Below are 230,686 nucleotides of genomic sequence, written 5' to 3' on the forward strand. Positions count from 1 at the left end.
AAAGTTTTAATATATGCTATAATCTTAATGAGTAAAGAATTTGAATATGGTATATAAAAAAGGGGGGGCATGAATAAAAAACTGAAATTTTTTAAGTTTATTGTTAATATTATTGCTTTTTTATTACTAAGTCTAAGTGTTTTTAGCCTACTTTGACATTTTCAAAATACAAAAAGTTATTCAGATTTTAAACTCGAAACCCACAATTTAGATTTATTAAAATCAAAAAATCCGCCAAATTTTGATGAATTAGCCAAATTTTTCAACCAAAAACCAAGAAAATTCGCTTGTTATTAATGCGAAAATTAAAAAAGCTAAAACACAATTAAATAGAACAAGCACTAATTCAGACTCCGATAATCTATATGATATTCAAATTCAAATTAATCAAGATTGTCACCTAATTTTAAATAGTTTTTCACTTGAATTTGTTAACAAAAAAACTGAAGTTTATTTTGAAAAGTCGCACCAAAACTAAAATTTAAAGTTCATACTATTGACTTTAGTGAATTTCAAAATCAAACTCGTGTTAAAAAACCTTCTTTTTTATAAATCAGTATACTAATAATAAAAATGTTAAATGTTGAAAAGGTGATTTTTATATGAAAAACCAATCCCGAGTTTCCCAGTTTTAAGACAAAAATTCACTTTTTAGTGAATATAAATATGAAGAAACACCCGTAAATCGGTGTTTTTTTAATGTAAAACCTTAATTTTATAAGTAGCATTTGGTAGCATTTTAAGTAATTTTATGGTATAATTATAAATTATGAAAAAACAAAAATTAACTAAGTTGGTTTAGTATCGATGTTGCAAAAATTAAGACAAAGGGTTGAATTTAACACTTTAGATCAGCAAATTATATTTAAAAAACACGATGGTGTCCCTAGCGATCCAAACATTTGAAATAGATATGATTTTTACTTTGATATCTTAATAAATCACTAATAAAATTGTAACCAACTTTTACCAAAAAACTTAAAAAAGTCCCTAAAACCAGATACTTTTTTAAAATTACCTTATGAAACTGGGAAACTCGGGTAAATACATCAAAATTGCCGAATCTAAAGGCTTAAAAAATGCAATTTTGGCTTTTGCAGAAGAATTTAGAGAAATTTACAAAAACAAATCTAAAAGTAAAAAAGCGGATAAAGAATGAATGTTGCATATATACGCTAATAATTTGATAAGAAATTGGCAAAAAAAGTTTTTTATAATAATGATATGAAAAGTTTAATTAGTACTCGTGGAAAAATCAAATCTCCACGCAAACCAAAAAAGAAATATACAATTAACGATCTTTCTGAAAACGATCGTGAAGTTTACCAAGAAATAATTGAAACTGTTCTTAGAAAATACGGGGTTGACCCCGGGATTATTCTTGAGGAGCTCAAAAAACGAAAACAAGAACAAGAAAAAGATAAAAACAAAATCGAAAATTCCACTAGAATTTGTAGCGTTTTTAAGGTTAATCGCACTTCTATTTATGAGAAAATTAGGGTGAAAAAACCACCAAAGAAAATGATTTATGATGAAGACTTACTTCAGTGAATTCGCGAAAATTTTATTTTAAATCGAAAGGTAAAAGGCCGAGACATCCTATATAATATTTACATAAATCAGGGAAATTATGTAAGCACGTACGTGTTTCAAAAACACTACGAATTTTTAGGATTAAAATCACTAGCTTATAAAAAGCAAGGAAAACCAGCACCAAAAGAGAAAAAGTTTACGCGAATTTGGACTGAAGATCATATCAAAGGTGAATTTAGCTCAGAAAATTTTGGTGAAAAATGGTTTGCTGATATTAAATTTATCAAAATTAACAACGAATGATTTTATCTACACTCAATTATTGAAACAAAATCCAATTACTTGCTCAATTTTTCAATTTCTAAAACAAGATTTTCAGAAGAAACTATAAACTTAGTAAAACAAACAATCAAAAAGTACAATATTAAACCAAAATTTTTCCATTCAGATCATGGCGTGGAATATGCGAACTACAAATTTGCTAATTTTTTAAAGCAAAATGGTATCCAACAATCAATGTCGCCAAAAGGTAATGCACTTGCAAACCGTCCTATTGAATATTTTTATGCGGTTTTTCAACGAGAATTGCTTAATATTGAGGGCGAAAATTTTGAAAATGTGGCTATTGCTTATCAAAAAATAAGTGAATTTATTGATTGGTATAACAATGAAAGGCCTCAAAGTTGCTTATCATATAAAACTCCAAGTTATTATATGAGGTAAATTATTTGTCCAAATTTTTAAAATGAACATGCTAGAAAAAATTAACAAAAGCGGTGTAATCAAAATCATAGGTAAAAAACTAATTGTCTGAGATTTTTCTACTTATTTAGAATAATTAATAAATTTTGATATTGAATTAAGGGGGACTTGATTATGTTTTTTGCGTAAAAAAATCAGAAAATGCGAATTATCCATTATATTTTTAAATATGATGGAATGTCTTAAATTTAACCGTTTAGAAATCTTTAAATTTAGGGCTTTTGGTTATTGTTTTTTAGCTCTTTCAAAACTTCATATATTTTTTTAGGCTCAATGTAAGTAAAAACGAGTTTTCTATTTGCATTGAGTTTAAATAGTAGTTGTTTTTTTCTTTTATTATGGTTAGATTTAAAATTCAGTGTTTTTGCGTTGATAGTTATTTCCCTGGGTTTGCGAGTTTGATGGCAAAAATTAAGACAAAGGGATGAATTTAACACTTTAAATCAGCGTCTAAATTACACTGTAAAATGCAAAATTAGAATTTTAAAGTTTTTAGATTTTGCAATTTTAATGCAGTTAAATTTTCTTTAACTGTGAATTTGTTAGTGATTTGTCTAAAATTGATAGATTAATTTGTCTCTTTTTTAATTAAAGTAACAAAACTTATTTCGTCTTCACCTTTGAGTTTAATTAATTTTACCCCTTTTGTCCTACGACTAATTATTGGAACGCTATCAAGATCAATTCTAATTGCAAAGCCTCTTTTAGTGATAATTATTGCTTCCTGATCTGGACCAATTGTGCCGACAAAAATAAGATCGCCAGCCTTTTCGTCGTCTAGACCTTTTAGTCCTTTAGTTGCTCTTCCGGTTAGCCGATATTCTTCAACAGGAGTTTTTTTTCCATAACCATGTTTACTTAAATTAAAGACAAAATCATTGCCAAAAGTGTAACAAGCGCCAACTATTTCGCGTCCTTCTTCAAGAGCGATTCCTTTAACACCGATTGAAGCCCGACCGGTATTTCGCAATAATTTAATTGGCCAGCGATTTACAAGCCCTTGGGATGAGGCTAAAATAATATTGATTTCAGAATTTGCTGGCACAATAAAGGCTGATTTTAAATAATCACCCTCAACAAGTTTTAAAGCGATTTTTCCATTTTTTGGAATATAACTAAACTCTGAAAGTTCCGTTTTTTTAATATAACCAAAAGCAGAAACTGTGATAAGTCAATGATCTTTGTATTGTTGATTTCAAGGAATTAAAGCGCTAATATTCTCATCTTTTTGTACTTGTACAAGATTTAAAAAAGGGAGACCTTTTCCTTGTTTTGAACTATCAGGAATTTGGTGAGCCCGAAGTTTGAAAATTTTAGCCCGTGAAGAAATAATTAAAAGATCGCTGTGGGTGTTTGTAATGCAAACAGATTTTAGCTCGTCATCTTTGTATAAATTTGAAACTGAAGCACCAAAACCGCCACGATTTTGCAGGCGATATTCTTCTAAATTTAACCTTTTTACATAGTTATTTTGTGTCAGAGAAATAATTACTTTTTCATTAGGGATAAAATCTTCTTCATTAAGTCGTATAATTTCGGTAATAATTTCAGATCTTCGTGGATCACTAAATTGTTCAGCGGTTGCTTTGTGTTGGGTAATAATTAATTCAATTAGTTTTTCAGGTGATTCAATTATTGATTTAATTTCGTCAATTTCGATTTTTAGACTTTCAATGTCGCTAATTAATTTTTCGATTGCCAAACTAGTTAGCCGACCAAGACGCATGTCAATTATTGCTTTTGTTTGGACAGGATTTAAATTATAAGTTTGGGCTAATCTTTCTTGAGCAATTTGGTCTGAGCTTGAAGATTTTATTATAGCAATCACATTGTCAATATTTTCAATAGCAATTTTTAAACCACTTAAAATATTGAGTCTTTCGCTAGCTTTTTCCAAGTCAAAGTTCAGCGCACGAAGATTAATTTCTTTTTGGTGTTCAAGATAATGAGATAAAATTTCCTTTAAATTCATTAATTTTGGCACACCTTTTACAAGCGCAAGCATATTTATTGAATAACTAATTTGTAAATCGGTGCTGTGATAAAGTTTATTTAAAATAACTTCAGGATTAAATCCTTTTTTAATATCAAAAACAACACGAATTCCGTGACGAGTACTTTCATCACGAATATCTTTAATTCCAAGAATTTTCTTATTTTTTACTAAAAAAGCAACCTTTTCGATAATAGAAGGTTTTTTAACTTCATAAGGAATCTCGTAAAAAATAATTCGTGATCTACCTGAATTTAAGTGTTCAATTTTTACTTTTGATCTAATTCAAAAAGTACCTTTTCCGGTTAAATATGCTTGATTTATCCCTTTTTTTCCCGAAATTATTGCGCCTGTTGGAAAATCTGGGCCAGGAAGAGTCTCAATTAATTCATTAATGTCAATATTTGGATTTCTTGCAAAAGTAATGAAAGTTTCAATAATTTCGCCTAAGTTATGCGGTGGGATTTTGGTGGTCATTCCAACAGCAATTCCAGAAACCCCTGAAACTAATAAATTTGGAAATCGTGCTGGTAAAATTTCAGGTTCCATTTCACTTGCATCATAATTAGGTCTGAAATTTACAGTATTTTTTTTAATACCTTCAATCATTTTATTAGAAATTTTTGACAGTCGCGCCTCAGTGTAACGCATTGCCGCAGCTTCATCGCCATCAATTGAACCAAAATTACCGTGGCCGTCAATAAGTGGGTAGCGTAGTGAAAAAGGTTGAGCCATTCGAACCATTGAATCATAAACCGAAGCATCACCATGTGGGTGATATTTTCCAAGAACATCACCGACAATTCTAGCTGATTTTTTATAACTAGTTCCTGAAGTTATTCCAAGTTCGCTCATTGTGTATAAAATTCGTCTATGAACCGGCTTTAGTCCATCGCGAACATCAGGTAGAGCTCTTGAGACAATAACTGACATTGAATAATCAAGAAATGAAACTTTCATTTCATCTTCGATTTTAATTGGAACAATATTGTCAGTTACTGTTTCTAAAATTGTTGGTTTAACTTCGTAAATTTGGTCTGAGTCATCCGATTTGTCATCGTCATTATTTAAGCTAGAATCAATTTCCTTGATTTCTTCGTTATCTTTATGGTTTTTATTGTCCTCAATCATATATTTCCTTTTAAAAGCAATACTAATTTTAAAATTATACCATAATTTCCGGCTTTTTTTGAATTTTTGGTTGAAAAACTTCGAAAATTTTTTTAATTATGTATGCCAGCAAAATTAAAAAAATATTTTTGTTTAAATAATAATTAATTTAGTTTTGAAGGCAAAAATAATCTGTGCCAAAAGTTGAAATTTAAACCTTAGATAAAAACAGGGCTCAACTACAAAAAGTGTCGTAAAATACGACATTTTATAATAAAACTAATCCCTTTAATAGTTCAATTTTGGTCCTAATCCCGAGTTTCCCAGTTTGGTGAGGTAATTTTAAAAAAGTATCCAGTTTTAGGGACTTTTTTAAGTTTTTGGAAAAATTTAATTACAATTTTTTTACTGATTTATTAACACATCATGGTAAAAATCATACCTATTTCAAATATTCGGATCACTAGGAACACCATCGCGATTTTTAAATGTTATTTGCTGATCTAAAGTGTTAAATTCAACCCTTTGCCTTAATTTTTGCAACATTGTTACTAAACCAACTTCAGTTAATTGACTGTTTTCAAATAATTTTTTATCAGCAATATGTTTGTTGATTTTAAATATTATAGTTTTTAAAATAACTAGTGAGATAAAACACAAAAGTGTGTGAGCTAGAATATGCTCGTCAATTCTTAAAAATACGGGGCGAATATTCAATAAACCTTTTAGACTTCTAAAATTAGCTTCAATATTCCACTGTTTTTGGTATTTTCCAACTATGTCTAAAACATTCAAATTTAGTATATTTGTTTCATAAACATAGTAGCCATCAAATTGTTTGTCTTTGTCAATTTTGCTTTGATCCAATTCAAATTTCATGTTTGAAATTTCCTTAAAATATTTAGGTTTTTTACCAAACAATTTGTTTACTTCAATAAAACCGTCTTTATTTTGTTTTTTAATAAAACTTTGGATTTGCTCCTCGCGAGCTTTTCTGTCTTTTATCGCTCTTTTTGTACTGTAAGTAATAATTCTTCTTCTAATATTTTCGGTGTATCTTTTATTCTTATAAGATGAATAAAATTCTTCTTTTTTATACTTAAAATCCGCGCTTACATTAACATAATCGCTTGGATCTAGTAAATAATTTTTAAATTTTTGAGTCCCTACCTTTGCATGATAAGAAATAATGAAATTATAGTTTCTTGATTCAAGAAATCGAATATTTGCAGCAGTTGACATACCACGATCAGCGATTATTGTCATATTTTTTATATTATATTTGGATTCAACATCTAATACAAAAGGGATTAATGTACTAGAATCGCCGGTATTTCCTTTAAAAACTTTAATATGAAAAGGAATACCATTTTTATCACACGCTAAGCCAATGACAATTTGATCTTCTTTGAATTTAGCATCTTTAGAATAACCAGGAATTCTTAATCCATTTCTTTCAAATGTCTCAAAATAGACTGTTGATGAGTCAAAATAAAATTCACTGTCCCTTTTTCCAAGTTCACTTGTTACCATTTTATTAAGACTGTCTAAAAGTTGATTTTGTGACTCAAAAACAAGATCTAAGAGTCTATAAAAGCTATTTTTGGAAGTATTTATTTGATTTGAGTAGTCATCCTTTTTATCAAAAGCATTAATAATGCTGCCAGGATCGGTGATCCGTTTTGAAATTAAGTAGTTAAAAATTTCTTTCATATTTTTATGTCTACTTTTAGGAAGTGATTCAAAAATATTGTGCTTTTCAATAAGTTTTTCAATTAATTCCCCGCCAACAAAAACCGAACCTTCGATTATGGTGGAATTTTTAATAGAATCAAGTAAAGCAATCTTGACTTTATGCATGTCATCTAAATTTGAAAACAATTTCAATTTTTCTTTGATAATTTGAATAGCATTTGGATTAATTTTTTCCAAATTTTGCACATTTCCTAAACTAAATCACCGTTTTGGAGATTTGCCATAACCTTGTGTTCAGCCAACATATTTATATAGTTTATCTTTCGAGTTTCCTCAAACATTAAATAAAACCAAATTTTGCTTTTTCATAATTTATAATTATACCATAAAAATTAATTTAAAAATGTAATTAAACGGAATTAATAAAAAATAAGGTTTTACAGTAAAAAAACACCGATTTACGGGTATTTTTGCTTATTCGCATTCACTAAAAAGTGAATTTTTGCCTTCAAACTGGGAAACTCAGGATAGTTCAATTTTGGTCCTAATAATTCAAGAAAATTCCTTAAAAAACAAAAAAAACGAGCTTTGTAAGGCTCGAAATTTTCTAAAAATTGTAAAACAACTAGCTAAATTCAGTTATGCTTTTTACAAACTAGTGTTGGTGAAGTGTTAAAAGAATTAATGCAAAAACAATTCCAGCCGCAAAAAGAATAAGCGAAATATGCCATTGTTTTGAGGAATTATTCCTGAGGTGAATAAATTCGGGAACTAGTTCGATTATTACCACAAAACTCAAAATTGCTCCACCAGAAACATTGAAAAATGGAATTAGTCAACCAGTTTGAATAAAAAATCTATTCAAAAAAGCACCTATTACAATAATTGGAATTAAAATTAGCGTTGTAATTAAGTTGTAAATTACGGACTTTTTAATACTTTGACCATATTGAACTTGCCGATAGTGAATAATTAAAATTTCAATTAACATATGAGCGACAAAAGTTCCAATTAAATATCAATTAACTTCTTCTCCTGCAGTCACCCTGGCAATGACAGATCCTAATATAAATCCATCAATTGTTCGGTGTGAAAGTAGAAGTAAAATTGCAAGTCAAGCGGATTTTGGGCTGTCAATGTCAGAAAAATTTACAATGTGATCGCTATGATCGTGCTGTTTGTGATCCAAGTGCAAATCTTTTTTAAAAATGCGAATAAAAAATCAACGGGCAATAAAAACGCTTGTCAGACCTAAAATTGAGCCACCGCCAATTATTAGAATTTTAAATAAATTTTCTAGATCACCATAGCTATGAGCGAAATTTTCAGCGCCATTAAATCCTTCTTGCATAAGTCCGACTGTCGCAACCATCAACAAAAGACCGGTGCTTAGCGAATAGAGATAAATATTTGACGTTCGTTTAATTCGCGGTTTAACAATTGCAATCAAAAATACTATTAAAACCGGAATTGCTAGAATAATTAAAAGGAAAATTAGTAAATTTACAGTAAGGGAAAGATAAAAATCCGGATTTTGGTAAAAAATTGTTAATACCTTCTCTCTACATAAAAATAAATACTAAATTTTACAAGATAAATATTTTTTTTAACTAAAAAATATTAAAAAAAAATTAAAAATTAAAAAATGCCGTAATCTACGACATTTTTATTATAACTACTTATAAATTATTGGAGGTTGCAATTAGGTATGGTGGCTCCGACAGGAATCGAACCAGTGACACACGGTGCTTCAAACCGTTGCTCTACCAACTGAGCTACGGAGCCATGGCGGTCTAGACGGGGATCGAACCCGCGATCTCCTCCGTGACAGAGAGGCGTATTAACCACTTTACTACTAGACCTTGGTTGCGGAGGTAGGAATCGAACCTACGGCCTTTGGGTTATGAGCCCAACGAGCTACCTCTGCTCTACTCCGCTGTGTTAAGATTTTTTTTAAAATAAATGGCGGGCAATGAGGGATTCGAACCCCCGCGGGCTTTCACACCCCTGCCAGTTTTCAAGACTAGTCCCTTCAGCCACTTGGGTAATTGCCCATTTTGGTGGATCTAACTGGATTCGAACCAATGACCAACCGGTTATGAGCCGGATGCTCTAACCGCTGAGCTATAGATCCAGGCGATTTTGTTGTATATTATATGAAAATTGGTGGCTCCAAGGAGATTCGAACTCATGACCTTCCGGGTATGAACCGGACGCTCTAACCAACTGAGCTATAGAGCCAATGGTGGAGAGGAAGGGAGTCGAACCCTCTACCTCCTGCGTGCAAAACAGGCGCTCTAGCCAGATGAGCTACCCCCCCAAATGGTGAAGAAGACAGGATTTGAACCTGCGACCACTACGTCCCAAACGTAGCGCTCTGCCAAGCTGAGCTACTTCTCCAATTAATAATTATACACTATTTTTTGAAAAAGCAAAATTTTTTTATTTATTTTTTTTATTTTTAAAATAAAAAAATGGCGATCACGAGAGGATTCGAACCTCTGACCACAAGCTTAGAAGGCTCGTGCTCTATCCTACTGAGCTACGTGACCACAATTTACAATTATACCACTTTTTTAATAAAAAGATTTATAATTTATTGCATGAAAATAAATTGATTTCCAGGCCATATGGCAAAAAGCATAAATGACATAGAAAATAAAGCGCGAATAGCAGATCTTTTTATTTTAGTTGTGGATGGCAGATGCCCTATTTCTAGTCTAAATGAGAATTTTTTGCAAATTGCAAAACAAAAAATGACACTAGTAATAGTAACAAAAATTGATCTAGCTGATAAAAATAAATTTACTAAAATAAAAAAATTTTTTACGGATAAAAAATTTTTTGTTCTCTTTGTAAATTTACGAGATAATTCAGCTAGATTAGAAATTATATCACATTTAAATAAAATATTTAAAATAAAACAAGAAAAAAATTCAACTAAATTTTTCTCACCAAGTCTAAAATGTTTTGTTGTCGGAGTGCCTAACACTGGAAAATCAACGCTAATAAATTTAATCACAAAATCACAACTAAAAGTAGGAAACCAACCAGGAATAACGAGAAATAATCAATGAATTAGCTATGATAAATTTCTTTTTCTTGACACCCCTGGTATCCTATTGCCAAAAATGGATGATCAAATTTTAGCCGTAAAATTAGCTATTATTGGATTAATAAGGTGAGAAATTCTAAATATTAGTGATCTTTTTATTGAAGCATACAAAATAATTTCTGAACAATACCCAAATTTCATCACAGATTTAGAGCTAAAACCCTCACTAATTGATTCAGAAATTGAAGAAAACTTATTGATTTTGTGTAAAAATAAAAAATTTATAAATAAAAGCGGTCTAGATTTGCCTCGTTGTCGAAAGTGATTTTTAATGCATATTGGCAAACAAAAAATTACACTAGATTAATTTTTTAAGATAATTAAAGTTCATTAAAAAAATTTTTTTAGAATAGTTAATTTTTAAAAATATCTAAATTATTGTGTTAATTTAGGTACAAAAACGGGGCGTTTTTGTCGCTTTTTGTGACTCAAAAGCAAGTTTATTATTTTAGATTTTAACTTTATGCTTTTTAGGTTTTTTACTTTTAGAACTAAAAGAAGTCTATAAAATGGTTGCTTAAAATGCAAAAGAGTTTTTACCACAAACTATAAATAAAAAATTATTTGTCTGATTTTTCTACTAATTTAAACTTATATATGGTTTTTTTCTTTTGCATTTTCTTTTTATTTTTCTTCATACTTATCTAAATAATTGTTTTTTAAATCTTCCATTAGTTCAAGTCGACTAACGTTTTTATCAAAAACAATGCTTTTATTCTTAGGAAAAGCCAGGATTTGGAAGGCAACTTTCTCAAAACTAGATTCAGGAATTGTATTAAAATTTAGTGTTAAATCCGTCTTAAAAAATGTTGTCAAAAAAATATTATTATTTTCTGTTTTTCTAAAAACCAATTTTTCTCATTCAGCCCTTTTTGAAAAATTAGTAGGGGGCGATATGGGCTGGAGGACTGTTCCCCAAAATCGTTCATAACCAATTCGTTCCCAAGTTTCGTAAATAAAAATATTATTATTTTTTAGAAATTCATCAAGTTTTTCGCCGTTTAGAAATTTTTGTTCAAAATCAGAAATTAGATCATTTTGGTCAATTTTTAATTTAGGATCTAATTTTGAAATTCGGTCGATAATTGTTGTTTTAAATTCGTCAATATTTCTAATAATTGCATGTTTTTTTGGTAAAAAACTGTTAGATCAAGGATTAATTTTATTTGTAATTAAATCAAGAATTTTTGGCTTTAAAGTTTTAATATTATTAATTTCTTGGCTAAAATCGATAATTTTAAACATAAAAGAGGGGGATGAACCACTAATCTCGTTTTTTGACAAATTGTACTTTTTTGCGAGTTTATTATAAATTTTTTTAGCTTCTGTTTCAATTAATATTTTCTTCTTTTCATAATCTATAATTTTATCATTATCACCAGCATAAATTTTTTCATCAATATCCCTAAAGGTGATTGTTTTATTTTTAGGGTAGACTATAACATTAAAAAAAGGCGAATCTTTAAAAACTACATCGGGTTGAACTAGTTCTCCTTCTTTAACAAAATCTGGCACAAATCTTGTGGCTGTAATGTTTGAAAAACCATTTTCTTCAAAATAATAGTAGGTAACACGAGTTGGCCTTGAATATCTGACACGTTCGCGTATTATAATATTATTTTTTTCTAAGACTTTTTCAAGAAGCTCTCCTTTTAGAAATTTGTCTTCAAATTCTGACTTGAGTTCAGAAGTATTCATTTTGGCAAAATTAGGATTATTGTTTATAATTTCTTCAGTTCTATCAACAATATTTTTTTGAAATTGTTCGAGGTTTTCAATTGTTATTCTACTTTGTTCGCCAAGGAATAAAAATTTGTCTCGCTGCTTTTCGGGTTGATTATAAAACAGATTTAAGGCTGAAAAAGTTCCGTTTTTTGCATTAAATTCTTCATAATGCTTTGCTAGTAAATTTAAAAAATAGTGAGAATTGTAATTTTGGGGATTGTTAATTCCGTCATCTTTGTTAAAAATTTGTTTATCAATAAAATGAATTAAATTTCCGCAGGAAGTTAAGAAAAACGCCGGAATTAAAAGGGTTGTTCCTAAAAATTTAGTGAGAATTAGTTTAGTTTTCATTATTAACCAAATAAGAAAGTGCTAATTTATCTTCAACAGAATTATCAAAAGTTACAGATTTAAATTTTTTGACATAAAGCCGGTAGTAGCCTGATTTTTCTGCTTTAAAATTGATTAATTCATCATTGCTTTTAGAGCTTGTTGACCAAGAAACATCAACTCAATTATTATTTGAATCAAGTTTTTGCAAATACAAATCATAATCTGAAACAAAATTGCCATTTTGATTTTCTTTAGTAGCTTCTAACTTTAAACGCTCAGAATTAATATGTGTTTCTGACCATTTGTCAAAGTCATTTTTATGTTGGTTCATCTTAGATTTAGCATCTAAAATAGCAGCGGCACCTGCAACTGGTAAACCAATCGGAGTAAAAGGTGTTAAAAATCATCATCAACTTACGTAGCTGCTCTCGTTAGGTGCGCCTACTTTATTTTTTAAAAGACCAGCATTAAACATTCAAGACAAAGAAGCCTTAATTCTGTCGTTTGAATTTACTCAAAATGGTTTGCTAGTAAAAATTGTTTCCTGGTCTGATTTTTTTTGGTCGCTAATAAAGTAGGTATTTTCACTAGCTTTTAACATATTTTTAAAATCGGGAGTGCCTGAGCCATATTTTTCAAAATAACCATTTTTCTTTTTAGTTAAACCACTATGATCTGGCGAAATTGCCGAAGCAGATAAAATCGCTTTTAAGGCTATTAGTCTATTATCATCATTATCTAAATTTGGTTTTTCTCTTAGGAGTGTTGATATTAAGCCAGTGACAATAGGGGCTGCAAAACTAGTTCCATTAACAAAATCATCCTTAAAATGATTAGTAACAGGATTATAAATTCGTCCAGGAGCGACAACTAAAGGTTTGGCCAATTCATAATATTCTTGGCCAGTTTTATAATTTGAATAGTCAGCAATTTTGTTTTTCGCAATTTTTCAAGGCTCAGAATTATCATCGAGTGCGCCAACAACTATAGAATTTAAAGATAATTTTTTTTTATCTATTCAAGGGTGGTCTTCATATTTCTCATCAGAATATTCCCTTGCACCGTTACCAGCTGAAAAAACGTTAATAACACCATATTTTCTTGCTAAAAAATCAAGAAAAAAGGCGTCTTCTTTATAATCGTAAAAATCTTTCCCTGTGGCCCCATAACTGTGATTTATTACCCTAACATTATTGGTTTCAACCATTCATTCAATTGCTTTTTGTCACTGACTGTTAGTAGTAAATATAGACAAATAGGAAGTTGACTTGGTATCAATGCCTAGTTTACCGCCTAATATTAATGATACTAAAGTTGAATGATATGGTTCGTTTTCATCATACTTCGTTGTAATTGGTTTAATTCACTTATTAGTAGAACCCAAGTCGTTAATATGAATGTTATTATCATTAAAATAACTCTTAAAATCATAGTTAAATTCATGCTCAACTTCGATTGCGCCAACTTTTGTTTGTGGTGATTTGTAAGTTAATTTATCCTTATTAGCCTGTTCTTCAAAATTAACAATCTTAATATTTTTTAACAATGATTCTTTAAACTTGTCAATTCGAGTTTTAGGTAATAAATATTTAGGTAAATAATAGTTGTAACCATTTAGAAATTGATTATTATAATGAAACCAACTTAAAGGCTTTGTTTTTTTATCTCCTTCATTTTTATATACGATGTAACGACTAATGAACGAGTTTTCTATTGAATTTTTTACAAAAAACTCTCTATCATTCTCGGTATCAAAATAAAACCATACAATTGGTAATATTTTACTACTCTTCACTTCTTTGAATTTTAATCCTGATTTTTCTATTTTTTTAATAAATTCAAGATTAAAATTGCTTATTTCTTTAGACTCAGTACTCAAGAAATTAGGGTTTAATAGTAGTTTTAATTCGAATTGATTATCAAAATCATCAATTTTTGCCGAGTTACTTAACTGTTTTGCAAAAGGCTCTCTTATATCAATTTTATTACTAAAATTTGAAGAATATCAATATTTTTTAGTATCAAAATTTATAAGAAAAGAGTGATATATTAAAAAAATTGATGGCCAAAACACCAATAATAAAATTATTTTTTTAAATCTTGCTAATTTCATTTTTCACACCCAATTAAAATTATTTATAAAAATTATAACATGTTTTGTGGTTTTAATTTAATTATATTACTTTTATTAACACTTTAATTTTTTTATTGAAAACCCGACTTCTACTTTTAAATAAATATTTTATCATTATACTTTTATTAACAAATTATCACTAATAATCATGAGCTTTATTTATTAATAATTTTCAATATTCTAAAAAACTTTAAAATTCTTACAATAAATTATTGACCTTTTACAACATAAAAGAAATAAAATTGATCCAAACCTAAAAGTTACTTATCATATAAAAGCCCAAGTTTTATATTAGGGAAATTACTTGTTCGAATCTTTTAAAATGAACATGACAGAACAAAATTAACAAATGATTACAATCAAAATCATAAATAAAAAACTAATTGTCTGATTTTTTTCTACTAATTTAAACTTATATGTGATTTATTGGCACCGGTTTTCTTTTCTTTTTTCTTCATATTTATCTAAATAATTGTTTTTTAAATCTTTGATTAGTTCAAGTCGGCTAACGTTTTTATCAAAAACGATATTCTTATTCTTAGGAAAAGCCAGGATTTGGAAGGCAACTTTCTCAAAACTAGATTCAGGGCTTCTAACAAAATTTAGTGTTAAATCCGTTTGAAAAATTGCTGTCAAAAAAATATTATTATTTTCTGTTTTTCTAAGAACCAATTTTTCTCTTTCAGCCCTTTTTGAAAAATTAGTAGGGGGCGATATGGGCTGGAGGACTGTTCCCCAAAATGGTTCATAACCAATTTGTTCTCAAGTTTCGTAAATAAAAATATTATTATTTTTTAGAAATTCATTAAGTTTTTCGCCTTTTAGAAATTTTTGCTCAAAATCAGAAATTAGATCATTTTGGTCAATTTTTAATTTAGGATCCAATTTTAAAATTCGGTCAATAATTGTTGTCTTAAATTCGTCAATATTTTTAATAATTGCATGTTTTTTTGGTAAAAAACTGTTAGATCAAGGATTGGTTTTATTTGTAATTAAATCAAGAATTTTTGGCTTTAAAGTTTTAATATTATTAATTTTTCGGCTAAAATTGATAATAATAGACATAAAAAAGGGGGATGAAGTACTAATCTTGTTTTTTGACAAATTGTACTTTTTTGCGAGTTTATTATAAATTTTTCTAGCTTCTGTTTCAATTAATATTTTCCTTTTTTTTCTGTTCTTTATAATCTATAATGTTATCATTATCGTCGGTGTAAATTCCTTCGTCAATGCCCCTAAAAGTGATTGTTTTATTTTTAGGGTAGACTATAACATTAAAAAAAGGCGAATCTTTAAAAACTACATCGGGTTGTTCTAATTCTCCTTCTATAACATAATCTGGTATAAATCTTGTGGCTATAATGTTTGAAGAACCATTTTCTTCAAAATAATAGTAGCTAACACGACTTGGCTTTCAATATCTACCATGTTCGTTTATTATAATATTGTTTTTTTCTAAGACTTTTTCAAGAAGTTCTCCTTTTAGAAATTTGTCTTCAAATTCTGACTTGAGTTCAGAAGTATTAACATTTGCAAAATTAGGATTATTTTTTATAATTTCTTCAGTTCTATCAACTATATTTTTTTGAAATTGTTCTAAGTTTTCAATTATTAGATCATCAGGTTCGCGAAGGAATCAAATGTTGTCCCGTTGTTTTTCGGGTTGATTATAAAACAGATTTAGGGCTGAAAAAGTACCGTTTTTTGTATTAAATTCTTCATAATGTTTTGCTAGTAAATTTAAAAAATAGTAAGAATCGTAATTTTCTGGATTGTTAATTCCGTCATCTATGTTCAAAATCTGTTTAGTAATAAAAGTAATTAAATTTCCACAGGAAGTTAAAAAAAATGCCGGAATTAAAAGGGTTGTTCCCAAAAATTTAGTAAGAATTAGTTTATTTTTCATCATTAACCAAATAAGGAAGTGCTAATTTATCTTCAACAGAATTATCAAAAGTTGCAAATTTAAATTTTTTGATATAAATTCAATAGTACCTGTTTTTCTGTTTTAAAATTAATTATTTCATTCTCTGATTTCTTTTGGTCTCCAATAAAGTAAGTATTTTCACTAGCTTTTAACATATTTTTAAAATTATGATTGCCTGACCGATATTTTTCAAAATAACCAATTTTGCTTTTGGTTAAATCACTATGATCTATAAAAATTACCAAAACTGATAAAATCGCTTGTTACCTTCATCATATTCTCCTTATAATTTTGTTCTTATATTTTTAAGAAATTATATCATGATCTTCAAAAACAAGAAAGTAAAAATAAAAAAATATAATTTCATCATATTTTGCAAAAAAATTATATTTTTTTATTTTAATAGCTGTCTATATTTATAAATTAATAAATTTATATAAAGTAGCACTAATCCCTACAAAATTCCAATGACATCATCTAGATCGAAAAATCCAAAATCCCTGCTGTCGCTACTGTTTTTCAAATTATCGCCAACAGCAAAAAATTTATTTTCAGGTACTATTCCGTTGAATAAAAAAGTTGCGTTTTTGATAAAAGTTGCAACTTTTTTATCATTTATGTAAATTTCATTTTCTTTAACAGTTATTTTATCGCCTGGCAGTCCCAAAATCCTTTTAATTAAAACTATTTCTTTGTAATTAAAAGCGACAATATCGTTTCTTTTTGGTGATTTTACCCTATTAATAAAAATTTTTTGCCCGTGTTGAAGAGTTGGAAACATCGAGTTACCTTCAACATCAACTAACCTAAAAATAAAAGTAAAGAGAATAAAAACTGTTAGGGCAATTGAAAATGCTAAAGTCAACAAACCAAATAAAAAAGTTTTTTTATTAAAAAATTTTTTCTTTGGCTTATCAGTTACAAAATTATTTTTTCCATAGTTGAATCATTTTTCATTTAAGTATTACACGAATAATTATATATAATAGTTGCTTAGCTAAAATTTAATTTGTTAAAAAATATTCTTTAGTGACAAAATTTCGGCTTGAGACAGTTTACGTTTTTCACCTGGCTTTAAATTTCCAAGTTCAATAGTTGCAAAACTTAATCTTCGGAGCATAAGTACTTTTTTGGAAACAGATATAAAAATTTTTTTAACATGATGGTTTGAGCCTTGCCAAATCTTGACAATATATGTCCGTGAGGCAACTTTTTGAACTTTTTGAACAGATTTTACATTATCTAAATAAATTTCATTGTTATTCAAAAAATTAATTTCCTCATCATTTAAATTAAAATCACTTTTGACTAAATATGTTCTCTGAATTTTTGAACTAGGATGAAGTAATTTATTGCTAGTTTCGCCATCATTTGTTACCAAAATTAGACCGGTTGTTTCAAAATCTAGCCTGCCTACTGGAAACAAATAGGAATTTTTATCAAAAAATTCCATTATTGTTGGCCTATTTTGTGGATCAGTTCGACTTGTAATATAATTTTTTGGTTTATTTAGCACATATCAGATGATTTTTGTTTTTTTATTTATTTTTTGACCGTCAAACTCAACAACATCAAGGTCAGAAATTTTTTGGCCTATTTGTGCAAATTTGCCATTAATTTTTATTCTTTTTTCATTGATTAATATTTCGGCTTTTCTTCTGGAGGCAATTCCCATTTGCGATAAAAACTTATGAATTCTAACTGTTTTCATGATTTTCAATTTGTTTTTGCAACAAAAACAAAGGTAGTTTAATACAAATTACTCGGTTTGGGTGACTTTTAACCATAAAAAGCACATTTAAATCTTCTAAAATTGGGATAATTTTTTGAGATTTAATCATTTCTTCATAATTTTCAAGCAAAATTTGCGCTTCTTTTATGGTTTTATTGATTAAAATTTTTTCAAATAAATAACAACTTGCGAGCAAAAGTGTACAACCAGAAGCGCAAAATTGTATTTTTTTAATTTTTTGTCCAATAATTTCTAAGTCTAACTGAGCCCAATCGTCACAGTTATTATTCATTTCAGAGCTTGTTGACTTACAAATTCGTTTTTTTTCTTTGAATTTTTCATTAGCATCGACAATAATATTACGTCGAATAATAAAATCATTATACAAAATCTAAAAACCTCTTTTCTTCTAAGTTGGTAATTAAGTCGTCAATATCAGCAAAATCATTGTAAAAACCAAGCGAAACTCTGATGAAACTATCATTTTTTAGCACTTTTTTTAGTAACGGTACACAAAAATTCCCGCTTCGAACATAAATATCGTTATTTCCTAGGTATGAAGCAACATCTTGAGCGCTAAAACCTTTAATATTGAAAATTATAATATGGTCGCCTTTTTTAGAAAAAATTTCAATATCATCAATTTTTTCTAATTTTTCGTATAAATAATCTGCCAAAACTCTAATTTTTTTATAAATAGTTTCAATTCCAATTTCATTTATAAAATCAATAGCAGCATTTAAACCCCAAATTGCAGCAAAATTTAGTGTCCCGGCTTCAAATTTGCGATAATCATTATAAAAAAGCAAATTTTTGTTGTCAAATTTTCTAATTATACCCCCTCCAAATTTTACAGGTTCTAGCGACCCCATCAAATATTTTTTTATTGCAAGCACGCCTAATCCAGTTGGCCCGTAAAATTTATTAGAACTAAAAGCCAATGCGTGGCAAAAATTCATGCTAACTTTTTGAAAGTTTATTGATTGTGTTGCATCATTTATTACAAAAGCGCCGTTTTTTATAGCTTTTTCTCAAATTTTAGCTAAATCTAGATCTACTAAAATCGAATTATTTGCCTGAGTTAAAGCAATAACAGCTGTTTTTGTTGAAATTTTGTCAATTATTTTTGTGCTATAAACAATTTTTGCGCCCACCTTTTGAGCAATTTTGACTCAAACAAGTAGATTTGAAGAATGATTTAAGGGTGACAATAAAATTTCATCTCCCCTTCTTATGAATTTTTTAATCATGTTGGCAAAAAGGTTTATCGATTCTGTTGTTCCGGAAGTAAAAATAATTTCTTCAGCAAAACCATCAATTAATTTTGCAATTTTTTCGCGAGTTTGGTTTAAAATCTGTAAATTTTCAAAGGCGATTTTTGAATTTGATGAATGAGTATTAACAGCACAATTTGTGTAAAAATGGTTAATTTTTTCAACTACAGATATCGGTTTTTGCGTCATTGCTGCTGAATCTAAATAAGTTACTTTATTTAAAAAAGGAAAAAACTCTTTAAAATTAGTCATTTTTCTTGATAAAATGCAAAAAATACTCGATATTTTTTGATTTTAGTCCTTTAATTGGCGATTTAGTCGAATTAACAAAATCAAAGTCATTTTTAGCAAATTCAACCAGTCTGTTAATTAAAAACTCATGAAATTCAGGCAAAACATAACCGCCTTTTTGGACATATTTTGAGCTAGCCTCAAATTGAGGTTTAAATAAAGCAATAAAACTTTGCCCCTTTTTTAACAGATTTTTTACAACACTAACAACAATTTTAAGACTAATAAAGGAAACATCGCAAACAATTATGTCGATTTTTTCATCAAAAAAATCGCTTGTAACATATTTAATGTTGGTTTTTTCTTTTACTGAAACTCTAGGGTCAATTCTTAAAGAATAATCTAATTGATTCAAACCTGAATCAAGAGCAAAAACTTTTTTTGCCCCTTTTTCAAGGCAAATTTGTGTAAAACCACCTTTAGAAGACCCAATATCTAGAACAATTTTGTTATTAAAATCAAGTCCGAATTTTTCGTAAGCTCAAAGTAATTTTATGGCGCCGCGGGAGACATATTTTTCCTTTATTTCAACTGTCACTTGGTCTAAATCTTTAATTTTATATGCTGGCAGAAGACATATTTTATTATTAACTTTTACATGACCAGTTTTAATTAATGATTCGGCTTTTTCAAAACCCATGCTTAGAATTTTACTAAGTAGGTTCATTTATTTTCATCTCCTTAAAATTTCAATGAGTTTGATATTAAAATTTGGATCAGTTTTTATTCATTCAAGCGATAAATTGTTAAAAGCGTCTCTTCGACGGTCTTCAAAGTCGAATAATTTTTGTCTGAATTTAAATCTTTGTAGGTAAATTTGCCAACTATAAAACAAAAAAATTGCTAAATTTTTATGAATTCTTAGGTTTGAAAATAAATTTAAGTTTAAAAACTGCTTCATGCATGAAATTCAATTTTCAACTTTGTAAATATTATTAACTAATTTTAAATCAAGTTGAGCACATTGTTGATTTGAAACACTAATTTCTAAAATTTTTGAAAGGTTATAAAATAAAAATTTAAATTTTTTTCCAAGTATTTTTTTATATTTTCAAAATTTGATCTCAATTTTGATATGACTTTTTATTTCATGTTTATTTTTGAGGTCTAAGAAGATTCTTGTTTTCATAATAATTGTATACTTTTTGCAAAACAGCATTTACAAAACTAAACTCATCGCCACCTTCAATGCTAAAAATTTTAGTGATTTCAATAGCCTCATTAAAAATAATTCGGCGAGGTTGGAAAAATAATTCAGCAGCTCCCAAAAGCAAAATTGATCGAATTAATGGCAACATTCTGTCTCAACTTCAATTAGATTTTAACTGTAAAGTAATAACTTTTTTCAAAAAAACATAGTTTTTCTTGACAAAAGTAAGTATTTTCAACTGATCAAAAGTCACTTCAAAATACTTATTTTTTATTTCATCAATGTCAATATTTTGATCAAAAAGTTGTGAGCCATAAATAATTGAAATATTAGCCATTCTTTTAATTCGTTGTTTGGATAGACTTTGAAACTCAAGACACTGATCTTCTTCGAGTGCTTCAGAGTTTTTAGTATGCTTATTTGGATAATTTATTGACTCACTGTTTGAGCAAAAAGCTCGGTTTTCATAGGTTATTTTCATTAAATTACTGTTATGTTGACAACTTGGACCGCTCAAGATGTCTGAGTGTGTTAGGCCGTCTTCAGTGTCATTTTGACTTAAATTACCAGGTAAATTTTTAGAACTATTACAATCGACCGAACTTACAAAAAGAGAGCGTTGCTTTTGTAAAACATGTGCAAATTCCTTTGCTTCTAGATCAAAATAAGGAAGAGTATTTTTTTTCTTATTCCTATATTTTTGGCTTTTTGCCGAATTTTTTTTGTTTAAATGATTCATTTTATTCCACTTTTTTGCTTTTGCTGACTAGATAATTGAGTTTAAATCTTACTAATTATAAAAAATAATAAATTATACTTTAAATTTAATAAAATTTTATCATTTTTCAATATATTAAAAAGAACTTATAACAATTATTTAGCCCTTTTATTGGAAAAATTCTGAAATTAAAATATTTAAAGCTACTAAATTCAAGGAATAATTATTCTAAAGAATCGAAAATATCTTCACCTATTTCTGCTAGCTCAACTTGAAAATTTCTGGCAATTATGTTTCCAATAGTTGCAAGTGAATCAACAGGATTTTTTAACTTTTTGAACTTTGATGTGAATTTTTTTGAAAAAATTGTTAGCGGCAGAGCCTCGCGTGTGTGATTTGTGCCAGGATAACAAGGGTCATTTCCGTGATCAGAAGAGACAATTAATAAGTCATCATCTTTTAGTGTATTTACTAATTTTGCTAGTTTAATGTCAAAATTATTTAAATTTTGACAATATCCCATAATATCGCGACGGTGGCCATAACTTGAGTCAAATTCGACCAAGTTCACAAAAATAAATTGATTTTTTGTGGATTTGGAGGCAATATCAATTGCGATATCCATATTATTTTCATCACTGTCAGGTCCAAAAATTTTATCAAGCCCCTGTTTTGAAAAAATATCGCCAATTTTACCGACTCCGATAGTTTTAATTCCTTTTTGCTGTAATCTATCAAGAATTGATTTTGGCGGTGTATTTGCATAGTCATGTCTGTTAAAAGTGCGTGTAAATTTCCCGTTTTGACCAATATAAGGGCGAGCAATAACGCGAGCAACGTTTCATTCTGGCCTTGAAGAACAAATTTTTCTTGCAGCTTTTGCATAGCGATATAGATTTTCAAGTCCTAATGTTTCTTCATGACCACAAATTTGTAGAGTTGAATCAGGCGAGGTATAGACAATTATTTTGCCCTCATCGATAGATTTTTGTCCTAATTCTGACAAAATTACAGTCCCACTAATTGATTTATTGCCAATAATTTCTCGATTATCAAAGGCTTTTTCGAGCTCTCTTATTAGTTCATTAGGAAAACCCTGATCAAAATTTGGGTTAGGATTAACAGTTTCAATTCCCATCATTTCTCAGTGACCCGCGAGGGTGTCTTTTGCATTTGATTTTACGATAATTTTTGAAACATAAGCAAGTGGTTCTTTATTTATTTTGCCACTATTTTCAATTTTAGCCACATTAGAAATTCCCATTTTTTTTCAGAAAGGAATTCTTAATTCACCAGTTTTTGAAACACAATATAAAGTATTTGCACCTGAATCGCCAAAAACGTCTTGAAAACCATCATCCCCAATTCCAAGCGAATCAGTTACTATTAAGAAAATTCGATTAAATTTGTATTGATCCATAATTTTTTGTTAGTTTTTCCTAAATTTTTCTATTTTTTAATATTTTAATTAATTTTACAACAATTAGGGCAGAAGATGAAAGTATTTTTGCAAAAGGATTTAAAAGATTGTGGATTGGCGGTTCTTCAATCAATTTATCATTTCTTTTATGATAAAAAAATATCAATAAACTCTTTAAAAACAAAAGCTTTTTATTCAAATGATGGGATAAACATTGCTAATTTAGAGCGATTAGCAAAGGAATTTGGAATTATTCTTGAATCTTACGGGGGTCCTTATGAAAATTTAAAAACCTTAGAGATCGTAAAACCAACAATTATTCTAATTAAAACTGGTGATTTAAATCATTATGTTTTATTGACAAAAGTAAAAAAATCAAAATTTGAAATTATCGATCCCTTAAAAGGAAAAGTAAAAATTAAAGCTGAAACAATGGCAAAAATTTTTCAGAATGTTGTAATTTTTGCCCAAAAAGATCCTGAATATAAAAGATCAAAAATAAAAGATAAATCATGGAATAATTGGTGGTTTTTCCTTGAGTCAAAAAGTAATTGGTATCTTATTTTTTTATTTTTTATAACTGCAGTTAGTAATTTTTTATCTTCATTATTCATGAAAACAATAATTGACAAGGTTTTGCCTCAACAAGACATTGGCCTTGTCATAAAAGCGAGTCTTTTCTTTGCTTGAATTGTAATTTGGCGAATTTTACAGGACATTATTAAAAAAATATATATTCATAAAATTGAACTGAAAATCGAAAAAGATATTTTTGACCGGTTTTTTAATGCTCTAAAAACAGGTAAAAATTTTCAACTTTTAAAATTAGATAATCATGATTATATAAGAAGAATTAATTTAATTCCAAGTTTTGCAGCTTTTTCGGCCAGTTTTTATTACCATATTTTTAACGAAGTTATTACTTTTTTAATTTCATTTTTTATATTGTTGTGGATAGACATTAAAATTTTGGGCTTAATTATTGGAATAGGCATAATTTACCTTTTTATTAGCATAATTGTGCGAAAAAGTATTTCAAAAAATCACCAATTTTTAATGGAAGATCAACTAAATAGCTTGACAAGTACAAATGACATGATTTTTTCGCTTGAAAATTTAAAGCGTGATGATGTTTATAAAAATTTAAAACATCAATTTGATGAAAAATATTACCGTTATAAAAAAACAGAATTTAATATTTGGAAAAAAGAGAGTTATTTATCAAGTTTCAATAATTTTCTTTTTTCAATAGCACCAATTTTAATTGTAGTTATTTCCTCTTTTTGAATTTTTGACAAAAAATTATCAATCGGCGAATTACTGCTTTTTTTAAGTTTTTTTAGTTTTTTTATTAATCCGCTTTCTTCATTTGTTAATATAGTCACTAATTTGCCAATTTTTTTAAAGGAATTTGAGCTTTTAAATTTTGTGCTCAACATTGAAAAAGAGACAACCGGCAAATATCACCAAAAAATTTCAGATATAAAATTAAAAGATCTAAGCGTAAGTTATTATAAAAATAAGACGCTTTTTTACATTGAAAAAATGCAAATCAAAGAAAATTTGCACATAATTGGAAAAAATGGAAGCGGAAAGTCTACATTTTTGCGACTTTTAAATCAGGAAATTGTTTATAACGGCGATTTTTTAATTAATAATCTTGATTTAAAATATTATGACCAAAATGAGTTACGCAAAAGAATTTGTTACATAAAATCGCAAAATTATTTCCCTAACATCAGTGTTCTTTCTTTTATAACAAATGAAAATCCTGAAAAAATTCAGAATTTAATTAATAATTTTCAACGATTTGACATTCAACAAATGCTTTATGAATGACAAATTTCCCTTGATTCAAAATTTATTAACAATGGCTCAAATTTTTCAAATGGACAAAAGCAAATAATCGCAATTTTGCAACTTTTGACCAAAGATTTTGACTTAATTTTATTAGATGAGGCTTTTGAAAATATCGATGAAAAAAATTTCGAATTTTTAAAGAAAGTAATTTCAAATTACCAAAAAAATGCAATGTTTATCGAGATCTCTCATTCAAAAAGGTATGTAATTGAACAAGGAGAAACTTTTGACATCAAAGATATATCAAAACAATAAGATAACAATAATAATTAGTGTCTTTTTGCTAATTTTGATGTGCGCAAGTTTTTACTATTTTTTTCAAATAAAAACTTACAGGACCGTTAATTTTATTTTAGAAATCGATGAAAAACACAAAACATTTGCAACAGTAAATTCAGATATATATTATTTAATGGATAAAGATTCATTTGCCCAATTTCAATTTCAGGACCGAGTAGTTAGACTTGAAATTACAAAAATTGTTAATGTAAAACAGAATGAATTTGTTATTGAGTTCACAAAATCGCTATTATTAAAACCAAAAACTCAATTGCCAGCCGTTCTTTTTTTAAAAAATACAGGTAATTTTTTAGATCTTTTTACAAAATAGAATAAAATTAAATATAAATGGTGAAAATTCTAATTAATTTTGAGAATCAAAGTAAGGTTAAGTTTAAATTTTTAAAGTTGTTTAAAAAAATTTTTGAAATTTTTGTAAAAAATGAAAATTTACAAGGTGAAATTAATCTAGATTTAATGCTAATAAGTGAAGAAAAGGCACAAAAACTAGCCCTTAAATTCAAAAATAAAGACTATGTTCCTGATGTTCTATCATTTCCAAGTGGTTTGAAAATTCAAGAAAATAATTTGCAAATTCATTTTTTAGGCGAAATTTTTATGACACCATCAAAAATTCAAAAACAAGCAAAAGACTATAATCACACCGAAAAGCGCGAATTTTCATACCTTTTTGCTCATAGCCTTTATCATTTACTAGGTTTTGATCATGATAATGATGAAAATAATAAATTTATGCACGAAAAAGTGGAGAACATTTTAAAAAATTTGGAGATTTTTCGCTAATGGAACAAATATTTGAATCCCTAAAAAAACTAAGCAAAAATTCCTACTGTCCTTATTCCAATTTTCCAGTAGCCTCAATTTTGCTAACAAAACAAGGAGGCACTTTTGAAGGTATTAATGTTGAAAATGCCGTTTATCCTGCAGGAATTTGCGCTGAAAGAGTAGCGATATTTCAAGCAATTGCCCAAGGAGTTAACCCTGAAAATTTTAAAGAAATTCATATTTATAGCCCAAAATCTAGTAAATTTATTGTCCCTTGTGGTCAATGTTTACAAGTTTTTGTTGAATTTTTTTCTGAAAATGTTAGCATTTTTCTTTATAATTCAAAAGCAGAATTTATTGAGAAAAAATTAAATCAACTTCTCCCTTTGCAATTTAATAAGGATTTTTTATAAATATGGATACAAAAACATGTTTTGTTGCAGTTATTGGCCAACCTAATTCAGGTAAATCTTCACTAATAAACTCGATTGTTCAATTTCCAGTTTCAATTGTTAGTCTAAAAGCGCAAACTACCAGAGATGCAATTAATGCAATTTATAATAAAGATAATCTCCAAATAGTTTTTGTTGACACTCCCGGTTTTCACAATAAAATTAATAATTTAAGTAATTCCCTAAATTTCGCGATAAATTCGACACTTGAGGGAATAGATCTTGTTCTTTTTTTGCACCCAGTTAACGAGCCAATTGATGAAAATACACAGGCATTTGCTAAAAAAATTTCAAATATTAAAAATAAAATCGCAATAATTACTAAAACTGATATTGAAGATGGCGAGTTTACTTTTGAAAAACAGTCACAAAAAATGAAAGAATTTGACTTTGAATTTGACAATATTTTGCCTTTTTCAACTAATTTCGAGGATTTACGAACTAATTTATTAACCCAAATTGAAAAATACGCCTATCCCTCAAATCATTTTTTCAATAATTTAGATGTTACTGATCAAAGTTCACGTTTTTTTGCAAAGGAAATAATAAGAAAACAAATACTTTTGAATGTTGATGATGAAATTCCGCATCAAACTGCTGTTGTCATTGATAATTTTGATGAATCAGAAAAAAATTGTATCCGAATTGATGCAACAATTTATGTCGGTAGAAAGTCGCACTTACCAATAATTATTGGTAAAGCTGGGGCGGTTCTTGGACAAATTGGTACTAACGCTCGCAAAGAACTTGAAGAGATTTTTGGTAAAAAGGTTGTTCTAAAAAACAGAGTAGCTGTTGCTAAAAAATGATTTAACGACCCTAAAATGATTAAGAAATTTGGCTATTAAAAATTTAAGTTTGTATAAATTTTCCCTTAAATAATTAATTTGGCAACTATTGCTAAACAGCATTTTTTGTTGCTAAAATTACTAAAAAAAATTATTAAAATTTATTAAAAATAGATTTTAATTTTAATAAATTAAATATTTTACAATTTTGCTGTAAAATATTTAACTAAGCAAGCATTCTTTTTTAAAATTATTTAAAAAGCTTGCTGTTCATAATTTATTAATTTTAACTTCAAAAAAGGAGTAACATATGAAAAAATTTGATGTTGCAGTAATTGGTGGTGGTCCAGGCGGATACTCTTTGGCAGTTATTTTAGCTAATAACGGCAAAAATGTCGCACTTTTTGAATCAAATGTCTTAGGGGGAACTTGTGTAAATAGGGGTTGCATCCCAACTAAAACAATTTTAAAGTCTGCAAAAATAAGACAATTAATGTCCAATTCTGATAAATACGGTTTTGAATCTAGTCACACATTTAATTTAGAAAAAGTCTTTGAAAATGCACGCAATAACAGTAAAAAATTGCAACAAGCAATCAAAGGCGCCCTAGAAGGTGCTGGTGTTTCTGTTTTTAACCAAGAAGCAAAATTAGTTTCTAAAAACATAATTAAAGCTGAAAACAACGAAATTTATGCCGACAAAATAGTTCTTGCAACCGGAAGTAGACCAAGAAAAATACAAATCGAAGGCATCGAAAATGCAAATGTTTATACTTCTGATGATTTAATTTTAGATTATCACGATTTTGATGAATTAACAATAATTGGTGGTGGCGTTATCGCCCTTGAGTTTGCTAGTTTTTATGCCAACTTTGACAAAAAAATAACAATAATCGAATCAAATAATCAATTATTTGGTAATTTTGATGAATCAATAAGAGACGCTGTTAGTTCAATTATCCAAAGAGATAAAATAAATGTCATAACAAATGCAAAAGTTTTAAAATACGAAACTGATGGTCTGCTTATTCAACAAGGCGAAAATACTTCTAAACATAAAACCCGAAATATTTTACTTGCAGTTGGTAGAACTGTTAATAATGATTCATTTTCTGAGTTAAATCTAGAAAAATATGACAATGGCGTTTTAAAAGTAAACGAATTTTTCCAAACTTCTGAAGAAAATATTTATGCAATTGGTGATTTAAACGCAATTATGATGTTATCAACAAGTGCATATAAACATGGAGATGTTGTTGCAAAACATATTTTGCACCAAAAATCTGATGAAAAATTTGTAAAATCCAATATTCCGTTTGCAATTTACACAAATCCAGATATTTCATTTGTTGGAAAAAGTGAAAAAGAGCTAGAAAGTGCAAAAATTGAATTTGAATCAGCGCAAGTTTTTGCAAGAAATTTGCCAAGAGCCCACGCTAACTTAGATTTTGAAATTGGTTTTGTTAAAATTAATTACGAAAAACACACTTACAAAATTCTATCAGCAACTATTTTTCTTGAAGATTCAGCGACATTGATTAACCAAATAGCATTAGCAATAAGCAAAAATATGACAATTTTTGACCTTCAAACTTCAGCTTTTACCCACCCTACACTTGCTGAATCCGTTTATTATATTTCTAGAAATATCGCTTTTAGTAAAAAATCCTAATAATTACTGTTTTTTAGACTAAAATTTTAGTTAAAATTTTAGGAAATTAGTTTCTTTTTTTCCTTAAACTGGTTAATTCTAAAACCATTGTTTCTTATTGAAATTAATTGTACTTAAGTTTTCTTTAAATTAAAAAGATCCAGCAAACTAAAGTAAATTAGCATATTCCCGAGTTTCCCAGTTTGATGAAATCATCTTGAAAAGTGTCCTGTTTTTGGGCACTTTTTTAACTTTTTTGACAAAAGTTAATTACAATTTTAAAACACTGGCAAAAATCAATTTATGGACAGAATAACAAAAACCATAAAAAATGTAACTACTATTTAAACTCAATGTAAATAGAAAACTCATTTTTATTTACATTGAGCCTAAAAAAATATGTGAAGTTTTGAAAGAGCCATAATTAAAAGCCTTAAATTTATAGATTTCTAAACGGTTAAATTTAAGGCATTGCATCATATTTAAAAATATGACGGAAAATTCGCGTTTTCTGATTTTTTAGCCAAAGAACATAAGCAATTCCCCCTTAATTCAATACAAAATTTATTAATTTATTCTTAGTGAGGATTATTATAACATAATTTTTTCCTAGACCAAGCATTTTTTTACAAAAGGGTGATTTTAGAATAATAAAAATTAAAATTTTAGCATCAAAAAACGCGGATTTACCGGTATTTTTGCATTTTTATGTCACTAAAAAGTGAATTTTTGCCATCAAACTGTCAAACTCAGGATCCAGCAAATTAAACTAAATTAGCATATTAATTTGCGAAGATAAAGTTTTTTAATAAATAATAAAATATCCAGGCTAATTTTAAATTAATTTTTTTGTTGCAATTTTGATCAAAATTGCCTTAAATTTACAGAAAAAATATCAAGCTCACAAATTAAAAGTGAGTTTTTTTCTTCTAATTTACATTTTTTAGTTTTTTTATTTTTATTTTTTTTAGTATAATTTTTAACTTATTAAACTAAAATCGAAAGGAAACAGTATGAAATTCAAAAATGTTCAAAACTATCCCGTTAGAAAAAGATTAAAACTTATATCATTAGGTTTGTTACCATTAGCTACTGCAGTAACGTTTGTTGCGTGTGTTTCTCAAGACTCAGCAAAATTACAAACATTTAAATATTTAGCGATTGGTGATTCTGTTACCGCCGGATTTAATCAAGAAACTTATCGCGATTTTCAAGGTAAGCTTAACTCGCAAGGGGGGGGCGTAAGTGGCCTTTCGTATCCTTCCTTTTTTGCGCACTATTTGCAAAAGTTGAACAAAGATTCGCTAGTTTCATATGATAATTTGGCCTTTTCTGGTGCAACAGTAAAAAATTGACTTAATTTAATTAATCCTTCAAAATATACAACAGGAAAAGTCGCTGATAATCCTTTTGTCCCTAAAAATAACGATCAAAATACAAAATTCAATGATTTATCTACCGTTTTTGGCAATTTTAATAAATCAAGTTACCCTGAATTAACTCAGAAAATTAAAAACGCTAATCTTTTGACAATGACTCTTGGCGCTAATGATATTTTCTTAGTTGCAACTAAATTTGGCTCCCTTTTATCTCCCGAAACATCCGGAATCAAAGAGGAATTAGATAAAATTACAGTAGAATCAGCTCCAGCAACAACTCAAGAAACAACAACTCCTGCTGATGGCAAGAAAACTCCTAAGAAAAAAGAAGATTTAAAACCAAAAATAGCCAAATATATAAAAAACGAAATTTCAACTAAAATAACAGAATTTAAAGCAGATTTAGAAAAGCTTTTAAAAGAATTAAAAGAAATTAATCCTAATTTACATATAAATTTACTTGCATATAAATTGCCAAACTCACTTTTAGTACAAGTTTTAAGTAACCTTTTTGCTAATGATTTTGGTTTAGAAAAAGATTATTTCCAAAAAGTTACAACCGAAATTAACACTGCAATTCGCCAAACAGCCCAAAAAACTAGTGTAAATTACGTTGATCCATTTGATGCAGAAATTTGAAATGATTCTGATACAAAATTAGGAGCAACAAAATTTGATATTCACCCTCAAGTTAAGGGATATAAAAAAATAGCTGAACAATTATTGTTAAAATTAGCAACTGATCAAACTCAAGCTGGTGCTGTTGTTGATAATATTAAAAAATCTACGAAATTCACCGATAATGCTTCAGGAAATTTAACGTATAAACATGTTCTTGACCTCTCAAGTGTTGCAAAAACTAATGAAGAATTGTTGAAGAAAATAAATGACAATAAATCAGAAAATGATTTTATTGACGAAGAGTCTGAATTTGAAAAAACCCAAAATTCAGTAATCAAAGACGATAAAAGAGATTTAGCTGATTCAATGTTATCAGTTTTGAGCTCAAATATTTTTGGAAAATTAGATTTTAAAGACTTAGTTAAAAAATCAGGACACTGACTAGCAGGTTCTTTTGTCAAATTTATTCCTGAATCAGCATCAGAACAATCTCTTGCAGAAGTTTTAAAATTACTTGGAGATTTTGCTAAACCTTATCTAAATAAACCAGATACTGATATAGTTAAAGTTGCGCTTAATAAAGTATTAACTGATCTAGAAAAAAATACAAAAGACTCTAAAAACCACTCAAAAATCACATTTCCTTCAATAATTAAAAGCATTATTTCTACCTTTGTTTCAAATCTTGATATTGCGAAAGTTTTAGTGGATTTACCCAAGTTAACAGGTAAAGGATCAACTTCATCATCGTCAACTCCTTCAACTTCAAGCAACTCAACTTCAACTCCATCAACTTCTGCTTCAACAGGTTCAACCTCTAGTTCTTAATTAGACCCTAAAACACGTTATTAAAAATTAATACTTAAAAACATGGCATTTTTTAACGTCATGTTTTTTTATTTAAAAAAATAATTTATTTTTTTCCGAGTTTCCCAGTTTGATGAGATAATCTTAAAAAAGTCTCTGTTTTTGGGTGCTTTTTTAACTTTTTTTGGCAAAAGTTAATTCCTATTTTTTACTGATTTATTAAATATCAAAGTAAAAACCATAAAAAAATACAACTACTGTTTAAATTCAACGCAAATAGAAAACTCATTTTTATTTGCAGTGAGCCTAAAAAACATATGAAGTTTTGAAAGAACAATAACTAAAAGCCTTAAAATTTGTAGATTTCTAAACGGTCAAATTTAAGGCATTCCATCATATTTAAAAATATAATGGATAATTCGCATTTTCTGATTTTTTTATGACAAAAAACATAACTAATTCCCCCTTAATTCTAAAATCCAAATTTATTAATCATTCTTAAGTGAACTTTATTATAACACAATTTTATTTTAGACCAAACATTTTTTTTTTTTTTTTGCAACAGGTGAATTTCAAAACTATAAAACTTAAGATTTTAGTGTCAAAAACCCAGGATTTACCGGTGTTTTTGCATATTTATATTCACTAAAAAGTGAATTTTTGCCATTAAACTGGGTAGCTCAAAAAAAAAAAAAAATCATCTTCTTAAAAATGAAGATGATTTTTGCTAAACAAAAAAATAATTCATTTTTTAAATCCAATAACTAGACTTAATTGGGAATTTCTTTGTTAATTCCTGAATTTTTAGTTTAATTTCCTCAATTTCACTAGGATTTAAATTTTTCTTTCTCAAGACAAAATCAATAATTTCAGCAAGAATAGTAAATTCTTTTTCCTTAAAACCGCGAGAAGTCATTGCTGGTGTGCCAAAACGAATTCCTGAAGTTACAAAAGGACTTAGGCTATCATTAGGAATTGTATTTTTATTTGTAATAATATTTACTGATTCAAGCAAAATTTGTGCTTGTTTACCTGTTAGATCGTAAGTTTTTTTAACATCAACAATAAAAAGGTGATTTTGAGTTTTTCCTGAGACAATTCTTGCACCTTTTTTTGCAAATTCATTTGCAAAAAAAGCAGCATTTTTAACAATTTGCTGGCAATAATCTTTAAATCAAGGTTGTAGAGCTTCGTTAAATGCAACAGCTTTTGCCGCAATTGTATTAAAAAGTGGACCACCTTGAATTCCAGGAAAAACAATTTTGTCAATTTTATTTGCAATTTCTTCAATGTCTGTTAAAATCAAACCACCTCGAGGTCCGCGCAGAGTTTTTTGGGTTGTTGATGTTATTACGTGCGCAATTCCAACTGGCGAAGGATGGACTCCGGCAGCAATAAGGCCGGCAATATGGGCAATGTCAGCCAGCAAATAGGCGCCGACCTTGTCGGCAATTTGTCGAAAACGCCCAAAGTCAATCAAACCTGAATAAGCCGAATAGCCACAAATTATTAAATTTGGTCTGGTCTCAACAGCTATTTTTTCAATCTCATCATAATCAAGAGTTTCATTTTTGTCAAGAAAATAGCTAATTCCGGTGTAAAAAATTCCGGAAAAATTGACTTTATATCCGTGAGTTAAATGACCCCCTGAGCTTAAATCAAGGCCAAGAATTTTGTCTCCAGGTTTTAAAAGTGCGGCAAAAACGGCGGAATTTGCACTTGAGCCTGAATAGGGTTGGACATTTGCAAATTTTGTTCCAAAAAGTTGCTTTGCACGTTCAATTGCAATTAATTCAATTTTGTCAATAAACTCACAACCACCATAATAGCGTTTTCCAGGATAACCTTCGCCATATTTATTGCTCAAACTTGTTCCATTTGCGCTTAGAACATCTTGCGAAGCATAATTTTCGCTAGCAATTAGTTCAATTTGGTCGTTTTGTCTTTGACTTTCTAAATTAATTAGCTCAGAAATTTGTTGATCTTTAATATTAATTTTCTTGTACATTTTTCAAAAACATAGAAATTATACTATAAAAATAAGGAATTCTCTAAAAACAGCCAACATTTTGCAAAAAATTTTTTTTGCATTTGCTAAGCAAAACATGGTATAATTTTAAATTTACTAGAAGGGGAAGTCATGAAAATACGTAGTTTTTTTGCTAGGTTGTTTTCGCTTAATAGTTGAAAGCGTTTTTTTCTTGCTTTTTTAACATTTTCTTTTCTTGGAAGTGGTGTTTTTCTCGTTTCAAATTACTATATTTCACAGAACATCAATCGCTCAATTGAATATGGCGGTGGTGCTGAGGTTTTAGTTCAAGTTAAAACTTTGGACGGAAAAATTCCATCTTCAAAAGTTGTTCAGGAGGCAGATTCAGCTATTTTTCAGCGGCTAACCGGTGGGGCTAATTTGAATGGTACCAACGTTTTTACCGAAGGTGAAGGACGAATAAGAATTTCACGTAATAAAATCTCAAATAACCGTGAATTAGAGCAATTTATTGAAGAAATAGTCAATAAACCAACACTTACAATTACAGATGTTAACACAAATCCCCTCTTTTTTGATGGTAAATTCGAAACAAACCTTAGTCTTGAAAACGGTGATGAGTCAAATTGGCTAGTTCCATTTGCTCCAGGTTCTGCCCTTTCACAGCCAAATCCTCAGAATCCATCAAGTAATCAAGTATTAATCGAATTAAAAGACAACAATGCTCAATTAGAGTGAACTAAAGCCACTGAACATATTTCAAAATTGCCCCGTGGTCAAAACAGAATTTTAATTTGATCTAACATTTCTGAACTTAAAAAAATTGCCCAAGAAAAATTCCCTCTTCAGTGGGAAAAAGCTAATAAAAATATATATAATTTTTTGCACGTTGGTGAAAAAACTACCCCTGATTTTTTGCCAGACCGAAAAATTTTACAACCTTCACTTAAAAAATTCCAAATTGATGCAAAAAGGTATCTAATTTCTGATGCAACAGTTAGTCAGGCTTTAAATGGAAAATCCTTTGTAATTACAGGTAATTTTTCTCCTCAAGAGGCAAAACAATTAGCGCTTGATATTAATTATGGGACTGCTGATTATAAATTAGATTTTTTGTCAGCTTCGTTTGTTAGCAAAACCAAGTCTGAGTCAGCCTTTATTGCTGGATGAATCGCAATTGGTCTAGCAATTGCGATAATTTCGCTATTTTTGATCGTAAATTACGGACTTTTAGGAATTGTTGCAACAATTTCACTTTCACTTTATGTCTTTTTGACATTACTTTTTTTCACTATTGTTCGAGGCGAATATTCTCCAATAACTATTTCAGCGCTTGTTGTCGGAATTGGGATGAATATTGATGCAAATGTCATTAGTTTTGAACTATTTAAATCGAGAATTTATGCTGGTAATTCGGCAATAAAAGCAAACTCCCAGGCTAATCGAACCTCTTTTAATGCAATTATTGACTCAAATGTTACAACATTGATAGCCGCGCTTGTTTTGTTCTTTTTTGGGACTAAAAATGTAAAAAGTTTCTCAATTACTCTTATTTTTTCAATTGTCTTTACGCTAATAGTGACAATTGGATTTACAAAATTTTTCACAAGCTTTATCCTTAAAGCTGATTTTTTCCAAAAAAGTAACAGATTTTGACTTTTAGGTATAAAAAATTATTACTTGAAAAAATATGAACGGGGTTATCAGTCAGTTTATTCACGAATTAATTATGAAAAAATTTATAAATATTCTAGATGAACTCCGCTTGTTTTGTTTGTAGGTTCCTTAGTGGTTTTTGCAACTTTTGCCGGAATTTATAAGTCTTTTGGTTCAGGATTTAATTTAGCTATTGACTTTAGTGGTGGTACAAACTTGCTAATTGAAACCTCAAATTCAAGTTTTGACTTGATAAACCAAGAAAAAGCTAATAAAATAATTGATTTTTTAAATTCGCACAATATTAATAGCACAAATTCACTAATAACCCTAAATCCTTTAAATGAATCATCTTCTATTTTCAATATTGAAGTCAAAACCCAACTAGACTTAGCTTCCAGACTTTCGACTCTTAATTCAGAAATTCAAAGCAATTTTTCAAATATTCGCATGACGAATTATTCAATTTCAAATGAAGAAGCACAAAAATTAATTTTTAATGCAATACTTTCAGTTGGCTTAGCGCTTGTTTTTGTAAGTATTTTTACACTGATTAGATTTAAATGAACTTTTTCATTTGCAATTATTCTTTCTCAATTCTTTAATGTTTTAATGGTCTTTTCTGCGATTATTATTACTCGAATTCAAATATCTCAAAATTTGGTTGTTGCAATTTTAACTCTAATTGGTTATACTGTAAATGATACAATTGTTGTCTTTGACCGTATTAAGACAAAATTTAGTGAAACAAATCACGTTGATGTTTACAAAAGTGAAAAAATTAACCAAATTTCATTAGAGGCAATTAAAGATACAGCTAAAAGATCTATTTTTACATCTCTAACAACAATTTTTACAATCATAGTTTTAATGATTTTTTATGAGTCAATTGATGTAGTCTTCAGCTTAACAATGCTTATAGGTGTTATAATCGGAACATATTCTTCATTATTTGTCGCAACCAGAATATGAAATAAATTAGAAGCATATCGAAACTATAAAAAACAAAAAAGAATTAACGCTAAATACTGAAATATCCAAAAAGTTCACGAACAAACATTTGCAAGTATTAATGACTATGAGAAATAAGTAACCAAAAATTCAAATAATTACTAAAAAATATCTATTTTAATTTTTGGTTTTATTTTGTTAAAATTTTTTGTGGTTCAAAATTAAAGGTTAAAAATGAAATCATTCTTAAATTCAAGTCCTAAGGGTACTTATGATATTGTTGAGCAAGAAAGTGAAATATTCCTAAAAATCCGTAATATTTTTTTCCAATATGCTAGAAAATTTAATTTCTCTTATATTGAAACACCAATTTTTGAGTATGCAGAAATTTTCGAAAAAACTAGTCAAGATTCAGATGTAGTAACTAAAGAACTCTATAAATTTTTAGATAAATCAGATCGACAATTAGCTTTAAGGCCCGAGGGAACTGCACCAATCATGCGGGCAATTTGACAGCACAAATTGCACCAAGTTGAAAAAAAATTTTTTTATTTTGGTCCCATGTTTCGCTATGAAAAGCCGCAAAAAGGACGTTTTCGTCAGTTTTATCAAGCCGGATTTGAAATTACTAACTATAAACCAGAGTCATTTTCTTTACAGATTTTAGAAGTTATTCTTTTAGTTATTAAAATTCTTGAAAATCTTAAAATTCAAAACTACCAGCTTAAAATTAATTACCTTTCAAATTCACAAACAAGAGAAGAATATTCTAAAGCTTTAAGTCAATATTTTGAAAAATATATCGATAAACTTGAGCCAATTTCTAAATCACGGCTCAGGAATAATCCTTTGAGAATTCTTGATGACAAGATAGAATCTTCTAAAGATTTTGTTAAATCAGCTCCAAAAATAAGCGACTTTTGATCAACTGTGGATAAGCAAAATTTCAATTCAATAATTTCAATTTTTGAAAAATTTAAAATTAATTACGTGATTGATTATTCATTAGTTCGAGGGCTTGATTATTATGATGAATTTGTTTTTGAATTTATTGATAATGACAAAATTTTAGGTTCAAAATTAACTTTTGCTGGCGGGGGTTGTTATAATAATTTACCACAAAAATTCGGCATGGTTAATTTTAAAAGTATCGGCGTTGCCTTTGGAATTGAGCGTCTAATAGAAATTTTTAAATCTAATTCCCCTACTAAATTAACAAATTTAGATTTTTATTTAATCGGGTTTAGTCAAGATGAAATTCTTAAAAATTTTGAATTTGCAATTTTACTTCGTGAGCAAAATTTTCAAGTTGATTTAAATAAATCACCCCTATCAATTAAAGATGGATTTCAAAAAGCAAAAAAATCAGGTGCAAAATTTGCTTTTTTCTTTGAAAAGAATGAACAAGCTGGCCAAATATCAATCAAAAATCTTCAAACATCTATTAATAAAGTCATTTCACTTTTAAATATTGATTTTGAATTTTTAAAAACAATTATAGACGGAGAAACTCATGTATAATTCAAAAAATTTATCCAAAGAACAAATTGGAAATATAGTTTCAATTCAAGGCTGAGTCCAAAATATACGTAAAATTAAAAGTAAAATCTTTGTGGTAATCCGTGATTATCACGGAATTTTTCAAGTAATTATTGATGAAAATACCAAAAAAGTCGACAAATACTCAAAAGAATCTGTTGTGCGTGTTGAAGGCATTTTATCACTAAGAAGCAATCCAAATACAAAAATTCATAACGGTGATCTTGAAATAAACGCAATAAATTTTGAAATACTTTCATTTTCACAGCCAATTCCGTTTGAAATTCATAATGAAGCTCACACCAATGAAGATTTACGTTTGGAATACCGATTTTTAGATTTACGCCGTGAAGTAATGCAGAAAAATTTGACTTTTCGCTATAAAGTTTTTCACTATATTCGCTCTTTCCTTTTTGAAAATAATTTTATTGAAATTGAAACTCCGATTTTGTCAAAATCAACACCTGAAGGAGCGAGATCTTTTTTAGTTCCTACTCGACAAAAAGGAAAATTTTTTGCCTTACCGCAGTCACCTCAAATTTATAAGCAACTTTTAATGGTTTCTGGATTTGAAAAATACTTCCAATTTGCCCGTGTTTTTCGTGATGAGGATCTAAGAAAGGATCGCCAATTTGAATTTTGTCAACTAGATTTAGAATTTGGTTTTAGTAATTTTGAAAAAATCTCCAATCAAATTGAAAACCTTATAAAATACTTGTGAGAAAAAATTTACTCTAATTCAAACATTGAATTTCCGCGGCTTGACTATGATTTTGTAATTGACAAATATGGAACCGATAAACCTGACTTGCGATTTGAAAATAAATTATTTTCACTTGATTTTCTTGATGGTCAAGACCCACTTTTTCAAGGTAAAACTCGTGGAATTTTTCTTGAAAATGTTTTAATTTCAAAAGCAGATTACCGAATTTTTTCTGAAAAAATAAGACAACATAATGCAAACAGACTTTTATACATTCATATTGAGTCTGGAAAAATTTTGTATTTTTCTTTTAAAACTGATGAATCTGTCTTGAAATCTAAGCTTGAAAGTTGACTATTAGAGAATAATTATCAAAATGGAACTTTATTTTTAATTTCTGATAATTATCAAGAAACATCATTAGCTCTCGGGGCTTTACGAAATTTATTAGCACAAAAATACGACCTTATTATTGACAAAAATCAATTTAAATTTGCCTGAATTATTAACTGACCGCTTTTTGAACTTGATTCAAATCAGCAAATAACTTCTGCTCACCACCCTTTTACAGCGCCTATTGTTGAAAATATTGAATTTTTAGATACTGACCCTATAAAAGTTCGCGCTCAGTCTTATGATCTTGTGCTTAATGGTTTTGAACTTGGTTCTGGTTCAATAAGAATTAATAATTTTGAATTACAAAGTAAAATTTTTAGAATTTTAGGTCTTAATCAAGATCAGATTAACCTTCAATTTGGCAGTCTTTTAAAAGCTTTTAATTTTGGAGTCCCACCTCATGGAGGCTTTGCTTTTGGCCTTGACCGTCTAATTATGATTTTATTACAAACAAACTCAATTCGTGATGTTATTGCTTTCCCAGTAAATTCAAAAGGCTTGGACTTATTGCTAAATTCACCTTCATCAATAAATCCTGAGTCATTATCTGAATACAATATCAAAATTAGCGACACAGATAAAGAATAATTTCTAAAAAAGCTTACAAATTTTGAATAAATAGGACAAATTAGAATATTAATTTAACCAAAAAGCAACTAATTTTTCCCGAGTTTCCCAGTTTAATGAGCTAATCTTAAAAAGGTGTCTGGTTTTGGGAACTTTTTTAACTTTTTTGCTAAAAATTAATTACCTATTTTAAAACACGGCAAAATCAAGCTATGGACAAAACAACAAAAACCATAAAAAATACAACTACTATTTAAACTCAATGCAAATAGAAAACTCGTTTTTATTTCCATCGAGCCTAAAAAACATATGAAGTTTTGAAAGAACAACAACCAAAAGCCCTAAATTTATAGATTTCTAAACGGTTAAATTTAAGGCATCCCATTATATTTAAAAACATAATGGATAATTCGCACTTATTTTATTATGTCAAAAAACATAATTAATTCCTCCTTAATTCAATATCGTCAATTTATTAATTTATTCTTAAGTGAGAATCATTATAACACAATTTTATTTTTGACAAACATTTTTTTTTTTTTTTTGCAAAGGCTTAATTTTAAAATAATAAAAATTAAGATTTTAACCTCAAAAATACCCGTAAATCCGGGTATTTTTTCATATTTGCATTCCTAAAAAGTGAATTTTACCATCAAACTGGAAACTCAGGATTTAAGCAAAAAGCAACTAATTTTCCCGAGTTTCCCAGTTTTAAGACAAAAATTCACTTTTTAGTGAATATAAATATGAAGAAACACCCGTAAATCGGTGTTTTTTTAATGTAAAACCTTAATTTTATAAGTAGCATTTGGTAGCATTTTAAGTAATTTTATGGTATAATTATAAATTATGAAAAAACAAAAATTAACTAAGTTGGTTTAGTATCGATGTTGCAAAAATTAAGACAAAGGGTTGAATTTAACACTTTAGATCAGCAAATTATATTTAAAAAACACGATGGTGTCCCTAGCGATCCAAACATTTGAAATAGATATGATTTTTACTTTGATATCTTAATAAATCACTAATAAAATTGTAACCAACTTTTACCAAAAAACTTAAAAAAGTCCCTAAAACCGGATACTTTTTTAAAATTACCTTATGAAACTGGGAAACTCGGGATTTAAGCAAAAAGCAACTAATTTTTGCCTTTTAAATAGCAAAAATTCCTAAAGAATTAAGCCTTGAACAGCTTTAAATCTTTAGGAATTTATAATGAATAACAAAGAGATTTGGCAAATTTAGATAAAATTTAGCCCTAACTATACATGTCAAATTCAAAAATTAGAATTGCTCAAATTTTAGCAATTTAATTACCGGTTTACGATAACTTAGTCAAGAAATTATTAGGTAAATCACCGAAATAGACCCAAACATTATAAGTCATATTATTATAAGTAAAGCCCCAACTTGGCTCAGTGAGGGTAGTAAAATATCTTGACCAATTATTGCGGTATAAATTTTTCCCATTGACGGAATGAAAACAACTGAATTAATAAATAAAATAAAGAGTGAAATTATAATAATATTTAGTCAATGGTAAAAGAAAATTTGTCAGGTTTTAGCATTTAGTGCCTTAAGAATTCCAATTAATTTCATTTTTGAATCACTCAGGTTCTTGGCATAAAAGACTGTCTGAATTAGTAAAATTATAATAAATAAAACTAAAATAGCACCAATAACTATATTTGTAAATGATTGTGTATTTAAGATTGATTTTGTTATACCACCTAGAGACGATTGGATTTCAAATTCTTTGTTATTTTTAGCAAAGTTTTCAATATTATTAGCTAAATCATCATCAATATTAAAATGCAGTTTCAATACTCAAGGGTCAATTTTTTCTGGCTTATTGTTGTCAAGATTTTCATTTGGTCCGTTGTTTTTTTGCACAGGTTTTGCTAGTTCAAAAAATTTATGATGTAAAAAGCTAAAATTTAATCTATCTAAAGTAGCCAAACTACTTATGCCAACTACTTTTAGATCTACGGCTGTGTTTCGAAAACTTGAGACACTAATTTTTTGATTGTTTGGCTGTTCTATATTAAATTTTGTTGCTAGAGATTTTGAAATTATTATTTCATCTTTGTTCTGAATATTTCTGCCTACTAAATTTTTGTTGTCAAAAATAAATCTATTTTTAAAAAAATCACTTTCATCAATATAGTCAACAGAAGAATCAAACTCTACTTTATTGCCATAAGTGAAAGTAACCTTAGGAAAGGTAAAAATAGGAACAATTTTTACAATTTTTGTGTTATCTTCTTGAAGTTTTGTGATTTCATTAGTAGAAAATGTGTTTATTTCTGCATTTGATTTTTTGGTTATTACAACCGAATCTAATTGATATTCAATCGTGTTTTGCAAATTAGTGCTGCTAATATTTAAATTTAAGACCCCAAATAATAATGTCCCAAAAAAACTGGTTAAAAAAAGCAACAAAAATAAAATACTTGAAGTAAGTTTTGATTTAAAATCTGTAATTGTTAATAAAAAACCTGTTTTAAATTCTTGTTTAATTTTCGAAAGTTTTGAATTTTTAGCTGTTTTTTGATAGTTTAAATCGCTGTTTTTAGCTGTATCTTTAGTAATTAAGGACTGATTTTGGCTATTTTTGTCAAAAATTTCCTCAGAAATTTTGTTTTTTTCAATATAAACAATTTTGTCGGCATATTTTTTTGCTAAATCAAGGTTATGACTAACTACTAAAATAGTTTTATTTTTGGCAATATTAGTTAAATTTTCAAATACAATTTTTGCATTTTCAATATCTAAATTTCTTGTTGGTTCATCAAGTAATATAAAACTACTATCACGTGAAAGTGAGCGTAAAATTGCAATTCTTTGCCTTTCACCGCCAGATAAATTATTTACTTTTTGTTCAAGTTGTTCAGTTTTTATCGACATTAAATTTGCATTTTGATTTAATGCATTTTTGTCTAAAAGTTTATTTATTACATTATTTCCTATTAAAATATTGTCATTAGATGTAATTTTTTCGATTAAATTAAAATCTTGAAAAACAACATCAACTAATGGTTTTTTAATTTCAGAACCATTTTCATCAAAAAAAGAAATGTTTCCACTATCTTTTTTTGTAAAACCGGCAATTAAATTAATAAGAGTTGTTTTACCGATTCCTGACTCACCAACTACAAAAGTTACTTTGTTCGAAGGAATTTCAAGATTTAGTGAATTAAAAATAAATCTGTCATCAATTTTTTTCGTTAAATTTTGAATTTTTATCATTTTTCCTCAGGTCTAAAATTAAAAAACTTGTAAATCTTTTTTATATTTATATAAAAAATCACGGATGTGATTTTAGATTATCTCAATAAAGTTGCGACATCTTTTCGATATGTTTTATAAGAAATTAATAGGTAAATAAAAGACATAGAAGCAAAACTAATTAACCAAGTCAAAAGAAAAATTACGACAATTTGCGAATAATCTGGTTGAAATAAGTTTTGATTCAGAACTATTTTGTAAATTTCTGGGACAATCAAAGTCGATAAAATTATACCTACAAAAAATACAAAAACACTAATAATTATTAAATTTAATCAATGGTACATGAAAATTTCTAGCGTTTTACCGCCTAGTGATTTTAAAACTGCTATCGATTTTTTCTTAAAGTTGGAAAGATTTACAGCATAAACGCTAATAAAAATCAATAAAGTAATACCAAGAACTATAATTGAGGCAAAAATAACCGCAATCAAAGTAAATTGGGTGGCAAAGAGATGCTGTCTTACTTCATCAACCCCTCCAGAGATGAAATAATAACGTTTGACACCAGATTTACCATATTTATCTAAAAAATCCTGAATATTATTATAAAGATTTTCATGATTAAAAAAGACTAAAAATTCGCTAGCATGTGCTTGGCTGAAGAAATTTTCGACTTCACTGTTAAAAATTACAATATTCTCGGGTTCTTCTGAAGCATTATTAGTAGTTTTATCAGCATCAAAAATACCAACAACTTTAAAAATATAATTACTATCAAAAGTAGTGTTAATTTTTATTAGTTTTCCAATTTTATTAGTAATATTAGAACTAACTGCAATTTCGTCAAATGATTGAGGTAAATTACCTTTAGTTAAATTTATTGAATGTGCCTGGGTTGAATTTTGATAAAAAGATTTGCTAATAGTCGGATTAATAGATGTCGTATTGCTATTTGATGTTCGATCGCCAAAGCCAAGAGAATAAAAATTATCTGCCAAAACATCGAAGTCATGGAAATTTTTGGATGTTTCTTTATATCCCTTTTCATATGTTGTTTTTAATTTATTTGTATGAATCAAAGAGAACTTAGGTTGATCAATACTTTTTTCTTCAATTATTCCAACAATTTTTAATTCTTCAAAATGGTTAGAATAAAAAATTTTTATTTTTTTTCCTATTGGGTTTGAGATTTCAAGTTGATTAATAATTTTCTCAGGTAAAATAACTTCATCTTGATTAGATATAAAATTATTATTAAATTTTTGGCTTTTAATAATGTCAGTAAATCTATTTTTAAAAAAATCTGACTCATCAACGGGGAAAATTGGGCCTGTTGAAATTGTTTTATCATCATAACTAAATTTAAAAAATTGTAAATCAGAATATATCGGTATTATTTTCTCTATTTTTGGGTTTTCTTTTTTAAGTTTTTCTAATTCATTAATATGAAAGGAAGCAATCACCTTTTCACTTATGTTTAAGGTGTCTAAATTATATTGAACAACGTTGTCAAAATTAATATTTTTAGCAGAAATATTCAAGTTAACAAATAAAACTACACCAAAAATCATTGCTAAAAATGAAATTAAAACAAGAATAAAAGTAGTAATTTTCGATCTAAAATCTGCAAGAGATAAAAGTAATGCGACTTTTGCTTTTTGGTAAAAAGAGGGTTTTTTATATACTTTGTTTTCAGAATTTGCTAAAAAATTATTCGTATATTCTTGTAGATTTTGTTGAGGTTTATATTTATTTTCTACTGATTGAATATTTTCATTTTCTACATAAATAATTTGATCAGCATATTTTTTTGCAAGCTCTAAATTATGACTTACAACTAAAACAGTCTTATTTTGAGATATTTTAACTAACAAATCAAGCAATGCGATTGAGTTTTCTTTATCTAGGTTCCCAGTTGGCTCATCAAGCAAAATAAAGTCAGCATTTCTTGATGAACTTCTTAAAAATGCAGCTCTTTGCTTTTCACCACCTGATAAATTCTTAGCTAATAGATTTAATTTTTGACTATTTATATTAATTGCACTAGCTTCATTTTCGATTTGGTTATTTTCAACATAACGATTTAGAATATGATTTGCAATTAAAATATTATTTTTAATTGACAGTGATTCTATCAAATTAAAATCTTGAAAAACAACGTCCACCAAAGGATTTTCAATTTCATTACCATTTTTAAAAAAAGAAATTTCACCACTATCCTTTTTTGTAAAACCAGCAATTAAGTTAATCAGAGTGGTTTTCCCAATTCCTGATTTTCCAACAATAAAGGTTATTTTATTTGAAGGAATCTCGAGATTTATTGAATTAAAAATAATTTTATTGTTAAATTTCTTTGATAAATTTTGAATTTTTATCATCTAAATAAACCTCTTGCTCTGAATTAAATAATTCAATAGGAACTTTGTTCGCGTTTCTGTGCCATGCTGCGCTGCCATTTCTTCCATTGTATCACAATTCATCATCATCTCTATCAATAACATCAGACGCAAAAGGATCATTAGATTTTATTGCACTAAACCCATTTTCATGAATTGCATAACCGCTTGCGTATTGACCAAATCCACTAACTTGATAGTTTCACCCTGCGGCATGATAATTAATAGATACCTGATCCGTTTCCTTTTTTTCAAAGGAATGAACAAGTTCTTTACTATAATAATCAACGTGTACTGACACACTTGTCATGCGTGTCGCTCCTTCGACAAAAACTCCGCTATATTTTGTTTCACCGTTAAATTCATAAGAAGGACTAGCATAACCGCCAATTCAAGAATTAACAGATAGTTTTAGTTTATCTACAGGATTATATGTGCTGTTTTCTCATCAATAATATGGTTTTTTTTCAAATCAGATTTTAGCTTCGCCCTTCCACTCAACTTTGTCTTGTCTAAATCATCCACCACGATATACAATTTTTTTTAGCCCGTCTATTTTAATATGGAGCTCACCGTCGTTAGTTCTTATTTTTTTGTGTTGGCGTTCTTTTTTAGTGTTTACCGAAAATAAAGAAACGTCATTATTTCAGGATTGTTGATTTTGATATGAAAATTCTTGAAGTTTATTTTTATAATTATCGCTCGAAAAAGTTTGAGCTTGTATTTTATTATTAGCGTCATGCATAACAAAATTACTATGTGTTGAAGTTGTTAATGCGAATATTGAAAAGGATGCAATTATTAGTCCTAGTAGTTTAGATTTTACTTTGTTCATGTTAAACCTTTCATATTGTTAGTTTAATAAATATTATTTTAATAAATAATAAAATTATAACAAATTTTTAGTTTTTTGAATACATTTTTTTACTAAATGAAAAAAAATTTAAAAAAATAAAAAAATAAATATTTTTAAAATAAATTACACAAAAAATTCAAATGATTAGGTTTTTATCGATGATGTTGATTACACCGCTTTTATTTATATTTTCTGACATTTGATCTTAAAAAATGTGAAAATAATTTAGTTCATATGAAGGCTTGGTTTTTATATGAATAATGACTTTAAGGTATTGAATTGTTATACCAAGCAATAAATTAACTTATTTCTTAGAAGTAACAGTCACATTTTCAAAATTTTGGCACTCAATATTGATTAATTCTAGCTGCAAAGTGCTATGAGAATTTAAAAGGATGGTTCAAAACTAAATTAATATACAAATTTAAATAGAAATATATAAGTTTTTTAATTATTTGTTATATAATTATATAATTAATAAATTAAAACTCTCACGAAATAGGAAAAATAATGTACAGAAAAAAAGCAAAAACCAACCCAATATTTTTATTCGGGGTTAGTATTTTTTCACTTGTTGTTGCCTCTTGTTCAACCTCAAACTCAAATTCATTTCAAAATTACACCGATCCAAATAAAAATCTTCAAAAAAATCAGGTAGATAATTTTTTTCTTCAGTATCCTAATTTTCCTGAAGCTATTAAAAATAAAATAAAAGATTCCTTAAATATTTCCTCACAAAATTTCTCAAATTCAGAATATATGCCCAAACTTTCTCAATTTGTAGAACAATACTCATCAGTATTAGATTTGTTTGGAAAATTCGAGTCGAATTTTAAATCTAAGACAATTGATAAGTCTTTTAGTGTTAACGAGGACAAATACAATAATTTAAAAAGTGAAATTGAATCATTTAATCAAAAAATTCTAAATTCATCTAATTTTGAAACTAAATTGGATGAGTTTTTGACCAAAATAAGTGAATTAAACGCAGAAATTACTAAAACCAACGAGACCTTTAGCCAGGAACTTTCAACTTTTAGTTGATTTAACACAGTTTTAAAACACGCAAACCTTGTTAATCTTAAAGTCTTAAGTGCGCAAATTAACGACAAAATTACCACTTTATATAAAAATGATAACAAGCAAGAAATTGAAAATTTCACCTCAAATTTACTCATTTTGGAAAATATTATTACTCAAATTAAATCAATAAAAAATGAATATTCAACTGAGAAAAATGAAGCTTTCAATAATTTAATTACAAATTTTAATTCAAATATAAATTCTGATAACTTAATTAACAATGTCACTGATTCAATTGAAAATCTTAAAAATATCCAAACTAATTTAGAAAAAATTGTTAATGAGTCAGCAGGAAAAAACGAAAAACTACAAGAATTAAAGAAAACTGCTATTTTAGATGTTGAGAATGCCACTAATTTATCCCAAAGTGTTCAAAGTAATTTTAAAGAAAAAATAAATAAGTCAATTACTGAATCACAAATTAGTGAAATTAAGACATTTATTTCAGAATTAGAAAACGTTGCATCGCTTCTATCTTCATTGAAAACAGAAAAAATAAAGCTAGAAAATGAGCCTAATTATTTAAATTCTGAAAATAAAACGGAATTAGATGAGTTAATTAGTTCGCTAAATTTTTTAGATGAAGACAATAAACTTGCATTAAATGAAGATATTTCCACTAATACAAAATATTTTTTATCTAATGCTTTGACAGTCCATGAAAATGTAAAATCAGAAATAGCACGTCTTAATGGTGATGTTAAACTAAACGAAGCTAAAAAAACTTTGGAAAATCAATTATTACCGGACAAATTTAGTTCCAATTTTATTTCTAATGTTAAAACACTGGCAAATTCAAAAAAATTAGTTTCTGATATTAAAGATATAAGTTCTAGCATTTTAAAATTAGCAGATTCCCTTGATTTATATAATGTTGAAGTAAAAAATTCTCAATTATTATTGAATAACTCAAGTACATCTGCAACAAATAAGCAACAACTTGAAGAAAAAAATAACAAAATTAAAGAAAAATTAGACCAAAATCTTCGACTTAATGAATTTGATAGTGAAAATTTACCCAGATTTGTTGATGATTTTGCTAATTTAGTCACTTCATTTTCACAGACAATTTTAGATTCAAAAGCGCAAAATGAACAAATTGTGCAAGAAAAACCACCAGCAAAAGTTGCGCAAAATTTATCAGATTTTAAACAACAAGCTCAAAATGCCCTAAAAATTAGTCTTGATGACCAAGGGCTTGACCGTCATAGTATAAAAAAATATCTTACTTCTGCTTCTTTTAACATTCAAAATGCAAATCTTTGGTTAAAACAACCACAAAATGATGAAATAAATTTCAAATTATTAGACTTATCATTAGATAGTAAAGACAGAAATATTCTAGTCCTTAATTATGAGGCGACTTCAGTAAAAAACCCTTTACATTCAACGATTTTATCTACCCAACTTCCAATTCCTAATAGTGATGTTGACTTAAATGAGATAATCTCTTCATTAAAAATAGATTCTCTTGATGACTATTTTGATATTTACTATAATTCTTTCCTTGATTTTGAAAAAGAAAATTTCCTTAAGCAAGACGTAAAAAAATTTATTTCAGAAAATTTTTCCCAATCAAAACAAACAATCGGAAATTTTTTCTACGTTGTATTACCAGACCAACCTGAATTAACTTTTACCAGTGATAATAAAATATCTTTAAAATTAGAAATTAAATTCAATAACCAAGTTATTAAAACAGTCGCTGTTACATCCAACAATCAAATTAAGTTTAAAGAAAAAGATAACTTGCCAGTAAAAATTGGATATACTCAAGAATTTAAAAACACCAGTTTTTATAATCAAACCTACCTTAGTGATTCTGAATATGTTGCTTTTGATTTTACTAGATCAAAAGATCCATTAGATTATTTTTGGCAAATTGAAGAGCCTTCAGGTGCCGGTGGGGTTGGCAGTTATTGATTTTATAAATATTTATTAAAACCAGCTTTAGAATCATTGCAAAAAGCAGGACAAATTCCATCAAATAAAAAACTTAAAACTCTTAAAGATTACCCTAAAGTTGTAAAAGTTTCAGAATTTGGTTTAGAAAACCCGACACAACAAGATGAGTTAAGTAAGGCAGAACTTGATAAAATTTTTGATCAAATTTTAAAAGATCAACAATTTTTTACCTACGAAATTCCTGAAAATGCCACAATTTCGCTTTCAACTTTTGATGTTAATAATGAAAAAAGAAGAGTTTTAACCTCAAGTACGACTCAAAGTATTTCCTTAAAGTTATTAATAAAAAAAGGCCAATACACTAAAGAAGAAATTATACAATTTGCGCCTAAAGATTTCTTAAAACCGATTTTATCACCGCGTGATAAAGCTGATTTATCGTTAATTGAAAAAATTTTAAGCGATTCTACCGGTAAAGAATTATTTAAAAACACAAAAATTAACAATATCGATAATACCCATGGTCAAATTTCACTAGCCGGAAAAACGAATTCAGAAATAATTGACTCACTTAACAAGCTTTATACATTTGCTAAAATAGGTAAATTTGAAATTTTTGCAAAAGATGTTATTTCTACAGACATTTTAAAAGGTCAGGCAAAAATTTTCTTTTGATACAAATATAATGGCCTAGAATATCCGCTAATTGTTGAAGGAACTACACGTACTGATGTTTTCAAAACTGAAAAAGCCATTAATTTTTCAAATTGACTGCCAGCCACTTATAGCGATATTAAGCCTAAAAATGGTTCTAATTTCACCAGCGATGATTTTTCACCAATTGTAGAAAAAACAAGACAATATGGGAGAGACATCTTAACACCTAATGAGATTCCTAATGAAGATAAATCAATAATTGATCAAATTAATAGTCGCCACTTTGATTATCGCAAAGTAACCGGTGAATTTTATAAAAAAGCACAAAAAGAAATAAAATATAGACTAATTGACCCGGCCGATATTGTTGAACAAAAAGCTGAATCAAAGTTAAATTATTTACTTCAAATTAAAGCTAACAATCATAGCACCCAAAATACTGATTTAAATAAGTTTGTAAATAAAGAAGTCAAACTTGAGGGTGAAGACAAAAAAAGTGTACAAAACACTGAAAAATTACCAATAATTGTCGAAAAGCCAATATTTTTTAATGAGGATCCTCAAGTTTCACTTAACACTTCAAAAATTTTAAATAATTATTTTGTCTATTATTATGATGTTAAAACCACTAACAAACCAGGCGAAATGACTTTTAAACTTGGTTTTATTAACAAACACAACACAAAAATGCGTTATAGTTCTAAGAAAGACATAAAATTACAAAACTTAGAAAACGATTATAAAAATAAACTTTATCCTGAAGTAATTCTAAATAAAATCAAATATTCTGATTTAGTTGTCAAAAATAATAGTTCACTAACAAGAAACGCGTTAAATAATAGCAATTTTAAAGATCTTTTCGACATCAAAGAGCAAGCTCTTCAATATAACAATTTTAAAATCTCAAAGGAAAATTTACAATTTCTTGAGACAAAAAAACATAATAATAAATTATATTTCCGTCTAAAATATGTTGATGGACAATATGTTGTTGAAGGTTCGACTTGATATTTTTTAACAAATATTAATAACCAAAATATTCAAGCCAATATAGATTTAGACACACAAAAGCCATTAGTTACTTTATTTGAATCTGAAAAAGAAGTAACTAGAAGTCGTGAAATTGAACCTTATTATAAAGATTTATATTGAAATTACGATAATTCTACAAAAACAGCTAAATGAACATTAAAAGAAAAATATTTTTCTCAAACATTTTTAAATAATAACTCAAAAAACCGGAAAATAAATCTACAATTATTTGGAAATGCTTTAGTTCAAAATACCCGAAGGCTTACCCGAATTAGTGGAGGAAAGGACTTAACCACAAACAAACCAACTAAGGGCGGTTATGATTTTGTTTTTGACTTTGAAAAATTGGCAAAAGGTGAAATAATAGCAATTACTGAACAAACCAAAAATGTATTTTTTGAAGATTCGAAGAAAAAATTCGAGAATTTTAGTTTCAATCTAAGTGCACAATACATCAAAGATCAAGGGATTGAATTTAAATTATGACTAAATGATCCTAATCTTGGTTTGATAGTTGATAATGTTTTTAATCATGTTGAACAAGGTCCTGGCTTCTATACTAGCCCAAAATTTGACACTTTTGATCCAAAAAAAGCCTTTATTTTACATAAAGCCGGAGCAAGAGTTCATATTGAATATACAAACTCGCTTGAAAATGAAGATTTTGGTTCTAAAACAAATCAATTTGATTATAAAAATCTTGACTACACTAATGAAGAGCAACCAATTTCATTTTTCACCAATTCAGATGTTTACAATTTAGAAAAATATAATCCAAACCAAAATGTTCCTTATAAATTACATGAAGGATATTTACAAGATTCAGAGTTTTTACATAAATCTTGAGATACTAAAAAATTCCCGCTGGCAAAAAATTTATTAGCTAGAACATTTGGCTTTAGTTTTGGAAGTGCAACTATGCTTGCAAAAGTAAATAATGACCCAGATGATGGTAAATTTTACATAATCACAAATAATCATGTCGAAGGTGGCGCAAGTTTCGATTTAAATACTCTTTTTGGTAAAGATTTAACTAAATATTTATCAGATACTCGCTACATGGCTATTGGAAGTAAATATTATTCTAATTCAATTGATGGTGGTTATAGCTATTGAGGTGGACCAAACGCCGTCAAAAATGTTCCTACTTGGATAGTTTGAACCGGTATTAAACAACCGGATGTAGACGGAAAAAATCCAAAAAATGTTGACATAACTGTTTTAATAGTTGATATTAAACCTTTAATTAAAGCAGCTTATGAAAGTGGTGAGTTCCAAAAAGCAGCCTGATTATTGAATTGATATAAACTACCTAACTTAAAATTAAATTCAAATGGTCAAACAGATTTAACATTTTTTGGTCAAAACGTTAAACATTTTGGAATGAATGGATTCCCTTATGCAAAACAAAGTGGTTATATAATTAACAGGGCTAATTCAGATCAACAAAATGTTACTATTTTGAATCAAAAAGGTTATACTCCATCATATTTTAATGCTGGTAATTCCGGAACTGGAGTATTAGGCTCAGATGATGAGTATATTTCAACAATTAATGGAGGTTCGCCGCTGACATTTTTACAAAGTTGGAATTATTCAACAGCAACTCATAATTATTTTGGAATAAACTGACAAAATGAAAAACCACTTGAACTAAAAAGTAAATATAGTTTGTCTTCAATGATAATGAGATTAAATGCTCAAAATCCGCGTGAATACAGTCTTCCTTGGTTTTTCAAGGATTTTGAAAAATAAAATAATTTTAAAGTCACAAAAATTAGCTTATTAATTTAGTCTATTTATTTAAACTTTTCTATTTTTGCTGATTTTATTGACATTAAAACTAAAAGCTTCAAAATCCCGAGTTTCCCAGTTTAATGAATAATCTTAAAAAGTGTCCTGGTTTATTTGGGCACTTTTTAACTTTTTTGGCAAACTCTCAGGAAAAATAATTATTAAGACAAAAACACTAAATTTTAAATCTAGCCATCACGAAAGAAAAATTTACTATTAAGCAAACTAAAAAAGCTAAAATTTTAACTTAAAAAGTAAAATTATGAAATTTTTAAACTACTTTTTTAGTTTAAAACACTAACAAAAACCATAAAAAAACCACTACTATTTAAACTCAATGTAAATAGAAAACTCGTTTTTATTTAAATTGAGCCTAAAAAAATATGTGAAGTTTTGAAAGAGCCATAATCAAAAGCCATAAATTTGTAGATTTCTAAACGGTCAAATTTATGGCATACCATCATATTTGAAAATACAATGGAAAAATCGCATTTTCAGATTTCTTTATGACAAAAACATAACTGATTCCCCCTTAATTCAATATCAAAATTTATTAATTTATTCTTAGTGTGTTTTATTATAACATAATTTTATTTTTGACCAAACATTTTTTTTTTTTTTTTGCAAAAGGTTAATTTTAAAATAATAAAAATTAAGATTTTAGGTCAAAAAACCCGGATTTACATGTATTTTTGCATATTTATATTCACTAAAAAGTGAATTTCTGCCATCAAACTGTCAAACTCAGTGCCTGCGGAATACAATCTTCCTTGATTTTTCAAGGATTTTGAAAAAATAAAATAATTTTAAAGCCAAAATTAGTTTATTAATTTAGTCTATTTATTCAAATTTTTCTATTTTTGTTGATTTTATTGACATTAAAATTAAAAAGTTAATAATCCATTTAGTCTAAAAAGTCGCAAAAATTTGAAAAAAATACAAAAAAAAGAGTAAAATTTACTTTTAAAAGGTAAAATTAAGTAAATTTTACTTTTTTATTTAATAAAATAATAAAAAAACACCATTGTAGTGCTATAATTTTAAATATTTGATTAAAAACCACATAGAGGAAAAATATATATGCCTAAAAATACTAATAGATTAGCAATAGCACTAACCGCTGTTGGCGGTATTGCTATTTTTGCAACAACTATTGGGCTTGTAACTCGAATTCGCTATACAGGAGAAAATCCCCGAGCTGAGTTAGAAAATTTAGTTTCTCGAGTCCAAAATGTTGCCTTTAAATCTGATGTCTTTGATGATTCTACCACATATAGTCAAATAAAAGCACAACTTTTTGACCAAAGTGGAAAATTATTAGCTGGTACAGATTTAAATAAATTTATATCTTTTTACACACAGGTTAACTCCAAACTACGTAAATTTGAGCCAACTTTTGCACCAAATAAGCCATTTTTAGAATTTATTGACTTAATTCCAAATGATAATGATCAAAGTTTTGAGCTTCGTTTCCGTGCAAAGCACCAAATTGACAACAACCACACAGCATTTTCAACAATTATTTCTAAAAAAGTTTCTTACGCACAACGTTCACAATTTGCTCTTGCCGAATTTAATTCAAACTTAGAAAAAATAACCAAAAGTTTCAAAGAAAATATCCAAAATCTAAGAAGAACAGATTTTGGTTCAAGTGTTATAAATCCAAGTTTAACAGACCAAAAAATTGCATCCTTAACTCGTGCTGAAGATTTTGCCGCTGATATTAATAGAGCCGGAACTCAAAGCGAAGCTGTTGAAAAAATAAGTCAATATTTCCCTGATTTTCAAAAATTAATCAACGAATTAAATTTTGACAAAAATAATTTTTTTGCTTTCAAACAAGGAACAATTTACAATTTTAGTTTAGAAAAACATCCTGGAACAAATAATTTTATTTCAGTTGGTCCAAATTCAGTTCCTAGTTTTTTAGTTAAGGCTGAATTAAGTGATGATGCAAAATTTGAGCTTAAAAATTTCAATATCGAAGATGCCCAATTGCTTGAAAAAATTGACTTAGTTCCGCAGGGTAGTTCAAGTTTTGAATCAGGTCAAGGTCAAGAGACTGCTGAAAAACAAGCTAAACAGGCAACTTATTTTGCTGATGTAGACGATATTTTATCTAAAATTTCACTCAGAAAATTACAATTTATTGATTTTAAAGTCGGAAGTAACCCAGTTACTGATCAAGCTCAAGTTCAAGCCACAACTCAAGCTAGCTTATTAGTTTCTGGAAATCCAGAAATTAGACAATTAGTTCAAGTTGCCGCTGATCTTACCCAAGCTCAGACCCAGCCTCAAGCTGAGCAACCTACTGGGCAACAAGGAAGCACTGGAGAACAAGGAAGCGCAGGGACAGGAGGAATGGCAGCTGCAGGAGGAGCAGGATCAACTGGCGCAACCACAGAACAACAACCTGACGGACAAACTGGCGAACAACAACCTGAAACTACTCCAGCTGAACCCGAAGACGAAACAAAGGAATTAGTCAAATATCTTGAAATTTCAACTCGCACTATAAATGATTTTTTTGCTAGTTTTAATAAAAAAATATATTCTTCTGTTAGAGAAAAATCTAAAGAAGTAGTAGATAAAATAAATTCTGAATTATTAATTAAGCCAATTTCCCTTGATTTCGGTGAATTTAATAAATATTTTGACAAAAAACAACCTCAAGGTGTTGATTTTTATTTAGATCTTTCTAAGGCACAAGAAAAAGATGGCGTTAATTCAGACAATTCAAATCTTGAAATTCCGGTTGTTATTAATCTTTATTCAAGTTTTTTTGGTGACACAGAAAACAAACTTTTAGGATCTAAAACTTCAGTTTTTGAAATTCCTAATTTCAAGAAGGTTATGGCAGGGTCAGCAGGAACAGGTACAGATATTGCTTCTAATTTAGATACAGAGCGAAAAACATTCTATAATCTTGACGGTTTACCTACAACTTCTTCTTCTCAACCAACTTCAGTTACTGTTTCAACAGCAGCCGCAGCAACTACCCCAGGAAATAAACAAATTAGAATTGGTTCAACAACAGCTTATATTTCTAAAACTGAATTAGAAAATTTAATTGGAACTACTCAAACTAGTGGAACTGGTGGAGAGGGAACCGAGCAAACTCCCGAATCAAAAGCTCCTAAATTTGAAGAAATTAAGAAAATTATTGGAAATCCTTTCCAATATGCCTATGATTTTGATGCAAATGAGTCAATGCTAAGAGCTTGAGTTGGACAGCAAAAATTCCCTAAACTCGAAGATTTTGCAAGTTTTACAGAAAATAATTTCATTGCATCAGATTACAAAATAAAATCACTCAGATCTGATAAATTCTTCAAAAATGAATATGATGTTGCTTCCTTTTATGCGTATTTAATCCAAAAAGAACCTGCTCAGGTTTTAAATTATCTATTTGAAATTGCTAAAGCAAATGGTTTAGTTGATAAAAATGCTTCAATTAATCTAAATGATATAATAGATAACAATATTTTCAAAATTGCCTCAGATGTTAAATTTAATACAACTGAAACTAACCCAGTTTATTCGCTTGATTTTAACAACCAGTTTTTAGGTTTTGATTCTCGTGGTTGAATTTCTAATCTATTTTTACCAAAAACTGTTTGGGATAAAACAAAAACTTTAATTAATGACAGTGATATTTTTAAACAATTAAATCAATATTCAGCTGTAAAAGTTGAGTCAACTTCAACAACTAGTTCAACAGATGCAAGTTCAGGAACAGGCGATGGACTTTATAAATCATTGCAAGAAGCTGCTAAAAAAATTAAAGAACATCTAAAAACACAAAGTTCCTCAATTTTAAAAGCCGGTGCTGATGGATCTAGTTCTGGCGGTGGTTCTGCTGGTGGTGGCGGAGGAGGCGGAGCTGGTGGTTCAGGTTCAGCCGCTACTTCAACTACTCCAACTTCAATTGAATCTGAAATCAAAAAGTTCTTCAGTGAAAAAACACAACCACTTACCACTTTAAAAGATTTATTGCTAGCATTTTACTTTAAAGCTAAAGAATTAACCAACTTTAGTGCTTGATCAAAATTAGGTAATGATCTAGATTATAAGATTGTTTTTGAAAAACAGTCAACTTCAGGTTCAGCTTCAACAGGTGGAGGTGAAACTCTTACCACACCTTCTGGACTTGAGGACTATAAATTAACCTATTATTACAAGGTTTTTGACAAAAATACCGGTGTTGATAAATATCAAACTCCAAAAATTGACTTAAATTTATGAGTTAATAAACAAGATACTCAAAGAACTGAAAGAGATGAATTAAATAAAGCTGTCTTAAGTATTCCGCCATCATTTTCGCTATTTTATCTTAAAAAAGAAGAATTTGACAAGCTCAAAAAAGACGGATCTACTGAAGGTACTGACAGTAAAACCTTTGAACAAACCGATGCATTCAAAGAAATCCAATCAAAAATTCAAGAAAACAATAAAGATCTCAAACTCTCAGTTGTTTCAATAGACGAAGATAAAATCAGTCCGCAAAAATTCAAAGTTGTGAATTTGCAAATCGAAAAAACTACACCAACAGCTGGCGAAGGTTCTTCAACTGGTCAGTCAGTTAAATCAAGTCTTAGTTTCCAAGTTAGAATTGCACTAGACGATTTAAAACAATAATAAGAAAATTTCTACCATTTTAAAGGAGAAAAAATGTTAAATAAAGAAAATAAATCAAAAAGTATAAAAACAATAATTTCAACAGGTTTTTCGATCACCGCAATTCTTACAACAATCGTTGCAGTTCCTATTGGACTAACAATTTTTGAGCGTTCATATAGTTCACAAATTTTTGGAAACGTTGATAAAAATGAAGTTGTCAATTTAAAAACTCAGTCTACCTTTAGCGAAGAAGATTTTATTAAAGCTCTTAATGAACTAAAGTTACATGACCAGTACAAAAATTTATCAGCAAAAACAGCACTTGCACTGGCTAAAAATCCTTCATATGCATTTAATTTTTTAAATGCATATGACTTTAGTCCAATAACTAAACATAATTTTCGGGTAGTTTTAGACATTGAAAAAGCAAGTCCTTCTGGCACTGAAGTAAAAAATGTTGTAGTTTATGCTCATTCAGATCAATTCAAACTTACTTATTCAAAACAGACTGATCTTAAAGGCTTTGGTCAAAGTGATAAGGCTGATGGTGATTTAGTTGGATTCCAAATTGATCTTGAAAAGTCAAAACTAGAACTAACAGGCACAAAAAATTCTAATTTAGTAGCTTCTGAAGTTGCTTTTAAATTGGACAATGACTTTCAAGCTTTTTACAAAAGAACACGTTCAAAATCACAAGCTTTTTCTGATGCTTTATTCCAAAATGGACTGGCTTATAATTTAGTTAATACTTTAGGTCTGCCTTCAATTTTGGAAAAAGGTTATGTTTTAGCACCAAAAACAGTTGAAAACCAAAAAGCTAAACAAGAAAAAATAGTTATGGTTGGCGATTCAGACACCAAAAGAGTTGATAGTCTAATGAAAGTTGAAAACTTAGTTTTCAAAAATCTTAATGATAATGCCGGAACTCTTTCAATTGCTTTTGAGCTAAAAGATCCAACTGGCAAACTTATCAAAGAATTTGACTTTCCAATTTTAGGAATTAAAAAATTAAGCGATGATGTAAAAACTGTCGAGCAAAAAATTCTTACACAATTTACCGATTTTGTTCAATTAAAACCACTAGTTCAAATTGCGCTTGTCAAAGATAATCTAAGTTTGGCCCAAATTGTCTACAAAACCGATAATAACCCCGTTAATCTCGCCACAGTCTTGAACAAAATTACGCAAAACTCACAACAAAATGGACGACAGAGCCAAGTTTCAACCCAACTTTTCCAAGATCCAGGGCAAAATTCACAACCTAATAATGCCAAAGTTGACATAAACCGCCAAGATTTAAGCGCGTTTTTCAATTTAAAGTCTGAAAAATTCCAAGTTCCTGGACTTGATGGTTATTATGTTAAAATTAATAATATTAAATTAGCAGAAAATTTAACCCAAGCGCAAAAAGATAAACTTGTACAAGAAAATAAAGTTTCTTTTGAGGTTGATTTTCAAATAGAAAAACAACTAAATATTGAAGCTCCTTACCTTGAAAGTGAATTTGTTAAGTCAAATTATCCAAAAGTTCTTGAATCTTCACTTGCAAGTTTAGGAAAAGGAAATGATTCTAAATTTGTTTTAGTTGACCTTGGTTCTTCAAAATCTAATGTTGAAGTTCAACTTGATTATGATGAAAATCAGCGAAAAGTTTTAAATGCTGTTTTAAAACAAAATTCAGAAGTTGACTTTACAAATTTAGACAAAATTGATCCTCAAGATCCAAAGTTTGCAAACTTTAATCCTCTAGCTAAAACTTTTGAATTCAAAGAAAATCCTAATGGTCCGAAATTAACTTTAGAATATGTTAAATCACTAGTTTCAGAAGTAGTTGAAGATGCCAAAAAACAAAAAACTTTTACCGAAGTAGCTAAAAAACTTTTCATTTTAGATTTAGGAATGGAGCCAGAAAGTGCCAGTGCTCTTCAAAAATATATAGATCTAAACAAACCAAGATTTGAACCAACTACAAAGAGTGATAGCGAAAAACCAGCAGAAGGTGAGAAAAAAACAGAAGAAGGAGCGGGCAAAGGATCCGAAGGTCAACCAGAAGGATCTCAACCACCAGCTGCAGCAGCTCCAACTCCAGGTGCTGCCGCCCCTGCCGCCGGTTCTGCTCCCGCAGCCGCTCCTTCCGGCGCTACCTCTACCTCTACCGGACCCCAAACAACCTCATCAACAACAACATTCCAAGATGATCCTGCTAAAACTAAAGATGATTCAACCACTAAAACTAAAACTGAAACAAATGAAGTTTCAACCTTTAAAGGTTTAGGTGTTGAACTTTGAGCATTTTTACAAAAATCTAATTATTCTGCACTTGGTCAAACTGATTATCAAGCAGAAGTAGTTACAAAATCTAATAGTCAAATTGATGTAATTCTTAGTTTTGGTCCAAAAACCGAAACAGAGCAAAAAGATTCAAATCCTAAAGCTATTTTCTCAATTACACAATTAGAAAATGATGCTGATTATGATGTCTTAAGAAGTTATAATCCAACTGTATTTTTTGATTTTCGTCAAAATCAAAAAACAGATGGAAGTGATAAAATTACAAAAATACAACCACTTAACCGTGGCGATGTAACAATTGATCTTGAAAAAGATGAAGAAAATGTTGCAACTAAAGACGGATTATTAGTAAAAAAAGCTGTTGAAATTAAAGAGGTTCCTACAACACCACAGGAAGCGGCAGCTGCAGAAGCAACAACAACTGCAACTACTGAAGCTTCCAAAAAACAAATTCTTGAATCTGGAGTAATATTCCTAGCTTTCCAACCGCGTAATATTAACAACGATAAAAAACATTATTTAATTGCATCTGAGGACGGTAAAGGTATTTTTATTAAAAAAACCAAATTAGGTGACGGAAAAACTGAGAAATTTGTTTTAGGGCTTGATGAAAATCCGGGCTACACTTCTAATGGAAGTACAAAAGTTGATTCAATCGTTGCTTTAATTTCCGGTGCTGATGGTGAAGCTGATACAAGACTCCAATTTAAAGAGCCAAGTTCAACTTCTAGTTCTGATGGTGGTTCAGGTAATGGGGCTACCGCTGAGGCAGAAAATATAGTTCAACTAATTTTTGGATTTGCTCCGCCAAATCCTTTCAGACAAACTAATGTAAATAAGGAAGAAGCCGATGACTTTGACTTTATTAAAGATGGAGATTTAATGTTCCTAACTTTAATAAAGAATCATAATAAATGGACAATTTGACTTACTTCATCGAAAGCAAAAAATCCTTACAGTCAAAGAATTTCTAGCTCCTTAGACCTAAGATTTTCACCGGTTGATCATGCTAAAAATCTAACCTGAACTCATTTAGGTCCTAGAGTTGAATCAACTTCAACAACAGGTGCATCTGGAGGATCTGGTGGAACTCAAACTCAAGCTGCCACAGCCCCAACTACCCCTCCAACACAAATCTTGTTCAAAGGTTTTGCCGTTTATGACTCACCTACTTTAGCAACAAATGTTGAAACAGTTTCAAACTTAAATAATCTTTTTATTAAAAAATTCATTAAATAATTTTTTAATAAAATAAATGACAAATAAAAAAGTAAACTTTTGTCCTTAAAAGTTTACTTTTTTGTATTAATAGTAATACTTTATATTAAAATATAAAATAAATATTATAATTATTCCCGAGTTTCCCAGTTTTAAGACAAAAATTCACTTTTTAGTGAATATAAATATGAAGAAACACCCGTAAATCGGTGTTTTTTTAATGTAAAACCTTAATTTTATAAGTAGCATTTGGTAGCATTTTAAGTAATTTTATGGTATAATTATAAATTATGAAAAAACAAAAATTAACTAAGTTGGTTTAGTATCGATGTTGCAAAAATTAAGACAAAGGGTTGAATTTAACACTTTAGATCAGCAAATTATATTTAAAAAACACGATGGTGTCCCTAGCGATCCAAACATTTGAAATAGATATGATTTTTACTTTGATATCTTAATAAATCACTAATAAAATTGTAACCAACTTTTACCAAAAAACTTAAAAAAGTCCCTAAAACCGGATACTTTTTTAAAATTACCTTATGAAACTGGGAAACTCGGGACAAATAAAAAAGTAAACTTTTGTCCTTAAAAGTTTACTTTTTTGTATTAATAGTAATACTTTATATTAAAATATAAAATAAATATTATAATTATTATATTATGCGAACAAATCCTTTTTATTCTGGAATTAGACTAATAGATCTTCCACAACCAGTTTTGATTAGTCTTTCTGTTATTTTCTTTGTTCTTGCGATAGTTTCAATTTCATTTCACAAATATACAAGAAAAAAAATTCAACAATACAAAGAACTTCAAATGGAAGATTGAAAAAGAGAAAATCCGGGCAAAAAACATTTTACTTATGAGCAAACAAAAATGTTTTTACCCGCTTGACAAAGAGCAAAATACAATGCCCATATTTTTTTGTGCGTAATTTTTGTTGTTGGCGGTTTTGTTTTTGCATTTGGCAACACCTTAACAACTTTATAAGTCTAATTTTATTATTTTTGTCTTTAAAATTATTTTTTCTTAGTTTTTCCCAAAAGCTGGCGGCGTTGACAATAAAATTTTTAATTTATTCACCCATCAAATATCAAAAAATCCTATAAATTCATAGGGTTTTTTTAATTTTTCAAAATAAAAAAAAGAAAAAAAATAAATTTAAAAATAAATTTTTCTTAAATGACTTTTCTTTTTGGTAAAATTATAGTCCATTTAATTTTAATTATTTAAATAGCTATTTAGAGGTGGGAAAAATGAGTCAAGAAAACAACAATTCAAAAATTAAACAAAAAAATGATTACTATAACCTTTCAGTTTCGCCTCTGGAATATGCCTATAACAATTTTTCGGGCAAAATGCGTTCAGTAAACTGAAATGTCATCAATGATCCTAAAGATTTAGAAGTTTGAACCCGTGTAGTTCAAAATTTCTGAATTCCAGAAAAAATCCCGCTTTCAAACGATTTAGAATCATGAAGAAGTCTGTCACCAGAATGACAACAACTTGTAACCCGAACTTTTACTGGCCTAACTTTGCTTGATACAATTCAGGCAACAATTGGTGATGTAGCCCAAATTGGTCATTCTCTGACCGATCACGAGCAAGTTATATATGCTAATTTTGCCTTTATGGTAGGAGTTCATGCTCGTTCTTATGGTTCGATTTTTTCAACCTTTTGTTCAAGTGAAGAAATTGAAGAGGCACACAATTGAGTAATAAATAATGAAAAATTACAAAAAAGAGCAAGAATTCTAATCCCTTTTTATGTTGGAAAAGATCCTTTAAAATCAAAAGTTGCTGCCGCACTAATGCCTGGTTTTCTACTTTATGGCGGTTTTTATCTTCCTTTTTACCTTTCTTCAAGATCAAAACTGCCAAATACTTCTGATATAATTCGTTTAATTTTACGCGACAAAGTGATCCACAATTATTATTCAGGCTATAAATATCAAAGAAAAGTTGAAAAATTAAGCCCTGAAAAACAAAAAGAAATGAAAGACTTTGTTTTTGATTTACTTTATAAATTAATTGACTTAGAAAAAGATTACTTATATGACTTATATTCTGAAGTTGGAATTGCTGAATCTGCAATAAAATTTAGTCTTTATAATGCTGGCAAATTTTTACAAAATTTAGGATATGACTCACCTTTTACAAAAGAAGAAACTGAAATTGAACCTGAAGTTTTTAGCCAATTATCAGCCCGGGCAGACGAGAATCATGATTTTTTCTCAGGAAATGGTTCTTCTTATGTAATGGCACTTGCTGAAGAAACTGAAGATGAAGACTGGGAGTTTTAAAATGGAAAATAACAAAAAACCCTACGAATTAGGCGATTATTCCAAACCTAAAGGCGAAATTTTTCTTGTTTATTTCTCTTCAATTTCTAATAATACTCACCGTTTTATTGAAAAACTTGGCTTTAAAAATCAAAGAATTCCAATTGATATTGACTCTCAAATTCAAGTCAATCAAGATTATGTACTTTTTTGTCCTACTTACAGCGGCGGAAAAGGTGAAACAAGCGGTTCGGTACCAAAACCGGTAATAAAATTTTTAAATAATGAACAAAACCGTAAATTTTGTAAAGGAGTTATTGCCTCTGGAAACACTAATTTTGGCGATACTTACGCTCTTGCTGGCCCGGTTTTGTCAAAAAAATTGAATGTCCCTTTTTTATATCACTTTGAGCTCTTAGGGACTTCTGATGATGTTATTAATGTTAAGACAATATTAAATAATTTTTGGGAAAAATAAATGAAAACACACGACAAAAATCACGCTTTTAGTTCCAGTAGTTCTGAAAGTTATATTAGCCTAAATGCAAAGGCCAAATTATTTTCAAAAAATCCAGATGCATATAAATTTGATATTTTAGCCGGGCAAAAATATATTAGTGAACATATTGAACCTCGCTTTAAAGTATTTAATTCGTTCAAAGACCGAATTAATTTTTTGCTTAGCCAAAATTATTATGACCCTAAAGTCATAAATCAATATTCATTTGAACAACTTGAGGAATTAAATCAAAAAGCTTGAAGTTACAATCATTTTTTCCCTTCATTTATGGGTGCTTTTAAATTTTATTCTTCATATGCCCTAAAATCTGATGATAATCTAACATATTTAGAACATTTTCCTGACCGGGCTTTGTTAAATAGTTTATTTTTGGCTAACGGAAATTTTGAAGATGCCAGAGAAATTCTTGAGCAAATAATGCTAGGCAGATTTCAACCAGCTACCCCAACTTTTTTAAATGCAGGAAAACTAAGAAGAGGAGAGTTTGTTTCTTGCTATTTAATTAGAGTTGAAGACAATATGGAATCAATTTCGCGGGCAATTACAACTTCTTTGCAACTTTCAAAGCGTGGTGGCGGAGTTAGTGTTTTGCTGACAAATTTACGTGAACTAGGGGCACCAATTAAAAACATTGAAAATCAAGCAACAGGTGTAATTCCTGTCATGAAAATACTTGAAGACTCCTTTTCGTATGCAAACCAACTTGGACAACGTCAAGGTGCCGGGGCTGTTTATTTAAATGTTCACCATCCAGATATTCTTTCTTTCCTTGATACAAAAAGGGAAAATGCTGATGAAAAAATCAGAATAAAATCGCTCTCGCTGGGCGTTATAATCCCAAATATAACACTAACACTGGCTAAAAACAACGAGCAAATGGCACTTTTTTCTGTTTATGACACCGAAAAGTTTTACAAAAAACCTTTTAGTGACATTTCAATCAGTCAAGAATACTACAAAATGTTAGATAACCCCAAAATTAAAAAAACCTTTATTTCAGCAAGGAAATTATTTCAAACAATTGCTGAATTACAATTTGAAAGCGGTTATCCTTATATTTTATTTGAAGACACTGTTAATGATGCAAATGCTCATCCTGATCGGGTTGTAATGTCAAATTTATGTTCAGAAATTACTCAACCTTCAACTCCAAGTTCTTATTTTCCTGACCTAAGTTTTAAAGAAATTGGCCAAGATATCTGTTGTAATTTAGGTTCGCTAAACATCGACAAAGCTATGGAATCAGGTAAAGATTTTCAAAAAATGGTTCACTATTCAATTATCGGACTTGATAGTGTCTCAAGAAATTCTGATCTTTCAGTTGCCCCTTCAATTCAAAAAGGAAATAATTTGAATCACGCAATTGGACTTGGAGCTATGAATTTACACGGTTTTTTAGCCAAAAACCAAATAATGTATGACTCAGAAGAAGCCCTTGACTTTACAAATATTTTCTTTTATTGTCTAGCTTTTTCGGCCTTTAAGTCTTCTTTAGAATTAGCAAAAAAATTCGCACCTTTTGCCGGTTTTGAAAAAACCACATTTGCCAGCGGCAAATATTTTGAAAAATACACAAAAGTTGAGCCTTCAACTTTTGTGCCAAAAACCGCTAGAATTCAGCAACTTTTTCAAGACTATCAAGTTGCAATTCCGACTCAAGAGGACTGAATTGAACTTGTAGAGCAAATTAAAACTCACGGAATTGCCAATTCACATTTAATGGCAATTGCTCCAACTGGGTCAATTTCTTATCTTAATTCTTGTACCCCTTCATTGCAGCCGGTTGTTGCCCCTGTTGAAGTTAGAAAAGAAGGAAAATTAGGACGAATTTATGTTCCTTCATACCAATTAGGACCAAAAACATATGACTTTTACCAAAAAGGAGCATACGAACTTGGACCAATTCCAATTATTAACATCGTTGCCGAAGCCCAAAAACACGTGGATCAGTCAATTTCAATGACATTATTTTTAACTGATAAGGCAACAACTCGCGATTTAAATAAAGCATATATTCATGCCTTTAAAAAAGGTTGCAAGTCAATTTATTATGTAAGAATTCGCCAAGACGTCCTTGAAGATTCAGAAAACTATGAATTTTGCGAGTCTTGTGCCGTTTAATTTTTCAAAATAAAATTATTTTGAAAAATTATTGTCTAATATTGATTTTTAATTCTTTCAAGATTTTTATTGTATTTTTCCAAATAAGCTTGAGTTACTTGATCAATATTTCAGTTCAAAATTTCAATAAAGCCAAGGAAATATTCAAACAAATTACCAAGAGTTTCTTTTTCCTTTTTAAGCAAAAAATCAGAGGCTAAAATAAAGACTTTTTTAAATTGTTCGTTAATATCTTTGTTTTGAACAAATTTTGTTTCAAAAACTTGTTGGCTCTCAAAATGAATTCCGGCTGAAACAAGAAAATGAATTGCATCAACAAATTCTTCGATAGTTTTATCAAAATTAGACTTTTTGTTAATTTTTCAATATTTAAAGCTTTCAATTTCATTTGCAAATTCAGCAATTTCAACTATCGCAGCAATTATTACCTTATCTTGCCATTGGTGATCAGCCTTTGTAATTAAATCATTACCATAACTATATTCAGCAAAAAGTTTATCTAAAATTTTTTGTTTTTCAAAAATTAGTTTTAAATCAACAATCATATTACTTCACACAAAAAAAATATATAATTAATAAATGTATAATTATATATTTTTTTATTAATTTTTCAAAGAAAAAAAATTATTTTGCTTTTTCCAGAGTTTCCTTGTTTGGTGGCAGAAATTCACTTTTTAGTGAATATAAATGTAAAAAAATGCCCGTAAATCCGGGTTTTTTACCTAAAGTCTTAATTTTTATTATTTTAAAATTAACATTTTGTAAAAAAATAAAAAAAATGTTTGGTCTAAAACAAAATTATGTTATAATAAGTCTCACTTAAGAATAATTAATAAATTTTGATATTGAATTAAGGGGGAATTATTATGTTTTTTGTCATAAAAAAATAAGATAGTGCGACTTTTCCATTATGTTTTTAAATATGATGGGATGCCTTAAATTTAACCGTTTAGAAATCTATAAATTTAAGGCTTTTGATTATGGCTCTTTCAAAACTTCACATATTTTTTTAGGCTCAATGTAAGTAAAAACGAGTTCTGTATTTACATTGAGTTTAAATAGTAGTTGTATTTTTTTTATGATTTTTATTGTTTTGTCCATAAATTGATTTTTGCCAGTGTTTTAAAATTGTAATTAACTTTTGTCAAAAAAGTGAAAAAAGCGCCCAAAATCGGACACTAAGTTAATATATTAATTTCAGACACATTCAAAAAAGGTGTGTCAAAATGAAACAATACAAATTCACAATTCAAGACAAATTTAAATACATCAAAATTGCCGAATCTAAAGGCTTAAAAAATGCAATTTTGGCTTTTGCAGAAGAATTTAGAGAAATTTACAAAAACAAATCTAAAAGTAAAAAAGCGGATAAAGAATGAATGTTGCATATATACGCTAATAATTTGATAAGAAATTGGCAAAAAAAGTTTTATAATAATGATATGAAAAGTTTAATTAGTACTCGTGGAAAAATCAAATCTCCACGCAAACCAAAAAAGAAATATACAATTAACGATCTTTCTGAAAACGATCGTGAAGTTTACCAAGAAATAATTGAAACTGTTCTTAGAAAATACGGGGTTGACCCCGGGATTATTCTTGAGGAGCTCAAAAAACGAAAACAAGAACAAGAAAAAGATAAAAACAAAATCGAAAATTCCACTAGAATTTGTAGCGTTTTTAAGGTTAATCGCACTTCTATTTATGAGAAAATTAGGGTGAAAAAACCACCAAAGAAAATGATTTATGATGAAGACTTACTTCAGTGAATTCGCGAAAATTTTATTTTAAATCGAAAGGTAAAAGGCCGAGACATCCTATATAATATTTACATAAATCAGGGAAATTATGTAAGCACGTACGTGTTTCAAAAACACTACGAATTTTTAGGATTAAAATCACTAGCTTATAAAAAGCAAGGAAAACCAGCACCAAAAGAGAAAAAGTTTACGCGAATTTGGACTGAAGATCATATCAAAGGTGAATTTAGCTCAGAAAATTTTGGTGAAAAATGGTTTGCTGATATTAAATTTATCAAAATTAACAACGAATGATTTTATCTACACTCAATTATTGAAACAAAATCCAATTACTTGCTCAATTTTTCAATTTCTAAAACAAGATTTTCAGAAGAAACTATAAACTTAGTAAAACAAACAATCAAAAAGTACAATATTAAACCAAAATTTTTCCATTCAGATCATGGCGTGGAATATGCGAACTACAAATTTGCTAATTTTTTAAAGCAAAATGGTATCCAACAATCAATGTCGCCAAAAGGTAATGCACTTGCAAACCGTCCTATTGAATATTTTTATGCGGTTTTTCAACGAGAATTGCTTAATATTGAGGGCGAAAATTTTGAAAATGTGGCTATTGCTTATCAAAAAATAAGTGAATTTATTGATTGGTATAACAATGAAAGGCCTCAAAGTTGCTTATCATATAAAACTCCAAGTTATTATATGAGGTAAATTATTTGTCCAAATTTTTAAAATGAACATGCTAGAAAAAATTAACAAAAGCGGTGTAATCAAAATCATAGGTAAAAAACTAATTGTCTGAGATTTTTCTACTTATTTAGCCCAAAATCGGACACTTTTTAAGATTGTCTCATCAAACTGGGAAAGTCGAGAAAAAAATTATTCCGCTTTTTTTGAATTATTTAAAATAGTTTTGCGAGCATTTTCAGGTAAAGATTTGCCATATTCAAAATAATGGCCAATTTCTTTAAAGGCATTTTTACTTATTTTTAATTTTTCAAATTCATCCGGTTCGAGACTTAATTTTATTGGCTGATTTTTCTCAATTTTTTCAACAAAATCAGGATCAGGCACAAACGCTGAAGAAATTCCGACAAAATCAGAAAATTGAATAGCTTCGACTGATTTTTCTAAGGAATTTATTGAACCACTAGCAATAACCGGGATTTTTCCTTGCAATTTTTCATAAACTACATCGGAAATTAACCGGTTAAAATTATTTGATTTTGACCGAACTTTGTCACGAAAAACGTCAAAACCCCAACCGGCAATTGCAAGGTAAGAAATTTTTATCCCTCTTTTTTCAATTAGATCTAAAAAATCTAGGAAATTTTCGACTGTGTAACCTAAATTATCGCCTCTTCGCTCCTCAGGAGTTGCCCGGTAACCTAGCAAAAAATTAGGATTTTTTGATTTTAAAATAGTTTTTTGTACCTTTTCTAATATTTCTACCAAAAATCGAGATCTATTTTCAATATTTTGACAGCCATATTTATCATTTCGCTTGTTAGTATAATGTGAGAAAAACTCTTGAGGTAATAATTTCTGGGCTGAAGAAATTTCAACCCCATCAAAACCAGCCTTAATTGCCCTTAGACAAGCATCTGCATATTGACTAACAATTTTTTGAATTTGCTTTTGTGTAAGTCGAAAAACCTTGTATTTTACAGGATAATTTCGCTTTTCAGCACTAGGTCCATAGCAAAAACCATCCTTTTCAATTTTTGAAACAGAGTGAGAACCAGCATGAATTAACTGTAAAATTGCGATGCTTCCCTTTGATTTTATTGCCTTTGCAAGTTTTGCTAGCCCTTCAATATCGCTGTCATTTTCGATACTATGACCATATTTGAACAAACTACCTGATTTACAAACGTAAACTCCACCTGTAATTGTCATTGGTGCACTATGGGCTCTTGCGCTAAAAAAATCTAAATCTGCTTGGCATACTTGGCCGTTTTCAGAAAGATTAAGATTAATTGGGCTAAAAACAAATCGGTTTTTTAATGTAAAATTACCAATTTGATACGGTTTAAAAAGTTTGTTTTTCATATTTAGTTTAAAAGTAAGTTACAAATTTCTTCTTCATCAACTTTTTGACTAAAATAATCATCTAATTTTGCATCTTTTAGCCGATTTAATAGTTGATCTTGAGTTAACTTTGTCCCAATTAAGAAATTTTCTAACTCTAAAAGTGATTTTTTCGGGAAAAAATCGCCTGAAATTTTAATTTTGCTAATTTTTCCTTCATCAATTTCTAAAGAAAATGTTATTGTTCCAGCTTTTGTTCTAATTGATCTGTTGAACGAATAATTTGGACTAAGTCCTCAAACAAAATCCCAATTTTTGTATTTTTCAGCAACCATTTTGTCAATTTGAACTCAATCACTATCAGTAAGTTCATATTTTTTAAATTTTTCTTCTGAATTTACTTTCAAAAATTCAGTCAAAAATAAGTCTTTCATTTCAAAAATTGAAAAATTTTGGTATTCTTCTGAAAGCTTATTTTTTAAATTAGTTACCCGTTGAGAAACAGATTTTATTCCTTTTGCTTCAATTTTTTTCTGGTTTGGAGTTAGAATTTTGCCAATAAAATCAAAATCTACATCATATAAAAGTGAAAAACCTGCATAAATTCTATCATTTACAAGCGACATTGCTGCCCCAGAAACTTTTTTTCCTTCAATTTGAAGGTCATTTTTTCCACTAAATTGCACATTTTTTATCCCTAAGTTTTGCAAAACCTTAATAACAGGGTCGTAAAATTGTGCATAATTTCCGAGTAAATTTTTATTTTTTTCATATGGGAATGAAAAACAAAAATTTACTCCATTTCTATCTAAATAAATTGCACCACCACCAGTGTCGCGTCTAACGACTTCAATATTTTTTTGCTTTAAAAGTTCAAGGTTAACTTCAACACTTGGATTTTGAAAATAACCAATTTGGACGTGTGGATCACAAATATAAGGAAAAACAATTGTTTCATCTAGTTTTAAGTTTTTAATTGCTCAATATTGAATTGCGAGCAAAATCGCACCATCAAAAACTCATTTTCCATTGCGTTTTGGTTCGATTAAGTACATTTTTATTCCTATTCTGTTATTTTTTGTAGAAGTAACTTAATATCCTCATGAAAAAAATAGGATTTTTCAAGAATATCCTTGTTAGTACGGTATTTTTTCTGATTTATAACTAGATATTTTGCATTTTTGAATTTTTTTGTCATCTCTTGAAATGGCAATTTAATTAATTGCGGGGTTGTAAATCCAACCCCTATTTCAAGAAAAACTAAGTTTTTATCTTTATTTTGTTCAATAAAATTATTGTAATTTGCTTTTTGGTTATCGAAGTTTTGATCTTCTACCATTCCTTTAAACGAAATTCTTTTGTTTATTTCTAAAAAGGCATTACATTCTGGGCATTTTGGTAATAAATTATAATCAACCTTCATATTTTTTTGATTTTCTACCATTTTTAGAATTAATTCATCATCTTGGTATAAAAAATTTTTACACATTTTTGAGCACTGCATTAAATTATATTTACCTTGGATGTAAAAAATTTTTTGATTGTCAAATCCTGATTTTTCAAAAAAACTATCAGAATTTGTGGTTATTATAAAAAAATTTTTATTTTCTAAAATTTTTTTCAAATTCAAAAAACTTTCTGATTCTTTAAGATCTAAAAAATTAACTTTCGCAAATCTACTATGAAAAGCTCAGTATGTTTCTCATGATCCAAAATCATAAAGCGAAGCTTGAAGCATATCTAAAAAATGGTATTTTTCGATAAAATCTTTAAAATTATCACTGAATTTTGATCCATAATAATTATTTCCATCTGCACTTGTTAGTCCTGAACCAACTCCAACAACAATTGCATCAGCTGAATCAAGGATTTTCTTGATTTTTATCGCTTGATCTAGGATACTAAAAGTCCTCAAGTTCATCAAATTCACTTTGGTCTATATCTTTTGCTTTAAAAAGTCAATTTTTGTCTGACTCATGCGAATTCAAAATTTTTGGATCCTTTTCAGCTAATTGATTTAGTTCAATAATTCTACATTTTAAGGGTGTTTTTATTGAAAAAACAGTTTTTGACGCTTCAATTTTAGCAACAACATCATCTTTTTCTAGTTGTTTTTTATTCGTAAATTTTAAAAATCCGATTGTTCCAAGATCATCTTGTAATTCGGCCGTTAAATAGATAGTAAAAATTTCATTTTTTTGTTCAATTATCAAGAAATTAGCAATTTTTTTCATAGCAATCCTCTTAAATTTTTTGTTAATATCTAAAATGATATTACCACAAAAAAGCAACTAATGGCAAAAAATCTATAAATATAAATAAATCAGTTCAAAAATTCGATAAATTAGTATATTAATTTCAAAAAAATCATGAATACAGAGTCAAATTGAAAGAATGGAGAATCACATTTAAAAACAAAATTATAAACACTCACTAATTTTTTATAAAATTATAAAAAATTATTGCAGATAAAATTAAAAATCAGCATGACTCTAATTAAATAATTTTTACTTTCTTAGCGAATTATAGGTTTTAATTAAAAAAATAATTTGGAGTGCAAAAAAATTTTACAAAAATGGTATAATAGTAAAAGAAGTATTTTAAAAAAAAAAAAAAAATATTGATAATTCATCATTATTTTTTTGGAAAGGTACATCCATGTTTATTTCAAAATTAAAAAAAATTTTAGGCTTCGCATTTATAGGTCTTATTCCTGTAACATTTTTTTCCTATAGTAGCGTCAACAACAACATAAATTTAACAAACGAAAAATCGCAACCTCAATTATTTTCATATTATTATGTACAAGATGAAAGAACTAAAGCAGAAGATATTTTAGGTGAAATTTATAGAATAAATCACAATGGAATATCTAAAGTTCCGACTTCATTACTCAATTTAAAAAACCTTAAGGTTGAAGATAGTCACAAAATCCGAATAACCGATCAAGGAGAATTAGAAATTCTTATTAGAGGTATTAAAAAAGTTGTATATAGGGGTGGATTATTTTGGCAAGATAAAGCTTCGTGAATAGGAAAAACGGAAATTAAGTACACCAAAACCAGAAACTTTTCTAATTATTATAATTCTAAACCAGACCGAATTCAATTAAATGCCCATGCTTGAATTTCTGGACTAGCTACCCCGTCTTTTGAAATAAATGGTAAGGTAGCTTATGCTACTAAAAAAAGAGAAGTAACTGCTGAAGTTGGTGGATCAGTAAGATTGGAATTTAATTCCTATGAATTAGTAGAAACTTTTGAAAAAAGCAACGCTGATAGACTAGTAATCAATTATCAAGGTGTTGGATGGAATTACAAAATATCAAGTTTTGGTCAATATGCAACCGGAGTAGTGATAGACGACTATGAATATACTTCAATCTCGACAAATAACCCGCTAATTCCCGACAAAAGTACACATTATAGAAGAGCCACCACATACCCACATTATATGGATAACACAAGCAAATTTTAATAATGATAAAAATAGAAAATTTAACTAAAAAAATTGATAATAAATCTATTTTTAATAATTTAAATCTCAAAATTCCTTCAAACAAAATTACATTTGTAATTGGAAAATCTGGAATTGGTAAATCCACACTAATTAATTTAATTGCCGGTTTTACAAAAAAAGATAGTGGAAACATTTCTTTTTTTGATGAAAATGGTTCTGAAATTAAAAAACCATTAGTTGATGTTGTTTTTCAAGATTTTAATTTAATTGAGTCATTAAGCATAAAAAATAATATTTTAATAGCAAATCACATTTTGAATCGCGAATTAGATGATTCAGAAATACAGCAAGCTGCGAATTCTATCGGTATTGAAACCAACAAATTAGATCAGATAGCGAAAAACTTATCAGGTGGCGAAAAACAACGCGCTGCATTTTTAAGAAGTTTATCAAGAAAAAGTGATTTTATTTTGCTTGACGAACCAACTGGAAATTTGGACCATGAAAATTCCATTGCCTTACTTGATTTGTTAGTTAAAGCTTCTGAAAGTAAAACAATTTTAATTGTTAGTCATGATTTAGAATTAGCAAACCAATATGCCGATCAAATTATTAATTTAGAAAATTTATCCGTTAATGTTATAGAAAATAACAAACAAATTAATGTTGAATCAAAAAATAAACACTCTAACATGATATCAAACCAGGTCTATAAAAAACCTGGTTTCTTACAAAAATTTAAAGTAGCTTTATTGCTAGTGCTTGCGGATTTTAAGTCAAAAATTACGAGTTTTATTTTAGTTTTAGTAACATTTTTTGCTTTAATTTTTAGCATGGTTATTTTCATGAACTTACATTTTTCAGCAAAAAATATATCCATTGAAACGGTTACCCAATCAAATTTTGACACTATTAGAATTGCCGAAAAGGATATTATTTCTTTAGCCCCTGAAGAAATTGACCAACTTAAAAAGGATAATCCCAAAATAAAACACACTAGTTTAGTATATAGTAGCCTTGATAATTTTACATTTATTTATAATGGTAACGTTTCTCTTGAGAATCGTTCTATTTGACCAACTGATGAATCAGATTTTTTTAAAAACAGATTTAGTTCATTTAGTAAAGATGGAAATTTTAGTAACAGGTTTATTACCAATCCAAATGAGGTTGTCCTCTCACAAAAATTAATTGATGAATTAAAAATTGATAATCCAATTGGAAAAACAATTAAAATTATTAACGTTAATCCATTAATTTTAAAGCAAAAATTTGAAGATTTAGATCGATTTTCTGAATCAGCAACAATTGTGGGAATTTTAGATAAGCCTTTTGATGATGGTGCTAATTTTTCGCTCGTTCACACAGATAAATTAAAGTCAGTTTATCAAAAATCAAAACAAAATGGAAAAGAAAGCAAGTTTGATGAATTTGAGTTTTTACCTGATGATTATTTTTCATTAGACTTTGAAAAGTATGTTTTTAGTCGACCATCAACCGTAGAAACTGAGGAAACACTTGTAAAACCCAATAAAATACATAAGTCTTTCTACGAGAATTCAAATCAAGTTAATTCAATAAACTTGAAAAAAGGTACGTTGCCTAAAAATTTTAATGAAATAGCAGTCAGCTCGAATATAACTGATAAAACAGGAAAACTTTTAAAAATTACTAATAAGAAAAACATTTTAATTTTTAAAGTTGTTGGAGTTTTTGATCCTGAAAAAGATGATGAAAATATCGCTATTTTTAACAATAATATTGAAAAATATTCTGGCGAATTACTTCCAATAAGTGCTTTGATTTATTTTGATCATGATAATTTATATAATAATATTAATGATTTTTTAAATAAATATGGCAAACTGGGAGTTAGTCGTTATTACTCGACATCTGGCGGTCCGGATGAAATTCTAAATGAGATAATTTCCTCTCAATATGTTTTGTTATTAATTATTTTTGTGTCAATAATAATTTTTGGAATAAGTTTGTTAATTTTTGTGTCATTATATGCAACAAATCTTTCTAAATTCAAGAAAAAATCAATTGGTATTCTAAAGTCTCTTGGTGGCAAAACATCACAAATTTTCTTGTATCATTGATTAAATTTGGTAATACTTTCTGCTTTTGTTTTTGTTTTGGGTATTATATTTTCAATTTCTTTTGTGCCTTTGATTTATGGTGCAATTTCAAATCAAAATTCAATTTTTCCTGATTATCAGCAAATTAGCGTTATTTTTATAATTATCTGGCTTGGTAGTTTCACTATTTTATCAATCATATATTCATTAATTTCTTATATAACTTATAAAAAAGATATTGTGACATTATTAAAATAATTTTTAAAAATTATTAAAATTATATTTTTTACCAAAAGTCTTAATTTTATAATGATAAATAAAAAGAATACACCAAACTTGGAGTAAAATGATAAAAATTGAGAATTTAACGAAAAAGATTGATAACAAAACCATCTTTGATAATCTAAATCTTGATATTCCTTCAAGAAAAATAACGTTTATAATTGGTAAATCAGGAATTGGTAAAACAACTCTTATTAATTTAATTGCCGGTTTTACTAAAAAAGACAGTGGAAAAATTTCTTTTTTGGATGAAAATGGTTCTGAAATTAAAAAACCATTAGTTGATGTTGTTTTTCAGGACTTCAATTTAATAACTAATATTTCATCAGAAAATAATATTTTAATTGCAAATAATGTAATAAATAGAGTTTTAGACCCAAAAGAATTGGAACAACAAGCTAAATATGTGTCAATTGAAGCTCAGCAATTAAAGCAAAATGCAAACAATTTATCTGGTGGCGAAAAACAAAGAATAGCAATTCTCCGTTCGCTTTCAAGAGATAGTGATTTTATTTTGCTTGACGAACCAACTGGGAATCTTGATGTTGAAAATGGTATTTCTGTATTTGAAAATCTAAAAAATATTGCAAAAAATAAAACAATATTAGTGGTCAGTCACAATTTAGAATTTGCAAAAAAATATGCTGACAAGATCATTCGTATTGAAAAAGGAAAAATTTCCGAAGAAAATATTGACAAAAGTGAGCAAAATTTAGCAATTAATGATGAAAAAAGTACTCAGTTAGTTTCATTTAAGAGTTCTTCTTATTCAAAAATTGCAAAAATTAAGCAAGAATTAAAAACAGGTTTATTGCTTACTCTGGCAGATTATAAATCAAAAATAGTTTCAACCATTTTATTTGTAATACTTTTTCTAACAAGTTTTTTTGGGACATTATTATTTGGTGTTTTAAATTTAAATATTTCCACTTCTAATTCTCTTAAAGTTAATGAATTGCAACTTGATTCTGTTTTAATTAGCAAAAAATCAGAAAGAGATGTGACGACCTTCACAGATAATGACATTAATAATCTCAGAGAAAAAAATAAAACAATAAAAAAAATTATTCCTTTCTTTACTTTCCCATCATTAGCTTTTGAATATAATGACAAAAGAAAGCTTGGAGCACCTATTGATTACATTGATGAAAGTGAATTTTTTAAAAATAGGTTCAATTTTGATCAAAAAAATTTAATAGGAAGAAACATTGAAAAATTAGATGAAGTTATAATTTCAAAAGAAGTAGCTACAGAATTTGGTATCAAAGAGCCAAAAGAACAAGAAATTGCTGTTTTAACTGGTGCCAAAGATAAGAAAACATTAAAAGTTGTCGGAATAAATAATTTAGTTAATGCAAAAAAATTAAACTTAACTTTTTTGCATCATAAATTCGGCGAAGATATCGAATTTCAGAAAAGCAAAAACAGGGAACCAGACAATTCACAAACCAGTCAAACCAAAAAAATAGAACCAATTATTTTAAGATTATATTTTGAAAATGATAATTTGGAAAATAATATTGATAATTTTATTGAGAATAATAAAGAGTATGCAATTGACTCTTCATTAAAAGGTGTAACAAAATTAACTTATGATTTACAAAATTTTATAAATTTAATTGTTGGAGCAATTTTAATTGTTTTTATAGCAATTCTATTAATACAAACGATTTTTTATACAAAAAATCTAACTGATTCAAAAGTAAAATTAATTGGAATCCTAAAAGCCCTTCGCGCTAAGACATGGCAGATTTTTCTTTACCATTGATTAAATATAATTATAATTTCATTTCTAATTTTAGTCATTAACTTATCAGTGTCTCTCCCCCTAATTCCAAAAATTTACATTCGAATACTCGGTGAAGATGCCATATATCCTTCGACTTCACAAATAGTAATGTTAATTTTCATAACATGAATAGCAATGTTTTTTATAATTTCGTTTATTTACTTATTGATTTCATGGATTAATTATAGAAAACCTGTCACAAAATTGTTAAAATTCGATCAATTTTAACGATCATTTTTTAAAAATAGATAATTTACTACCAAATATTTTTCAAAATATTTGGTATTTTATTTTTTAGCACCCTGACAGACATCGCCAAAAATGGAATATTTTAACATAAGACCTAATTTTGCTGAGACAAATCAAAAAAGTGCTGAATTTTTTAAATCAATATACTAAGTTAAACAAAAATTTGCCCAATTTTTTTTAGTTTTATTCTGTTTCCATCGCCTTAATAGCTGAAAAATGGTAAAATATTACAAAATACAACTAAAAAGGCCTAAAATATGAATCAAAATAACCTCTTAGAAAAATATAAAAAGCAAATTGAGGAAATTTCCTCAAAAGAGCTAAATTCAGACCAAAAAAATTTAGCAATTCAAATTTTAGAAAAATTTGAACCAAATAAACTTGAATATGTTTTTCAGTTTATTTCTCAACGAATCAAAACTGGCTTTCGTTTTGATACAGCTCCTGAATCTGATTCAGATTTAGTTGCAATTTTACAAAAAAATGAAGATTTATCTTTTGTTTTAGACAAAAGTCAATCTGAAGAAAACACCTTAATAATAGGCGAAAATTATGATGCTCTTAAAAATCTTGTAGTTCTCGAGAGAGAGAGAGAGAGAGAGAGAGAGACCGCCGCTGGCTATGATGTAATTTATATTGATCCACCTTATAATACCCAGGCTAGTTTTGACGATGGTAATCAGGTTGCAAATGATAAAGAAAATATTTTACCTTCTAAATTTATTTATCGAGATAAGTACTCTCGAAATGGTTGACTAAACTTATTAAATGAGAGACTAAATTTAGCCAAAAAACTTTTAAAAGAGGACGGTATAATTTTTATTTCAATTGATGATAATCAGCAAGCTTATCTAAAAGTTTTAATGGACGAAATTTTTGGTGAGGAAAATTTTGTTGCTAATTTGGTTTGACAAAAGAAAAATGCTGGTAGTGGTGACGATAGTAAATATTTAAAAATATTGACTGAATACATACTGCTTTATAGTAAAAATATTGGTGAATTAACTATTAATACCATTGCAAAAGACACAAATACAAAAGCTTATAAATTTGAAGATGAACATTTAGCAAAAAGAGGAAAATATTCGTTAAACCAATTAGATCGTGCCTCTTTATCTTGATCTAAAAATCTTGACTATGAGTTTGAGCATGAAGGTAAAGTTTATTACCCGGGTGGCAGTAAAGAAAAATGATTAATTCGCCAAAGTGGTAAACATGCTGAAAAAGACTGGCGATGAAGATGAAGCTATAATAAATTAATTGAAGGCATTAAAAATGATTATATTGTTTTTAAAAACAATAAAATTTATTCAAAACAATACCAATTTGTTGATAATTCTGATAATGAAATTGAGCGCCAAGACAAATTTAATAATTTAATAATAGATTCAAACAAACAAGGAACCCAAGGAACCGCAATTCTAAAAAGTATTTTTGATGGGTTTAAAATTTTTGATCATCCTAAACCTACGAATTTATTAAAGCATATTATAAATATGCATCCCAATAAAAATGCAAGAGTTCTTGATTTTTTTGCCGGCAGTGGAACAACTGGTCACGCCGTTTGAGATTTAAACCGTCAAGATGGTGGAAAACGAACCTTTACTTTGATAACCAATAATCAAAATAATATCGCAACTGATGTAACATATGAACGACTTTTTAGAATTTCAAATGGAAAAGGATCGCAAAATCAAGAATTTGACTGAGCCAAAAAAAACAAACCTTATTTGCAAAACCTGAAAGTTTTTGACATTTCTTATTACAATACTCAAATTTTTGGTTCAGAAAAAGGACTTGATGATTTGGTTGATTCGCTTTTAAAACTTTTTAAAGATTTTGATATTAAAGTTGCCTCAAATCATAAAGATGCTAAAAATACCAAGTATATTGAACTTTTAAATCATCTTTTAGCACTTAAACCACAAGAAAAGGATTCATAAAATTATGGAATTAACCAAATCTCAAAGTAATGCGGTTGAACAATTAGTTGAGAAAACAACTTCATATCTAACTAGTAGCGAAGAAATTAAGACAAAATTAAAAAAAGGAATTTATTTTGAAGCCCCGACAGGATCAGGAAAAACTTTCATGATTCTAAACTATATTGATGAATTAATTAAATGAAATAAAAAATACATTGGTAAGGAAATAGTTTTTGTATTTGTAACATTATCAAGTGCTGAATTACCTAAACAAACAGAAGAAAGATTTAATAAATATAAAATTTTTATAGATAATAAAAATTTAAATATAGAGAGAATTGAAAGCCCCTCAAACTTGACGGGAACGGCAGAATTTGATAAAAACTATCAATTTTTTGCCAAGCCTGATTCAGTTTTTATTATGGGTGGAGCATCTTTTAAATCAAATTCTATTTTACGTGAGCAAGGAGCAATTGAAGCATTTTTGTCTGAAATTAAACGAAAAAGGCAAATTCTTATTTATATAAGAGATGAGGCCCATATTGGTGATATTAACAAAACTTCAAAAGGCAAAAAAGACAAAGAAGACAAAGAAGACAAAGAAGACAAAGATGGCAAATCTTTTGAAGAAGAAATGCAACAAAATGCAACATTTATATTGAAAATGACAGCAACCCCAAAACCTGATTTCCCATTAGTTCGATTATCTGAAGAAGATTTAATAAATGATACAGATTTAAGTGGTCTTAAGAGGATTACACTTTTAAAAGCCAAAAAACGTCATAATTGTGGCTTAGAAAGTGGTAAAGATTATGATAATGAGCAAATTTTGGAAATAGCTTGTCAAAAATTTAAAGAAATTAAAAAACAATATAATGATAATATTGAAGAGCCTGGCTTAGTCGGTATTAACCCCGCAATGCTAATCCAAATTGATAGTAGAAGTAAAAAATATGCTCAAAAATTTTATGAAAATGAAGAAAAAATAATTAAAATACTCGAAAAATATAATCTTAGTTGAGTAAAATATTTTGAAGATAAAAAAGAAAGTAACTTGCGTCAAAAATCTAATTTCACATTAAGCGATATTTCTGAAGATACGTCTTCAGTTGATGTAATAATTTTTAAAATTGGCCCAGCAACAGGATGAGATATTCCAAGAGCATGTATGTTAGTCCAACTTAGAAATATTTCATCTACTAATTTAGGTATTCAGGTAATTGGTAGAATAAGAAGAAATCCTCGCCCTAAGTATTATTTAGAAGATACTTCCATTGCTCATAAATATTTTATTTATAGTAATGTTAACCCTAAGGATAAAAAAGTGGTTAAACTTTTTTTGAAGAATGAATATAAAAATGACATACTTATATCAGGCCAAATCGAACTTCCTGGAGCGTCTGCTGAAAATAGAAGTGAAATAATTAATTATATTCAATATGAAAACAATTTTGAATATGAATTTAACAAAGCCGCTAAGAAGGAAGAAGTTAAAATACTTTTTGAAGACGGTTTGAGAGATTATGAACGCTACTATAATGCCAATAAATTTATTTCTATTGATACTGTTTCTATCGATATTGAAGAATATGGTTCAGCAAGATTGATTAAATCAAAAATTTCAAACATTATTGAATTAGAATTAGCAATTATTAGACTTAAAAACAATTTAAAAAAGTATTTTACTTCTAAAATTGAAGACTTTTTTGACAAAATAAAACAAAAATTTTTAGAAGATAAAAAAACAAATAAACAAATTTTAGATTTAATTATTTTGTTAAAATATGGGCAAGAACTTGCTAGAATTTATAAAAAAACAATTAAAGATCAAGTTGAAAATGCTCAGTATAAACTTATTTTTAAAGAGCGTTTGCCTGAAGAAATTGAGTTTAATAATACTGAAAAAGATAAATCGGTGAAAACTAATGATTCTTTTGCTTATGAAAAAATTGATGACAAAAAATCAGAAAATAATCTTCCGTTAGATTCAGAAGCAGAACGGATTTTTGCAAATAAATTAATAGAAATTAGTAAATCAGATCAAAATATTCGTTTTTGAGCTAAAAACCCAGTCCATGCTAAATTAGGCTTTCAATACATTAATGGAAATGAAATTGCAAATTCATATCCTGATTTTTTGGTTATCAAAAATGGAAATTATTTTTATTTTGAAATCAAAAATTATGATAATGATTTAGATCCTAAAAAAACGCAATTATTAATAAGTGGTTATAATCAATATTTCAAAGAAAATCAAATAAATCAAATAAATCAAATAAATCAAATAAATCAAATAAATCAAATAAATCAAATAAATCAAATAAATCAAATAAATCAAATAAATCAAATAAATCAAATAAATCAAATAAATCAAATAAATCAAATAAATCAAAAAAAATTAACAGTAGCTGTTTGTTGAGTTAAGTCTAATCAACTATTTTATTTTGCAGGATCTTCTAATTTAGAACAAATTCGAGATAAAATTGATTTTAATAAAATAACAAATAGCAACATTAACGACATTAACAATGAAGAATTTGAGAAAAAAAGAAAAGAACTTACACCAATGCGTTTAACCGAAATCATAAATTAAATAATAAATAATCTTTTTTAAAAATCAAAAAAACCTATAATTCATAGGTTTTTTGTGCTTTTCAAACAAGAAAATCTTAAATATTTTTTGCTCTTCAAATATAAAATAAAACCATTTTCAAATTTGAAAGTAATTTGAAAATGGTTAATTTTGTCTAACTTTGTTTAGAAATTTATTTTTAGGTTATTTTTTAAAAAAAGATAAAAACCTGAAATTATGAAGACAAAACCAAACACAATAAATATAAAAATTACAAGTCTAATTATCTCTTTTTTAAAATCTGATCATTTCTGATTGCGTTTCTTTTGATAAAATCAAAGAAAAAGTGTAATCAAAAACAGGAAAATGGCAATTAAAATTGAAAAAATTAAATATAAAATCATAAGATTTTATGATAATTCAAGGTAAAAAAGCACTTTTTGGATCATTTTTTCAATTCCTTTTTGATTAATTTTTCTAATGTCATAACTTTTAGGATTTTCTTGAAAATATTTTTCAACTTCGTTAGAAAAATTAACTAAAAGGTCAGTGCCAACATTAATTTTGTTTATTCCAAAATTGATTGCTTTTTTGATTTCTTCTAGAGAAAGGCCGCTGGTTCCGTGCATAACAAGCGGAATTTTATAGTCTTTTTTAAAGTTTTTAACTAAATCTCAATCTAAATTAGCCTTTTTTTTGTAAATTCCGTGTGCGGTTCCAAAAGCAATCGCAAGAAGATCTGGTTCTGTTTTTTGGTAGAATTTTTTAACACTATCAATTTCAAGAATTTGTTCAGCATTTTCTTGATGACCAATTTCTTTGCCGCCAATTTGACCTATTTCTAGCTCGAGAAAAACATTTTTTTTATTAGCAATCGATTTAGCTTTTAGTGATTTTTCGATATTTTCATCAATTGGAAAATTTGAACCATCAAACATTGCAGAGTTAAAACCAAATTCAATGTATTTTTCAAAAAGATTTAAATCATCACAGTGATCAAGGTGAAAAATAAATTTACCAGAGGAATTTTGAATCGCTGATAAAATCATAGGCGCTAAAATTTCAATGCGCGAATATTTTATTGCCCCTTGGCTTAGCTGAATAATTAAAGGTTTTTGGGAAATTTCGCCGGCTTTAATTACGGCCAAAAGTGTTTCTAAATTTAAAACATTGAAAGCAAAAATTGCTTTATTTTCTGCATTTAGTTTCAAAAATACAGATCTTGGATCAATAAGTGCCATTATTTTCCTATTATTTTCCTATAATTTTGCGAACGTGATCGGCAACAAATTCAACATCAGTGCCAACTATAATTTGCAGACCTTTATTGCCAACACGAACAATTCCTCGACCACCAGCTGCAAGAATTTTTGCATCTAAGTGTTCATCTTTTTTATTATCTTTAACAATAAGTCGCAGTCTTGTTGCACAATTTGAGACTTCTTCAATGTTTTCTTTGCCGATAATTTCAATAAAGTCTAGTGCCATTTTTTCATATTTGTCACTAACTTTATCAGTGTTTTGGACTATATTTTCACTATGTGGGTCTATTTTTTTAGTGCTCTCAACTTCTAGATTTTCATTATTAGTGCTTATTTCGGTTTCAATTTTGTCTTCACGACCTAAGGTTTTAATATCAAACTTTTTAATGAAAAAGTAAAAACTTGAGCCTTGAATTAAAAACATTATTGCTGAAAATGCCCAAATTCATAGTGGATTTGCCATAATTCCAGCATTTTTTGCAAAGGCTCAAGAACGCGGGAAAGAGACAATATAGTCAATAAATCCGGCACTAAATCCAATTCCGATACTCATTCCAGTTCATGACACGAACATATAAATTAATGAAGTGAGAAAAGCATTTAAAAGTCATAAAAGTGGTGAAATAAAAATAAAAGTAAAAATTAGGGGTTCATCAATCCCAGTAAGAAAACTTACAAGTGTTGCGCCTGCCAAAAAAGTAGTAATTGTTTTCCGATTTTCCCGTTTTGCGGCAAAAATCATTGCCACTGCAGCACCAGGAAGTCCGCCTAAATATAAGGGAAAAAATCCAGTTGTAAAACCACCAGAACCAATAATTCCGGCATTAAATGCAGTTATATCACCATTTACAGTATGAATATCGCCAACATTTGCAATTGTATTTCCCACTTGATCAACAACAGGACTAATTAATCTACCTTCAATTGGCAATTGGAATCAAACAAAAGTATTTAAAATATGATGAAGTCCAAAAGGTTGAAGAAGTCGATTAAGAAATGCATAAACTGAGACATAAAATCCCCGCGCATAGCGATTGGCGCTTTGATCCGAAAGGGCTGAGCCAATTTTAATTAGTCCATATTGAGCCCAAGGTCAAATAATTGCAAAAAATAAGCCAAGCGGAATTATTGATAAAATTCCTAACATTGGCACAAATCTTCTGCCACCAAAAAATGAAAGTGTCTGTGGTAATTTAACGTTTTTGTATTTATTATACAAAAACGCAACAACAATTCCGACAACAATACCGCCAATAACCCCTGAATCTAATTGGTAGACGGGCTTGCCACTTTTTAGGAAATACAAAAGTTGTGTTAAACCTTTAAGTTCACCTGATTCGGCCACCAAAACTTTTGAATAAATTGCCTCAGCAAGTTGGTTTTGTTTTAAAAGCGCCGTCATTCCGTATCAAACAACAGCCCCAACAAGCGCGGCTTCACCGCGATTATCTTTGGCAAAACCAAATGAAATTCCGATTGCAAAAATAATTGCCAAATTATCAAAAACAATCCCACCTGGAGTTGAAATTAGTCGCCCGATAAATTTTTGTGTCTCGGAAATTCCGATAGAACCGTTTGCCGAAGGATCTTGAATTAATGCGCCAATTCTTAATAAAAGTGCAGCAATTGGCAAAACTGCAATTGGAAACATAAGTGATTTTCCAAGTCGTTGTAATTGGTTTAAAATCCGATTAAAAACCGAATTTTCTGATTTATGTGATTTTTGTTTTGGAGTAATTTTTTTAATTTTACCAGAAAATTTAACGGTCATTTAACACCTTTCAATTTTTTTAGTAAAAAATTGCTTTATCAAGTGTTTCTTTCGATAATTTAGAGGCAGCTTCTTTGTCTAAAATGAAAGTACAATTTGGATGCAATTGTAAAAAAGAAGCAGTAATTTCTGAATTAGGTTTTTCTTCTAACATTTGTTTTGTAACGTTTGCTTTATGCAAACCAAAAGAAACCATAATTGCTTTTTTTGTGTGTTTTAAAATTGTTTGAACTCCCATTGTCATTGCTTGTTTTGGACACTGGTCAAAATTGGAAAATTTCCCTTTTTTAACCATATCAATAATTGTTTCATCTGTTAAATTAGTAACATGAGTTGTTGAATTAAAAGGTGTTCCAGGTTCATTATAGGCCATATGACCGTTAATTCCGATACTAATATATTGCAAATCAATCGGATTTTCAGCGATTTTTTGCTCATAAAGCTTTACTTCTTGTTCAAGATCGCTCGCTTTTGAGTTAGGAATATTAATCTGGGAAACTGGAACATTAACATGGTCAAATAAATTAGTTTTCATTTGTTTGATAAATGCTTCAGGATGATCTTGGTCAATTCCGACAAATTCATCAAGATTAAATGTTGTAATTTTATCCCAGGAAGTCCCGTTTTGGCGATGATCTTCAATTAAAAGTTTATAAGTTTCAATTGGCGAAACTCCGGTTGCAAAACCTAAAACTGAATTAGGTTTTGTTTTAATTTGTTCAATAAAAAGGTCTGCACAATATTTGTGTAGGTCGCTCAATTTTTCAAAAATTAATATTTTCATTTTAATGTCCTCCAGTTTAAAATAGCAAATAAAAGTTGTTATTATTATTTTGCTCTATTCTAATTTTATCAAATTTTAAACTCGGACAAAAAAACTTCCCTATAAATTTAATAAATTAGTAGAAAAAATTCAGGCAACTAGTTTTCTATCAATGATTTTGATTGGAGTGCTTTTGTTAATTTTTCTACTAATTTTTTAAATAATGATACAATTATTTAAAAAATTCAAGTGTTTTAAAAATAGCTTAAAAATAAAGGTAAATTTAAAAAATGTTATACAAAAATTTAAGAATTATAAGTCATTTAGAAGAGTTTTTTGGCTGAATTGAGTTAGATGAGAGCGGTACTATTGTCAATTTAGGCCGTGGAAATACCGATTTTGAAGGTATTGATTGCAAAAATAACATTTTGTTACCAGCTTTTATCGATTCGCACACTCATGGTGGTTATGGTTTTTCATTTGAGGATTTTTCTAGCTCAGATTGAGAAAAAAATTTTCTAGAATACAAAAAAAAATTACATAAATTTGAAGGTGTAGCGGCTATTTTTGGTGCAACAGTTACTCAATCTTGGTCTAAAATTCAACAGAACTCTGAATTTTTTAGTTTTTTACTTAAAAAACATCCATATTTTTTGCTAAATTGATATTTAGAAGGACCTTTTATTTCTGTTGAAAAAAAGGGTGCTCATGATCCAAACCTAATTATTCCGGCTAAAAATTTTCATTTTGAATTTTTAGCAAAAAAATTTGCTAAAAAAATTACAGTTGTAATTGCCCCTGAAAGAAACTCGGCAAAATTAATTGATTTTTATCATAAATCAATTAATTTTGCAATTGGCCATTCAAATTGTTTTGACTTTGAAAAAGATCATGAATTAAAAAACTACCGCAGATTTACTCACTTTTTTAATGGCAGTTCTAACTTTGACCACAGAAGTCAATCACTTACTAACTTAATTTTTGAATCAAAATTACCTAGAAATTTTCTAGTTGAGCTAATTACCGATGGACTTCATATTAGAAATTCAACATTAAAATTCACAATAAAAAATCTTAAAAAGGAAAATTGAATTGCTGTTTCAGATTCGCTTGCCCAAAAAGGACTTAAAGACGGATTTTATAATTTAGGAAACCTAGAAACTGAGAAAAAAGGCGATTTATTTTATTTGAAAAATTCAGAACAAATTGCCGGAAGTGGCATGAGTTATCTTAGTATTCTCAAAAATTTAAAGAAAAATCTTAAACTTTCATGACAGGAAATTGTTTTCTGCTCTTCGTATAACGTTGCAAAAGCCCACAATCTTTTAGATTATTTTGGTACAATCAAAGTTGGCCAAAAAGCAAATTTTGTTATTGTTGATGATGATTTTAATCTAAAGATGGTGGTAATTTTTGGTCAAATTTACAGTCATTTTTAAAAAAACCCGAGTTTCCCAGTTTGATGAGATAATCTTAAAAAAGCGTCTGGTTTATTTTGGTCACTTTTTTAACTTTATTGGCAAACACAGGAAAAACAACTATTAAAGCAAAAACACTGAATTTTAAATCTAACCATCACAAAAGAAAAAATACAACTACTATTTAAACTCAATGTAAATAGAAAACTCGTTTTTATTTAAATTGAGCCTAAAAAAATATATGAAGTTTTGAAAGAACAATAATTAAAAGCCATAAATTTGTAGATTTCTAAACGGGTAAATTTAAGGCACCCCATTATATTTAAAAACATAATGGAAAATTCGCATTATCTTATTTTAATACGACAAAAAACATAACCAATTCCTCCTTAATTCGAATATCAAATTTATTAATTTATTCTTAGGTGAAGTTTATTATAACATAATTTTATTTTAGACCAAGCATTTTTTTTTTTTTTTGCAACAGGTTAATTTCAAAATAATAAAAATTAAGATTTTACCGTCAAAACGCCTGTATTTACGGGTATTTTTGCCTATTTATATTCACTAAAAAGTGAATTTTTGCCATCAAACTGGTAAACTCAGGAAAAATTGCAGTAATTTTTTGACAAATTTACAGTCATTTTTAAAATTTTTTACTTAAGAATAAATTTAGAGATAAAGAATTTAAATTTGATTTTAGAATTTTTAACTTTTTCTTTCTTAGAAATCAAAAAAACCTATGAATCCATAGGTTTTTTTGATGAACTTTAATAAAAACTATTTTTTAATGTAGGCGTCAATAAATGCATCAACTATTTCTTGACGAGCACTAGAGGTTTTACCATTTGTAAAATCAGGATGATCAAAAACAGCAAAAGCTTTTAATGTAATTGTAGATTGGGATTTGCTCTCAGCAGCTGGAGCTGGTTCTTTTGGAGTTGTTGGCGCTGGTTCTTTTGGAGTTGTTGGCGCTGGTTCTTTTGGAGTTGTTGGCGCTGGTTCTTTTGGAGTTGTTGGCGCTGGTTCTTTTGGAGTTGTTGGCGCTGGTTCTTTTGGAGGTTCAGCTGGTCCTATTTGATCTCAATCTAAATTAAAGTAGTTCGGGAAAGGATTTCAAGTTTTTGAAGGGTCGATATTATAAATAACATCGCCAACTTCTTTGTAATTTTTAGGATCCTGACTGTTTGAAGAATATAAACTTAAGGTTATTGAAAAAGGGGTTTTTATTATTTCTAATAAAAGATTTGCATCTTCTTCAATTAAATTTTTATTTTTTGTAACATCAGTTTCTTCTTTTGGTGAGTAAAAAGATTGGGTAAAATAGACGTTATTTGCAGTGTCATTTATTGTCGGAACTGTTGGTTTGGGTGGTACTGTTACAAAATATTCAGTTTTTTCATAAAACATTTTCTTTGGCTCATTGCTAGGAAATAAACCAGCGGCATCTCATGAATTGTACAAGTATGAAGAAGGTTTTAGTTGCGAATTAGTAGAACGGTTAGTTCCTGGGGCTGTATTTGTTCTAGAAATTCCTGATGTAACTAGAACTTGTTGTTTGTCAAGAAGTCTTAATAAATTAGCATAACCACCAAAAAATTGACTAGAGGCGCTAAATCCGAGATTTTTGTTGACTAAATGTTGTTTTAAATAAACATAATTTGCAAGCTGTTTATAATCCATTCCGATGACATAAACCGGTTTTTCACCCTCTTTTGGATCAAGTTTTTGGATAAAAATTCCTTTTCCATCTTTGTCTGATAAAAGATAGTGTTGTTTTCCATCAGAAATACCTTTGGCACTAAAAGCTAAATAAAGAGCACCTGAATCAACACGTGAAAATGGTTTTGGAGGCACCTTAGGTTTTGCTGTTTCGGTTTTAGTTGCCTCAGTTTTTGTCGCTACTGGTTTTGCTGTGTCCGTTTTTGTAACTTCAGTTTTAGTAGCCTCAGGTTTAGAATCTTCGGCTTGAGTTTTTTGAAATTTTAAAGGTTTTGTAAGCTCAAGACCATCAGCAGTTCTTCTTGCTTGTTCGGAGTGGAAAGTTAATTTTTTGTTTTCAGGGTCAAATAAATCAACTTTACCATCTTTATCAGTATTTTCTAAACTAACTGGGTCTAAAAATAAGGAAGGATTATATTTTTTAATAGTGTCATAAGCTGATTTTTCAGAGTTAATAACATTATTAACAACAATTTGGGAAGAAGCAAGAACTTTTGAATCATCATTAGTTGAAACTAATTGAAAGTCAAAAACTAATTGGTGATCTTCTTGAACTTCAATTTGGTATTCAATTTTCGCATCACTAAGATTATAAATTGAAGCTGTATTTAGTGTTGTCCAAACATTAGTTCCAATTTTTTGAGCTGATTCAGGGGTTGAATTTGGAGTTGGAGTTGATTCAGGAGCAGGAGTTGAACCACCGCCTGAAGCTGAATCAGTATTTGAATCACCAGTTGGACCTGATGCTTCTTCAGCAAAATTAGAAACATTTACAGATTGTGAACTAATTGAGCCAGCTTTTGTTTTAGCTTCTTCTATTACTTTTTTAAGTTCTTGTTTTGATTTTTTAATTTCATTAGTTGTTGGGAATCTACCATTGTCAAGTAAAAATACTCTTGTAACAACATCATCGCTAGGATTTTCTAGATTGCTTTCAGTTTTTGCTAGTTCAAAAAGTTGGTCAACTGTTTCTTTAATTTCATTAGTTGAAAGTGTTCTTGGTCCACTTTGATCTTTAAGACTAAATTCTTGAACTGAATTTACTGATCCAAGAAGTTGACCTAAGGCTTGCTCGTATTTATTTAAATCAACAAATACATCAAGATAAACGGTTATTTTTTGTTCTAATTGGCTGTCTTGACGGCTAAAGTTAATATCAAGTTCAAAGCGAACTTTTTTGTCTTTAAGAAGTTTTTGTTGATCAGCTTGGCTAATTTTGGTTGCATCAAAAAGTTTTGGTTCTATTTTGAGATCAAAAGTCCCAAATTTTGTTCTTGGACTTAATTGACTTAAGTCAATTTCAAAAAGTTCACTAACTGGTTTTTTAATAGTTTCTTCAGTATTTGTTCCTGATTTTTTATTGTATAAAAAATCAACTAATGTGGTTTTGTCTTTGATTAGCGCATCTTGAAGGACTTCTTTCATTTTAATTTGACCGCTAAAATGATTTTCAAGTCAAGTTGATAGAGTTGACTTGAACTCATCAGGATCAATTAAACCACGAATTTCAAGACTTAATTTTTTAGTTTTGTTATCTTTTTTATTAACTAAATTAACATCTAAAAATAATTTTTTATCTTTTTGTGTAAAAGATAATTGGTCTTTAGAATCAAGAACAACTTCAAGACTATAATCACTATCCAAGAAAATTGGTTCATCTAAAGAATTATAAAGACTAAGACTAGCCCCAGAAGTAGCCAGTGTGCTTTCAAGTTTTGAAAAATTATTAACAATTCTTGTTGATTTTTGGAAATTTGTTTTTAATTTATTTTCAAATTCTGCTTGTAAAAGATTGCTTCTTGAGACATCAATAAAAGATTTTGACTCATCAACTTGAAATTTATCAAGATCACCACTGGCTTGATCACTAGCTGCAAAACCTTTGAGTTCAATTTGTTTTGAATAAGTAATTTGTTCTTTTTCTGAACGGGCAAAAACTACAACATTTTTAATTGAATTACCATCAGCAACGGCATTTTCAAAATTAAAACTAATTTGATAGTCTTTTGATTTTAGATCACCAAAATCAAAACCTGAGCTTAGGTCAAATTGGTAAAGTTTACTTTTGGCTGCCGCAAGAGCAGTTTTTGCTGAAATATTAGCAATATTTGGATTTAGTTTTAAATTTGAGACAATTGTACTAAATTGTTCGCTTGAAACACTACCTGTATTTGCAAGGGCGTGCTCTGTTGGGCTTTCATTTAAAAATGAATAATAAGAATTATTATACGCTTTTAGACCCAGTGGGATCCCAATAACAGCGCTTAGTGCAATTGCTGATCCTAAAATTGTTGATACTAATCAAAAAGGCTTTTTTAATAGTTTCATTTTTTTCTCCTATTTTGAAAATTATTTAGCTGTTACTGACAATCCCTGATGCTGCTGTTGAGGTTGTTGAGGCGGTTTCAGTTTTACTAATAGTAATTTTAACTCTTAGAGTTGATCTTTTTTGAGGGGTTGTTGAAGCTGTAGATGATTCTGAACCTGAACTAGTTTCATCTTTTACTAAAACAAAAAATAGTTCTTTAGTAGTTTTGTCAAATGAGTCAGAAATAGATTCAACTAGGGTTTTATAATTTTTATCTTTAAAATGAGTTTCGAGGTATTCGTCAACTTTTTTTCCTAATTCAGGAAGGTAACTTTTAAGGCTTGTGTCTTCAGTTTTACCTTGGTTTTGAGCGCCTTCTGCTTTTTTGCCTTGGTTTTGAGCGCCTTCTGCTTTTTTGCCTTGGTTTTGAGCGCCTTCAGCTTTCTTACCTTGGTTTTGCGCACCCTCTGCTTTTTTACCTTGATTCTGAGCGCCTTCTGCTTTTTTGCCTTGGTTCTGAGCGCCTTCAGCTTTCTTACCTTGATTCTGTGAACCTTCTACTTTTTTAGGGAAAGTTAAATTTGAATAATTAGTTGAGTCAAGACTGGTCTCTCTAAATTGACCTTGAAGTTGAATAACGGCTTTATCTAGTTCGTTAATTTCTTTTCTATTGTTATAGATGGTTTCATCTTCGAGTTCCACAAATACTTTTATTTCTGGAGTTTTAACGTTTAATATACTTCCGTCGTTAGATTCAAGTTTGAAGCTAAATTTAACTGGTAAAACATGGTCTTTTTTCCCTTGGTTTTGCGCACCCTCTGCTTTTTTACCTTGGTTCTGAGCGCCTTCTGCTTTTTTACCTTGATTCTGAGCGCCTTCTGCCTTTTTGCCTTGGTTCTGAGCGCCTTCTGCCTTTTTGCCTTGGTTTTGAGCACCCTCTGCTTTTTTGCCTTGGTTCTGAGCTCCCTCTGCCTTTTTGCCTTGGTTCTGAGCTCCCTCTGCCTTTTTGCCTTGGTTTTGTGCGCCTTCGGCTTTTTTAGCTTCTTCAATTTCCTGTTCTTTGCCTACTTCGTCAATTTTTTTAGAAACTTCACCTTTTTCTTGTTCAGCTTCTTTAACAAATTCAAGTGTATATTTTAAATTGTCATCAAGTTTTGCCCAAGACTTAAAGTTGTCAAACTGACCAGCTTTTAGGAAAAATGCTGATAAAACATCGCCAAATTTTTCAAATTTGGCATAATTTTCTGTATTATCTGCAGACTCACTTCTTTCTTTAGTTGTAACTTTTTGAGTTTTTAGATAGTCAAAAATTGATGAGTCACCTTTTTTACTTCCAAGTTCAGTTTTAATACTTGTTGGCAGAACCAAAGTTCCATAAAAACCGATACCTTCGCTATCTCTTCATAAATTATTGAATGAAAGTTTTTTAATATCACCTGAAGAAGTTAAACTAATTTTATTTGCTTCTTCAAAAATATTGTCTTTAGAATCTAAAAGACTTTGAGGGAGTTGACTTGATTCAGCAATAAGTCCTCATTTTTTGGAAAGTTCAAAAAGTGTTTCAAGGAAAGTTTTTCTGTCTTTTGTTAGTAAATCTTGGAAATAACTAGCAACTTGGTGTCCGTCACGGAAAAAATTACGAGACTCAATACTTGAAACTCCGGCGTTTCTAGTTGATTGAGTCTCATCTTTGGTCATTCTTTTAATATCTGATAAACTTGGGTGTTTAAGTTTTCCAACTCAAGAATCTAATAAAGAAATATAAGATCCAAAGTCTAAATCGTAATTACGTTCTAAAATATTGCGAATTTCATTGGTTTTTGGACTGTTGTTTCCAAAAAGAGCTTCAATTTCTTCTTTTGCAACCTTGCGTGAAGATGATTTGATTCCTGCCCCATATTGATCAAAAACTGCCTGTTTTTGTTTATTATCTTTTCCAAGTCCTTCTAAAAAGCGTGTTTTAAAAATATCGCTATTTAACTGACCTAAGTTTTCTAATTGTTTAAGTCCGCTAATTTCAAGAGTTCCAGTTTTTTGACTAATTTCCAAAGGAAAATTGCTTGGCATGAAAAATTGGCTATTAACTGAAATTGTATAAGGAATTAAAACTTTAGTCTTATCAGTTGCATCAATTTTTGCTTCTAAAGGATCAAATGAAACTTTAAGACTTTTACTTGAGTTGTGATTTTTAAATTTTTGGCCAAAATTACCAAAACTAAAAGCAAGTTTTTTGTCTTTTAAAAGTTCTAAAATTTCTGACTTTAGACTCTCAGAGCGCTGAGCTGGATCACTAAAAAATCCAGATTTAATTTGGGCTAAAAATTCAACAGCCAATTTGTCGCCCATGTCTGATTTAAAGTCTGTTTTATCTAAATTTTTCAAACTTAAATTATCAAAAAAATCTGAATAATTTAAAAAATAAGAACTTTTATCGTTTTTTTCTAATTTAATTGCATTTACAACGGTAGAAAAACTTGAACTTGAGTCAAGCATTTGTCTAGCAGTTGAAGTAAGATTTGCCTCTAAGAAAAATGAAGGAACTTGATTTTGAAGACTAACAAATTGACCGGTTGACTTATCACGGGCAAAATCAAAATTAAAAATTGTATCAGTTGAATTTGGAAGTTTATTTTCCTGTGAGTTTTTAAGACTAGCTAATAAATTATTAAGTGAAGGGAAATATGAGCTAATTTTCTCACCAAATTCTTTTGAGTCTTTTGATTTATTTAGGTCATGTTGAAAATCAACTGGTCTAATTGTGCTAGGATCTGTTGGATTTGAAGTTGCTGAATTTTGATCAGCAAAATTGGCGGTTCTAGCAGAAATTAAATTTTGAACTTGCTGATTAAGTCTGCTGGTAATTTTTTGTAAGGAAAAATTAAATTCGGCAATTAAAATAGTTGATTCTTTGACAAAAGAAACAACTTGTTCATAAATGTCAGATTTGGCAACATCGCCATTTTGTAATTTTTGGCTAGCTTGAAATTTAACTTTAAAATTTTGGTTAGCATCATCTGGGAGAATTTTTAGAATTTGGTAGCTAATTTTTGCATCAGAAAATTCTGAGTCAGAAAAGTCTAGTTTTTCTAAATTCCCGCCCTTTTTCTCAAAGAAAGAAAAGGATTCAAGCGCATTTTCGGCATTTTTAATTTTATTGCTTTCATCTAAAAGTGCTGATTTTACGTCTTTATAATCTGAATCAGCATTAAAAGCATTTAAATTAAAGGCCAAATTTGAAACACGAGATGCAAACTGATTTACTTGAGTTCTTGGATTTTCAGAATTATATTTTACATTTACTGTAAGACCGATTGTAAGCCCGACAATACCAGCTCCGATAAGTCCCGAAATCCCCCCCGCTAGCAAAAGGGTTTTGGATTTTGATGATTTATTCATAGAAACCTCCTATGTTGTACTAAAAATAAAAAAATAAATAGTTTAAATTATAAACTAATTTTATTTTCATAATTATACATAGTAATTATACTAATTTTCAATTAAAAAAAAAAAAAAAAGGAGCTGAGTTTGCCGGTTCGATGGCGAAAATTCAGTTTTTAGTCAATATAAATATGCAAAAATGCCGGTAAAACAGTGTTTTTTGGCCTAAATCTTGATTTTTATTATTGTAAATTTAGCCTTTTGCAAAAAAAAAAAAAAAATGTTTGGTCAAAAATAAAATTATGTTATAATTAAACTCGTTTAAGAATGAATTAATAAATTTTAAATATTGAATTAAGGGGGACTTGATTATGTTTTTTGTCGTATTAAAATAAGATAATGCGAATTTTTCATTATATTTTATAAATATGATGGAATGCCATAAATTTGACCGTTTAGAAATCTACAAATTTATGGCTTTTGATTATTGTTCTTTCAAAACTTCATATATTTTTTTAGGCTCAATGTAAATAAAAATGAGTTTTCTATTTACATTGAGTTTAAATAGCAGTTGTATTTTTTTATGATTTTTGCTGTTTAGTCCATCTGGGAAGCTCGTAAAAAAGGATAAAAACTAGAAAAATTACTTCTAGCTTTTATCCTTTTTTGGCAATATCCAAAAACTAAACGTCAATTTTTGCATATTGGGCATTTTCTTCGATAAAAATTTTACGCAAAGTTACGTCTGTACCCATTAGTGAGTCAAAAATTTGCGCTACTTCTTGGATATTATGAATTTGAACTTGAGTCATTCGACGAGTTTTTGGATCCATTGTTGTTTCTCAAAGTTGTTCAGGATTCATTTCTCCAAGCCCTTTGTATCTTTGGATAGTAAATTTAGAATTTTCGCCACTAATTTTACTTAAAATAGCCTCTTTTTCTGCATCATTATAGGCATATTCGATCTTTTTATTGTAAGAAATTTTGTATAGCGGTGGAATTGCAATATAAACAAAACCATATTCAATCAACTTTTTGAAATAACGGAATAAAAATGTCAAAAGTAAGGAGCGAATATGAGATCCATCTGAATCAGCGTCAGTCATTATTATAATTTTTTGGTATCTAATTTTGCTAATATTAAATTCAGGACCAACTCCAGTACCAAAAGCGGTGATCATTGAAATAATTTCTTCATTGCGCAAAACTTTTTCAAGTTGAAAGCGTTGTGAGTTAATCACTTTTCCTCGCAAAGGTAAAATTGCTTGAAAATTACGATCGCGACCCATTTTGGCGCTCCCGCCAGCTGAGTTTCCCTCAACTATATATAATTCGGCGATTTGAGGATCTTTTGTTGAACAATCAGCAAGTTTTCCAGGAAGTGTGCCTACATCAAAGGCTGATTTACGCTTTACTGCTTCGCGAGCAGACTTTGCTGCCCGAGCTGCTTTTTGGGCTAACAGGTTTCTTTTAATAATTTTATCAGCATTCTCTGGATTTTCGGCTAAAAATCGTTCAAGAACAGTGCTTAGAGTTTTGTTTACAAGTGGACGAACTTCTTTGTTATTTAGTTTTGCTTTTGTTTGACCCTCAAAAATAGGATTTGTGTGTTTAACTGAAATAATTGCAATTAGACCGTCTTTTATATCTTGTTTGTCAAATTTATCTGCTTCAGATTTAATAAATTTATTATTAATTGCATAATTATTTAGAATTCTTAAAAGTGAGTCTGATAGTCCCAGTTCGTGAGTTCCACCTTCAATATTGTGAATATTATTTGTGTATGATTTAATTTGTTCGTGATCTTCACTTATATAATTTAGGGCAACTTCGATTTTAATAATTTCATCATTATGCTCAAATTCACCTTCAGCATAAATGATTTTGTCACTAACTTTTTCAAAATCCTTACTAAGATCAGAAACATAATCACGAATTCCGCCATTGTAGCAAAAACTTTGATTAAATCCGTTTCTCTTGTCGATAATTACAAACTCGATTCCTTGAGTCAAGTAGGCTGTGTTTTTAATACGATTTACGATTGTTAAAAGTTGAAAATTATTTTTTTCCAAAATTTCAAAGTCGGGTTGAAAAATAATAGTTGTTCCCGTTTCATTTTTTTCTAAGTCAGCAATAGGACTCAAATCAGCAAGTTTTTGGCCGCCATTTACATATTCTTGAAACCACAATTTGCCTTCACGTTTAATATAAACTTTTAAATTTTTAGCTAAGGCATTAACAACAGAGGCACCAACTCCATGCAGTCCGCCTGAAACTTTATAGGATTTTCCATCAAATTTTCCACCTGAATGAAGAACGGTAAAAACAACTTCAGCAGCAGAAACACCATGTTTTGGGTGAATTCCAACCGGAATTCCACGCCCGTTATCCTCAATACTTATTGTATTATCATCTATAATTGTTAAGGTAATTTTAGATGCAAAACCAGCAAGCGCTTCATCAACAGCATTGTCAACAACTTCTCAAACTAAATGGTGTAATTCGTTAATTCCAGTTCCACCAATATACATTCCAGGTCGTTTGCGAACAGCTTCTAGACCTTCCAAAACAACAATATTTTCAGCTTGATAATCTTTTGACATTATATTTTTTCTCCGACAAGTTACGTTAAAATTTTACCATAAAAAGCAAAAAACGTAAGTATTTTTAACTTATTTTTAATTAATAATTTAGAAAAATAAGTTAAAAAATAAGAAAAAATACTATCAAAATCAGCTTAAAAATTTAAATTTTCCTATAAAAATTGGTTGGCAAAATAAGTCTAAAGATACCACTTTTTATTTCAAAAGTTTGTAAAAATCTTGTATAAGTATATAAAATCACTGAATTTTTCAGTGTTCAGACCAAAAAATTCAGTGATTTTATCAGCGGAAATTCCTAAATTTAGATGCAAAGAAACATAGTCAAAATAAGGGTCATTGTACCTAATTCATTCAAAATCAATAAAATAAAGATCTGTTTTAGAAACGATAATATTTTTAAACTGTAAATCGTTATGACAAATTACTTGAGGATCAAATTGATATTTTTGAACTAGCTTTTTGTATTTTTCATCCTTAACTTCGTCAATTTCCCAATCAAATTTTGTAATTTTTTGATTGTTTTGTTGGTGAAACTTTGAAAGTTCAGTGAATAACTTTTCAATATAAAAATCTAAGTTTTCTGAGTCTAAAATTTGTCCTTCAATCCATTTTTTAATGTAATTTCCATTTTGGTAAAAAAGAAAATTTGGATCGTTTTGAATGAAATTTTCTTCATTTTGTCAATTAACAAAATTATTTTTTGCTATTCGAATTTGTACTTTTTGCCCTTGATAAAAAGCAATAAAAGTACAATTATGTAAACCACAATAAATCAAAGTTGGATTTTTTATCAATGCACTAATATTTGGAGGAAAAACGCTGAAATTCATAGGGTTTTTTGATTAATCGGGAAAAATTGTATATTTTAGTTTTCGTCAGATTCGCTTAATTCAAGGTCAAAATAAATCATTGTATGATTTGAAATTCCTGTAATTCTTTTTATATCCTTTGGATTACGGGTTTTATCTTTTGTTGGTCTCTTATCTTGCTCTCGCATTTCGTCATATTTTTCTAAATTGACTATCTTATTCTCAAAAATTGAATACAAGTCGTATTTTTGCGCATTTTTTGTTTTTAAATCACCTTTATAAAAAATTTTGTCATAAGAATTTGAATATTCACCAAATTTTTTAGAAGATAAGGTTGTTTTTTCATCTTTATCAAGGAGTAAACGGTATGACTTTAATGTTGACTCAAATAATTTTTCGGTGTTTTCAGTGAGAATATTTGTGTCACCCATGAAGATTATTTCATTATTTAAGCCATCTTTTTCGTCAATTTCTTTTAAAACATTAGCTAAATCACGCGCTTCATCTGCTTCTTGTTGGCCTTGTTTGGGAGCTTCAGAATCAGCCTCTTCCTTACGCTTTTTATTTCTCCCCCCATTATATTTACCTTGGGCATCAAAATGACCAATTGCTAAAGTAAAATTATTTTTAATGTTAGTTTTAGTTTTAAATTTAACAGCAGCAACCGGTCGAGTTCATTTCAATTTTGTACCGTCTTGAATTAAGTATGGATTAGAATTTACTTCAAAATTTATCATTTCAAGAAGCGAAGATTTGTATAAAAAGGTGTATTTTTCTTGTTGGTTTTCTTTTCCATATTCGTCAGTAGTTATTTGTTTTCAACCAGCGGAGTGATTTAATTCGTCAAGCTCTTTTACAATATCAGCCCCGTCCCCAGTTGTAGTAATTTCGGCAAGGCCAACAACATCACTTCCAGAAGAGTTTATAACACTAGCAAGAGCATAAGTTTTGGCACTATTTGCTTTTTTTGATGATTTATTTATTTTGTTTGTGTAATCTTTAACGTTTCAAAAACCTATGCGAATTAATTGGTTATTATCTTTTTGCAAATCTTTTTCAGGTTCTTGGGTTTTTTGTGGATTTTGGTTTTGCTTTTGAGTCTCATCAACTGTAGCAGACAAATCTTTTTCTACATTTTTTTCAAGTTCTGGGTTATTTTCCTGATTTTGCTCTTGATTTTGGTTTTGCTTTTGAGTCTCATCAACTGTAGCAGACAAGTCTGTTTCTACATTTTTTTGAGGTTCTTGGATTTGTTCTTGATTTGGGTCTTGCTTTTGAGTCTCATCAACTGTAGCAGACAAGTCTTTTTCTACATTTTTTTCAGGTTCAGGTGTTTTTTCCTGATTTTGTTCTTGATTTTTAGTCTCATCAACCGTAGCAGACAAGTCTGTTTCCACATTTGTTTCAGGTTCTTGGGTTTTTTGTGGATTTTGGTTTTGCTTTTGAGTCTCATCAACTGTAGCAGACAAATCTTTTTCTACATTTTTTTCAAGTTCTGGGTTATTTTCCTGATTTTGCTCTTGATTTTGTTCTTGTTTTTGAGTTTCTTCAATCGAGGCAGACAAGTCTTTTTCTACATTCTTTTCAGGTTCTTGCGTGTTTTCTTGATTTTGATCTTGCTTTTGAGTCTCATCAACCGAAGCAGACAAGTCTTTTCTAGGCGATGTTTGACTACTTTTATTTATAATAACTCCCTTTCCGGTTTGTTCTCCGGTAGATGTACTATAAATATAATATCCACCAGCGCCAACAGCTGTGGCCGATCCTGCAAAAAGAAGCGGGAATAAAATAGCTTTTTTCATTTTAGATTAAATTTGTGTTAATCAATTTTCCTTTTAGATAATTCAATTAGAGCATCACTAACTTTTTTCAACTCAAGTTCATTTAAGATTTCTAGTAAATCAGGACAAATTTTGATATTTAAATTTTCAAAAATATCAAAATTAAATTTAGCAACATAATTTAATCTAATAAAATGTTTAAAAAACACTATTTTGTCCTTTTTTTCCTCGATTGTTTTGACAATTTTGTACTAATTTTATCAAGATTTTCCAAAATGTTATCTACATTTTTATATTTTTCTACTAATTTATTGTTTTAGAAACAATAATATTCTTAAACTGTAAATCATTATGACAAATTACTTGAGGATCAAATTGATATTTTTGAACTAGTTTTTTGTATTTTTGATCGTTAATTTGGTCAATTTGTCAATTAAATTTGCTAATTTTTGATTTTTTTGTTGGTGAAACTTTGAAAGTTCAGTAAATAACTTTTTAATATAAAAATCTAAGTTTTCTGAGTCTAAAATTTGGCCTTCAATCCATTTTTTAATGTAATTTCCCTTTTGGTAAAAAAGAAAATTTGGATCATTTTGAATGAAATTTTTTCCATTTTGTCAATCAACAAAATTGTTTTTTGCTATTCGAATTTGCACTTTTTGACCTTGATAAAAAGCAGTAAAAGTACAATTATGTAATCCACAATAAATTAAGCTTGGATTTTTTATCAAAGCAATAATATTTGGAGGAAAAACGCCGAAATTCATAGAGTTTTTTGATTAATTGAGGAAAAATTGATCTATGTTAATCTTTGTCAGATTCGCTTAATTCAAGGTCAAAATAAACCATTGTATGGTCTGAAATTCCTGCAATTCTTTTTAAATCTTTTGGATCATCGAGTTTATATTTCATTGATCTTTTATCTTGTTTTCGCATTTTGTCATATTTTTCTAAATCTACTATATTTTTCTCAAAAATTGAAAATATGTCGTATTTTTTTGCATTTGTTGTTTTTAAATCGCCTTTATAAAAAAATTTGTCATAAGAATTTGCATATTTGCCAAACTCAGAAGATAAAGTTGTTTTTTCATCTTTATTAAGGAGCGATTGATATGACTCTAATGTTGACTTAAATAATTTTTCGGTGTTTTCAGCACGAATATTTGTATCACCCATGAAGATTATCTCATTATTTAGGCCATCTTTTTCATCAATTTTAGTTAAAACATTAGCTAAATCACGAGCTTCACCTGCTTCTTGATCACCTTGTTTAGGAGCTTCAGAATCAGGTTTTTCCTTACGATTTTTACTTGCACCTGGGGCATCAAAATGACCAATTGCTAAAGTAAAATCATTTTTGATATTAGTTTTAGTTTGAAATTTCACAGCCGCAACCGGTCGGGCTCATTTCTGCAATTTTATACCATCTTGAATTAAGTATGGATTAGAATTTCCTTCAAAATTTATTGTTTCAAGAAGCGAAGACTTATATAAAAAAGTGTATTTTTCCTGTTGGTTTGTTTTCCCATATTTGTCAGTAGTTATTTGTTTTCAACCAGCGGAAGGGTTTAATATTTGAAGTTCTTTTACAATATCAGTCCCATCACCAGTTGTAGTAATTTCGGCAAGACCAACAACATCACTTCCAGAAGAATTTATAACATTAGCAAGAGCATAAGTTTTTGCACTATTTGGATTTTTTGATTTATTTGTGTAATTTAAAACGTTTCAAAAACCAACGCGAATTGATTGGATATTACCGTTTTGCGGATTTTTTTCAGGTTCTGGAGTTTTTTGTTCATTTTGATCTTGTTTTTGAGTCTCATCAACCGAAGCGGATAAGTTTTTCCTAGGCGATGTTTGACTTTTATTTATAATAACTCCCTTTCCAGTTTGTTCTCCGGTAGATGAATTATAAATAAAATATGCACCAGCGCCAATAGCTGCTGCCGATCCCGCAAAAATAAGCGGGAATAAAATAGCTTTTTTCATTTTAGATTAAATTTTGTTAATCAATTTTCCTTTTAGATAATTCAATTAGAGCATCACTAACTTTTTTTAACTCAAGTTCGTTTAAAATTTCTAGTAAATCAGGACAAATTTTGATATTTAAACTTTCAAAAATATCAAAATTAAATTTGGCACCATAATTTAATCTAATAAAATCTCTAAAAAACACTATTTTGTCCCTTTTTTCCTCGATTTGTTTTGACAATTTTGCACTAATTTTATCAAGATTTTCCAAAATGTTATCTACATTTTTATATTTTTCAAGTAATTTTATTGCGCCTTTTGCTCCTAGACCATCAATTATCTTAATATTATCAGAACTATCACCTGCTAAAACTTTAAAATCAACAATTTGGTCAGGATTAATTCCAAAATTCTGGTGAAAATTTTCCAAATTAACTGCATTAATAGAGTCATTTTTAATTTTATTAATAATAGTTGTTTTTTCATCAACTAATTGTAGTAAATCTTGGTCTGAACTAAAAATAAAAATTTCTGTTTCAGGATCGGCATTTCTTATTATTTTTTGCATAGATGCAATTAAATCATCAGCCTCAAATTCGCTGTCTTGAGATCAAAAAAATCCTGATAAACTAAGGATTTTTTTGATTATATTTATTTGCAGAAATAAAGAATCAGGTGGTTTTTGTCTACCTTTTTTGTAATCAGGATAGCTTTGGTGACGACTAGTTGTTGAGCCAAAATCAAATGCAAAATAAATATTGTTTGGCTCAACAAGTTTAATTAATTTAAAAACAGTATTAAAAAAAATATGAATTGCAAAAGTCATATCACCTTTAGAATTAACTAGCTGATTCCCGTAGTATCCAGCAAAAAATGACTTAAAAGCAAGTCAATTTCCATCAATTAGCAAAATTTTTTTATTCATAATTGTCAACTTTATTCTGTAATTATTTTTTTATTGAATATTTTCCATCATTTCTTAGAAGTAATTTAAATTTATAGGTTTTTCCTAATTCAAGTGAATAATAATACGAATTTTTTGAATAGACACCGATTTTCATTTCTCCATCTGTTAGAGTTAGATAATAAAGTATATAGCCATTATTTACATCACGTTTTTCTACATTTTTTAACTCAAGATATAATAAATATTCATTATTAGGTCTTAAATCTTTAAGTGGAGTTTGATTTGTAACCGATGTCTGTTTTTTTTCAATAAAAGACATTCCGAGATATTTTATTTCATTATTGTAGTTTTCATCTTCATTATAAGGTAGTTTTTCAAGCAAATTTGATTCAGTTTCGCTATTATTTTCAAGGGCAACCAAATTTCCGTCTTTGTCAGTTAAGACTAAAGTAGCATGATTTCAAAGTAAATCTAAATTATGAGCTAAAGTTTCTTGATTTGCAAATTCTTTTAGTGAATTTGCAAAAATTAATTTTTCAATTGCAACTTTTGAAAAATTAATTATTTTCATCCGTCTTATAAAATCAAGGAAGGACTTATATTTTCCATTTTTTTCACGTTCGTCAATAATTGATTTAATTGCGATTGCTCCAAGACCTTTTATCATTAAAAGTGGGAGATAAATAGTTTTATTTTGTTCAAAATAAGTCGCCTTGTGGGATGAAAAGTTAATATTTGGCTGTAAAATCTGAATGCCAAAATTTTTTGCTTCTTGGACATATTTTTTAATATTTGCCTGAGCCCCGTTTTCATTTGAAATAAGCTCGGCAAAAAAATAAAGGGGAAATTTAGCTTTTAAATAAGCCATTTTATAGGCTAAATTTGCATAAGCAACCGCGTGGGCTTTATTAAAACCATAGTCAGCAAATTCATAAATTTTATCATAGATTTCAGCAACTAATTTAGGATCACGCCCTAATTTAGCACCTCCTTCAAGGAAATGTTTCTTAATTTGTTCCAGTTTTGATTCATCTTTTTTGGAAATAGCAACACGAATTATATCTGCCTGAGCCAAATCAAAACCTGCAACAACTTGGCAAATTTCCATAATTTGCTCCTGGTAAATAATAACTCCAAAAGTTGACTCAAGAATTTTGTCATATTCAGGAAAATATTTAGGTCAATTTCTACTTTTTTTGTTTTGCGCATAGGTTGGAATTTGCTTGATTGGTCCAGGTCGATAAAGCGAAATTACCGCAACAACATCATTAATTGAATTTACACCGATTTTTATAATACTTTCTGTCATTCCAGGCGACTCAAGTTGGAAAATCCCGCTTGTTTTTCCTTCAGATAAAAGCTTATTTGCACTTTTATCATAGATCGGAAGTTCATTAAATTGTAAATTGTGACCTTTTTTATTAATTTCGGCAAGAATATTTGCCACAATAGTTAAATTTTTTAGACCTAAAAGGTCGATTTTCAAAAGTGAAAAATCTTCAATAAATTCAGCAGAATACTGAATCTGGTTGAGATTTTCCTTTGAATAATGAAGCGGAACTAGCTGAGAAATTGGTGTTTTTGAAAAGACAATTCCAGCTGCATGAGTTGAGGACTGACGGGGCATTCCTTCCAAAAAGACGCTGATTTCATAGATTTTTTTGTAAATTGCACTGTTGTCTTGGCCTTGAAAATTGTCGCCTTTTTGAATTAGTTTGTAAAATCCGGACTTAGTATTTTGATAAAGTTGAGCTAGTGTCGTATTTGGGCTAATTAATTTAGCGTTTTTATTAATTTGAACCTCAGGAATACCAAAACCTTTTGAAATATCGCGAAAAATACTTTTTGCCGCAAGTGTCGAAAAAGTGATAATTGTCGCGCAATGCTGCAGACCGTATTTTTGAAAAAGATAATCAATTACCTCATTTCGACGCGTATCTTGAATATCAATATCAATATCAGGCATTGATATTCGTTTGGGATTTAAAAACCTTTCAAAAATTAGGTTATATTTTAAAGGATTAACGGCGGTAATATCTAATAAATAAGCAATAAGTGATCCAGAAGCCGAACCTCGACCTGGGCCAATTAGAATATTATTTTCTCTTGCTCATTTAAGTAAATCCCAAATTATTAAAAAATAGTTACTGAATTTTAGTTCAGAAATTATTTTATATTCATATTTTAACCTTGAGGAGTAGTTGTAATTTTCAAGTTCAGTTCTTTTTTTGTTTATTGCTTCAATTAGAACATTTTTTAAAATAATATCAGGGTCGCTTTGGCCTGTTTTGTCTAAATTTGGCAAATTAATGCCAAATTTAGGAAATTCAATTTTAATATTTTTAACAAGAGTGTTTGTTCTCTTGATAATTTCAGGCTCAATTTCAACTTCTCAGTCATCAAAATCGTACAATTTTTGGCCAGGGTCAAAAATTTCGCCTTTGATTTTGTAAAGCGCTTCTAAATAAATTTTCTCTGATGCATGAAGCACATTTCGTTCTTGGACATAAATTGCATTGCTAATTTTAGGATTATTTTCGACAATATAGTAGTTTTTTAAATTATTCTGTCCTAAAAAAGTTGATAATTGCACCTTTTTTTGCCAGTAAAAACCTTTTCTGGGGTGGTCAATAATAATTATATTGTCTTGATTTAGTAAGTTGCCAAGAAAAATGTCCTCATTTTTTGTTTTTTTGGTCGAGATTTTGGACAAAAAAACATAGCCTTGATAGTTTTTTGCGAGCAAAATAAAATGAAATTTTTCAATTTCAATTTCAAGTCCAATTACAGGATTAATCCCGTTTTCCTTACATAATTTGTAAAACTTTGGAACCCCAAACATTGTGTTAAAATCAGTTAGCACCAATGTTTTTAGATTATTTTTGAGCGCAAAATCAATTAGTGAGTCTAATTTGATTGTTGATGATAAAAATGTATATTCGCTTCTTGTGTGTAAATTTATTAGATTCATATTTAAAGTAATTTTATTTTAAATTTAAAAAAATTCATTTATTTTTTGAAAAAATGTCAAAAAATAAATGAATTTTCCTAGAAAAACTTTTTAAAATAGATATTCCTGAATTTCCAGTCTGATGGCAAAATCCACATTTTAGTGGGTATAAATAGTAAAAATACCGCTAAATCCTTGTTTCTTTGACGTAAAATCTTAGTTTTTATTATTTTAAAATTAACCTTTTGCAAAAAAAAAAAAAAATGTTTGGTCTAATAAAAAATTATGTTATAATGAACTACACTAAGAATAATTAATAAATTTTGATATTGAATTAAGGGGGATTTGATTATGTTTTTTGTCTAAAAAATCAGACATTGCGAACTATCCATTATATTTTTAAATATGATGGAATGCCTTAAATTTACCCGTTTAGAAATCTATAAATTTAGGCTTTTGGTTATGGCTCTTTCAAAACTTCATATGTTTTTTTAGGCTCGACGCAAATAAAAACGAGTTTTCTATTTGCGTCGAGTTTAAATAGTAGTTGTATTTTTTTTATGTTTTTGTTAGTGGTTTAGCAAAAAAAGGTAGTTTAAAAATTTAATAATTTTGCTTTTTTAGTTAAAAAAGCGTAAAAAACTTATTAAAATAGTTAGTTTTTGTCGTTATTTTCATCTTGAGATTTAATTCTGGCAAAAATTTTGTCCATTTCGTCGACACGTTTTGCAACCGGATCGAGTTTGAAGTGTAATTCTGGAACCTTAAATCCGTCAAGAAGGTTTCCAAATTTGAGACGGATAAATTTTTCGGCTTTAATAATTTCGCCTAGAAACTTATCTTCATCATATTCAAACTCTAAATAGACAAAAAGATGAGAATTATCACCGGAAAGTCGAACTCAATTTACAGCAATTGGCATTCTTTCAGAAAAATTTGACTCAATAATTTTTGAGATCAACTGGTAATAATAAGTTTGCCGTTTTTCATGACTAACAGACATAATTTTCTCCTTTAGTTATCAATTTCAACTTCAATAAAAGATCTAAGTTCATCACCGATTTCGATGTCATCAAATTTGTAGATGTGTGTTCCAAATTCATTTCCAATTGTTACTTCTTTTACAGGATTTTTATCACGCTGAAGTGATTCAATTTTCCCTGAGTGAATTAATTTTGAATTTCTTCATAATTCAATTTTGCAATTTTCTACAAATTTTCCGCTAACAACGCTACATCCAGCAATTGAACCGACTTTAGAGAACCAAAATTTAGCAATAATTTTGGCAGTTCCAATTTGTTGAAGCTCATATTTGATTTCACGCATACTTCGAACTTGTTTTTTAATTTCATCAACTATTTTATAAATAATAGTGTGCTCGCGAATTTCAACTTGTGCTTGTTTAGCTTGCGCTTTTATTGCTGGTGGAACTTGGAGATTAAAAGTGTAAATAGTTGAATTTGAAGTTTGGGCCAGCAAAATATCGGCTTTGTTAATAATCCCAACTCCTGAGTGCAAAATGTGAATATGAACATGTTTTGAGGCAAGTTGTTCAATTGTTGAGTGCAAAGCCTGAGCAATTCCAGTCACGTCAGCTTTGATTATAATATTTAAGGTTTTTTCTTTTGTTTGTTGTGTAGTTTGAGCTTTTGTTTTTGAAAGTTTTTCTGATTGTCTTCTTTCTAATGCAAGTTGTTTGGCAAATTTTTCCTCGTGGAAACCAAAAAATTTATCACCAGCTTCAGGAACATAATTCAGACCTGTGACAATAACTGGGGTTCCCGGAGGCGCGAATTTAATTGGCTTACCGTTTGTGTCTTCAAGTGAACGAATTCGACCGTATTGACAACCAGCAACAATGAAATCTCGAACCATCAAAGTTCCATTTTGCACCATTAGAGTTGCAATTGTCCCTTTATTATGGTGAAGTTTTGCTTCAATAACGGTTCCAATTGGGTAGCGATTTTTGTTTGCTTTTAGTTCAAGAATTTCAGCAACTAGCAAAATAGACCGAAAAAGTTCATCAATTCCTTGACCAGTTAGAGCCGAACCGTAGACAAAAATATTGTTTCCTCCTCATTCTTCGGTGACAATATTTAATGCTGAAAGTTCATTTTTGATTCGATCAACGTCTTTATTAGGTTTGTCCATTTTGTTAACAAAAACAATAATAGGCACATTTGCGGCAGTAGCATGACTGATAGCTTCTTTAGTTTGAGGCATAACCCCATCATCAGCGGCAACAACAAGGACGATAATATCGGTAACTTTTGCCCCCCGAGCCCGCATTTGGGTAAAGGCTTCATGACCTGGAGTGTCAATAAAATTGATAATATGGTCTTCAAAAGTAACTTGATAAGCACCGGTGTGTTGAGTGATTCCGCCACGCTCATTTTTTGCGACATTAGTTTTTCTAATAAAATCAAGAAGTGTTGTTTTCCCGTGATCGACATGACCCATAACCGTAATAATTGGTGGGCGGTGGCTGAGATGATCAGATTCGTCTTTAATACTTACTTCTTCCATGAAATTTGATGCGTCAATTTGGACTTCTTTTTTAAAATCAAGTCCAAATTCAAGACAAACTTCGGCAATTTCATCTTCAGAAAGACTGTGATTTAAATTATACATTTTTGCTTGTTTGAAAAAATAAGTAATAATTTCATTAACAGAGACATTAATTTTTTCTGAAAGTTCGCTAATTGTCATTATTCCCGAAAAGAGGAAAACTCCGTTGTGAACTTTAGTTTCAACAGTTTTTAGTTGAGCCTTAATTTCGCCTACATTTGAGATTCTTTTTTGCGGTTTTTTCATAAGTTTTCTACCTCGATTGCTAAATTTTGGTAAGCAAAAGCGGAAATATTTGTTTTAAAAGTGCGATTAAAAAGTTTTCTTTTAATCGCATATTGAATTTTTTCATAATCATTGAAAATGTAAGCGCCCCTGCCACCAATTTTTTTATCAAAATGTTTATCAATAATTAATTTTTGATTAATATAAGTGAACCTAATTAAATTATTTATAGGATAAACTTTTTGATCAACTATACATTTTCTTGTGTGATTTTTCATTTTTTTACCTTAAAAGTCAAAATCGTCAATATCAATATCATCAACACCGGTGTATTTTACAAGATCATCATCTGATTTGAAATTTTTAATCTGTTTTTCATTTTGGATATATGATTCATTGTCTTCTTCGGTTCGATGACTGACTTGTACTTTTGGAGTTTTTTGCTCTTGTTTTTTGCCTTCTTCTAAATGTTGTTTGTCGATTAATTCATTTTCGCTAATTGCTTCGTTAAGGGCTGAGTCAAACAAAGAATCGGCATCAAAAAATTTTTTTTGACTTACATTTGAAAAAGAGTATGATTTTTCTTCTGAATCCGATTGATAATTTGAGTAATTTGGATTATTTTCTTTTTTATTAACGACTTTACCTGAAGGTCGATTTTTAGTTGCTGATTGTTTTACAGGACTAGCGGGTTTAGCAACTTCTGGCTGAGTTTTAGCAGATTTTAGCTTACTTCTAGGGATAAATTCATTCTCAACCCCATAAGGTTTTTCAAGTTCGAGAATATCTGATTCAAATTGCTGCAAAATTGAGTCAAAACTATTGCTAGGTCGACTATATGAATTTCACTTATTTTGATTTTGATAAGCGCGACTTTGCTGACGTTGCATATATTCGTTTTTGAGATCAATTAGTTCTTGATGATCTTTAACATTTCCGTTTCACTCAATTTGGAAATTATTGTCTTTTAGAACTGCAGAATAAGGCAAAATTTGAAGTTGACTACGAGTTAAATCGGCTGTTAATTTTACATTTGAACCGTTTTTTCCAATAGCAAGGCTATGTTGAAAATCAGGCACAACCACAGTAAAACGCCGTAATTTATGACTTATTTTGAACTCTTTTACGCAAATAACTTTTGAAGGTGACATTGCATTTACAATAAATTGAATTATATTGTCATCATATTTAATAACTTCAATTTTTTCGCCATCAAGTTCTTGACTAATTGCAAAAATTCTTGAACCAGTCTCGCCAACAACTGAGCCAATTTCGGAAATATCACTTGCTTCGGCATCATCAGTTTTTCGGATTGCAACCTTACATTTTTCACCAGGAATTCGTGCTATTGAAGCTATTTCAAGATATTTAGACTGTAATTCAGGAATTGCATCAATTATTTTTTTCTTAACAAGTTGAACTGATTTTGATGAAACGACAACTTGTGACTGTTTTGTATTTTTAGTTACATTTTCAATAACAACTTCATGACGTGAACCAATTTTTAAATTATTTCCAGTTGCATAATGACTTGGCATAAAAGCAGAAACTTTGTCATCGTCAATTTCAAAAATGTAACCAGCTGAAATTTTGTTTGTGATTGTCGCAGAGACAACTTGATTTTTTAATAATGAATATTTATTAAAAACATTATTACGGACAATTTCAGAAATTTTTTGTTTAAAAGTGTGCATAATTGCTGTAAAGAGTCATTGTTCAAAAGCTGTAAGGTCAAGTTCAATTGAAAAAATGTCATCAACACGGGCATTTTCGTTAACCTTTTTCGCATCAGAAACTAAAATAAATGAAATAGATTCATTAATTTTTTCTTCATTTGTCAGCTCATCAAAATAAGTATCTTCAACAACAATTCCGTTTGTATTAAAAACTTTAAAATTTGAATCTTCCAAATTAGCTTCAATTAAAATATGCGCGTCAGGGTCAATTTTTCGTGATATAACAAATTCAATAGCTTCTTGGAAAATGTCAACAACTCTATCTAGCGATAATTCGCTGTTTTTAGCAACCTCCTTAATTGATTGAACAATTAATTTTGCGTTGTCTTTTGGGTTAATTTTAGTAACTTTTTCTCTTTTTCTATTCATCTTGGCAATCCTGTCCTCTTGAAAGCACTTCTAAAATAAAATTATTTTCACTAGATTCAATTTTATCAATAAATTCAGAAATTTTTTTAGAAATCGCTTCAACTTGATCAAGTGAATTATAATTTGTAACAACTCTTAAATAGTTCAGCCCGTCTTCTAAAACAAAATTAATTGACAAAATATCATTAAATTCATCTTTTAACCTTTGTATTAAATTCAAATTTTCTCCTTTTTCTTCAATGTTTTCAATAAGTTTGTTAGGTTTAAAACAAAAAAGTCGTCACAAGGACAACCTTTTATTGAAATGTTAATTTTATAAAGGTTAAAATAATTATACAACTTTTAAAATTTTTTTAAAATAAAAAATTAAAAGTAAATGATTTTTAGCTATTATGTTATAATTAAAAAATATGTTTTTTTAGCACATTTATAGAAGTTTTGCTATTTTTTCAACATAAGTATTATAACAACTTCTAGATTTATCGTTTATTTTAGCACTTTTTTGGGTTTTTATAGTAAATATGTTTATAAATTATGATACTGCTTTAATTAGAAAAAATTCGCGTGGCGAATCATATTGAGGACCGCTAGGCTTAATTTTTAATTCAAACCGTTTTGAATTTTATTTATGATCACCTGATGCAACGCGGGTTCACTTTGCAATTTATGAAAATTCTCAAGACACAAATCCAACCGAAATAATTGCAATGACAAAGCGATCTGATGTCTGATTTTGTGAAATTGATGAAAAATTTCACGGATATCTTTATAATTTATTAATTGAACACCGTGATTCAACAATAACCGAAGCACTTGATCCTTATTCTTATAGTATTTGTCCTTTTGATTGAACTAAAAATGAAGTTCCAAAAAGTTATTTAATTGATATTTATTCACCTCAGGCTGGCATAAGTCCTTCAGAATTATCATTTCAAAGCAAAAATCCGCTGAATGATGCACTAATTTACGAATTAAATATTCGCGATTTTAGTTCAAAAAATTCAAACATAGCAAATCCAGGCACTTTTCTTGGGGCGCTAGATCAGAAAATTTTTGATTATTTATCTGGACTAAATTTTAATTTTTTACAATTATTACCAGTTCATTCTTGTTATACTTTTAGTCAAAAAAATGTTTCAATTCTTAAAAAAGGTCAAGGAAAAGGACATTTTACAAACTATAACTGAGGCTATGATCCGCTTGGATTTTTCTCAATTAATTCAAGTTATTCGACAAATCCGCTTGATCCGTATTTAAAAATAAAAGAATTTAAAGCATTTATTGACTCAGCTCATAAAAAAAATATCGGAATTATTCTTGATGTTGCTTTTAGTCAAACTTTTTGCAAATCAATTTTAGATGATGTAGCCCGTGGTTATTTTTATCGCGATGAGGCCTTGTCTTTTCCTTCCCAATTTCCGCCTCTTGATTCGCAAAAGCCAATGGCATTTAGGCTAATTTTAGACTCACTCATTTTTTTTGTGCAATACTATAAAGTTGATGGATTTCGCTTTGATGCAGCTTCGTATTTTGATAAAAAATCACTTGAAATTATAAGTATCGAACTGAAAAAAATAAATCCTAACATTATTTTGTTTGGTAAATTTTGTAAAAAAACTGATTTACAACACAAAAATCGAACTGAAAAAACTAGTCGTTCTAATAATTTTAACTTTGCTTATTTAAATTATGGACTTCCGAATGTTATTCGCGGATCGAATGTTCCTGGTGATAAAGGTTTAATTTTGTCAAAAAATAGTTCAAAATTTGCCTCATATGTTTCACTGATTCCAGGTGGGATTTTTGACTTTGATTTTGGCGATTTTTATCACTCAGCTAGAAGAGATGACCTTTTTGCAAACGATATTAGTATAAATGTTTCTTATATAACTTCATATGATGGTCCTACTTTGGCTGACAAAATTTTAACAAGTGCCTCAGGACTGACAAAAAATGCTTTTATCGAAACTTATCGTCAAGCATTAATGATGACTTTATTTGTTCAAGGAAAAGTTCTTTTAAGTTCAGGAACTGAGTTTGCCTTTTCAAAAGCATGTGATTTTTCGGGCGCTAGTTATTCAAATTGTCAACTTAATTTAAATGCAACAAAACCACCTTTTCCATATCAGGGAAATAAATTTCTTGATTTTTATTCAAATAAAACCACCGATTTTACAAACGGTCTTGATTTTAGCCTTCTTGAAATTAGCGAAATTAAAACTAAAATTTTTAATTTTTTAGCAAAAATTAACGAATTTCGCCTAAAAACCCAGTTTTTTAGATTGCCAGATAATCAAACAATTTGTGATTCGATAAAATTTGAAACTGTTGACAATAAAAAAGGTTTAATTATTTTTAACATCCAAATTAAAAACGAAATTATTAAGGTGATTCATAATTTTTCAGCCAATTTTTATGACTATAATTTTGAAGATTTTGATGTTATTTTTAATTCTAAATTACAATTTAGTCAAAATGTTATTGAAAAACGACAGTCAATCTTACTTATGAAAAAACTTTAGTCCTAAAATTTGCCTTGAATTTTAAAAACTAAAAAAACCAATAAAATAGGTAATTAACTTTTTGGTAAAAGTTAAAAAAGTGTATAAAACACGATACTTTTTAAGATTAGCTCATCAAACTGTCAAACTCAAGTACTAAAAAAAACCAGATAAAACTGGTTTTTTTTAGTTAAATTTTTGAGGCAAAAATCCTATTTTTTATTATATTTTAGCCCTAGTGCATTTAAAATTACTTGGATTACAAAGTTAAATGGCTTATTATAGTGAGGCAAGAAGTAGAAATCTGAAAGAGCAATTTCAGGTAATTTTAGACCTTTTTGAATTGCTAGTGAAAGGAAATAAATTACTTCAGTGTGATTATATTCTTTCCCATATGAACCAATTTGAGCCCCAATTAATTTTAGACTTGACTTGTCATAAGCAATTTTGATTCATACTTTAGATTTATTTTGCATAAATTCTGGGCGATCTCAGTCTTCAAGATATTCAACGCCAACATTATCTAATCCCATTTTTGGACAAGCATTTTCACAATATCCAGTTGAGGCATAATTAAATCCAAAAACAGAAATTGCATTTGTTCCAACATAACCTGGGAAAGGAATATCTTCACGTCCTGCGATGTGGAAAGCAGCAACTATTCCTGATTTTACGGCATTTGTTGCAAGTGCAATGTGAGCGTGTTGTTTAGTTACATTGTGAACCATTGAAGCTGAATCACCAATTACATAAACATCTTTATCACTTAAGCAACGCTGAAATTCATCAACTTTGACTGCGCCATTAGCAGTTTTTTCAACGTCTGTTAAAATTTTAGTATTTGGTGCAAATCCGATAGCTAAAATTACAAGGTCAGCTTCATATTTACCTTTGTCTGTTTCAACAAAAGCAACTTTTTTTCCACTTTCATCGGCAATGAAACGAACAACTTTTTGATTAAATTGTAAATTAATACCTTCTTCAACGATTTTATCCTCAATTTTTTGAGTAAATTCCTTATCAAAATAATTAGGGATAATTCTATCTTGCATGTCAATTAGTGTTGTTTTTTTACCATATTTGTGAAAAGCTTCGAGTAATTCAATACCAATGTAACCACCGCCGATAATAATTACATTTTTAATTGATGGATCAACTGCTTTTGCTTTAATTTCTTTTGCGTGAGTAAATGTTTTTGAAACTAAAATATTTTCAAGATCAATTCCTTCGAAAGGTGGAATAATCGGCCAAGTTCCGCCAGCAAAAACTAATTTATCATAGCTATCTTTAAAAATTTCGCCACTAACTAAATTTTTAACAGTAATAATTTTATTTTTACGGTCAATTTCGAGAACATCATGCTGTAAATGAACATCGATTCCCATTGATTTTAATTGTTCAGGACTTGAATAAAAAAGTCCAGATGGATCGCTAAATTCATCAGAAACTCAAAGTGCAATTCCGCAACCTAAAAACGAAATGTCAGTATTTCTATCATATGAGACAAGTTCCGCTTGTGGGTAAATAGTTTTTAGGGTTCTTAAAAATGAAGTTCCGGCATGGTTAGTTCCGATTGATATTATTTTCATAAAATCTCCTATTTTTAGTGTTTTTTCGGGAGTAAAAAATTAAATTTAATTTTATTAAATTATACAATATTTTTTAATTTTTTATTAAAATTAAGTTACAATTAAAAAAATAAAGAATAAAATAAAAAATCTTCGAAATTTTAGGAAAAACTACTAAATTTCGGAGATTTTTTCACTTTTTGACTAAAAAGTTAATCATTTATGCATTTACTTAATAAAAAAATTGCGGCTGTTTCAGAGCGCAAAATTCTTTTACCTAAAGATACAACTTGAAAATCAAATTTTTGGGCTAGCTCTATCTCTGACTCATCAAAGCTGCCTTCAGGACCAATTATTATAATTGTATCGCTTTCTGATTGGTCTATTTTTGTCTGGTTTTTTTGACCTTCAAAGGCGATTAATTTTTGGCTAAAATTACTAGAGTTTTTCAAAATATCACTGTAATTTACAGGTAAATTTATTTTTGGAATCAAATTTCGAAAACTCTGTTGCGCGCTGTGGAGGCAAATTTGCTCTCATCTTTTTAGTTTTTTTCTTAAGTCTCCTTCTAATTTTTGGCTGACATTTTTACTAAAAAATGGTCAAATTTCGCTTACGCCAATTTCAACAGCTTTTTGAATTGCAAATTCAAAAGATTTTGTCTTTAGAATTGCAAGTGCTAAAATAACCTTGTTTTTAGGCTCATTATTTAATTCAAGTTTTTCAATAATTTCAGCCTTGTTTGAATTTTGAACTAATTTTGTAAGATAAAATTCACCTTTATAAACACAGATAAAATTTTCGTTTTTAATTCGCACAACTTTAATATGATTTAAATTTAAATCATCAAGAATAAAAAAATTTTCTTGTTTTTCACTAACAAAAAAACGGAACATAGATAAAATTTTAATATAAAATTTTACAAATCCTAAAAATTAAGTAAAATTATTATTATAAGGATAAAACAAATGAAAAAATTATCAGCTAATGAAGTTCGCCAACTTTGATATGATTTTTTTCAACAAAAAAATCATCTTCTTATAGAATCTAAACCCCTTGTTCCACAAAATGATGATTCACTTCTTTGAATTAATTCAGGAGTTGCGGCGTTAAAAGATTATTTTATTGGTAAAAAAATTCCACCTTCAAAACGACTTGTTAATTCGCAAAAAGCACTAAGAACTAATGATATTGAAAATGTTGGGCAAACCTCAAGGCATCACACTTTGTTTGAAATGCTAGGAAATTTTTCAATTGGAGACTATTTTAAACTTGAGGCGATTGATTTTGCCTTTGAATTTTTGACTAAATGATTAGAATTAGACCCTGAAAAACTTTATATAACATATTATGATAGTGATTTTGAGACTTTAAATAAATGGAAAAGTTTAGGTTTTCCTGAAAATAGACTTATTCCCGGCGGTAAAAAAACTAATTTTTGAGACTTAGGTCAAGGTCCTTGTGGTCCATGTACTGAAATTTATTTTGACCGTGGTGAAAAATTTGATGCTCGTGGCGATCAATTAATAAGAAATGACATCGAAAATGACCGTTTTATTGAAATTTGAAACATTGTTTTTTCAGAATTTAATAACGACGGAGCACAAAATTATTCGCCGTTAATGTCAAAAAATATCGATACTGGTGCAGGTTTTGAAAGAATCGTCTCAATTTTGCAAAACGGTCCAACTAATTATGATACAGATTTATTTTTACCAATTATTGCAGAAATTCAAAAGTACACTAATTTTAAATACGATATTGAAAATTATTTTAAAAAAGATGCAAAACAAGCCCAAATCAATAAAAGTTTTAGACTAATTGCCGACCACATTCGCGCAATAAGTGCCGCAGTAAATGATGGAGTTATGCCATCAAATTTACACCGAGGCTACATAATTAGGCGTTTAATTAGAAGAGCTTATTGAAACGGGAAAAAATTAGGAATTTCAGAAGAGTTTTTACACAAATTGGCCCCAATTGTTGCTAAAACCTTGAATGCTAATTTTGATATTGAAAAAATTGAGTCCGTGATTTATCATGAAGAAAAAAATTTTATAAAAACTCTTGAAATTGGTCATGAACTTTTAGAAAATGAGATAAAAAAAACTGAAGGCCAAATTTCTCCAGAAATTGTTTTTAAACTTTTTGTTACTTACGGATTTCCTCCTGAACTAACTCAGGAAATCCTCCAGGAAAAAAATATTAGTTTTGACCTTAAATCATTAGAAGAATATCGCGAAAAACATGCTCAAATTTCCCGGGCAAATATTAAAAAAGGTATGGGAAAAGTTATTGATTCTTTAAATCAAGTTGAATCACAAATTTCAGAATTTGTAGGTTATGAATTTCACAAAACTGAAACAAAAATTACTTTTTTAGCAAACCAGTTTAATGAAATTGACCAAACCAACGAAGGTGAAATTTCATATGCAATTTTTGAAAAAACACCTTTTTATGCAACAGCTGGTGGTCAAAAACATGATCAGGGATATATAATTCAAGGCGACAAAAAAATTGAAATTATTGACGTTTTTAAAGATAAATTTTTAAATAATGTCCATGTTTTTGAAGGTAAACTATCAAAAAATTTACCTGTAATTTTAGAGCTAAATTCAGACAACCGTTTAAAATTAGAGCGAAATCACTCGGCAACTCACCTTTTATTTGCCTCACTTCGGGCAGAATTTGGTCCTCAAATTAAGCAACTTGGATCTGATAATAATGAAGAAAGATTGACTTTTGACTTTCCTTGTGCCCAAAAACCTTCGAAAGAACAAATAAAATCTGTCGAAAACCGTGTAAATTCATATATAAGTCAACAAGTTCAACGTGAATATTTAGTCACAGATCTACAAGAAGCCCAAAAACTAAATGCAATTATGACATTAGAAGAATCAGAATACATGGATCCTAATGCGCTTCGACTTGTAGTTTTTCCTGGAATTACAACAGATTTATGTGGTGGAACTCATATTCAAAACACTAAATTATTAGAAAAATTCACAATTTTATCTTGCCAAACTAAGGGTTCTGGAATTTACCGGATTCGTGCGGTTAGCTCTTTTGCCAAAAATGTTGAGTTTTTAAAGCAAAATATTGAACTTTTAAAGTTTCAAATTAGTTCACTGGTTAATAAAATTGCAAAAATTAGTCAGGATTTTACCTTTGATTTTCCAAGTTTTACTGATTTAGATTTAGAATTTGAGCACTTGACAAAAATTGAAGAAGAGCTTAAAGAAAAATACAAAAAAATCCTAAAAAATCAAGATATTTCTCAATCATTAGAATTAAATTCAGAAAATTTTGTTGACATTAATCAAAATAAGTTCTACATTGATTTGGAATTTAATTCCAAAAATCTAAAACAATCAGCAGCTACTTTTAGACAAAAAAACCCAAAATCTACATTTATTTTAGCTGCAAATCTCGAAGATGAAAATTATTTAATTACAGTTGCATCTTTTAACTTAGAATCAAATGTTATTCTTGAAAAAATTATGGAAATTTACGATGGTGCAGGAGGTGGAAATTCTAAAATAGCGCAGGCAAAAATCAAGAAAAAACCTATAAAAGACAATATAATTAAGCTTTTATGAGCATTAGACCCAGAGTTTTAGCGCTTGATTTAGGGGTTAAGTCTTGCGGCTTTGCAATTTCTGATTCAGATTGGAAAATTTCTTTGCCCCTTGAGCAATATAATTTTAATAGGTATGATTTTGCAAGAGTTATTGCGCGAATTGGTTTTTGATTGGATCAATATTCCGTTTCTACTCTTGTTTTAGGTTATCCTTTGACTTTATCAGGTAAAATTTCGCCAAGAACAATTATGGTTGAAGAATTTGCCCAATTAATAAAAAAACACTATCAAATACAACTTTTTTTCCAAGATGAGCGACTTTCTTCCAAGGAAGCAAACTCAATTTTAATTGACTCAGGCCTGTCCTTTAAAAAACGACAAAAAATTATTGACAAATTAGCAGCTCAAATTATACTTGAAAGATTTTTACAAACACAAAATGGATATGAAAACTAAAAAAACTTTAACTCAAGAACCAATAAACCTTTCAGACCCGCAGCGAGTAATAATCGCAAAAGAAATTTCAAATTCAACAAAGCCAGCTTATGAAAAACTTTATTCACTTTTTTATACTGAATTTGAAGATTTAAGAATTTTTTCTGTTGTTTTTGATGAGAAAAAAAATATTCTTGCCTTTGAAATTGACAGAAATACTTGAGAAACTACAAAAACCTTTGTTGAATTTGACGACCAGACTATTGAACTTTTAGAGATGCAAATTAGTGAATTTTTTGACACAAATAAGTTCATATTTGAAGGTAAGTCAATTGATCCTTTTACTTTTTTCAATAATTTCTCGCCCGAAACTGATTATGATGATATAATTGAGGAACTTAGTGATAAAGAAGTAATTAGAGTTCCTGAATTAAAAAATAAAGCAAAAAAAGCTATAAAATCAAAGGTAAATTAAGATGAAACTAATTGTTGGACTTGGTAATCCAGGTGAAAAATACGCTCAAACAAAACATAATGTTGGATTTTGAGTTCTTGATTTATTAGCTGAAAAACTCGGATTGACCTTTGATCAAAAAACTGAAAATGGCGTTTTTTGTAAAACAAGTGATTTTATTCTTGCAAAACCAACAACATACATGAATAAATCAGGTGATTTTGTCTTTGAATTAGTCCAATTTTACAAAATTAATATTCTGGACGTGATAATTGTTTATGATGATATGAATTTTGAAATTGGCCAGGCAATAATTAGAGCAACTGGAAGCGCAGGCGGCCAGCGAGGTATGGAAAATATTATTGAAAAATGCGGTACTAAAGATATAAAAAGACTAAAAATTGGTATTTCGCGGGCCGAAAATTCTAAGGAATATGTGCTTAGTCCTTTTGAAAATCAGGCCAAAATTAAAGTTAAACAAGTTATTGACCAAGCTGCTGACATTCTTATTTTTTATTTATCAAATAGTTTTATGACTACGGTTCAAAAATTTAATGCTAACAAAAACAAAGCCTAAAGAAAGATTTTTAATTGCAGTTTCTGGCGGCTCTGATTCAATGTTTTTGCTTGACAAATATAAAAATAAAGATATAATTGTTGTTCATGTCAATTATAATTTGAGGCCACAGGCCATTTTTGAAACTTTATTAGTTTCAAAATTTTGCCAAAAATATAATATAATGCTTAAAATTTTATCCTTTGATAGCTTTTCTGTTTCAGGAAATTTGCAAGCAAATTTAAGAAAGGTTCGTTACGAGTTTTTTTACCGAATTTATAAACATTTTAAATGCACAAAATTACTTGTTGCTCATCATTGAAATGATTTTGTTGAGACAATTTTTTTGCAAAAAGAGCAAAAAAAGCTAGTAACATTTTGAGGAATCCGCGGGCAAAATTTCCTTTTTGGAATGCAAATCTCAAGACCACTTTTGTATTTTTACACAAAAAAAAGAATTCTTAAAAGTTGTAAAAAAAGAAAAATCCCTTATCTTGATGATGATTCAAATTTTACAGACAAATATAGAAGGAACGCAATTCGCTTTAAATTGCAAAAATTAAGCACTTTTTCTTTATTTTTTACTTTTTCTGTTCATTTCATTGCAAATTTTTTTAAATTAATAGAACTAAAAAAAAATTATAAAACTCTTGAAAAGTGAAAAAAAACAGAATATCATGCTTATTTTTTCCAAAAAATTCGAAAAAAACCAGAAATTATCTTTTTATATTTGCACCAAAATTTTGACAATATTAAATTATCAAAGGGAAAAATCAATTCAATAATTGACTTTATTAGTTCAAAAGCACCCAATGGATCGTTTTTAATAAAAAAAAATAACTATATAATTAAAAAAAAACTAAAAATATACGCAAAATCTAGTAAAATTTAGTAAGATTTGTTGAACTAGAAAGGAAAATCATGCAAGTAAAACAAAAAAAGAAGCCATCGGTCGGTTGAATTGTTCTTTTAATTATAGTTTTAGGGGTGATTACTTATTTTATATATACTCAATTACAACCTAGTCTTACTGTTAAAAGTTTATCTCATTTCGAAGAACAACTAATTAAAAATGCCAAAAACACAACCGATGGTAATTTCTTTTACTCAATTATTTTTGATATTAATGCTTATCGAATTCGTGTAGTTGAAGCTACTGAAGGTAAAATAATTGCTTATTCGGTAATAGCAAATCCTGCTGTTATTACAAAATTCCAATCTGGTGCTGCTGAACTTAGCCCATTGATTAAAAATCAACTGCAAAATTCAAATATTACAACATATTCAGAATTAGTTTCACTTGCAGTTAAAACAATTCCCTCAAATTATACAAATCCTGGAGTAGCAACAAAGGCTCTTCTTAATGAACTTTACAATTTAGTCGGTGCACAAAAACCCGAAGATAATGTCTATTTGCCTTCTTTTACTTCAGCCGATAGACCATCTACAACATTTGGTCAATATATTCTCTCATTTCTCCCTATACTTTTGCCAGCTTTAATAATTGGTTTTATTATTTTTCGTGTGAACAAAAATTCTCAAGGAGGTCCGGGTTTTTTCAATCCTGGAAAAAATCAAGCAATCCGTATTAAATCTGATAAAAAATACTCTGATGTTGCAGGAAATGTTGAGGCTAAAGAGGAAATTGCTGAATTTATCGACTACTTAAAAAATCCTGGGCGTTATTCTAGCGCTGGTGCAAAAATTCCACGCGGAATTTTGCTAGGAGGTCCTCCGGGAACTGGAAAAACATTACTTGCAAAAGCTACTGCTGGTGAAGCAAATGTGCCTTTTTTCTTCATTTCTGCATCTAACTTTGTGGAATTATATGTTGGTGTTGGAGCAAAAAGAGTACGTGAATTATTTAGAGATGCACGAAATGATTCTCCGGCAATAATTTTTATTGATGAGCTTGATGCAATTGGACGCTCCCGTGGTTCAGGAATTGGTGGGGGTAATGACGAAAGAGAGCAAACACTAAATCAACTTCTAGTTGAAATGGACGGTATGGTTGAAAATACCGGACTTTTAGTAATAGCAGCAACAAATAGAACTGACGTTCTTGATCCAGCCCTTTTACGTCCAGGTCGTTTTGACCGTTCAATAATTGTTGGTCTTCCTGACGTTAGAGAGCGTGAAGAAATTTTAAGATTGCATGCAAAAGGTAAAAGAATTTCTAAAAATGTCACACTTGCAAATATTGCCAAAAGAACTCCTGGATTTTCAGGTGCCCAATTAGAAAATGTTATAAATGAAGCAACACTTTTATCAGTTCGTGAAAAAACTCAAGTCATTACAAGTGAACAAATTGACGAGGCAATTGACCGAGTAATTGGTGGACCTGCCAAGAAAAATCGCGTAATAACTGAAAAAGAAAGAATAATGGTTGCTTATCACGAAGCTGGTCATGCCGTTGTTGGTTTAAAATTAAGATCCGGGGTAAAAGTTCAAAAAATTACAATTGTTCCCCGTGGAAATACCGGTGGTTATAATTTAATGCTTCCTGAAGAAGAAAAATATAACAGTACAAAATCAGAACTTTTAGCAACAATTGCGGCATTTATGGGTGGTCGGGCAGCTGAAGAAATAAAATATGGTGAGCAAGAAATTTCTACTGGTGCTGGTAATGATATTGAAAAAGCTACAAAAATTGCCCGTAAAATGGTTACCGAACTTGGAATGTCATCACTTGGTCCAATTCAGTATGAACAAGACCAATCATCGCCATTTTTAGGAAGAGATTATATAAAAAATACATCATTTTCTTCAAAAGTTGGTCATGAAATTGACATCGAAATTCGCCAAATTATTTCTAATGCTTACAAACAAGCTTCTGAAACAATTAAAAATAATTTAGATTTACTTGAATTAATCAAGGATACTTTATTAGAAAAAGAAACAATTGTTTATGAAGAAATTCAACAATTAGCTGAAACTCTTGAACCACTTCCAAAATCAGACCCAGTTCAAACTAGTGCTGTAAAACCTTCTGATATTTTGAGTGAACTTTTATCAGTAGATCCAGATCCTGAAGATATTTTAGATGAAAATCTTCAACAAAATTCAGAGCAAAATTCTGAACTAAATTCAGGCGAGAATCCTGAAAAAAATTCCGGCCAAAACCCTGAACAAATGTTAGATCAAAATTCACAAGAAAATCCTGAACAAAACTCAGAACAAACCCCTGGTGAAAATTCAGAAGAAAATTCTGACACTACTCCAAAACAAGACTAATTAAAATTTTTTCATTTTTATTTAAAATTTAGAAATACTGAAAATAGTTTCAGAATTAAATTGACGTTTTAAGGAATAAGACTATGTCAAAATTAAACGACCAACAACAATTTCGCCTTGAAAAACTTAAAAATTTACAATCCAAAGGATTTAATTACCCAAAATCAGTTTTCTTGCATGATAATTTGGATGAAATAATTAAAAAATATCAAGATAAAAACCATGACTTTTTTGTTGAAAATCAGATTAAAGTCGCTTTTGCAGGTCGTCTTATTCGCCAACGTTCCCCATTTTTCATTATTTATAGTCAATCATTAGAATTTCAAGTGTATGCAAACAAAGATTTTCAAACACAAAATCAGTTTACTTTTTCAAATTTAGACCTTGGCGACATAGTTGAAATTTCTGGATATTTATTTAAAACTAAAACAAATCAAATAAGTCTTAAAGCTGAAACTTTTTCAATTTTAGCAAAATCACTCCATCCATTACCTGATCAATATTATGGAATTGAAAATGCTGATGATAAATATCGTAAGCGCTATTTGGATTTATTAGTAAATGAAAAATCAAGACAAACTTTTATTATTAGAAGCAAAATCATCTCCTTAATTCGCAAGTTTTTTGACTCACAAGGATTTTTAGAAGTTGACACCCCTGTTTTGCAACCAGTTTTAGGTGGTGCTTCGGCTAAGCCGTTTGTAACATTTTATAATTCATTAAGCCAAAATTTTTACTTACGAATCGCAACTGAATTACCGCTAAAAAAATTATTAGTTGGTGGAATTAATGCTGTTTATGAAATAGGCAAAATTTTTCGTAATGAAGGTTTTGATACAACTCATAATCCCGAATTTACCTCAATTGAATTTTACCAAGCTTATTCAGATTTAAACAAGATAATGAATCAAACTGAAAATTTAATTCGCTTTTTGTTTGAAGAACTCGGATTAAATCAATCAGAACACTGATATGGAGATAATAAAATTGATTTTTCACAAAAATTTGCACGGTATGATATGGTTCAAATAACTTCGGAAAAAATGAATTTTGACCTTAAAAATGCAGATTTTTCAGCTTTAGTTGAGGAAGCTAAAAAACACAATATAAAAATTGAACCATTTTTTACAAAAGGTCATTTAATCAACGAATTTTTTGAAAAATTTGTTGAACCTACTTTAATAAATCCGACTTTTATTACCGGTCATCCCATTGAAATTTCACCCTTAGCAAAATCTGATCCTAATAATCGCAATTTTACGCTTAGAGCAGAACTCTTTATTGCTACAAAAGAATTTGCAAATATGTTTGACGAGTTGAATGATCCTATTGATCAATTAGGTCGCTTTCAAGCACAAATTAACGAAAAAGAAAAAGGAAATCAAGAAGCTTCAGAAGTTGACCACGAATTTATTCAAGCTCTTGAGTATGGAATGCCTCCAGCGGCAGGCTGCGGAATTGGGATAGATCGTCTTGTGATGTTATTAACAAATAATGAATCCATTCGGTCAGTTATTTTATTTCCACAACTTAAATCTAAAAAGGATTAAAATGAAACTATTTTTTGCTTTTGATCTTGATGGAACATTATTGCGCTATGACAATACAATCCATCCTGAAAATGTTAAAATGCTCAAAAAACTCTATGAATTAGGGCATATTTTAGTTGTAGCAACTGGTCGAGGTTTGTCAGCTTGCATTGATTTAGCAAAACAATATCCATATTTTCATTATCTTGTTTCAAATAATGGCACTCTAATTTATGATATTAAAACCAAAAAAACAATAAACAAAGGCACACTTAAAAAATCAGTTGCACTTGATTTATTTAAAGATTGTAAAGATACTAATTCAATTTGTGCTTTTTCAACCCCACACAATCTTTTTGAATATTCTCCTCATAAAAATTATGATTGATTAAAAAATCAGCATATAATGGACCTAAAACACTATACAAAACTGAATGATTTTGAAATTATAGAAATTATTCAAGCAGATCCAATAACACAAATTGCCTTTCGGAATGATGAAAAAGCAATTATAAATCTTCATAAAAAATGAGCTGAAAAGCTAAATAATTTATATAAAGTAACAATAACAAACCGAATTTTTTTGGATATTAATCCTTTAAATGTGGATAAATCTACTGCAATTTTAGAATTACTAGAAAAAAATAACATAAGTACCAAAAAATTAATAACTTTTGGCGATAGTTCTAATGATTATGGAATGATAAAACTAGCTCGTTATGGTTTTGCAATGCAAGATGCAACTCCTGATTTAATTGAGGTAGCCTCAAGAAAAATTGGAAGCTGTAAATCTGACACAATCGCAAGAACTATCGATATTCTTTTAGAAAATCAAGACAAATTATTTTCTTCTTAAAATTACTCCCTAGTTTGCCAGTTTGATGAGATAATCTTAAAAAGTGTCCGATTTTGGGCACTTTTTAACTTTTTTGGCAAAAGTTAATTACCTATTTTAAAACACTGGTAAAAATCAATTTATGGATAAAACAACAAAAATCATAAAAAAATACAACTACTATTTAAACTCAATGCAAATAGAAAACTCGTTTTTATTTGCAGCGAGCCTAAAAAAACATATGAAGTTTTGAAAGAACAATAACCAAAAGCCCTAAATTTAAAGATTTCTAAACGGGTAAATTTAAAGCATTCCATTATATTTAAAAACATAATGGATAATTCACATTTTTTGATTTTTTTATGGCAAAAACATAAGTAATTCCCCCTTAATTCTGATTTCTAAATTTATTAACTATTCTTAAGTGATGTTTATTATAACATAATTTTATTTTTGACCAAGCATTTTTTTTTTTTTTGCAAAATCTTAATTTTAAAATAATAAAAATTAAGATTTTAGCGTTAAAAAACCCGTATTTACGGGTATTTTTGCATATTTATATTGACTAAAAAGTGAATTTTAGCCATCAAACTGGCAAACTCAGCAAAATTTATGAAAATTTTAAAAATAAAAGCTTCTTGAATTAATCAACAAGAAGCTTTTATTTTTAAATAGGTCGTAAATTCTTAGTTAATTTCTTTGCGAATTTTGTCAACAAAAAATTTAGTTATAACATAAGGTCTAGTTATCATTGAACCAACAACGACTGAATGAGCGCCAATTTTAAAAGCGTCAATTACATTTTGAGGCTCATTAAAGCCACCTTCAGCGACAACTTCTATGCCGGTATTGTGGATTTTTTCAACCATTCAACGTAAAAATTCGTAATTATTTTCAATATTATTGTGCTTTTTTGTTGTTTCTGTATAACCGCGCAAAGTTGGGGCAACATAGTCAAATTTTAATCTAATTGCATTTTCAACATCTTCATAGTCAGCACAATCTGCAAGTAAATATTGGTTCTTTTTTCGATTTTTATGGAAATAATCAACAATTTCATCAAGATTTTCTGCCGGCCTTTTGCGCAGAGTTGCATCAATTGCAATTATTTGGTTATCAAATTGCATTAATTCTTTGAGTTCAGTTAAAGTCGGCGTAATAAAAACGCTTGAATTTGGGTAAGTTTTTTTAATTAAAGAAATCAAAGGTACTTTTTGGTTTAGTTCAAAAAAATCTTTAACATTGTCAATTTGTGAAGTTCTAATACCATCAGCCCCGCCTAAAAGTGCAGCTTTCATCATTTTTTGCATTATTTTTGGCCCATAAAGCGGCTCATCTTCGAGCGCTTGGCATGAGACAATGAAACTATTTTTTAAAAGACGCATTTTTTTACCCTTTAATTAGTGATTTTTGCTAATTTTTCTTTTATTTTTTCATATTGGTCTAATTTTTCGTCTTGAACTTTTTGAATTTGAGAAAATTCTTGATTTGTTTGAATTGTTTCATTTTCTCTATAATTAGGATGTCCAAAAATTAGAATATTATACCATTTTGGCATTAGATTTGGAACAGTTTTTGCAACTTTTTTGGCAACTTTTTGTAACTTAGAATCATTTTTTGCAATTTGTTTTTCTAAGGCAATTAGCTGATCAAATTCAGGTGTTTTTGTTCAAATTGTTAAATTTGTTAAATTTTTCTCTTTTTTACTAAAGAAAGTATAAATTATTGAACCGACATAGCCAAAAATAATTGTAAGGAAAAAGGAAATTAGCGCTACATATTCGCTAGCAAATTCAATTGCTAAATTTTCAGGAACAAGTCTTTTGTTTGTAAAGATTCATAAAAATAAAGCAGTAATAAAAGCAACACTAATTCCAAGAACGGCACCAAAAGAATTTGTTCTTCGAGTTAGAATTCCTAACATAAAAACAGCACCAATTGGCACACCAAAAAGTCCAACTACTGCAAGGAAAAGGTTAAATAAATTAGTTTGTTCTGAATATGCCAAAAGAAAAGCAACTAACATTCCTTGAATTCCGAAAAATGTGATTAAAATTTTTGATATAATCAACATTATTCGGTCTTTTATAGGTGCTTTTTTCCGGAATTTACGAATTGGTTGGATAAAGTCACTAACAATAACATTAACAAGTGAGTTCATTGAAGAAGAAATTGTTGATTGACTTGCGGCAAAAACTGCGGCAATAATCAAACCAGAAAGTCCGGTCGGTAAGACTTTTATGATGAAAAATGAAAGAAGTTGATTATTTGCTGCACCTTGGCGACCAACAATTTGGTCAATTGCATTTTTGGCATCAACATCAAATCCTTGGGATTTAAAGTAACTATATAACATTGAACCAACGCCATAAAACACAAAAATAGTAATCAAAGTTAAAATTGCGTTAATATAGATAGTTTTATTAGTTCCGGAAATGAATCTTGAGGTTTTATATCTTTGGACGATGTCTTGAGATGCTGTATATGAGAAAATAGTCTCAACATATTTTCCTAAAAAAAGAAGGAACATACCACCACTAGCGGCACTTATTTTTCATTGACCGGCATTAAAAATTGACTGATAAATATCACCTTTACTTCAGTCAGTTTGCACTAATCCAAAAATCAAAATGCAAATAATTCCCAAAAGTAAAACAAGACCTTGGATTGCATCAGTTCACAAAACACCTTTAAAACCACCTAAAAAAGTGTTTAAAATTACGACTATCGCCATAATTCCGATAATCAAATAAATGTCTAAATCAACAAAAAGTGACAAAGTCAGTGCCGGAATATACAGAACAATTGCAATCCGGAAAATGTGAAAAATAGCAAATAAACCACCACTTAAAGCCCGAATTAAATAATTATAACGACTCTCAAGATAAGCATATGCAGTATTTGCAGTAATTTGGCGATAAAAAGGGATAATTCATTTAATTAAAACCGGACTAATCAAAATTATTGCCACTTGCCCGACAGATCACATTCATCCTGTTTTAAAAGCAAGTCCGGGGAGACCTAAAAATGTAAGGGACGAAAGCCCGGTAGCCCAAATCGAAAGAGCAATAACAATTGACGGAACTTTAATTGACTTGGCTACTAAATAAGAATCAGTGCTTTTTTGCTTATTATTTTTTTCTTGATACCAAAAAAATAGTCCAAGCAATAGCATCGAAAGCATATAAATTGCTAAAATAATTCAATCCGTTGTTGAAAAACTTGATTTATTTTCTTCCATATTTCCCCCTTTTTCAACTTTTTATAATTAAAAATTTGAAAAAGTTGAAGTTAGTCTAAAAATTTTTCTTTAATTTCAAGTGCCTTTTGATTTAGTGTTTTTTGGCAAATTTTCTTAAATGGAAGGCGATTATAACCAGCATCAACACCATAAAGTTGCATAATTGCTTTGATTGTTTGCATTAGTCCAACTTCTAAAAGTGATTGAATATAGTCATTATAAGTGTGAATTTCATTTTTAAAGGCTAGTAAATCACCTTTTTTTGCCAAATCAAGAATTTTTCTTGCCTTGATTGCGTTTGTATTATAAGTTGAACCGATAAATCCACGTGCCCCTAAAAGGTAAGCGAGTCCAAAAGCTTCATCAAAAGCATACATTCAAATTTTTTCCGGATAAGTTTTGATTAGTCTTTCGAATAAAAAGATGTCATTTGACCCAAATTTGCAGCCAATAACATTTTTAAGATTTAAAATGCTACCAAATTGTTCAATGTTAATTTTTGAGCCTGCAAGTTGAGGCAAGTAATAAATAAACATCGGTAAATCAACGTTTTTTGCAATTTCTTCGTAGTAGTTTTTGATTTCATCAAAAGAAAAATTATAATAAAAAGGTGTGATTGCGCTGATTGCATCAAAACCAAGTTCTTTAGCTTTTTTTCCTAGTTGGATTGCCTCATCAAGATTTAAACTTCCAATCTGTGCAATTAAAGTTACTTTATTTTTTGCTTTTTTAGCTACAATTTCATAAATTTTTTGTCGTTCTTCAACAGACATTAACAAAAATTCGCCCGTTGATCCAGTGACATAAAGACCATCAACTTTTTGGACATCAATTAAAAAATCAAGAATATCCTCAAGATTTTTAGTCATTAGTTCGCCTTTTTCATTAAAAGGACTTATTAAAGCGGGGAAAAATCCATGATATTTTTCCATGTTAGCCTCCTTTTTATAGAAAAATCTTTATATTGATTTTCCTATTTTTTGTATATAAAATAATTATATATAAAAAAACCCGTATTTTTTTCAAAAACGGGATTTTTCTTTATTTTTGTTAGTTTCTGTTAATTTATCTATTAAAGATTAAATTTTTGCCTTAAAAGGTAAAAAGCACCGAGCATACCGGCATTATTTTTGGATTCGGCGATCAAAAGCTCACATTTATAAGGAGTTTGCTCTAACATTTTTAGGAATTTTTGCTGAATTTTTGCAAAGTATTTCTTATTTATATAGGAAAAACCGCCGCCAATAAAGATTTTTTCTAAATTTTGAAAAATTGCAAGTTGATAAGTAAATTCGACAACTTTTTGGAAATAATCATCAATCATTTTTTGAAAATCAGGGTTAGTTTTATATAAATTATCAAACTTTTCATATTCAGAAATTCTAATATTATAAAGTTTACTAATTTCTTTATCAAGCAAACTAAAAGAAAGTCAATCATCAAGTCTTTGACCTTCATAAATCAGATAACCAAATTCACCAGCAAGAAAATTTTCACCTCGAATTAATTCATCCTTGACAATTCCAATTCCAACGCCAGTCCCTAAAGTAACTGTTGCGTAATTTTTTAAGCTTTTGTGATAAAATTTTTCAGAAATTGCAGCGGCATTTGCGTCATTTTCGACAACAACAGGCAAATTAAATTTTTTTTCTAAAATAGAAAAATCACTGCCAAAATATGGTAAAGTTTTATGATTTACAAAAATAATTTTCTTTTTTTCAACATCAACCCCGCCCATTGTAGCAATAGCAATTCCTTTTATGTCTTTAGAAAAATCTGATTTTTCTAAAATTGAGTTGATAATTCCCTCTAAATTCTCTAGAATTGAACTGATATTGGTTTTAAAAGTTTTTGTTTGGTGAAAAAAATTGTTATTATCAATAATTCCCATTTTAATGTTTGTACCGCCAATATCAAAAAGAATGAATTTGTCCATTTTGCCTCTCTTTTTTAAAATAACCTTTGTTTTTATAGCATTTTTTAAATCTTGCTAGTATAAATTTGGTTGTTTCTTTAAAAAATTATAACTTATAAAAGCAAAAATAAATTAGAATAATAATAAATTACCATTAAAAATTTTTTGAAATTATAGTAATTCCAAGCTAATTCGAAAAATCAGGATTTATGATAAAATAATTTATTAATTGCTTAATTAATTAATTAATTAATTAAATTTGCCTTGTAGGATTTAATAATAATAAAAATTTACTCATTAAAAACTGAAAAAACTGTCGAATCAGTTTTACAAGATTTAATAGCTAAAAAATTAAAACAATTAGGGAAAAATAGAAACGTATATTCACATTATTAGATTTTACTTAATAAGAAAGTAATTATGGATAGAAAAAGAGGACTAATTTGACATTTATGAACCTAACAAGGGAACAAAAGAAAGTGATTAAGTTAGCATTAAAAGGTAAAAATGTTCTAGTTGATGCTTGTATTGGGAGTGGAAAAACAACAGTAATTCAAGCTTTGTGTAATGAATTTCCTTCTAGTAAAAACATTTTGTACTTAACTTACAATACACTATTAAAAATTGATGCTCAAAACAAGATTAAAAACGATAATGTTATTGTACAAAATTATCATGGATTTGCAAAATCAATGTTGGACCAACAAAGTATTAATACTTCTTATGGGGATGTAATTAAAATATTTTTAGACCATGATATATCTGTTGGAACCTTTGATGTTTTACTAATTGACGAGTATCAAGATATTGCGTTTCTAATATCCTTGTTATTAGAAAGAATAAAAACACAAAATCCTAACATCCAAATTGTTGCTGTTGGCGATATTGAACAAAAAATTTATGATAACACTAAATTAAATGTTAAGAGTTTTATTGATAAATTTTTAGGATCATATAAAAAAATTAGCTTAACTGTTTCCTTCAGAATGCCTAAATATCACGCTAAAATGTTGGGCCGAATTTGAAAAAAAAGAATTAAGGGGGTCAATAAAAATTGTCAGATCGAATATATGGACCTTGACCAAATTAAGGAATTTTTATCTAAGCAAGAACCTTCAGATATCTTATGCTTAGGTAAAAATCATGGGCAAATGTCAAAAGTACTAAATTACCTTGAAGATAAACATTGACATATTTTTAATAAAGACACTGTTTATGCATCAATTGGAAATGCCGAAAAAAATCTGAATCGCGCACAAAAACCGGCGATTAGAGATGCCGAAAAAAATCTGAATCACGAACAAAAACCGGCGATTTTTACAACATTTGATAGTTCAAAAGGACTAGAAAGACCTATTTGTGTTATTTTTGATTTTACTGAAAGATACTGATTTGGACGTTTAGAAAAAATTGCTAGTAATTATGAAATTTTAAGAAATCTATTTTGTGTAGCGGCAAGTAGAGGAAAAGAAAAAATCATATTCGTAAAGCCGCCTTACAAAGTTAAGGATAAAAAATTAGTTAAAGATAAAATATTAGATGAAGATACTCTTATAAAAAGCCGATCTAGTAACCATCAAAAAGGTAAACTAGAATATTTAATGTCTAGAATGTTTCAACATAATTATGATGAAGATATTATCGAAATGCGCCAAATGCTTGATGTAGAACAAATTCATAAAGAGGATAAAAGGGTAATAGAGGTAAAAAACCATGATGGGTTCATTAATCTTACTCCATGTAATGGGATTTTTCTTGAAGCATCTTATTTCTATGGGTACGATATTAAAAAAGAAATTCAAAATTTAATCCAAAACTGCGAGGATTATAAACAAAAATTATACAATAAGTTTAATGAAAAAAGAAAATCATTAAATGATTTAATACTATTTTATGTTTATTTAGAAACAAATCAAGAAAGATATATTAAACAAGCGCAAACAGATTTTGTCAATGATAATGCTATTCAGCAAATGAAAAAAAGATTATCTAAGGAACTTAGTAGGGACGAAAAAATTCAACAACATTGTTCATTAGAATATAATAATAACGTAAATAATTTTACAATGAATGTTCACGGAATAGCTGATGTTGTAAAAAATAATACAGTTTATGAACTTAAATTTGTTAACTATTTAACAGATGACCATTTTTTACAAACTGCTTCATATATGCTAGCCTTAAAAAAGGAAAAAGGTATATTATGGAATGTTAAAAAAAATGAAATGTACAAAATTAAAATTAAAAATCGAGAAAATTTTAGAGTCAAGCTTGCAGAAACAATCTCTAAAGGCCGGTATAAAGAAAAAAATCTCAATCAAAATCAAGCCAAAAAAAGATCATGGAGCATATGAAAACTATTGAGAATCAACAGATTATTGATTTGAATCAAAAATTTGCTATAAATTAACGTAGAAACAAATTTTCAAAATCCCGAGTTTCCCAGTTTTAAGACAAAAATTCACTTTTTAGTGAATATAAATATGAAGAAACACCCGTAAATCGGTGTTTTTTTAATGTAAAACCTTAATTTTATAAGTAGCATTTGGTAGCATTTTAAGTAATTTTATGGTATAATTATAAATTATGAAAAAACAAAAATTAACTAAGTTGGTTTAGTATCGATGTTGCAAAAATTAAGACAAAGGGTTGAATTTAACACTTTAGATCAGCAAATTATATTTAAAAAACACGATGGTGTCCCTAGCGATCCAAACATTTGAAATAGATATGATTTTTACTTTGATATCTTAATAAATCACTAATAAAATTGTAACCAACTTTTACCAAAAAACTTAAAAAAGTCCCTAAAACCGGATACTTTTTTAAAATTACCTTATGAAACTGGGAAACTCGGGAAAAATTTGCTATAAATTAACGTAGAAACAAATTTTCAAAATAAGATTTTTCTATCGGAGTTCTGATTGCTAACAGCACTAATCTTAATTTACTTGATAGTGCAACGTATATTTATAGTATTTTAGGCCCAGTTCTGTTGAATTTAAAAAACAAAATGTTTTGATAAAAACTCATAAAGAAATGATTTTTAAGTTAAAAAATTTCTTAAAATATCACGATATAACAGATTTATTTTCATACACAAGCTTTAATTTTACACTAAATATTTAAAAAAGAATGGTTTTAACCACATAAATTAGCATAAAAATTTGCTCGTGTGATCGAATTTAGCGTACATTTATTCATTATTAAAGACAAAATGTCGTCATATGATCATGCTAAAGTGGCAAATTTCTATTATTTTCCTAGACAAAACCGTGAAAAAATTGAATCAAGCAAGTTTTCATCGTCCGTTCTGCCAAAAATAGTTTGCAATTCTCTTCAAGCATTACGCAAATCTACAATGGCAATTTCAGGTCCAAAACCAGATTCTAGACTATTTTTAGCCTCAATAATTGCTATTTTTGCTAGTTCTATCTGTGAAATTTGGAATGAATTAGCGACAAATTGATTTTCTTTTCCCAAAAAGGCAAAAATACTTTTAATTTTTTCAATTAAGCTACCAATTTGTTTGTTTTTAGCACTAATTAATATTTTATCAGCAAATTCTTCGTTATTTTCAATTAGGTCAGATTTATTATATACTTGTAAATATACTTGATTTTCGCTAATTTTTTCACCTAAATCAAGATGTTTAGATTTTTTTTGACTTGCATCAATAACATGTAAAATTAAATCAGATTTTTCCATGTTTTCAAAAGTTTTACTAATTCCAATTTGCTCAATTTTTTGCTTAGTTTTTCTGATTCCGGCAGTATCAAAAACTTTAAAAAGTAGATTGTCAATCACAAAATTACCTTCAACAATATCGCGAGTTGTTCCAGGAATTTCACTTATTATCGCCTTATTTTCGTCAATTAAAGCATTTAGAAGCGAAGACTTGCCGCTATTGGGCTCACCGATTAAAGATGTCCTTATTCCCTCATAAATTAGTCTTGAATTATCGGCTATTTTTATTAATTCATTAAAATTTTTTATTAATTCATCAATTTTAGGAATAAGAATCTGATTTGTCAGAATTTCAACATCATCATATTCTGGGTAATCAATATTTACCTCAATAGTCCCGATAATTTCCTCGATTTGTTGGATTAATTTTTTAATAAAGTTTGAACTTGCACCAGAAAACTGTTTAAGAGCAACATTGTGTTGTGATTTAACTTGTGCATGAATTAAATCATTAATCGCTTGAGCTTTAACTAAGTCAATTTTCCCATTTAAAAAAGCACGTAAACTAAACTCTCCAGGATTTGCAAGTCTAGCGAGTTTAGTTTTTAAAATAGTTTCAAGAATTAAATTTGTATTTAAAACTCCGCCATGAGCGTTTATTTCTACAGTTTCTTCGCCTACAAAATTTTTATCTCCAGCAAATCATAGAACTAAAACTTGATCAATTTTAGTTTGATTATCATGAATCCAACCAAAAGTTATTTCCATGGAATTACCGATTTTCCCGGTAAAAATTTTTTCCATGATCTTAAAGGCATTTGGTCCTGAAATTCTAATGATCGAAATTGCCTGATTTATTGCTCCTGAAGCAATGGCGCAAATAGTATCAAAAACCATTTAATATATTCCTAAATTAAATTTAAAAGTTAAAAAAAGTACTTTTATAGTCTAAATTCCTATTTTTTTCTCATATTCAGCTAGCGAACCTTGAAAAAACACGGCTGAGTCTTGCTTAATATCCAAAATCGCATTTGCAACTTCTTTTATTAAGGCAAGATTGTAAGTTGTAAAAATTGCTCCTGAATCATAAAGTTTTAAACCTTCAATGAAAGAATCAATTGATTCAGAATCAAGATGGTTAAGCGGTTGGTCAAAAATTAAAAAATTTGATTCACTTAACATCATTTTTGAAAACATTAGTCGAACTTTTTCTCCACCGGATGTAACGTTGACTTTTTTGAAAACTTGGTCGCCGCTAAAAAACATTCTTCCTAAAAAAGCACGCATTCTATGAGTTGAATTGTCTTTATTTTCATCTTGTGTGTTAAAAATTGGCCATTGTGAAATTCAAGAAATTAAATCTAAATCTGAATTAAAAAAATCATCTGTGTTTGCTGGTAAATAATCAAATTTTATTGTTGAGCCTCAAGTAATTGTCCCTGAAGTTGGGGCTTCTTTTCCGGCAATAATGTCAAGTAATTTAGTTTTTATTAAGTCATCATCAACAAAAACTACCATTTTTTGACCTGGTAAAAGTGTAAAAGACACATTTTTAAATAGAAACTCGCCAGTTTCAGGATTTTTATAACTCAAATTTTCAACATTTAATATTTGTTTTCCAGGTCTTGGGAAAACATTAAAACGAATGTAAGGGTATTTTCGTGATGAAGGTTTGATTTCCTCAAGCTGAATTTTCTCGAGTGATTTTTTTCGCGAAGTTGCCTGGGCAGATTTTGACGCATTTGCAGAGAATTTTGCTATAAATGCCTCTAATTTTGCAATTTGCTCTTCTTTTTTTGCATTAGCATTTTTTTGAAGTTCTCTTAATAACTCAGAAGATTGTTTTCAAAAACTGTAATTTCCAGTAAAAATTTTAACTTCACCATAATCAATATCAACAGTATGAGTGCAAACTTGATCCAAAAAATCGCTATCATGGCTAACAACCAAAACAATATTTTTATAATTAATCAAAAATTCTTCAAGTCATTTAATAGCTTTAAAATCTAAGTGGTTAGTTGGCTCATCCATTATCAAAATATCAGGATTTCCAAAAAGCGCTTTTGCTAAAAGTACTTTAACTTTATATGATGATTTTAATTCTGACATTTTTGAGTATCAAAATTCCTTAGGAATTTCAAGTGCTGAAAGTAAAATTTGTGCATCATTTTCAGCACTTCAACCGCCTAAAAGTCCAAATTGTTCTTCAAGTTCGCCAGCGCGGTTATAATCAGCCTCTGTTGCATCCGGGTTTGCATAAATTTGATCTTTTTCCTGTTGAATTTCGTATAATTTTTGGTTTCCCATTATTACAACATCAGTAACAATAAAATCATCAAATTCATAGTGATTTTGTGATAAAACCGAAATTCTTTGATTTTGTGAAGTTTGAATTAATCCTGATGAAGGTTCGATAAAACCAGCTAAAATTTTTAAAAAAGTTGATTTTCCAGCTCCGTTTGCACCGATAATTCCATAAGTATTTCCTTCTGTAAATTTTAAATTTACATTCTGGAATAAAACTTTATCGGCAAAAATTTTTGACAAATCCTTAATTTCAATCATTTTGAGTCTCTTTAAATTATAATTTAGTAAAATATCTAAAAATTATATTACAATTTTTATTAAATTAAAGTAAAAACCTAATAAAAAATAACTTCTAAAATTTAATATTAGACCTCTAATTTTCAATAAAGATTAAAAAAGCTAAAATAAAATGATTAAAAAGCGAGGTTTTTGGTGCCAATAAAAAAACATTTTTATAAATTTTTTAGTGGATTAGCAATTTTGCCAATCTTTTTGATTTCCTGCTCTCAACCAGAAACAGAAATAAGTATTTCTTCTACTCCATCTGTGATTATTCCAATTTCAGAAAACAAAGATGAATTCCAAAAACAAAATCCGCGTTCATTTGATCTTTATGTTTCGGAAGTAAATGCTATTAGATTAAAGTGATTTTTAAGTAAACCTAGCTTAATTAATCTTCTGCCCGAGGAAAAAAGTAAAATTTATGCTTCTGATGTTGCAAAAAGTTTTGTTTTTGATAATAAAAATCGAATTTTAGCTCTTCAGGACAACTTTGACTCATCTGAGGAAACTAATCCAAATTTTTTGAAAAATATTTTTCAAAAAACGTTTGCAGTTTATTCAGGTAAAAAAATAAATGACGGAAATACCGACCTTTTAAATGATTCAGATCAAGATAATTTTGAAAAACATAAAAAAATTTCAAAAATTTTTGTGCAAAACTGACGCTATATTGAAACTAAGTTATTAAAACCAAATATTATTCAAAAAGACAATAAAAATTATCTTTTAATTAATGCATATAAATTTATTTTTTCATCCCCTCTTAACAGTTCAAATTCTCAAACTAATGAAAAAACTGAGACAAAAACTGATAAAAAATGAAAATTAAGCGCCCCAAATATAAAACCAACCCCTATTTTAAGGCTTTTTTGGCATAATCAAAGTTTAGAAAATCCATTCAAAATTAAGCTTAATTCAAAAGAAAATTTAAACTCTGAGTATGATTTACAGCTAATTAATAATATTGATCAACCCGAATCTGTTGCTGATTATAGTTTTAATTTTTCTGATTTAAATCCAAAAATTCCTGAAAGTCCCCTCAAAATTTCAGACACAGATCCTATTTTTCGTGTTGTTATTCAAAGCTTTGCTATTCCATATCAAGACAGTGTTGCTAATTTTGAAAGCGATAATTTTAAATTTGATTATGAATTTGACTAATCCAAAAGCTTTTTCAAATATGAAAATTAGGTTATTTACGTAAGTTTATCGTTTGAGTAAAAAAAAAAAAAAAAACATTTTCGCTTATTAAGTTAGTACACCAATTTCAGACTTATTCGAAAAAAGGTGTGTCAAAATGAAACAATACAGATTTACAATTGAAGACAAATTTAAATACATCAAAATTGCCGAATCTAAAGGGCTAAAAAACGCAATTTTGCAATTTGCAGAAGAATTTAGAGAAATTTACAAAAACAAATCTAAAAGTAAAAAAGCGGATAAAGAATGAATGTTGCATATATACGCTAATAATTTGATAAGAAATTGGCAAAAAAAGTTTTATAATAATGATATGAAAAGTTTAATTAGTACTCGTGGAAAAATCAAATCTCCACGCAAACCAAAAAAGAAATATACAATTAACGATCTTTCTGAAAACGATCGTGAAGTTTACCAAGAAATAATTGAAACTGTTCTTAGAAAATACGGGGTTGACCCCGGGATTATTCTTGAGGAGCTCAAAAAACGAAAACAAGAACAAGAAAAAGATAAAAACAAAATCGAAAATTCCACTAGAATTTGTAGCGTTTTTAAGGTTAATCGCACTTCTATTTATGAGAAAATTAGGGTGAAAAAACCACCAAAGAAAATGATTTATGATGAAGACTTACTTCAGTGAATTCGCGAAAATTTTATTTTAAATCGAAAGGTAAAAGGCCGAGACATCCTATATAATATTTACATAAATCAGGGAAATTATGTAAGCACGTACGTGTTTCAAAAACACTACGAATTTTTAGGATTAAAATCACTAGCTTATAAAAAGCAAGGAAAACCAGCACCAAAAGAGAAAAAGTTTACGCGAATTTGGACTGAAGATCATATCAAAGGTGAATTTAGCTCAGAAAATTTTGGTGAAAAATGGTTTGCTGATATTAAATTTATCAAAATTAACAACGAATGATTTTATCTACACTCAATTATTGAAACAAAATCCAATTACTTGCTCAATTTTTCAATTTCTAAAACAAGATTTTCAGAAGAAACTATAAACTTAGTAAAACAAACAATCAAAAAGTACAATATTAAACCAAAATTTTTCCATTCAGATCATGGCGTGGAATATGCGAACTACAAATTTGCTAATTTTTTAAAGCAAAATGGTATCCAACAATCAATGTCGCCAAAAGGTAATGCACTTGCAAACCGTCCTATTGAATATTTTTATGCGGTTTTTCAACGAGAATTGCTTAATATTGAGGGCGAAAATTTTGAAAATGTGGCTATTGCTTATCAAAAAATAAGTGAATTTATTGATTGGTATAACAATGAAAGGCCTCAAAGTTGCTTATCATATAAAACTCCAAGTTATTATATGAGGTAAATTATTTGTCCAAATTTTTAAAATGAACATGCTAGAAAAAATTAACAAAAGCGGTGTAATCAAAATCATAGGTAAAAAACTAATTGTCTGAGATTTTTCTACTTATTTAATTTTCGCTTATTTTTTATTTTTTGTGTTAAAATGTTAATTGTTTTTCATAATATAAGGAAATTAATATGCAATTTATTTTAAATATTTTTAAAATGCGAGAGTTTATGTCAATGGTTTTTTCCAAAAAAATCAGTTTTTTTGCATATTCTTTTTTCAATGCCTTTTATAAATCCATTAACTCTTACAAAAATAAAAATATTTTTAATAATATTAAAAACTCGGCCATTTCAAATTTAATTTTGTGAAATTTCTAAAATAGCATTAAATTTAATTTGAAAACGGGCCAAAAACCCGTTTTTTTATTTAAAAACACTTAAAACTAAATAATAAGGAAAAAAATGACCCTAAAAAATGATGGTGAACATCGCAGAGATCTGTTAAAAATAGGTATAAACAGAAAAATTATTGATTATAACTTTATTTATACTATTCCGCCAACAAAGAAAAAGAAAAATCCACTATTAAAATATTTCGGTTTTGAATCGCTTTTTTTCCGTTTTTCGAAAAAAATTGTAAAAATTTTTCTCGAATTTGTAATAGTGGCTTGAATTGTTGCGACCTTAGTTTTTCTTCTGATTGACTCAATTCCAGGTGAGCCAGGGTTTCTTGATGGCCTAAATGATGCTCAAAAAACAGCAGAAAAACAACTTTATGGACTTGATTTGCCGCAAGCACAACGTTATTTTAACTACCTTTGGAATTTTATTAATTTTGATTTTGGAATTTCATATAGTCTAAGACCTCGTGTCGAAATTAGCGATTTTATTTGACAAAGATTTTTCACATCTTTTTCAATAGGTATCGTTTCAGTGATTTTAACACTCTTAGTTGGAGTTCCACTTGGAATTGCTGTTGGAAAAAATCCAGGTAAGTTTTTGGACAATTTAGCGACAGTCTGAATAGCGATTTTCTCCTCAATTCCTTCGCTAGTTTTCGCAATTTTTCTTTTAATTTTTGGACAAAGAGCCGGAATTCCTTACATTTTTAATATACAGGATTTTTCCACCTTTGTCCTACCTGCCATCGCCCTTTCAATTGGATCTGTAATTAGTTATGTGCGATACATTCGATTTGAGCTTAATAATGAGTTAAATTCTATGCATGCTAAATTTGCGTATTTAAAAAATTTAACAAGAAATCGCTTCGTTTGAACTCATGCACTTAAGGCTTCACTTTTCCCAATTGCAACATTTTTCCCTTTAGTTGTTTTAGGCTCTTTTGTTGGATCAATTTTTGTCGAGAAAATCTTTTTAATTTCAGGATCTGGGGGGATCATGATTGATGCAATTCAGTCAAAAGATAATAATATTATTCTCTTTTTAGTAATTATTTACTCACTTTTGACAATAATTTCTTATACATTACGTGATATTAGTTACGAATTGCTCGATCCGCGAATTAGAAGGAGGGCAAAATAATGAATCAATTTCCGTCAATTGAAAAATATATTGACCAAAACTTAAAACCTAATCCATTTTTGCAACCTTTTTCATACCAAATGTGAAAATTAATGGTTGCTCAGTCAAAAAGTTTTGATCGTAATTATTTTGGTAAGCCCCGGAATAATTTTTATGAAGTTTTCCTTAGATTTTCCCGTTCCTTTTCAGGTGTTTTTGGAATTGTTACTATTATTTTCATGCTAATTTTAGCAATTATTATCCCTTTTACAACTGGATCGCCAACTCAACTTCGACCTGATATGAAAAACTTAAACTATTTTACACAAGGATTTATTTTAGGTACTGATTCTCAAGGTCGCGATGTTTGGGCATTTTTATGACACGGATTGCAATTTTCATTGATTTTAAGTTTTATTGTGGCCCTTTTTGATGTCGCACTTGGAACTCTTTTTGGAACACTAATGGGTAATTTTGACCTTTTTGACAAAATTTTTACCTTTATTATTAAAATAGTTTCAAATATACCAACAATTTTAGTTATTATTTTGATGACTTTAGTTTTGCGCCCGAGCTTTTGAGTTTTAGTTTTATCATTTTCACTTACAGGCTGAATCGGACTTGCAAATCAAGTTCGTGCGCAAATAAAAAGAGCTAGAAACTTTACATGAGTAATTGCCTCACGTGTTTTAGGGACTCCTTCTTATAAAATTCTTCTTAATTTTGTGCCAGTAATTATTCCACTTTTAATTACAAATATTGTTTTTGTAATTCCGGGTACAATTCTTGGCGAAACTGGTCTTGCTTTTATCGGTCTTTCACTACCAAATGTTCCAACTTTAGGAAATGCAATTAATTCCGGAATTCCAATTGTAACTTTATATCCTCGTTATGTTTTAATCCCTTCATTCTTTTTAATTTTACTAACTTCGTCAATTCAAATGATCGGAAATTCAGTTCAAGACGCTCTAAGGAGGCAAAGATAAATGATTTCTTATTTTTTGGCCAAATTTTCTGAATGCAAAAATGCTGAAAATCCAACTTTGTGTTATAAATTAGCAAAAAATTTAGACAAGTTTAAAAAAGACTTAGAACTTTTAAAGCAAAAAAACTTGGATCCAAAGCAATATCAAGAAAAATTCTTGGAACTTAAAGAAGAATTTTTAGCTTATGAAGTTAATATAAAAAAACATTATAAATCAAAAAAATCCTATAAAATCCAAGCTATTTTAAGCAGAATTCAACAATATTGACACACAAGTTTTAACCGTTCTCACTTTGATTTTGAAGCTTTTTCTAAAAATGTTCTCTACAAACAAATTGGCAATAAAAAGTACAAAATTGTTGCCCAAATTAAAAATTTAAATTTATCATTTGTAAATCCAGCCAATCCTTCAATTCGAAACATCGTTATTCGTAATGCTTCAATTGATTTTTATGAAGGTAAAATTCATGCAATAATCGGCGAGTCTGGTTCAGGAAAATCGGTAATTACTTCTTGCCTTTATGGACTTGCAGGCGAAAATGCTGTTGTTGAATCAGGAGAAATAAGATTATTTAACAATCCAGTTCATAATTTTGATTTTCGGGCTTGGGAACTTTCAAATTATCGGGGAAAAATAATTTCTGCTGTTTTCCAAAACCCGATGTCAACTTTGAATCCAACCAAAAAAATCGGTGCTCAAATAATGGAAGGAATGCTGTTAAATAAAATTGTCAAAAATAAAAAAGAAGCCTATGAAAAAGCACTTTTGTATTTAAAAATGACAAAAATTGTCAATCCTGAAATGGTTATGAAATTATATCCTCATGAACTCTCAGGGGGAATGATTCAGCGAATTGTCATTTCAGCAATTCTTTCGCTTGAGCCTAAAATTATTGTTATGGACGAACCCACTACCGCCCTTGATACAACAGTTCAGGCTTTAGTTCTTGATATTATCCGTGATTTGCAAAAAAGACTGAAAATTACGATCATTTTTATAACTCATGACTTAGGAGTAGTTGCTTCACTTGCAAATTACATCACAATTATGTACGCTGGTCAAGTTGTTGAAGAAGGAACAAGAGACGAAATTCTTTTAAATCCAAGACATCCTTATACTTGAGGTCTAATAACTTCAATGCCGGACATAAATAAAGGTGATCGTCTAGCATCAATTCGTGGGGTAGTTCCATCTTCATTAAATTCAATTGTCGGTGATGCATTTGCGGTTAGAAATGATTATGCCTTAGAACAAGATTTTTTTGTTGAGCCAAAATTTTATAAAATAAGTCCAACTCACCGTATAAAATCAGCACTTCTTGATCCAAAAGCACCAAAGGTTATGCCACCAAAAATTATTTACCAAAAATGACTCCAATTTCAAAAAATGAGGCAAAACAATGAGCAATAATTCTAAATTTTATCTTGAAAAAAACACTTATTTTTTTGGTAAGATCGTCCGTCAAACTTGGCGTCAGCTGACTCCTGGTGTTAAAAAAATGCTTGAATCTAAGGGCAAAAAACCAATTGTTAGCTTTGAAAATGTCGATATTACTTATGGAAGTGGTAACCGAAAAAACAAAGTTATTCACGACATAAGCTTCAATATTTATGAAGGTGAGGTTCTCTCATTTGTTGGTGAGTCTGGTTCTGGAAAGTCAACAACTGGGTCAGCGCTGGCTGGCTTGGTTCCGCGAAGTTTTGGGAAAATCACTATTAATAATTTAGAATTGCCAAAAAATACTCGTAAAATCCGGGCTAAAATTCTTGATGAGTTAGTTTCAAATGTGCAAATGATTTTCCAAGATCCACTTTCTTCACTTAATCCTTATAAAAATATTTACGATGTAGTCACCGAAGGAATTGTCAACCTTGAACAGCGCAAAAAAGGCTCAATAAAACTACTTTTTTCACAACATTATTATCAAAATACCTTTGAAATGTTAGTGAAAATTCTTAAAAACCAAAAAGTTCCCCTAAATTTAATTAGCCAAATTACCGATTTATTTTACAAAAATACAGCCCAGGCTTCAGTTCCTGAATTATTTACTAATTTAATCAATCACCTTAAAAAAACCAGCGCAATTCACCCAAAAATCACCGATTTTATTGAAAAAAAATCACAGTTTTTAAACAATCTTTTACAAAAGCCAACAAAGGATGTTACTTATAAATACGTCACTGACATGCTTGCATCAGTTGGACTTGATAGTTCAGTTTTATCAAGATTTCCTTTAGAATTTTCGGGAGGACAACAACAAAGAATCGGAATTTGTCGAGCTTTATTACTTAGACCAAAAATTCTTGTTGCCGATGAGCCAATTTCGGCGCTTGATGTTTCAATTCAAGCCCAAATTATCAACATTTTTAAAGATTTAAAGGAAAAATATAATTTAACAATATTTTTCATTTCGCACGATCTTCGAATGGTTGAATATATTTCAGACCGAATTGCCGTTGTTTATCGCGGTCGAATTTTAGAAATTGGCCCAACAAAAGAAATAACCCAAAAATTTTTACACCCTTATACAAAATCACTAATTGAATCAATCCCAACAATTGAATCAAAAGGTGAATCACTTGCAGGATATATTTATGATCCAAAAATGCACCAATATTCAGAATCTAACCAACCTGAGTGGATTGATTTAGGAAATAATCACTATATTTTAGCCACTTTTTCTGAAGTAAAACGTTGGAGATTAGGAGACTATAATTATGAAAAAAACTAGTATTTTAGTTAGTTATTTGCTTGCTGGCGGCGGCCTGACTGCAGCAGTTGGCGGAATTATGGGCGGAATTAAACTTTATGCAAACAATAACGAACTTGGAGTTTACAATCTTGATGTTACCTCAGACACCATTGATGAAACTAAGCAAGGTGAGTTAGTTTATGCTAATTTTTTTAATGCTCAAGGTGAAAATGTTGCCGCATTTGTGCCTGTAGAAGACAGTAAAGACGGCAAATACGAAATTCTTTTAAACCCAAAAATTAAATCAGAAAAACGCGTTTTTACTGAATCAGAGTTTGCAGACTGATTTGCCATAAATTATAACCGTCAAACCCCAATTTTTGAACTAAAATTAGGGGTTATGAAATTTGTCAACGAATATTGGGATGCTATTTCTCCTTCAGAATTTCTTGAGTATGCAAAATGATTTACTAAAAATGTTGCATGAGGCCCAGATGCTCTAACATTAGAACATTTTGCACTAAAAAAGGGTGTAACACGATCAGGTAATAATTTATTATTAGGTCAGCATTCAGCTGTTAGAAAAGAAGAAGCAAGAATCGAATTTTTTCCAGATTCATTTTTTGGTTCATTCCCAATTTATTCAGAATTAGCCGGAAGAGGTAATGCACCGGACAATTTAACTTACAAAATTTTCGAAGATGCAATTTCAAAAGAAGCGCTTGATGAATATTTTAAAAAAATTCCGCAACAACAGGTTTTAGCAAATTATGACAAAACTAAGGTTGTTGCTGGAATTCCTGCCGCTGATCTTGTTAAAAATGAAAAAATTTATCTTTATGATATACTTAAAATTTTAAAAGACTCATTTGCTAACGATTCAGAAATTCTTGCTAAATTAGAAAAAATTAAGGGTCCTGAGAATTTTTTTGTCTTTGATAATGAAGGCCAAACAATTGAAGATGTTAAGAAAAAATTTGAATTGGCAGTTCTCATGTTTGCTCATGAAAATGACATCCAATTGCCTAAAAATTATAGTCTAAATTTCCCGCAAGATTTTGAAAAAACCTATAAAATACGTGATATTTCTGACACAATCAGAGCCTCTCTTAAAAATGATGAAAATAATACTCCGCGCGGAATTCTTTCTTTAAAACTTGAAGATCCTGAGTCTGATTCGACCTTTGAAGATCAAAAAACTCCCGCTAATTATCAAGATACAACAGATTTTTTTATCACTCAGAATGTAAATCCTGATATTATAACGCTTATTGCTGCCGAATTAGCAACTAAAATTTCCCAAAAAGTGGATGAAATTGTAAAAAACGGATTTTATGATCTATATAATTTAAATCATCCAGTTGGAAAAACGATTGGTATTTATCAAAAAGATTCTAATAATAGGTTATTTTTTCCACTTGGTGCTCGTTCTGAAAGTCCTTCAATTGAAGCGCAGAACGAATACCTATCTGAATTTGATGCTAATTTATGATCATCATATCAAATTAAGTCACTCAAAAAACTATCAAAAACTGAATTAGAAGTTGAATTAACAGATCCAAATGACGCTGAAGGTACAACAAAAACAATAAAATTTAACCTTGACCCAGAAAACCCAGATTATGCTAAAAATGTTGAAGAGTTTAATAGTTTTAAAATTGCTGTTGACTGAAAAAATCGCGCAATTCCAAAGGTTATTCAAGAAATTGAAACTCTTAAAGACGGAAAAACCACAACAGTTTACCAACTTTATGGCGAAATTTTTGATGGCCTAATTGATAAAGTTTTAAGAGATAAATTAACAAATGGTGAAGATCTTGTCGGTACTTATGTTGATTTTGAGATTGATCAAGAAACTGGTTTGAAAAAATATACTACAAAACGTGGCGAATTTGTCGGATACTCACACTCATCAAGAATTCCTTATATTGCACTTTTAAAGGCTTCTTCGCCATTTTTTAAAACAACCGGAATTAACTATCTAAAATATGTTGGCGCTCATGAGTATGGTCACCATCAAACTTTGAATTATGCCCAAGACAATTCAGATCCTGATTCAAACGTAGTTCTAAACGCGATTTCGACAAATGCAGGACTGGGTTTACAGTCTTTTTATAATTTTGATGTTCTTCAGTTATATCTTAATGCAAGATCTTCAGGGCTAAGTTTGCGAAAAGCATCGCCTAGTTTAAACCCTGAAGATAAAGGAATTTACCCAAACTTTAGCTTTGATAGTGATAATAATTTTGAGAGTGAGTCACAAATTTTTGGTTCAAATGAAAACCAAAATATTGACGAGTTAATTTCTAAAAAATCTCGTAGATTTTTGCAAACTATTGATGGTCTTCAAACTGCAGCAGACATTCGAAAACTAAAATTATATGATCTTTTTCTTTTAAATTCAATTGACCCAGATTCAGGAACAATAAATCCGGGAACTTCTGGAATTTCCAAATTTTTCCGAAATAGAAGTCAAGATTTAAAGCCAAATACTGAAAATGAATCAAGCGAAAATGTCGAAAAACAAACAGGATTTATTGATTCAAGCGATGTTCAAGGTATTTTTGCTAATTCATTAACTGATGGAGCCGGAAATAAAATCCAATTTGACGATCAAGGAAAAATCCGCGTCGCTGATTTTGAACCAAGCCCGGATCGAACAACTTTTAGCAATTTAAAAGTTCACTTATTTTATGAAAACGGGAAACCAGTAATTGATCCTTTAACATTTAAAAATCCAAATAGTCTTGGTGAATTACAGCAAAAAATTAAGCAAATTCAGGATGAATTTGAGAATAAAATAGTCAAAAACTTTCGTGATAATGGATGAGACTCAAGTCCTCAGTCTTTTACCAGATTTTCACCATCATCTCCATTGTTTGAAAAATCACTTAATTCAATTTTGCATAATCCTGTTGAAAATCAAGCATTTTTTGGAACAATTATTGGCAAAAACCCACAAAATTTAAAAGTTAATGTTGAAATTCCTGATTCAGTTTTTGACTTGTCACAATTTCTTACACAAGTCCAACTTTCGCTTACCGCGCCCCAAGCAGTTGCTAATTTAGCAAAAGAATTATTGGAGAAAGAAGAATCTTTTGGATTTAAGTTTCTTGATTTTTTCAAATTGTTTAAAGGAACTCAACCAAGTTCTTCGGGTCAAGTTTCGACAATTTTCGAACAGTTTCAAAAAACATTTAATTTCGGAGATCAAATTCAATCACTTCTTAATAAAATTATTAGCATTTCTGAACAAAAGGATTCAGATTTACACGCAAATTTAACTAATATTTTAACTTTTAAAGATTCACTTTTTAGAAAAATAGCTGAAATAGTCTCAACTCTTCAAACTTTATATACTGTTTATTTTCGAACTTTAGTTACATCTCTCTTATCAAAAGGGCAAAACGATTCTGCAGTCGGAATTTTGACTAGAGTCTTTTCGAACCAACTTGAAGGTAAACTATATGAAAACTTAGACAAAATTATAAAATTCACTGACAAAGATGGCAAAAGCATTGATCCTAGTCACTTATTTGTATCATTAGATGAATTTTCCATTTCATCACCAAATAATCGAGATTTTTGACACTTAACTAACGGTCCAATTTTTGCTGGTTCATATTTTGGAAAAATAATTTCAGTAAATGGAAATCAATATTATCAAAATCCAAAATATGACTTTAATGTAAGAATTCAAACTCAAGCTCAAAGTCAACTTGATAACGTTCTTGATCAGAGTGACTTTGATGATGAAGATGAAAATTTATCAACTCGCTGAACTTCACCTCTTGGAAAACTTTTAAAATTTTCAAATGTAATTCCTCAAAATCCGTTTTTTGGAATTGCCCAAGATTTTAAGTTTAATGTTACAAATTCTGTAATTGATAAGTCCAAAATTTATCTCGATGCTTGAGACAAAACTCTTTTTGGTTTTGATTATCAAAATAATTATTTTGCATATCAAAACAACAATAATCAAACAGAATTTTCATCAATTTCAGATTTTCTAGAGTTTATTTCAATTGATCCATTTGCACTTAAAATTTCAAAAAAAGGTGAAGGTGAATTTGTTAGAGATTGAAATTTTGACTATGTTAATTCTAAGTTTGACCTTTATAAATATAGTTTTGATAAGTTATCTAAAAATTTCAAATTTAAAGAAAATCAAACTGAAAATTCATTGCCTAAATGAACTAAAGGTGAAAAATTTGATTCAAAATTTGAAAAATTATTGTCAATTTTTGATATTTCTCAAGAAGAATTGCAACAAAATTTACAAAATTTTGCAAATACGTTGATGGAAGCCTTTGAACAATCAACTCTAAACTTGTTGATCAAAAATGTAAAAATAGATAAGAAAAATATTGACCACCTATTTTTATCATCCGTTGGATTTATGGGGTTTAAAAATTTTGCTCGAAAAACACAGACAAATTTACCGGCAACCAAATTTGGAAAACTTACAGACATTAATGATAAAATTAAAATTTCATGATTGACTTTTGCAGGTTTTGATGAAACAAATTCTTTAGTTTTAGATGATGAATCATTTGTTAATTCAGATTTAAATGATCCTGAAAAATCAGAAGTTTTTAGATGACTTAAGGACTTTTTAAGTCAAGCAAAAATAGAGGCAAAAGACTTGGATTTGTTCAAATTGCAATACTTAGTAGGGACAAAAACTTTTGTTGACTATGCAGTTGGTAAAATTAATCGAATTCAGCAATTCCAGCGAATGAACTCAGACCTTGAACTTTCATGATTCCGTGCAAAAAATTCAGCAAGATTTGAAACAAGACCTGATGATTTTTTCAGTAATTATGTCTATAATTTCCCTGAATCTTTAACAAGAGATTTTGTCCAAGTTCATTATTCTCCAAGTGATAAAACGCTTGATAATATTATGCCTGGTTATAAAAATATTTCTGAATCTAACACTGGAAATGAGTATTTTGTTGATGCAATTTATACAAGAAAATGGATTAAAAATTTCATTCCAGCTTTTGATATTGCCCAAGGATTTTCACAAACTTTGATTAGTCCTTTTACTAATTTTTTCCTTACTAATAATGTAACTTCAAAAAATTCAGAAAATTTAAATTCTTTATACAAAAATTTAACTGAAACTTTCAAAAAAGCCCAAGATCAGGAACTTTATAATCAATCTTTTGTAATTAGCCAAAAAGAACAACAAGAAATTGCCGAAATAGAAAATCAGGACAAACCTGAAAAATTCATTGATCAAACCTTAGCTAATATTGAAAATCAGGATAAAATTCAGAAAATTAAAAACAAAAATAAAATCCAAAAAGATGAAATTTTTGCTCAAATTTCAGTTGAATTATCCCGGATTCTTTCAGCCTACAAAGGTGAACTTGCTGATTCAAAAAAATATAGTGACGGAAATGTTCAACCTGTTGTTGGTAGTTTTCGTTGGAGAAATAGTTATATTAATCAAAATGTCTCTACAAATAACGGGTTTTTCAAAGATCGTTTCCAAAGAAAAGTTTTAAATTGAGAATTGTACGATGACAATCTTGAACCTGTTGAGGACAATACAATAAGAATAACTAACTTAAAAGGTGAAAAAGTCACAAATAGACCTGAGGCCTTTTGGTATTATTCTCTTAAAACTCAAGGTGTTGGCCAAAGATCTCTTTCAGGAATTTGACGTGACTCAAAACAAGACAGGGTTGCTTTTTGAGGCTTTTTGAAAAATGAAGATGCCGAGAAAGCTAAATATTTAACTCTTGAAGATGAACAAACAGGTCAAAAATTCTACATTAAATTAGCAAGTAATGCAACAAATAACATTTTTTACTTAAAAAAACAGGCCGACTTATCAACAAAGTGGACGCTAAAAGATGAAGGATATAGTTCTTGAATTTCATCTTGGTCAATTATTGGTGAATTTAAAAATGCACTTTTAAGACCAGGAGCTGAGGGTCTAAAAAAATTCAGAATTTACTTTTCAGATGAAAACAGGCATGAAATTGAAGGATTATTTACATTAGGTAAATCAAAATATCTTGCTGAAAACGGTAAAAATTTTAACTTAGCCCCAACATACATTGAACAAAAATCAAATCAATCATTCCTTGTAATTCGACCTCAATTTAAATAGGACTTAATATGAAAAAAATTAAAAAGTTACTAATTTTAAACTCTTTTGTTGTAATACCGACTTTTTTCTTGCTCTCATGTGCTTCTGCTCTTGAAAGAAATCGTCAAGAATTTGACTTTGGAGTTTCAACAACAACAATTAACACTTTAAATTACGTAAAAAATAATTCTTCCCACCAAATTCTTAATTCTTTAGTTGAATCTTTTGTAAAACCAGGCCCATCTGCTTCAAATTCATATGGGGCAAAATTGAATTTACCGGCAATTTCCTTTGAACTTTATAATACAAATCTTCAAAGCACGGCAGGTGATGAAATACTGCAAAACCCAGCAGGTATTTCTCCAGATGGTTCTTCTTTTACAATTAGTGATTTTGGACTGGCTCTTGGTTCAGTCGCGCCTTCAAGTGGAGGGGCAAAATCTTTTGTTGGAATTCAAAATTCTTCCCAGTCAATTGTTTCAACTTCAATTTTTCTCAATAAAGGTGCCTCAAAATGAGCAAATAATCAACCTGTTATTGCCCAAAATTTTATTGACTATATTTTGTATGTACTAAATATTAATGTTGCATCCCCTAATTTAGTCAAAGTTCTTTCAGTGAATATTAAAAATGCCCAAAAAATGATCTCGCTCCAACAAGATTATGTCTCAAAATTTGGAAATCCTTATCTAAATCCTTTTGGTCAAAAAAGATATATAAAAGATCAAAAAACTGGCAAAGTTAGTCTTGACTTTGACCAAAAAGTTTTTGAATCGCAAAACTCTGGTGATGAAGAATACGTTGCCCAATTTAAAGAAAATGCAAGAAATTTTGGAATGTATACAGGTCAAATTTTTGAACAAATGACAAACAAGGAAGTTGTTGATTTAGTTCAGGCTAATTTATCACTCAATCCAAATTTTAGTGCTAATTCAACTGAAATTAACGTTGTGCAAAACAACCAAAGATCAGTAATAAAACTAACAAAAAATCCATTTTTAGATCCTTCACAAGTTTTTGACGGTCCTAATTTGATTCCAAGATACGATTTTTTACCTGGAGACGAATATGGACTCCGAATCCAATTTGAAGACTCAGCGGCAAAAAAATTCATTAACTTATTTAGACAGATAATTCATCCTGATATAATTTTCCCGATAAATCGGGAATTTGTCGAGATTGAAGCCGGCGGAATTAATAATTTTGGAACCGATCTTTCAAAATTTTTAATTAATGGTCCTTTTGATATTTCTGAACTTAATTTAGGATCTCAAGGTTCAATGATTCTCACAAAAAGACAAGGTTATTATTCATCAGATAAAACCATTCCTAATAAAATTAAAGTCTTTTTTGCCGAACAACCGGAACTTTTATCGTCACTTTTCCTTGATGGTTACATTGCAAAAACCAAAATTCCTTCAACTTTTCAGTCTAAATTCTGGTCTGAAGAAAGAACAAGAAGATACATGGAAAAACAAACCGGATATGGTACAATTGGAATCCAAGTTAATTTAGATAATGTCAAAAAAGGAAAATCTTACCTTCAAGATTCAGATCTGCGAAAAGCGATTCTTTATGGCATAAATCGTATCGATTTACTCAATTTATACGGTCTTGACCACTCTTTTCCACAGACAACTTGAACTAATTTTGACAGTATTTTAACTTCGCGTGGCTATCCTTTGGAGACTTTTTTAGAAAACAGAAACTACCGTTCAGAATTTTTAGACTCAAACGGAAAACAAGTTGAATTTCCAGTTTTAGCCCAAAATTATGGTTCACATTTAGCAAAAGGGGTCTGATTTGAATCTGTCCCAAGAGTAGATTCATCTTATAGTCCGCAAGCTTCAAAATTTTTCCTTGAAAGATTTAAAAAGAATAATCCTAATGTTGAAAAAGTAAAATTAACTTTTATTTATAAAGATGATGCCGAAGAAAAAGTTGCTATCGGTCTACAGGACATTTTAGCCCGAAATACCGATAATTTTATCGAAATTGACCCTGTTAGACTTCCTGATGGAATCTACCAACAAAGACTTTCAACTGGTGATTTTGACTTGACAATGAAAAACTTTGACTTTTTCAACATCGGTGGTTCTCAACCTCATTCATATATAAAAGCGTTTTTCAACACAGATGAAATTTCGCCAAGTGATAATAAATTCTCAGGACTTGAGTCTAATCCGGCTTCTTCAATGACTTACTGGAAAATGTGAAATCAAATTTCACCTCAGCAAAGAGCTGAAATTGCAAAAAGACTCGAGATTTCTGACGTTTTTTTAAAGAAATTTGAAGAACTAATCACCCGAAAATTGAAACTTGACGGACAAGGAAATCCGATTTTCAAACAAGTCTACCTTGACAAAGAGCAAAAAATTCCTGCAACTGATTATAATAATAAGCCAATTTTAGTGCCAGAATTTTCTGAGCCCTTAGATGAATATAACAACAGAATTGACTCATTTTTCAATGCAATTTTTACACACCAAGAAAAACAAGAAGGCTGAACTCAGAACAGAGTTTTTGAATTTGTGCTAGTTTTTGAAAAAATAATTCGCGAATTTGCGCCAATTATTCCAATTATGGAGGTCGATACTTTCTGAACTATCAACCGAATTAGGGCCGGATCAGGAAATTCATTCCAGTTTGCTTTTGATGTTGAAAATATTAAAGTTAATTTTGTAACTGCAGAAGACGGAAAGTAATAATTTTTTAGGGTCTATATTTTCAGTCTAATTTTTATATAATTTAAAAAATAAATAAAATACCAGTATTTTCTGGTATATTTTTTTAATATTTGGAAAATGGGGTAGATATCTGACTTTGACAGTTTGATGGCAAAAATTCACTTTTTATTAACACAAATACGCAAAAATACCCGTAAATACGGTTTTTTTACCTAGAATCTTAATTTTTATTATTTTAAAATCAATCTTTTGCAAAAAAAAAAAAAAAAATACTTGGTCCAAAATCCCGAGTTTCCCAGTTTTAAGGCAAAAATTCACTTTTTAGTGAATATAAATATGAAAAAACACCCGTAAATCAGTGTTTTTTGAACGTAAAACCTTAATTTATATTAATGTCATTTAATTGCATTTTAAGTAATTTTATGGTATAATTATAAATTATGAAAAAACAAAATAAAGATGGTTTTATTGAAGTAAACAAATTGTTTGGCAAAAAACCTAAATATTTTAAGGAAATTTCAAACATGAAATTTGAAACAAGTTATTTGGAAATAATCAATATTTTGATATCTTAATAAATTACTAATAAAATTGTAATTAACTTTTACCAAAAAACTTAAAAAATTGCCTAAAACCGGATGCTTTTTTGAAATTACCTTATCAAACTGGGAAACTCAGGAAATACTTGGTCCAAAATAAAATTGTGTTATAATAAGTCTCACTAAGAATGAATTAATAAATATTGATATTGAATTAAGGGGGACTTGATTATGTTTTTAGCATATTAAAATCAGAAAATGCGAATTTTTCATTATATTTTTAAATATGATGGTATGCCTTGAATTTAACCGTTTAGAAATCTTCAAATTTAAGGCTTTTTTTATTGTTCTTTCAAAACTTCATATATTTTTTTAGGCTCGATGTAAATAAAAACGAGTTTTCTTTTTACATTGAGTTTAAATAGTAGTTGTATTTTTTATGATTTTTGGGGTGTGTTCATAATCTTGTGTTTTAAATTTTTATGGATTTTTCAAATAGAAATGTAATCTAATTTAATTTTACATTATTTAACCGATTAGGGAAAATAATTTCTAATTGTTTTTTAATCATGAATCAATTTCTTACCTTTTGTCATTTTGTAGATGCGTTTTGGAGAGTTAAATAAGTTATTTTTGAAAGGTAATTTACACTTTGAATTCCGCCTTTTGTTTTTGTATTTTTCCTAATTATTCTATTCATTGACTCAATTAAATTTGTCGTATAAATTGCTTGCCTCAATTCATATGGATATTTAAAAAATGTCGTTAGTTCAACGAAATTTGTATACCAAGACTTGATAATTGAAGGATATTTTTGGCCTCATTTTTCCGCAAATTTATCAAGATTTTGCATTGCAAATTCTTGATTAGCCGCTTGATAAATCTTTTTCATATCAAGGACAAACTCTTTTTTGTCTTTGTTAGAAACTTTTAAAAGCGAGTTTCTAATTTGGTGAACAACACATTTTTGAACATCTGTTTGCGGGAAAACCGCTTCAATTGCTTGACTAATTCCGCTTAGATTATCGCAAGAAATTATTAGAACATCTTCCAGCCCGCGAGTTTTTAGTTCGTTAAAAACATCAAGTCAATTACTTGCTGATTCGGTATTTTTAATCCAAAATCCCAGTGCTTTTTTATTTCCGTCCCAATCAATTGCAAGAATAAGATAAAGTGATTTTTTGACAAAAACACCGTTTTCTTTAACATTAAAAAACATCCCATCAATGTACAAAATTGGATAGGAATTCTCAATTTTTCGCGATTTTCACTTTTCAATTTCAGGCAATAATTTGTCAGTAACTGAAGAAATTCAGGCATTACTTATTTCTTTTTTATAGATACTTTTTATTGTGTTAACAATATTTTCATATGACATTCCTGATGCAAAAAGTGAAAACACTTGCTCTTCGATATCGCCTAAATTTGTTTCGTATTTACCGAGTAATTTGTTCTCAAAAGTGCCATTTCGATCTCTTGGTATTTTTAGACGAAAACTATTATGATTATAATTCACAGTTTTGTCCGAAAATCCGTTTCGCTTATTTGGCCTATGCACGCCTTTTTTGCTTCGGTTACTTTTTTCATAGCCTAAATGTTGGCTTAATTCCGCCCTTAAGAGCGCCTCAGTAAAAGTTTTAAACATATGCGAAATTTCGTTGTGAAAATCTTCTTTTTTTATTTTTTTATAATCAGCGTATTTGTCAACAAGTTTTTTAGCTTCTAACTCAAATGGGGATAATGTTTTTTGCTGTTTTTTCATATTTTGGTCCTTCATAATAAATTTTATCAAAATAAATTTACTTTAAAAACACAAAATATTTAACATTACCGATTTTTGTCAGTATTTTAAACTAAAAAAAGCAGTTTAAAAATTTCATAATTTTGCTTTTTAAGGTAAAAATATACCTTTTTTTAGTTTGCTTTATTATTAATAAGTAGATTTTTCTTTCGCGAGTGTTAGATTTAAAATTTGGTGTTTTTGCATTGATAGTTATTTTTCCTGAGTTTGCTAAAAAAGTTAAAAAGTGCCCAAAACCAGACACTTTTTTAAGATTATCTCATCAAACTGGAAAACTCGGGATTTTAATCTAATTTTTACAGAAGTTAAAAAAAATAATTAAAATACCAGTATTTTCTGGTATAATATTTAATATTTGAAAAATGGGGTAAATAAGATGTCGGTATCAATTAATGAAATTTTTATACATCCAGAGTTGTATGATCAGAAGAAAATTGCAGTTCAAGGTTGAATTACAAATATTCGTGGTAATCTAAAAATAATGTTCGTCGAACTGAACGATGGTTCGTCATTTAAAAATTTACAGTGTGTTCTTAAAAGTGATAATATTGACTTTACAAAAGTAGAAAATTTAGCAATTGGTGAAGCTATTGAAATTAGCGGTGTTTTTACAAGCACTCCTGAGCGCCAGCAAAACGGTGAAGTTTTAGTTGAGGATTTAGAGGTTAAAGGACGTAATTATAACAATAATTTTCCAATCCAAAATCAAGAAATTTCCTTAGAAGTTTTAAGGCAAATTCCACATTTTCGTCACAGAACTCGACTTTTTCGTGTGATAATGAGACTAAGATCTTCACTTTTTTATGAAATTCATAAGTTTTTTCGTCGTCAAGGATTTGTTAATTTTTCAGCGCCAATTTTAACCTCAAATGATGGTGAAGGTGCTGGTGAAACTTTTATTGTTGACGATGAGCAAAAAGATTTTTTTAACAAAAAAACAACTTTAGGTGTTACAGGGCAACTTCATGCTGAAGCCTATGCTCTTGGCTTTAAAAAAGTCTACACTTTTGCCCCTACATTTCGCGCTGAGAGATCAAACACTAGAAAACATGCTGCCGAATTTTGGATGATTGAACCTGAAGTTGCATTTTTTGATCTTGAAGAAATTATTGAATTAGCAACAAAATTGCTTCAAAAAGTAATAAAAGCTGTAATAATTCGTAACAAAGATGAATTTGCATTTCTAGAAAAAGTTGGCGACAAAAACCTGCGCCGCCGTTTGATTCAATTTTGTGATTCTCAAGTAGCCCAAGTAACTTACGAACAAGCAATTAAATTACTTTCTGAACACATTGATAAGTTTGAGGAAAAAGACCTGTTTTTTGGAGCTGATTTAAAAACTGAGCATGAACGGTTTTTATCTGAACAAATTTTCCGTGCCCCTGTTGTTGTAATTAATTATCCAAAATCGCTAAAAGCATTTTACATGCACCAAAATGATGATGGAAAAACTGTAGCGGCTTTTGATCTTTTAGTTCCAGGAATTGGTGAGCTAATCGGTGGGTCTCAACGTGAAGTTCGTTATGAAAAACTACTTGAACGAATGAACGAATTGAACATGAAAGTCGAAGATTTCCAATGATACCTTGATTTACGTAAATTTGGCAACCCTGGCTCAAGTGGTTTTGGTCTTGGTTTTGAAAGATTGCTAATGTTTGTTACCGGAATTGATAACATTCGTGATGTAATTCCTTTCCCAAGAACAAATAAAAATATTTTAATGTAAGAGGATAAAATTAAATTGAAAATTGATTTTGTAAAAGCAGGTTTTTGAAGACGTTCCTTTGCAGGATTAATTGATTTTGTATTTCTTTTTCTTACTTTTTTAGTATTTTTCTACCTATTTTTGGTATTAACTGAATGATCAAAAATAAAATTTTACCTTTGAATTCTAACTGTTTTTTTACTTGTAATTTTTTACCGCATTTTTTTAATTATTTTTTTAAAGCAAACAATTGGACTTTTTTTAACAAAAACTAAACTTGTCTTTTTTGACGAAATCCCTAATTTTTCCAAAAAACTCTGAATTTTACTAAAAAGGGAAGCATTTTTAAGTCTTAATTGGATATTTTCGCTTTTGTTTTCCTCAATTATTTTAGATCTCAGTTTCGGAATTGATCTTAACTTTTTTCAAACTTTTAAAAGTTCAAGTCAAAATTTAACTTTTTTCCAACAAATTAGCTTAAGTTTTCCCGCTTTATTTTCAAAAGTTAACTTTTTCTTCTTAATTGTAAATAACCTCTCAATTTTAGGTTCAAAAAAATTAACAATTATTGATTCTTTTTCTAAAACAACTATTTGCCTGAAAAAAACGCTTATAAAAGCGGATTATTTAAGTTCAATTCATGCAAATTTTAGTTCAATTCATTGGGAGGTTAATTAATCATGTCATCACAAAATATTCTTTCACAACTAAATGACAAACAAAAAATCGCTGTTATTAGCAATAGCTCGCATCTGAGAATTGTCGCAGGTGCTGGAACCGGAAAAACAACTGTTTTAACCAAAAAAATCGCCTATATTATTAATGAATCACTAGCATATCCCAATCGGATTTTAGCTTTAACTTTTACAAATAAAGCAGCCGAAGAAATGCGAACTCGTGTCGAAAAGCTTGTTCACGAAAAGGCAAAAGACATCCAAATTTTAACTTTTCACTCGCTTTGCAACCTAATTTTGCGAACTGAAGCAAAAAATATCGTTGAAATTGATGAAATCCAAATAGATGATTATCGTTTTAATATAATTGACGAGCAAGATCAGCGTAAAATTATTGAAAAACTTTTAGGTGCAAATCTTAAAACAACTGAAGACAAAGACGATAAAAAAATTACTGCATTTCAAGCGATTGAATTTATTTCAAGAGCCAAAAATTTAGAACAATCTCCAGCTCAGGCACTCAAGCTCGCAAATACTGAAGCTGAATTAATTAAGGCCAATGTTTATAAAAATTATCTTGAAAAAACAAGGGAAAATAATATAATTGACTTTGACGATTTACTGCTTTATACTAAAATAGCATTTGAAAAAAGCCCACAAATTGCAAAGCGATGACAGAAAAAATTTGACTTTGTGCTTGTTGATGAATTTCAAGACACCTCGTTAATTCAGTATTCTATTTTAAAATATTTTATCAAAGATAATACAAAATTATTTGTTGTTGGTGATCCTGATCAGACTATTTATTCCTGAAGAGGTGCTGATCCATCGCTTATTCTTAATTTAGAAAATGATTATCCTGATTTACAAACAGTAATTCTTGACAAAAATTACCGTTCAACACAAAATATTCTTGATGCGGCCAACCATTTAATTGCAAATAATAAAAACCGAATAAAAAAGAATTTAGTAGCTCATTCAACCGAAAAAATTGATATTCATTTTGAAGATCTTGGCAATGAAAGAGGCGCTGAAGTTGATTGAATTTATGAGACTATCCAAAATTTAATCACAAAAAACAAAGTAAATTATCGCGATATTGCAATTTTAGCACGTTCAAATTTTTATTTTGCACAAATAATTAACAAATTTGATGCCTACAATATCCCTTATATAAAACACGGAAATTCTCCTCTTGCTGCAAAAAAAGAAGTTCGTGAAGCTATTTATTTTTTAAAAGTCATTGAAAATTCTGATCCTTATGCTTTTGAGCAAATTATTAATGTGCCTGCAAAAAAAATTGGTGCAATAACAATTAACAAACTAAATGATTTGGCAGCTAAATTTGAACTAAATTTGTACGATTTTTTATTTAAATACTATTCAGGAAAAATCAATTTAAAAGATACTCACGGTAAAATTCCGCTAACTATTGAAAATCAAGCCAAAATTAAAAATCTTTTTGAACGAATAACCGCTGCAAGACGTTTCAAGATTGAAATTGAAGAAAAAAATCCGACAGTTTTTAAACTTTTTTCACAAGTTCTTGACTCTTTTTTGAAAAAAATTAACTACTTTAGCTCAATAAAAGACCCTAAACAAGAAGAAGACACAAAAGAACTTTTGGAAAAATACTATTTATCACTTGATAATTGACAAATCCAAAATCCTAATAAAAAATTAGCCGATTACCTTGATTATGCAGTTATTTCTCACTTTGAACAAACCGAAAGTCCAAATCGAATTAACTTATTAACAGTTCATTCTTCAAAAGGGCTTGAATTTGAGTATGTTTTTTTAGTCGGGATGAATCAAGGAGTCTTCCCTTCGCAAAAAGTTCTTGACCAAAATCTTGAGAGTGAATACGAAGAAGAAAGAAGGCTAGCATTTGTCGCAGTAACCCGGGCAAAAAAAGTTTTATACATAACAAACGGATTTCGTGGTGGTTTTCATAATGATTTTGGTCGCCGTTGAAAATCTAATCAAAATTCAATTTCACCATTTATTAAAGAGATGAAAATTAAGGCTGAACAGTTTTATCAGTTTCGTAAGCTTGATGCAACTGGAAAGCTTAATTACCAAAAAACCGATTCAGAAAATGTCGAATTTGCCCCTGGAAATCATATATCTCATCTAAAATTTGGTAAAGGAATCATTTTAGAAGTGCGCGCTGACTCAATTTTGGTGAAGTTTTTCGATATCCCTGGTGATAAAGGGATAAAAACACTTGTAAAAACTCATAAGTCCATTGAAAAAATTTCGTAAAAATGTCTGCACAAATTCAAACTTATTTAATAGTTGCGTTAATTTTGCTGATTAGTATTTTTTTTGTTTGCTTTTTGATTATAGTTTTACTTTTTGCCAATAATAAAAAAACAAAAATTCTCCCTTTAATTCCTTTTACTTATGATGCTGATTTAAAAAGAATTCGTGTTAGCGATGTTTTTTCACTTCCTAGTTTGAAATATATTGTTGAAAATAACAATTTACTAACAGGACTTTGGGTGAGTCAATCTGATTTTATTTCACTCCTTGAAGAGCCATACCAAAAATTATTTCTTTCACGGATTGACCATTGAAGGAAAGGCTCAATTACTGTCAAATTTCAAAAAAGATTTCTTTTTAACAATAATTTTCAAGTTTTTTTTCAGGACAGCTCAAAAAACGGCTTTGTTCTGATCCAAATCCAAAAATCAATTTTTGACATAGCAAAATACAAAAAAACCTTTAAAAATCGACTAGTCGACAAACTAATTCTTGATTTTACAAGTCCAAGTTTTCTGGTGAGTTTTAGTTTTCCTTTTGAAATAACGGCTGATTTTGCTAAAAATTTTTATATTTCGTATAACAAAATTCTCCCTTTTTTTGTTAAAATTTCTAATTTTTCCATTTTTTACTTTGAAAATATTTTGATTATGCAAATATGTGCAAAATCACCTAAAACGCTGGAAAAAATTAGAAATTCATACAAAAATTTTGCAAAAGCCCATAATTTAGGCAACTTTTTGTCTTGAGTGATTATAAATTTAGACAGTCAAATAAATTATGACTGAAAAATAGAAATAAAAAAATTTTTTAACCTAATAACAGCAAAAAAAGCCTCATTTTTCGAGGTAAATTCAAGTAGCGGCCAGTTTAAGTCAATTATTGACAATAAAAGTCAAGTTCAGCAAGCATTTAATATACAAAATCATTTTCTTGCCCATATTTATCAATTTGATAATAAAAACCCTGTTTATAGCGTCTTTGATTTAGACTTTCATAGCAACCAAAAAATCAATGAAATATTAAAATTTTTAACCCAAAACCCGTCATATGATCATTCACAAAATATTTACAAAATTAACTATATAATCGCACAAAAACTGCGTAATCTTCCAATTGATTTCGGAAAATTAACATTTTTAATTGAAACAGAAATTAATATACCAGAAACAAATATTAGTCATATTCCTAATATTTGTTATCAAAAAATAGTTGATTCTAAGCTTTTTTATTATCTAGCAATTAATAAACCGCCTTTTTTATTCATTAAAAATCTTAATGATTTTACCGATTTTAGTGACGGAAATGATATTGTTGTTTCGTCACTTGGCGAATATGCGCGTCGTGAAAAAGTAAAAGTCGTTTTTAAAAAGCAAGATATAACAAAATTTAACTTTGGGAATAAGAATTTTCCTCTCTATTATTGGTAAAAAATAGTAAAATTTGCTTCTTTTTCCTAATTTTTTCCTTTTTTTGGCCAAAAGCGGTTAAAAAATTAATTTAGGTTGCAACAAATTACTATAAGGGAGCAAAAATGCAAATTTATCAATATGGAAAAATTGTCTCAAAAAATAAAAATTATTTAATTATTGAAAATCAAGGAAGCGGATATTTACTGTATGTTCCGCGGATTGACCGTTTTAATATCGATGAAAATAGAAAAATTTATCTTTACGAATATGAAAATGATTATTCAAAAATAACTTACGGATTTGCAAGCTTCCGTGAAAGAATTTTATTTGAAGATCTAATTTCAATTCAAGGGGTTGGTCCAAAAACTGCTATTTCTGTTCTTAACGGCGGTGTGCAAAACACAATTAATTTAATAGCTGCAAATGATTGAAAAGGTCTTTCAAAAATTCCTTATCTTTCTGAAAAAAATGCTAAACAAATTGTTTTTGAATTTCACGGAAAATACAAAAAATTCCTTGAGAATGACAAAAAACAAAATCAGGAAAATATTCTTGAAACTGATTCTAAAGAAGTTGAAAAAACTGATGATTTGAATGATGAAATTCTCCAAAATAATTCAGTCGAAGAAAAAACATCATCAGAACTTGAAGAAACCCTAAAAATGCTTGGCTTTAAACCTAACCAAATTAATTATGCACTCACAAAAGTTGAGCCTAATGAAAATTTCGAAAACTTAATAGAACAAGCTATCAAGATTATTTCAAATGCCAGAGAATTTAGAAGTTAGGCCAACAAATTTTGATAATTTTATTGGCCAACAAAAATTGGTTGAAACACTGAAAATTTTAATTTCATCTTCTCAAAAACGAAAACAGGCCTTAGACCATATTTTATTTTATGGGCCTCCTGGAACGGGCAAAACCACCTTAGCAAATATTGTAGCAAACGTTCTTGAATCCAAAATTAAGTATGTCCAAGGACCATTGCTCGAAAAAAAGGCCGATGTTCTTGCTGTTTTAGCAAATATTTCTCAAGACACAATTCTTTTTATTGACGAAATTCACGGAATTAATAAAAATATTGAAGAGCTTTTATATTCAGCAATGGAGGAATTTGTAATTGATCTACAAATTGGTGTTGATGGCGAGCAAAAAATTATGCGGATGAAATTACCACATTTTACACTAATTGCTGCATCAACAAAACTAGCACAAATTTCAACACCTTTGCAAAACAGATTTGGCTATATTGCTAAAATTGTCAATTATACGACTGATGAAATGGTTCAAATTATTTCAAATTCGGCAGCGATTTTGAAACTGGAAGTCAACAAGGAAATTATTAAATACATTGCTAGTTTTTCAAACAACACTCCCCGGATTGCTAATAATTTATTAAAAAGAATTCGTGATTTTGCGCTTGTTTTGAATAAAAAGAAAATTGACCGTGAAATTGTCAACAAAACTTTTGACAGCATTGGCATTTATAACCAAGGTCTTTCGCAAATAAACATTGAATATTTAAATACCCTATTCAAAATTTTTAAAGGAAAGTCCGTCGCACTCGATGTTCTTGCTAATGTTTTAAAGGAACATCGGCAAACAATTATTAATATAATTGAGCCGCCACTGATTGAAAAAGAATTAATTGAAAAAACTCCTAGAGGTCGCCGAATAACTTCAAAAGGTAAGCAATATTTAACTGATTTAACTGCTAAAGATGAAAAAAACACCTAAAAAGCCAACCTTTTTAGGTGTTTTTGTTTAAATATGTACTAATTTATCCCTATCCCGAGTTTCCCAGTTTTAAGACAAAAATTCACTTTTTAGTGAATATAAATATGAAGAAACACCCGTAAATCGGTGTTTTTTTAATGTAAAACCTTAATTTTATAAGTAGCATTTGGTAGCATTTTAAGTAATTTTATGGTATAATTATAAATTATGAAAAAACAAAAATTAACTAAGTTGGTTTAGTATCGATGTTGCAAAAATTAAGACAAAGGGTTGAATTTAACACTTTAGATCAGCAAATTATATTTAAAAAACACGATGGTGTCCCTAGCGATCCAAACATTTGAAATAGATATGATTTTTACTTTGATATCTTAATAAATCACTAATAAAATTGTAACCAACTTTTACCAAAAAACTTAAAAAAGTCCCTAAAACCGGATACTTTTTTAAAATTACCTTATGAAACTGGGAAACTCGGGAGATGAAAAAAACACCTAAAAAGCCAACCTTTTTAGGTGTTTTTGTTTAAATATGTACTAATTTATCCCTATTTTCCTGAGTTTGTCAGTTTGATGGCAAAAATTTATTTTTTTTATTGAATATAAATACGCAAAAATACCAGTAAATACGGGTTTTGAGGCTAAAATCTTAATTTTTACAGTTTTGAAATTAACCTTTTGCAAAAAAATTTTAAAAAAATGCTTGGTCAAAAATAAAATTATGTTATAATAAACATCACTTAAGAATAGTTAATAAATTTAGAAATCAGAATTAAGGGGGAATTACTTATGTTTTTGCCATAAAAAAATCAAAAAATGCGAATTATCCATTATGTTTTTAAATATAATGGAATGCCTTAAATTTACCCGTTTAGAAATCTTTAAATTTAGGGCTTTTGGTTATTGTTCTTTCAAAACTTCATATGTTTTTTTAGGCTCGCTGCAAATAAAAACGAGTTTTCTATTTGCGTTGAGTTTAAATAGTAGTTGTATTTTTTATGATTATGTTTTTTAAGTTAAAATTTTAGCTTTTTTAGTTTGCTTTATTTGATTAATAAGTAGATTTTTCTTTCATGAGGCTTAGGTTTAAAATTCTGTGTTTTTGCTTTGATAGTTATTTTTCCGGGAAACTGGGGACACCTAAAAAAGCGCAACCTTTTTAGGTGTTTTTGTTTCAATATGTGCTAATTTATCCCTATTTTCATAAACAAATTTTAAGAAATCTCAAACCATTATCATTGCTATAACATCATTTTGGCAATAAATTTGTAAATTTTTTCTAACTTCTATTCACTCAATGTCTCCAATGTAATTGAAATAACGATCAACGGCTTTAATCATTGCCTCAAGACCATTTTTTACGGCTAATTTTTTATAAGGTGTTATTAAGTGATCCAAATTGTAATTATATTTATTAATAAAATTTTCAATTTTTTTAATTGAATAAAAACCTTTAAGATCAGAAATTACAATTCAATATTTTGAAAATGGATCTTTTAAATCAATAGTTTTGGCAATTATTTCATCAACTTTTTTTCGATATGTTTGAATTTTTTGGATCGCCTCATGATATGGATTATTTTCTTGGTAATGCATAAAAATTATGTTAACCATTTCTTTAAGTCTTGTAAGTTCGTATGATTTGTTAAAAACAACGTAAAAATCAGCGCTTTCGAGATAAATTTCATCAATTATTTTGCAAAAATTATCTCAACTATAAGTTTTAGGGTCAAAAACAACATTAGTTTCGTTAAAATCCTGAGGCAAAATTTTTCCATTATCAGTAACAACAATTGAAACTTGAGTAACAATTTGTTGAAAAGGTTGGGCATAATCTATAGCTGGAAAAGGCAAGGAAAGTGCTTCAAAATCATACCAAACAATTTTTTTGCCGTTCATTTTATTAATGAAGCTTTCTAAATTTTCAATTTCATTAATAATTATTGAATTACTTTTTTTGAAAAAATTATATCAATATGAATTTGTTTCAAAAGAAATGAGCCTGGATTCATCATTAACAAGTGATAAAATTTTTCTAGAATTTAAAAGTGTTCCGCTAATACCAGTCAGTTGAGGATAAAACTGTTCAACAAGGAAAGCAAAGTTAGCACTTTTTTCAAAGGCGCTGTTATCAATTTCGCTAGGTTTAGTAAATTTTGTTACATTTTTAGCATCAATTATCTCATCAATAGCAATATTGACAGGGATCATGTGAATCACTTTTTTATCTTTAACCTTAGAAATTTTTTCAATTTGATTTCTGAATAAGTTGTTTATTATTTTATTGTTTTCTAAAAATGTATTATCCCAAAACTCATTTAAACTAAGGCCATTTTGCTTTGCAATTTTTTTTGCAAGGAAAATATTTCCACTTTCAGAATCAGCTTTGGATACAGTTTTTGCTGATTTATACCTTGAAATTCAGAATGTTTCATGAAATTCAATTTTATTTTTTATTGGATGTTCAACTGTGTTAATTAAAAAATAAGATACTTCATCAATCGGGTTTAAATCACCGCTGATTTCTCGAAGCATATAATTTGATATTCAAAAATCTCAATTTGCTCTTAAATAATCTTTGACTTTAGTTGAGGTAGAAAGTTTTAAAATACTTAATTTTTTGTTAAAAACAAAAAAAACTGACGGATTAGCCGATGCATTTTTATATTCAAAGGCAGGGTTAAAAATTATATCGCATTTTTGATTCTTATAAAAATCAACAGTTTGCTCAATTTTTTCATCAATTGAAATTTTAGAAACAAGGCAAACTTTTTTGTCAGCAAACCTTTCCTTTATATAAAAGTAAAATGTTTTGTTAAAACTTTTAAAAATATTTTCATGTAATTCGGGAAATTTTATTTCATTTTCATGAAAAGAGTCAAAATCTCAAAGTTCTTGACCAAAATCATCATTATCATCTATGTCAACTTGATCTGAATTTTGTGCATCTGGATTGTTTCAAATAAAATATTTTTGTTGAGTATGCAATTTAAAGTAACGAGAAAAATTAATTCTTTCCATTTAAATACAAAACCCTTGATAATTAAGTATCTATTTGAAATTTCTGGTCTAAAATTGCCGGGTTAATTTTCAAAATATTAGGCGAATCAATAAGATTTTGATCAAAAATATGACTGTCAGTAAAAAGTTTATTATAACCGCCAACAATTTTGTAAAAATTATTTTGTGATCTTCAAGGCAATTTTACTCTAAAAATAAAAGTATTATCTTCATTTTCGACAGGTCTAACATAATTTGCTATATATTCGATATCTTTATTGTTAATTTGATCAAATCCGGTTTGAACCCCTGTATTTTCACGTTTAAAAACAAGACTATAATTATTTACAGTGTTAATTTTAACTATTCCAGGGCTAAATTTAACCTTAAAATCAACATCAATATTTTGAAGATCGCTATGAATTTGTCCTGGAAATTTACTATTAGAAACCTCAACGCCAACAATATCACCATCGGTTCTAAAAGTTAATGGGAATAAATTCTCATCAAAACTTAGCAAGTTACCTTTTTGATCATAAAGTCCCGAAATTATGTAAGTTGTGTCTCGCTCAAGATTTTTGAGGCTTACATGTAAAGACTGATCAGATCTTAAGTTATGTGTAAAAGTTTGTGTTTCAGGATTAGATCGAAGTGCGTTTGCTTTTCTATATTGAACATCAATTGGCTGTGAGTTCAAAGTTGTATCAGAAATTGAAACCTTAAAATCATATTGGCTTGAAGGGTCAGTTGCATCTAGTTTTTGGAATGAACCAGGAATTATTGTTGGATTTGGATTAGTTTGAAAAACATTTCCGCGAACAAATAATTGCTCTTCTTCTTGGCCGTTAATGCGAGTAATTCTGACAACATATTTAGTTTTTGAGTCTAAATTGTTAATTTTTAGTAAAATTTTGGGCTTATTGTCATGAAGTGCGCGAAAAGCTGAAAATTTAACCTGCTCATAGTTTTCAGTGTTTTCTTTTCTCAATTCAACTTTGAATGTTTTAGCTATATTTTCTTGTGGAGTTAGTGAAATATTATTTAGCAAAAGTTCGACAGATTTTGACTGTATATTCTGAATTGAAATTTCAGGAATTTCGCTATCTGAGCATGCAACAAAAATAACAGGGACGGACGCAAATAAACCTGTATGAAGTGTCAAAAATTTTATTTTTCTTTTAAAATTTTTTATTTTTTTCATTTTCCTCATTCCTAAATAAAAAAATTATACCACAAACTGCTAAAATTATTGCTTTTAATAGTATTTAAAATTTAATTTTTTTCCTTTTTTACCTAAAAGCCTAAAAAAATTAATCAGTCAAAGGCCCACAAAAATAAATATAGTCGAATAAAGGAAATTTGTGCTAAAATTTCTCTTATTCTCCAAAAAAACGGTCTGATTTCAAATGATAAGTGAAAAAAAAATTAATAAATTCCAACTTAGAGCAAATTATAAACCTAGTGGCGACCAACCCAAAGCAATAAAAAGCATAATTCAAAACATTGAAACTGGTAAAGAATCGCAAATTTTGATGGGTGTAACTGGTTCTGGAAAAACTTTTACAATGGCAAATGTAATTGCGTACTTTAACAAACCAGTATTAGTTTTGTCACACAATAAAACGCTCGCTGCTCAATTATATACAGAATTTAAGGAATTTTTTCCTGAAAACCGGGTTGAATTTTATGTATCATACTTTGATTTTTATCGCCCTGAATCATACCTTCCTTCAAAAGATGTCTATATTGAAAAAACTAGTAAAACAAACGCTGATCTTGAGGCAATGAGAATGTCTGCCCTTAATTCGTTAATTGAACGAAATGATACTATTGTTGTTGCTTCAGTTTCGGCAATTTATGGAACGTTAAATCCGAATGAATATCATGATAATTTTTTGCTTTTAAGTGTCGGTCAAGAAATAAAACCAAAAGAATTAGCCTTAAAATTAACGCGAATTAAGTATCTTAATAACCCAGTTGAGCAAAAACCAGGACTTTTTTCAACAAAAGGCGATGTAATTGAAATTTTCCCAGCTTGAGATGAAACTTTTAATATCAGGGTCGAATTTTTTGGCAATACAATCGAAAAAATCAGCACAATTCAGCCAGTCTCAAAAAAGCTAATAAAAACCTATTCGGTCTATACAATTTATCCTGCCACTGCATATAGTGTTAAAAAATCTATAATTGACAAAGCAATTGAATCTATTAAAATTGAGCTTGAAGAGCGCTTACTTTTTTTTGAGCAAAACAATAAACTTGTCGAAAAACAGCGCCTAAAAGACCGAGTTAATAATGATATTGACTCTTTAAGTGAATTTGGGATTTGCTCTGGAATTGAAAATTATGCCCGTCATATTGACGGCCGTCAACAAGATGAACAACCTTTTTCTTTGCTTGACTATTTGCCCCAAGATGCCCTAATTTTTATTGACGAATCTCACGAGATGATCAAACAAATTGATGGAATGTTCAAAGGTGACCGAAGTCGCAAGCAAACACTTGTTGACTATGGTTACCGTCTTCCTTCTGCACTTGATAATCGCCCTTTAAAATTATATGAATTTGAACAATTTAGGCAGCCTAAAATTTTTGTTTCAGCCACACCAGCTCAATATGAACTTGAAAAAACTGACGGCGAAGTTGTTAGTCAAATTATAAGGCCAACTGGATTGCTTGATCCTGAAATTATAATTGAAAATACTGACAACCAAATGGCAAAAATTTCTAAATATTTAGATTTGCAAAAACAAAAAAAGGAACGAACTTTAATTTTAACAACAACAAAACGAAACGCTGAAGAAATTAGTAAATATTTGCAAGAAAAAAAATTACACAATGTTTATTATTTGCACTCAGAAATGACAACTTTTGAACGTGATGAAATTATTATTAAATTACGAAAAGGCATTTTTGATGCAATTGTTGGGATAAATTTGCTTCGTGAAGGGGTTGATATTCCGGAAGTCTCACTGATTCTTGTATTAGATGCAGGTCTTGCTTCTTTTTTAAGATCAAAAACATCATTAATTCAAATAATTGGTCGTGCTGCTCGAAATCAATCAGGAAAAGTAGTCCTTTTTACCGACGGAATTACAAAAATAATTCAAGAAGTTATTGATGACAATCTAGCTAAACGAAAAATTCAAATCCAACACAATCAGGAAAATAAAATAATTCCAAAAACAATAAAAAAACCAATTCCTGAAAGCATAAATCCAAATGCTCTAAAATTAAGTAAAGTTCTTCATGAGAAAAAAATGAATAAAAAAGAGATAGAAAAACAGATACAAATTTTAGAAAAAGAAATGAGAAACGCCTCTAATGCCAACCGTTTTGAAGAAGCTATTCAAATTCGGGATCTAATTGCCGAAATTAAACAAAAATCAGATCAATTTTAAAAATAAAGTGTTAAAATGAAATTGGAATTATTTTATAATAAATCACTCTCATCGCTATGTTTTTATGATAGTCAAAAACAAATGCTAATGAAAGTAAAAACGTCTATTTTTACAGCATTTTTTTCAGATTTGGAGACTAAAACTATCAGATTCAATTTTTGCTTTAATTTAAAAATTACCTATTTTAATAATTTTTTATTTTGACTTGCAAGTCAAAATTTAATTTCAGAAAAAAATTTATTTAACGGACTTAACTTGTCTAAAAACAAAATATTTGTTCTAAAATTATTGAATAATTTCCATATTTTGTTTTGAAAATATAAGATGAACAGTCTTGTCATTTTCATTGAAGATGATAATGAATTTAGCGATTGATTTGTCCAAAATTATGCCGGTTTTAAGGAACAAATTCATAAAAATTCTAAACTATTTATTTGTTCTACAGATACAGTTGTTGGTCTTGGTTCGTTTTATCATGATTTGGATCTTGAAGCAATTTATAAAATAAAAAACCGTGATGTTAGTAAAAAAATCGTAACTTTGGTAGGAAAAATATCGCAAATAAAGCCATTAATTAGTCTAAGTAGTTACAAAATTCTTAAACAAAAAAGCAAAAAACATTGACCTGGTGCAGTTACTTTTATAATTGAAAAAAAATCATTTAGAATTCCTGGTCTCAAAAAGTCGCAAGAATTATTTATAAAAAATGGGCCTGCTTTTGTTACTAGCGCCAATATTTCTGGCCAAAATCCTCTTAATTTTAAAGAAGCGCGCCAATTATTTTGACAAATCACAAAATTTTACGATTTTGGCCGTGGTTCAGGTCGCCCCTCAAAAATTTATGATATTGACCTAAAAACTTGAGTTCGAACTTAAAATTTACTTTTTAAAAATAATAAAAAAAACCTTTGGAAATAAAGGTTTTTTTAAAGTCAATTAGATATGGTGGGAACGAATGGGATCGAACCATCGACCTCACGATTATCAGTCGTGTGCTCTAACCGTCTGAGCTACGCTCCCGAAGGTGATATAATTACATTGCTATAATTATATCATATTTTTTTAAAAAGGAAGAAAAAATTACCGTTTTGAAAATTGACGTGCTCTTCTGGCTTTTCTCAATCCGAATTTTTTACGTTCTTTAGCTCTGGCATCACGTGTCAACATTCCAGACATTTTAAGACTTGGACGATAATCAGCTGAAATTTCTAATAAAGCTTTTGCAATTCCTAATCTAATCGCACCGGCTTGACCAGAAATTCCACCACCATGAGCATTAACACGAATATCAAATTCAGAAATTGTATTTGTAATAGCGAGTGGTTGTAGAGCGTCTTTAATTAAAATATCAGATTTTAGGTACTCTTTTGCTATTCGGTTATTAATTTTAAAATGACCATTTCCACGTTTTAAAATAACACGGGCAACTGAAGATTTTCTTCTTCCTGTTCCATAATAAGTTAATTCTTGATTCATTTTAATATTTCACCTCTAATTTTTCAGGGTTTTGGCCTTGGTGTGGGTGTTCAGTTCCGGCATAAACATAAAGATTTTTTCTTTGTTTGTCCCCTAGTTTTGTGTGAGGTAGCATACCATAAACCGCTTTTTCAATTAAAGCAATTGGTTTTTTTGCTCGAAGTTCTCTAGCAGTTCTAACTTTTAAACCACCAGGATAACCAGAGTGTCTATAATATAGTTTTTGATCTTCTTTTTTTGCTGTTAATAAAATTTTTTCAGCGTTAATTATAATTATTTTATCTCCCATATCAACGTTAGGAGTAAAAAGCGGAGAATGTTTTCCGCGCAAACGGCTAGCGACAAACGCGGCTAAACGCCCTAAAATTTGTGACTCTGCATCAATAACAAACCATTTTTTTTCAACTTCATGTGGTTTTATAAACGTAGTTTGTCTCATTTCTACCTTTCTATAAATTTTTTAAAAAGATTTTATAAAAATAATGTAACGACTAAGGGAGGGAGATTTTTAAAATTATACACTATTTTTTGAAATTCAAAACTAAAAAAATAAAAATTATTTATTTTTAATGTTGTCAAAATAAAAATTTGAAATTCTAGCGTAAGTTTCAACATTTATTTCTTGTGGGCGTATTTTTGGGTCAAAATTGAAAAAATTAAAAATTTTTTCAATTTCTTCATGAGACAAAGAATTTTTGAGATTATTATATAATGTTTTTCGCTTGAATTGGAAGCACAATTTTGTGAATTTAAAAAATTGTGCAACTTTTTCAGGGTTTGAATTTTTCCTTATTGAAAAATAAACAATAGCAGAATCTATTTTTGGAACCGGAAAAAAAGAACTTGGCGGTACAACGAAAAACTTTTTTACTTCAGCAACATATTGGCAGGCTAGTGATAATTTTGAGTAAGAAGGTGAGCCTGGTGTTGCAATAATTCTATCAGCAACCTCATTTTGGACCATTATTAAGATTTCATCAAATTTCTCAAAATTATCAAATATTTTAAATAGAATTTTTGACGTTATATAATAAGGAAGATTGCCGATAACTGTTTGTTTTTCAGAAAAATTTAGATCCGAAAGTAAAAAATCCTCATTAATTATTTTTATATTCTTGTTTTTAAATTTATTTTCAAGCAATGGAATTAAATTTTTATCAATTTCATAACAAGTCAAAAATTTAGCTTTTTGGATTAAATATTTAGTCAAAAAACCGGTTCCAGGTCCTATTTCAACAAGATTCTTATCTGCTAGGTCAATACTGTCGACAATTTTTTGTGCAATTTTTTCATCTTTTAAAAAATTTTGACCTAGATGTTTTTTAGGCGATATTTTCAGCATTTTTCACCTTAAAAATTTTTAGCGCATTTTCATAAACAATTTTAGAGAGCTGTCTTTTTGTTAAATTTTTCAAATTAGCTATTGTTTGATAAGTATTTTCAATTTGCGGAGATGTATTTGGCCAAACTTGACGATTAGGTTCGGGACTTAAATATGGTGTATCAGTTTCACATAAAATTCTTGAAATCGGAGTTTGAGATACTATTTTTCTTAGTTCGGCGCTTTTTTTAAAGGTTATTACTCCTGAAAATGAAAAGTAGCAATTTTTTCTGTCAACTATTTCTGTGAATTTTTCATAATTTGTTGAAAAATTATGAAAGATAAAGTTAATTTCAGGAAATTTGTCAATTATTGAAATTATTTGATTAATGGCTTTAAATTCATCAAGTTTGTCGCGAATATGCAACATTACAGCGATATTATTGCTTTTTGCGATTTCAATTTGGGCCAAAAGTGCATTTATTTGTTCTTGTTGGCCAGGGTTATTTTCATAATAAAAATCAAGACCAACTTCGCCAATTGCCACCACATTTTTGTCAATGTATTTTGAAAGGTTATTATAATTATCTGTTGTTTTTATTAAATTTGGATGTATTCCAATAATTTTATATATTTTATCAGAATATGAACTAATTTGTTTAGTTTCTTCAAGGTCCTCTCAAGAAGTTCCAACAACAAACAAAAGTCCAATATTATCGTCAAATCATTTGCTAATTTCTTGTTTAGGATTTTGAAAATATTCCAAAAAAGGATGACAGTGTACATCAGTAAACTTATATTTTTCAATTTCCTTAATTTGGAATGTTAAATCTGAAGAATTTGTCTCCTGAAACTGGGATCCAAAAAAATCTTTAAAAACGGTACTTTGTTGGTCAAGTTTAAGGTAAAAATCCCGTAATTTATAGTGTTTTTTAATAAAATCAAGTATAAATTCTCCAATAATATTAACTCAGTTAGAATCCAAAAGTTCACTAAAAAAAACCAAACTTAAATAGAAAGTCTGTTCTTTTTTAGAAATAATAAAATGAGCTAAACTAAAGTCTAAATTTTTGTCAAAATCAATAATAGTAAATTCATGATTATTTTCAAAATCTTGAAAATAATCCAAATTGGCAACATTAGTTTTACCATTTTTAGTTTTTAAAATTACTTCTAAGTTAAATTTTTTAACCGCATTTAGAAGTAAATTTAAGTGCCGCGGAAAAAATTGTTCAATTTTTAAATACATTATAACTTTTCAAAATATTATTAAAATTAATTATATTTCATTATATAATAATATTTTAAATAAAAAAATAAACAAGGCGAAAAAATGAACATAGATACAAAGAAAAATGTAATTCTTTTTGGAATGAAAAATTCACTAGATTTAGCAACAAAAATTTCAACTCTAACCGGAATTCCACTCTCGGGGATTGAACGAACAGTCTATGCTGATGGTGAAGTTTTGCTAAAATCTAATGAAACTATTAGAAATTCAACTGTTTTTGTTATTGCTAATACTTCAAGACCAGTTAATGAAAATATAATGGAACTTTTAATTTTCATTGACTCTTTAAAGCGAGCTTATGCCCAAGAAATTGTTGTGGTTCTTTCATATTATGGTTATGCTAGACAGGACCGAAAATCATCTGGAAGACAACCAATTACTGCAAAATTAGTAGCTAATTTACTTGAAAAAGCAGGTGTGACTAAACTAATTTTAGTTGATATTCACAATCCAAGTATTCAGGGATTTTTTGACATTTCAGTTGATGAACTTCATGGCCAGTATATTCTTGCAAACGAACTTGTTGGCAAAAATAAGGATTATGTTGTTGTAACCCCGGATCATGGTGGGGCTGTTAGAGCTAGAATTTTAGCAGAAATTTTAGGAAAACAAACAAATGTTGCCGTTATTGACAAGCGAAGAACTGGCACAAATCAAACTGAAGTTCTAGGCTTAATTGGAAACGTTGAAAATAAAGATTGCATCATAATTGACGACATTATTGACACAGGTGGAACTATAATAAATGCTGCAAATGTTGTTAAACAAAAAGGTGCAAAATCAGTAATTTTAGCAGCAACACACGGTGTTTTTAGCCACGGATTTGACAAATTTCAAGAAAATGAAAATATTGACAAGGTAATAATTACTGATTCAATCGATAACACAGAACTTGTAGCAAAATTTGATAAATTACTAGTTACATCTTTGGCTGAATTTTTGTCAAAAAGTATACTAGCATGCATCCATTCAAAATCAATTACAAGTATTTATGAGGAAATTAAGGAAAAATTAACTTTAGCAAACAAAAATTAAAATATTTTCAATGTTTTTATGTATAAAGAAAAAGTAAAGTCACTTGTTGATTTAGATGTATTTGAAAAACTTGAGCAATACGTAAAATTAATCGAATTTTATAATCAAAAATTTAATTTAACCGGTTTTTCAGGCGATATTCTTTGAAAAGAAGGTATTCTTGAGTCCATTGTTACAATGGATTTTATAAGAAATTTTTTGAAAAAAGAAAATATTTCAGAAAAAGTGAGAATTTTAGACATTGGAGCTGGTGCAGGTTTTCCCTCAATTCCTTATTTAATTTTTGACCCAAAAATTGACTTAACCATTTGTGAGTCTATGCAAAAAAGGTGCCAATTTTTAAAAAAAGTATCTGAAACTCTGGGAATTAAATTTAATTTAGTTTGTAAATCAGTCCAAGAAATTGAAAACGACAATTTTGATCTTGTGACAGCCCGAGCAGTTGCAAATCTAGAAAAACTCGATAAAATTGTTAATAAAATCAAGACTAAAAATACAATATTTGCCTTTATTAAAGGCCCAAAAATTTTTGAAGAACTCAAAAATTGCAAAAACTGCGATTATCAGGTAGTAGAATTTGCCAATAATCTTGATAAAAAAATTTTTATAGCATTTAAAAAAATATAAAAAATTTAATACATTTATAATTGTTTTTTATTGTAAAATTATGTCCTAATCAATAATTTTAAATAAAGGAATTAAAATGAAAACAACAAGATATTTTAGTATTGACATTAAATGTGCAAGCTGCAAGGTAGTTTTTGAAAAACTATTTGCAAATTTGGAAGATTTTCAATGGACTGCAAATATCAGTGCAAAAGTTTTGAAAATTACTGCTGACGAAGAAAAATATCCTGACGAATTTATTAGTGAAAAATTAGCTTCTGTTGGTTATGCAAGTGAAAAAATCGACGAATAATAGAAAATTTTTCGCTGACTCTAAACAAAAAGCAAAAATAAAAATATTTATTGAGTTATTAATTTTTATTTTTGCCTTTTTTTCGTTTATTTTTGATACTTTAAATAATTATAAAGTTTTAAACTTCAATCACGATCACAAAATTCATCTAATTTTAGCGTCAATTTTGTTTTTCTTTGCATTTTTAGTTATCTTTCTAGAAAAAAAATATTTTTTAGCATACAAAAACCTTTTACGAAAAATTTTTACAATGGAATTGCTAATAGCGATTGCAAGCCATGTTTCATTTATTTATTCTGCAATTTCATTTTTGTATAAAATAAGCACCGGTGAAAAAATTAGTATGGAATTTTTTGAAGTTTCAATTATTCTGTTCTTATTTTTTAATGCTGGTAAATATCTTGAGGAAAAACTACAAAAAAAATCAAGTTCAGACTTTCAAGGAATACTAAAATTAAAAAATCGCTATTCACATATAATAGTTGATGGCAAAAAAGAACAAATTTTAACTAGTAAAATTACTCCTGGCAATATTGTTTTTGTTCCAAAAGGTGAAGTTATTCCAACTGATTCAACCCTAAATTCTGATTTTGCAACTATCGATTACTCGTCAATTAACGGTGAATCTTTGCCGATTGAATTTGTTAAAAATCAAGAAATTTTGTCCGGAAGTATCAATATTGGCGAACCGATTTACCTAACTTCCATAAAAAAAGCCCAAGATTCATTTTTAATGCAAACAATTAACAGATTAGAGTCTATTTTTGAAACTCCTTCCAAAATTGAAAGAGTTTCAACTAAAATAGTTTCACTTTTTACTCCAACTGTTTTAATTTTGTCATTTTTGGCTTTTGCAATCTGAGTCATAATTGGTTATTCACTTGGTGATTTTGAAAAAATTTATACAGGTTTTACACCTCCGCGAAATTCTCATCCACTTTATGTTGGCGCTCATATAGGAGTTGCTGTTTTGGTAATTTCTTGTCCATGTGCTTTTGGAATTGCAGCACCAATGGCCATTTATTCTTCTTCGATTTTGGCCTCAAAAAATCGAATTTTATTTGCAAATTCAGAGATTTATGAAAAAATTATTACCACAAAAACAATAATTTTTGACAAAACCGGAACTCTAACTGAAGGAAAACCAAAAGTTGTTGAATTTCAAGGTGATTCAAGTTTTTGACCTTTAATTAAAGAAATGGCTCAAAATTCTAAACACCCAATTTCACTTTCAATTCATAATTTTTTGCCAGAACATCAAGAAAAATTTGACAATTTTAAGGTTAGCGAAACTCCTGGCCAAGGTTTGGAACTTATTGATTCAGATTCAAATAAATATAGCCTTATTTCTCATGAGTTTGCAAAAAATAATAATTTTTTGATTGATGATAGTTTCAACTTTGACAAAATAGGAAATTACACGGTTTTTGCTAAAAATGATAGAGTTATTGCCGTTTTTTTAATAATCGATCAAGTTAAAGAAAGTGCGAAAAACGTTGTTAAAAAATTTCAATCTCAAGGGATAAACTGCATTATTGCCTCAGGAGATAATCCAAAAAACGTTGAAAATGTAGCAAAAATATTGGGAATAAAGCAATTTTATGCAAATTTAAAGCCTAATGACAAGTTTGAATTAGTAGAAAAATTAAAAAAGGAAACTCCAATTATTTTTGTCGGTGATGGCCTAAACGATATTTTAGCTTTAAAATCCGCCGATCTTTCAATTGCTTTTGAAAGTGGTTCTAACCTAAGTAATTCAATTGCTGATATTTCCTTATTTGAAACAGATCTTGTTATGGTTTATAAATCAATTGAAATTATCAAAAAAACTAATAAATTAGTTAAATTAAACTTTTTGTGAGCAATTTTATTTAATTCGCTTTTCATACCTTTGGCATTTTTAGGCTTTATAAATCCAGTTTTTTCAATGTCATTAATGTTGTTTTCATCAATTTTTCTTATTGTCAACACAATTATTTTCAAAAAAAGACATCAGAAATTTCTCGAAAAAGCTATTTAAAATTTTTATTTTTGCATTTATCAAATTTACTTGTTTCCAAAATTATCTTAATTTTAACCTATGAATTCATAGGTTTTTTTATGCTTTTTAGATTAAAAATTATTCTTTAGCTTTTTGAAAATAATATAAAAACTCCTGAGTTTGACAGTTTGATGGTAAAATTCACTTTTTAGTGAATATAAATACGCAAAAATACCGGTAAATTAAACTAGGGCAAAGAAAATTAACAGTTTAATATTATTATAACATCATAGCATATTGCTGTGGTGTTTTTCAATTTAAAATCGATTGAATTCTATAATTGTTGTATCAAAATATATAATCTGCAATTATTTTTTTCAGATCTTCAAAAGTTATTTTACTGTAGTTTAACTCGTTTAAGCATTCACTTTTTATAATTGAAAATCAGTATTCAGCCTCCCTATTATCCAAAGAATTTCCTATGCGAGACAACGAAACAGTTCCTCCCATTTTATTTATTTTGTCAATATAGACTTTTGAAGTGTATTGAAATCCATGGTCTGAATGAACAACAAAATCTTTATCAATAGACCTAAATGTCTTTATATTATCCATAACTAAATTAAGATCATTGTTTAGTGATAATTTAAAATCTCTGATTTTTTTAGTTTTATGCTCAATTATTACAGACAAAAATACATGGTTTTCCTTAACATCTCTGGGAGCTTTTATATATGTAACATCAGTAGCAAAAATATTTCTATTTAATTTATCATTGTAGTCGCGTTTAACAATATCCGGCAGTGCGAATTTGGTGTTCTTAATTTCGCTCTTTCTTCTTTGTTTTCTAATTTTGCATACTAAATTCAATCTTTTTAAATGTCTTCCAAGACTTCGAGGATTAATGTAAATATTATATTTTATATAAATATAAGCACTCAACCTTAAGCGACCATATCTACCTTTGTTATCAAGAAAGGATTTTTTAATTATTGCGTCATTTTTGTGTTCCTTTACTTTTATAACTCTAGTTTTAGATTTTGCCACTGCTCGTCTGCATACATTAAAAATTTTTGCAGATTTGCTGTAGGGAATATTTAGTGTTTTGGCTTCACTAAGTTTTCCTGATTTTGATTTATCTTTGTTGGTTTCGTAATATCTCTTAGCTATTTCTATTAATTCTTGTTTTGTAAATTCGTTTCAATCGGGTTCAATTTGTTTTTTAGGTTTGCCACTCCCTGGCTTTCTTCTTGCACCCTTTTTATCTAATAATTGGTCTTGCATACCATTATTATAATATCTAATAATTTTTTTGATTCTTCGAACTAGTTGATCTCTGGTTATAAAATTTGTATCTGGCGAAATATCATTAATATAATTTATTGTTTTTTTTAATCCAAATTCATTGTAAATTTTATAAATCATATCAAACTCGTCTTTTTTAAAGTGTCTTGACATTAGTATTCTCCTTTTTGTTGCATTTGAAAATTTAAAAAAGCTAACACTTTGAGTGCTAGCTTTCTCCTAAAATCGGACAAAAAAAGCCAACACCTTAGTGTTACTTTTCTTTGTCCTAGTTTATTAAATCCGTCTTTTTTGAGGCTAAAATCTTAATTTTTATTAGTTTAAAATTAACCTTTTGCAAAAAAAAAAAAATCCTTGGTCTAAAATAAAATTATGTTATAATAAGTTTCACTTAAGAATAATTAATAAGTATGGATTTTAGAATTAAGGGGGAATTAGTTATGTTTTTTTGCATAAAAAAATCAGAAAATGCGAATTATCCATTATATTTTTAAATATGATGGAATGCCATAAATTTGACCGTTTAGAAATCTACAAATTTATGGCCTTTAATTATTGTTCTTTCAAAACTTCATATATTTTTTTAGGCTCGATGTAAATAAAAACGAGTTTTCTATTTGCATCGAGTTTAAATAGTAGTTATATTTTTTTATGTTTTTGTTATTTTACCCATAATGATTTTTGTGAGTGTTTTAGCTAAAAAAGGTATTTTAAATATTTTATAATTTTGCTTTTTAAGTTAAAACAGTGTTTAAAACTCGACACTTTTTTGAGATTTCTCATCAAACTGGGAAACTCGGGAAAAAATTAGAGTTTATTCTTGAATTAGTATTTATACTGTTTTATTTTCAAAGTTTCTAAGTTCTAATTATTTTTTAACAAGCAAAAATTTAAAAATTAAAAAAAGTAATGAATCATTTTATGAGTCCAAATGCAAAAAAAATGCTTTTTTTAGCGTTTTTTAGGATAAGTTTAATATAATTTACTTATTTTAAAAATTTAATTTATCAAGAAATACCAAATTATGAAGTTAATTAAAATTGAAATTGAAGGTTTTAAATCCTTTGCCGAACCCGTTAGCATCAAATTTGACGGTTCTATTGTTGGAATAATTGGACCAAATGGTTCTGGAAAATCAAACATAAATGATGCAATTAAATGGGTTTTAGGTGAAAAATCAGCAAAACAACTACGCGGCTACAATATGGACGATGTTATTTTCGCTGGTTCAAAAACAGTCGCTCCTGTTGAAAAAGCGATGGTAAAATTAACATTTAGTGATGAAAGTCGCGAAGATTCTGCCCAAATTTTTACAATTTCACGACTTATTAAAAGAGGTCAGGGAACTAATGAATATTTTTATAATGACCAACCAGTTCGATATAAAGATATTCGTAATTTAGCAATTGAGGCTGGAATTTCAAAGTCATCTCTTGCAATTATTTCTCAAGGTACAATTTCTGAAATCGCCGAGTCAACTCCTGAGCAAAGAAAGCTTGTAATTGAAGAAGTTGCCGGAACTTCCAAGTACAAAAATGACAAACAAGAAGCCATTGTAAAACTTGATCAGACCCTTATGGGCATTGAAAAAATTGAAATTCGCGTAAAAGAGCTTGAAAGTCAAACAAAACAACTTGAAAAACAAGCAAAAAATGCCAAAATATATTTAGAAAAATCAAAACAATTAGAATCAGTTGAAGTTGGATTAATTGTTAGCGATATCAAAAAGTATCAAGCTGAATTAGAAAAAATTGACGAGCAATTATCACGCCTTAAATTTGAAGAACCTAAATTTGTAAGCGAAATTGAATCTAATGAAAGAATAATAAATGACAATGTCCAAAAAAGAACACAAACTGATCTAGAAATTACTGAAAAAAGCAATCAAATAAATAATCTTAAAAGCGAAATTAACAATATAAACTTAACTTATGCTAAAATGACGCAACTTCAGGAGATGATATTATCCCAGCAAATTAACGTTAATTTTGAACAAAAAATAGCCGCTTTAAAGCAAAAGTATGATCAAATTCTAGTTGAGAAAGACAATTTTTTGAACTTAATTGACCAAAACAAACAAATAAAATCAGAAGTTACTCAAAAAATTGTCGATCTAAGTGCTAAAAAATCAGAAATTGACTCAAAATTAAACAGTTTAAATTCAGAAAAAATTATAAGTCAAACACAAATTTTTGAATTGCAAAAAACACTTGAATCTAGGTCATTTTTGCCCAAAGGTACAAAAGTAATTGTTGAAAATGGTCATCTTTTTTCAGGCTATTGTGGTCTTGTTTCTGATTTAATTAAAATCCCACAAAAATATACAGATGCAATTGAAACAGCTCTTGGCTCAAGTTTGAAACAAATTGTTGTTGAAAAACCAGAAAATGCCGTTGAAGCAATTAATTTTTTGAAAAAAAATCACGCTGGAAGCGCTACATTTATTCCACTTTCAACATTAAAACCACGATTTATTCCTGATTTGTATTTAACTCACCTTCAGACTCAAGAGAGTTTTATTGGAATTGGTTCTAATTTGGTAAATTATGAGAAAAAATACCAAATTTTAGCTGATTTTTTGCTTGGTGGCGTTATTGTTAATGATACAATCGACAATGTTAATAAAATTTCGAAATTTGTTGATCATAAATTTGTTGTTGTCACCTTAGATGGCGATATTGTCCGCACAAGTGGAATAATTTCCGGTGGTTTTAAACAAAAAAATGATTCAGTTCATTCTTTGGAATTAAGAATTAATGACCTTAAAAATAAAGTGAATTTTTTTGACAAAAAAATTCAAGAATTCAAGGTAGAATCAAATAATCTTGAACAAATCATTAATAAAGAATCTTACCTTTTGCAGCAAATCGAAATTTCTCTCGATGAATTAGAAAATAAATATAATGCTGCAAAAAATGAGCTTGACAAAATTAGAATTGAAAATGAAGGAATTGAAGCTGTATCGCAAAGTGATGAAATTGATTCAAAAATCAATGAGACTTTAAAACAAAAAATCGAACTTGAAAATTCAATTGCATCCCTTGAATCTGAACTAAAAATTTTAAACCGGGAAAAACAAGAATATGACTCCCAAATTTCAAAATTAACAGTTTTAGTTCAACAACTCAATCAAAGTCAGCGAAATGTTAACGCCGAATTAAATCAAAATCAAACAAGCAAAGATAAATATGAGTTTCTTTTATCAAATCTAAAAACCACCTTGTCACAAAAATATAATCTCACCTTTGAATCAGCCCTTGAAACACACCAATTAGAAATTGAAACTCAAGATGCACACGACCTTGTCAATAGTTTAAATTCGGAAATAAAAGCGTTAGGAAATATAAATCTTGATGCAATTGAAGATTTTCAAACCACATCAAATCGACTAGAAAAATTAAAAACTAGTCAGCACGAACTTGAAGTGGCTAGATCAAAAATTTTAGAAGTAATTTCTGATCTTGATAAAATTATAATCGCAAAAACGCAAGAAATTGTTGACCTTGTAAATTCTGAATTTAACTTAGTTTTTCAAAATATGTTTGGTGGCGGAAGTGCTAAAATTTACTTTAGTGACAAAAATGATATTTTGAATTCTGGAATTGAAATAAGCGCTCAACCGCCAGGCAAAACTATCAAAAACATCCGTCTTTTTTCAGGTGGTGAAAAAGCAATAATCGCAATTTCACTATTATTTTCAATTATAAAAGCCCGTCCAATTCCGCTTTGCATTCTTGACGAAGTTGAGGCTGCCCTTGACGAGGCTAACGTAATTCGTTATGTTGAATTTTTAAAGCAGCTAAAACAAAAAACACAATTTTTAATTATCACACATCGTCATGGAACAATGTCGCGCGTGGATCAACTTTTAGGAATTACAATGCAAAAACGCGGAGTTAGTTCAATTTTTTCTGTTGAACTTTCCAAAGCAAAAGAAATTTTAAAAGACGAACTTCAATAATTTTGCAATTTATTATAATAAAAAGCAAAATTATGATATAATTATATATTTACTAAGATTTATTTTTTTTAAAAGGAGCCAAAATGCCAAGAGAAGGACTAACATTAAGATGCATTGATTGCAAAATGGAAAATTATATCACTAAAAAAAATAAAAAAACAAAACCTGAAAAAATTGAAGTAAAAAAACATTGCCATAAATGCAACAAACACACTTTACACCGTGAGAAAAAATAATATGAATCCTAAATATTTAAATAAAGCTTTTGAAGAAAATAATTTAGATGTTATAATTTCATTTTCTTACCAAACTCGCCTTTGATTGACAAAAGTTTCAGCTACTGATGGTCTTTTATTTATTCAAAAGAGCGATTCTTATTTGTTTGTTGATGGCCGTTATATTGAAGCAGCCCAAAAAAATGCTAAAAATTGCCAAGTTTTACTAATTACCAAGCAAAATCTTGAAGACTTTTTAGCCCAAAAAAGATATCACCGAATCGGAGTTGAGGCTGAATATTTAACAGTCGAACAACTTAATAAAATTAAGCAGTGATTTCCAAATTCAGAGATTATCAATTTATCAGCTCAACTTTTTCGAATTATTAAAACTGACGAAGAAATTCAAAACATTCAAAAAGCAGTTAATATTTCACTTGAAGCCTATAGCAAAATTTTGCCAAAAATTCAACCAGGACTGACTGAAAAATCAGTTGATATTGAACTAAATTATCAAATGAAATTACTTGGGGCTGAAAAAGAATCTTTTGATTCAATAATTGCAACCGGTCCAAATTCAGCAATGCCTCATTGAAGAGCAAGTTCGGCAAAAATTCTTGACAATGATCTTCTAAAAATTGATTTTGGCGCTCTTTATAATGGTTATTGTGCTGATATTACTAGAACTTCATATCTTGGAAAACTTGATTCAAAAAAAGAGGAAATTCTTGAAATAGTCAAAAAAGCTGCAGAATTAGGGCGTAAAAAAGTTGCCCCAGGTGTTAAGGCATCAGAAATTGACAAAGTCTGCCGTGATTATATCGACCAAAAAGGTTATGGACAATATTTTGTTCACTCAACTGGTCACGGAGTTGGAATTGATATCCACGAATTGCCTGTTGTTAGTGCCAATAGTGATACAATTTTAGAACCAGGAATGGTTATAACTGTTGAACCTGGAATATATATCCCCGGACTTGGTGGTGCGCGAATTGAGGATGTTGTTCTTGTAACTGAAAATGGATTTAAAACACTTTCTCGCGAAGAAGAATAATAAAAACCTTATTTTTTAGCAAATAAAATTAGCAAAAAAATAAAAAAATTAATTAAAAATATGTTATAATATTTAATTAATTTGGTGGATGTGGCGAAGTGGCTAACGCATCGGGTTGTGGTTCCGACATACGCGGGTTCGATCCCCGTCATCCGCCCCATTTCTTTAAATAGACCAAAAACAAAACTAGACTTTAAGCGGTCTAGTTTTTTATATTTAGAATTTTTCCCTGACTTTGGCAGTTTAATGGCAAAAATCCGCTTTTTAGTGAATGTAAATACGCAAAATTAGCCGTAAAATTCGTGGTTTTAACGGTAAAACCTTAATCTTTATTATTTTGAAATTAACCCTTTGAAAAAAATGCTTGGCTTAAAATAAAATTATGTTATAATAACCATCACTAAGAATAAATTAATAAGTTTGATATTGAATTAAGGGGGAATTAATTATGTTTTTTGCTTAATAAGCTCAGATAGTGCGAATTTTCCATTATATTTTTAAATATGATGGTATGCCTTAAATTTACCCGTTTAGAAATCTATAAATTTAGGGCTTTTAGTTATTGTTCTTTCAAAACTTCATATATTTTTTTAAGCTCAATGTAAATAAAAGCGAGTTTTCTTTTTGCATTGAGTTTAAATATTAGTTATATTTTTTTGTGATTTTGTTGTTTTGTCGATAAATTGATTTTCGCTTGTAAACTCGGAAACTCGGTTTTTTGTTATAATAAAAAGCCCTTAAAATCAAAGGACTTTATGATTTTAAGGGCTTATCTTAATAATTAGGAAAATTTTTAAACATGCAAATTATTAAGAGTTCATAATTTGACGAATTTTATCGATTATTTTTTCTTTTGTAATTGTGTGGAAATTTTCGCCTTTTGCTAACGGAACAGTAATATCATATCCAGTAAGACGAGCAGGAGCTGCTTCTAAATATTCAAATGCTTTTTCGTTAACACGAGTTATAATTTCGGCTGAAACTGAAAAAGATTTAACAGCTTCGTGAACAACTAAAATACGTCCAGTTTTCTTAACTGATTCGATAATAGTTTCAGTATCAACTGGTTTAATTGTTCTTAGGTCAATTAGCTCAACATCAACTTCTTCAAGTCCAGGAGTTGAACTAAGAGCTTGAATAGCGGCGATTGATTCGTGAACTTGAGCACCGTAAGTTACGAGTGTTAAGTCATTTCCTTCTTTAATTACATTAGCTTTTCCAATTGGAACTTCGTAAATTCCAGCAGGAACTTCTTGTTTAAATGCACGGTATATTTTTTTTGGCTCAAGAAATACAACCGGATCTGGGTCATTAATTGCGGCAATTAAAAGACCTTTAGTGTCATATGGAGTTGAAGGCATAACAACTTTTACTCCAGGAATGTGCGCAAAAAGTGCTTCAATTGCTTCTGAGTGGTGCTCTAGAGCACGAACTCCACCTGCCATTGGCATTCTTAAAACCATTGGCACAGTAAACCGACCACGAGAACGGTTACGATAACGGACTGCATGAGCAAAAAGTTGTTGAAAGGCAGGGTATGAGAAACCTTGGAATTGCATTTCTGCAATTGGACGTAGCCCGGCAATGGCTGCTCCAACTGCAACACCACAAATAGATGCTTCGGCTATTGGGGCGTCTCAAACACGATCAATTCCGTATTTTTTTTGTAATCCTTCAGTTGCACGGAAAACTCCACCTTCAAATCCAGCATCTTCTCCTCAAAGAACAACGCGAGGATCTTTTTCCATCATTAAATCAATAGCATTTGTAACTGCACCGATATTATTTAGAGCAATTTTATCTGAATTTGCCATTATTTAACTCCTTTAAAAAATTCGATTGCTTCTTGTTTTTGTTCTTCAAGTTCTGGAGGTAAGGTCTCGTATGTGTAATCGAAAATTTCATCGATTGTTGAATCTAAACCAATTAGAGATTTTTCGTAAGTTTCTTTAACAACAGCTAAAGAATCATCTCAAATTTTTTGTTTTTCTTCTTCAGTTAAAATGCCACGATCAAACATGTATTTTTCAATACGGTGCATTGGCTCTCATTTTTCGTGTTCTTTTTCTTCTTCTTCAGTGCGATAAATTCTTGGGTTATCGGAAGAAGTGTGAACACCTTGACGTCAAGTAACAAATTCAACAAGAACAGGACCATTTCCGGCACGAGCATAATCCACTGCTTCTTGAATTACTTCGTAGGAAGCTAAAAGGTCATTTCCGTCAACACGAACCCCAGGCATTCCGGCAGCTTTTGCTTTTGCAGCAATTGTGGAAGCGGCATTTTCGTATTTATTAGGTGTTGAAATTGCTCATTGGTTATTATTTACGCAAAATACAACAGGTCATTTTCAAATACTTGCAATATTTAGAGCTTCGTAAAATTCACCTTCAGCAGTTCCACCATTACCAATAAAACTCATTGAAACAATTTTTTTACCGGTTAATTTAGCAGCATAAGCGATTCCAGCAGCATGTGAAAATTGAGTTCCGATTGGAATGTTAATTGGTAAAACATTAACACCTTGAGGAATTACGTTTCCTTTTTCACTTCCGTTTCAGTACTGCATTTGATTTATCATTGGAACACCAAGATATAACATTGTTGCATTTGAACGGAAAGCAGGAACGAATCAATCTTCTTTTGTAAGCGCCATTCCTGAAGCAACTTGGAGAGCTTCTTCACCAAAGTTAGGGGCAAAAGTTAACATTCGACCTTGACGTTGAAGTTGGGTCATATAAACGTCTTGTTGACGTGATAAAACCATAAATTCATAGGCTTTTTTGATTTGATCAGCAGATAATCTAATATCTTTTTTCTCATCAAGTTCGCCAAAAACAGTCGAAGTTAAGAGATTTCCATCAATATCGAGATACCTAATCATTTCATGGTCTTTGTCCATAATTTGGTCAGGTTTCACGTAACGAAATTTTTCCATGAATCTCCTTTTTTATATTTTTTTAATATTTTGAATTATAAACTCAAAAAAAACAAGAAATTTTTTTAATTTGAGCTTATATTAATATTATAACAAAATTTAAAAATATTGTTATTTATTTTTTAAGGCTAAAAATTACTTTATTTTAATGAGTGAAGTAACCTCATAATTTTCTAATTTTTTTCGACCTTCTAATTGTTCGAGCTCAATTAAAAAGATAATTTTTGAAACAATAGCTCCGGCATTTTCGATCATTTTTGTGATGGCATTTACAGTTCCTCCAGTTGCGAGCACATCATCAATAATAGCCACTTTTTGGCCTGGTTTGATCATTCCGGTTTGAACTTCTAAAATTGCAGATCCATATTCTAAATCATAGGCAAATTCTTCGACATCACCTGGCAATTTCCCTGCTTTTCTAACCATTATGAATGGTTTTGAAAGAAAAGCGGCTGTTGGTGTTCCGAATAAAAAACCTCGAGCATCTGGCCCAACAATAATATCAACATCCTTAGCAAGCGATGCCATTTCAACAATTGCATAATTTAAAGCTTTACCATTGGCAAGTAATGGCGAAATATCTTTAAAGCTAATCCCTTTTTTTGGGAAATTATCAACTGTGCGAATAAAATTTTCTAAGTTAATTTTCATAACTTTCTTATATTATATTTATAATTTGCTTTTTTTAACAGTTTTTTTTATTTTTTTTGCTAAATAGGTTCAAAATACCGGAAAAACAGGAACAATTATAAATGAAATAAGAACAATAACTTTTGTAACTCTAGTTTTTAGAATTAAGTTAAAATTTTCAATTTCGAGTTGATAAATCAAAATTGTAAAAAGATCGACAATTGGCACAACAACTGCAAATAATAAAATTAATGAAATGCAAATTACAGAAATATAACCAAAAAACAGGAAGTATTTTTGTTTTTCAACAGCAATTTTTTTTGTTTTTCGATTTTTAATACATCCATAAATAGCAGCAGCAATCAGTAAAAAACTAATCAAAGCCGATCAATTGCCAGTAATATCTGCAAATGAATATAAATTATTTAATTTTTGACCATAAGTTCCATATTCTTGATCATCAAAGCCAAAAACACCAATAAGTGTAAAAATAATTAGAGCCAAGACTGAAAAAATAATTAAAAAATAAGTTGAAACAACAGGTTTATTTAAATTTACATATTTTTTTCACCTTTTGAGCAAAAAAAACTCGTTTTTGTGAATTAATTCCTCAAGTGCCCGCGGACCCCACAATGTAAAAACATTGATAATTCCAAGAAGACTAATTCCAATTAGTAAAAAAGTTGTCCCTAAAATTAATTTAATTGTAAGTGGATGCCATTTTAATTCATTTTTTGCAATATTAATAAATGACGAAATTGAACCATCGCCAACAATTGAAGTTGCAATTGCAATAAAAAGATATATTATTGTCGTGATTCCAATTCCTAAAAGAATAGCAATTGGCGTTTTTTTAGGCTCTTTCATTTCCGATTGCAAACCAGCGGCAGTAAAAAATCCTTCATATGAAAAAAATATTCCAGCCATTGAAATTAAAACACCAACGCCAGGCAAACTCGAGGAAATTGAAACTCCTTCAGTTTTTATTTTTTCAACACTTGCAAATTCAGGTTGAGAAAGAAGTTTGTTTGAACCACCTTGAAAATATAAAATAAATCCGACAATAACTGTCACAAAAATAGGGATAAATTTTGCAATTAAAATAATTTTATTGTGAAATTCAGCAACTTTTGTGTTTAGACTAATTATAAAAAAGTAAATAACAATAGCAATTGAAACAACCAAAACAATAACTCAGTCAAATTTCATATTTCAATCACTAGATGATTCAAGGCCAAAAGCTGCAATTGCATCTTGCAAAATTTGCATAAAATAAACAGGCAGAACAAAATAAGTAAAGGGTAAATATAAATAAATTATGAAATTTTTCGAAATTTGAAAAAAACTCTCAGAATTAAAGAGTTTATTTCAAATAATGACAGATAAATTTGATTTTTTTGTTGCAGATGAAATTTCAATTAATGCAATTGCCATGGCGACAATTGCAAAACAAGCAAAAACTCAACTTCCAATTGCAAGTCCAAGATTATAACCTGAATTTTCAATAACAGCCTTGGATTTAAAAAAGATTCCCGCACCTATACTTGCGCCAAGGACGATTAAAAGAGCGCCAAAAAAGGTGATTTTCTGAGACTTGTTCTTTCCAAGCGTTCCTGTTGCCATATTTTTCCCTTCTTGAAGTTGGATGATATTATACCATATTTTTCAAAAAGTTCTATAAATTTAAAGCTTTTTTACTCTTGAATCAATGGCAAAAAATATTTTTTCACTAAATTTGTCTTGTCTTCTCCCATAATTGAAAAAGGCGAGTCTATCCCAAATTCATCGTATTTATCTTTTAAATTTTCTGTAAAAAATTGGAAAAATTTGGCATAAGCTAACTGATTATTTATATAAAGTTTGTCTTCATTTAGAAAAACATAGTCAGAATTCATCGAATAGTGAATTTTAGGGTCAAAAAACTCTTTCAAAAATTGATTAATTTGGTTGGCTAATGACTTCAGAGTTAAAAAATTATTTTCTTTAACAGTTTTTAGTTTTTGTTTAAGTGCTTGAATTTCTTGGTCAATTTTTTGAACTAAAGCGGAAAAATCACTCTTTTCAGGTTTATTTTTGTCTTCTTTTTCAGATTTGGCTTTTAAGTTTTCTTTTTCTTCAAAAAGTTCTTTAATTTGCTGACTTATTTTATTTTCTTCCTTTTCTGACTCATCTGATTTTATAGCAAAATCAATGATTGAAATAATAATATTTCTTGTAAGTTCTTGACTTAAATTAAGAAAATGCAAGTAAAATCTAGCAAAATTTATGTGTAAAATTAGTTTAATGACCGGGTCTCACTGTCTTTTTTGAGCTATTAGTTTTTCTTCGATAAAAAGATATTTTTCCTTATTTTTTAAAAATTCTTCTAAACTTTTTGACTTATATATGTTTATTTGTTCTTCGTAAAATTTTTGATCATCTAAATTATTAATATTTAAGTCTGTTATATCAATAGTTCCAAAATTTTCATCAAAATATTGGGCATCATCATTTGCACCAAGATTTAAAGTTAGGTCAATATTTTTAATTTTTTCTTTTAAACTAAGAAAAAGAACCTTTTTTTGGCCAAAATCCATGTTAGTATTATATGTATTAAAAAATTGAACTAGAATTTCTTCAAGACCAAAATAATCTTTTTCCTCAATTTGCCCAATTTTTAGCTCTTCAATTTTGCTTTGATCTAAAATTCCGCTAAATTTTGTCCTTGGTTTTTCTTGATTTTTTGGCAATCCTTTCATAATTGTTTCAAAAACAAACGGTTTTAATTTATCTGTGCTACTTTTTATTTTCCCCTTGTTTTGTGAATGGATCGAGTTTATATTAATTTTAAAGCAGCTTACAAATAAAAAAACAGGCAAAATCCAGGTTAATTTGAAAAAAAAGAAAATTTTAATATTTTTTTTGAGTTTATGCATTATAATTTATATTCGCTGTTTTTATCTATATTTTTTTAAAACAGTGAAAAAAGCGATTTTTTTACTTTTTTTTAGGAAAAAATCTAAGTATAACTGATTTTAATTTGGTTGTTGGTTAGGCAAATTAAAAAAATATTAAAAAAAAACTTTTTTTCTTTTTTTTGTGATATAATGTTATATGCTTTTAACTGAACAAACCATTAGTGCTCGAGTGGTGGAATGGTAGACACAAGGGACTTAAAATCCCTTGGGAGTAATCCCGTGCTGGTTCGAGTCCAGTTTCGAGCACCAAAAGCGCCCTTAGCTCAGCAGGTAGAGCAAATGACTTTTAATCATTGGGTCAGAGGTTCAAATCCTCTAGGGCGTACCATTTCAAATTTATTTGTCCAACGTTTTTTATAATTTTTCATTAAAAAGGCTTAAAATGTCAAAAAAAATAGCAATTTTAACTTCTGGTGGTGACTCACCAGGAATGAATTCTGCTATAAGTGCTATCGTTAAGTCCGCACTTAATTCAGGATTTGAACCATATTTAATTTTAGAAGGCTACCTTGGAATTTTAAATAAAAATATTATATTAGCCTCTGAATTTCCGTATAACGGTATCTCTAGTTTTGGTGGCACAGCAATTGGTTCTACCCGTTTTCCGGAATTTAAAGACGAAGAAATTCAAAAAAAAGCCGCAAAAATCTTAACAGATATGGGTATTTCTTCTTTAATTGTTATTGGTGGAGATGGAACTTACAAAGGTGGTTATAAACTTCATTTGCAAGGAATTAAAGTAATCGCTCTACCAGGAACAATTGATAATGATATTCAATTTACTGATTATACAATTGGATTTGATTCAGCTTTAAATACAATTGTAGAAAGTGTTGACAAATTAAGAGATACTGCTAATTCCCATCGACGTTGTTTTGTTGTTGAAGTAATGGGGCGTCATTGTCCAGATTTAGCTTTGTATTCAGCAATTGCAACCGGAAGTGAAATTGTTATTACTAACACAAATCCTCTAAGTGCAGAAGAAGCATCAAAAATTGTTCTTGAGCAATTTAAAAAAGGTAAGCCGAGCGTTATCATTACAGTTTTAGAGTATGTTTTACCAAATTTAAAAGAATTTGCTGCTCAAATTGAAAAATTAACTAATATAACAACAAGAGCTTTTGAAGTTGGACATATTCAAAGAGGCGGAAGACCTTCGGCATTTGACCGAATATTAGCAACCAAGATGGCAATGAAAGCAATTGAGTTAATTGATGAAGGTAAATCTGGACTTGCAATTGGTTATTTAGACGGAAAAATTCAAGCTCACGATATAACCGAAGTAGTTTCGACCTCAGTTGAAAGAACAAACGAATTAGCTCAAAAAATTAACAAAATTAATCAAAATTAATTTAGAAAAGGTATAAAATGCGTAAAATTAGAAAACTTCAAATGCAAAAAAGGCGAGAAGCACGAAGACTTAAAACTTCTAAAGCCGCTAAAAAATTAAATGCAAAATTGCAACTTTTAGTGGAAAAAAGTTTGCAATAATTTAAAAACAGTTAAATAAAAAAAGGTGAAAATCACCTTTTTTTATTTAAGAATTTAAACTGAAAAACTAAAAATTAACTATTTTTTCAGGAAATCAATAAAAATTCTATTGAAATATTCAGGATTTTCTGTGTAAATCAAGTGACCAGTTTTTGGTATGATTTCGGTTTGGACGTGCGGAATTAGACTTTCAAAATATGACTTAGTTTCTTGTTGTAGAACAATTCCATCTTTTTCGCCTAAAACAAGAAGTGTTGGACATTTTATTGATTTAATTCCGTCCTCAATTTGATCCATCATATTATTTTTTAGTAAATTTTTACTGAGCGTTACAATATAATAATTATTAAAATACTCGTAATTAAAGGTAGCTTTTGCTCATTCTAAATATTTAGGATCTTTATATTTTTCTTTATCATACTCATAAATTGGCAAAAATTCTAACATTTCTTCAGGTGTTTTTGGGAAGAATTTTTCGTAAAATAAATCTTTTAGAGGCAAATTAGCTTTATTCATTGGGCCAATGAAAACCATTTTTGAAATTAATTCAGGAATTCTTTTATAAACTAAAGCGCCATATCCGCCTCCCATTGAGTGGCCGACTAAAACAACGTTTTTAATATTTAATTTTTTAATAAATTCAACTGTCAAATCTGCATAATAATCAACATAAAGTTGATTGTCTTTTGCGGGAGTTAAATTATTTCCTGGAAGTGTGTAGGCATAAAAATTTACGCCAATTTCTTTGCTAATTGACTCAATTACAGTGCCAAAAATTTTATGACTTGAGTTAAATCCGTGGCAAAAAACAATATTAATTTTATTGTGCGGACTTTGATTAATAATAAAAGGGTAAGGTCAAATTGAATTAAACATTTTCTGATCTCCTTTATGATTTTCTGTGTATTAAAATATGTATTTAAGATAATTTTTTGTATATTTAAAAATAATTATAAAATAAAAAAGTTTTTTTGATTTTTTTATTTCAAAAAAAAATAAAAAGTGATATAATGTTAGTGCCACTAAAATAATAACCTTGTAACCTGGTCAGGATAGAAATATAGCAGCCATATCGAGAAGTATTGTGTTTAGTGGTCTTTTTAATCTTTGAAAAGGTAAAAAAACACTATGTCTTCTCGACAATCTAATAAATCAAGCAATGCGCATTGTTCTTGTTCTAATCAGAAAAACCATAATTTAGCTAAATGCTTAAAAAATCAACTTGTTTTACGTGCAGAGCGTGAAATTTTTCATCATAATCAAAGCAAAATAAACCTGAAAAATTTCTGGAAAAAACGAACCCTTTCAATCACAATGATGGCTATTTCAGCATTATTTTTTACATTAGGGGTCATTTTTTTCTTAGGAGTTGCAAAAACTGTCCCAACAGGTGTTTCAGCAATTCCAGCACTTACTATAATAATAATTAATTCTCAATATCAAGTAAGTATTGGCTGAAGTTTTGCAATAATTTACTTTGTTATTAATATTCCTTTAATAATTTTTATTTTAGTTAAAGTTTCAAACAAAAGTTTTAGCTATCTTACATTCATTTGGCTATTTTTTCAAATTGTTTGAAACCAGGTTTTTTCTCTTGATACCCCAATAAGAACATTTTTAATTAACAATATTTTAATTCAAGGCCAACAAGGTTCTTGGACTATTTTCTATTATACAATTATTGGCGCCATTTTGTCTGGTTGATCTATCGGAATGGCTTGAAAATTCGGTGGTTCTTGTGGAGGAACTGATTATATAACTTATTATATTGCGCTAAAATATCGCAAGCCTATTGGCAAAGTTATGTTCAGTATTTCGATATTTTTTGGGATTTTTTCAATTATTATCCTTTATTTTCTTGAACCTTCACAAGTTGATGGTCAACTTTTGGGTCAAAAATTAGCCGCTGTTTTTATTTATTTAATTGTAAGTTCGTCAATCGTTAGCCGAATTTATCCAAAATACGGAAAAATTCTTTTACAAATTTATACTAATCACCCAGAAAAAATTGTTGAACATCTTAAATCAATAAAATATTGGCACTCATATAATATTTGAGAAGGTGTTTCTGGATACACCGGCCAAAAACAATGAAGAGTTGAGACAATTATTTACATAATTGAAAAAAACGCAATTTTAGAAGAAGTTGCCAAAGCAAACGTTAATTTTTGGTATTCAGCAACTAAAATCTTACAAACAACTGACCGTTTTGATGCAACAAAAATTAATTAAATTTTTGCCTTTTGATTAATTTTTGTTTTTTAGTTGAATATTTTTTACACTAGTTTTAAATTCAGCAAGGATTTTTTGATAGTCATAATTAAGGCTGTTAAAAAATCCTTGCTTTTTATTTTTAGTCTTAAATTAAAACTTAAATTTTTTTAAATTTTTTCTGAGTTTACAGTTTGATGGCAAAATTCGCTTTTTAGTCAACAAAAATACACAAAAATACCAGTAAATCCGGGTTTTTTGATGCAAATCTTAATTTTTATTATTTTAAAATTAACCCGTTGCAAAAAAAAAAAAAAATGCTTGGTCAAAATAAATTAGTACACCAATTTCAGACTTATTCGAAAAAAGGTGTGTCAAAATGAAACAATACAAATTCACAATTGAAGAGAAATTTAAATACATCAAAATTGCCGAATCTAGAGGCTTAAAAAACGCAATTTTGGATTTTGCAGAAGAATTTAGAGAAATTTACAAAAACAAATCTAAAAGTAAAAAAGCGGATAAAGAATGAATGTTGCATATATACGCTAATAATTTGATAAGAAATTGGCAAAAAAAGTTTTATAATAATGATATGAAAAGTTTAATTAGTACTCGTGGAAAAATCAAATCTCCACGCAAACCAAAGAAGAAATATACAATTAACGACCTTTCTGAAAATGATCGTGAAGTTTATCAAGAGATAATGGAGAATGTTCTTAGAAGATACGGAATTGACCCCGCAATTGTTCTTGAGGAACTCAAAAAACGAAAACAAGAGCAAGAAAAAGATAAAAACAAAATCGAAAATTCCACTAGAATTTGTAGTGTTTTTAACATTAATCGCACTTCTATTTATGAGAAAATAAGGGTAAAAAAACCACCAAAGAAAATGATTTATGATGAAAAATTACTTGAGTGAATTCGTGAAAATTTCCATTTGAATCGAAAGGTAAAAGGCCGAGACATCCTATATAATATTTACATAAATCAGGGAAATTATGTAAGCACGTACGTGTTTCAAAAACACTACGAATTTTTAGGATTAAAATCAATTGCTTATAAAAGGCAAGGAAAACCGGCGCCAAAAGAGAAAAAGTTTACACGAATTTGGACTGAAGATCATATCAAAGGTGAATTTTCCTCAGAAAATTTTGGTGAAAAATGGTTTGCTGATATTAAATTTATCAAAATTAACAACGAATGATTTTACCTACACTCAATTATTGAAACAAAATCCAATTACTTGCTCAATTTTTCGATTTCTAAAACAAGATTTTCAGAAGAAACTATAAACTTAGTGAAACAAACAATTAAAAAGTATAATATTAAACCAAAATTTTTCCATTCAGATCATGGTGTGGAATATGCAAACTACAAATTTGCTAATTTTTTGAAGCAAAATGGTATCCAACAATCAATGTCACCAAAAGGAAATGCTCTTGCAAACCGCCCTATTGAATATTTTTATGCAGTTTTTCAACGCGAATTAATTAATATTGAGGGCGAAAATTTTGAAAATGTGGCTATTGCTTATCAAAAAATAAGTTCATTTATTCATTGGTATAACTATGAAAGACCTCAAAGTTGCTTATCATATAAAACTCCAAGTTATTATATGAGGTAAATTATTTGTCCAAATTTTTAAAATGAACATGCTAGAAAAAATTAACAAAAGCGGTGTAATCAAAATCATAGGTAAAAAACTAATTGTCTGAGATTTTTCTACCAATTTAAATGCTTGGTCAAAAATAAAATTATGTTATAATAACCATCACTTAAGAATAATTAATAAATTTGATATTGAATTAAGGGGGAATTAGTTATGTTTTTTGTTTAATAAAATTAGATAGTGCGAATTATCCATTATGTTTTTAAATATAATGGAATGCCTTAAATTTACCCGTTTAGAAATCTTAAAATTTAGGGCTTTTGGTTATTGTTCTTTCAAAACTTCATATGTTTTTTTAGGCTCGATGTAAGTAAAAACGAGTTTTCTTTTTACATTGAGTTTAAATAGTAGTTGTATTTTTTTTTATGATTTTTGTTATTTTAAAATAAATTAATTTTTGCCAGTGGTAATGTTAAATATTTTGTGTTTTTAAAGTAAATTTATTTTGATAAAATTTATTATGAAGGACCAAAATATGAAAAAACAGCAAAAAACATTATCCCCATTTGAGTTAGAAGCTAAAAAACTTGTTGACAAATACGCTGATTATAAAAAAATAAAAAAAGAAGATTTTCACAACGAAATTTCGCATATGTTTAAAACTTTTACTGAGGCGCTCTTAAGGGCGGAATTAAGCCAACATTTAGGCTATGAAAAAAGTAACCGAAGCAAAAAAGGCGTGCATAGGCCAAATAAGCGAAACGGATTTTCGGACAAAACTGTGAATTATAATCATAATAGTTTTCGTCTAAAAATACCAAGAGATCGAAATGGCACTTTTGAGAACAAATTACTCGGTAAATACGAAACAAATTTAGGCGATATCGAAGAGCAAGTGTTTTCACTTTTTGCATCAGGAATGTCATATGAAAATATTGTTAACACAATAAAAAGTATCTATAAAAAAGAAATAAGTAATGCCTGAATTTCTTCAGTTACTGACAAATTATTGCCTGAAATTGAAAAGTGAAAATCGCGAAAAATTGAGAATTCCTATCCAATTTTGTACATTGATGGGATGTTTTTTAATGTTAAAGAAAACGGTGTTTTTGTCAAAAAATCACTTTATCTTATTCTTGCAATTGATTGGGACGGAAATAAAAAAGCACTGGGATTTTGGATTAAAAATACCGAATCAGCAAGTAATTGACTTGATGTTTTTAACGAACTAAAAACTCGCGGGCTGGAAGATGTTCTAATAATTTCTTGCGATAATCTAAGCGGAATTAGTCAAGCAATTGAAGCGGTTTTCCCGCAAACAGATGTTCAAAAATGTGTTGTTCACCAAATTAGAAACTCGCTTTTAAAAGTTTCTAACAAAGACAAAAAAGAGTTTGTCCTTGATATGAAAAAGATTTATCAAGCGGCTAATCAAGAATTTGCAATGCAAAATCTTGATAAATTTGCGGAAAAATGAGGCCAAAAATATCCTTCAATTATCAAGTCTTGGTATACAAATTTCGTTGAACTAACGACATTTTTTAAATATCCATATGAATTGAGGCAAGCAATTTATACGACAAATTTAATTGAGTCAATGAATAGAATAATTAGGAAAAATACAAAAACAAAAGGCGGAATTCAAAGTGTAAATTACCTTTCAAAAATAACTTATTTAACTCTCCAAAACGCATCTACAAAATGACAAAAGGTAAGAAATTGATTCATGATTAAAAAACAATTAGAAATTATTTTCCCTAATCGGTTAAATAATGTAAAATTAAATTAGATTACATTTCTATTTGAAAAATCCATAAAAATTTAAAACACAAGATTATGAACACACCCTTGCCAGTGTTTTAAACTAAAAAAGGTAGTTTAAAAATTTCATAATTTTGCTTTTCAAGCTAAAATTTTAGCTTTTTTAGTTTGCTTTCTTTGATTAATAAGTAGATTTTGCATTCATTAGTCTTAAAAAAGTCCCTAAAAACCAGACGCTTTTTTAAGATTACTTCATCAAACTGGGAAACACGGGAAATACTGAAATTTTTTTAAATTTTTTAAACAAAATGTTCCAGTTTGATATTTTTTTAAATTTTTACTATATAATTTTAGGCAGAGTTATTAACTCTGTACACATTTTTAAAATTTAGGAACTAAATTATATGAATGATAATTTTATTTTAAAATTTGCTTCAAAAAACATAAAAGAAAAAAAATTAACTTTCAGTACCGGCCTAATTCTGTGAGCGTTAATTGTTTTTGCTTATATGATTTTTGTCATAAATTGAGGATTTGCATCAGCTGGACTCAACGGAAAAGCTGGCGTAAGTGGATATTTAGGACATTTTTTTCCAGATGCTAGTGCTGCGCCTGGAACTGTGGTTAATCAAGCAGTTAACTGAGGAATTACAATCGGTCGTGGAATTGGATCGATTCTAGTTGGTTGATTTATTGTAAAAATTTCGCATAAATATACCGTAGTATTGTCGCTCGTTTTAATGCTTTTTGGAATAGCAGCGCCTTATTCACCAACTTATGCAGGGTTTATAATTTTAAGAACTATTTTTGCAATTGGTGGAACAATGCAAATTGTTTTAATTCAACCAGTTGTTTCAAATTATTTAAATCCACGTCAAAAAGCGGTAATTTCACAGTTTTCACCGTTTTTTTACCCAATTGGTACAATAATTACACTTATTCCTTTTATATTGAATGATGTAATTCAAGCTTCTGTTCGTTCACATTGACAAACAATTTTCCTAGTAATTGGACTTTTAACACTTATTCCTTTAATTGGTTACATAATTTTAGGAGCAAAATTTGACCTGTATCCTTCAGCTTTAGCAAATCAAGCTAAACAAGAAAAGCTAACTTTAACAAGCTTTTTTAAACAAAAAGATACTTGATATTGAACAATTGTTTATGGTTCATGACTTATTGCGGTTGTTTTCCCCTTTACATTTTCTAAGCCAATTTTTGCTCGTCTAATTGGTGATAGTGCCAATACTTTTAACCAAAAAATCTCAGTTTTCCTAATTGTTTTCTTATCAGGAATGTTTGTTGGCCCATTTACAGTCGGACTGTTTTCAAAATATAAACTTCAAAGACGTAAATATATAACAACAGTTATTTCCCTTGGTGTTCTTTTTTATGTTCTTGCTACCGTTGTTTTTGTTACAAAAGTAGGAAAAGACCCTCTAAGTGCAGAAACTTACAAAGATGGTTGAACTTGATTATTTTTAATTTTAGGTCTTTTCATGGGAATTTGTCTCTGAGGTATTCAAGGTGTAATTCTTAATTTACCTCACGAATATCCAGGTGCAAATCCTAAAAGAGTCGGATTCCAATTTGGTCTTATTTGAGGACTAGGGTATGCCGCCTTTACAGTAGCGACAATAATAACTTCATTAATTAATACGCCTCCAGGTGTAGATCTAAAAACAGCAGTTAATCCCGAAAATGTTGATGGATATGCCTTAGGTGCTTATATTGTAATTATTGGATTTTCACTTGCTTCTGCAATCGGACTTGCCTTTATAAAAGAACCTCATCCAAATTATAAGAAACTCTTAAAAATCCGTAAACTCTCAGATATTGAACGTATTTAATATTAAAAAAAATTTCATTTTTTTCAATTAATTTGTAAAAAACAAGCAAAAGTATATTTTTGCTTGTTTTTTATTCAAAAATGTATTAAAATATTAGCATAACATTGATATTTAATATTTTTGTTATAACCATTATTAAAAACTAGGAGATACAATATGAAGCCAATCAAAATCGCTCTAATCGGCGCAGGAAATGTTGGAAATTCATTTCTTTATGCAGCAATGAATCAAGGTCTTGCATCTGAATACGGAATTATCGATATAAACCCTGATTTTGCAGAAGGAAATGCATTTGATTTTGAGGATGCCTCCGCTTCACTTTTGCGTCCTTTTTCAGTTCGCCGTTATGAGTATAGCGACCTAAAAGATGCAGATTTTATTTTAATTACAGCAGGAAGACCTCAAAAACCAGGTGAAACTCGACTTCAGTTAGTTGCAGATAATATTCGAATTATCCGTGATATTGCTTTTAAAGTTAAAGAAAGTGGCTTTAGCGGAATTACTGTTATTGCCTCAAACCCTGTTGATGTTATTACTCGCGCTTACCGTGATGCTTCAGGATTTTCTGACCAAAAAGTTATTGGATCAGGAACAATTCTTGATACTGCAAGACTTCAATTTGAAATTGCAAAAAGAGCAAAAATTGCCCCAAATTCAGTTCAGGCTTACGTAATGGGTGAGCATGGTGATTCATCTTTTGTTGCATATTCAAATATCAAAATTGCAGGTGAATGCTTCTGTCATTTTTCAGAACTAACCGGAATTAACGGCTCAAATTACGAAAAAGAGCTTGAATATCCAGTTTCACGTCGTGCTTATGAAATAATTAACAGAAAAAGAGCAACATTTTACGGAATTGGTGCTGCATTAGCGCGAATTGTAAGCAACATTATCAACGACACAAAGAATATTCTAATTGTCGGTGCGAATTTACGTGGTCAGTACGGCTTTGATGGCGTAAATATTGGAGTTCCAGCGGTCCTTGGTGCAAATGGTATTGAAAAAATCATTGAAATTACACTCAATGATAAAGAAAAAGAAAAATTCGCAAAATCAGTCGAAATTGTCGATACTATTTACAAAGACGCTATGAAAAATCTTTAGTTTTCAAAGTCACACACTTAAAATTTAAAAAAAAGCACTCCAAATCGGAGTGCTTTTCTTTAAATTCCTTATATTTCGAGTTTGGCAGTTTGGTGGAAAAAATTTAGTTTTTAGTGAGTATAAATAGGAAAAATACCTAAATCCATCTTTTTAACCTAAATTCTTAATTTTTATAGTTTTGAAATTATGCTTTTGCAAAAAAAAAAAAAAATGTTTGGTCTAAAATAAATTGGTAGAAAAATCTCAGACAATTAGTTTTTTACCTATGATTTTGATTACACCGCTTTTGTTAATTTTTTCTAGCATGTTCATTTTAAAAATTTGGACAAATAATTTACCTCATATAATAACTTGGAGTTTTATATGATAAGCAACTTTGAGGTCTTTCATAGTTATACCAATGAATAAATGAACTTATTTTTTGATAAGCAATAGCCACATTTTCAAAATTTTGACCCTCAATATTAATTAATTCGCGTTGAAAAACTGCATAAAAATATTCAATAGGGCGGTTTGCAAGAGCATTTCCTTTTGGTGACATTGATTGTTGGATACCATTTTGCTTCAAAAAATTAGCAAATTTGTAGTTTGCATATTCCACACCATGATCTGAATGGAAAAATTTTGGTTTAATATTATACTTTTTAATTGTTTGTTTCACTAAGTTTATAGTTTCTTCTGAAAATCTTGTTTTAGAAATCGAAAAATTGAGCAAGTAATTGGATTTTGTTTCAATAATTGAGTGTAGGTAAAATCATTCGTTGTTAATTTTGATAAATTTAATATCAGCAAACCATTTTTCCCGAGTTTCCCAGTTTTAAGACAAAAATTCACTTTTTAGTGAATATAAATATGAAGAAACACCCGTAAATCGGTGTTTTTTTAATGTAAAACCTTAATTTTATAAGTAGCATTTGGTAGCATTTTAAGTAATTTTATGGTATAATTATAAATTATGAAAAAACAAAAATTAACTAAGTTGGTTTAGTATCGATGTTGCAAAAATTAAGACAAAGGGTTGAATTTAACACTTTAGATCAGCAAATTATATTTAAAAAACACGATGGTGTCCCTAGCGATCCAAACATTTGAAATAGATATGATTTTTACTTTGATATCTTAATAAATCACTAATAAAATTGTAACCAACTTTTACCAAAAAACTTAAAAAAGTCCCTAAAACCGGATACTTTTTTAAAATTACCTTATGAAACTGGGAAACTCGGGATTTTGATAAATTTAATATCAGCAAACCATTTTTCACCAAAATTTTCTGAGGAAAATTCACCTTTGATATGATCTTCAGTCCAAATTCGTGTAAACTTTTTCTCTTTTGGCGCCGGTTTTCCTTGCCTTTTATAAGCAATTGATTTTAATCCTAAAAATTCGTAGTGTTTTTGAAACACGTACGTGCTTACATAATTTCCCTGATTTATGTAAATATTATATAGGATGTCTCGGCCTTTTACCTTTCGATTCAAATGGAAATTTTCACGAATTCACTCAAGTAATTTTTCATCATAAATCATTTTCTTTGGTGGTTTTTTTACCCTTATTTTCTCATAAATAGAAGTGCGATTAATGTTAAAAACACTACAAATTCTAGTGGAATTTTCGATTTTGTTTTTATCTTTTTCTTGCTCTTGTTTTCGTTTTTTGAGTTCCTCAAGAACAATTGCGGGGTCAATTCCGTATCTTCTAAGAACATTCTCCATTATCTCTTGATAAACTTCACGATCATTTTCAGAAAGATCGTTAATTGTATATTTCTTTTTTGGTTTGCGTGGAGATTTGATTTTTCCACGAGTACTAATTAAACTTTTCATATCATTATTATAAAACTTTTTTTGCCAATTTCTTATCAAATTATTAGCGTATATATGCAACATTCATTCTTTATCCGCTTTTTTACTTTTAGATTTGTTTTTGTAAATTTCTCTAAATTCTTCTGCAAAATCCAAAATTGCGTTTTTTAAGCCTCTAGATTCGGCAATTTTGATGTATTTAAATTTCTCTTCAATTGTGAATTTGTATTGTTTCATTTTGACACACCTTTTTTCGAATAAGTCTGAAATTGGTGTACTAATTTAATGTTTGGTCTAAAATAAAATTATGTTATAATAAATCTCACTTAAGAATAATTAATAAATTTTGATATTGAATTAAGGAGGAATTAGTTATGTTTTTGCTGTAAAAAATCAGAAAATGCGAATTTTCCATTATGTTTTTAAATATGATGGAATGCCTTAAATTTGACCGTTTAGAAATCTACAAATTTATGGCTTTTAATTATTGTTCTTTCAAAACTTCATATATTTTTTTAGGCTCAATGTAAGTAAAAACGAGTTTTCTATTTACATTGAGTTTAAATAGTAGTTGTTTTTTTTATGAGTTTTGTTAGTGTTTTAAACTAAAAAAGTAGTTTAAAAATTTCATAATTTTACTTTTTAAGTTAAAATTTTAGCTTTTTTAGTTTGCTTTATTTGATTAATAAGTAGATTTTGTATTCATGAGTGTTAGATTTAAAATTCGTGTTTTTGCTTTTATAGTTATTTTTCCTGAGTTTCCGAGTTTGATGGCAAAAATTAAGACAAAGGGTTGAATTTAACACTTCAAATTTAAAGAAAAGCACTCCAAATCAGAGTGCTTTTCTTTAAATTATTTATAATTAAATTAATAATATGAGAGGTATACTATATTTGGTGGCTCATATCGGACTCGAACCGATACGCATTGCTGCAGCAGGTTTTGAGTCTGCCGTGTCTACCATTCCACCAATGAGCCGTAAAAAGTTTTTAAAATTTATTGTTTTAAAGATAATTATAATATAATTATATCAATCATGGCAAAAAAACAAAATAAATCTTTGAAAAAAATACTAATTAAAATTCTCCCGCTAGTTGGAATTTCAACTACATTTTTTATCGCTTCTTGCACACCGCTTGGTGCGGTCGGCAATCTTGTCAAGCAACTCGAAATAGGCCAACCAAACCCTTGAGATCAAGAACTTAATCTAAAGAACCCTTTAGATTCAATAATTTCAGGTAAATTGGCTTTAGGCAGCAAACTTAAGGCATCTGATTTTTTAAAACAGTATTCAACCTTAGATTTAGATGATAATTTGAATGGAATAACTCACCGCGTATTAAATACGAGAAGTTCATTTTTAAATTCAGCAATTCTTTGAACTTTTATCCCAGGTGTTGATAATTTTGACCTAAATGCAAAATTTGACTTAAAAATTACCCCAGTTACAAATTCTGCTAATGATTTTTACGGTTCAATTAAAGTTAAGGTTGACTCTTATAATAAAGACTCAAAAACTTTGGTTCAATCAAAAGAGTTTGTTGTTAACGGCTTTGAAACCGATCAAACCGGAATTTATGCTTATAAAGAAAGAATTCAAACCGCTTTTGAAAAAATAGAAACTTTACAACTAAAAAATCAAGAAACTTTTGATATTGACTCACTAAAATCTGACTCAGATATTTGGGAACATATAAATTTACCGTCAAATTTTGAAAAAATTGACATAAATAAGCTTAAAAATTCAGATCAATTTGATGTTCCGAGTGAACAACAGGCAGTCCCAAGCATTCAAAATATTGCCAAAAATCCTTACCGTTTAAAGGTTAAAAATTTCTATTATTTAAAAGCAACAATTTTAAAGGACTCATATGATGCCCAAACTGGAACTGTCGATGTTGTCTTGTCAATTTATCATGATTCATACCATAATTATGTTTCAAAAATTGTGAAACTCAAAGTTAAGCAACACCAAAATTTAAAAAAATTAACTGAAATTAAAAGTTTCAAACTTAAAGATGAGTATTCTAACTTTTTGCCATCTTTTTTAATAAATTCCTCTGAAAATTCAGGTGAGACATTATCTAAATATATTGATTTTGGTAATTTAGATCACACAATGTATCATATTAAAAAAGTTCCCTCGCTTTCAAATGATCAAAATGGTGATTTTTACCTAATTTTAAGTCCAAAAGAAAACGACTTAACTTCAGGCCCAACAAGCCCTGGTCAAATTATTAAAGTTGAAGGGTTTAACTCATATAATAAGATATTTGCCTCAAGCGAATTTACAAGTCAAATCAATTTTAACTTTATTGATTCTTGATATAAATTGCCGACTACAGCAAATATTTCGGAAAAACTAAAAAATATTTCACAAAGTTTAAACTCCTCAGGTGATGCACTTTTATGGCCACTTTTTGGTCAAGCAGTCAAAAAAACACTATCAGAACCGACACTTTTTAAGAATACTGGTGAATTAAGTAATTTTGAAAAATTAAATTATAGTTATGGTAGATTAGCTGATTTTAAAATTGATGAGTCAGGAGTTTCATTTCACTTTGGTAATTCAGTTGAAGACTTTTACAAAATTAACGTAAAATTTACCAACACTAATGAAAGCAAAAATATTATTGAAGATTTTGGCGCAAAAGTTCTTGGAAAAAATATAATTAATGACTCATTGCGTTCAAGATCAATGGTGATTCAGTTACGTTCAAATGCTTTTGACCCAAGAACTAATTCAAATACAACCCGAATTACCTCAGGAACAGCTTGAGTTTTTGATCGAAAATTAAAACCTGACCCTCAAAATTCAGGAAAATTTTTACCTACTAACACTTATTATCTTGCCACAAATTTACACGTTGTTTCAGATTTAATTAACAAACCGGATCAAATTTATTCATTTTCTTATTTACTCGATGGAAATTTACAAAAATTAGATGACATTAGTTTTGATGATACTAATTTATTCCGACGTTTTGATCGAATTTCAAAAACTGAAGGAAACAGAGATTTTTTACCCCCTGAAGGATTTCAGTATATAAACTCTGAGTCAAAAAAATTCTGAAATAATTTAAAAATTAATCCAATCGGCCTAGATACGCCCGAAACAGGAAAATTTCGTGATATTGCAATAATTGAAGTAACTTTCCCTGATGATGAACAGATAAAAAATCCATTTAATATTGGCATTCCTTTTTTAGATACTGACTTGTTTGGTGTGGATCAATACATAAAAAATATTCCCGATGCTGTTCGACATTACAATGAGGCTCCACTTGATGTTTTAGTAACAAATAAATTTCTCCCTACTTTTACAAAAGGAAGCCAACTTAAGACCTCAAAAATTGAATCAGCTTTACCACTGCATGCTTATTTAGGTGGTTTTTTAGGTGGATTTGACTGAATTACTGACGATAAAAATTCATTTGTTACAGTCGATGAACTAAAAAAAGACAATCAGTTTAAACAAGATAATTCACCTAAATCTTTCCAAGGTGCAACTTCAATTTCACTTCCTGGACTTCGTGGCGGACGTGGAATGTCTGGTTCGCTCGTTGTAAATGAATATAACCAAGTTATCGGCATTTTTTGGGGAGGATATTTCCCGCAAACCACTCCAGGGAGAAGTCAACTTGTTAAAGGAATTGGTCAATTTGACCCAATTGGTGTAAAAATTGACAATAATCCAACAGTTTTAGCAAAATGACTTGCTCAAACAAAAGATATTCAAACTGATTTGGACAGAACTTCTGAAAAAGTCTTTTCCCTTGAGGATCCAGCCCAAATTGAAAGACTAGCTCACTCAGCACGTTGGCTTAAATTTTCTAACAATCAAAATCCTCAAGCAACCGCCGATGTTTAACTTTTATTTTTAAAATTTATAAAAAAAATTAAAATTTTAAAAATAAAAACGTAGGTTGAAGCAACAATGGAAAAAAAATTTTTAGACTCTTTAGAAAAAATTCATAAAAAATATCAAGACTTAAGTCAGCTTTTACTAACTGATGAAGTAATCAATAATCAAAAAAAATATTTGGAAATCGCAAAAGAAATTTCTTCAATTGAAGAAATTTCTTTGACATTTGAATTACTTTTAAAAAATCAGCAAACACTTGAAGATGCAAAAATACTTCTTAGTCAAGAAAAAGACCAAGAATTACAACATTTAGCAAAATCAGAAATTGCAACTGCCAATAAAAATATTGAAGCACTCGAGGAAAAACTCCTAATTTTAATGCTTCCAAAAGATGAAAATGACGATAAAGACGTAATTGTTGAAATCCGCGGGGCTGCTGGGGGTGACGAGGCTAATATTTTTGTTGGCGATCTTTTTCGAATGTACCAAAAATGAGCTGATTCCCAAAGAGCAAAAGTTAAAATTCTTAGCTCATCACTTGCACTTGCTGGCGGTTTTTCACAGATTTTTTTCCAAATTTCTGGTCAAAATATATACTCAAAACTTAAATTTGAATCAGGTGTCCATCGTGTTCAACGGGTTCCTGAGACTGAAACAATGGGCAGAATTCACACCTCAACTGCCACAGTTACCGTGATGCCAAAAATTGACAGCAAAATTGAAGTCGAAATTAACCCTTCAGATCTTAAAATTGATACTTATCGATCTTCAGGGGCTGGCGGCCAGTCTGTAAATACAACCGATTCGGCCGTTAGAATTACCCATATTCCCACCGGAATTGTCGTCACCTCTCAAGATGAAAGATCCCAAATTGGAAACAAAGAAATAGCGATGGGAATTCTGAGGTCAAAAATTTATAACTTGGAAGTGCAAAAAAGACTTGAAACACAAGCTAATTTTCGTAAACTTGCCGGATCAGGGGCTCGTTCTGAAAAAATTAGAACTTATAACTACCCTCAAGATAGGCTCACCGACCACCGAATAGGATTTTCTTGTTCATTAAAACCGGTCATCCAAGGAAGCCTAAATCCAATAATTGAAGCCTTATTATCTCAAGAAAGAGCTGAACTAATCTTGCAAAGCTATGGAGATAAATAGTCGAAAATTGGAACTTTTAAAGGAAAAACAACGTTATAATTTGCCCTTAGAAGTTTCCAAACTTGAACTTTTAAAGTTAGAAATGAACTATCCAGTCCAAAAAATCATCGGATTTATCGAAATGGAAAATGTTCGAATTTTTCTGGATCAAAAAGTTTTTATTCCCCGTTATGAAACACAAGAATTACTGCAAAAAGTAAAAAAAGTAATTAAAAAAGACAGTTTTGTTCTTGATTTGTGTTGTGGTTCAGGATTTATTGGCCTTGCTCTTGCCAAATTTAGCGGCGCAAAAATCACTTTGGTTGATATTAGCGATGAGGCAATTTTGCAAACAAAACTAAACGCAAAATACAACAATTTAGATGTAAGTGTTGTAAAATCTGACCTTTTTAGCAATATTATTGGCCAAAAATTTGATATTATTGTCTCAAATCCTCCCTATCTTAAAAGGCAAAAACTTGATGAGTCAGTTATTAATTTTGAACCTGAGAACGCATTATTTTCTGAACCTGAGTCTTTTTCATTTTATCAAAAAATAATGGACCAAATTGATAATTTTCTGAATGATAAAGGTTGAATTTTTTTTGAAATTGACAAAGATAGTGTCAATTTTTTCAAAAAAAATTTTCCTGAATTTAAAATTGAAAATGATATAAATCAAAAACCAAGATTTGCTTATTGGCAAAAAAACTCAAATTATCCTATAAATCTATAGGATAATTTGAGTTTTGCAATCTAAAAATTGAAAGGAAAAAATGAAAATTAGAACACGCTATGCCCCTTCGCCAACCGGATTTTTGCACATTGGTGGAGCTCGGACTGCGCTTATTAATTACCTTTTTGCAAAACATCACGGTGGTGATTTTATTTTACGAATCGAAGACACTGACACCCAGAGAAATATCAAAGACGGCGAGCGCTCTCAAGTTGAAAATTTAGAATGGCTTGGAATTTTTCCAGACGAAAAACCTGGCACAATTTCAGAATATGGTCCATATCGTCAGTCAGAAAAAATCGCACGTTATCAAAAATTAGCCCAAGAACTGGTTCAAAAAGGCTTTGCATATTATGCTTTTGACAATGCCAGCGAACTTGAAGAGCAAAAAAAAGAGCAAGAAAAACAAGGTATTTTTAGTTTTCGCTATGACAAAAACTGACTTAAAATTTCTGAACAAGAAAAGCAAAAACGACTAGAAAATAACGAGTTTGTTATCAGATTTGCCGTTGACAAAAACAAAAATTATTGCTGAAATGATTTAGTTCGAGGAAAAATTTGCTTTGAAGGTTCAGCCATTAGCGATTGAGTTATTATAAAATCTGACGGTTTTCCAACATATAATTTTGCTGTTGTTGTTGATGACTATGACATGAAAATTACTCATATTTTCCGTGGAGAAGAGCATATTTCAAACACTCCAAAACAAATTGCGCTTTATGAGGCCTTTTCATTTGAAAAACCAGAATTTGGTCACCTTACAATAATTACCGATAAAAACGGGAAAAAACTGTCAAAAAGAGACTCGTCACTTTTCCAATTTATTGAGGACTATAAAAATCAAGGTTATCATAGTCATGCTGTTTTTAATTTTTTAGCACTTTTAGGTTGAACTAGCGCTGATTCTCGCGAATTTTTTGACCACGATGAATTAATAAAAGCATTTGATTTTAAAAGACTTTCAAAAGCACCTTCATATTTTGACACAGAAAAATTAAACTGATTTTCAAAATCTTACATTTCAAAAATGGAAACAGACCAAATTTTACCGCATTTAAATCTTGAAACAAACTCTGAATGAAATCGCTTTTTTGTTCAAACATTTCAAAAAAGTGCTGTAAAATACAGCGACTTTTTTGAAAATCTTGATTTTTTCACAAAGCCCCAAGACTCAATGAGCCAAAAAATAATCGATTTACTAGAGCAGTCAAATCAGCAACCAATTCAACTTTTTGCACAAAAAATTGACTATGATAACTGGCAATTTTCAAAAATTGAAAATTTAATCAAGGAAATTGGCCAAACCTTAAATATAAAAGGTAAAAATTTATTGTTGCCTTTGAGACTGGCAACAACATGAGCTGAATCTGGTCCTGAATTAGCAAGGGCAATTTGACTTTTAGGTCCGCAAGTAATCCAAAAAAGGCTTAAAAAATGAAAGTAAGATTTTCTCTTAGAACTATTATTGACGACCAAAGCACAAAAATGGTCGAATTTATCAATACAATTTACATTTCAAAGCAAATAATTAATAACACCGAAACTGATGTTTATGAAACGCAAAATCCTGAAAATAACATGATGATAAGATTTGAAATTTTTGACAAAAATTTAACAGTATTTTCTGGCGAAAATACTTTATTTTTTGAATTAAATAACTATGTTGAAAATATGTTTATTACTAATGGAATGGAACTTATAGTCAATACTCTTTTAACAAAATTAGAAATAAATTCAGAATTTATTAAGATTGAATATGACCTTTTTCTCAAAAATAATGGTTCAGAAGATTCAAAAATTTCAACATATCTTACCACTTTGGAGTTTATAAATGATTAACATTGTGCTATTTCAGCCCGAAATAGGCCCAAATACAGGCAATATTATCCGTTCGTGCTTTGTTTTAAATATGAAATTGCACATAATAAAGCCGATCGCATTTGATCTAGATCCAAAACACTTAAAACGGCCAGCAGCTGGAATTCTTTTGTCAGAAATTGAGCACGAAATTCACAGTGATTGGCAAAATTTTGAAAAAAAATATAGCACAAAAAATTTTTATTTTATAACCCGTTATGGCCAAAAAGTTTATTCGCAAATAGATTTTAAAACCGAATTTAACAATAATAATAGCGAGATTTTCCTCATTTTTGGCAGGGAATCAACCGGAATTCCAATTGAAATTCTAAAATCAAACAAGGAAAAATGCTTGCGAATTCCAATGTCGCCTCATGCTAGATCGCTCAATTTAGCAAATTCTGTTGTTATCGTGGCATACGAAATTTATCGCCAACTTGATTTTAGCGGACTGTCTTGCTTTGAGGTTCAAAAAGGTAAAAATTATCTTGACTAACTGTTTTTGTTATATCTTTTAAAAAATTCTAAATCTTTTATCAAAAGTTTAGAATTTTTAGTCATTTTTTTATTTTTTCCTGAGTTTGCCAGTTTGATGGCAAAAATTCACTTTTTAGTGAATATAATATGAAAAATAACAGTAAATCCGTGTTTTTTGACGCAAAACCTTAATTTTTATTATTTTGAAATTAATCTTTTGCAAAAAAAAAAAAAAAATGTTTGGTCTAAGAAAAAATTATGTTATAATTAGTCTCACTAAGAATGAATTAATAAATTTTTGATTTTGAATTAAGGGGGAATTAATTATGTTTTTTGTCTAAAAAAATCAGAAAACGCGACTTTTCCGTCATATTTTTAAATATGATGCAATGCCTTAAATTTAACCGTTTAGAAATCTATAAATTTAAGGCTTTTAATTATGGCTCTTTCAAAACTTCACATATTTTTTTAGGCTCAATGTAAATAAAAATGAATTTTCTATTTGCATTGAGTTTAAATAGTAGTTGTATTTTTTATGATTTTGTTGTTTTATCCGTAAATTGATTTTTGCCATCAAACTGTGAAATTCGGGTATCTTTTAAAAAAATTCTAAATCGTTTGTCGAAAACTTAGAATTTATTGCCATTTTTTTATTTTTTAATTTAAAAAATAAAAAAATGGCAGAGGTGACAGGAGTCGAACCCGCAACATACGGGGTTGAAGCCCGTTGTTCTACCATTGAACTACACCTCTAAGCCAATTTAATTATACCACATTTTTAAAAAATAATATATTATTTTATTAAGTATGAATACAAAAAATATTAAAAATATGAAAATGAGAGATTTTTTAACACTTTTATGGTTTGTGGTAAAAATTTCTTTAATTTCTTTTGGCGGAGGAAATTCTTTAATGCCTATTATTTTTAGTCAGGCAGTTGTCAAAAAAGGATGAATTTCAAAAAGTGATTTTGATCAAGGTTTAATTTTGACCAATTTGCTCCCCGGACCTTCATCACTTCAAATGATGGCATTAGTTTGCATTAAAAAATTAGGCGCTTTTTGGGGCGTTATAGCAACAGTTTTGGGAATTTTCCCGCATGTTTTATTATTTTTTACTTTATTTATTTTAGTAAAAAATTTACCTTCAAGATATTTAGTCACTTTTAACCTAGCAATTTTTTCAACAATTATCGGAATTTTACTTGGATTTTGTTATATTTATTGAAAAAAAGACAAAAATTCAATGAATAAATTAGTTTATTACACCGTTTTATTATTAAGTTTTGCATATTCTTTGTTTGTTCCAAGCCCGTATAATTTAGCGATTGTCCCAATTTTAGTAATTATATTTATATATTCAGTTTTATTTTTGTTTAAAAAATGAAAGAAAAAACGTGATTTTACTAATTAGTTTAACAATTTTGGGGCTAGCAGTTATTAGTTTAATTGTCTTTGGTGGCGGGCAAGTTTTTATGCCTGTTTTTAATTGGTTTTGATTACAACTTGGAGAGTTAGGTCTTGAAATTGATCAAGAAAAAATTAATCAAATTTTCACTGTCGCAAATTCAACACCAGGTGTTTTTTCAATTAAATTGGCCGCAGTTACTGGATTTTTAATTGCAGATTTTGGAGTTTTAGGTTGATTTCTTTCATTTATTTTTTTAATGGTATTTATATTACCGGCAATTTTTTTAGTTGTAATTTGATTAAAGGCTTTAAAAAGAGTTTCGCAAAAAAATGACTCAAATTTTGCAAAAAAAGCACAAATTTTTCGACCAGCAATTATTGGAATTATTTTAGCGCTTGCTTTTCAACTTTTTATCAATTTAGTGCTTGTAAATTATGCTTTTAATTCTAATAATGGATATTTTGTCACAAAAGAAGTAAGTGATTTTATAAGTGGTTGAAGACTTTGAGTTTTTATTTTATTTGCAATTTTTTGATCTATAACAGTTTTTATTTTGTATTTGCGGAAGGTAAATGTTTTTCTGTTAATTATTATCGGAATTTCACTTTCACTTATTAGTTTACAACCTTGACTTTAGGATAGATATGTATACAAATCGTAAATTTTATAATAAAAAAGAATATTTTATTGACCATGAAAAACGGGTTTTAATTCTTGATCCTGCTTTTCATGAGAAATTACTTAACAAAAAGTTTGGTTTTAACACCGGTTTTAAAAAAATTGGTGGAACTTTAATTGGAGAAGTGCTCGGACTTGATAGTTTTAGTTCGCCATTTCGAGCTTTTGTCAAAATTTCAAAATTAGATATGCCAATTTTAGACACTAAATATATTGACGCCGGAGTTGCAATCGAACCTCTTGTCATTAAAGCCATTTCTGAAAAATTAGGTCTAGAAATTGAAACTTTTCCTCCCGAAAAATATAATTATGATTATTTTAGTGATGATCCAATTATTGGCGGAATTCCTGATGGTTTTATCAAAAAAACTAATATAATAATCGAAATTAAAACAACCGGCCTGAAAAATTTTGAAAGATGAGGTAAAAAAGGGGAAAATTTACCGCAAAAATACATAAAACAAGCCCAATTATATGCATTTTTAAAAAATGCTGAAAAATATGCAATTGTAGCAACATTTTTAGAAGAAGATGACTACGAAAATCCCAAAGAATTTCCTATAAAAAAAAGACATATAAAATCTTATACTTTTGATGTTAATGAATCTCAAGTTATGGATGATATAGAAAAAATTAAAAAATGGTATAATTTTTATACAAAGTTAGGTATTTCGCCAAGTTTTGACCCTATAGTTGATGCTCAAATTCTTGAGTATTTAAGTTGTGAAAATGAACAAGAGTGAAAACAACTTTGAGAAAAATGAACAAATTCAATATCTAAGCAAAATAAAAAAATATAATCATGTCGTCATATTCTAAAATTTATTTGCACAAAAATATTTTAATAGTTGTCTCAGAAATGACTGAAATTGTTAATAAAGCGGTTAATATTCACAAGTTAAGTAATATTAGTTCGCTTATTTTAGCAAGTTTTATTAATGTTTTTGGGCCACTTCCAACTTTGATTAAGGAAAAAACAACTGGATTTTCTGTTAAAATTAATTCTGAAACTGTTGAGTCATTAGTTCTTGAAACAAATAAAAAAGGCCAAATTCGTGCCAGTTTTTCAGCAAATAATTTTGAAATTCCGGCTCATGTTTTCAAAAATTACAACACAAACCTACTTGTAAGCTCATATATTGGAACTTCTGGTTTTTTAAAAATTAACCAATTTACAAAAAAAACTAATTATTCAGGTCAAGTTAAGCTTCAAAAAGGTGATTTTATCACTGATTTAGCTTATTATTTCCACCAATCTCAGCAAATTAATTCAGTAGTAAAAAATTTAATTGAACTTGATGAAAATTCAAAAATAACAAAAGCCCAATCCTTAATTATTCAGCTTTTGCCTAATCATTCCGAAGAAGAACTACAAGAGGTAGAATCCTGACTAGAAAATGAAAAAATCACGGATTTCATGAGCTTTTTTTCAAGTTTTAATCAGGTTGACTTCCAAAATTGAGATTATATTTGTAACTGTAAAAAGGCAAATTTTGAAGCAAATTTGAAACTTTTAAGTCAAGAAGATGTTGATTTTTTAATTGAAAAATATAAAAAAATTGAATTTAAATGCAATTTTTGCTCAATTAGCAAAAAATTTAATAAAAAGGACTGATTAATGGCCAATAAACCATTTAGCATTGCTACGGTTGAATCTTTAACTGGAGGCGCACTTGCTGCTGAAATTGTAAAAAAACCCGGTGCAAGTAAGTTTTTTGCCGGCGGACTTGTTTGTTATCAAAACGAAATTAAGGAAAAAATTGGTATTGACACAAAAAATGGTGTAACTAATGCCCAAACAGCCCTAAAAATGGCTAAATACGGTCTTGATTTTTTTCAAACCAAATATGCAATTGCTTTGACCGGAAATGCTGGTCCTACAGTTCAGGACGGCGAGCTCGGACAAGTATTTATTGCGATTAATGATGAAGTCTGAGAACTGAATTTTACCGGAAGTAGATCTGAAATTATACAAGCAAGTTTAGATTTTGCCATTGAAAAAATAAAAGAAATTTCAAAAAACAGCATAAAAATTTTTTAAATTTTGCAATAATAAATTATAATTTAAGTAAAAATAAAAACCTAGATAATAATAAATTATTAACCTTAGTTTTTAAATAAATAGATTTGCCTAAAAATCTAAGAGAAAAAGCTAAGTTTTTCCCGAGTTTCCCAGTTTCATAAGGTAATTTTAAAAAAGTATCCGGTTTTAGGGACTTTTTTAAGTTTTTTGGTAAAAGTTGGTTACAATTTTATTAGTGATTTATTAAGATATCAAAGTAAAAATCATATCTATTTCAAATGTTTGGATCGCTAGGGACACCATCGTGTTTTTTAAATATAATTTGCTGATCTAAAGTGTTAAATTCAACCCTTTGTCTTAATTTTTGCAACATCGATACTAAACCAACTTAGTTAATTTTTGTTTTTTCATAATTTATAATTATACCATAAAATTACTTAAAATGCTACCAAATGCTACTTATAAAATTAAGGTTTTACATTAAAAAAACACCGATTTACGGGTGTTTCTTCATATTTATATTCACTAAAAAGTGAATTTTTGTCTTAAAACTGGGAAACTCGGGTTAGTTTTTAAATAAATAGATTTGCCTAAAAATCTAAGAGAAAAAGCTAAGTTTTTTATTATTTTTTTTAAATTTTTAAACAAATTTACATAATTTAAATTATAATTAGTTTTATTTTACTTTTATATAACAATTTAAGGATTATTATTAATGATAACACGTGAATTTTTACCTAATAGTGCCGAACTTAAAATTAAGTTAGTAGCTGATCCGCAAAAATGAGTTGAATATTACGATAAAGCTGAAAAAAGACAAGTTGCAAAAGTGTCATTACGCGGTTTTAGAAAAGGGAAAGTGCCATTAGAAAAAGCCCGCCCATATTTAAATCCACAGTCAGTTTTTGAATTAGCGCTTAGAATGTACTTACCCGAACTTGAAAAACAAGCTTTTTCTAATGTAATGGATAGTGACAATGTTATTGAATCGCCAGTCTTTAATATTGTTCAAATGGACAAAAACACCTTAGAAATCGAGTTTCTCTACCCTGTTTATCCTGAAATTAAGCTTCCTGAATATCAAAATCTTAAGACAAAATATGCTGTAAAACAAGTCACAAAAGATGATATTGAAATCCAAAAACAAAAACTTTTAGAATCAAAAGGAAAATTTGTTAATGTAAATCGTCCTGTAAAAATGGGAGATATTATTAATTTTGATTTTAAAGGCTTTATTGATGATGAACCTTTTGAAGGAGGAGAAGCACAAGACTTTGAACTTCGAATTGGTTCAAATAGCTTTATTTCCGGTTTTGAAGAACAACTAGTTGGGTTAGAAATTGAAAAAGAAGCCGATATTCATGTGGTTTTCCCAGAAGATTACCATGTTCCAGCTTATGCAAGTAAAAAGGCAAGATTTCATGTAAAAATCAACAGAATCAAAGAAAGTCAACCTGCTAAATTGACTAATGATTTTGTTGCTTCATTAAAAATTCCAAATGTTGAAACAATTAGCCAACTTGAGGTTTATCTTGAAGATCTTACAAAACGTGAAAATGTTGAAAAAGCAAGAATTGAGTTTCAAAAAAATGCACTTGTCGAAATTGTTGATCAAGTTGAAATTCCCCTTGCAACTAAATTAATTAATGCTGAAGTTAGTCGTTTAAATGAAACTTTTGAATCAACTTTAAAACAACAAGGATTTACTCTTGAGGAATATTGCCGAATTACAAAATTCACTGAGCAAGATATTCATAGCCAACTTGAGGCTGAAGCAAGAAAATTACTTAAAAATTCCTTTATTTTTGCTGAAATTGCAAAACTTGAGGGATTAGTTCCAACCCAGCAAGATTATGACGAGCAAATTGCCTTGTTGTCAAAATTCACAGGTAAATCTGTCGAAGAATTGAACGAAACAATTCCTCACAGCGAAATTCAAATTAACATAACAAACAAAAAAGTTGTTGACAAATTAATTGAATATAACAGCGAAAAAACTGAGGAAAAAACAGAAGAAAAAACTGAAGAAAAAGTTGAAGAAAAAACTGAAGAAAAAGTTGAAGAAAAAACTGAAACAACAGAGAAACAAAATGAAACTAATGAAGAAGTAAATGAAAATAAGGATGGTGAATCATAGAAAAAGACCAAAAATTAAAATTTAATTTACAAATTTATGGAGGCGTAAGTGAGTAAAATCGGAAGATTTATATCGACAGTCTTAGCTGTTATTGTTGGGAATATTCTCCTATTTGCAATAATAATTGCTACTTTATATTTTTTATTTAAAAAGCAAATTGAAAGTTTTGAAATTGATAAAATCAAGGCGTCATTTGAAGAATTTCAAAAAACTTTTTCAAAATTGGACTCAGAGCAAATTAGAAAATTTCAAGAAGGTTTTGATAAACTTGCAAATTTAGATCTAGATTCGCTTAAAACACAAATTGATGCATTAAAAGATGCGCCAGAAAAATTGCAAAAAGCGCTACAATCTGTTGAAGAACTTTCAAAAGCATTAAAAAATATACAAACTGCACAGTCTGCCGCTGCTACTGGTGCCGCTACGATTGTTTCTCAAGCAGTTATGAATCTAGGATCAACTCCAAGTTTATTTAATTTTTTAAATGCTGCTCCTTTTATTAAAATTTAATTTAAAAATTATTTATTCAATTAAATTTTAAAATCAATAAAAAACTACCAATCGGTAGTTTTTTATTGCAAGTTTTTAATAACTTTTTCTTTTCCAAGTTTGATGGCAAAAATTCACTTTTTAGTGAATATAAATATGCAAAAATACCGGCAAATCCGTGTTTTTGATCCTAAAATCTTAATTCTTATTATTTTAAAATCAAACTTTGTAAAAAAAAAAAAAAAAAAATGTTTGGTCTAAAATAAAATTATGTTATAATAACTCTCACTAAGAATGAATTAATAAATTTTGATATTGAATTAGGGAGGATAAGATATGTTTTTGCCATAAAAAAATCAGTAAATGCGAATTTTCCATCACATTTTTAAATGTGATGGAATGCCATAAATGTAATCGTTTAGAAATCTATAAATTTATGGGTTTTAATTATTGTTCTTTCAAAACTTCATATATTTTTTTAGGCTCAATGTAAGTAAAAACGAGTTTTATATTTACATTGAGTTTAAATAGTAGTTGTATTTTTTATGATTTTTGTTATTTTGTCCATAAATTGATTTTTGCCAGTGTTTTAAAATAGATAATTAACTTTTGCAAAAAAGTTAAAAAGTGCCCAAAAAACTGGACACTTTTTAAGATTATCTTATTAAAATGGCAAACTCGGGAATAAGTTTTAGTCGTCAGATTTGATTGCCCGTTGTTTAACAATTACATCAGAAATATTTTTTGGAACAACTTCATAGTGATCAAATTGCATTTGGTAAGTTCCTCGTCCTGATGTCATTGAACGTAATTGGGTTGAATATCCAAACATTTCTGCTAAAGGAACATGTCCACGAATAACATTTGCTCCATCAGATCTAGTTTCTTGTTCACGAACAAGTCCACGACGGCGTGATAAATCACCCATAACGTCTCCGGCATATTCAGCAGGAGCAAAAACAGAAACGTCCATAATTGGCTCAAGTAAAACAGTTCCAACGGCATCACGAGCACGTGAAAGCGCTTTTGAAGCGGCAATTTTAAAGGCCATTTCTGAAGAGTCAACTTCGTGGAAAGAACCGTCAAATAAAGTTGCTCTTACATTAATTAAAGGATATCCGGCCAAAATTCCGGCTTGCATTTTTTCTTCAAGACCTTTTTGAATTGATTTTATATACTCTTTTGGAATTTTTCCACCGACAATTTTATCAATAAAATCAAATCCTTCTTCTGGATTAGGTTCAAATTTAATTCAAACATGACCATATTGTCCACGCCCACCGGATTGTTTGATGTATTTTCCTTCAACTTCAGCGGATTTTGTAATTGTTTCACGGTAAGAAACTTGTGGTTTTCCAACGCGTGCTTGTACGTTAAATTCACGTTTTAGCCGGTCAACAATAATATCAAGGTGTAATTCTCCCATTCCTGCGATAATTGTCTGTCCAGTTTCAGTGTCGGTTCAAGTTTTGAAAGTTGGATCTTCGTTTGCAAGTTTTTGGAGGGCATTAGCTAGTTTTTCAACTTCAGCTTTTGAAAATGGTTCAAGCGACTGGGAAATAACAGGTTCAGGAAAACTCATTTTTTCAAGCACAAAAGTTTTGGACTTTTCAGAAATTAGTGTATCACCTGTTGTTGTGTCTTTGAGACCAACAAAAGCACCAATATCACCGGTACGAACTTCGTTGATTTCTTCACGTGAATTAGCATGCATTGCTAAAATACGGCCAACACGTTCTTTTTTACCTTTTGTTGAGTTAATTATGTAAGTTCCTTTTGTCAGACTTCCTGAATAAACACGGAAGAAAGTTAGTGATCCAACAAAAGGGTCGTTCATAATTTTGAAAGCTAAGGCAGAAAATTCTTCATTGTCATCAGCTTGAATTGTAATTTCTTGATCATCGCGGAAAGCTCTAACTGGCGGAACATCAAGTGGTGAAGGTAAATAATCAATGACAGCGTCGATCATTTTCTTTACACCTTTATTTTTAAAAGATGAACCACAAACAACCGGGAAAAAATCACCACTAATTGTTGCTTTACGAATTGCTGCTTTTAGTTGCTCAGCTGAAATTTCTTTTTCCTCAAGAAGATCGTTAAATAAATTTCCATCATAGTCAGCAACTGCTTCTGCGAGAGCAAGGCGCATTAGTGCTGCTTTGTCTTGTAATTCACTTGGAATTGGAATTTCATATTCAACTTCTTCTTTTTGACCATCGTAGTTGTAAGCTTTCATTTCAACAAGGTCAATAATTCCGCTAAAATCAGACTCAGCACCAATATTTAACTGAATTGCCACAGCATTACCGTTTAATTTAGTGCGCACAGATTCAATTGAAGCCTCAAAATTAGCACCAGCTTTATCCATTTTATTAACATAAACAACACGAGGAACACCATAAGTTGTTGCTTGTCTTCAAACAGTTTCAGTTTGGGGCTCAACACCTGATTGGGCATCAAGAACAGCAACTGCTCCATCAAGAACCCGGAGTGAACGTTCAACTTCAACGGTAAAATCAACGTGTCCTGGGGTGTCAATTATGTTAATTCTTTTACCTTTTCAAAAAGCAGTTGTTGCTGCAGAAGTTATGGTAATTCCACGTTCTTTTTCTTGTTCCATTCAGTCCATTTGGCTAACTCCGTCATGAGTTTCACCAATTTTGTGAATTTTACCAGTGTGGAATAAAATTCTTTCGGTTGTTGTTGTTTTTCCGGCATCAATATGGGCCATAATTCCGATATTACGGTAATCTTTTAGTTCAAATTTTCGTGACATATTTCTAAATTCCTACCATTTAAAGTGTGCAAAAGCGCGGTTTGCTTCAGCCATTTTGTGAGTATCTTCTTTTTTCTTGAAGGCCCCACCTGTTTTATTATAAGCATCAATTATTTCATTTGCAAGACGAACAACCATTGTTTTTTCGTTACGTTTTCTGGCAAAAAGAATTAATCAACGCAAAGCAAGAGTCTGTTGACGTTTTAGGCGAACTTCCATTGGAACTTGATAGTTTGTTCCCCCGATTCGACGTGAACGAACTTCTGTTAAGGGAGTTACATTTTTTACAGCTTGTTCAAAAACTTCAAGAGCATTTTTTTGAGTTTTTTCTTCAACTAATTTAAATGATGAATAAAGAATGTTTTGGGCAGTAGTTTTTTTCCCGTCTAACATAACGCTATTTATTGCTTTTGTGATCAGTTTTGAGTTAAAAACTGGATCAGCAAGCACGTCGCGCACTGGGGCTTGTTTTTTTCGTGACATGTTTGTCTCCTTTTAAAAAATGTCGTATTTTATAGCTTTTTTTAGATTTTTACTTTGAAGTTTTAGGTTTTTTAGCTCCGTATTTGGAACGACCTTGGGCTCTTTTTGCAACACCTGTTGTATCTTGAGTTCCACGGACAATGTGATAACGAATCCCTGGTAAGTCTTTAACTTTTCCACCACGAATTAAAACAATTGAGTGTTCTTGTAAATTGTGGCCCTCACCGGGAATATAGGCATTAACTTCAATTCCATTTGAAAGTTTTACCCTTGCAAATTTACGTAATGCTGAGTTAGGTTTTTTAGGAGTCATAGTTGCAACTCTTGTGCAAACTCCACGTTTAAAGGGCGAGCTAATTTTTAGTTCTTTTTTGTGCAAAGAATTATATAACATATTCAATGCAGGAACTTTTGACTTTCAAGTTTTCTTAACTCGGCACCCTTTTGCTAATTGAGAAATTGTTGGCATTTTTTCCTTTAAATGAATGTTTTTTTCGGGTTATAACAACGGTATCAGTGTTATAAAAAAAATTATTAAAATAAAATTTAAGTTAAATTATAGATACAATTTTAACATTTTTTAAAAATAATACAAACTAATTTTCAATTTTTATGTTCCCTAGTTGTTTTGCTATTTCTTCAATGTTTGCATCTTGAGATAAAAGCTCATTTTTCTTTTCTTCATAAAAATTAATTTTTTCTGTTGCCTTTTTATAAACATTTTCAAAAACAAAAAAAGAAGAAAGCGAACTTACAAAACTAATAATTGCATTAATAAAAGCAATTGCAACAAATAACTTAACCGCAGTTGAATTAGGGTTTTTAGTAATTGCATAGGCTGATAAAATACCATTAAAAGCCGACATTAAAATTAAGGCAATACTAGCAAACAAAAAAATACTCTTAGAAACACGTGCTTTTGCCGTTAATTTTATAACATCAAGTTCAATTTTTGAAAGCAATTTTTCTTTATTCATTAGTTTGTTCCTTTTTATCAATGTTAGTTTTTTGCTCTTTTTGTTTATTTTCAAGGGCTTTAAGAATTCCTAAAAATTTACAAATTGAATTAAAAAGTTCAATTTGTAAATTTTGTGAATTTGCATATTTTCCTGTTTTTGTTTCAAACAAAATTATTTCAATTTTTAAAAAGTCATTAATTTCTTGGTTGCGAATTCAACGTGGTTTTATTAGAAAAAGCGCAAAAAGACTGTTAATAATTGAGATTGAAAGGTTAATTCATAAGACAAAAATTGGTCATTGGTCAACTTTTGCTCCATTTTCGTCAGTTGAAATAAAAAAATTGGCAAAAGGTTCAAATTCGTTTAATTTTGGCGAAGCTAATTTAAAAATACCCATTAAGGTCGAAAAAAATCCAAAAAAAATACTAAAAATGGAAACTGTTCAAAATAAAATTTGAAAAATCCTTGCTTTTACAAGCGTTTTTCTGTATAAAAATTTAGCAAATTCATAAGAATCTGAATCAAGTCGGACATTTTTTATAACCATTTTTTACCACCAAAAACTATTTTTTTAAGAATTTTTATTTTTGAAACATCCTTTTTTTGAAAATAAAAATCAGAGATCAATTGATAGTCCTGTTCAAATTTTTCAAAACTATAATTTGGATCATTTTGAATTTGAAAATATAAATAACTTAGCTCTCTTTGGGCTTTTTTATATTCTTTAAACTTCATAACTTCACGAAAAACTGCAAGAAATAAGTTAATAAAAAAAGTAAGACAAATAAAACTAGCCAAAACAATAGTTAGTCCAAGGTCATTAAAAACTGATTTATTTTCAGATTCAATCAAATTATAACGATTAATTTCTGTTATAATTACCCAAATTGCCAAGGAAATTACTATAATATTTGAGAAAAAAGTTATCCATTTAACAGCATTAGTGCCATAATAAGCAATTTTTTGATTTCTTTTTAGTCTAGCTTGTTTTGTTTGGATAAATTTTATAAGTTGTTCAACTGCTTCATTTTTATTCATTTTATTATCACTAACTTAATTGTTTTTATTAATCACAAAAATTAATAATTATATCACTTAATCCATTTATATTTTGAAAAATGTGCCAAAAAGTTAAAAAATGACTAGAAATTAAACGAAGTCAGCATAAAAACGCTAACTTCGTTTATTATGGTACAATGTTAGTTATTGAGACAAAATCACAAATTTTATTTAGCTACTAGGTAGCAAATAAAAAGATGAAATTTTTCAAGTAAATTAATTTACTAATTTATTTTCAATTGCTCTATATTTTTTTTCTTTTCTTATTTTTAAAAAATGAGTAGTGACTCTAAAAATAATAGTTGAAAATACAATATAGAATAATGAGATTCAAATAAGATCTAAACTAATGCGACCAATTATGTAACCTGCTGATCTATCGGCAACAAAATCACTAAAAAATGGCAATTTAATTGAAATAAAAAACAGTATAAAGCTAACAATAAGAATAAATAATGATATAAAAATTCAATATAAATTTACTTTTTTACTTATATCAACGTCAAAACTTTGAATAGTTCCATTGTTTATTTTGAAATTTCTTAAAGCAAAAACAAAAACAATAACAGTAGTTAAAAGTAAAATTATAATTACTGCACTTGTTGAAATTATTGGGTAGATATCAGCGACACCTCTATGAGTTACATAATCAATTTTTGGTGCTAATTCAAACCCTTTTTCTTTGAGTTTTGACAATAAATTTTGCTCGCTTTGATCGTAAAAAACACTTAGTCTTAAAGGTTTATTTTCATTTATTGAATCAGAAAAAAGCTGAGCTACATTTTGGTTAAATTCTATTCTATTTGCTTCATCAGTTTCAAGAATTCCAGTAATTTTAAAATTAAAAAGATGATCTCTGAAAAATAAGAAATTAATATTTTCTATTTTAAAAGTTATTTCATCACCTACATTTAAATTTAAATTGGAATTTTTACTTAAATGATTAATTAGACCTTGACTAACAAGAATTTCGTTTTTATTTTCAGTAAAACGACCTGTTTTAAGCTTTTTATCATTTTTATCAAGATTAAAATTTTCATTAGAATGTAAATCAGAAAATGTAGAAACTTTAGAATCAACAGCATTTTCTATATTTGAAGTTTTTACACTATTGTATGCTAAATTTTTAACTAAAGATTCAAAAAACCAATTTTGACCTTGGTTTTGATTGAGAAATATTTTTGACTTATCAAAAATATTTTCAAGTAAATTTTTATACGCATTATTAGACATTACAACAAGATAATCTTGATGATCATTATCAAATCCTACTGTTCCTACAACCTTAAATTTTTTAGTATAAATTAATTCATTTTTATTAGTTGCGCGATTTAATATTTGATATTTATAATCAATATAATCGCCAATTTTAACTTTTTTTAAATCAGCATAATCTCGCGAAACTATTATTTCATCATCATTTTCTAAAAATTTACCATGAAAATTAGTATAGTTTTTCATATCATTTTTAAAAAAATCATTGATTTCAACTGGCAAAATTTTAGTTGGTATAAAAGGTGGAGCGGTAGATGAGTCTTCATTCATAAAATCGCCAAAATCTAATTCTGATTCACCATTTGAAATATATTTAACAGATTTTAAGTTTTTTATCTCTGAAATTTCGTTACTTCCAAACTCTTTTCCATTTTTTCTGACAATAGTTATTCGTTGATTTTGCAAATTATAAATGGGTAAATCAAAATTTTTATCAGCTTCTCATAAAAATAAAATAAGTAAAATTGAAAAAATTGAAAAAATTATAAGGAAAAATGATAAAAATCAATTCTTCCGAAGATTAGTTTTTAAATATTTTGAAAAAATTAATGAATTTGTAAATTTTTTTTCTTTTGTTTTTTTCATCAAAAAACACCTTAATTTAGCTATATTAATAAATGTCGTAATCTCTAATTAGATTACCATTTTTATCAATTGCAAGTCCTCCCGAGTTTCCCAGTTTTAAGACAAAAATTCACTTTTTAGTGAATATAAATATGAAGAAACACCCGTAAATCGGTGTTTTTTTAATGTAAAACCTTAATTTTATAAGTAGCATTTGGTAGCATTTTAAGTAATTTTATGGTATAATTATAAATTATGAAAAAACAAAAATTAACTAAGTTGGTTTAGTATCGATGTTGCAAAAATTAAGACAAAGGGTTGAATTTAACACTTTAGATCAGCAAATTATATTTAAAAAACACGATGGTGTCCCTAGCGATCCAAACATTTGAAATAGATATGATTTTTACTTTGATATCTTAATAAATCACTAATAAAATTGTAACCAACTTTTACCAAAAAACTTAAAAAAGTCCCTAAAACCAGATACTTTTTTAAAATTACCTTATGAAACTGGGAAACTCGGGAAAAAACACCTTAATTTAGCTATATTAATAAATGTCGTAATCTCTAATTAGATTACCATTTTTATCAATTGCAAGTCCTTCTTCAAAAATTTCTGGATATGAATAAATCTCACCATTTGCGCTTAATAATTTTTGTTTAGGTGGATGATTTTTTATATAATCATCATCTATTTTAAATCCTCATCAATAACCCATTGATCAAAAACTTCAAATATCTCATTTAGAAATAAGTAAATTAGAATAATCCGACCATCCGAAATTTACAAGATATTTTTCTGTATCTGGATCATATCCATATAAAACAATGTTGTGGCCACCACCAAAATTAGCAAAAGATACCATAACTGGCATTCTATTTTTAAGTAAAAAAGTTTCAGGGTTACTTGAATGCATAAAATTGGCAGAATAATCAGTTGTTATATGGTTTTTTATTTCTTTTCCTTTTAGAAATTTTTCTAATGTACTAGTGAAATAAGAAGCATACTTAACATCTTGGTATTTATCATTAAGTTCAAACAATTGATATGGAAGTGAATTATATGTAGTAGTTCCATCTTTAGATTTTTTATATAAATAATATTTATGTTCTGCAACACCATCACTTAAGTTATGAGAATAATTATTTTCTATATCAAAATATCTACCAATTTCTTCATCACTAAATATTCCAGATGCAATGAATGTTTCAGCATATTCTAACATTAAAGACATAGCAATATATTCACAAAGCCCGCCTTTTTTCCCAGGACTCCTTTGATGTTCTATATAGCCAAGTTTTGAAACTGAATCTTTTGCCTTAAATCATCAGGAATTGTCAAGACCCATATTAAAAGAATAAAGATTTTTAACTTTTCCAGCGTTTGCTTTTATTTCGCTAGCACTTGCAGTTCCACGCCTTGTACGAAATTTATAATTAAAATATTCTGCTTTTTTAGCCTTGTTTTTTTCTGTATTCAGCCTAGTTACACTTAAATATATATGTTTTTGATTCTTTATAAGTTCAACTATTTTTTCATCTAATTTCTGTTTAGAAACTAACCCAAAATAGTCGCCATCAACTTGATAATGTAATGAAAATCCAGGAATATAAACGACATTATTTTTATCAAATAATTCCTTATCAAAACTAGAATTTGCAATTTCATTAGTTTCATAATTTTCAAGAGTTATTATTAAATAATGATTAGTAAATTGTAAAAATAACAGTGGTTGATCGAAAATGTTTTTTAGAACTCTATGATATAAAAAATCCTGAGTTGTATTAGTTTTTTTAAATAATTCTACTTTTGATGCTTTAATAAAAAAATCTAATTGTTGTTGATTTAAAATAGTTTTATTTTGATCTGCTTTTATAACAATGTGTTCAAATAAGCCTATCATTTTTAATTTTCCTATTTTGTAATATTAATTTTTGAAAGAGCAATTAACAATTTAAAACAAATAGTATATAAAATATTTTTTTGGGAGTGCTCACAAAATTTGTGAGGCAAATTTTTTCGTTATTTTACAAACTAAATTATACATCAAGTTTTTTAGAAATATAAAAAAAACTTGGTTTTTAAAATTTTTGTGGTATAATGCAAAGACAAATAAGAATTAATAATTTTGCTCTTTCAAAACTGAATATTTGCTTGTATTGGAAAGTATTTTTTTGTTTTTGTCTTTGAATTTGCTTGACTTTTTAATAATTTTTTTGATTAAAAATATTAAAAAGTGCTATAATTTTAAAGCAATAAGCGCCATCATAGCTCAGTCGGTAGAGCACATCCATGGTAAGGATGGGGTCGCAGGTTCGATTCCTGTTGTTGGCACCATATCTTTTTGGCCAATGATGCTAAAATAAAAGCATCTTTTTTAATTTTTTTTCAAATAAAATATTTGAAAAATTTAAAGGAATTGAATGAAATCTGCTACTGTCTTATTTGTTGGTGATATTTTTGGCGCGCCTGGTATAGAAATGTTTAAAAATCAACTTAATATTTTGAGAAAAAACTATAATTTTGACTTAATAATAGTTCAGGCTGAAAATATTACCGGCAGAAAAGGACTAAATAAAAGGGATTATTTATATTTAAAAGAGCTTGGTGTTGATATTTTTACTATTGGCAATCATGTTTGATCTAATCCTGAAATTGCTTTAATTATTGATAATCCAGATATTGTTAGGCCGCTGAACATTGACAAAGAATATAGTGGAAAAGGCACTACTACAATTTTAAAAAATGGAAAAACATTCAGAATAACTTCGCTTTTAGGTGTGGCATTTAATAAGTTAGTCAAACCTTGAAATCACCAATTTGCTGATAATTTTTTTGATGCAATTGACAAAGTTATTGCCGAAGATGATGCTGATTTTCATATAGTTGATTTTCACGCTGAGACAACAAGTGAAAAAAATGTGCTTGGAATTTATCTAAATGGTAAAATTAATGCGCTTTTAGGAACTCACACTCACGTTCAGACTTCTGATGCTAGAGAATTATCGCTTGGAACGCTTTTTATAACTGATGTTGGAATGACAGGTCCTGCAAATGATGCAATTGGTGTAAAATTCCTTGATGTTTATAATAGAATTCGCTATAATAAAAGCACAAAATTTCAAACTTCGGACAATGACTGCCAATTTAATGCTGTTATTTTAGAAATAACTGATAATTTAAAAAACCAAAAAATTATACCAATCAATATTTATAAATAAATTTTTTGATGTATAATTTTTTGGTTTTTTAAAAGTTTATTTGGACTAATTACTAATGCGGAAATGGCATATTTCTGCGTCTTTTATCAAGTATTCTTTTCCCTCAAGACGAATTTTACCTTTTTCTTTAAGTGCTTTTTCGCTTTTGAACTCAATAAAATCCTCATATGCGATAATTTCAACTCTTATGAATTTTTTAACAAAATCAGAGTGAATAATTCCACTACAATCAACTGCAGTTGTATTTTTCCTAAATATTCATGAGCGAACTTCTTTTTTTCCAACAGTAAAAAAAGTTCCTAAGCCAAGAAGTTTAAAACTATTAAGAACAAGAAAATCAAGAGATGATTTTTCTAGTCCAAATTCTTGTAAAAAGAGTTGTTTTTCTTCCTGGTCAAGTTGGGAAATTTCGTGTTCTAAGGCAACGCAAATTGGGATTAAAATTGCATTTTCCTTTTCAAGATAAGCCTTAAGCTCAGAAAAATAAGGATTTTTTAGGGGATCGCTGACAGATTTTTGGTCAATGTTAACAACATATAAAATTGGCTTTATACTTAAAAGTTGCCAATTCTTGATTATTTGACGCTCTTCATTATCTAAAGATAAATCGCGTAAAGACTTATCTTTTTGCAAATGGTCTTTTGCTTTTTTAGCAAGTTCAAACTCAACTTTTGCTTGTTTGTCGTTTGTATTGTTAATTTTTTTACTAAGTCGGGTAATAATTGACTCAATTGAACTTAAATCGGCAAGAATTAGCTCTAAATTTATTGTTTGGATGTCAAAAATAGGATTTACTTGGTTATTAACGTGAATTATTTTTGAATCATCAAAACAGCGAACAACATGAACTAGACAATCAACATTACGAATATTCTCAAGAAATTTATTACCTAATCCTTCGCCCAGTGATGCTCCTTTTATTAAACCAGCAATATCGACAAAAGAGTAAGTAGAAAATACAATTTTATTTGGCTTAACGATATCGGCTAAATTGATTAGTCTTGGATCACGGATTTCAACAGTTGCAATGTTTGAGTCTATTGTTGCAAAGGGATAATTAGCAATTTCAACATTCATTTTTGTCAGTGCTGAAAAAAGCGATGATTTTCCGACATTAGGAAGTCCAATAAGACCTGCTTTTAGATTCATATTATATTATTATGATTAAACTCGAGTTTTATCGTAACTTCCACGGATTCTGTCACCAATAAATGGAAGTAAAGCGACAAAACGTGCTCTTTTAATTGCTAGTGATAATTTACGTTGGTGTTTTGCGCAATTACCTGTAATTCTTGAAGGTTGAATTTTTCCAAAAGAGTTAATATAACGTTGAAGCACTTCAGTTGACTTATAGTCAATGTAAAAAAGTTTAGCTTCACAAAATTGGCACACTTTTTTCTTGAATTTTTTAGCGTATTTTTTGTTCATTTTTGCATTCCTTTTTAATTTTATTTGTTAGGATCAAGATCATCAATATCTCAGTCAGCAAATGGATCATTATCATCACTAGTAATTTCAACATTAGTTTCATCAAAGTTTATTGAGGGTTCTGACTGAAAAATGTTATCTTCTTGAAATGATCTTTTATCATTTTGGGGAAGTTGAAAATCATCAAATAAAGGTTCAAAAGTTGGTTCACCAACTTTTTGAGCTAATTTTTGACGCCGCATTTCTAATTGTTCTTTAGTTTCTAATAAACGAAAGTAATCAACATTTACTTCATAATTAGTAAGATAATTTGTTGTATTTGACACAACACGATTAGCTTGTAAAGAACCTTCGATTGCTACTAAACTTCCTACGGTAATTAGTTTGTCGAGCAATGTTGCATTTTGTCGTCAAGCAACTACGGGAATAAAATCAGTAATTGTAGGCGAATTTTGACTATATTTTCGTCTATCAATCGCTAAATTAAATCGAATAAAATTAACATTTGACTTTGTTGTCATAAATACAGGTTTAGAAGAAACGCGTCCAATTAAAATAATTCGATTCATAATTATTTTTACAGTTTTTACCTATTTTTATTTATTGACTAAAAAAGGTAAAAACTATTGGGATTCCTGTACTTTTTTAGCATTATCAACATCAGTTTCTGACTGGTTTGTTGAAGAAGATGAAGTTTTTCCGCGTTGAGATGAGTTAGCCTTATCTGATGACTGTTGGGCAAAACCTTGTTTTGCTCCGCCTTGGGCATTAGGTCTAAAATTTCGACGTTGAAACGGTTTATCACTTTTTTCTGTCTGGTTAGCTGCGTTTTGATCTTGGCGAGCTCGCGGCGCTGATTTGAAATTAGGTCGATCTGAATGATCACGTCTTACATTTGTTCTTTTATGGCGATCGGAATTTTTTGGTTTCTGGTTAAAACCTTTTTCAGAATCAAGATTAATTATCAAGTAACGTCAAATTGATTTAGTAATATTCGCACGGCGAACAAATTCTTCAATTAAGTTAGCTGGCGAATCAAGATTAATTAAAAAATATTGTGCTGTTTTTGATTTTTTAATAGGGTAAGCAAGACTTGAATTTTCAAGCTTAACAAGTTTGTATGACGAATTTTGACTAAAAATAGCAGAAAGCAAATTTTCTAATATTGTTGCTTCTGCTTTTGGGTCTAAAATTGTCATAATTTCGTATTTTGGCATATTAATTCTCCTTATGGGCTTGTGGGTTATAAAAATAACCAAGGATGTTTTATTTAATTTAAAACTAGTTTGAAATTATACCATAAAAAACTAAAAAAATAAAAAATTAACTAAAATAATTTAGTTAATTTTCTTGGTCTAATTATATTATATATGGCGCGCCCGGAAGGAGTCGAACCCTCAACCTCTTGGGCCGTAACCAAACACTCTGTCCAATTGAGCTACGGGCGCATTACATTTTGGAGGCACCAACCGGACTCGAACCGGTACATCAAGGTGTTGCAGACCTATGCCTTACCATTTGGCTATGGTGCCATTGCCTAAAAACCATTAAATATAATTATAACATATTTTAGTTTTAAACAAAGAAATTTTTGATTTTTTTGTTTTCTGAAAAATTCTTAGGCTTAAAATATCAAACTATTTTTCAGAGTCTTGTTGTGCAAGAATTTGAGTTAAAAGCTTAATTAATTCTTGTTTTTTTAACTGTTCAAAACCAGAAATTTCTAATTTTTGGGCAATTTCGTGTAATTGTGTTAAATTTAATTTTTCAAGTGCAATTTTTATTCTTTCTTCTTTTGTTTTAGGTTTGTTTTGAGCTTCTTGAGTTTGTGTGTTTTCAGGGTTATTTGCTTGCTGTGCATTCATTGGATTTTGGTGACCTAAGTCAAAAATATTCATAAATTCAGAATATGCCTTAGGATCTTTTTTCATTTCATCAATACGTTTTTCAATAATGAATAATGTTCG

At 28.9% G+C, this 230,686-nt stretch carries 167 protein-coding genes, 18 tRNA genes, 1 other RNA gene and 1 pseudogene (1 of these 187 running past the window's edge); 94 read left to right on the plus strand and 93 right to left on the minus strand.

The window, feature by feature from the left end; all coding sequences use genetic code 4:
- The first annotated feature begins 69 nt into the window (after window positions 1-69).
- From V3249_RS00545 to V3249_RS00560, 4 genes are all read left to right on the plus strand, one after another.
- Entirely contained in the window at window positions 70-297 is a 228-nt protein-coding gene (locus tag V3249_RS00545; protein ID WP_341513182.1) for a hypothetical protein, read from the plus strand.
- Window positions 298-807: 510 nt separating this feature from the next.
- Window positions 808-948, plus strand: a complete 141-nt coding sequence (locus V3249_RS00550) for a hypothetical protein (protein WP_252263094.1) — start codon at window positions 808-810, stop codon at window positions 946-948.
- 73 nt (window positions 949-1,021) lie between these two features.
- Window positions 1,022-1,237, plus strand: coding sequence for a hypothetical protein (locus V3249_RS00555; protein WP_341517571.1), 216 nt, complete (start codon window positions 1,022-1,024; stop codon window positions 1,235-1,237).
- Entirely contained in the window at window positions 1,225-2,256 is a 1,032-nt protein-coding gene (locus V3249_RS00560) for an IS3 family transposase (protein ID WP_341517572.1), read from the plus strand. Before V3249_RS00555 ends, V3249_RS00560 begins: the two co-directional genes overlap by 13 nt.
- Before the next feature lie 607 nt (window positions 2,257-2,863).
- Here V3249_RS00560 and gyrA read toward each other — a convergent pair.
- From gyrA to V3249_RS00620, 12 genes are all read right to left on the minus strand, one after another.
- On the minus strand, window positions 2,864-5,419 hold the full coding sequence (gene gyrA, locus V3249_RS00565; protein WP_341517573.1) for a DNA gyrase subunit A: 2,556 nt from the start codon (window positions 5,417-5,419) through the stop codon (window positions 2,864-2,866).
- Between the two features lie 384 nt (window positions 5,420-5,803).
- A complete protein-coding gene (locus tag V3249_RS00570; RefSeq protein ID WP_341517431.1) occupies window positions 5,804-7,462 on the minus strand; it encodes an IS1634 family transposase in 1,659 nt (552 codons plus the stop codon).
- Window positions 7,463-7,748: 286 nt separating this feature from the next.
- Entirely contained in the window at window positions 7,749-8,465 is a 717-nt protein-coding gene (locus V3249_RS00575) for a hypothetical protein (protein ID WP_080684858.1), read from the minus strand.
- Window positions 8,466-8,802: 337 nt separating this feature from the next.
- A tRNA-Phe gene (locus tag V3249_RS00580) sits at window positions 8,803-8,878 on the minus strand.
- A gap of 1 nt (window position 8,879) precedes the next feature.
- A tRNA-Asp gene (locus V3249_RS00585) sits at window positions 8,880-8,955 on the minus strand.
- 1 nt (window position 8,956) lies between these two features.
- Window positions 8,957-9,031, minus strand: a tRNA-Met gene (locus V3249_RS00590).
- Window positions 9,032-9,056: 25 nt separating this feature from the next.
- Window positions 9,057-9,147: transfer RNA gene (locus V3249_RS00595), tRNA-Ser, on the minus strand.
- A gap of 4 nt (window positions 9,148-9,151) precedes the next feature.
- Window positions 9,152-9,227, minus strand: a tRNA-Ile gene (locus tag V3249_RS00600).
- Window positions 9,228-9,257: 30 nt separating this feature from the next.
- Window positions 9,258-9,334 (minus strand) — tRNA-Met (locus V3249_RS00605).
- A gap of 2 nt (window positions 9,335-9,336) precedes the next feature.
- A tRNA-Ala gene (locus V3249_RS00610) sits at window positions 9,337-9,413 on the minus strand.
- A gap of 3 nt (window positions 9,414-9,416) precedes the next feature.
- Window positions 9,417-9,493, minus strand: a tRNA-Pro gene (locus V3249_RS00615).
- Between the two features lie 75 nt (window positions 9,494-9,568).
- A tRNA-Arg gene (locus V3249_RS00620) sits at window positions 9,569-9,645 on the minus strand.
- 51 nt (window positions 9,646-9,696) lie between these two features.
- On the opposite strand from V3249_RS00620, the gene ylqF reads away from it, so the two are divergent.
- The gene (gene ylqF / locus V3249_RS00625) at window positions 9,697-10,515 is read left to right on the plus strand and encodes a ribosome biogenesis GTPase YlqF (RefSeq protein ID WP_341490641.1); all 819 of its coding nucleotides are present in this window, start codon (window positions 9,697-9,699) and stop codon (window positions 10,513-10,515) included.
- A 317-nt stretch (window positions 10,516-10,832) separates the two neighbouring features.
- Here the strand turns inward: ylqF and V3249_RS00630 are convergent, their stop codons facing one another.
- The 11 genes and pseudogenes from V3249_RS00630 to V3249_RS00680 all read right to left on the minus strand — a co-directional run bounded on the left by V3249_RS00630 (window position 10,833) and on the right by V3249_RS00680 (window position 22,912).
- Window positions 10,833-12,284: a hypothetical protein gene (locus V3249_RS00630; protein ID WP_341517574.1), complete on the minus strand. Its 1,452-nt coding sequence runs from the start codon at window positions 12,282-12,284 to the stop codon at window positions 10,833-10,835.
- A complete protein-coding gene (locus V3249_RS00635) occupies window positions 12,274-14,379 on the minus strand; it encodes a S8 family serine peptidase (protein ID WP_337896834.1) in 2,106 nt (701 codons plus the stop codon). The genes V3249_RS00630 and V3249_RS00635 overlap by 11 nt, the downstream gene beginning before the upstream one ends.
- Before the next feature lie 444 nt (window positions 14,380-14,823).
- Window positions 14,824-16,306: pseudogene (locus tag V3249_RS00640) on the minus strand (hypothetical protein).
- 475 nt (window positions 16,307-16,781) lie between these two features.
- Complete coding sequence (lepB, locus tag V3249_RS00645) at window positions 16,782-17,192, minus strand: signal peptidase I (RefSeq protein ID WP_337896835.1); 411 nt, start codon at window positions 17,190-17,192, stop codon at window positions 16,782-16,784.
- Window positions 17,193-17,339: 147 nt separating this feature from the next.
- Window positions 17,340-18,038: a pseudouridine synthase gene (locus tag V3249_RS00650; protein ID WP_337896836.1), complete on the minus strand. Its 699-nt coding sequence runs from the start codon at window positions 18,036-18,038 to the stop codon at window positions 17,340-17,342.
- Complete coding sequence (locus V3249_RS00655; RefSeq protein ID WP_337896837.1) at window positions 18,025-18,447, minus strand: iron-sulfur cluster assembly scaffold protein; 423 nt, start codon at window positions 18,445-18,447, stop codon at window positions 18,025-18,027. Before V3249_RS00655 ends, V3249_RS00650 begins: the two co-directional genes overlap by 14 nt.
- Entirely contained in the window at window positions 18,440-19,585 is a 1,146-nt protein-coding gene (locus tag V3249_RS00660) for an aminotransferase class V-fold PLP-dependent enzyme (RefSeq protein ID WP_337896838.1), read from the minus strand. Before V3249_RS00660 ends, V3249_RS00655 begins: the two co-directional genes overlap by 8 nt.
- Complete coding sequence (locus V3249_RS00665) at window positions 19,578-20,291, minus strand: TlyA family RNA methyltransferase (RefSeq protein WP_337896839.1); 714 nt, start codon at window positions 20,289-20,291, stop codon at window positions 19,578-19,580. Before V3249_RS00665 ends, V3249_RS00660 begins: the two co-directional genes overlap by 8 nt.
- On the minus strand, window positions 20,292-20,753 hold the full coding sequence (locus V3249_RS00670; RefSeq protein WP_337896840.1) for a hypothetical protein: 462 nt from the start codon (window positions 20,751-20,753) through the stop codon (window positions 20,292-20,294).
- On the minus strand, window positions 20,719-21,513 hold the full coding sequence (locus V3249_RS00675; protein WP_337896841.1) for a transcription antitermination protein NusB: 795 nt from the start codon (window positions 21,511-21,513) through the stop codon (window positions 20,719-20,721). The genes V3249_RS00670 and V3249_RS00675 overlap by 35 nt, the downstream gene beginning before the upstream one ends.
- Window positions 21,514-21,715: 202 nt before the next feature.
- A complete protein-coding gene (locus V3249_RS00680) occupies window positions 21,716-22,912 on the minus strand; it encodes a phosphopentomutase (protein WP_337896842.1) in 1,197 nt (398 codons plus the stop codon).
- Window positions 22,913-22,987: 75 nt separating this feature from the next.
- Between V3249_RS00680 and V3249_RS00685 the strand changes: the two genes are divergently transcribed.
- The 7 genes from V3249_RS00685 to V3249_RS00715 all read left to right on the plus strand — a co-directional run bounded on the left by V3249_RS00685 (window position 22,988) and on the right by V3249_RS00715 (window position 31,556).
- Window positions 22,988-25,027 (plus strand): Mbov_0121 family peptidase domain-containing ABC transporter, encoded by a 2,040-nt coding sequence (locus V3249_RS00685; RefSeq protein WP_337896843.1) that lies wholly within the window; start codon window positions 22,988-22,990, stop codon window positions 25,025-25,027.
- Window positions 24,999-25,382: an MAG1140 family protein gene (locus V3249_RS00690; RefSeq protein WP_337896844.1), complete on the plus strand. Its 384-nt coding sequence runs from the start codon at window positions 24,999-25,001 to the stop codon at window positions 25,380-25,382. The genes V3249_RS00685 and V3249_RS00690 overlap by 29 nt, the downstream gene beginning before the upstream one ends.
- Window positions 25,383-25,402: 20 nt before the next feature.
- Window positions 25,403-25,855 (plus strand): rRNA maturation RNase YbeY, encoded by a 453-nt coding sequence (gene ybeY, locus V3249_RS00695; RefSeq protein ID WP_334308715.1) that lies wholly within the window; start codon window positions 25,403-25,405, stop codon window positions 25,853-25,855.
- Entirely contained in the window at window positions 25,855-26,250 is a 396-nt protein-coding gene (gene cdd / locus V3249_RS00700) for a cytidine deaminase (protein WP_337896845.1), read from the plus strand. Before ybeY ends, cdd begins: the two co-directional genes overlap by 1 nt.
- A 2-nt stretch (window positions 26,251-26,252) precedes the next feature.
- The gene (gene era / locus V3249_RS00705; protein ID WP_337896846.1) at window positions 26,253-27,137 is read left to right on the plus strand and encodes a GTPase Era; all 885 of its coding nucleotides are present in this window, start codon (window positions 26,253-26,255) and stop codon (window positions 27,135-27,137) included.
- 250 nt (window positions 27,138-27,387) lie between these two features.
- Entirely contained in the window at window positions 27,388-28,749 is a 1,362-nt protein-coding gene (locus tag V3249_RS00710; RefSeq protein ID WP_337896847.1) for a dihydrolipoyl dehydrogenase, read from the plus strand.
- A 992-nt stretch (window positions 28,750-29,741) separates the two neighbouring features.
- A complete protein-coding gene (locus V3249_RS00715) occupies window positions 29,742-31,556 on the plus strand; it encodes a GDSL-type esterase/lipase family protein (RefSeq protein WP_341517575.1) in 1,815 nt (604 codons plus the stop codon).
- A 730-nt stretch (window positions 31,557-32,286) separates the two neighbouring features.
- Here the strand turns inward: V3249_RS00715 and glyA are convergent.
- Entirely contained in the window at window positions 32,287-33,543 is a 1,257-nt protein-coding gene (gene glyA, locus V3249_RS00720) for a serine hydroxymethyltransferase (protein WP_341517576.1), read from the minus strand.
- Window positions 33,544-33,675: 132 nt separating this feature from the next.
- On the opposite strand from glyA, the gene secDF reads away from it, so the two are divergent.
- The 4 genes from secDF (at window position 33,676) to V3249_RS00740 (ending at window position 40,365) form a co-directional block, all read left to right on the plus strand.
- Window positions 33,676-36,270 (plus strand): protein translocase subunit SecDF, encoded by a 2,595-nt coding sequence (secDF, locus tag V3249_RS00725; RefSeq protein WP_337897058.1) that lies wholly within the window; start codon window positions 33,676-33,678, stop codon window positions 36,268-36,270.
- A gap of 96 nt (window positions 36,271-36,366) precedes the next feature.
- Entirely contained in the window at window positions 36,367-37,653 is a 1,287-nt protein-coding gene (gene hisS, locus V3249_RS00730) for a histidine--tRNA ligase (RefSeq protein ID WP_341517577.1), read from the plus strand.
- Complete coding sequence (gene aspS, locus V3249_RS00735; RefSeq protein WP_341517578.1) at window positions 37,646-39,358, plus strand: aspartate--tRNA ligase; 1,713 nt, start codon at window positions 37,646-37,648, stop codon at window positions 39,356-39,358. Before hisS ends, aspS begins: the two co-directional genes overlap by 8 nt.
- An 866-nt stretch (window positions 39,359-40,224) precedes the next feature.
- Window positions 40,225-40,365, plus strand: a complete 141-nt coding sequence (locus tag V3249_RS00740) for a hypothetical protein (protein ID WP_252263094.1) — start codon at window positions 40,225-40,227, stop codon at window positions 40,363-40,365.
- 256 nt (window positions 40,366-40,621) lie between these two features.
- On the opposite strand, the gene V3249_RS00745 is transcribed toward V3249_RS00740, so the two are convergent.
- From V3249_RS00745 to V3249_RS00755, 3 genes are all read right to left on the minus strand, one after another.
- A complete protein-coding gene (locus tag V3249_RS00745; protein ID WP_341517579.1) occupies window positions 40,622-42,586 on the minus strand; it encodes an ABC transporter ATP-binding protein in 1,965 nt (654 codons plus the stop codon).
- 77 nt (window positions 42,587-42,663) lie between these two features.
- Window positions 42,664-44,946: an ATP-binding cassette domain-containing protein gene (locus V3249_RS00750; RefSeq protein WP_341517580.1), complete on the minus strand. Its 2,283-nt coding sequence runs from the start codon at window positions 44,944-44,946 to the stop codon at window positions 42,664-42,666.
- Window positions 44,912-45,799, minus strand: coding sequence for a hypothetical protein (locus V3249_RS00755; protein WP_337896827.1), 888 nt, complete (start codon window positions 45,797-45,799; stop codon window positions 44,912-44,914). The genes V3249_RS00750 and V3249_RS00755 overlap by 35 nt, the downstream gene beginning before the upstream one ends.
- A 531-nt stretch (window positions 45,800-46,330) precedes the next feature.
- Between V3249_RS00755 and V3249_RS00760 the strand changes: the two genes are divergently transcribed.
- The 8 genes from V3249_RS00760 (at window position 46,331) to nrdE (ending at window position 65,347) form a co-directional block, all read left to right on the plus strand.
- A complete protein-coding gene (locus V3249_RS00760; protein WP_341517581.1) occupies window positions 46,331-52,252 on the plus strand; it encodes an MGA_1079 family surface serine endopeptidase in 5,922 nt (1,973 codons plus the stop codon).
- A 1,119-nt stretch (window positions 52,253-53,371) separates the two neighbouring features.
- Complete coding sequence (locus V3249_RS00765; protein WP_341517582.1) at window positions 53,372-56,929, plus strand: P97 family adhesin; 3,558 nt, start codon at window positions 53,372-53,374, stop codon at window positions 56,927-56,929.
- Window positions 56,930-56,962: 33 nt separating this feature from the next.
- Entirely contained in the window at window positions 56,963-60,442 is a 3,480-nt protein-coding gene (locus tag V3249_RS00770) for a P110/LppT family adhesin N-terminal domain (protein ID WP_341517583.1), read from the plus strand.
- Window positions 60,443-60,749: 307 nt separating this feature from the next.
- Complete coding sequence (locus V3249_RS00775) at window positions 60,750-60,890, plus strand: hypothetical protein (protein ID WP_252263094.1); 141 nt, start codon at window positions 60,750-60,752, stop codon at window positions 60,888-60,890.
- Between the two features lie 194 nt (window positions 60,891-61,084).
- On the plus strand, window positions 61,085-61,414 hold the full coding sequence (locus V3249_RS00780) for a hypothetical protein (protein ID WP_157356312.1): 330 nt from the start codon (window positions 61,085-61,087) through the stop codon (window positions 61,412-61,414).
- 266 nt (window positions 61,415-61,680) lie between these two features.
- Window positions 61,681-62,727: a class 1b ribonucleoside-diphosphate reductase subunit beta gene (gene nrdF, locus V3249_RS00785; RefSeq protein ID WP_075949642.1), complete on the plus strand. Its 1,047-nt coding sequence runs from the start codon at window positions 61,681-61,683 to the stop codon at window positions 62,725-62,727.
- A gap of 1 nt (window position 62,728) precedes the next feature.
- Entirely contained in the window at window positions 62,729-63,184 is a 456-nt protein-coding gene (nrdI, locus tag V3249_RS00790) for a class Ib ribonucleoside-diphosphate reductase assembly flavoprotein NrdI (RefSeq protein ID WP_044284398.1), read from the plus strand.
- Complete coding sequence (gene nrdE, locus V3249_RS00795; RefSeq protein WP_341517584.1) at window positions 63,185-65,347, plus strand: class 1b ribonucleoside-diphosphate reductase subunit alpha; 2,163 nt, start codon at window positions 63,185-63,187, stop codon at window positions 65,345-65,347. It begins immediately after the preceding gene.
- Window positions 65,348-65,382: 35 nt separating this feature from the next.
- Here the strand turns inward: nrdE and V3249_RS00800 are convergent, their stop codons facing one another.
- Entirely contained in the window at window positions 65,383-65,892 is a 510-nt protein-coding gene (locus tag V3249_RS00800) for a dUTP diphosphatase (RefSeq protein ID WP_341517585.1), read from the minus strand.
- 681 nt (window positions 65,893-66,573) lie between these two features.
- Here V3249_RS00800 and V3249_RS00805 point away from each other — a divergent pair.
- Window positions 66,574-67,821, plus strand: a complete 1,248-nt coding sequence (locus tag V3249_RS00805) for an IS3 family transposase (RefSeq protein WP_341517586.1) — start codon at window positions 66,574-66,576, stop codon at window positions 67,819-67,821.
- Between the two features lie 168 nt (window positions 67,822-67,989).
- Here V3249_RS00805 and V3249_RS00810 read toward each other — a convergent pair whose 3' ends face one another.
- From V3249_RS00810 to V3249_RS00825, 4 genes are read right to left on the minus strand one after another with little or no spacing between them, the layout of a single operon-like run.
- Window positions 67,990-69,162, minus strand: a complete 1,173-nt coding sequence (locus tag V3249_RS00810; RefSeq protein ID WP_337903780.1) for an NADH-dependent flavin oxidoreductase — start codon at window positions 69,160-69,162, stop codon at window positions 67,990-67,992.
- Window positions 69,163-69,164: 2 nt separating this feature from the next.
- The gene (locus tag V3249_RS00815) at window positions 69,165-70,196 is read right to left on the minus strand and encodes a lipoate--protein ligase (RefSeq protein ID WP_337896228.1); all 1,032 of its coding nucleotides are present in this window, start codon (window positions 70,194-70,196) and stop codon (window positions 69,165-69,167) included.
- 8 nt (window positions 70,197-70,204) lie between these two features.
- Entirely contained in the window at window positions 70,205-71,062 is an 858-nt protein-coding gene (locus V3249_RS00820; RefSeq protein ID WP_337902641.1) for a deacetylase SIR2, read from the minus strand.
- On the minus strand, window positions 71,043-71,375 hold the full coding sequence (locus V3249_RS00825; RefSeq protein WP_010321305.1) for a glycine cleavage system protein H: 333 nt from the start codon (window positions 71,373-71,375) through the stop codon (window positions 71,043-71,045). Before V3249_RS00825 ends, V3249_RS00820 begins: the two co-directional genes overlap by 20 nt.
- A 424-nt stretch (window positions 71,376-71,799) precedes the next feature.
- On the opposite strand from V3249_RS00825, the gene V3249_RS00830 reads away from it, so the two are divergent.
- From V3249_RS00830 to V3249_RS00850, 5 genes are all read left to right on the plus strand, one after another.
- Entirely contained in the window at window positions 71,800-72,618 is an 819-nt protein-coding gene (locus V3249_RS00830) for a hypothetical protein (protein ID WP_303465590.1), read from the plus strand.
- A 2-nt stretch (window positions 72,619-72,620) separates the two neighbouring features.
- Entirely contained in the window at window positions 72,621-74,939 is a 2,319-nt protein-coding gene (locus tag V3249_RS00835) for an ATP-binding cassette domain-containing protein (RefSeq protein WP_303535643.1), read from the plus strand.
- 88 nt (window positions 74,940-75,027) lie between these two features.
- On the plus strand, window positions 75,028-76,980 hold the full coding sequence (locus V3249_RS00840; RefSeq protein WP_303465593.1) for an ATP-binding cassette domain-containing protein: 1,953 nt from the start codon (window positions 75,028-75,030) through the stop codon (window positions 76,978-76,980).
- Between the two features lie 278 nt (window positions 76,981-77,258).
- Entirely contained in the window at window positions 77,259-78,944 is a 1,686-nt protein-coding gene (locus V3249_RS00845) for a site-specific DNA-methyltransferase (RefSeq protein WP_341517587.1), read from the plus strand.
- A gap of 4 nt (window positions 78,945-78,948) precedes the next feature.
- On the plus strand, window positions 78,949-81,519 hold the full coding sequence (locus V3249_RS00850) for a DEAD/DEAH box helicase family protein (RefSeq protein WP_341517588.1): 2,571 nt from the start codon (window positions 78,949-78,951) through the stop codon (window positions 81,517-81,519).
- Window positions 81,520-81,908: 389 nt separating this feature from the next.
- Here the strand turns inward: V3249_RS00850 and V3249_RS00855 are convergent, their stop codons facing one another.
- Genes V3249_RS00855 through V3249_RS00865 form a run of 3 tightly spaced genes read right to left on the minus strand, consistent with a single transcriptional unit; the run spans window position 81,909 to window position 85,315 of the window.
- Entirely contained in the window at window positions 81,909-82,739 is an 831-nt protein-coding gene (locus tag V3249_RS00855) for a class II fructose-bisphosphate aldolase (protein WP_337902599.1), read from the minus strand.
- Window positions 82,740-82,749: 10 nt separating this feature from the next.
- Entirely contained in the window at window positions 82,750-84,531 is a 1,782-nt protein-coding gene (locus tag V3249_RS00860) for a PTS transporter subunit EIIC (protein ID WP_341517589.1), read from the minus strand.
- Window positions 84,532-84,550: 19 nt separating this feature from the next.
- Window positions 84,551-85,315, minus strand: coding sequence for a glucosamine-6-phosphate deaminase (locus V3249_RS00865; protein ID WP_337902601.1), 765 nt, complete (start codon window positions 85,313-85,315; stop codon window positions 84,551-84,553).
- Between the two features lie 269 nt (window positions 85,316-85,584).
- On the opposite strand from V3249_RS00865, the gene V3249_RS00870 reads away from it, so the two are divergent.
- Window positions 85,585-86,733 carry an amidohydrolase family protein gene (locus V3249_RS00870; protein WP_337902602.1) on the plus strand — a complete coding sequence of 383 codons (1,149 nt, stop codon included), beginning with the start codon at window positions 85,585-85,587 and terminating at the stop codon, window positions 86,731-86,733.
- A gap of 759 nt (window positions 86,734-87,492) precedes the next feature.
- On the opposite strand, the gene V3249_RS00875 is transcribed toward V3249_RS00870, so the two are convergent.
- The 15 genes from V3249_RS00875 to V3249_RS00945 all read right to left on the minus strand — a co-directional run bounded on the left by V3249_RS00875 (window position 87,493) and on the right by V3249_RS00945 (window position 110,262).
- Window positions 87,493-90,762 (minus strand): P110/LppT family adhesin N-terminal domain, encoded by a 3,270-nt coding sequence (locus V3249_RS00875; protein WP_341517590.1) that lies wholly within the window; start codon window positions 90,760-90,762, stop codon window positions 87,493-87,495.
- Window positions 90,763-90,787: 25 nt separating this feature from the next.
- Complete coding sequence (locus V3249_RS00880; RefSeq protein ID WP_341517591.1) at window positions 90,788-94,138, minus strand: P97 family adhesin; 3,351 nt, start codon at window positions 94,136-94,138, stop codon at window positions 90,788-90,790.
- A gap of 665 nt (window positions 94,139-94,803) precedes the next feature.
- A complete protein-coding gene (locus V3249_RS00885) occupies window positions 94,804-96,723 on the minus strand; it encodes a DNA gyrase subunit B (RefSeq protein ID WP_337896857.1) in 1,920 nt (639 codons plus the stop codon).
- A gap of 179 nt (window positions 96,724-96,902) precedes the next feature.
- Window positions 96,903-97,553 carry a phosphotransferase gene (locus tag V3249_RS00890; RefSeq protein ID WP_337896858.1) on the minus strand — a complete coding sequence of 217 codons (651 nt, stop codon included), beginning with the start codon at window positions 97,551-97,553 and terminating at the stop codon, window positions 96,903-96,905.
- A 35-nt stretch (window positions 97,554-97,588) separates the two neighbouring features.
- On the minus strand, window positions 97,589-99,334 hold the full coding sequence (locus tag V3249_RS00895) for an MnuA family membrane nuclease (RefSeq protein ID WP_341517592.1): 1,746 nt from the start codon (window positions 99,332-99,334) through the stop codon (window positions 97,589-97,591).
- A gap of 17 nt (window positions 99,335-99,351) precedes the next feature.
- Window positions 99,352-99,522 carry a hypothetical protein gene (locus tag V3249_RS00900; RefSeq protein ID WP_303571489.1) on the minus strand — a complete coding sequence of 57 codons (171 nt, stop codon included), beginning with the start codon at window positions 99,520-99,522 and terminating at the stop codon, window positions 99,352-99,354.
- Window positions 99,523-99,702: 180 nt separating this feature from the next.
- Window positions 99,703-100,080, minus strand: coding sequence for a hypothetical protein (locus V3249_RS00905; protein ID WP_303571487.1), 378 nt, complete (start codon window positions 100,078-100,080; stop codon window positions 99,703-99,705).
- A 37-nt stretch (window positions 100,081-100,117) separates the two neighbouring features.
- Window positions 100,118-101,305 carry an endonuclease/exonuclease/phosphatase family protein gene (locus V3249_RS00910; RefSeq protein WP_341517593.1) on the minus strand — a complete coding sequence of 396 codons (1,188 nt, stop codon included), beginning with the start codon at window positions 101,303-101,305 and terminating at the stop codon, window positions 100,118-100,120.
- Between the two features lie 16 nt (window positions 101,306-101,321).
- Window positions 101,322-102,212, minus strand: coding sequence for a 5'-3' exonuclease (locus V3249_RS00915; RefSeq protein WP_337896861.1), 891 nt, complete (start codon window positions 102,210-102,212; stop codon window positions 101,322-101,324).
- 22 nt (window positions 102,213-102,234) lie between these two features.
- On the minus strand, window positions 102,235-105,165 hold the full coding sequence (gene dnaE, locus V3249_RS00920) for a DNA polymerase III subunit alpha (RefSeq protein WP_341517594.1): 2,931 nt from the start codon (window positions 105,163-105,165) through the stop codon (window positions 102,235-102,237).
- Window positions 105,166-105,799: 634 nt separating this feature from the next.
- On the minus strand, window positions 105,800-106,147 hold the full coding sequence (locus V3249_RS00925; RefSeq protein WP_044284432.1) for a ribosome-binding factor A: 348 nt from the start codon (window positions 106,145-106,147) through the stop codon (window positions 105,800-105,802).
- A gap of 11 nt (window positions 106,148-106,158) precedes the next feature.
- A complete protein-coding gene (gene infB / locus V3249_RS00930; RefSeq protein WP_318047614.1) occupies window positions 106,159-107,958 on the minus strand; it encodes a translation initiation factor IF-2 in 1,800 nt (599 codons plus the stop codon).
- Window positions 107,925-108,215, minus strand: a complete 291-nt coding sequence (locus tag V3249_RS00935) for a YlxR family protein (protein ID WP_337896863.1) — start codon at window positions 108,213-108,215, stop codon at window positions 107,925-107,927. Before V3249_RS00935 ends, infB begins: the two co-directional genes overlap by 34 nt.
- 9 nt (window positions 108,216-108,224) lie before the next feature.
- The gene (gene nusA, locus V3249_RS00940; RefSeq protein WP_337902482.1) at window positions 108,225-110,042 is read right to left on the minus strand and encodes a transcription termination/antitermination protein NusA; all 1,818 of its coding nucleotides are present in this window, start codon (window positions 110,040-110,042) and stop codon (window positions 108,225-108,227) included.
- Window positions 110,035-110,262 (minus strand): hypothetical protein, encoded by a 228-nt coding sequence (locus V3249_RS00945; protein WP_044284445.1) that lies wholly within the window; start codon window positions 110,260-110,262, stop codon window positions 110,035-110,037. The genes nusA and V3249_RS00945 overlap by 8 nt, the downstream gene beginning before the upstream one ends.
- A gap of 301 nt (window positions 110,263-110,563) precedes the next feature.
- On the opposite strand from V3249_RS00945, the gene V3249_RS00950 reads away from it, so the two are divergent.
- Window positions 110,564-112,564, plus strand: coding sequence for a pullulanase (locus V3249_RS00950; RefSeq protein ID WP_337902479.1), 2,001 nt, complete (start codon window positions 110,564-110,566; stop codon window positions 112,562-112,564).
- A gap of 191 nt (window positions 112,565-112,755) precedes the next feature.
- On the opposite strand, the gene V3249_RS00955 is transcribed toward V3249_RS00950, so the two are convergent.
- Window positions 112,756-114,132 (minus strand): FAD-dependent oxidoreductase, encoded by a 1,377-nt coding sequence (locus V3249_RS00955; protein WP_337896866.1) that lies wholly within the window; start codon window positions 114,130-114,132, stop codon window positions 112,756-112,758.
- A 191-nt stretch (window positions 114,133-114,323) separates the two neighbouring features.
- Window positions 114,324-115,007, minus strand: a complete 684-nt coding sequence (locus tag V3249_RS00960; protein ID WP_337897015.1) for a 16S rRNA (uracil(1498)-N(3))-methyltransferase — start codon at window positions 115,005-115,007, stop codon at window positions 114,324-114,326.
- A 72-nt stretch (window positions 115,008-115,079) separates the two neighbouring features.
- Between V3249_RS00960 and alaS the strand changes: the two genes are divergently transcribed.
- The 8 genes from alaS (at window position 115,080) to V3249_RS01000 (ending at window position 124,755) form a co-directional block, all read left to right on the plus strand.
- The gene (gene alaS, locus V3249_RS00965; RefSeq protein ID WP_337902478.1) at window positions 115,080-117,731 is read left to right on the plus strand and encodes an alanine--tRNA ligase; all 2,652 of its coding nucleotides are present in this window, start codon (window positions 115,080-115,082) and stop codon (window positions 117,729-117,731) included.
- Entirely contained in the window at window positions 117,707-118,147 is a 441-nt protein-coding gene (gene ruvX, locus V3249_RS00970) for a Holliday junction resolvase RuvX (RefSeq protein WP_337897013.1), read from the plus strand. The genes alaS and ruvX overlap by 25 nt, the downstream gene beginning before the upstream one ends.
- Window positions 118,137-118,601 (plus strand): hypothetical protein, encoded by a 465-nt coding sequence (locus V3249_RS00975; RefSeq protein WP_337897012.1) that lies wholly within the window; start codon window positions 118,137-118,139, stop codon window positions 118,599-118,601. Before ruvX ends, V3249_RS00975 begins: the two co-directional genes overlap by 11 nt.
- 1 nt (window position 118,602) lies before the next feature.
- Window positions 118,603-119,157, plus strand: coding sequence for an aminoacyl-tRNA hydrolase (gene pth, locus V3249_RS00980; RefSeq protein WP_044284440.1), 555 nt, complete (start codon window positions 118,603-118,605; stop codon window positions 119,155-119,157).
- Window positions 119,135-120,028, plus strand: a complete 894-nt coding sequence (tilS, locus tag V3249_RS00985; protein WP_337897011.1) for a tRNA lysidine(34) synthetase TilS — start codon at window positions 119,135-119,137, stop codon at window positions 120,026-120,028. Before pth ends, tilS begins: the two co-directional genes overlap by 23 nt.
- Window positions 120,029-120,057: 29 nt before the next feature.
- Window positions 120,058-122,370: an ATP-dependent zinc metalloprotease FtsH gene (gene ftsH / locus V3249_RS00990; protein WP_337897010.1), complete on the plus strand. Its 2,313-nt coding sequence runs from the start codon at window positions 120,058-120,060 to the stop codon at window positions 122,368-122,370.
- An 83-nt stretch (window positions 122,371-122,453) separates the two neighbouring features.
- Window positions 122,454-123,920 carry a lysine--tRNA ligase gene (gene lysS, locus V3249_RS00995; protein WP_337897009.1) on the plus strand — a complete coding sequence of 489 codons (1,467 nt, stop codon included), beginning with the start codon at window positions 122,454-122,456 and terminating at the stop codon, window positions 123,918-123,920.
- 1 nt (window position 123,921) lies between these two features.
- Window positions 123,922-124,755 (plus strand): HAD family hydrolase, encoded by an 834-nt coding sequence (locus tag V3249_RS01000; protein ID WP_044284444.1) that lies wholly within the window; start codon window positions 123,922-123,924, stop codon window positions 124,753-124,755.
- Between the two features lie 665 nt (window positions 124,756-125,420).
- Here the strand turns inward: V3249_RS01000 and V3249_RS01005 are convergent.
- From V3249_RS01005 to V3249_RS01020, 4 genes are all read right to left on the minus strand, one after another.
- Entirely contained in the window at window positions 125,421-126,119 is a 699-nt protein-coding gene (locus V3249_RS01005; protein WP_337896798.1) for an N-acetylmannosamine-6-phosphate 2-epimerase, read from the minus strand.
- Between the two features lie 11 nt (window positions 126,120-126,130).
- The gene (locus V3249_RS01010) at window positions 126,131-127,975 is read right to left on the minus strand and encodes a sodium:solute symporter family transporter (RefSeq protein ID WP_337896797.1); all 1,845 of its coding nucleotides are present in this window, start codon (window positions 127,973-127,975) and stop codon (window positions 126,131-126,133) included.
- Window positions 127,976-128,025: 50 nt separating this feature from the next.
- Complete coding sequence (locus tag V3249_RS01015) at window positions 128,026-128,907, minus strand: N-acetylneuraminate lyase (protein ID WP_337902475.1); 882 nt, start codon at window positions 128,905-128,907, stop codon at window positions 128,026-128,028.
- 140 nt (window positions 128,908-129,047) lie between these two features.
- Window positions 129,048-129,911, minus strand: a complete 864-nt coding sequence (locus tag V3249_RS01020; RefSeq protein WP_313359359.1) for an ROK family protein — start codon at window positions 129,909-129,911, stop codon at window positions 129,048-129,050.
- A 431-nt stretch (window positions 129,912-130,342) separates the two neighbouring features.
- Between V3249_RS01020 and V3249_RS01025 the strand changes: the two genes are divergently transcribed.
- Together V3249_RS01025 and V3249_RS01030 are read left to right on the plus strand one after the other, a co-directional pair.
- Window positions 130,343-132,295: an AAA family ATPase gene (locus V3249_RS01025; protein WP_337898796.1), complete on the plus strand. Its 1,953-nt coding sequence runs from the start codon at window positions 130,343-130,345 to the stop codon at window positions 132,293-132,295.
- A gap of 219 nt (window positions 132,296-132,514) precedes the next feature.
- Window positions 132,515-132,655 carry a hypothetical protein gene (locus V3249_RS01030; RefSeq protein WP_252263094.1) on the plus strand — a complete coding sequence of 47 codons (141 nt, stop codon included), beginning with the start codon at window positions 132,515-132,517 and terminating at the stop codon, window positions 132,653-132,655.
- 490 nt (window positions 132,656-133,145) lie between these two features.
- On the opposite strand, the gene mnmE is transcribed toward V3249_RS01030, so the two are convergent.
- The gene (gene mnmE, locus V3249_RS01035) at window positions 133,146-134,474 is read right to left on the minus strand and encodes a tRNA uridine-5-carboxymethylaminomethyl(34) synthesis GTPase MnmE (RefSeq protein WP_337896794.1); all 1,329 of its coding nucleotides are present in this window, start codon (window positions 134,472-134,474) and stop codon (window positions 133,146-133,148) included.
- A gap of 51 nt (window positions 134,475-134,525) precedes the next feature.
- Complete coding sequence (locus tag V3249_RS01040) at window positions 134,526-136,142, minus strand: ABC-F family ATP-binding cassette domain-containing protein (RefSeq protein WP_333503783.1); 1,617 nt, start codon at window positions 136,140-136,142, stop codon at window positions 134,526-134,528.
- A 174-nt stretch (window positions 136,143-136,316) separates the two neighbouring features.
- On the opposite strand from V3249_RS01040, the gene V3249_RS01045 reads away from it, so the two are divergent.
- The 9 genes from V3249_RS01045 to V3249_RS01085 all read left to right on the plus strand — a co-directional run bounded on the left by V3249_RS01045 (window position 136,317) and on the right by V3249_RS01085 (window position 153,265).
- Complete coding sequence (locus tag V3249_RS01045) at window positions 136,317-137,327, plus strand: hypothetical protein (protein ID WP_337896793.1); 1,011 nt, start codon at window positions 136,317-136,319, stop codon at window positions 137,325-137,327.
- A 136-nt stretch (window positions 137,328-137,463) separates the two neighbouring features.
- On the plus strand, window positions 137,464-138,711 hold the full coding sequence (locus tag V3249_RS01050; protein ID WP_341517498.1) for an IS3 family transposase: 1,248 nt from the start codon (window positions 137,464-137,466) through the stop codon (window positions 138,709-138,711).
- Window positions 138,712-139,160: 449 nt separating this feature from the next.
- Window positions 139,161-140,240, plus strand: a complete 1,080-nt coding sequence (locus tag V3249_RS01055; RefSeq protein ID WP_044284457.1) for an ABC transporter permease — start codon at window positions 139,161-139,163, stop codon at window positions 140,238-140,240.
- Window positions 140,240-141,205 carry an ABC transporter permease gene (locus V3249_RS01060; RefSeq protein WP_044284458.1) on the plus strand — a complete coding sequence of 322 codons (966 nt, stop codon included), beginning with the start codon at window positions 140,240-140,242 and terminating at the stop codon, window positions 141,203-141,205. Before V3249_RS01055 ends, V3249_RS01060 begins: the two co-directional genes overlap by 1 nt.
- Window positions 141,206-142,615, plus strand: a complete 1,410-nt coding sequence (locus V3249_RS01065; RefSeq protein ID WP_337896791.1) for an ABC transporter ATP-binding protein — start codon at window positions 141,206-141,208, stop codon at window positions 142,613-142,615.
- Entirely contained in the window at window positions 142,605-143,936 is a 1,332-nt protein-coding gene (locus V3249_RS01070) for an ABC transporter ATP-binding protein (RefSeq protein WP_337896790.1), read from the plus strand. Before V3249_RS01065 ends, V3249_RS01070 begins: the two co-directional genes overlap by 11 nt.
- On the plus strand, window positions 143,923-150,024 hold the full coding sequence (locus V3249_RS01075) for a PDxFFG protein (protein ID WP_337902590.1): 6,102 nt from the start codon (window positions 143,923-143,925) through the stop codon (window positions 150,022-150,024). The genes V3249_RS01070 and V3249_RS01075 overlap by 14 nt, the downstream gene beginning before the upstream one ends.
- Window positions 150,025-150,032: 8 nt before the next feature.
- Complete coding sequence (locus V3249_RS01080; RefSeq protein ID WP_337896788.1) at window positions 150,033-152,708, plus strand: ABC transporter substrate-binding protein; 2,676 nt, start codon at window positions 150,033-150,035, stop codon at window positions 152,706-152,708.
- A gap of 422 nt (window positions 152,709-153,130) precedes the next feature.
- Window positions 153,131-153,265, plus strand: a complete 135-nt coding sequence (locus V3249_RS01085) for a hypothetical protein (RefSeq protein WP_341517595.1) — start codon at window positions 153,131-153,133, stop codon at window positions 153,263-153,265.
- Window positions 153,266-153,737: 472 nt separating this feature from the next.
- Here V3249_RS01085 and V3249_RS01090 read toward each other — a convergent pair whose 3' ends face one another.
- Entirely contained in the window at window positions 153,738-154,991 is a 1,254-nt protein-coding gene (locus tag V3249_RS01090) for an IS256 family transposase (RefSeq protein WP_341517461.1), read from the minus strand.
- A gap of 415 nt (window positions 154,992-155,406) precedes the next feature.
- Between V3249_RS01090 and asnS the strand changes: the two genes are divergently transcribed.
- The 7 genes from asnS to V3249_RS01125 all read left to right on the plus strand — a co-directional run bounded on the left by asnS (window position 155,407) and on the right by V3249_RS01125 (window position 163,209).
- On the plus strand, window positions 155,407-156,756 hold the full coding sequence (gene asnS, locus V3249_RS01095) for an asparagine--tRNA ligase (protein WP_337897047.1): 1,350 nt from the start codon (window positions 155,407-155,409) through the stop codon (window positions 156,754-156,756).
- A gap of 15 nt (window positions 156,757-156,771) precedes the next feature.
- Entirely contained in the window at window positions 156,772-157,413 is a 642-nt protein-coding gene (locus tag V3249_RS01100; protein ID WP_337897048.1) for an RDD family protein, read from the plus strand.
- Between the two features lie 2 nt (window positions 157,414-157,415).
- Window positions 157,416-159,674, plus strand: a complete 2,259-nt coding sequence (locus V3249_RS01105; protein ID WP_337897049.1) for an ATP-dependent helicase — start codon at window positions 157,416-157,418, stop codon at window positions 159,672-159,674.
- A 2-nt stretch (window positions 159,675-159,676) separates the two neighbouring features.
- Entirely contained in the window at window positions 159,677-161,104 is a 1,428-nt protein-coding gene (locus V3249_RS01110) for a hypothetical protein (RefSeq protein WP_337897050.1), read from the plus strand.
- A gap of 104 nt (window positions 161,105-161,208) precedes the next feature.
- Window positions 161,209-161,874 (plus strand): Holliday junction branch migration protein RuvA, encoded by a 666-nt coding sequence (ruvA, locus tag V3249_RS01115; RefSeq protein WP_337897051.1) that lies wholly within the window; start codon window positions 161,209-161,211, stop codon window positions 161,872-161,874.
- Window positions 161,852-162,823: a Holliday junction branch migration DNA helicase RuvB gene (gene ruvB, locus V3249_RS01120; protein WP_337897052.1), complete on the plus strand. Its 972-nt coding sequence runs from the start codon at window positions 161,852-161,854 to the stop codon at window positions 162,821-162,823. The genes ruvA and ruvB overlap by 23 nt, the downstream gene beginning before the upstream one ends.
- Before the next feature lie 245 nt (window positions 162,824-163,068).
- The gene (locus V3249_RS01125) at window positions 163,069-163,209 is read left to right on the plus strand and encodes a hypothetical protein (RefSeq protein ID WP_252263094.1); all 141 of its coding nucleotides are present in this window, start codon (window positions 163,069-163,071) and stop codon (window positions 163,207-163,209) included.
- Between the two features lie 753 nt (window positions 163,210-163,962).
- Here V3249_RS01125 and V3249_RS01130 read toward each other — a convergent pair.
- Complete coding sequence (locus V3249_RS01130; RefSeq protein ID WP_337896964.1) at window positions 163,963-165,843, minus strand: DUF2779 domain-containing protein; 1,881 nt, start codon at window positions 165,841-165,843, stop codon at window positions 163,963-163,965.
- A 22-nt stretch (window positions 165,844-165,865) separates the two neighbouring features.
- The gene (locus V3249_RS01135) at window positions 165,866-167,023 is read right to left on the minus strand and encodes a hypothetical protein (protein ID WP_337902533.1); all 1,158 of its coding nucleotides are present in this window, start codon (window positions 167,021-167,023) and stop codon (window positions 165,866-165,868) included.
- A 205-nt stretch (window positions 167,024-167,228) separates the two neighbouring features.
- On the opposite strand from V3249_RS01135, the gene uvrB reads away from it, so the two are divergent.
- Window positions 167,229-169,223, plus strand: a complete 1,995-nt coding sequence (uvrB, locus tag V3249_RS01140) for an excinuclease ABC subunit UvrB (protein WP_337896962.1) — start codon at window positions 167,229-167,231, stop codon at window positions 169,221-169,223.
- A gap of 15 nt (window positions 169,224-169,238) precedes the next feature.
- Window positions 169,239-170,099 carry an L-threonylcarbamoyladenylate synthase gene (locus tag V3249_RS01145; RefSeq protein ID WP_337896961.1) on the plus strand — a complete coding sequence of 287 codons (861 nt, stop codon included), beginning with the start codon at window positions 169,239-169,241 and terminating at the stop codon, window positions 170,097-170,099.
- 67 nt (window positions 170,100-170,166) lie between these two features.
- Here V3249_RS01145 and V3249_RS01150 read toward each other — a convergent pair.
- The 5 genes from V3249_RS01150 to V3249_RS01170 form a co-directional block, all read right to left on the minus strand.
- Window positions 170,167-170,243, minus strand: a tRNA-Ile gene (locus tag V3249_RS01150).
- A 60-nt stretch (window positions 170,244-170,303) separates the two neighbouring features.
- Window positions 170,304-170,699: a 30S ribosomal protein S9 gene (gene rpsI / locus V3249_RS01155; RefSeq protein WP_010321069.1), complete on the minus strand. Its 396-nt coding sequence runs from the start codon at window positions 170,697-170,699 to the stop codon at window positions 170,304-170,306.
- A 1-nt stretch (window position 170,700) separates the two neighbouring features.
- Window positions 170,701-171,138, minus strand: coding sequence for a 50S ribosomal protein L13 (rplM, locus tag V3249_RS01160; RefSeq protein WP_044284471.1), 438 nt, complete (start codon window positions 171,136-171,138; stop codon window positions 170,701-170,703).
- 117 nt (window positions 171,139-171,255) lie between these two features.
- Window positions 171,256-172,041 (minus strand): 16S rRNA (adenine(1518)-N(6)/adenine(1519)-N(6))-dimethyltransferase RsmA, encoded by a 786-nt coding sequence (gene rsmA, locus V3249_RS01165; protein ID WP_337896960.1) that lies wholly within the window; start codon window positions 172,039-172,041, stop codon window positions 171,256-171,258.
- Window positions 172,022-173,269 carry a TatD family hydrolase gene (locus tag V3249_RS01170; protein ID WP_337896959.1) on the minus strand — a complete coding sequence of 416 codons (1,248 nt, stop codon included), beginning with the start codon at window positions 173,267-173,269 and terminating at the stop codon, window positions 172,022-172,024. Before V3249_RS01170 ends, rsmA begins: the two co-directional genes overlap by 20 nt.
- Window positions 173,270-173,353: 84 nt before the next feature.
- Between V3249_RS01170 and V3249_RS01175 the strand changes: the two genes are divergently transcribed.
- From V3249_RS01175 to V3249_RS01190, 4 genes are all read left to right on the plus strand, one after another.
- Window positions 173,354-174,346, plus strand: a complete 993-nt coding sequence (locus tag V3249_RS01175; RefSeq protein WP_337896958.1) for a ribose-phosphate pyrophosphokinase — start codon at window positions 173,354-173,356, stop codon at window positions 174,344-174,346.
- A gap of 18 nt (window positions 174,347-174,364) precedes the next feature.
- Complete coding sequence (rsmG, locus tag V3249_RS01180) at window positions 174,365-174,973, plus strand: 16S rRNA (guanine(527)-N(7))-methyltransferase RsmG (protein WP_337896957.1); 609 nt, start codon at window positions 174,365-174,367, stop codon at window positions 174,971-174,973.
- Between the two features lie 76 nt (window positions 174,974-175,049).
- On the plus strand, window positions 175,050-175,265 hold the full coding sequence (locus V3249_RS01185) for a hypothetical protein (RefSeq protein ID WP_337896956.1): 216 nt from the start codon (window positions 175,050-175,052) through the stop codon (window positions 175,263-175,265).
- On the plus strand, window positions 175,240-177,285 hold the full coding sequence (locus tag V3249_RS01190) for a cation-translocating P-type ATPase (protein WP_341517596.1): 2,046 nt from the start codon (window positions 175,240-175,242) through the stop codon (window positions 177,283-177,285). The genes V3249_RS01185 and V3249_RS01190 overlap by 26 nt, the downstream gene beginning before the upstream one ends.
- 240 nt (window positions 177,286-177,525) lie before the next feature.
- Here the strand turns inward: V3249_RS01190 and V3249_RS01195 are convergent, their stop codons facing one another.
- Window positions 177,526-178,704: an IS3 family transposase gene (locus tag V3249_RS01195; RefSeq protein ID WP_341517597.1), complete on the minus strand. Its 1,179-nt coding sequence runs from the start codon at window positions 178,702-178,704 to the stop codon at window positions 177,526-177,528.
- 871 nt (window positions 178,705-179,575) lie between these two features.
- Between V3249_RS01195 and V3249_RS01200 the strand changes: the two genes are divergently transcribed.
- The 4 genes from V3249_RS01200 to V3249_RS01215 all read left to right on the plus strand — a co-directional run bounded on the left by V3249_RS01200 (window position 179,576) and on the right by V3249_RS01215 (window position 183,941).
- Window positions 179,576-182,512 (plus strand): AAA family ATPase, encoded by a 2,937-nt coding sequence (locus V3249_RS01200; RefSeq protein WP_337896848.1) that lies wholly within the window; start codon window positions 179,576-179,578, stop codon window positions 182,510-182,512.
- Between the two features lie 83 nt (window positions 182,513-182,595).
- Window positions 182,596-182,748, plus strand: coding sequence for a 50S ribosomal protein L33 (gene rpmG / locus V3249_RS01205; RefSeq protein ID WP_010321078.1), 153 nt, complete (start codon window positions 182,596-182,598; stop codon window positions 182,746-182,748).
- 1 nt (window position 182,749) lies between these two features.
- Window positions 182,750-183,781 carry an aminopeptidase P family protein gene (locus V3249_RS01210; protein ID WP_341517598.1) on the plus strand — a complete coding sequence of 344 codons (1,032 nt, stop codon included), beginning with the start codon at window positions 182,750-182,752 and terminating at the stop codon, window positions 183,779-183,781.
- Window positions 183,782-183,865: 84 nt separating this feature from the next.
- Window positions 183,866-183,941: transfer RNA gene (locus V3249_RS01215), tRNA-His, on the plus strand.
- Window positions 183,942-184,590: 649 nt separating this feature from the next.
- On the opposite strand, the gene V3249_RS01220 is transcribed toward V3249_RS01215, so the two are convergent.
- From V3249_RS01220 to V3249_RS01240, 5 genes are all read right to left on the minus strand, one after another.
- Window positions 184,591-185,595 (minus strand): alpha-ketoacid dehydrogenase subunit beta, encoded by a 1,005-nt coding sequence (locus V3249_RS01220; protein WP_157356366.1) that lies wholly within the window; start codon window positions 185,593-185,595, stop codon window positions 184,591-184,593.
- A complete protein-coding gene (gene pdhA / locus V3249_RS01225) occupies window positions 185,595-186,719 on the minus strand; it encodes a pyruvate dehydrogenase (acetyl-transferring) E1 component subunit alpha (protein WP_341517599.1) in 1,125 nt (374 codons plus the stop codon). The genes V3249_RS01220 and pdhA overlap by 1 nt, the downstream gene beginning before the upstream one ends.
- A gap of 135 nt (window positions 186,720-186,854) precedes the next feature.
- On the minus strand, window positions 186,855-187,370 hold the full coding sequence (locus V3249_RS01230; protein ID WP_252262965.1) for an adenine phosphoribosyltransferase: 516 nt from the start codon (window positions 187,368-187,370) through the stop codon (window positions 186,855-186,857).
- A gap of 18 nt (window positions 187,371-187,388) precedes the next feature.
- The gene (locus tag V3249_RS01235) at window positions 187,389-188,972 is read right to left on the minus strand and encodes an amino acid permease (protein WP_337896852.1); all 1,584 of its coding nucleotides are present in this window, start codon (window positions 188,970-188,972) and stop codon (window positions 187,389-187,391) included.
- Between the two features lie 71 nt (window positions 188,973-189,043).
- Window positions 189,044-190,087 carry a hypothetical protein gene (locus tag V3249_RS01240; protein ID WP_337896853.1) on the minus strand — a complete coding sequence of 348 codons (1,044 nt, stop codon included), beginning with the start codon at window positions 190,085-190,087 and terminating at the stop codon, window positions 189,044-189,046.
- A 382-nt stretch (window positions 190,088-190,469) separates the two neighbouring features.
- Here V3249_RS01240 and V3249_RS01245 point away from each other — a divergent pair.
- From V3249_RS01245 to V3249_RS01260, 4 genes are all read left to right on the plus strand, one after another.
- Window positions 190,470-190,555: transfer RNA gene (locus V3249_RS01245), tRNA-Leu, on the plus strand.
- 3 nt (window positions 190,556-190,558) lie between these two features.
- Window positions 190,559-190,634 (plus strand) — tRNA-Lys (locus tag V3249_RS01250).
- Between the two features lie 54 nt (window positions 190,635-190,688).
- Window positions 190,689-191,657, plus strand: a complete 969-nt coding sequence (gene pfkA, locus V3249_RS01255) for a 6-phosphofructokinase (RefSeq protein ID WP_337902661.1) — start codon at window positions 190,689-190,691, stop codon at window positions 191,655-191,657.
- Window positions 191,658-191,674: 17 nt separating this feature from the next.
- Window positions 191,675-191,797, plus strand: a complete 123-nt coding sequence (locus tag V3249_RS01260; protein WP_258825113.1) for a hypothetical protein — start codon at window positions 191,675-191,677, stop codon at window positions 191,795-191,797.
- Window positions 191,798-191,875: 78 nt separating this feature from the next.
- Here the strand turns inward: V3249_RS01260 and V3249_RS01265 are convergent, their stop codons facing one another.
- Entirely contained in the window at window positions 191,876-192,673 is a 798-nt protein-coding gene (locus tag V3249_RS01265; protein ID WP_252262961.1) for an alpha/beta fold hydrolase, read from the minus strand.
- 135 nt (window positions 192,674-192,808) lie between these two features.
- Between V3249_RS01265 and ffs the strand changes: the two genes are divergently transcribed.
- From ffs to V3249_RS01295, 6 genes are all read left to right on the plus strand, one after another.
- An RNA gene (ffs, locus tag V3249_RS01270) (signal recognition particle sRNA small type) lies at window positions 192,809-192,906 on the plus strand.
- Window positions 192,907-192,925: 19 nt separating this feature from the next.
- The gene (locus tag V3249_RS01275) at window positions 192,926-194,029 is read left to right on the plus strand and encodes a YitT family protein (RefSeq protein WP_337902660.1); all 1,104 of its coding nucleotides are present in this window, start codon (window positions 192,926-192,928) and stop codon (window positions 194,027-194,029) included.
- A gap of 358 nt (window positions 194,030-194,387) precedes the next feature.
- Window positions 194,388-195,635 (plus strand): IS3 family transposase, encoded by a 1,248-nt coding sequence (locus V3249_RS01280; protein ID WP_341517453.1) that lies wholly within the window; start codon window positions 194,388-194,390, stop codon window positions 195,633-195,635.
- 520 nt (window positions 195,636-196,155) lie between these two features.
- On the plus strand, window positions 196,156-197,409 hold the full coding sequence (locus tag V3249_RS01285) for an IS256 family transposase (protein ID WP_341517461.1): 1,254 nt from the start codon (window positions 196,156-196,158) through the stop codon (window positions 197,407-197,409).
- A 376-nt stretch (window positions 197,410-197,785) separates the two neighbouring features.
- Complete coding sequence (locus V3249_RS01290) at window positions 197,786-199,231, plus strand: hexose phosphate transporter (RefSeq protein ID WP_337902659.1); 1,446 nt, start codon at window positions 197,786-197,788, stop codon at window positions 199,229-199,231.
- A 156-nt stretch (window positions 199,232-199,387) separates the two neighbouring features.
- Window positions 199,388-200,335: an L-lactate dehydrogenase gene (locus tag V3249_RS01295; RefSeq protein WP_337902658.1), complete on the plus strand. Its 948-nt coding sequence runs from the start codon at window positions 199,388-199,390 to the stop codon at window positions 200,333-200,335.
- Between the two features lie 334 nt (window positions 200,336-200,669).
- Here V3249_RS01295 and V3249_RS01300 read toward each other — a convergent pair whose 3' ends face one another.
- Window positions 200,670-201,119, minus strand: coding sequence for a DDE-type integrase/transposase/recombinase (locus V3249_RS01300; RefSeq protein WP_341517662.1), 450 nt, complete (start codon window positions 201,117-201,119; stop codon window positions 200,670-200,672).
- A gap of 209 nt (window positions 201,120-201,328) precedes the next feature.
- Between V3249_RS01300 and V3249_RS01305 the strand changes: the two genes are divergently transcribed.
- Window positions 201,329-201,469 carry a hypothetical protein gene (locus V3249_RS01305; protein ID WP_252263094.1) on the plus strand — a complete coding sequence of 47 codons (141 nt, stop codon included), beginning with the start codon at window positions 201,329-201,331 and terminating at the stop codon, window positions 201,467-201,469.
- Window positions 201,470-201,540: 71 nt separating this feature from the next.
- Here the strand turns inward: V3249_RS01305 and V3249_RS01310 are convergent, their stop codons facing one another.
- Window positions 201,541-202,377 carry a hypothetical protein gene (locus V3249_RS01310; RefSeq protein ID WP_341517600.1) on the minus strand — a complete coding sequence of 279 codons (837 nt, stop codon included), beginning with the start codon at window positions 202,375-202,377 and terminating at the stop codon, window positions 201,541-201,543.
- Between the two features lie 658 nt (window positions 202,378-203,035).
- Window positions 203,036-203,119 (minus strand) — tRNA-Leu (locus V3249_RS01315).
- 58 nt (window positions 203,120-203,177) lie between these two features.
- On the opposite strand from V3249_RS01315, the gene V3249_RS01320 reads away from it, so the two are divergent.
- The 6 genes from V3249_RS01320 to V3249_RS01345 all read left to right on the plus strand — a co-directional run bounded on the left by V3249_RS01320 (window position 203,178) and on the right by V3249_RS01345 (window position 210,232).
- Window positions 203,178-206,012: a DUF31 family putative serine protease gene (locus tag V3249_RS01320; RefSeq protein WP_337896940.1), complete on the plus strand. Its 2,835-nt coding sequence runs from the start codon at window positions 203,178-203,180 to the stop codon at window positions 206,010-206,012.
- 66 nt (window positions 206,013-206,078) lie between these two features.
- Window positions 206,079-207,164 carry a peptide chain release factor 1 gene (gene prfA / locus V3249_RS01325; protein ID WP_337896939.1) on the plus strand — a complete coding sequence of 362 codons (1,086 nt, stop codon included), beginning with the start codon at window positions 206,079-206,081 and terminating at the stop codon, window positions 207,162-207,164.
- The gene (locus V3249_RS01330) at window positions 207,151-207,879 is read left to right on the plus strand and encodes a peptide chain release factor N(5)-glutamine methyltransferase (protein ID WP_337896938.1); all 729 of its coding nucleotides are present in this window, start codon (window positions 207,151-207,153) and stop codon (window positions 207,877-207,879) included. The genes prfA and V3249_RS01330 overlap by 14 nt, the downstream gene beginning before the upstream one ends.
- Before the next feature lie 40 nt (window positions 207,880-207,919).
- Window positions 207,920-209,323: a glutamate--tRNA ligase gene (gltX, locus tag V3249_RS01335; RefSeq protein ID WP_337896937.1), complete on the plus strand. Its 1,404-nt coding sequence runs from the start codon at window positions 207,920-207,922 to the stop codon at window positions 209,321-209,323.
- Window positions 209,314-209,718: a hypothetical protein gene (locus V3249_RS01340; RefSeq protein WP_337896459.1), complete on the plus strand. Its 405-nt coding sequence runs from the start codon at window positions 209,314-209,316 to the stop codon at window positions 209,716-209,718. Before gltX ends, V3249_RS01340 begins: the two co-directional genes overlap by 10 nt.
- Window positions 209,711-210,232: a tRNA (cytidine(34)-2'-O)-methyltransferase gene (locus V3249_RS01345; RefSeq protein WP_337896936.1), complete on the plus strand. Its 522-nt coding sequence runs from the start codon at window positions 209,711-209,713 to the stop codon at window positions 210,230-210,232. Before V3249_RS01340 ends, V3249_RS01345 begins: the two co-directional genes overlap by 8 nt.
- 659 nt (window positions 210,233-210,891) lie before the next feature.
- On the opposite strand, the gene V3249_RS01350 is transcribed toward V3249_RS01345, so the two are convergent.
- Window positions 210,892-210,966, minus strand: a tRNA-Trp gene (locus V3249_RS01350).
- 54 nt (window positions 210,967-211,020) lie between these two features.
- Between V3249_RS01350 and V3249_RS01355 the strand changes: the two genes are divergently transcribed.
- From V3249_RS01355 to V3249_RS01370, 4 genes are read left to right on the plus strand one after another with little or no spacing between them, the layout of a single operon-like run.
- Window positions 211,021-211,626 carry a chromate transporter gene (locus tag V3249_RS01355; RefSeq protein ID WP_196243075.1) on the plus strand — a complete coding sequence of 202 codons (606 nt, stop codon included), beginning with the start codon at window positions 211,021-211,023 and terminating at the stop codon, window positions 211,624-211,626.
- A 10-nt stretch (window positions 211,627-211,636) separates the two neighbouring features.
- Entirely contained in the window at window positions 211,637-212,260 is a 624-nt protein-coding gene (locus tag V3249_RS01360) for a chromate transporter (protein ID WP_341517601.1), read from the plus strand.
- 7 nt (window positions 212,261-212,267) lie between these two features.
- A complete protein-coding gene (locus V3249_RS01365; protein ID WP_129643852.1) occupies window positions 212,268-213,101 on the plus strand; it encodes an MAGa7180 family putative nuclease in 834 nt (277 codons plus the stop codon).
- Between the two features lie 2 nt (window positions 213,102-213,103).
- The gene (locus V3249_RS01370) at window positions 213,104-214,342 is read left to right on the plus strand and encodes an Hsp33 family molecular chaperone HslO (RefSeq protein ID WP_337897449.1); all 1,239 of its coding nucleotides are present in this window, start codon (window positions 213,104-213,106) and stop codon (window positions 214,340-214,342) included.
- A 214-nt stretch (window positions 214,343-214,556) separates the two neighbouring features.
- On the opposite strand, the gene V3249_RS01375 is transcribed toward V3249_RS01370, so the two are convergent.
- Window positions 214,557-214,697, minus strand: coding sequence for a hypothetical protein (locus tag V3249_RS01375; protein WP_252263094.1), 141 nt, complete (start codon window positions 214,695-214,697; stop codon window positions 214,557-214,559).
- Window positions 214,698-215,039: 342 nt separating this feature from the next.
- Here V3249_RS01375 and tig point away from each other — a divergent pair, with 342 nt between their 5' ends.
- Window positions 215,040-216,461: a trigger factor gene (gene tig / locus V3249_RS01380; RefSeq protein WP_341517602.1), complete on the plus strand. Its 1,422-nt coding sequence runs from the start codon at window positions 215,040-215,042 to the stop codon at window positions 216,459-216,461.
- A gap of 48 nt (window positions 216,462-216,509) precedes the next feature.
- Window positions 216,510-216,971: a hypothetical protein gene (locus V3249_RS01385; protein ID WP_341517603.1), complete on the plus strand. Its 462-nt coding sequence runs from the start codon at window positions 216,510-216,512 to the stop codon at window positions 216,969-216,971.
- A 670-nt stretch (window positions 216,972-217,641) separates the two neighbouring features.
- Here V3249_RS01385 and fusA read toward each other — a convergent pair.
- The 7 genes from fusA to V3249_RS01420 form a co-directional block, all read right to left on the minus strand.
- Window positions 217,642-219,726 (minus strand): elongation factor G, encoded by a 2,085-nt coding sequence (gene fusA / locus V3249_RS01390; RefSeq protein WP_341517604.1) that lies wholly within the window; start codon window positions 219,724-219,726, stop codon window positions 217,642-217,644.
- 12 nt (window positions 219,727-219,738) lie between these two features.
- The gene (gene rpsG / locus V3249_RS01395; protein ID WP_044284507.1) at window positions 219,739-220,209 is read right to left on the minus strand and encodes a 30S ribosomal protein S7; all 471 of its coding nucleotides are present in this window, start codon (window positions 220,207-220,209) and stop codon (window positions 219,739-219,741) included.
- Between the two features lie 49 nt (window positions 220,210-220,258).
- Window positions 220,259-220,678: a 30S ribosomal protein S12 gene (rpsL, locus tag V3249_RS01400; protein ID WP_010321104.1), complete on the minus strand. Its 420-nt coding sequence runs from the start codon at window positions 220,676-220,678 to the stop codon at window positions 220,259-220,261.
- A 127-nt stretch (window positions 220,679-220,805) separates the two neighbouring features.
- Window positions 220,806-221,186 (minus strand): DUF4231 domain-containing protein, encoded by a 381-nt coding sequence (locus V3249_RS01405; RefSeq protein ID WP_341517605.1) that lies wholly within the window; start codon window positions 221,184-221,186, stop codon window positions 220,806-220,808.
- On the minus strand, window positions 221,179-221,715 hold the full coding sequence (locus V3249_RS01410; RefSeq protein ID WP_341517606.1) for a DUF4231 domain-containing protein: 537 nt from the start codon (window positions 221,713-221,715) through the stop codon (window positions 221,179-221,181). Before V3249_RS01410 ends, V3249_RS01405 begins: the two co-directional genes overlap by 8 nt.
- Entirely contained in the window at window positions 221,706-222,206 is a 501-nt protein-coding gene (locus tag V3249_RS01415) for a hypothetical protein (protein ID WP_303571554.1), read from the minus strand. The genes V3249_RS01410 and V3249_RS01415 overlap by 10 nt, the downstream gene beginning before the upstream one ends.
- A 237-nt stretch (window positions 222,207-222,443) precedes the next feature.
- Window positions 222,444-224,087 (minus strand): hypothetical protein, encoded by a 1,644-nt coding sequence (locus tag V3249_RS01420; RefSeq protein ID WP_341517607.1) that lies wholly within the window; start codon window positions 224,085-224,087, stop codon window positions 222,444-222,446.
- Between the two features lie 272 nt (window positions 224,088-224,359).
- On the opposite strand from V3249_RS01420, the gene V3249_RS01425 reads away from it, so the two are divergent.
- Window positions 224,360-224,500: a hypothetical protein gene (locus V3249_RS01425; RefSeq protein WP_252263094.1), complete on the plus strand. Its 141-nt coding sequence runs from the start codon at window positions 224,360-224,362 to the stop codon at window positions 224,498-224,500.
- A gap of 117 nt (window positions 224,501-224,617) precedes the next feature.
- On the opposite strand, the gene V3249_RS01430 is transcribed toward V3249_RS01425, so the two are convergent.
- Entirely contained in the window at window positions 224,618-225,973 is a 1,356-nt protein-coding gene (locus V3249_RS01430; RefSeq protein ID WP_341420609.1) for a putative cysteine peptidase, read from the minus strand.
- A gap of 358 nt (window positions 225,974-226,331) precedes the next feature.
- On the opposite strand from V3249_RS01430, the gene V3249_RS01435 reads away from it, so the two are divergent.
- Together V3249_RS01435 and V3249_RS01440 are read left to right on the plus strand one after the other, a co-directional pair.
- Window positions 226,332-226,407, plus strand: a tRNA-Thr gene (locus V3249_RS01435).
- Between the two features lie 86 nt (window positions 226,408-226,493).
- Window positions 226,494-227,291: a TIGR00282 family metallophosphoesterase gene (locus V3249_RS01440; RefSeq protein WP_010321111.1), complete on the plus strand. Its 798-nt coding sequence runs from the start codon at window positions 226,494-226,496 to the stop codon at window positions 227,289-227,291.
- A gap of 45 nt (window positions 227,292-227,336) precedes the next feature.
- Here the strand turns inward: V3249_RS01440 and ychF are convergent, their stop codons facing one another.
- From ychF to V3249_RS01475, 7 genes are all read right to left on the minus strand, one after another.
- Window positions 227,337-228,440 carry a redox-regulated ATPase YchF gene (gene ychF / locus V3249_RS01445; RefSeq protein WP_341517608.1) on the minus strand — a complete coding sequence of 368 codons (1,104 nt, stop codon included), beginning with the start codon at window positions 228,438-228,440 and terminating at the stop codon, window positions 227,337-227,339.
- A gap of 15 nt (window positions 228,441-228,455) precedes the next feature.
- Window positions 228,456-228,719, minus strand: coding sequence for a 30S ribosomal protein S18 (gene rpsR / locus V3249_RS01450; RefSeq protein WP_069096913.1), 264 nt, complete (start codon window positions 228,717-228,719; stop codon window positions 228,456-228,458).
- 20 nt (window positions 228,720-228,739) lie between these two features.
- On the minus strand, window positions 228,740-229,288 hold the full coding sequence (locus tag V3249_RS01455; protein ID WP_313359431.1) for a single-stranded DNA-binding protein: 549 nt from the start codon (window positions 229,286-229,288) through the stop codon (window positions 228,740-228,742).
- A 54-nt stretch (window positions 229,289-229,342) separates the two neighbouring features.
- Window positions 229,343-229,936 carry a 30S ribosomal protein S6 gene (rpsF, locus tag V3249_RS01460; protein ID WP_341517609.1) on the minus strand — a complete coding sequence of 198 codons (594 nt, stop codon included), beginning with the start codon at window positions 229,934-229,936 and terminating at the stop codon, window positions 229,343-229,345.
- A 154-nt stretch (window positions 229,937-230,090) separates the two neighbouring features.
- A tRNA-Arg gene (locus tag V3249_RS01465) sits at window positions 230,091-230,167 on the minus strand.
- 9 nt (window positions 230,168-230,176) lie between these two features.
- Window positions 230,177-230,251, minus strand: a tRNA-Cys gene (locus tag V3249_RS01470).
- A 105-nt stretch (window positions 230,252-230,356) separates the two neighbouring features.
- Window positions 230,357-230,686, minus strand: the final stretch of a protein-coding gene (locus tag V3249_RS01475) for a Rho termination factor N-terminal domain-containing protein (protein ID WP_303571559.1). Its footprint extends 492 nt past the window's final position; only the last 330 of its 822 coding nucleotides appear in the window; the start codon falls outside the window, past its right edge; it ends in the stop codon at window positions 230,357-230,359.

The sequence above is a fragment of the Mesomycoplasma ovipneumoniae genome (assembly GCF_038095995.1).
Lineage (GTDB): Bacteria > Bacillota_I > Bacilli_A > Mycoplasmatales > Metamycoplasmataceae > Mesomycoplasma > Mesomycoplasma ovipneumoniae_F.